The following is a 230,686-nucleotide window of genomic DNA, read 5'->3' on the forward strand; positions in this document are numbered from 1 at the left end:
CACTTTCAAGTAGAACATGACTTTTTTGTTCCGGAATTACTTTCACTTTATTTTCCTCCCTGTTACTACATATCCCATTTAAGTAATCTTCTCTCCAAATATCTGGCAATAATATCAGATAACTTTCCAAACAAAGCATAAAGAACAATACTAAGCACAATCACATCCATTTGCATAAACTCGCGGGCATTCATCGCCATAAAACCGATTCCTGAATGTGCAGAAATTGTTTCAGCGACGATCAGGGTTAGCCACATGACCCCTAACGAAAAGCGTATACCGACTAATATGGAAGACATTGCCCCCGGTAAAATGACGTGGAAAAATAATCCGACCCCCTTTAGTCCGTAAGCTTTACCCATTTCAATTAATTTTTTGTCAACGGATTTGATCCCATGATACGTATTAATATAGACCGGAAACAGCACTCCCAGGGCAACCAAAAATATTTTCGAGGTTTCATCAATGCCAAACCATAAAATAACAAGTGGAATCAAGGCCAAATGCGGGATATTTCTGAGCATTTGTATCGACGTATCAAAGAATAGATCAGCTATTTTAAACACACCATTAAATAATCCAAATAAAAAGCCAATAACCCCGCCAATCAGAAAACCGATTAAAGCCCTGCTTAAACTGATTCCTACATGATTAACCAATTCACCCGTTGAAAAAAGTTCAACACCAGCTGCAAATACCTGGGTTGGTGCAGGTAAAATCCTTTCCGGAATAGCTCCTACCCATGATAAAAACTGCCATCCAAATAATAATAGCAGCGGGATTAGCCAAGGAGTGATTTTTGCAGCTGATCGATTTATTTTACGTCCCACAAGTCATCCCCCTTTCCTGTAATTATTTCTTCATGATATCTGCTACATTTATCTTCTTCGGTATGATATTCAATCGATAAAATGTATCGGCAATTTCCTGTTGTTCTTTGATAATCTGCTCATTAATCGGATCTACCCCATAAGTCCGACGCTCTACCGACTTTTTCATTGCTTCTTCCTCAATATTTAAGATCGGTGTAAGCATGCTGACCAGTTCATCGTGGTTGTTATTTGCCCACTCGGATGATTTTTTTACCTCTTCCATTACGACATCAACCAAGTCTTGATGTTCCTTGGCAAACTCGTTTGTTGTGATAAAGAAATCGCGATCGGTAGTAAATCCTTCTCCGTTAACAAGTAAGGTCGCGTCAGAAAAAAGCTCTGTTGACGCGGTAAATGGGTCCCAAACTACCATGGCATCCACATCTCCTTGTTCAAAAGCAATTCGTGCATCTCCTGGAGACAGAAAAGCCGGTGTAATATCTGAATACTTCAAACCGGATTTTTCCAATGCTTTTGCCAATAAATAATGTGAACTGGACCCTTTGGCAAAACTCACCGTTTTATTCTTTAAATTAGCAATGGATTTGATATCAGAATCCTTTGGCACTAGGATACCACTTCCCTGAAATTTGGATTTTCCAGCCGCAACAATTTGGAAGTCGGTATTTGCAGCCTGAGCAAAAATGACTGGGGAATTTCCGGTTCTTCCAAAATCAATACTGCCAGCGTTTAATGCTTCGACTAAAGCGGGCCCTTCCTGGAATAACTTCCATTCCACTGTGTATCCAAGTGAATTCAGTTGCTCCTCCAATGTACCAAGTGACTTTAAAATAACGAGGGGGCCATTCTTCTGATAACCAATCCGAATCACATGATCTTGTTCGACATCAGAAGGGGCACTTTCTCCCTTTGAACAACCGGAAAAAACAGCAATAACAAATAACATGCTAAGCAACAATAGAAATCTTTTTCCCATATCCCAAACCTCATCTCTTTGTTAGTCTTAATCTGTTTTTAGCCTATGTATAAATAAAGCATAGGTTCCTGTCCTGAATAAAATCGTTCAAGAGGAAACATGTAAGCACATGCCTTATTTCTGAATCGTTCGTAATACAACATAATTTTTGTTTTTTTAGGGAGACTAAATGAAACGGTGCCTGCTTGCATTCGCAAGGTGCCTCGGCTAGAAATATTTCAGGAGGGTAAATCGCATGGGTATGTTAACCAACAAACCTCAGGAAGAACCACTTCATTCCGGTGAGGTTTTTCATTTATGGTCATATTTACATCATACAAAAACGGTTTTAGTAACAATGCAAGTTCTGATTAACCATACAGGTGACAACGATTTGAAAGTATTGCTCGAGGATTTGCAAGAGAATATCTTTACCCAGGAAGAGCAACAGGTTGAGGAAATTTTAAAGCAAACCGGAATTCGCTTACCACCAGCTCCACCGGATCGTCCTAATGTAGAAGTGCAAGATATTCCGGCTGGTGCCCGGTTTAATGATTCGGAGATTGCTGCACTTGCGCAGAAGGAATTAATGACCGGAAAAATATCGTGCAGCTACATTATGGGCATTGCTATTCGGGAAGATATTCGAACGATGTATGGTGAATTCCATTCCCAAAAAGAGGAATATGAAGTAAAACTATTACAACTTTCCAAAGAAAAAGGGTGGCTTGTTTCCCCACCAATTAATTTGAAATAACAATGCAGAAACTGGAAAAATAAATTCGGAGGAGTTGGAAACAAAGTGGCATCCACATCAAAAAATAAGGGAATGACCATCGTCGCCATTGGATCGATTCCGCTGATCATGACATTAGGAAATTCGATGTTAATCCCGATGCTGCCGGAGATGAAATCCACCTTAAAACTTTCACAAATGCAGGTGAGCCTGACAATTACCGTCTTTTCGATCGCGGCAGCCATTTTAATCCCTGTCGTCGGTTATCTTTCTGACCGGTTTTCGCGAAAAATTGTTATTGTCCCCTCACTTGTTTTATTTGGATTGGGCGGACTGCTTGCGGGAGTTGGTGCGGCTTTTTTTTCACATGCGTATATGTGGATTCTGATTGGCCGAATCATTCAAGGGATTGGTGCAGCCGGGACAGCACCCATCGCAATGGCCTTGACCGGTGATTTATTCAAGGGCGGAGAACAGAGTCGTGTTCTAGGGATTTTTGAGGCATCCAACGGGTTGGGGAAAGTGTTATCCCCAGTTCTAGGGTCGTTATTTGCGTTAATTACCTGGTTTTCCGTGTTTTTTGTATTCCCGGTTATCAGTCTGATTTCTGCTTTACTTTCGTTAATTTTTATTAAAGAAAAGAGCAACCGGCAAACACCACCGCCATTCGCCAAATACATGCATGGGCTGTTGAGTGTATTTAAACATGAAGGAAGATGGATTATTACAACATATCTCGCAGGTGGCACCTGTTTATTTACCTTATTTGGTATCCTTTTCTTTTTATCTGACGTATTGGAAAAGACATATAAAATTGACGGTATTATAAAGGGGCTCATACTCGCAATCCCGTTACTTGTTATGGTTACGACGTCCTATATCACGGGAACCCAGATCGGAAAGAATTTGGAAAGAATGAAAAAATTATCAGTGCTTGGACTTATATTGATGACAATTTCCTATGGTTCACTCGTATTCCTGGAAAAATTAATCCCATTTCTAGCTGTTCTGGCCATCAGCAGTGTTGGAGCCGGACTCGTTCTGCCGTGCGTAAATAGTATTATTACTGGTGCTGTTGGTAAAGAACGCAGAGGTTTTGTTACCTCACTGTATGGCTCTGTCCGTTTTCTTGGTGTTGCCTTGGGGCCGCCGATATTTTCCCGGCTGATGGATTGGTCGCGAACTGGCATGTTTGTTTCCATCGCCGTCCTGACACTCATCGTTGCCCTGCTTATGCTAACATTAATTCATGTCAAAGGAAAAGACGGAAAGGAAAATAAAAATACAACTTTTCGTTATAACTATATGTAGGGCTATTTTTTCCGCCAGCCAAGGGTATATGCCTGATGGAATGTTAAATTACAGACATAATCCACAACCTTGGTTGAAATCCATTGGCTGGAAAATGCGAACAAAATAATTTTCCAGTCAATCATCATGGCGGTTAAAATAAAAATGAAACAATTAATATATAACAATGGCTTTCCCGGCAGAATTTCCCGTCCGGAAGCAATGATCATGGCAACGACACCGACACCACCATTGGAAACATCTTGACGCATTAGCATACCAATCCCTGTGCCAAGAAAAACGGAGCCAAGGACAAGGTCAAATATGATATTTCTTTGCGGGACTTGTATATATTGTTCAAAAAACTGGATGGAAACAGATGTCATCGTCATCCCGACAATCGTCCATAACACAAACGCTTTTCCAAAATATTTAATACCCAGCAACAGCATGGAAAAATTGACAATCCAAAGTGCCAGGCCATTACTAATACCGAACCAATAGTTTAATAATATCGCAATCCCGCCGGCACCACCGGAAGGAATAGAATTAGGAAACAAAAACAGACCCATCCCCATCCCCTGAATGGCTCCTCCAGCTAAAACTAGTCCATTTTTTAACATGAATAATTTCATGAATGCTCCTCCCTCAGATAATGTGAATGTAAATTGGACAACACCTCCCTCTTATCTTATTCTTTTTATAGAGCAAAAATGATCACCGTCCATGCGATTTAGGTTTTCAAACAACCAATGTGGTGGATCGAGCATAAACTGAAATGAAGAAGATTTTCTTGGAAGTAGAGAGGGTTAATAGACATATAAAGGAGATGGAGAACATGCCAAGAAAAAGAAACAGAGGATACCATCACGAGCGTTGTCTATTTCCAGGTTATCGCTGGTGCGGACCAGGTTGTAGCGGCCCTGGTGCACCGATAAATGCAGTGGATGCTGCTTGTAAAGCACACGACCTATGTTACCAAATCCATGGGCATCGATGCAGATGTGATCAAGAATTTATGCGCCGCCTTCGTCCACTGATTAATCCACATACACCGGAGGGACGACATGCTCGTACAATGTATCGTTATATGCGAATAAAATCATTGTTTACATGCTAGTTCTTTTAAAGCATCTGAACATCACATAAATATGACAGGAATCGAGGATATCTATGGGAATAACGAATTATGCCAAATTTGCTTCATTTAAAGATGCTATCTTTTCTTTATCTGGCCAAGTGAAACAAGGGGAGATCGTCAATCATCGTTTTCTTTTAGAGCAATCAGCCGATCAAAAATTATCGATATATTACGCACCAGTCGAATATATACATGAAAAGGCATGCGTCTTAATTGTTGGGATTACCCCGGGTTTCCGGCAAATGCAACAAGCATATAGCAAAGTCGTTGGGCTGAAGGGAACACTAATGAGTGATGAACAAATTCTCCATGAGGCCAAACTTGCTTCGAGCTATCAGGGGCCAATGCGAAAAAACCTGATTCATAAAATACCCGTTGTACTTAGACTAGTTCCATTTCTGTATAATGTTATAAAGAGAGGAGCTTGTTGATGAAATATCTTGACTGGAATGCGGTTTTCTTCGTTGGTGTAACGCTGATTCATGAATATTGGCTCTACTGGGGGTTACCCCAAATTGAATATTGGGAAACAAAACGCATGTACAACAGTATGAATAACGACAAAGATGACAGCAACAAAGCAGCATAAGGTAAAAGGAGTCTGTTCGATGATGATGAACAGACCCCTTTCTAAATTGGGCGGTTTTTGACGCATTGACAGCTTGATTGGATTGTTGCATAGTCTATTTCAGGTTACGCATGAGTATTTTTCCTTTTTCATAAAACTGTTCCATTTCTTTTTTGGGCACAAGTGAACCACCTGTTGCCCATACGATATGTGTTGCTTGGTCCATATTTAAGTGATGATCGCTCGCATAGCTGGTTTGGGCAACTTTACCAGGCCCAGATAACCCCGCTGCAGCTGATGGTTCAACAAATATCCCTTCACTATCAGCAAGCATATATAATTGTTTGAACAAGTCATCGTCGGCCAGCGTATAGATGCCGCTAATATATTGATTGCTAATGGCCGTAGCAAAATGCGAAGGACGTCCAACAGCCAGGCCGTCTGCTTCTGTTCGATTATCAAGGCCAAAGTCCTGGACAGATAATCTATCCTGCTCACCGGTCAAAAGACCAATTAGTACGGCGGGGGAATGGATCGGCTCAACAAAAAAACAATGGACATAGTCACCGAATATTTGTTTCAACCCGAATGTAATACCACCTGGCGAACCACCAACACCACAAGGAAGATACACAAAAAGCGGGTGATTTTGATCAACCAGAATTTGCTGTTGTTCCAGTTGTTCTTTTAGTCTTAAGGCTGCTACACTATATCCCAAAAATAAATGTCTGGAATCCTCATCATCAACAAAATAACCCTGTGGATCCGCCTCTGTCCTTTTTCGCCCCTCCCGAATTGCTTCACTAAAGTCACCGGTGAATTCTTTTACGGTAGCCCCTTTGTCTCGTAATAAATCCTTTTTCCATTGTTTCGCATCACTAGACATATAAACCGTGACATCAAATCCCAATTTGGCACTAATAATACCAATACTTAATCCCAAATTCCCGGTAGAACCGACACCGATCGAATATTGCTTAAAAAATGCTTGAAATGCTTCACTTGCAAATTTTTCATAGTTGGCACCTTTGGTGATCAGCCCCTCATCTAATGCCAGTTTTTCCGCATAATGTAAAATTTCATAAATCCCGCCCCGGGCCTTAATCGAGCCGGCAATCGGCAGTTCATTATCACATTTCAGGTACAGATCACCAGCAAACGGCAGCCTATAATGGCTGATAAGCTGCTCCTTTACGGATGGTATGGGGCGTAATGGAGATTCAACAATACCATGCGTTTCCGGAAATGCCTTAGCTAAAAACGGTGCAAAACGTTTCCATAATAGCGCTGCCTCGACCATATCCGTTTCATCTATAGGTAAAGTAGCATGAGATTCTTTTCTTGAAGGATGAAGCCATACAACCGGTTGTAAATTAAGAATGTCTTGCAGCAAAGGATATTCTTTCGTCCAGTTTTGTAATTGCTGTTCGGTAAATGCCATAATCATCAGCCTTCCTCTGTATCTTTGTTCTTATAATCATCGTATCAAAGACAAATCATTCTCGGAAGAAATTGACATCCATTTACCAAAAAGGAACAGATTATTTCATTTTAAAGGGGTTAAAATATGTGTGTGAGCGTAAACGGTTCACAGATCATACTTTCGGGAGGATCTCCAATGAGCAAACATGATAACAACAAAAGAAACCGCGATAACATTGACAATTTTGATCATGAAATAGATAACGTTGAATTTGCCAGCGAAAATGAATTCCTCGATAATCACGATTTTGATGACCATAACAAACAGCGTAATAACAACCGTCGGAACAATCGTAAATAAAGTGGTTTATTAACTCATAAACCTGTATAACGATTTGCTCGTTGTACAGGTTTTCTATATAGAAACGGAAATTTTCTTTTATCCTAAATGGTTTCGTTAGTTCCTTACTATTTTCACTTTCTTTATCTGATAGCCGTCAATCTCATCAACAACAAATTGAAATCCTTCGTGTTCAACAGTTGTTCCTTTTCGGGCATCTAGATTATTGGCAATAATCCAACCACCGATCGTATCCACTTCTTCTTCCGCCAGGTTTGTTCCTATTTGCTCATTAATATCATCCAGTAGTACCTTTCCATCAACAATTGTTGTTGTATTTGTTACTTTTTCAATCCTTGGTTTTTCATCAACATCAAATTCATCACGAATATCCCCGACGATTTCTTCCAATATATCTTCAACCGTTAGCAAACCTGCTGTTCCACCATATTCATCAATAACGATTGCCATATGAATACGTTCCTTCTGCATTTTGATTAATACTTCTTTAATCGGAGTTACCTCTGAAACATGAATAATCGGCCTAATGTAACGTTCAATTGATTTCTGTTCGTTTTCAATATGCCCTGTAAAAATTTCCTTAAGATTCACTAACCCAACAATATGGTCTTTATCATCATCCGCAACAGGGTATCTCGTATACTGCCCTTCACGGATAACATCTAAATTATCCTTGAAGCTATCCTCTTTGAAGAAACATACCATTTCCATTCGAGGTGTCATAATTTCTTTTGCCAGACGATCGTCAAATTCGAAAATATTGTTAACATACATCATTTCGGATTGATTTATTTCTCCACTTTTATAGCTTTCCGAAAGAATTAAGCGTAATTCTTCCTCTGAGTGGGCTATCTCATGTTCTTGCATCGGTTTAAAGCCGAACAGTCTTATTATTAATCTCGCGGATCCATTTAAAACCCAAATAAACGGGTACATGATTTTATAAAACCAAATAAGTGGTCTGCCTAACCAAAGTGTAATAAATTCAGCCTTTTGAATAGCAATAGTTTTAGGTGCTAATTCACCAACAACCACATGCAGAAAAGTGATGATCAAAAAGGCGATTACAATCGATATGATATGGGAAACCGATGAATTTATTTCCAAATTATGAAAAAACGGTTGCAGAAGACTTGCAATTGCTGGTTCACCCAGCCATCCTATACCCAATGCTGTAACCGTAATACCTAATTGGCAAGCAGATAAATAAGCATCCAAATTATCGATTAGTTTCTTCGCATATACAGCGTTCTTATTTCCTTCCCCGATTAAATGATCAATACGAGTTGTTCGAACTTTTACAATCGCAAATTCGGTTGCCACAAAGAATCCTGTTAACAAGACCAATATGACAACCATAAGTAAGTTAACTATTTCCAATTAATTTTACCCTTGCATCACGTGGACACAAGGAATCCACCTCCGGTTATCCAAAATAGAGTTTTATTTACTGTTGGCTAACACTTAAATATTCTCTTTGGATAAATACACGCTCCATGTGTAAATGATTCAAAAAGAAAGTGTTTATGAAAATTTTTATGGTCTTCCCATCTGAATCACCTACTTTCCTAAGAAAATTATATAATATCAAAAAACATAAATCTAGTAGCAGTGATGAAATTTTAAGAAAGGAGAATGATAAACCTATTTGGAAGATTTTTGGAGACCATAAATGTAATTATAATCAAGGAACTGGATCCGACCCAGCGGTGACTATCCAATTAATTTCACCATATGGGTAAAATCCAGCTCCATAAATTTATCATTGATTTTGTTTTTATCATATTGCCATACCGCTGTCTCCAGCGAACAGTTAATCGGAACATCGCATTTAATTTCAGCTAATTCCCTTGATAGCTGCAACATGTCCATATTGGTTTCAATTTTATTTCGGACACCCTTTGGCAACTGCTCCATATTTTGGAGTAAATTATCAATCGAATCATATTCTTTAATTAGTTTTAACGCTGTCTTCTTGCCAATTCCCTTTACACCCGGGTAATTATCGGACGTATCACCCATTAACCCTTTTAAATCAATGATTTGTTTCGGTGATATCCCTCGTTTTTCATGAAAATTATCGTTCGTAAAAACATCATAATTACCTTGTCCCTTTTTCATGATCGCGACTTCAATTCCATCGTCAACCAGTTGCAGAATATCCTGATCGCCAGTTAAAATCAGGACGTCATTTTCTATTTTATAAAGCTGAGCCAACGTACCAATGCAATCATCTGCTTCAAAATTTTCAACACCAACATTTGGCATATCAAATGCTGCAACAACCTCTTTGACTAAATCAAATTGCGGGATCAGTTCTTCTGGGGGCTCCCCGCGATTGGCTTTATATCCGGCGAATAAATCTGTCCGAAACGTTTTGCTTCCCATGTCCCAGCAACAGACTACATGGGTGGGGGCAAATTTTTCGACAGCATCAAGGAAATACCGTAAAAACTGATAAATCCCGTTGGTCGGTACCCCTTGTTTCGTCTTCATAAAATTTCCTCGGAAGGCTGTTGCATAAAAGCCTCGAAATAACAGGGCCATTCCATCAACCAGCAATATCTTGTTTCGCACGCTCATATAGATTTTCCTTTCCAATAGCGATTCCGGGCTTTGCAATCAGCGCATACCCAGTATCTATTTTACTCGATGATCTGCTTAAGTTCTTGCTGTTTTATTTTCAAATCATCGATATCAACCGTTTCAGTAAGTACGGATAAAGCATCATTAATCGATTGGTTGATCGTGTTCATTGTCTTCTGTTGCATGTATTTCATCATCTCCCGCCATTGTTCTTGATAGGATGCCATCATTTTTGCCTGATTTTCATCAACATATCGCTGTGCAATCGGCGCCAATGTCTGATAGATGTCATCCTTCATATGTTCTTTTTCATTTTTGGCAAAAAATGCTTTTGTTCCTTTAAAAAGCGCCAATGACTTATCAAATATAGCACGGTCTAATTCACGGAAAGCCGGTTCATACTCGGGTGTATTAAAATGACAGGCTGCCAAGTCAGGTAATAAAAGTTTGGGATCGATTTGTGCTGTATCTTCTTTTAAGCCGGTGTAAGCATCGTCAGCAAGTGACTGCATATATGCTTCAACCCGAAGTGAAACCGCACGTAATTCTTGAACGAGTTCATATCCAGCATAATCCAGTAAATCATTTAGGTTCCGGTTCAATTGGCTGGTTGCCTGTTTTCCCGATTCCGTAATGGTTGCCGGGTTAAAGAATTCCTTAAATATATCGTGAAATCGAATGCCTAACCGCTCCATGACATAAAACAACTGTTTCTCCAGTTTTTGTGCAATCTGTTTCTCATATAGATCGGCATCCATGGCATCCACTATCTGTTGCAATGAATCACGTTCGTTTTCAAGCTGAGTACGATATTGCTCCTTTTCCGCCTCGTTAAGATTTGCCGAGGCAATGTAATTAGTTATTGCCTGGTAGGCTCTTTGCATGTCAAGTAAAGCAGCCTGAATCGATAGGCTTGCTAGGTCATTTTGAATAAAGGAGTAAAAATCTTGTTCAAACTGTTGCATGTCACGGCCAACAGGTTCTTCTAGCAGTTTAGCATGTAGCGCCTGTTTGCTCGAAACCGGATATAACTTGGGAAACCGGATTCCAAATTGCAGCAGCTGTTCTTCAATATAACTGGTCACCAAGTGAAGTTCTGTGTCGTCTTTGGCCAGGTCTGCTGCGTTGACAATAAAAAACATTTTATCCAGCTGGAATGAATCCTTCACCCGGCCAAGTTGAATCAAAAAGTCCTGATCCGCGCGGGACAATGCATGATTATAATAGGTGACAAAGCACATCGCATCTGCATATTTGATATAATCAAAGGCTACGTTTGTATGCCGAGAGTTGACAGAATCTGCTCCAGGTGTATCCACCAGCGTAATACCCTGTCTGGTAAGTTCCGACTCATAATAAACATCGATCGATTCTACAAAACATGCTTTGGTTTCATCACTAACATATGCCGCAAAATCATCCAAACCGGTCGAAATAGAATCACCTAACAAATCCTGATGTTCGGCAAAACCGTTGATCATGGCCTGCAAATATGATTGATGCAGTTGTTTTAATTCACTATTTTGCTGGATGTCGTTATCTTTTACCCATTGCAGTAAGTCGGCTAAGCTGGTTGCTGATGGGTTAAATGGTTTGGTGATCGTTACCAGGTCATCGAACAATGCCTTCTTCTCTTTCATATGAACGATTACCGTACCATGACTGTGCGACGTTGTAACCGGGCAAATCCGGTTGATTGCTGCCGTTGTTGGATTAGGAGAAACCGGCAGTACCTGTTCACCCAGCAAGGCATTAGCAAACGATGATTTTCCGGCACTAAATGCCCCAAACAAGGCGATCGTGTAGGTCCTGTTAGTTAATCGATCACGTTTTTCGATCAAATCGTCGACAATCGTCTGGAACCCTGGTAATCCCTCCACTTTTTCGATTGTTTTATCAATGTTTGTACATACCTGTTTACTGGATGGAGAATCTTGATCTGTTGTTGTTGAAATTGTTTCCGGTTCAGATACAGATTCTTTTATCTTCGTCGTGGCAGTCTGTTCCATAGTGAGTGGTTGCTCAAAGTTTTGCTGTCGTTCTGCCAGGATTTGATCCAGCGACATATCCCCGGTATTTGTAGGATGCGCGAATTGTTCTTCCAATTGATTTAATTGATCCTGATAGGTTTGCGCTAATTTACTTTTTTCCTCTTCCATGTTTAGACTTCGATTGATCTGGTCCAATTCCGCTTCAAAGGTGGAACGTTTCTTTTTATCCTTCTGTGCCAGCTGTTTATCAATTATTTCCCAAAGTCCAAGTGCTTTTTGTTTATACTTTTGTTTAATATCCTGACTGACCTCATTGGTATAATGCAAAACCGATTGACCATTCACTTTTGCACCGGGGTTCACCAAGGCAATCAGATCATCTGTCGTATAATCAATCGCAATTTGCTGTATTGCTGCTATGAGTTTTTGGTCCGTAATTCCCGATTGTTTTAGCAGGCTGGTTAATTTATCACGTAATTTCCATTGGATAGTTGACTCCATAGTTTCCTGCAAAGCTAATAAAAAAGTTTCTTGCCTGAGTTCTCTTTCTGCTGCTGTTTTTTTCTTGGCGCCAAAAAAACCAACCTTAAAATCTTGCTGCTGTGCCTCCAAAAAGGCAGCTGCTTTTTCACGCAAGCCATGCGGCATCAGATAGGCATTTTTCAATGTTGCTTCTAATTCTTGTCGAAATCCTTGTTCCAATGTTTGGTGATCATGCTCCATCTCGCTGATCCGCTGTTCAATAGACTGCTTTTGTTCGTAAATGTCTGCGATGTCCATTGCTGTTTCAGGGTAGGCAGCAATTTTTTCTGTAAACACATTCGTTAATTCCTGGCGATGTTCATCCATTACCTGACGAACGGATTGGGTAATGGAATCGATGAAATTACGTTTTTCCTTCAACCGTGCAAACACATCTGACTTTAATTGTTGAAATTGATTATATTTCGTATGCTGATCCATTAATGAAGAATAATAGATTGCTTCTGGAACGATATTCCAATTGGCAAATGTTTGATCTACTCTGTCTGCAAATGTCGCAAACGAAAGCTCTTTGTCGTCATGTTTATCAATTTGATTAATTACTACAAAAAAAGGAATCTGCTTCTCATTTAACGTTCGTAAAAATTGCAGATTAACCTCGGATTGGACATGGTTATAGTCCATCACATATACAAGCAAATCAACCAGGTGCATGGATGCCTCTGTAATCAGCCGGTCTGCATCATCTGCTGCATCAATGCCCGGAGTATCAAAAAGTGCTGTGTTCGTTGGAATGATTGGTGAAGACGTACTTATTTCTATCTTTTTGATATTCTCTTTGTCCTTACAGTAATTTTTGATTGTTTCCATATCATAAGGTTCCTGATATTCTACTGGCGCCTGATCATGAAAGAATACCCTGACAGAGCCTCGGCCGGAAGTGATTTTAACGACATTGGCACTCGTTGGGATCGGGCTCTCTGGCAGAATGGCTGTCCCCAATAGTGTATTAATCATTGTAGACTTTCCCGCTGAAAAATGACCGGCAAAACTAATGACATATTCTTGACTTTTAAATTTTTCATAGATACCAAGTATTTTATCCGCACTTGTTTTATCGAAAGCATCAAGCATGGTCTCGTATAGTGCGGTTAATTGGTTGATCCCCACTTGTTGGGATGGCAAGGTTGCTGATTCCAACATACACAATTCCTTTCTTCATCGGCGAATGTTCTAAAGGTCTGTTGCATACGCGCATTTTTTGCTTTCTTTTGTAAACACACATCTAAACGTCATATACATCATTATTATACGGTTTTTCACAAATAAATGCTACCACTTGAAGTTGATTTGTCAATCATCCGTAAGAGTGCGTGTTCAAAAAGGAGGATAAAAAGGACCGAGAAGTTCTAGGCGGCGTAGCTTTGAGCACCGGAGTGTACATAAAAAGTACATGAGGAGCGGAAAAGCAAGCTAACGACGAAATTCGAAGGTCATTTTTACCGGACTTTTTGAACATCCTCTAAAATTAAAACTCCTGTGAGCAGATATACACAGGAGTATCATCATAGCAATTTGGTTGTAATATAGCGGATAATGTCCCCGCGGCTTATGACTCCAACTACTTTATGGTCGCTATCAATAACCGGTATTTTTTTGAAGTGATGCTTGGACAAAATCGAAATAGCACTATCCAAATCATCATCAGGGTGTACATAATAGGTATCTTTTTTTCGTCTCATGTCACCGACAGCCTGACCAATGGCATAGTCCAGTTTATGTTGTAATTCTTCCTTTTCCGTTACAAACACGAGCGAAAACATGTCATAAACGGTTCTGCCTCTTGGATTTAGATAACGAACCACATCCCCGTCTGTAATCATTCCTTGTAATGTATTTGTTTCATCTACTACTGGAACACCGCCAATTTTATGTTTGACCAGTAATTCCAGTAATTCCTTAATGGACTGATCCTTGGTTACAGAAATAACATCTGTAATCATAAATTCGCTTACTTTCATTCCCTCACCTCATTTTGGTTTGTCTGTTACGTTACTACCATTTTAACTATTTTGAGGGATCATTAAACATGTCAATTCCCTCAGCGGCATCCATTATCCGTATCGTATGAAAGTCAGTAAAACATTCTCCACTTTTTCATGCATTTAGCGAATTGTATACCCCCACCTCTAATCACGAGGAAGTCTGAGAACTTTCGTTTTGTCATCTCTTTACGTTTAGAATATCATTAACTCAACTTTCGCAGCACAAATTAGGCAGGTACACCTTGATATAGTTAGGCAGACCTGCAGCCCAATGCTGTAGTTGACTTTTGATTAGTTTTTTAAATTTACTATTTGTCTTTTTTAGGGCATCTTCAAGAAGCTCGATTAATTGCTGTAGTGCCACAGCCCAATCAAGTTCCTTTACCTCATCACAGAGTTCATAAAACATACCGCCGAGTGTACGGTCGTCTGTACTGCATCGATTTTGCCAGGACAATAGGATATACCTTGTGAATACAATCGTTGTATGGGCGATAAGAGAGTCATATGATCTACCTTGAAACTCTTTTTGAAGTTTCAAAAGGGACTTCGTTGCCTTAAAGAAAACTTCAATATCCCACCGCATGCCATAAATGCGGATAATTTCTTGTTCGGTTAATGTACAATCTGTGCTCAAGATTGCCAGCCATTCGCTCTTCTTATTTCGATTGCGAATAAATACAATTTTCACATCCACCCCATTCTTCATTGTGGTATGAATGGAACGCAAAATGTTTTTATGATGTGCTGTAGGTTTAGCTAACCGATACAACTGTTTCAAACCAACCCAGTTGTCATTAACCAGGTATCTTTGGTTGGTATCTTTAACCATGCCAATAACGTCAACACCTTGTTCTACAATGGATCCTATAAGTGGCTGCTGTGTGAACCATGAATCCATTAAAACGTAGGATGCGTCAATACCTTTGGAGAATGCACGTTTGATCATTCCCGGTAATTGTTCTGGAGCTTTTTGTAAAGCTTCTTGTCGTCTTTTATAACCAGACGTACGCTTATCGATGCTTTCATTTATGCCGTTGATTACAGCCTTTTGAGAGCTCAACAACGAGAAATCAATTGGCATAAAAGTGGCGCCATCAGACCAACCAAGCGTGAGCATACGAAACCCTTTATAATAACGCATTTTTTGGGAAGCGTGATCAAAACAGCGGGCAAGTAACTCTACTTTTTTACTACGGTTCCGTTCATAAGATGAATCATCAACAATTAGTACTCTCGGACGGTCATTTTTAGTTAATGTGCTAACTTTACTAATAGTGGCTGCACTTAATGAAAGCAAAAAGCGTCGCCAATTGTATCTTGGGTTGTTTAGGAAACGGTATATCGCATTCTTTTCAGGTAGACTATCCGATTTCTTGCTTTGCAAAAGTCTGAACCAGTTTTTACCTTCGAAGATCAGACAGAAAATGAGTTTGAAAATATAAGCACAAGTGAAACCAAGGTTTTTATTGATCCCTGCGTCCCTTAGGTGTTTTAGAATATTTAATTCGTCAAATGCAGATTTTAATTCTTTTGGCAGTTGATTTTCTTTGTCATTATTCGCTATCATAGTAGTAGGCACCTCGCTCATGGTAGTTTTTTCTAGTCAATTAAACTATACCAAAAGTGGAGGTGTTTTTCTTTTATAACGATTGAATGTCAAGAACTATATTTGATTTATCACACGCTACGTCGCGGCTTAGTTAAATTAACTTTTTACTCCGCGAAAGTTGAGTCATTAAAAGGGGAAAAATGGAATAATTTTGTTTGAGTATACATAATAATATTATGGTAAATTATATGATTAATATTTTTAAAGAAAAAATCACCATATCGTTTCCGATGAACGATATGATGATTTTGTGGTGATAATCAGACCGGATATACGCCGTGTTTTCTTTCTGTAAAAGTTACCTGTTTCGTTTCATACATGGCAAAGCGAGTAACGAGCTCAGATCTCAGATTTTCCGGATCAATGATCGCATCAACGACCAGTTCAGAAGCCAAACGATAGATATCAATATCGTCTTTATATTCTTCTTGCTTTTCTTTAATAAACGCTGGCCGTTCTGCTTCTGGGAGGGCAGAAATTTTGTTGGCATAGACAGCATTAACTGCCGCCTCCGGACCCATGACAGCTATTTGTGCAGATGGTAACGCCAGACAGCAATCCGGTTCAAAAGCCGGCCCAGCCATCGCGTATAATCCTGCTCCGTATGCCTTTCGAACAACTACTGAGATTTTTGGCACGGTTGTTTCACTCATGGCTGCCAGCATTTTGGCACCGTGACGGATAATTCCTGCCTGCTCTACTTTTGTGCCAATCATAAAACCGGGTATATCCATTAAGAACAGTAATGGAATATGAAAGGCATCACATAGTTGAATAAATTTGGCTGCTTTATCAGCCGAATCCGGAAACAGCACACCACCTTTTGCACGCGGTTGGTTGGCGATGATACCGACCGATTTTCCATCCATTCGGGCAAGACCGGTAATCAGTTCCTTGGCAAATTTCTTCTTAATTTCGCAAAAACTGTCTTCATCAATCATTTGTTCGATAAGATCATACATATTAAATGGCGCATTTTGGTTGTCCGGGATCAAATCGGCGATCGTCTTTTCTCCCGTTTTCGGCGCTTTTGCCTTAACAGATTGTGGTTTCTCTTTAAAATTGGCGGGAAAATAACTTAAATAATTTCTTGCATAAGCAATGGCTTCCTGTTCGGTCTTAACAAGGACATCACCACACCCGGACACAGAACAGTGCATTTTTGCCCCGCCCATTTCCTCAAGAGAGACTTTTTCACCAATTACCTTTTCGGCCATCCTTGGTGAACCCAGGTACATAGAAGCATTGCCATCGACCATAATCACGATATCGCAAAAAGCCGGTATGTATGCACCACCTGCAGCCGATGGGCCGAACAACAAACAAACTTGCGGTACTTTGCCGGATAATTTAATTTGATTGTGAAAGATCCTTCCTGCCCCACGCCGTCCAGGAAACATTTCCACTTGATCGGTTATCCGCGCCCCTGCAGAATCAACCAGATATAGCATCGGTAGTGCCAGTTTATCCGCCGTCTCCTGAATCCGGATGATCTTCTCAACCGTTCGTTTCCCCCATGATCCAGCCTTTACCGTTGAATCATTGGCCATGACACAGACGTTTTGCCCATTGATACGGCCAATACCGGTGACAACACCATCAGACGGCAAGTCACCATCCATACAGTTGGCAAAAAAAGCATCCTCTACATCAATATCATGATCAAAAAGCATTGCTAATCGTTCACGAACAAACAGTTTTCCTTTTTCGGCATTCTTTTGATGATATTTTTCTTTTCCACCTGTTTTTATCTTTTCTATACGTTGTTGCAGGTCATCTACGTAAGCCATGCTGAACCTCCTACTACATCATACATCATCATTCACCTGTATAAACCGGTTTTCTTTTTTCTTCAAATGCTTGTAAACCTTCATTACGGTCGTTGGTTGAAATGGTTTCTTTATAACATAAATGTTCAATCGCAAGTCCAGTAGTAATGTCTGTCTGATAACCCTGGTTAATGGCTGTTTTAGCCTGTCGTAATGCGATTGGACCATTTTTGGCAATCGCTTTTGCCAAATCCAGTACATCATCCAAAAGTGTCTCTTTGGCGCTTATTTGTTCCACCAAACCAAGTTCAAGTGCTTTAGCGGCGGTAATACGTTCGGCTGTAAAAATCATCTTTTTGGCTTGACCCAATCCGATTAGCCGGCTTAAACGCTGGGTTCCACCTGCACCGGGAATAATCGCTAATGAAGTCTCGGTTAATCCCATTTTTGCCTTTTCTGATGCGACACGGATATCACAAGCCAAAGCTAATTCCAGCCCCCCTCCGAAAGCGGCGCCATTAATGGCAGCGATAACGGGAACATTAATTTGTTCAACATTTGTTACCGTTTCCCCAATCTTTCGGACAGCAGCAATTGTTTGTGCATTGCCCATACCTTTTCGTTCTTTTAGATCGGCACCTGCGCAAAATGCTTTTTCTCCTTGTGCAGTGATGATCACACAACGAATGGTTTTATCCTGATTAATGTTGTCAATGCAAGCGTTCAGCTCACTTAACAGTTTTCGAGACATGGCATTCGCGGCATCAGGCCGATTCAAGGTCACCACGGCAACATGGTCGGCTAGTGTTTCATATTGAACTACTGAAGTCATGACAATCTCCTTCCATTTGGTTCAATGATATCATTCGATAATTGCAATAACATCGCCCTCGTTGACAAAATCACCTTCTGCCACTTTGATCTCTTTCACTGTCCCTTCGTCTTCTGCGCCAATGGGAATTTCCATTTTCATCGATTCTAAAATAACAATATCCTGATCTTCTTGTACTTGCTCACCTTCTTTTACGGTAACTTTCCATACACTTCCTGCCATTGATGCTTTTACTTCCATGATAAATCCTCCCTTAATTTGTTTTAATCATTGGTAAATAATATTCTTGCACAAAAGCGGTTGTCGTGTTCCCAGCTTTAAACTGGTCATGGTCAATAACAGCTTTTAACATTGGAATGTTTGTTTTAATACCATCAATATGATAACTTTCCAGTGCTGTTTTCAACCCTGAGATAGCTTCTTGCCGTGTTTCACCGGTGACAATTAACTTGCCGATCATTGGATCATAAAATGGTGTCACATCATAATCGCTGGTCACTGCAAGTTCATTACGGATATGATCACCGGTTGGCGCCTGCATTGTTGTAATGTGACCCGGTGATGGGTAAAATGTGACTGGATCTTCAGCATAAATCCGCACTTCAATCGCATGTCCCTTGATTGTTAAAGTATCCTGATCAATAGTTAATGCCTTCCCATTTGCGATATTCAATTGTTCCTCAACAATATCAAGTCCGGTAATTTCCTCGGTAATCGCATGCTCAACCTGGATTCTTGTATTCATTTCAAGAAAATAGAAGTTCTCGTTTTCATCGACAAGGAATTCAATCGTGCCGGCATTTGTATAACCGATTGCTTTAGCGGCTTTGACTGCGGTTTCACCCATTTTTTTTCGGGTTTTTTCAGAGATGAATGGAGATGGCGCTTCTTCGACAACCTTTTGATTTCGGCGCTGGATCGAACATTCCCGTTCAAATAAATGGACAGCGTTTCCATCATTGTCCGCCAGAATCTGGATCTCGACATGACGGGCATGCTCCAATTTTTTCTCCATAAACATCGCACCATCACCGAAAAAATTTTCAGCCCGCTTGGAATTACTGGCAAACGCTTTTGCTAGTTCAGCATCTGACTGAACGACTTGCATGCCAATACCCCCGCCGCCTGCCGAAGCCTTTAACATAATGGGATAACCGATGCCCTTGGCAATTTGCAAAGCTTCTTCCACGGATGCGACTCCACCTTCAGTACCGGGAACAACTGGTACACCCGCCTGTTGCATCGTTTTTCTTGCTGCAATTTTACTGCCCATTTTTTGCATAATCTCGCCAGCTGGGCCAATGAAAATGAGTCCTTCATCTTGACACTTTTGGGCAAATACGGCATTTTCGCTTAAAAAACCATAGCCTGGATGGATTGCGTCGACATCGGCTCTTTTGGCGATTTGCAGGATCTTATCTGTGTTCAAATAACTTTCGTTTACCCGTGGTGGTCCGAGTAAATAGCTTTCGTCTGCAAGTGCAACGAATGGTGCTTTTTGATCAGCTTCCGAATATACAGCAACCGTTTGGATACCCATCTTTTTACACGTACGGATAACTCTTGCGGCTATTTCCCCACGATTAGCGATCAGTACTTTGTTAATCATATGCCCACTCCCTCCTATTCTATGTTTCTAAACTACGCGCCCGTTAAAATATGTCTAGCAGCCTAGTTGTCTGGCAATAACAAGACGTTGAATCTCTGACGTGCCTTCCCCAATTTCTAATAGTTTGGCATCACGAAGATAGCGTTCTACTTCATATTCACGCATGTAACCATAACCGCCGAGGATTTGAATAGCCTGGTTAGCTGAGCGAACTGCAGTTTCTGTTGCATACAGTTTGGCAAAGGCGGCTTCCTTTGTAAACGGTTTCCCTTGATCTTTTAACCAGGCAGCCTTGTGTACGATATTCCGTGCCAATTCTACTTCCATCGCCATATCAGCAAGCTTGAACTGGATGGCCTGAAAGTTGGAAATCGGTTGGCCAAATTGCTTGCGTTCTTTTGCATATAGTAATGCTTTTTCGAGTGACGCCTGGGCTATTCCCAGACCAAGTGCTCCAATCGAAATACGACCACCATCAAGTGTATGAAGAAACTGCTTGAATCCTTTTTCCGGGTCACCTAATAGATTTTTTCGAGGTACGCGAACATGATCCAAAACAATCTCACCTGTATCTGAACCGCGAACACCCATTTTATCATAATTGTTTTTCGTTGTAACACCCTCAGCATCCGCGGGTACAATAATGGCACTGATAATATTTTTGCCGCGCTCATCCTTACCGGTAACCGCAGTCACAATAATTGTCTTGGCATAATTACAGTTAGTGATAAAGCATTTTTCTCCATTAATGACATAATCATCACCATCAATCGTTGCGGTTGTCTTAGTACCGCCAGCATCTGAGCCGGCATTTGGTTCAGTTAAGCCAAATGAGCCTAACGCTTCCCCTTCAGCAAGCGGTTTCAAAAATGTTTGCTTTTGCTCTTCGGTACCAAAATAATAAAGTGGACTTGCACCAAGTGAAACCGCAGCAGCATAACTTAATCCTGTACTGCCACAAACCCGGGCAACTTCTTCGACTGCAAGCGCATAAGAAATTGTATCACCGCCTGAACCACCATATTCTTCTGGAAATGGAATCCCTAATAAACCAAGTTCACCCATTTGCTTAAAAATATCTGATGGAAATACCGCTTCCTTATCAATCTCAATGGCCCGGGGCCTAATAACAGCTTCCGCAAAGTCACGCACCATTTTCTTAATCATCTGTTGTTCTTTCGTTAGTTCAAAATTCATACTAAACCTCCTGTAGTTACAACCGCAAGACCGACTGGTTGGTCTGCATGGCTGTTAAAAAATGAAAGCCACTACTTCCACTTATTTATCAGATTTCAAAATCAATATCCGGCGGTTGTTCCTCTAATCGTATCGCATGTAGGATCAAGTCAACAAATATGTCACCAATTTCATCAATGGTTTTCGCCCCTGATCGCTGATACCACATATACGTCCAGTTTACCATGCCTAAAATAGCCATTCCAGTGATTTCAACGGAGAGATCTGAACGAAATTCCTCACATGTCTTGCCTTCTTGAATGGTTTTGAAAATGATTTGTTTGAATTGATCCCGTTTTTTCTTAACAAGAATTTCATAATCTGGTTTCAAATAAATGGTTTCCCGATAAAAAACAGTAATGTGTGCCTGATATAGATCAAATGCTTTCACAAAATCCTTGATAATGACCCTTAATTTGGCGGTTGGCGATTGATGCGCTTCATTTGCCATCTTTGCCTTATCTAAAACGTATGTAATAAACGTGTCGTGAATAACAAATAATAATTCGTCCTTTGATGTAAAATGATGATAAAAACCACCCTTGGAAGTGCCAGCTTCTTCAACAATCTGGTTAACAGTCGCCCCATGAAATCCTTCTTGTTCAAAGAGTTGCAATGATGCCTGGATGATCCTGTTTCGTAAATCTGCCATAGAACCTCCTTCTTTATATCGCTTACATTTACTTTATCATAATCTTGTTCGTGCATAAAGCATTTTGAGAAAATTATTTCAAGGGGGGGTAGTTCAAAAACTCCGGTGACACCTCGAAGGAAGATCTTTCGCTCAAGTTACCCATGTTCTGTGGAAGCTGGCCGAAGTATAATACTCCGGCCATTTCACCTGGTAATTATTCGGTTTGATCAGCAAATGGTTGTTGATAGGTCGCCTTCTTCCAGACATCGACAACCTCTCCCTCAGTATCTGTATCTATTACAAACGATCCATTACTGTAGCGATCACTTGCTGATAGTTCCAATGGGTATAGACTGTGTACTTTTTCATTATTTGTTTTAAAACAAATTTCATCTTTCTCATAGATAGCAAAAGCCCCACGTACACGATGTGCTTTTGATTTTAATTCCCGCAGCATAACCAGTCCGCGCTTTGCTCTGGTGGCTTTTTCAAATTCTTTTAGTTTCATTCGTTTGCATGCACCACGCTGGGTCACTAACACGAGGGAAGGATCTGCTAAATCATCGAACACTTGCCCACTTACAACGAATTCGTCTTGTTTCAACTGGATTGCTTTGACACCTGCAGCCCGCTGACCGACGGGTGTTACCTCTGACTCATGATACCATAGTCCATATCCTTTATTGGATGTAACAAAAATATCGGAATGCCCTTTTGTCTGGTATACATTAATCAATTCATCATCATTTTTTAAGTTGATTGCAATCAATGCTTTTGAATTGCGTTGCGCCTTATACAGTTTTAATTCACTGCGTTTTACCATGCCATTTTTTGTAAAGAAAACAAGAAAGCTATCGTCGGGAAATTCACGAACTGGAATAGTTTGAATAATTCGTTCATCTTTATCAATGGTAACCATATTGGAGATGTGCTGCCCTATGTCCTTCCAGCGAATATCCGGCAACTCATGAACGGGGAAATAAATATACTTACCTTTATTGGTAAACAATAGTAATTTATCGGTTGTGTTTAGCTCTAATAACCCGACTAGATGATCCTCTTCCTTGATGGCAAAATCCTCACCGTTTGATGCTCCGTACGATCTTAGGCTTGTCCGTTTGATATAGCCATCTCTCGTTATTGATACAAGTACATCCTCACTCGCGACCATTACCTCGATATTAATCTTTAATTCTTCAATTTTGTTCTCTATTTTAGTGCGACGCTGATCTGCATATGTTTTCTTTAATTTCCGCAAATCTGCTTTAATCGTTTGCAGTAATTTCTTTTCATTCGCCAAAACAGCTTCTAACTCAGTAATTTTTTTGCGTAATTCGTCAGCTTCTTTTTCCAGCTGGGTAATATCAGTATTGGTTAGCCGATATAATTGCAGCATGACGATTGCCTCTGCTTGTGCCTCGGAAAAACCATATGCTGCCATAATTCGTTTTTTGGCATCTCCTTTATCTTTTGATGCCCGGATTGTAGCAATTAGTTCATCCAAAATCGAAATGGCTTTTATTAATCCTTCAACAATGTGAGCCCGTTCATTTGCCTTTTTCAACTCATATTTGGTCTGTCTGGTTACTACATCTTTTTGATGATCAACATAGGCATCAAGCATCTGTGGCAGTGATAATAGTTTTGGTGTTTTATCTTGAATGGCAACCATATTGAAATGATACGTCACTTGTAAATCCGTATTTTTATACAGATAATGCAAGACGCCATCACTATCCACATCTTTTTTGAGTTCAATAACAATCCTTAATCCGGTTCGATCAGTCTCATCCCGAACTTCGGCGATCCCTTCCACCTTTCGATCAATCCGCAGTTCATCCATTTTTTTTACCATGTTCGCTTTGTTTACCTCGTATGGGATCTCATCGATGACAATTTGCTCACGGTTGCCCCGAATCGTCTCGACTTGTGCCCTTCCCCGAACAATAACTTTTCCTTTACCAGTTTCATATGCCCTTTTAATCCCGTCAATTCCTTGAATAATTCCGCCGGTAGGGAAATCCGGGCCTTTGATGACGTCCATTAATTCGTCCACGGTAACAGATGGCTTGTCAATTTTTTTGATAACCGCATCGATTACTTCAGCTAAGTTATGCGGTGGGATGTCTGTAGCATACCCGGATGAAATCCCGGTTGAACCATTAACCAGCAAATTCGGAAATTTGGCTGGTAAGACAACAGGTTCCTGAATGGTGTCATCAAAGTTCGGAATAAAATCGACCGTCGCTTTGTCAATATCACGAAGCAATTCAGAAGCGATGCTTGACAGTCTTGCTTCCGTATAACGCATAGCAGCAGGCGGATCTCCATCAATACTACCGTTATTCCCATGCATTTCGACTAATACATTACGCACTTTCCATTCCTGACTTAAGCGGACCATCGCCTCGTAAACCGATGAGTCCCCGTGTGGATGATAATTTCCGATTACTGTTCCAACGGTTTTGGCAGACTTTCGGAAATTTTTATCGTGTGTATTTTTTTCCTCGTTCATGGCATATAAAATTCGGCGCTGCACCGGTTTCAAACCGTCTCTGGCATCGGGTAATGCGCGATCTTGAATAATATATTTACTGTATCTTCCAAATCGGTCCCCAATCACTTCTTCAAGTGGCAGGTCCAAATATTTTTCTGGTTGTACCAAACCAACCCCCCCTTAAACATTTATCGAAATATAAATTCCTTTGTTTGCTGCTTTGTACCAGTTAACCGAGTGTATATTATGTGTGGATTTTATCATTTTCCAAAATATTGTTGTCTTCGTTCATGCTGAATTCGACGTGGCTTTCGATCCATTTTCTTCTTGGCTCGACTTTATCTCCCATTAGCGTGGTAACCCGTCGTTCCGCTCTGGCCAAATCCTCAATGGTAACCCGGATGAGAGTGCGCGTTTCCGGGTTCATTGTCGTTTCCCACAATTGGTCGGCATTCATTTCACCAAGACCTTTATAGCGCTGAATCGTATAGCCATTTTTCAATTGCTTTAATTCTTTCTGTAATTCATCGTCATCCCAGGCATACTTGATTTGTTCTTTTTTTCCTTTTCCCTTGGAGATTTTGTATAAAGGTGGCAATGCAATATAAACACGGCCAGCTTCGACTAGTGGGCGCATATAACGATAGAAAAAAGTTAGCAGTAATACCTGAATATGGGCGCCATCGGTATCGGCATCCGTCATAATAATAATCTTATCGTATTGGACATCGTCTAAATCAAAATCGCCGCCAACACCAGCACCAATCGTATGAATAATGGTGGAGATTTCCTCATTTTTAAATACATCCTGCAGGTTCGCCTTTTCCGTGTTAATAACCTTTCCTCTAAGTGGAAGAACCGCCTGGAATTTACGGTCTCGTCCCTGTTTTGCTGACCCTCCGGCCGAGTCACCCTCAACTAAATATAGTTCGTTTTTCCTTGGATTTTTGGACTGTGCGGGAGTTAATTTACCGCTTAATATGGCATCTTTACGCTTTTTTTTCTTACCGGATCTTGCATCTTCACGGGCCTTTCTGGCAGCAACCCGGGCTTCCTTGGCTTTGATGGCTTTTTTTATCAGCAAACCAGCGACATCCGGGTTCTCTTCCAGAAAGTATGATAGTTTCTCGGAGACAACAGCATCAACAGCGGATCTTGCTTCCGATGTTCCCAATTTACCTTTTGTTTGTCCTTCGAATTGCAGTTTTTCCTCAGGGATTCGCGTCGATATAATGGCCGTTAAGCCTTCACGGATATCGGTCCCCTCCAAGTTTTTATCCTTTTCCTTTAATAACTGTGTTTTTCTGGCATAATCATTAAACACCCGGGTCATAGCACTTCTTGCCCCGGATTCATGAGTCCCGCCGTCTTTGGTCCTGACATGGTTAACAAAGGATAACATACTTTCCGCATAGCCATCGTTGAACTGAAATGCAAAATCAACTTCGATACCTTGTTGTTCTCCTTCAAAGGAAACAACTTGATGTAATGTATCCTTTTCTTCATTCAAATAAGCAACAAATGATTCCAAACCATCGGGATACTGAAAAGTTTCCTGTTGCCTTTCCCGTTCGTCCACCAGCTCCATTTTTAGCCCTTTTAGTAGAAATGCTGCCTCCCGTAACCTTTCCGAAAGCGTTTCAAAGTTAAATACAGTCGTGGAGAAAATAGTCACATCCGGTTTGAAATGAACAATGGAACCCTGCTTCCTTGTAGTACCCCGCTGCTCTAGTTTACCAACCGTTTTTCCACCGTTCTCAAAGCGGAGAGAATAGATGTGTCCATCACGAAAACTTGTTACTTCCAACCACTCTGACAGGGCGTTGACTACTGATGCTCCAACACCATGCAGTCCGCCGCTTGTTTTATATCCGCCCTGTCCGAACTTACCGCCGGCATGGAGAATAGTAAATATAACCTCAATCGTGGACCTGCCGCTGTTGTGCGTCCCGGCTGGTATTCCTCGCCCGCTATCCTCGACAGAAATGCTATTGTCTTTATGTATGGTCACTTTAATTTGGTTTCCGTACCCTGCCAGAGCTTCGTCAACCGCATTATCCACAATTTCAAACACCAAATGATGGAGCCCTCGGGCATCGGTACTCCCAATATACATTCCGGGCCGTTTCCTTACTGCTTCCAGCCCCTCTAAAATTTGAATTGAATCATCCGAATATTGTAATGGTTGTTTAACCAAACCACACCCTGCTCCTTCCTCACAATACATAATTGGAACAAATGTTTGTTTTATAAACATACACTATATCACCTATAGCGTCAACAATCAAAAAAGCCTATTGTCTGTAGGCTTTCAACTTAGACTTTATATAGTATACTACAATCAAAATCAGAATGTATAGCTATTCCTAGTTAGCAGAGGTAAAAGCACAAGCAAGGATGGCTTTATGCAGCCATCCTTGCTACTATTTATTTCCTACCAAGACAGCGTGTGCTACCTTGATACAAAGATCCATCATGACAGTAAAACCTCGTTCATGCAAATAATCATACGCTTCTTGATTGGCTATCCCCTGCTGTGCCCAAAATACTTTTGCATCAGTTTGGGCCGCTTCCCTGGCAATTGCAGGAAGATACTCTGGCCTGCGAAAAACATTAATAATATCAATTTTTTCCGGAACATCTGTCAAAGCGGGGTAAGCCTTTTCGCCCAAAACCTTCTCCACCGTTGGATTAACCGGAATAATTCGGTACCCCTGCTCCTGCATGATTTTAGAAATTTGATAAGAGGTGCGTTCTGGATTATCAGAAAGCCCGACAACGGCAATCGTTTTTGCTTCCTCAAGCACCTGTTTTATCGTTTCATTTGCTGGGTTTTCCATTATATACACTCCTTATTTCTTTAATAATCCATGCTTAACCAGGAAGTCTTCAGCTACTTTTTTCGGTGAAGTATCTTCATAATCCACTTGATAATTCATTTCCCGCATTTGTTCATCCGTAATTTTCCCACCAAGCTGATTTAAAATATCTTCCAGTTCCGGATATTTGTTCAATGTTTCCTGACGCATTAACGGTGCACCCTGATATGGCGGAAATAAATGTTTTGGATCATCCAGGGACACTAATCCCAATTCTACCATATAACTATCGGTTGCATAAGCATCAATGACGTCAACTTCGCCTTTTTCCAGGGCACGCTGACGAATCCCCGGTTCCATTGTTTGGACATTTCCAATCGACAAGTCGTAAACATCCTGCATCCCGACATACCCATCATAACGATCTTTGAATTCAAGGGTAAATCCTGCAGTAAGTGTATCTTCTACACCTTGCAAATCGTCAATCGACTGTAAGTTATGTTGCTTAGCGAAGTCTTTTGTTACCGCAACTGTATACGTGTTGTTGTATTCCATCGGCTCAAGAAACGCCATGTCATATTGCTCTTGCATCCCCCGTTTTGCTTGGTCATAAACTTCCCGGGCATGATTGCTTTTTGCCTGCTGATCTAAATGGGTAACAATTGCCGTTCCAGTAAATTCCGGAAATATATCAATATCTCCTTGCTGTAGGGCACTAAATACAAAAGCTGTTTTTCCCAATCCCGGCTCCAATTTCACGTGTAAATCAGTGTTTTCTTCTATTAGTAGTTTATACATATTAATCAATATTTCTGGCTCGGCGCCCAATTTCCCACCAATGACCAGGTCGGGCTTTTTTTCGGTATGAATGATAAATGGGGAAACAACGACAAGCACCGCAATCAGCAACATGGCAATAAACGATTTGAAACCAGCTCTTTTGGAAATGCGTTCGAACCCGCGTAAGATAAAATCAAGTAAAATCGCAAGCAGTGCTGCCGGTATTGCGCCTAATAGGATGAGGTTAATATCTGCCCCACGATCAAGGCCCAATAGGATAAGTTCACCTAACCCCCCGGCACCAATCAGCGCAGCGATGGTTGTGGTGCCAACAATTAAAACCATTGATGTACGGATGCCAGCCATAATAACCGGCATCGCAATTGGTAATTCCACCTTTGTCAATCGTTTGAATGAATTCATTCCCATCCCGGTTGCTGCTTCCTTTAGCGCTGGATCAACCTCATTAATACCCGTATATGTATTCCGTAAAATTGGTAATAGACCATAGGCAATTAATGCAACAATAGCTGGAACTGTCCCGATACCCAATAATGGGATAAGAAATGCCAACACAGCCAAACTTGGGATCGTCTGCATAATGGCCGCAATCCCAATGATTGGCTCCGCGATCCGCCGGTAACGGGTTAAGATTAAACCTAATGGGCCGGCAATGACAATAGCAATAATTAAAGAAAGCAGTGAAATTTGTAAATGCTCCCAAATGCTTTCCAGTAATACATCCTGACGCTTTTCAAAAATAGCAATAAAATCTTTCACTGGTAAATCACCCCGTTTTCCATTTTTGTTTTACTTTTGAGAAAACGGACAATATCTTTGTAGGACAACACACCTACCAGCTTTTGTTCTTTAATCACTGGGAATAGAGTCTGATCACTGGACTGAATGATTTCTGTTGCTTTGTATAGAGGCAAATCATTCGCCAACGTTTGTACTTCCCAACGGATACCATTTATGACGGCACCACGGTACATATTATGTTCATCTCTGATCATATAAGTTCCCTCAGAAGGATAGGACTTCTCGGCAAACATTTTTTCTGTGATAACCCGGTCATTGGATTGGTCAGCGATGACATCAACCGCTGTTTGCCATGGTGATTTACGTTCACCAATAAAATCTTTCACAAACGTTGTTGCTGGATGTAAAATCAATTGCTGAGGTTTATCAATTTGTACAACCTGTCCATCCCGCATCAGGCATACTCTGTCACCAATTGCCATTGCCTCATCCATATCATGTGTTACAAATACAATTGTCTTTTTAATCTCTTTTTGCAAGGAGCGAATATCATGCTGTAACTGGTCGCGGCTAATCGGATCCAACGCACTGAATGGTTCATCCATTAAAATAATGTCGGGATCAGCTGCCAGTGCCCGGATAACACCAATCCGCTGCTGTTGGCCGCCTGATAATTCGCTGGGCATGCGTTTTAAATATGTATCTGGATTAAGCCCAACCATTTCCAGTAAATCCCGGCAGCGCTCGCGGATTTTTTTGCGTTTCCAATTTTTCATTTCCGGGACGACTGCAATATTTTCCTCAATAGTCAGATGCGGAAACAGTGCGATTTCCTGCAATACATAACCAATGTTCCAGCGTAATTCATGAATATTGTATTCGTTTATATGTCTGTTCTGTATATATATGGATCCTGATGTTGGCTCGATCAGCCGATTAATCATTTTCATTGTTGTCGTTTTCCCACATCCACTGGGACCGATCAATGTCATTAATTCTCCCTTGTTCACCTTCAAAGATAAATTTTTTACCGCCTCCGTTCCATCATCATACATTTTATGGATCTCTCTGAATTCAATCACAATTTCCCTCCTATCACTTCCCATTACTATTTCCGATACCCATTTTGTTGGAATTCAAACCTGTTAAGAACATTTGGGTTGTATTGGACTCTATTATTCCCATGGCGAACAAATATTGATGAAAGTTATTATTTTTTGGTTCTTTCCCTAATCAGTTCATGATAAAATAAACTATACTATATGATTATGTTTAAATATTTGTTCAACTCTTTTGAACATTATAAAGAGAGAAGGAATCATGATGGATTATGTTATATTCGGTATCATTGCATACTTGCTGGGATCTATACCATTTGGCGTGATAGTCGGAAAAGTAGGCTACGGCATAGATGTCCGCGGGCATGGCAGTGGTAACCTTGGGGCAACGAACACCTTTCGTGTTTTAGGGATAAAGGCAGGAACAATTGTTGTTGTAGCCGATATCTTAAAAGGAACACTGGCAACCTTGATTCCGTTGTTTTTTGATGCGGATGTTCACCGTCTGGCGATTGGGTTGTTTGCTGTTATCGGTCATACGTATCCCCTGTTTGCCAAATTTAAAGGGGGAAAAGCTGTGGCCACGTCCGGCGGGATTATTCTGGGTGTCAGTCCTATCATTTTTGTTATTATGGTTTTAACATTTTTGTTGACACTCTATCTTTCTAAATATGTCTCACTTTCATCCATGGTTACCGGTATTGTTGCATTCATCTTCGCAATCCTGCTTAAGGAAGATATCTTTCTGATTATTGCAGTAGCCATATTAACCATTTTCGTCTGTTATCGTCACAAAGAAAATATTAAACGGATTAAGAATAAAACCGAACCGAAAATTAAATGGATGTGATGGTAAATTTATCAGTCGCATAAATCAATCAATTGAATATTACCAAGGTGTCCCGTATACTTTAATTGTAAGTTAAGTACGGCTGGTGGCTGCAAATCTTTATAAAAATATCTTCTGTTTTAATATTTACTAACATAGTTTTTCTCTATGGTAAAGACGAAGAAGGAAATGTTATGAAATATATTCTTATCGGATTGATCAAATTTTATCGGAAAGCAATTAGCCCATTTAGACCACCATCTTGCCGGTTTTACCCAACATGTTCTGAGTATGGTCTAGAGGCAGTCAAACGTTTTGGTGCAATCAAGGGTGGCTATTTAACGATCAAGCGAATCAGTAGATGTCATCCGTTGCACCCTGGTGGTGTTGATTTGGTTCCGGAAAAGAAAGAAAACAATCAGAAGTAACTTTGGGGAGTGCATCGATTTTGAACTTATATGTAACTGAAGATGTGGCGAAATGGTATAAGCAAGAATTTGATCTTGATGAACCTGCATATTTCCGCTTTTATATTCGATACGGTTCCGGAGGACATATTCCTGGTTTCTCACTAGGAATACGAATAGATTCGCCTAAAGAAACATGTGCCAGCGCTATTGTCAATGACATAACGTTTTTTATTGAAACGGATGATGCCTGGTATTTTTCCGGCAAGGATTTGCATGTAACGTGGGATGAGCATCAACAGGAACCGAAATTTGTATATAAATAAATCACATCCATCAAAAGTGGAAGTTCCATTACCAAGCGCTTCCACTTTTATAGATTAGGTTATAAATTAAATTGTTTTAGTTGGTCCCACTGTTGTTCTTGTTGCAAGATATATTTCTGTTTTTCTCCAAACAAATCAAAATGTGGAAAATCTTCTTCCCGATCGATCCATGCTGCCTGTAAACCGTATTTCTGTCCCCAAGCAGCCAACTTTTCCCTGTTGCTGCAGCCAACTTTTGTGACGGTATAACAGCCTGGAAACCGTGGGTCCTGCCAATAATGTGTCAAAAAAGCAATCTCTCCGCGCGAAACTCTGTTTTTCCAGTCCATTAGCTCTTTTCGTTTGATACCGAAAGCCATCAGGAATCTCCATCTATTTGTTTGGAGTATGTCTCATGCCAGTCCGGAAACTTCCTGCGTAATGATAACGGGCGGAAACTGTCCTTTTTGACAATAACGTGTTCCGTTGTCCCACTTACAGCAACATTATCTTCTCCGTCCAAAATTTCATAGGCATAAACCGTTCGCAACCCATCATATTTTGCAAGCCAAGTTTCAACGTATGCATCCTCACCATATCGAATTGGCTTTTTATAGGAAATTTCTGCATTGGTTACGGGAGCTAAAATACCTTGTGCTTCCATTTCTTCGTAGTTCAACCCAATGCTTTCAACAAATTTCGTCCTGCCAATTTCAAACCAGGTTAAATAATTGGCATGATAGACAACGCCCATTTGATCTGTTTCCGCATATCTTACCTCGATTGGTGTACGTACCTTGTTCAATGCCAAAATCCTCCTTCATTACGAGCACTACATTATATTTTATCATAGGTTATCTACTAATGAATGCGAGATGCATTGTGGTCTTTTCTGTGATAGAGGTTTTACACTTGAGCGATGAACGTACACCAGCAAAAAACCTGGAATTATAAGGCATTCCAGGTTTTTTGAACATCATTATTGTTCATACTTTTCTTCATCAGCTATTTCGGCACGCATGCCTTTAACAGCTTCTTCGCGACGTTCATTTTTTGCTTTTATCTGTTGTTTTTGTTCAGCAGATGAGAATTCCATGGATTCATTTGCTTCTTCCATATTTTCCATAGTGTTATCGATCGCATCTCTTAACTTTGCTGCATTATCACTACGGTCATCTGGCTTTGGTTTGTTTGAATGATTGTCCGCCATGTTCAAATTCCTTTCCATGTGATATTTCTCCATTATCGTTTGCAGTTAATAATGGAAGTATACAAAAAGCTCTTCCTTTTGTTGAACCCAAAAGTCAAGAGCTTCTGAAATTGTTGCTTATTTTTTTACTTTCTTTAAAAACTTTTCACGCTTGGATTCCAGGTTTTGCTCAATTTTTTCCATGAGTAACTGATCCTGCATGATTTGTCTGCGATTCTCAATAACTAACTCATCGAATGAAAGTTTTTTCTTTAAAGAAATAGTAATCCACTCCTTTTTGTTAGGGACGTTCCCCTGTTTTATTAGCAGTATTACCATTTCTTTAGAAAATTATTATCATTTAAGCGATTGGAGCATGTCATTCATAAAATCATATGTCATTGGGCCGCTTTTTGCTGGCTGTTGGATTTTTCCATCTGTACCAATAAAATAGGTTGTTGGTATTCCGATGGTCGTATAAGTATTACTTGCGGACAAATCTTTATCGAGATAGATCGGAAAAGTATAATCATATTTATCAATGAATTTCGGGACATCCGATTCTTTATTTTCCGTACCGGTTAGATTAACAGCAACAATTTCCACATCATCTTTATGTTCATCATAAAACTTTTGCAAATCTGGCATTTCCTCTTTACATGGTGGACACCAGGTTGCCCAAAAATTTAAGAATACTTTTTTTCCCTTTAAATCCGATAACTTTATTGCCTGCCCCTCAAGTGTTTCCAATTCAATATCTGGAGCCATACTACCTGGTTCAAGGTTGCTTGTGCTATCCGGGGATACAATTGCAGCTCCATCTTCCGTTTCCATGTCATCATTTACAGTTACTGTCTTTTCGTTCTTATCTTCCTTGGACTGATCATTATCCCTTTGTGTAAAGTTGAAAATCAGTATCCCCGCAAGCAATGCAATCACAGCTATTCCAAGTATTTGTTTCATCAGGTTGTCTCTCCTTAATCAATCGTTAACCTCTCATTTGTAAGTATGCAGACAATCTTAACACTTGTAAAGTGAACAGACTATATTAAAAGCCCCTGCACATTCATCATCATATGCAGGGGCTTATTTTATATGAACCAAGCTTTTAATCGAGAAATTTTGCGTTAATGCATTGTATTATTTTTTGGCGAATTCCTCACTATCACTTGCCAACTTATCGCGCAGTACCATTTGTAAAATACCACCATGACGATAATAATCAATTTCAACTTCACTATCGAAACGAGCAATGGCTTGGAATTCAGTCTTCTTGCCATTTTCATCAACAGCAGTAACTGTTACAAGGTCATGTGGCTGAACCGTCTCGTCAATGTCAACAGTAAATGTTTCTTTACCAGTCAACCCTAATTTATCGGCATTTTGACCTTTTTCAAATTGTAATGGCAAGACGCCCATCATCACCAGGTTGGAGCGATGGATACGTTCAAAGCTTTCAGCAATGACGGTTTTAATTCCGAGCAGGATCGTTCCTTTGGCAGCCCAGTCACGAGAAGAGCCCATGCCATAATCTTTGCCGCCCATAACAAGCAAACCGGTACCGTCTTGCTCATACTTCATGGCAGCATCATAGATCGGCATCACTTCTTCGGTAGGCCAGTAAGTTGTATAGCCGCCTTCTGTTCCAGGTGCAAGCAGATTGCGAATCCGGATATTGGCAAATGTACCACGCATCATTACCTCATGGTTACCACGTCTTGAACCATATGAGTTAAAATTCCTTGGTGAAACCCCTTTGCTTTGCAGATATTGACCAGCAGGCATATCTTTAGCAATTGCTCCAGCAGGTGAGATGTGGTCAGTTGTTACGGAATCACCAAATTTGCCGATCGCCCGCAAATTGCTCAATGGTTGAACCGAACCTGCATCTTTTGATAAACCTTCAAAGAACGGCGGATTTTGAATATATGTTGAGTTTTCATCCCATTCAAATAATGGTTCATCCGTTGTTTCGATTTCGTTCCATTTTTCATTAGAATTGAAGACATTTTCATATTCTTTACGGAAGATTTCCGGTGTCACAACACTTTCTACTTGCTCTTTGATTTCTTCCATTGTTGGCCAGATATCTTTCATATAGACGGGTTTACCATCCTGATCTGTACCAAGTGCCTCAGTTGTCAGATCAATGTCAACTGTTCCAGCCAGTGCATAAGCAACAACTAATGGTGGTGAAGCCAAATAGTTAGCTTTTACTAATGGGTGAATCCTTCCTTCAAAGTTACGGTTACCTGATAATACGGAGGCAACAGTTAAATCGTTTTTGGAAATAGCTGCTTCAATTTCCTCACGTAATGGACCGGAGTTACCGATACACGTTGTGCAGCCGTAGCCGACCAGGTTAAACCCAATTTGATCGAGGTATTGCTGTAAACCAGAATCGTCCAGATAACGTGTTACAACTTTAGATCCTGGTGCCAGGGAAGTTTTGACATACTCTGGAACACGCAAGCCTTTTTCAACTGCCTTTTTGGCAACCAAACCGGCACCAAGCATAACATATGGGTTGGATGTATTCGTACATGATGTAATCGCTGCGATAGCAATGGCACCTGTTCTCATAACAGAAGATTTACCATTTGGATGGTCAATAGTAACTTCTTTATCGAATTCAGATTTATCCAGTCCAAGTCCCTGGTTACCTGCAGGAGCTGTAACTGCTTTGTTAAATTCCTTCTTCATGTTTGATAATGGAATCAAATCCTGTGGACGTTTAGGACCAGACAGGTTTGGTTCCAGTTCAGACAGATTAATTTCCACAAGTTCAGTATATTCCGGATCCGCCTGATCAGGAGAATACCATAAATTATTTTCTTTGCAATACTTTTCAACAAGGGCAATATGTTCTTCACTGCGTCCAGTTAACCGTAAATAGCTTAATGATTCCTCGTCTACAGGGAAGAAACCACATGTAGCACCATATTCCGGAGCCATGTTGGAAATGGTTGCCCGGTCAGCAAGTGGCATATCCTTTAGTCCCGGTCCAAAGTATTCAACAAACTTGCCGACAACATTTTTCTCACGCAATGTTTGCGTTACTTTCAATGCCAAGTCGGTTGCAGTTGTTCCTTGTGGGAAACTGCCGGTAAACTTAACCCCAATTACCTCTGGTGCAGGGAAATAAGATGGCTGGCCAAGCATACCTGCCTCTGCTTCAATACCACCTACACCCCAGCCAAGTACACCTAAACCGTTAATCATTGTAGTATGGGAATCCGTGCCTACTAATGTATCCGGGAATGCATCATATGTGCCGTCTTCATTTTCCAAACCATGTACAACGCTTGCGATATATTCCAGATTGACCTGGTGGACAATTCCGGTTGCTGGTGGAACAGCCCGGTAATTTTCAAACGCTTTTTGTGCCCAGTTTAAGAAATGATAACGTTCAGCATTACGCTCAAATTCAAGTTCCATATTCGCCTTTAATGCATTGGGTGTTCCGTATTGATCAACTTGTACCGAGTGGTCAATAACCAAATCAACCGGTACCTCCGGATTAATCTTATTCGGTTCACCACCCATATCGACCATTGCTTTACGTAATGATGCTAGATCGACAACAGCGGGAACACCAGTGAAGTCCTGTAAAATAACGCGTGAAGGTTTAAACGGTACGTCTACCCCTTCCCCATCTTTTGTTCCCCATTTTGCCAAACCTTTGACATGTTCATCTTTAATGACACGTCCATCATGCTGGCGGATAAGTGATTCCAATAACACGCGGACGGAAAACGGTAACCGTGTAACATCTCCCAATCCGGCATTTTCCAGTGCTTTTAAATGATAGTAGTTATACGTTTTTCCATTTAATTCGAATTGCTTCTTCGCATCGAATGCATTTTGTTTGGTCATGTAAGCTTAACCCCTTTCTTCTGTTCTGACCATTCCCCAAAGTAGATTAATAGTCCATACACATCTATTATATAGTAAATGATTTGTATCAAAAAAAGCAACTAATAGCGACTTTACATCATATAGTAAAAATTTATGTAAAATGATAACAAATACTTATCAAACGGACCAAAATCGGTAACCAAATGGTGTGTGTTCATCATTCTATCAGCCGGTGTAATAATAAGTGGCAGACCAAACTTATTATTCTATCCTTGGTAGAACAGCGCTGAACGTACTTCCCTTATCGGCATTTCTTACAATTTTCAAGCAAGCTTGATGTTGGTCCAAAATCTGCTTGGTGATCATTAATCCTAATCCGGTGCCATTCTGTTTGGTGGTGAAAAAAGGTTCGCCCAGCTTATGTATGATTTCCTCTGGTACACCTGGGCCTTGGTCAACAACATCAATCACTACGTTGGTCTCCGTTTGATATGTAAATAATTGAATCGTTCCGCCCTCATCCATTGCTTCAATAGCATTTTTAATAAGATTAATGAATACCTGTTTCATTTGCGATCGGTCACAATGAATAAAGACATCTTGCAGCGGATCCCACTCAAACGTAATCTTTTTCAATTTTGCTTGCGGTTTTAGTAATTCAATCACATCTTGTAACATCTTTGCTACGGATTCCTTTTGCTTTTTATCGGTCAATGGTTTGGAGATAAACAAAAGTTCCGAAGTAATGGTCTCCATTTTTTCAATTTCATCGACCATAATTTTATAATATTCATCTTTTCGGTTAACTCCCGCCTGCAACAACTGGATAAATCCCTTTAACGAGGTGAGCGGATTGCGAAAACCCCGGCAGCCAATTGTCCGGCAATGGACATCTGTTCCGAACGAATCATCATTTCTTCCATTTCTTTTTTGTCCGAAATATCCCTCAACGTGGATATATAATATATCTTCCCATCATCATTTTTCACCCTGCCCACCTTGCATTCGGTCCAGATATATTTCCCATCCTTAGCTTTGACATGAATATTAAACGGTTTTTCATTCCCGGACAAATCGCTGAAATGGTTTTTGATATATTCGGAATCCTTTGGTGAAATTTGCTCATACCAAAAAGTTCCTTGAAATTCTGCTGTCTTATACCCCAGTAATTGTTCAACAGACTTCGATACAAAACATACTTTTCCACTGTTATCCCAAACGGTGATCAAATCGCTTTGATGACAGTCAATCCAATCAACCATCGATTTAGGCAGACTGGCTATATCCGGAAACACGAGATCATTATGGTTGTTTTCTGTACATCCCGTTGTTTCCATACTTGCTTCACTATTTTTTGTTTCTTGTTTCATAACTTTACCCCCTTTTGCAAATTCCAACATATCTCCCCTTTATCATTACTCATATGTTTTGTCTCTAGCAATTATGACACTTGTTTGTCATGAAAACTGCTATTATAATAATAGTAGCTGTAATGCACCAAACAACAAAAATTAAAAATGAAAGCACCAAGTATTTGTATCTTACTATAAAAATCAAAAAAAATAAATCATTGCAATTGTTTACATAATAGTACAGACATTAAATGAAGGTGATAATATGTCAATATTTATGGATTATTTTATTATTTTATGGGGAATATTGCTGATTACTTTAATGGCAATTGGCGGATTTTTTATGTTCCGGAAATTTTTAAAACGGCTGCCAAAAGAGGATGGAAATTCGATACTTGATTGGGAAGAATATTATATGGAATTAACCCGGCATATGTGGGGAGCTGATGAGAAAAAATTACTGGAAGAATTGGTTTCACCTGTACCGGAATTGTTCCGTGATGTGGCAAGGCAGAAGATTGCCAGTAAAATTGGTGAGGTTGCATTGGAAAAACAGCAAAGCAAAATAACCCGCGATGTACTGATAGAGGGCTATATCATTGCTACACCAAAACGAGATCATAAGTTTTTGCGAAAAACATTGCGCAAAAAAAATATTGATGTGACACCATACGAGCCCTTGTTTGAACTGTCCCCCAAAGAATATCGGGATGGGGTTCGTGATCGTTATGCCAAAAAGAAATCATAGTTAAGATAGCGGTATACCGAACCAGGTTAATATGGCTGCAATTTTATATTCATATTTTTTTGACAAAATAAAAACACGACCGTAAATGTGCGGGCGTGTTTTTATACTTCTTGATATTTCAGGTGTTGTTCCAATTTTTTATATTTATAAAGCATGGCCAGCCGCCAGGAAACAATCATACCGAACGCAAGCAAAAAGAACATTCCGCTCGTTTCTCCCAACGAAATCGTACTGCCGATAATCAATTTAATCACCATACGTACCGCTAGCAGACCAAATAAAATAAAAACGAATGATCTGGACGGGATCAGGTAAATGTCATCCTCTTTAATTTCAAATTTCGATGTTTTAATTAGAAATATCGAAAATATCATCCCAACTATTAATGCTTCCAACACTTGTACCCATGGAACCCGAAATTCCGGAATAAAAAACATACAGGCACCCGTGCTCATAAAAATCGGTGGTAAAATAATTTTTTTCACTGACGCCGGCTTTTTTGAAGCCTTCAAGCGAACAAATATCATGGTAATAGCCATAAAACAGGCAACAAGCGTACTTGCTATAACCCAAAACATGTAAATCAACTCTTTCTTAGGTTACGAATTTATCCAATATGAACAGCAATTATAACCTTTTCCGTCTGCAGTTTGAACCTTGTGCAGATCTAAGTTTACATATGAATAGATATAGTTATATAATAATACAGTTTAATGGAAAAATCCATTTTAAAAACCAGTAAAACCGAACCAGCCGGCTAAGAATGACGTTAATTTAGTCATTAGGTCAAAAAACAAAGCTATTCCCATAAAAATCATAATATACCCACCAATTTTTACCAGAATGGGACTATTACGTTTGATCCAGTTCAATTTACCAATAAAGAAAGATAAAATCAGAAATGGAAGTGAAAAACCTAAGATATAACCGATCATCATTATCATACCAATATCCGGGTTCTGGGCTGCCAAAGTAATGACAATTCCTAAAATCGGACCCATGCATGGTTGCCATCCCAATGAAAAAGCAAGTCCTATCAGAAAAGAACCAATATAACCAGCTGGGCGATTTTTAAACGTAATCCTCCTGTCCTTCATCAAGAAATCAAATCGGAGTATACCAACAATCACCAGGCCGAAAAAGACAATCAGAATCGCACCAATTTGACGAATGACATCTTTATAAGTGATTAGGAATTCGGATATGGCGGAAGTTGCAAACCCTAACGTAATAAAGACACAGGAAAAACCCAGCAAGAAGAAAATGGTATGTAAAACACTTTTCGTATTAAATTTTTTACTATCATCCTTTAAATCCGATACACTCATACCTGTTATATAGGATAAAAAGGCTGGATAAAGTGGAAGTACACAGGGTGAAATAAAGGATAAAAATCCGGCACCGAATGCAATAAAAATGTTTATATCAGACATAATAATCCTCCCAGCAACCTTTTACTTCTTCATTTTACCAGATTCTGACCTGTGGCAAAGCATTTGAATTTGACAATTAACCAAAACTTTTCGGGCTCATGTTTTGAAGTAGGTTATTTTATTATATGATCATCATTTTATCTGCAATGATTTTTTGTTATTTGGATTCGTTTTTAATTCAAGAATAACATTTTCCGGATCAATTATTCTCCAACTGATATCAAAAGCCACTTCCTTCTGTCTTTCACCGAACAGAAAAAGTGGCTTCCAAGAATAACCATATATTTGTATAATGGCTAAGAAAAAATCAAATATGAATTCCGGCAATAAATGCAATTACAAAACGTTTTATCTTTTTAAGGAAACGTTATTTTTTCTCCTGCTGATTATTCATTGCACGCATCATTTGATTGATTTTCTTCTGTGATGGTTTCTGACCCATTTGCATCATTAGTGTTCGAAGCATTTGCTCATTAATTGGCGGGTTCTTCTTCAAATAATTCATCAAATATTTTCTGGCGATAAAAAATCCAAGAGCGACACCAGCAATTAGAGCAACAATAGCAATTAACACGACCCAAATTGTGCTCATGCAAGCTTTCCTCCTTCAAGTTGTCTCCCATACAGTATAGTAAATCAAGAGGAAGAATACAATACTTGTCCATGCAAATGCGCGCTTTCTGTAGGAACAGGGTCTACCCATCCATAATTACCCCAGTCGTTGCGAATGGTAAACAAGAACGGATAAAATGTTCGAAGCGCCGGGAACAATAAATCTTCCGCATCGTGTAAAGTGTCACACCGAAAGTTTATCTGTTTTTCGTACATATGTAAAACAATATGTGACGATTCACCGCTTATTTCCACATACGTACCATGGTCGATAAGTGTTTGCTGTGGTTGCAAGTTACGTTTTAAGTGGGTTACCAATGAGGCGGTGGAAAAAGCATTGGTTATAAAATGGTATTGTTTGTGAAGATCCGCATCTTCTGCATGATTCTTATACTCCTTAAAAAAACGATATAATATGCCACTGTTATGGAAATATCGATAGGCAAATTCTTTCTTGATCCAATAGATCGAATAATGTCCCAATGAAATCCCTCCTCTTTTATTCTATTATACGCACGCTCTATGAAAATAATGTCAATCCGTGAAGCAAAATAATACTAGTTTTGTCGAGCGGCATAAAAGTAGAGGAAAGATTAAAAAAACAGGTACCCCGGCACAAAAGCAGGTTACCTGTTTTTACTTTCGCTATTTATTTTACTAGTTTTTCGACTTCCTCAACAACACGGTTAACTGTAAACCCATATTCTTCAATGACTGTTTCCCCTTTTGCGGAGGCACCAAAACGGTCAATGCCAAGTACTGTTCCATGATCACCGACATAACGATCCCAGCCAAATGCGGAGGCCATTTCGATGCCAATACGAGCTTTTACATCTTTTGGAATGACTTCGTTCTTATATGCATCATCTTGTTGTTCGAAACGATCCCATGAAGGCATGCTGACAACACTTACGTCAATGCCTTTTGCTTGTAACGTCTCCTTTGCTTCGACAGCCAATTGCACTTCTGAACCGGTTGCAAGCAGTAGCGCATCTGGTGTATCCTTGGTTGCTTTACTGATCACATATGCACCTTTCTTAACACCTTCATACGCACGTTCTTTTGTACCTTCCAGGGTTGGCAATCCCTGTCTTGTCAGCACAAGAGCCGTTGGCTGATCATGTGATTCGAGTGCCAGACGCCATGCAGCTTGTGTTTCATTACCATCTGCCGGCCGGATTAAAGAAAGTCCTGGCATAGCTCGCATCGCAGCCAATTGTTCGATCGGTTCATGCGTCGGACCATCTTCCCCAACTGCAATCGAATCATGAGTGAATACATATGTTACCGGCATATGCATAATCGATGCCAGACGAACAGCTGGACGTAAATAGTCACTAAACACAAAGAATGTGCCGGCAAATACTTTCAATCCGCCATGTAATGCCATTCCGTTCAAAGCTGCTGCCATTGCGTGTTCCCGAACACCAAACCAAATATTGCGTCCCGCATAATCATTACGCGAAAAATCCGCTTCTTCTTTTATCGTTGTCTTATTGGAACCGGCTAAATCAGCACTTCCGCCAAAGAAATATGGTACGGATTTGGCAATCGCGTTTAACACCTCTCCAGAAGAAGCCCTTGTAGCCAATTTATCTTTTCCCGGTTCATATACTGGAAGATCTTTATCCCAATTTGCAGGCAACTCACCTTTCATCGCTTTCTCAAGTTGATCAGCCAATTCAGGATATACTTCTTTATATTTAGCAAATAGGTCATTCCAAGCTTGTTCTGTTTTTTCACCTTTTTTAACGATTTTTTCATTAAAGTCGGCGTACACTTCTTCTGGAACGTGGAATGCGTCATGCTCCCACTGATAAAATTCTTTCGTTAATTTTGCTTCATCGGAACCGAGTGGAGCGCCGTGAGAAGCTGCGGAATTTGATTTATTCGGTGCTCCATACCCGATAACAGTTTTAACCTCAATTAACGTTGGCTGATCGGTAATTTCCTTCGCCTCGGTAATTGCCTGCCGCAACGCATTCACATCATTACCATCCTCTACCGTCATCACATGCCAGCCATACGCTTTAAAACGCTCTTGGGTATTATCGGAAAAGGAGCGGTTTAGTTCACCGTCCAGGGAAATATCATTCGAATCATATAGAGCAATTAATTTACCTAAACGAAGATGTCCGGCTAAAGATGCTGCTTCATGTGAAATGCCTTCCATCAGATCGCCATCACTGACTAATGCGTAAGTATAATGATCGATTATATCAAAATCATCTTTATTATAAGTGGCTGCCAGATGTGCTTCAGCCATTGCCATACCAACCGACATGGCAATTCCTTGTCCTAATGGGCCTGTTGTTGCTTCTACACCGTCTGTATGATGGACTTCCGGATGTCCCGGTGTTTTGGAGCCCCACTGACGAAAACCTTTTAAATCATCGATGGATACATCATAGCCGGATAAATGTAATAAACCATATAACAGCATTGAACCATGTCCTGCTGAAAGAACAAAACGATCGCGGTTAAACCATTTTGAATGTTTCGGGTTATGATTCATAAAATCAGTCCATAATGTATATGCCATCGGTGCTGCACCCATTGGCAAACCAGGATGGCCGGAATTAGCATTCTCAATGGCATCAATTGCTAATGTACGTATTGTATTAATGGATAATTGTTCTACATTTTTTGACATGCGTGCTCTCCTTCCGTTTCTACAAATAATTGTATCTCTTCCTATTCTATAATGAAGTTCATATTCTCACAAGTATAAGGGGATGTTCAAAAAGTCCAAGTGACCTTTGCATTAAAGGACCCAGACTAAGTGCCCGATCCTCTTTGTCCTTTTTTGAACACGTTTTATCATGTTAATTAGTGCTTCTTTTCTCGCTCTTGCATATCACGTAATTTTTGCGGAGTCACGTCATTACCTGCAGGATCCACAACTGTCATTGATTTTAACTGGTTTTTAAACGATTTACGGACGTTTTGCAAATATTCCTGTCTTAGCGCTTGACGTTCTTTTTGCTCTTTATCAGTTAATCCTGCTGTTTTCGCTTTATGAGCCAATTCATTAATTCGATTCAGCTTTTCTTTTGATATCATAAAAGAGATCCTCCTCCAAAGCATGTAAGAACCAAGGACAAACCTACATGTCCTTGGTTTCCCATCATACCCTTCCTGGCAAGTACTTTCAAGTGTTGAGATGCTCCTTATACCTTCTATGTACCGTTGCTTTGGAGACGGAATATCCCATCCCGTTTAATGTATGAGCGATTTCTTCAAAAGTTAGCTTCTTTTGCCGTAACCGTATTACTTCTTCAATTGGAAAAGTTTTTCGTTCCCGTCCTGGTGCCTGATTTCGATTGGTCAGATTTTTACTCGGATCATACCCTTCACTGATTGCCTTTCTCATGCCACGTTTAATTTTGCTATTGTGGATCTGGCGCTGGTATTCCTCGACAATACCAACAATCTTTAGAACCATGGAATCTGATTCCGACAGTTCCAGCTGTCCCCCATGAATCGCCGTATAAATAGAAATGTTGAGTTTGCTTAACTGGTGAAATAAAGCGATTTTCGTATTGCCTCTCCCCAACCTCGTTTCATCTTGAATGAGTAAACAATCTGCCTTGTCGGCTGAAAAGAGGTCAAGCAATTGAAATATACCGTCCCGATCAATTGCATATCCACTTGCCTGTTCTGCAATGACTTGAACAACCGAAAAATCATAAGCTTTTGCAAGTTGTAAAAGCTCTTGTTTTTGCCTGTTTAATGATGTTTCCTGTGTCTCCTTATTCGTACTAATCCGGCAGTATAGAATCGCCCTCACTTAAAAACACCTTCATCCTTTATTATAACCTATGCACTCATAATTAGGGAAAAATATAAAAACCCTAATGTGAAAGCAAAAGTCACTAAATAGAATACATCGGTCTTGGTAAGTTTTTCAAACATATCAATCCGCTCCTTCTCAACAAATAAGAACTATTGTTCGCTGTAGTTAATAATTAGTTTATATCAGAACATACGATCTTGTCAACATTTTTTCGAACGAATGTTTGATAAATTTATACTACAATGATAAACTAGTATTAATAAATCCTATGCGAGAGGAGTTAGTTCCATGACCAAGCTGTCCAAAAGACAACAGATGATCCTGGATTTCATTAAAGATGAGGTTAACAAGAAAGGGTATCCGCCATCTGTCCGCGAAATAGCAGGTGCTGTTGGGCTTGCATCGAGTTCAACAGTTCACGGCCATTTGGCAAGAATTGAAAGTAAAGGTTATATTCGACGTGACCCTACCAAACCAAGGGCCATTGAAATTTTAGATCCATTTGAAGAAAACAATATTCCAAAAGATGAAGCGCGATATGCTCCGGTTATTGGTAAAGTTACAGCTGGTATCCCGATTACTGCAGTCGAAAATATTGAAGAGTTCATTCCACTGCCAAGTTCAAGCGCAGGACCGGATGAGAGTTTATATGTGCTGGTCATCGAAGGGGAAAGTATGATTGAAGCCGGTATATTGGATGGGGATAAAGTCATCGTCAAACAACAAAACACTGCCCAAAACGGTGACATTGTGGTAGCCATGACTGATGAGGATGAAGCAACAGTTAAACGATTTTTCAAGGAAAAAGACCATATCCGCCTGCAACCGGAAAATGCAACAATGGAACCGTTAATCTATCAAAATGTAACGCTTTTGGGTAAAGTAATTGGATTGTATCGGAACATTCATTAAAAAGACCCCTTGATACGTTATCAATGTATCAAGGGGTCTTACTACAATACTATTTTAACAAACCAATCCAATCCGTTCCTGTTAATTGACCACTTACAACAATACCTGCAACAAACAGGATCATGGTTATTGTAACAAACAAATAACATTCGAGCGATTCTTTCCAATATGGTTTGTTCTTTTTCATAATTATTACCCTCCATACTTGATACATATCATGAATAAACAATAAAAACTTAATCCTGGCAGAAAGCTAAAAGCACCAAGTTAAGATTTGATTTCGTATCAGGAGAGGTAATTTGATTGATACTTCTTTACGTCCAAAAACCCATACGATTCCATATCATGGGGGAGAAAATGGAATGAACGGATGATAGGTGCAGGATAATATACAATCGTTTTGTAAGGATGAGAAATTAAATCCGTTTTATATTCGTGCACAACCGGGAGTGTAGGAGTTTCCGTTATATGAGCGGCGTTGATATCTGATACGGTAGTTGCTGCACCAATTGCCGGCTCATCAATTGAGCTTACATCTATTTGTGATGTCATGTACATCGATTGACCTATTGCAAAAAACATCAACAACATGAATGCTATTGTAGCTATTTTTTGCCTCACCTTGCATCCCCCATTCCAGCAACCGGTTTTAAAAAACGGATATGTTTATTCTACCATGTAATTCATCGTTTTGGAACGTTTGCAGAATCCCCTGCTTGTAATGAATGGATGTATGATATATGAGACAATCTATTTTTTGACGTTCTTTATTTCCACTAATCATTATTTTAGTGCATGTTCAAAAAGGAGGATAAAAATGACCGAGAAGTTCTAGGCGGCGTAGCTTCGAGCACCGGAGTGTACATAAAAGGTACATGAGGAGCGGAAAAGCAAGCCAACGAGCTTCTTCAAAGGAAGGCCGACTAAAAACGGGCTTGCGCTCAGGCGTCGGCATACCCTTTTTGCAGGGGCATGTCATTTTTACCGGACTTTTTGAACATCCTCTTTTAATTACATATTTTCTTCAAATAAACAAAAACTTAACTCAAACTGCAAAAGATCATATCATTCATGTTAGGAGACAACAATATGGGATTTCCGGTGATACATACAAATTTTTGGGATGGCGTTATTGCTGTGCCACTGATCGTTATTATCACACAGCTATTTAAAATATTTCCGATACCTCGGCAGTATTTCCCGACGATTGCATCGATCCTCGGGTTTTCCATTTCTATTTTTTATAGTCACAGACATGACTTATGGGCCGGCTTTTTTATGGGTGGCTTTTATAGCGCGGCAGCCGTGGGCACCTATGCTTCATTAAAAACTTCATGGGTGACATTTAAAAATAGAAAAAAATCTGTTAGTAAGATTGACTCTCGTATAACCGAATAATTTTTCAGGATACACGAAAATGACCGTTAAATATAACGGTCATTTTCGCATTTCATTAATAGTCGGACAAATACTGTTTCCGCTCCCATGGATGAACAATCGTGCAGAATCTACAGTATTAGACTTTTTTAACCCTGTATTTAAGGGGGGGCGGTTCATCTATCTTATCAAAGTAGAACATTTGATTCCGAAAACTTCGAGGCATGAATGAGGCATGTTTTGGGGCACAATAACAAACAATGCATCGTAGCAATAATTTCGAATTAAACATACTCGCTGATACATATACTGCAATTGGAACCCCTAGATGGGATGGCTGATTCGGGGCAAGATCAGTCGTCCCTTTTTGTAGCTTATAATATTTAATTTTCCTTTAACCTATTGTCGTTGGTGCATAAATGTCGATGTGAGGGAGAAAATACGTTTAAAATACGTATTTTGGAGGTTTATATATTGACTAATCAACCCAAAATGAGTTCCGCTGAACTGGGTTCACTATGGTTGACATACCAAAAAAAGACACTGATTTTGCGAATGTTGGAGTATTTCATTGAGAAAGCCGATGATGAAGAAGCCAAAAACCTAATGTCAGGATTGTGGGAACAACTTCATCCAAAGGTTGCCGAAATGAAAGCCATGTTTGAAAATGAAGGGGCAGCATGTCCGGAAGGCTTCACCAAAGAGGATGTCAATCTAGAAGCACCAAAGTTATGGGAAAATGGCTTTGATATTATGTTCAGCCGGGTTCTAAAGGAAATTAGTACGGGGTTGTATGCACTTCATTTAACAATATCGTATAGGGAAGACATTATTAATTTTTATAATCAAGTTACCGTAATAACAGAGACATATTATAATTTGTTTACACAATATCTTCTTAAAAAGTCGATACTGCCGCGTCCGAATTATGTCGCCATGCCAAAGTCAGTTGATTTCATAACTGATAAACAATACATGAAGGGCACCAACATTTTGGGTTATAAGCGACCATTAAATACTGTTGAATTCGGCGTATTGTATCGATCAATTGAATCCAATATTACAGGAATGCAATTATTGCAAGGTTTTGCTCAATGTGCCAATGATAAGGAAGTGCAAAAGTATTTTACAAAAGGCATGGAACTTTCAAAAGAAATTTTAAAAGAAAATGGAGATATCTTTCTACAAAATAATATTCAACCCCCTGCTACACCCGGAGGAACAGTTACCAATTCAACCATAGCTCCATTTTCAGAAAGACTCATGATGTTTTGCAATTATCTTTTGGCTGGTATAGGTCTGGGAGGTCTGGGTTTTAGTAGTGCTTTGTTATGGCGTAATGACTTGATACCAAAAACAGGGGTACAAGCAAAAGATGTATTTGAATACACACGAGAAGGTGTTGGTTTCATGATGTCTAAGGGATGGCTTGAGGAACCACCAAAAATGGATCTTTGATGCTCTTTTTGCCCTATGGAAAAGTTGTTTGGAGCATAGCCCTTCCTGGATTTGGTCAACTGCTTAACGGTAAATTATATAAAGGGTTGCCGCTTATTTTTTTTAGAATTTTTAATCAGTATTCAATCAAATTTTAATAAGATCATCTTACTTAGTTTTCATGGACAGGTTGAAGAAGCCATTCAACAAGCCGATTACCAATGGCTCATGTTTTAACCCTTGTTTATACTTTTTTTACAATGGGGGACGCCTATAAAGACGCAGGGGATGGGCAACAGCCGTATTTTTTCTTCCCTTCGCTATTGCAACTTACTTTGTTACTGTAGGGAACAGGACCTCTCTTTGTCTCGGCATGCCCCTCTTTCTTTTTGCGTCCTCTGCCGTCTGTCGGAACGATTTTTCCGGTTTTACTGTCCACCCGTCCGATCAAGGTTCTCTTGGATCGGGATTGTTGCTTATTTTTGTCCCAGTAGGAAATGGATTCATACGCATACGTGATCCCAGATCGTTTATCTGTTTGAAAGACTATGGTAGCCATTTTTAATCGCCTCCCCGTTATGTGCATCGTAACACATAACGAGTATGAAACAAAGCCCGACATTTTTGCGTTTTTGCCCGATTCATCGTTATGTGATAACGGGAATCCAGGTAATAAGGGATGGACATTTCCCTCTTCTTTATGGCCCTTCGCTGTGAAGGGCATTTTTATTTTGAAATAAAACAAACGATCGCCTTAAGCCACTCGCCAACTCATTAAAGCTAATACTGAATACATTAAATTAGACCTGTAATGAAAGGAGGGAAAAATCGAATGTGGAAGCTCAAGAAAAAATTCGATGAAAATGGAAACCAAGAATTTAGTTTCACTGAGGCTAAAGCTAAAGCTGATGCTGATGCAAGAGCTGATGTCGATTTCGACAGTGACATCCATGTAGATAACGACAATGATAATGATAATGATAATGAATTAAAAAACAAAAACCGTAATTTTAATATTGCAAAGGTCACTAGAAGTGGCAATTCTTATGTTGATGTCAATGTCGATGAAGATGACGACAAGAAACGTAAAAAAGACTATTAGTTAATTTGGGTGGGATAATTTTTTATCCCACTATTTTTCCTTGAAGGGAGAGATAAATTTGGAGAATGCAAAAAACAATGTTCGATCCATAGACTTCAAAAATGACACGTTATCCACAATTGGATATAGTGGTAATTCAGATGTAGATGTAGAGGTTACGGTTGATACTACCCCTATTGCATACGCAATGTTATGTACACTTTTAGCATCAAAACAAATCTCTAATAGTGAATTTAAAGCTGCTGTAAAAAAATTAGAAAGTTTTTCTCGTAGTGGCAAGAGACCCTCTATAAGGGAATTAAATGATTTATCACAAGTAAAATTATTTAAAAAAGGTTAAGAAGGTAAATAATACCTTCTTAATTTTGTATATGTATTTTTGAATAAAAATACATAATCCAACATACTATAAAGTACTATGTCGAAAAGATGGGAATTTCATGCCTAAGTCCAGCTTGTTTAATGCTTTCAGCCGGATATTGAAACGGGCCGAACTTCCTCCATTGCCTATACATTCGTTACGCCACACTCATGCCGTATTACAGTTTGAGGCAGGTGCTGACATGAAGTATTTGCAGGAAAGACTTGGACACGGCAGCTATGAGATCACTGTCGATGTTTACTCACACGTCTCAAAGAAAATGGAAGAAAAAATACTGCCCAATTTGAGAGTTACATGGACAGTATTTTAAAATAATGTTTTTTGTGGGTGTTTCGTGGGCGCGAACATTTTAAACTGAATTTAGTCAGACCACTCACGACCATAAACCCAGTCATATCAATACTAGTAGGCTGACAGGTATTGTTCTCTCTCCCAAGGGTGTACAGTCGTTCTAAACATATCCCATTCGATTTCCTTTGCTTCGACAAGGTGTTCATAAAGATGTTCACCAAGTGCTTCGATGACCACCTCGTCTTTTTGTAATTCTACCAGGGCGTCCGCTAAAGTTGCTGGTAAATCTTTAATCCCGTTTTTCTCACGTTCTGCTTTGTCCATCACATAAATGTTGCGATCAATTGGTGTTGGCGGAGTTAGTTTATGTTTGATCCCATCCAGGCCCGCTGCAAGCAATACCGCCATGGCCATGTACGGATTTGCAGCTGGATCAACGCTTCTTGCTTCAATCCTGGTACTTAGACCCCGCGAATATGGGATCCGGACTAGCGGACTTCTATTTGTCCCAGACCAAGCTACATAACATGGTGCTTCATACCCTGGAACAAGTCGTTTGTAGGAGTTCACCGTTGGATTGGTCACTGCTGTAAAATTAGTTGCATGCTTAATAATACCGGCAGTAAATTGATACGCTACATCACTTAATTGCATATCACCTTCAGGGTCAAAAAATTTATTTTCCCCGTTTTGGAACAATGACATGTTGACATGCATGCCGGATCCATTGACGCCAAATAGTGGTTTTGGCATAAAGGTAGCATGCAAATTGTGTTTTCGGGCAAGGGTTTTTACCACAAGTTTAAATGTTTGGATGTCATCCGCATGTTTTACAGCATCCGAGTATTTAAAATCAATTTCATGTTGACCTGGCGCGCTCTCATGATGAGAAGCTTCAATTTCAAATCCCATTTCTTCCAGTTCCAACACAATATCCCGACGGCAATTCTCACCCAGGTCAGTTGGTGCCAGATCGAAATACCCGCCTTTATCATTAAGCTCTAAGGAAGGATCTCCGTATTCGTCCAATTTGAACAGAAAAAACTCTGGTTCTGTTCCAATATTGAATGCTGTGAATCCCAGTTCCTCCATCTTTTTTAAATTACGTTTTAAATTATAACGTGGGCACCCTTCAAAAGGCGTTCCATCCGGACTATAAATATCACAGATGAATCGGGCGACTTTCCCTTTTTCAGATGTCCAAGGGAATACAACGAACGTATCCAAATCCGGATATAGATACATATCTGATTCTTCAATCCGGACGAATCCTTCAATTGAGGAGCCATCAAACATCATTTTATTATCCAACGCTTTTTCCAGCTGACTTAATGGAATCTCCACATTTTTAATGGTTCCAAGCATGTCAGTAAACTGCAAGCGGATGAATTGAACATTTTCCTCCTCTATTCGTTGATAAATTTGTTCCCTTGTTAACTTTGATCCCATGAATGTTCCTCCTAATTGATTGTATTAAATAGGTTGAACCCCAACTTCCAGGATGCACCTAATATATAATAATTTAAATAGTCATGGTTGAAAATTTAAATTCGTGTGCCTTGGTAAAAGTTATTGTAAAATCTTGCAAGCTCTCCTTGCCTTAAGCTTGTTTTTCCCATTCTGCCCGCCTCATGAAGTTCATTTTTTAACATTTTTCGTAACTCTTTATCTGATAATATTGCATCTTGTTCTGCTTGTTTCTGTTGTTCTTGTAATAATTGCTGTTCTTTCAATAAATGTTTGATACCAGCAAGGTTGATGCCTTTATCAAGCAGATCCTTTATTTCAAGCAAATGGTCTACATCGTTAAAGGAAAACAACCGCTGATTCCCGTTCGTCCTTTCCGGTTCAATTAAACCATGTTCTTCATAATAACGTATTTGTCTTGCAGTTAGTTCAGTTAATTTCTTCACCATACCTATGGAGAATAAGGGCATTAAACGACGATCCTGATCGTTCATGTTAAAAACCCCCTTTAGCTATGAATAGTAGTAGTTTATCTCATGTCAGTGTTTCTGTCAATCCTATGTAAGGTTTCCTGACATATATGACAAAAGAAAAAAGAGGCTGGGACAAAACTCCAGTAAATAAAAATTAAGGCGTAGGAGCTTACACTAAAAAAGTGTAGGCCCCACGCCTTTTTTGACATTATTTTAGTAAACAAAAAGGACACCTTTTGATAAAATTAAAGTGACCAAACAATAATTTTGGAGGTGTCCTTATGTTTAAACATTATACCATGAATCAGGTAGTTTTGCCGCTAGATTTAGAAATTAAATTGAAAGAGAATGATATTGCTTTTGCGATCAATGATCTTGTCGAGAGTATTCCCGAAGAGGTTTTCGATGACTTTATACGACAAACCGGCCGTCCTGCATACCATCCTCGCATGATGTTGAAAGTCATTTTGTGTGGGTATACGCAATCCGTGTTTTCTGGTCGTAAAATAGAAGCTTTATTACAGGATAGTATCCGCATGATGTGGTTGGCTCAAGGACATGAACCCAGCTATCGCACGATCAATCGATTCCGTTCTAATCCACACAGCGAAAAGTTATTGCGTGAATGCTTTGTCCAGTTCCGAAATCAGCTCGTGGAAAAGGAATTGATTGAAGAGGAAGCCATTTTTATTGATGGTACAAAAATTGAAGCGAACGCCAATAAGTTCACCTTTGTGTGGCGGAAATCCGTTGAAAGATATAGTGATAAGCTAATCGAAAAGTCCAATCAACTGTATGATGAGCTGTTGGAGAAGGAGATCATCCCGGCAATAGAGCGAGAAACAGAAGAGGAACTTTCCGTTAAAGAAATGGAAGAAGTAGTCGAAAAGTTAGATGAAAAGGTTGAGGAATACGATAAAAAAATCGAAGCTTGTGAAGTTGGTAGCGAACGAAAGAAAATCCGTTCCGAACGTAAATTTCCAAAACAAGCTCGCAAGCAGTTTAACGATTTCATCACTCGTAAGCAAAAGTATCAAAACGATATGGAGATTTTTGGTGATCGCAATAGTTACTCAAAAACGGATCCAGATGCGACGTTTATGCGCATGAAGGATGACTACATGAAGAACGGTCAATTGAAAGCTGGTTACAATGTCCAGATTGCAACGGAAGGTCAATACGCGCTCGCTTACGATGTTTTCCCAAACCCGACGGATACACGCACTTTAATTCCTTTTCTCGACTCGATTGAAGAAAACTTTTTCGAACTGCCGGAACACATTGTCGCGGATGCCGGATATGGCAGTGAACAGAATTATGAAGATATCATCGAGAATCGAAATCGAACGCCACTTATTACATACAATCAATATCGAAAGGAGAAGAAAAAGAAGCATAAGAACAACGCTTTTCATGTAGATAATTGGGAGTATAATGAGGACGAAGATACTTTTCTGTGCCCAAATGGACGGAAAATACGGTTTAGTCATCATTCCAAACGAACAGACAGGTACGGATTCACCCGTGAATTTAAAGTGTACGAATGTGAGGACTGTTTGGGCTGTCCACTCCGCGATTTATGTACGAAAGCAAAAGAAGGAAACAACCGAAAAGTCTACATGAATGAAAAGTGGGAGTCCCAAAAAGAATATGTACGTACGAAGCTTTCAGACGAGAAAACTGGTGAAATTTACGGAAAACGTAAAATTGATGTAGAACCAGCGTTCGGTTTCTTGAAGGCTAATTTGGGTTTTACTCGTTTTTCTGTCAGAGGAAAACAGAAGGTGAAAAATGAATTAGCCTTCGCATTGATGGCGGTGAATTTGAGAAAAAAAGCCGCCATTAACGGTAAAATAGTACCGGGAGATGGAGAAATTCCTCAAAAAAGGTTCCAAGCAAATTTTTTATTGCTTGGAACCTTTTTATTTACTATTTTTGGCTAGTTATGTCCCAGCCTCTTTTTTCTCCCCTATTTTAGGCTTAATAAACCTTTATCGACCAGTTGACAAGCAGCTTCCTTTAGAGCAATTTTCACATGTTCATACGTTAAGCCACCTTGGACAAAAGCCGTATACGGTGCGCGTAACGGACCGTCTGCTGTTAGTTCCAGACTCGCACCCTGGATAAATGTACCGGCTGCCATAATTACATCGTCGTCATATCCGGGCATTGGACTTGGCACGGGGGAAACAAATGCATTAATCGGCGAATTCGCTTGAACTGTCTGGCAAAAGGCAATCATTTGTTCAGCATCCGGAAATGTCACCGATTGAATTAAATCTGTACGGTCAGCTTGATAATGTGGTGATGTAGTATAGCCGATTAATTCCAAAAATCGTGATGTCAACACCGCGCCTTTCAATGCTTCACCAACGACATGCGGAGCAAGGAAGAAACCCTGATACATTTCTTGTAGCATATTCAGGGTGGCTCCTGTTTCCTTGCCCAGACCAGGTGCCGTTAAGCGATGCCCGCATTGGAGTACCAGGTCTTTCCTTCCAATGATGTATCCCCCGGCTCGGACAATTCCGCCTCCCGGGTTTTTAATCAACGAACCAGCGATTAAATCTGCGCCGACATGCAGTGGCTCCTTATCCTCGACAAACTCCCCATAACAATTATCCACAAATACTAAAATTTTGGGATTGATTTCTTTCACAAATTGTACCATTTCCTGAATTTGGGTGATTGTAAATGAAGGGCGATCATCGTATCCCTTTGAACGCTGAATAGCAATCACCTTTGTTTTTGCTGTAATTGTCCGACTAACCTGTTGATAATCAATCAAACCATCATCAAGCAGTGACACTTCCTGATAATTAATTCCAAAGTCCTGTAATGACCCTGAATCCAGATCATGTTTGCCTATAACTGTTTCAAGGGTATCATACGGCTTTCCAGTTATGTAAACAAGTTCATCACCTGGCCGCAGCAAGCCGAACAATGCGGTGGATATCGCATGAGTACCCGAAACTATTTGCGGTCGTACCAATGCATCTTCCCCGCCAAACACCTCGGCATATACCGTTTCCAATGTTTCCCGACCCATATCATCATACCCATAACCGGTTGTGGAATGAAAATGGCTGTCACTTACCCGATTATGTTTAAACGCATCAAGCACCCGTTTTTGGTTGATTTCTACAATGCTTGCAATTTCATTATATTTGCTTTGACAATCCTGCTCTGCTTGCTTCATATATACTTCTATCATTCGTATGTTATTGCTCCTTTATATAACTTGTTAATGGATGATCTTCCCGGATGTAACCTTTCACTCGATATTTCATCAGTTTCGGATCAAAATGGCGCTCATCCATGATTGTTTCTTGTTCAAATTGGCTCATGATCTTACCTTCATCCGGGTCAAGCCAAACATTATACCATTGCCACTCATCTCTTAATATTTCTTCCACCTTAGCCAGAATTCTTTGGATCTCGCTGGCTTCTGTTGCGCTCACCAGAATAGATGGATAGTTTGACGGAATAAAATCAGCTGTTAAACGATCCTTTTTATTATATACCGTTAACATCGGGATGGTATGAGCACCCAAATCCTTTAATAAAGCCATTACTGTATCCTGCTGCTGCTCCATATCCGGGTTTGCAGCATCAACAACATGCAAAATGAAATCGGCTTCGGTTACTTCTTCCAATGTGGAACGAAACGAAGCGATCAATGCGGTTGGTAAATCTTGCAAAAACCCGACTGTATCCGTAATCAATGATCTGAAGCCAGATGGAAGCTGAATTTGCCGTGTTAATGGATCAAGCGTGGCAAATAATTGGTTTTCCTCCAAAGTTTGACTGTTGGTGATGCGATTAAATAACGTTGATTTTCCAGCATTTGTATAGCCAACAATAGCAATTTGGAATACATGATTGGCTTTTCGTCGTTTCCGGTATTGTTCTCGCTGGCCGACCACCATTTTCAAGCGCCTTTTGATGTCAAAAATCCGCTGTTGGATATGACGTCGATCGGTTTCCAATTTTGTCTCTCCTGGACCACGTGTTCCAATCCCTGCACCCAATCGGGACATGGCTACTCCTTGTCCGCGAAGCCGCGGCAGCAAATATTCCAATTGGGCCAGTTCTACCTGCAGCTTTCCTTCTTTTGTATGTGCACGCTGCGCAAAGATATCCAGGATCAACTGGCTGCGATCAATAACGCGTACGCCGAAGTGTTCACTCAAATTGCGAATTTGTCCAGCTGACAGTTCATCATTGGCAATCACCAAATCAATCGCAAATGCTTCAAGTTGGTCAGTGATTTCCTCAATTTTACCTTCACCAATATAATGAGCGGGATGGATATGGTGGCGATTTTGCGTAAATATCTGGCACACCGTACCTCCCGCCGTTTGACTCAAGGAAACTAATTCATCCAGTGAGGTGCTAAAATGTTCGTTTGTCTGTTGCGGCTTTTTCACCGCGATAATAAAAATTTGTTCCGCCATGTCAACCCTCTTTTTCTGTTTACATATGCCTATATCATAGCAAAGAAATAAAGATGAAACAATTGTATCGAAATCCAAAAGCGCTCTGGGGTGCTGGTGTAAGACATGGCAAAAAATCGTCAATGATACGTTTAATCCTCACCGTATAGCTGTAAGTCACTACCGGTCAGACGGATTAAATCATCTGCGGTATAGTGCTTTTCGCAGAGTACTCTTACCGCATGCCGTCGTATTGCCTGTTCAATCATATTACGGACATATCGTGCGTTCGCAAAATTCCGTTCTCCTTCCCGGGTTTTTCGATAAAGATGGTCTTGTAATTTCCGTTGTGCATCCTGTGATAAGCGATATTCCCGAAGCGATACCATTTGCTTGGCGATGTCCATCAGTTGGTCAACATCATAATCCTGGAAATCCAAAATGAATGGGAATCGCGATTTTAGCCCCGGATTAAGTAGTAAAAAACGTTCCATTTCATAGGGATATCCTGCCAAAATCAGTACAAAATCATTTTGGTTATCCTCCATATGTTTAACAAGTGTATCAATTGCTTCTTTGCCAAAATCTTTTTCTCCACCCCGGGCTAATGAATATGCTTCATCAATAAACAGCATGCCACCCATGGCCTTCTGAATAATCGATCTTGTTTTTTGTGCGGTTTGCCCAATATATTCACCAACTAAATCTGCCCGTTCCGCTTCAATAAATTGTCCTTTCGATAACAATCCCATCTCCAGATACATTTTAGCAAGCTTTCTGGCCACCGTTGTTTTCCCTGTTCCCGGATTCCCTTTAAAAAGCATGTGAAGTACTTGTTTGCTGGCGGAAAGGCCAATTTCTTTTCGTTTCTCACTGATCACGATGGTGGCATATATTTCTTTAATCGTTTTTTTTAGACGTTCCATTCCAATGAAGGATGAGAATTCCTGATCAATATGCGCGAATGGGCCATTATTCAGTTGGTCTTTATTCTGCCGCTCTGCTTTCTTATCATGAAAAACAATATTGATTTGCCCATTTTTATTGCGTACCATTTGCGTTTCCACTTCATCACCCCTTCGTCACGATAGTATACGTACGATAAGATGGAGGTGTGACAAACGCCTATGTAGAGGATGGAATTTGAAGGTAATGGATAAAGTGAAACTTCATTTAGTGGGGTGCTCTTCCCCCATTAATTAAGGAATTTATGGGCTGTTAATGCATGATAAAAATAAGCGGATACCAGTAACAAGTATCCGCTTATTTCGCTTATTCTTTTTCGAGATTTACATTTTTAACTGGGGCAAATGTGGAAATCGCATGTTTGAAAATCAGCTGTTGTTTACCATCTGTTTCAAATAAAACGGTAAAGTTGTCAAAAGCCTTTACGACTCCCCTGAGTTGAAATCCGTTGGTTAAAAATATCGTAACCGAAATGTGTTCCTTTCTAAGCTGGTTCAAGTAATTATCTTGAATGTTTACGGATTGTGCCATCCCATTTTCCTCCTCTTTATCTGTATATATTCTTATTCTATATTTCTTCCAAAAATCCTGCTAAATCAGCTAAAATAGTGTGAAATTTTTGATCAATCGTGTCGGGTTGAACGGTATACCAGTGTACATCAACCTTATTTTTAAACCATGTAAATTGCCGTTTCGCAAATCGCCGGGAATTACGCTTGACATGCGAAATCGCATCTTCAAGTGATTGTTCCCCTTTTAGATAGGGAATAAACTCTTTGTAGCCGATCCCCCTCATCGATTGTTCATTTTCCAGTCCTTGTTGGTACAAGTTCGCCACCTCATCCAACAATCCCTGCGCCATCATCTGATCCACCCGCTGATTAATTCGTTCGTATAATTGTTTTCGATCCATCTCCAATCCAATAAAAAGTGGATTGTACGGCGATTCACCCTGCCCCTGTTTATTTCCTGACATGGTTTTGCCAGTTGTTTCATAGATTTCAATCGCTCGAATCAATCGGCGATGGTTATTAGGATGGATCTTTGCTGCCTGATTCGGGTCAATCTTTTGTAAATACATATATAACTGATCCGGTCCATCACGTTGGATCATTTCTTCCAGTTGCTTTGTACGGGCGGGATCACGCCGCTGCTCGGAGAATTGATAATTAAACAAGGCCGCCTGGATATACAGTCCACTGCCACCCGCTAAAATTGGCAGGTGACCATGTGCCGCAATTTGTTGGATGTAATGCTGGACGTGATCCCGGTAGTCTGCTACTGAAAAAGGTTCGTCGGGTTTTTTAATGTCAAGCATATAATGCGGGATTCCCTGCATTTCTTCCTTGGTTATTTTGGCAGTACCAATGTCCAATCCCTGATAAACCTGCATGGAATCACCGCTGATTACTTCACCATGAAAAGCTTTGGCAATTTCAATGCTAAGCCTGGTTTTTCCAACCGCTGTCGGCCCAACCACTGCAATAATGTTTTGTTTCATTCCTACTCCCCTGTTATTCATTCGTATGCTTCATAAGCTCTGAGCATCCATACATATTTCTCTAATGTTTTTTGCAATCCAATAAGCAAATCACTTGTTGGTTCGTCTTTGAGTTCCTTAGCAAGTGATAAGCCGGTTTCTTTTATTTCATGAATCATTTGTTCATAATCCTGACGTAACTGCACCATGATCTCATTTTCCTTATCGTCAGCAGTAGCCTCTGCTAAAGTTGTTTCCTTTAGATATTTACTCATCGTTGCCAGTGGTTTACCTTCAATCATTAAAATACGCTCGGCAATTTCATCAAGATCATCGGCCACGGTCTGATACATTTCTTCAAATTGCCGATGTAATTCAAAAAAGTGTCTGCCTTGTACAAACCAGTGGTACCGATGCAATTTCACATACATCAAGAAATAATTGGACAACAACTGATTCAAAAAATTAACCAAACGTTGATTTTCCATATATACACCCCATGTTGTTACGACCATAACGCAATAACTCAGTCTTTTTTCCTAGCCTTGACGGATGCATCCATATTTATACTACCCTACATCACTCTCTTAAACATTTTTTCCAATTCATACGTGGAAAAATGAATAATAATAGGCCGGCCATGTGGACATGTAAATGGATCAGTTGTTGAGCGTAAATCTTCCAATAACCGAAACATATCGTCATGATTAAGGTGATGATTTGCTTTAATCGATCGTTTACAGGACATGAGAGTAGCAGCATCTTCTCTAATCGCCTCAATGTTGATTTTCTCTTCTTCCATGATCTGGTCAATCATTTCTCTGATGACTTCCTCTTCAAACCCTTTTGGGAACCATGTGGGATGAGAGCGGATGATATACGACTGCCCGCCAAATGGTTCGAGAAACAAACCAACTCGTTCCAATTCATCCCGATAGTTCTCAATAAAAATGGCTTCCTGTTTGGAAAAATCAAAGGTCAACGGGATTAATAATTCCTGTAACTCGTTTGTTGTTTTTCCCAGCTTTTGTTTGAAGAATTCATATTTGATCCGTTCCTGGGCGGCATGCTGATCAATCATATAGAAACCTTTTTCGTTTTGTGCCAAAATATATGTTCCTTGTAATTGACCGATTGGGTACATGGTTGGTACACGGTCTCTACCGGTCTTAAGTGGCTCCTGATATACTTCCTCTATATAATCATCTGGAATTTCTTCGCTAATAGAAGGCGTATCTCCAGGTATCGTTGTTTCTATAGGTGGTTCAGTATTATCATTCAAATCAATGGGTCCCGTATCATTGGTAAACCATACTTTTTTTTCGTTTACTTGTTGTTCTGTCCGCCCATCCGATATGTACATTTGATCGGCTTGCTGTTCTGTCTGTTCAGGCGAGACAGTATTCGGCTGGGTAACATGATCAAATTGTAGTGTATGCTGCACAGATTCTGGCTGTCTTTTTTCTTTATATTCCATTTCCGGGATTAATGTTGTTTGCCGAAATTTGGAACGGATAGTTTCTTCAATCGCTTGAAACAATTCTTTATCTTTGCTGAAACGAACTTCCAATTTTGTCGGATGGACATTGACATCGACCAAAATCGGATCCATGTCGATATTTATTATAGCAATCGGCTGCCGGCCAATTGGCAGTAACGTATGATAGCCATTAACGATTGCCTTGGCTAATGGAATACTTTTAATATACCGTCCGTTGATGATCGTAGAAATATAGTTTCTTGATGCCCGGGTGATTTCCGGTTTGGCAATAAAACCTTCAATCTGGAAATCAAGGGTTTTATGCTTAATTGGCAGCATTTTCTTTGCTACACTCATACCGTATACTTGGGCAATAACTTGCAGCATGTCCCCATTCCCGGTCGTTTTAAACAGTTGTTTGCCATTATGGGTCGCTTCAAAACGTATGGATGGATGGGATAATGCCAACCGGTTTAATAAATCGGTAATATGGCCAAGCTCCGTGTGAATCGTCTTCATATATTTTAACCGGGCTGGTGTATTAAAGAATAAATCTTCCACGGTAATTTCCGAACCTTTGCGGGCATCGCTTTTTTCTTTGTGTGTTTCTTTACCACCTTCCAGTTTCAGTAAAGTACCAGCATGGTCTCCTTGGGAGGTTTTCACCGTTAAACGACTGACCGCTGCAATACTCGCCAATGCCTCGCCTCTAAAACCAAGTGTCTTTACATGAAATAAATCTGTTTCATTCTTTATTTTACTAGTCGCATGTCGTAAAAATGCCCGTTCACAATCTTCCTCCTGCATTCCGTCTCCATTGTCCGTAATCTTAATTTGTTGTAATCCTGCGTCAAGAATATCGATTTTAATCCAGTTGCTATTGGCATCGATGCTGTTTTCCACCAATTCCTTGACAACTGAAGCCGGACGTTCCACTACTTCACCAGCCGCGATCTTATTGGCAAGTGTATCAGGCATTTGTACGATACTCATAAACTACCATCCTTTCCACTGCTAACCATTCTTCCGTGATTTTGCAAGTTTTTGCAATCGGTATAAAGCATTCATAGCATCCATTGGTGTCATATCAAATATATCAAGTGCAATCAGTTCTTGTACAACTTTTGACTCGGATTTTGTCTGTCTATGATTATCAGTGTTTTTAGCCGCTTCCTCGGGAAAAAACGATAATTGCTGTGGATCATTTCGTGTCTGCTTTTGCTCAGTTGGTTGATTATTTTCCAAATCATGCAATATTGCACTGGCACGGGTAATTAAATCATCTGGCAACGCGGCCAATTTGGCAACTTGGATCCCGTAGCTTTTGTCAGCGGCACCTTCCTGGATCTGGTGCAGAAATACGACATTCCCCTCATCTTCTTCCGCCCGCACATGAATATTTTTTAATTTATCCAATGACTCAGCCAATGTCGTTAGTTCATGGTAATGGGTAGAAAACAGTGTTTTGGCATGGATGTGATCATGAATATATTCAACAATCGCCTGGGCCAGTGCCATACCATCATATGTGCTTGTCCCTCGCCCAATTTCGTCAAACAGGATTAAACTGGAGTTCGTTGCATTCGCTATCGCATGATTCGCCTCAAGCATTTCCACCATAAAGGTACTCTGACCAGAAACTAAATCATCTGCAGCCCCAATCCTGGTAAAAATTTGATCAAAGATGATTAAATCCGCTTCCTCACAAGGAACAAAGCAACCAATCTGTCCCATAATAACAGTTAAGGCCAATTGTCGCATATACGTGCTTTTACCAGACATGTTTGGCCCGGTAATTAAGAGTACCTCCGTTTGTGGATCAAGTGTAATGTCATTAGGAACAAAAGAGCCATCGTTCATCACCTGCTCGATAACGGGATGACGCCCGTTTTTAACGGACAGCGTATCCTTGACAAAATTTGGCCGTTTATAATTATTTGCTTCACTAACAGTGGCAAAACCTTGCAGGACATCAATCTGGCTGATCACTTCCGCAATGTTTTGCAAGAGTGGAATTTGTTCTTTTAGTTGATCGCGAATTTCAATGAATAACTGATATTCCAGTTCCACACTTTTTTCTTCTGCTTCCATAATCAGTTGTTCTTTTTCCTTTAATTCAGGTGTAACATAACGTTCAGCATTGGTTAACGTTTGTTTGCGCTCATATCGACCTTCTGGCAGCAAATGCAAATTGGCCTTGGTTACCTCAATATAATACCCGAATACCCGGTTATAGCCGATTTTTAACGACTTGATGTTGGTTTCTTGCTTCTCTTTTTGTTCCAATGCGGCAATCCATTGTTTCCCGTTTTGTGATGCATCCCGATAATTATCCAATGTCTCATGATAGCCATCTTTGATAATCGAACCTTCCTTAATAGAAACCGGCGGCTCATCTACCAAACTCTTCTCTAAAAGATTAACAATTTCTTCCGGCCAGGCGATCATCTCACTTAGCTGCTGAATGCGTTCCTCGGAAAATTGCTGTAACGTTGCTTTTAGTTCTGGTATTTTGGCAAGGGATTGTTTCAATTGAACAAGATCCCGGGCATTGACATTACCAAATGCAATTCGGCCGGCCAGCCGTTCCAAATCATACACAGATTTCAGGGTTTCCCTTAATGTATCACGTTCCATGAACCCTTGATAAAAACCGTCGACGATCGCTAATCGTTCTTCAATGAGCTTACGATTCATTAGCGGACGTTCTAGCCATTTTTTTAAAAGCCGGGCACCCATCGCCGTTACTGTCTTATCAAGTACCCATAGCAAACTTCCATGCTTTTTCTTCTTCAACATAGTCTCCGTTAGTTCCAGATTGCGTTTCGAATACATATCCAGTGTTAGATAATCTTGTAATTCAATCCGTTTTGCCGGTTGCAGGTGATCCAGCGAGCGTTTTTGCGTATCCTGAATATAGTTTAATAGCCTGCTAAATGCCGCAATGAAGCGCTCATCATCCAGCTCCTCACATAAATCACGAAATTCGCCATTAAATGTTGTTTCATCTTGATAGGACAGGGTTACATTCAATTTTATCCGTAATGCTTCCTGCCAGTTTTCCGGTAATTTGGAGGAAATGACTATTTCGCTGATTGGCTGGTTATACAATTCATGGATAACCGCATCCCAACCATCGGTGATCATTATAATCCGATTTTCGCCGGTAGATAGATCATTATAAGCAATGACAAAGCTGCCATCGGAAAAATGGGAAAGACTAGCAATATAATTATTCTCTCCCTCGTTTAACATATTGGTTTCCATTACTGTCCCAGGGGTAATCAACTGAACAACTTCCCGCTTCACAACCCCTTTTGCTGTCTTCGGATCCTCGACCTGTTCGCATATCGCAACCTTATAGCCTTTATCGATTAAATTCTTAATATAACTATCCGATGAATGATACGGAACACCACACATTGGAATCGGTTCTTTTTGGCCGGCATCCCGCTTCGTCAAGGTGATTTCCAGTTCACGTGCAGCTTTAATCGCATCATCAAAAAACATTTCGTAAAAATCGCCTAGACGAAAAAATAAAAAAGCATCCTTATGTGCTTGCTTAATTTGTAAATATTGTTCCATCATTGGTGTATATTTTGCCATGATAATCCTCCAAAAACGATATATCTTGTTATATTATAGCATATTTAAAAAGAATCCAGCGACACATACTCAGGAAATTAAATGCTGGGTATGACCCACGCTCATAGGTGGAGGCATTACCCGTTATTAAATGGTAAAAAAATTTACGAGAGAATTACTCCCTCGTAAATTCGTTAATCTTTTGAACTGTTGCCACTTTCGTTTAAAAACTCTGGATTTACGTCACTTAATTCTTCATCAGTGATTTCATAGTCATCCCAATCCTCATCATCATCGTCATTGTCACAGCCTTTTGGATCTACACGAACACATATCTTCGTGTCGCCAATGACCTGCACAACAAATTCCCGCTCAATTTCAACCACAATTTTGTGACCTTGATTAGCAATCTTGCATTCCAGGCAATTTGGCTGTTGGATTACTTTACAAATTACATCGTATTCATCACTCAGGCAATTATCATCTTTGATTGACAATGGAATGTAATCGCAATAGGTTACCCGTTCCGTAACGACTTCTGTTTTCGTATTGTCGTTGTACGAATACCAAATATTAATATCGTAGCTGCCATTTACCTCTACCATATCTTCTGATTTTTTCTTGGCATTATATAAATGGTTGATAACCCAGCAACCCAGAATACTTGACGGTCTATGTGACGGGGTGACGGAATGTGTTGCCTGGGTGAATTTGCGTCCCTTTCCACAAACGGCTCTGGTAATGATTTCCCTGTAATCTTGTTCAAGAAAACTCATGATTACGTTTACCTCCTCTTTTTTCATAGTCATTTTATGCAAGACAAATACCTAAAGTGCATAGCTTCATGCAGCCCAGGAAAAGTACCTTGCAATAGCCTACGAAAAATAAAGGAAAGTGTTACGAAAATATAAAGTGAAACTTCATTTAGTGGGGGTTTCCTTTCCTCCCCCACTAATGTTAGTTGAACAGAATCAGGAATTTACGGGCTGTTTATCCCCCACCTTCTGAGTTTTAAGTTACTCTCACTTATGGAGGTTGGGGTATTACAGCCCGTTAATGCGTGATAAAAGACAGACCTATATGCGGTCTGTCTTTTGTGTTCCGGCACACGCTGGTGTGCATCCTTTTTTAATGATTGCAAGCCGGACTGTTTCTGACTTTTGAACCCGTTTCTCCTGACAATAGGTCCCCTCCAGTCGACTCAATAACTTCATTGGTTACTTCACGGGCAATTGTGCCGGTTACGAGTTGTAGTACATCATTTACAACAATTTGCGTTTCTTTGAATTCCTGAACAACTGGAATAGCATCAATTTCCTGCTGCAATCGGTCAATTTCGGCTTCAACCTTTTTCAACGCCTCTTTCTTTTCGTAGGCTTGAAAATTAACCGCTTGTTTTTGCAATGCTTTAATTCGTGTAATTAACTGCTGTACTTTTTGATTCTCGTTTATCTTCGCCTCAACTTGTTTAAAACGATCAATTTCTTCTGTACTGGCCAGCATGTTTGCCAGTTTTTTTGCCTGATCCAATACTTGTGAACGTGTATATTCCGCCATTTATTTCACCTCGACCGTATTTTCTGCCATCACGCCATCCAATGACCATGTCTTTGCTTCGGTTATTTTCACATCAACAATACTGCCAATTGCCGACTTTGGTCCTTTAAAATTAACCAGTTTATTTTTTTCTGTATATCCGGCAAGTACATCAGGGTCTTTCTTACTTTCCCCTTCCACCAGCACTTTCACTGTTTTTCCGGCATACTTTTTCATTGCTTCCGCCGACTGTTTGTTTACCAGTTCATTCAAACGATACAGGCGTTGTTTTTTGACTTCTTCCGTTACATCGTCTTTTTTTCGTGCTGCCGGTGTACCTTCCCGCGGTGAATAAATAAATGTATAGGCGGACTCAAACCCGACTTCTTCTACAAGTGACATCGTTTCTTCAAATTGTTCATCTGTTTCATTCGGAAATCCAACAATAATATCCGTTGTCAGCGTAGCATTTGGCATTGCCTGGCGAATTTTGCGCACCAGTTCCAAATATTCTTCCCGGGTATACTTACGATTCATTTTTTTCAATATCTGACTGCTTCCAGATTGGACTGGCAAATGAATATGATCAAGCAAATTACCTCCCTTTGCCAGTACCTCAATCAGCCGGTCATCGAAATCACGCGGATGGGAAGTGGTGAATCGAACCCTCGGAATATCAATCTTATGAATGTCATCCATCAGATCACCAAGGCCATAAGTAATATCGGTGAAATCTTTTCCATAAGCATTCACATTTTGTCCAAGCAGTGTTACTTCCTGATAGCCTTGTGCTGCAAGATGCCGGATCTCCTGAATAATATCTTCCGGTCGGCGACTTCGTTCTTTCCCGCGCGTCATCGGTACAATACAATACGTACAAAACTTATCACAGCCATACATTATGTTTACCCATGCTTTTATTTTACCTTTTCGTGCTTTTGGCAGATTTTCAATAATGTCGCCTTCCTTGGACCACACTTCAACAACCTTTTCCTTACCAAACATGGCTTCTTTCAATAACTGTGGTAATCGGTGGATATTATGAGTACCAAAAATAAGATCCACTTGCGGATGTTTCTTCATGATCCGGTTGACAACTGATTCTTCCTGGGACATACAACCACAAACACCCAGAATTAAATCGGGTTTCTCCAGTTTCAATGGTTTCAGATGACCAATTTCGCCAAACACTTTATTTTCGGCGTTTTCACGAATCGCACATGTATTCAATAAAATGATGTCGGCTTCATTGGTGTCTGATGTGGATTCATACCCCATATCCGTTAAAATACCTGCTATCACTTCTGTATCGTGCTCATTCATTTGACAGCCATATGTACGAATAAGAAACTTTTTGCCCTCTCCAATATTTTCCATATCCTCAGGAATCGAAAAATCGTAATGTACGGTTACTTCATCACGTCCGCGTTTTCTGGCTTTATTCAAATTTGGTGGTTCATAGGTTGTTTCAAAGTATTTTGCGAAATCGGCGCTCGTTTTTTCACTAAGCGGTTTATCCTGTCCGGATTTTCTGTCCGCAGTATTCACCTGCTTGATTTGCGATTGTTCTTTTCGCTGTTGTTCGTTCATAACGATGCTCCTTTTAAACTAAAAGTTGATTCTAAACTTGTGCATTCATTATTACAGTATAATACCTATATCCACATTAAACAACATAAGCAGATAAACCGCAAATGAAAACTTTCCATTCGTTTTGGTGTCTTTGTATTTCTCCATAAAAATAGTGTTACGCAGTTTGTTACGTAACACTTATCGTCATCCATAAATTACAAAAATAAAACCGTATTATTATCTGGGCTCAACAATTAACTTGATCGCTGTACGTTCCTCGTTATCAATCATAATATCGGTAAAGGCTGGAATGCAAATCAGATCAACTCCACTGGGTGCTACAAACCCTCTGGCTATTGCTACCGCTTTCACAGCTTGATTTAATGCTCCCGCCCCGATTGCCTGAATCTCTGCTGAACCACGTTCTCGTAAAACATTCGCGAGTGCACCTGCTACTGAATTTGGACTTGATTTGGCTGACACTTTTAATATTTCCATTACTAGTACCTCCTTCATTTACTAATGTCGTCCTATTGTAACTATATTCCCGGAGTTGATAGCTTATTACCTTTATTATGCAGGAATGATTCAAATAATTCAAATATTAACCGAAGAACGGATGATCATCATTAATCAAAATTCGCTCTACACGGGATGCTTGGCCTGTTTTCTCGTCAATGGTCGTAATGACACCATTTAACTGTGTTCTTCCCTTTTTATCCACTTCGAAACGTATTGGCAAGCTGGTTAAAAATTTCTTCAACACTGCCTCTTTATCCGTGCCCAGTATCGCATCATAAGGTCCTGTCATACCTGCATCTGTAATGTATGCGGTTCCCTGCGGCAGAATACGCTCATCTGCTGTTTGCGTATGTGTATGGGTACCAACAATCGCACTAACCCGCCCATCCACATACCAGCCCATTGCTTGTTTTTCACTGGTAGCTTCAGCATGGAAGTCCAGAAAAATGAGATTTGTCTGTTGTTTAGCTTCAGCAATTAATTGATCCACTTTTCGAAACGGATCATCCAAAGCTGGTAGAAAGGTTCGCCCTTGCAGATTAAGCACTGCAACCTTAATCCCGTTTAAATGATAATACACGATCCCTTTTCCAGGTGTTCCCTCAGGAAAGTTGGCTGGGCGGATCATATATCTGGCATCATCGATAAATGCAAAAATATCTTTTTTATCCCATGTATGATTGCCCATCGTAATTACCTGGGCACCCCATTCCAAAAATTGCTTATAAATTTTTTCAGTAATTCCTTTTCCGGATGCAGCATTCTCACCATTGACAATAATCATGTGGGGACGGTACTTTTCTTTCAACTTGGGTAAATATTCCTGTACCATATCACGTCCTGGTGATCCAACAACATCACCAATAAACAAAATTTTCATTCTTCCTACTCATCCTATCCAATATTATATTATAAGTGTTTCATAATAAAAATGTACTTGTCAAAATTTAGACCCTGAAAATACAATAAAAGCGGTCAGATCGACCGCTTTTATATAAAATCCTATTTTGCATATTCCACTGCCCTTGTTTCCCGTATCACGGTCACTTTAATGTGTCCCGGATAGTCAAGTTCACCCTCAATTTGTTTCCGGATCTCCCGGGCAATCCGTACCGACTCAATATCGTCAACTTCATCCGGTTTTACGATAATACGAATTTCTCTTCCCGCCTGGATAGCAAATGATTTTTCTACTCCAGTGAAGGATTCAGAAATCTCTTCCAGTTTTTCCAAACGTTTAATATAATTTTCGAGTGTCTCGCTTCGGGCGCCTGGACGTGCAGCAGATAGTGCATCGGCTGCCGCCACAAGTACAGCAATGATTGATGTCGGTTCTTCATCACCGTGATGGGAAGCAATGGAATTGATCACCACGTCATGTTCTTTATACTTGATGGCCAGTTCTTTGCCAATTTCCACATGGCTGCCTTCTACTTCATGATCGATTGCTTTACCAATATCATGAAGTAATCCGGCCCGTCTTGCCAGTGTTTCATCTTCTCCTAGCTCAGCGGCTAACAGCCCAGTTAAATATGCCACTTCTGTGGAATGCTTTAACACATTTTGACCATAACTTGTACGGTATTTTAGACGACCAAGTATTTTTACCAAATCCGGATGCAGGCCATGCACCCCGACCTCAAATGTTGTTTCCTCACCAACTTCTCGTATATATTCATCAACTTCGCGTCTGGCTTTGTCCACCATTTCTTCAATTCTGGCTGGATGGATTCTGCCATCCTGTACGAGTTTCTCCAATGCCATACGAGCGGTTTCTCTCCGAATTGGATCGAACCCTGATAAAATAACTGCTTCTGGAGTATCATCGATGATTAAATCGATCCCTGTCAATGTTTCTAACGTACGTATATTTCGGCCTTCACGTCCGATGATACGGCCTTTCATTTCATCATTGGGAAGGTTTACAACAGATACAGTGGTTTCAGCAACGTGGTCTGCAGCACAACGTTGTAACGCAAGGGAAAGAATACTTTTTGCTTTTTTATCAGCTTCTTCTTTCGCACGATTTTCCGCTTCTTTTACCATTAAAGCTGTTTCGTGTGATACCTCTTGTTCAATCCGCTCTAAAATAACCTGCCTTGCCTGGTCGGTAGTGTATCCTGAAATGCGTTCAAGCTCCGTTTGCTGCTCATGAATCATAGCTTCCACTTTGCTTTCCATTTCTTCAATTTGTTGTTGTTTTTCGGTAAGCGATTGTTCCTTCTTCTCTAACAAGAGTTCTCGCTTGTCCAGTGTTTCACTCTTTCTGTCCAGATTTTCTTCTTTTTGTGTCAGACGGTTTTCCTGCTTTTGTATTTCGTTTCTTCTTTCTCTTAACTCATCCTCTGTCTGCTGACGAAGTTTATGATTTTCATCCTTCGCCTCAAGAAGTGCTTCTTTCTTGGCGGCATCCGCATTTCGGTGTGCTTCATCAACGATTTGATTAGCCAGATTTTCCGCACTGGAAATTTTGGCTTCAGCAATCGATTTACGAATCCAATAACCAACAATACCAAAGATTAGGGCAAGCAAAATGGAGATGATAATGTAAGTGATGTCCATAATTTCACCTCCCCTTGCTATAAAGTTGTACTAGAGGATGTTCAAAAATCCTGGTAAAAATAACGCTTCGAGATAGGGGAAACCTCGACTAAGTGCTGACGTCCTGTGGAAAATCGGAATTGCAACAGGGCGCCTGAGACGTTAGCCGGCCTCGACTTTTTTATCCTCTTTTTGAACACGCTCTACTATTCATTATTGTCGGCATGTACCATGTTCAATAAATAAATAACAGAAATTGTATAATATAAGATATAAAATTATACATACTAATTTTAAGCGTCATAACAGCCTATGTCAAGGAAACGTCACAATATATTTGGTATGGTAAAAATGGGGCTGCAAAAAACAAGCCCCTTGCCACTAAAATGGACAAAGGACTTATTTGATCATACCTATATTCCCTCAAGCAAACTTTAGATTGACATTAAACATCCAATGTGCCTTGCTCTTGTTCAGCATCAGCAGATTCTTCATCTATTTCGTCCAAATGATAGTGTTCCCGGATCGCATGATGAATCTCTGCAGCCATATCTTCGTTTTCGTTTAAAAATTGCTTGGCATTTTCTCGTCCCTGACCAAGACGTTCCTCATTATACGAATACCATGCACCACTCTTTTTGACGATATCCAAATCGGAACCAATATCTAGGATTTCACCTTCTTTGGAAATTCCTTCGCCATACATGATATCTACTTCCGCCTGTTTAAACGGTGGTGCCACCTTATTTTTAACTACTTTGATTCTGGCTTTATTACCTACCATATCATTACCTTGCTTCAGCGTTTCGGCACGGCGGACTTCCAATCGTACAGATGAATAAAACTTTAATGCGCGGCCACCGGGAGTTGTCTCCGGATTACCGAACATCACGCCAACTTTTTCGCGTATTTGGTTAATAAAGATTGCTGTTGATTTTGACTTATTAATTGCACCGGATAACTTTCTCAGTGCTTGTGACATAAGCCGTGCCTGCAAACCAACATGGGAATCTCCCATTTCGCCTTCGATTTCAGCTTTCGGAACTAAAGCGGCAACCGAATCTATTACAAGTATGTCTACTGCACCACTTCTTACCAGTGCTTCGGCAATCTCCAGCGCCTGTTCACCAGTGTCTGGCTGGGATAGCAGCAGCTCATCAATGTCAACGCCTAAGGCACGGGCATAGGTAGGATCGAGTGCATGTTCCGCGTCTATAAACGCTGCTTGTCCGCCTTTTTTCTGTGCCTCAGCGATTGCATGAAGTGCTACAGTTGTCTTCCCTGATGATTCCGGCCCGTAAATTTCGACTACCCGTCCACGTGGGTAACCGCCAATCCCTAATGCTACGTCCAATGCAAGTGAACCGCTTGGAATGGTTTCAATCTTTCGTATCGGTTCTTCACCCAGCTTCATAATCGAGCCTTTTCCAAATTGCTTTTCGATTTGACGTAATGCCATATCTAAAGCTTGTTTTCTATCGCTCAATGGTCGTACCTCCCCTTAAAATCAACTATATCTATCATAACTTGTTTTTCGGGTTTTGCCAACAAAAAAGTCGAATAAACGTTCTTGTGTTTTATCCGACTTTTTTGCACGAAAAACATATTTTAATGTAACAGTTGGCTTAAAAATAAGATTTTCACCCTATCTAATGCCTTCATTTTACTATTTTAGATAGTGAAAAAGAAGTTCATAGCCTTTGATAACTGATTTTTTTCTTACTGCTTGACGATTACCAGCAAAAGTGTATTTTTTTACCTGTCGATATCCATCACGGTTAATCAATGCAATATAAACGGTACCAGCCTCTTTCCCTTCAATTGTATCGGGTCCGGCAACCCCGGTGAAACTGATACCAACCGTTGCATCCAATTGATTGCTGGCATTCAAAGCCATTTCCAAGGCACATTCCTCACTGACTGTCCCTTTTTCCTGAATGGTATGATGAGAAACGTGCAATACTTTTTCTTTCACTTGCGTATCATAACAGACGATACCACCGGCAAAAGCGGCAGATGCCCCTTCTACTGCAACAAGCTGGTCAGAAAATTTGCCGCCAGTCAAGCTTTCGGCTGCTGCCAGTGTCCATCCTTTTTGCTTAAGCCGTTGAAACACATTACCTTCCAATGTGTCGTCATCCACACCATAACAATACGTACCAACTTTTTGCATGATCTGTTTTTTGGTTTCTTCGATTAAACGTGCTGCCGATTTAGTTGTGTCTGCTTTAGCTGTAATCCTTATGGAAACACCGGGGTCTTGGGCTAACGGCGCAATGGTTGGATTTGTCTGCTGTTCAATAATTGTTTTTAGCTCATGCTCCAACTGAGATTCACCAATCCCGATAAACCGCAGCATAATGGATTGAATAACCGTACGTTCTCCTGTCTGCTTTAAAATAGCCGGGAGCACATGATCCGTTATCATAGGTTTCATTTCCCTTGGGACACCTGGTGTGAATACCCACATCTTGCCTTCATGGGAAACGATCATTCCTGGTGCCATCCCGACACGATTTGGAATCACTTCCGCTCCGGCAAAAACGCGTGCCTGTTTTGTATTATTCGGTGTCATACTGCTATGTTGTTTTTGAAAAAAAGCGGTAATCTTATCCATTGATGGTTTATGTTCCACCATTTCCAAATGTGTCAGGCTTTGAAATGCTTCTCTTGTTAAATCATCATCTGTTGGCCCCAAACCGCCCGTCACAATGATGACATCCGAGCGGCTTTGTGCCTGGGCAAATTGCGCCCGTACACGGTCAAGATTATCACCAACAACCGAATGATGATAAATATCCATTCCCGCCAGTGCCAACTGCTGGGAAATCCATTGTGCATTTGTATTGGCAATCTGACCAAGTAATAATTCTGTTCCAACTGCAATAATTTCTGATTTGATCTGTTTACTCATTTCGAATCCCTCATTACATTCCAATTTTTAGCAAAATAATCATATCCTGAAAGAATCGTAAAGAATAATGCTACATATAACATCACCATATCAAATGGGAAGTTGACAAATGCAAATGGGAAATTATGCAGGAGCAATAGAATAATGGCCACAAGTTGGGTAACTGTTTTTAATTTACCAAGCTTACTTGCCGCAAGCACAATCCCTTCGCCTGCTGCCACCAGTCGTAATCCCGTTACCGCAAACTCCCTGCTGATAATAATAATGACCACCCATGCAGGGGCAAGATCCATTTCCACCAATAAAATAAGTGCTGCCGATACCAACAATTTATCCGCTAATGGATCAAGAAACTTTCCTAAATTAGTAACCAAATGATGCTTCCTTGCATAATTTCCATCAATCCAGTCAGTTGTCGATGCAACAATAAATAACAATGCCGCAACAAAATCCACAACCGGTAAAACCGTCTCACCCATTTGCCATTCACCCCAATGGAATGGGACACTAAGCAAGATGATAAAAATCGGAATCAGACAAATCCGGGAAAGGGTAATTCGATTGGGTATATTCATGATTATGTTCGCCTCCTATGTATGAATCGACCGTTGCTTGTAAAGACCCTTCCGCTTTGATTGAAGGGAAGGGTTAACAAATCACGGGATGGATGCGGTCTTTAGTTCGATACGTATCATAGACCGCATCTCCAATTATTCCGAATCCGGGTTTAAATCAATCCATATTTTTTGATGGACATATTGCTCCGGATCAACCGGATATTCCAATTCTGTGCCATTTACAGTAATTGTAAGCGCAGGCGCATTGCCAACATTCAAGTGGATCCGGCCATCATCTGAGACATCAAATTCCTGTGGTGAATTGTCCGCTGACAGTTCTTGTTCAAAATATGATTCCCCATCACTATTTTGCACACCCAAATAGGTCGCCTCATCCGCTTTCAACTGTATTTTGACTTTGTCGTCCGCGTTTTCCAGTTTCATAGTCGATTCAGGGCTTGCACCTGTCCCTTTTTCCACTACGGTCAGCTTCGGCTCATCAGTATCGCTTTTTTCCTTCTTGTCGGCATTATCTTGATCTTCATCGGAATCATCGTCCGCATCATCTGTTTCTTTGTTTCCCTCGTCATTGTCATCGGAATTGAAGGTTATTTCATTATCGTCCGGACTATCAACTGGTTCACCGCTGCCCCCTGCAGTTGCTTCTTTATAAAAATACCAGGCTGCAAACACAATACCTACGACTAATACAATAACAATAATCGTTGGTAAAAAGGATAAAAATGTTGGACTTTTTGTTGCTGCGTTTTCTCTTCTTGAACGTTGAATCCGCGTATACTGTACGTTGTCATCTTCCTCCGTTTGCGGAATCTCCTCTTGAAATTCATCTAATAGTTCATTGGGATCCAACCCCACAGCGGCAGCATATTCTTTGATAAATGCCCGTGCATAAAATTTACCTGGAAGTATATCAAATTTCCCTTCCTCAATGGCCGTTAAATACCGCTTTTGGATCTTCGTTGTTTCTTGTATACTTTCCAATGATAAATTCTTCCCGATTCTCGCCTCTCTTAATCTTTCGCCTATTTCCATACATAACACCATCCATTTTAAAAATCAAACATAGAAAAACCATTCCCCTGACCAAATTGCTTATTTTCCACCGGGTCATATGTAATTTCCTCATCATGATTGCTGCGCAGTTCAATGATGTAATCAAAATCATCAAGTTCATATTCAGTCGATTGAATAAAAATATCTGGATGTTCCACAACCTTGACAGCGGGGATCCGCATAATTTCCCGGATTAATTGCCAGTGTTTTTCATTGGCTCTTCTCGTTGAAACAATACCATCAATAATATATAAATGATCACTGCCATATTCATCTTGGATTAATTGATTCCGGATGGTTTGCTTAAGTAATGTACTTGAAACAAATAACCAGCGTTTATTCGCACAAACGCTTGCCGCAACTACTGACTCAGTCTTTCCAACACGTGGCATTCCCCGGATTCCAATTAATTTATGGCCTTCTTTTTTATATAATTCAGCCATAAAATCGACCAATAAGCCTAATTCATTTCGAACAAATCGAAATGTTTTACGGTCATCGATATCACTGTGAATATATCGGCCATGTCTTACCGCCAACTTATCACGTAACTTAGGTTTCCTCAATTTCGTTAAATTTATGGTATCCATTGTTTGTAAAATTGTTTTTAAACGGGTTATTTCTTCATCACTTTCTGATAGAAGCAGCATTCCGCGCCGGGAATTTTCCACACCATTTATCGAGACAATGTTAATCGATAGCATTCCCAATAAAGAGGAGATGTCTCCCAATAATCCAGGGCGGTTGTCTTGAATTTCATACTCAAAATACCATTCTTTTTTTTCCATAGTCTGCTCCTTTGTTACAAAACTGTAAAGCACATTCTACTCTATAATAAATGATTTTTCGCCATCTGAAAAGCAAATTATATAAGATTCATAGATAATTTAGAGGGTTGCTCTTTCCCAGTTGGCTAACGTTGACTCACCTGTATCCTGCAGACGGAAAAAAGAAGCTGAATGACTATTCCTCCAGCTTCTTTTCATGAAACATTTAATGTGAATTTCCTTGTTGTTCAACAAGCTTAACCATTGAGCTGGCAATCGCATGTTGCTCATCTTCGGAAGCGGCGTTCCATAATTCATGTAATACTGCTTCTTCATCATTTTTAGCATCTACGTGATCCGCAAGATAGTCGCCTACTTCATACGCTAAATTATCAATGGTTTCCTGACTCATGCCATTTTGTTTGGCCTGTTGCAAACGATTCGCTAAAAAGTCTTTCCAATTGTCGAAGTTGTTTAAAACGGACATTGGTCCAGCCCTCCTTTTTTTCATATTTAGTATTTAGCATCATCTTTAGTCTATACATGAAAAAAATAAAGAAATGCTGAAAAGCTTACCACCCGCCATTTACTTCGATAATTTCTCCCTGAATATAGGCTGACTTCTCATCAAGCAAAAAACGGACAACATTGGCGATCTCCTCGGGTTTACCTGCCCGGTTAATGGGGATTTGTTCCACAACAGCTTCTTTTTCTTGTTCGGTCAGGGAATTATTCATTTTGGTATCAATAAATCCCGGACTAACAGCATTGACCGAAACACCACTGATGGCAACTTCTTTGGCTAATGCTTTTACAAAACTGTTTTGGGCACCCTTAACTGATGAATACATTACCTCATTACTTGCTCCTGTGCGCCCCCAAATAGACGTAATAAAAATGATCGATCCTGCATGTCTGGCAATCATTTTTGGTAATATGGATTTCGTTATCAGCCATGGTGCCTTTACATGCAAATGCAGCATGTCATCCATCTCAGCAGAACTTGCTTGCTGGAACAATCCATAATAAGCGGTACCACTGGCAAAAATAAGTGCATCAACCGGAAACACCAAATGATCCAAAAGTGTTGTTAGTCCATCAGTGGTGGTAAGATCCGCCTGTACCTCCAGCAATATCTTTTCTGGCAAGACATGATTCCGTAAATGTTCGATTGCCTGTTTATTCTGATTGTAATGGAGCATTAGCTGGCAGCCATCGTCGGCAAGGGTTGTTGCAATCGCCCTCCCGATGGCACCACTCGCTCCGATAATGAGCACATTTTTTTCCATAATAGTTTCCTATGCTCCTGCAATGTTGCATACGGTTAACTGTTCTTGATGAATCCAATTTTGAATAAACTGGTTAACCTCATCCAATGTAAACGATTGGATCGTTGGAATGAGGTCAAATAAATCAGCTCCGACTGTATGGTAATGGATAAATTTATTGGCAACATACTCTAACGAATTCATGCCACGCAATAATTGACCAATTTTTTTCTTTTTCATTCGAGTGAATTCTTCCTCTGTTAAATTCATGTCATTGGTGCTGATTAACAGCTGTTTCACTGTTTCGGCAAATCGTTTTGGATCGTGTGTATTACTGCCAATCAAAGAATAACCAAAATTTTTCTCCAGGCTGGTTTCATAAAAGAAGCTGGAATCGATCAACTTTTCTTCATACAGCTTTTGATAAAATGGGCCGCCTGTTGAAAAGAAATGATCCAAAATCATGCCTTGCAACAGATCTTTTTTTAAAAATGCATCGCCGTTTAATTCGGTTGCGGATTCTTTTATACCAATGGTGCATTTGGGGACGGAAACTGGCATGGTTATGGTATGTTCAGCTGTTGCGACTTCCCGGGGTTCTGCTGGATAATTACGCTCGATTTCATCCATTTTTTGAAAATCCTTTTGTGCCTGATTTTGTTTAATTAATTGCATCATTTTCTCTGGATCAAAATTACCCGCGATAAACAGAGTCATATTCTCAGGATGATAAAATGTGTTATAACATGTATACAAATCATCTTTGGTAATCGCACTAATGGACTCGACTGTACCGGCAATATCGATTTTCACGGCATGTTTTTGAAACATCCCTTTTATTGCACCCATAAATGCCTGCCAATCCGGCTGATCATCATACATTTTAATTTCCTGACCAATAATCCCCTTTTCTTTCTCCACCGACTGTTCGGAAAAATAAGGATCCTGCACAAAATTAAGCAATGTCTCTACATTTGTTTCCACATTTGTAGTAGCGGTAAACAAATACGCCGTTTTCGTAAATGATGTATAGGCATTGGCTGAAGCCCCTTGTTTACCAAAATCAGCAAACACGTCACGATCTTTTTTTTCAAACATTTTATGTTCCAGAAAATGCGCAACCCCTTCTGGAACTGTGATTTCTTCATCTTGCTGAATCGGGACAAAGGTCTGATCAATTGACCCATAGTTGGTTGAAAAAATGGCATATGTTTTGGCCATCTCCGGCTTTGGTAACAAAAATACGGTTAACCCGTTATCAAGTTTTTCTGAATATAAGGTTTCCTTAATATCTTGATAGGTTTGTTTATTCATCGGACTTCCCCCCATTTGTGGTTAATAAGTAAACCGTATCCAATTCAATTTTTTGGGCAACCCGAATAATCTCATCCTTGGTAACCTGCTTAATTCCCTCAATAAGCTGATCAGGTGATAATTCACGCTTACCTGCCACTTGTTGATAGAGCAGCTCAATAATTCCTTGTTGATTATCCATTGTTTCCAGTAATTGGTTCACGATTAATCCTTTGGTTTCTTCGATTTGCTCCTCGGTAAAGTCCCCTTGTTTCATCGCCTGCATTTGCAGTTCAATGATTTCTCTTGCCTGTTCATAATCACCAGGTGCAATCCCGCTAAACACAAACAACAGACCCTTGTGACTTTCAATCCGTGATGATGCATAATAAGCTAAACTGTGTTTCTCCCGTACATTCAGAAATAACTTGGAGTTAGGAAAACCGCCAAACATTCCGTTAAATACCTGAAGTGCAAAATAATCATTGTCACGGTAGGTAATATTCGTCCGGTAACCCAAGTGTAATTTAGCTTGCTGAACATCCTGCTTTTCAACAACCGTACGTGGGTTGCCATGTTCCTTGGCGACATCTGCTGCATCAATGTCATTTCCACGCTGTGCACTCGTAGTGTTACGCTCCATGTATTGCGTCAATTTATCTTTGATAAGCTCGCTATCCACGTCACCTGATACATAAATATCCAGCTGATCATCGGTTAACATCTCCTGATAGTACTGATACAGATTATCAGGGGTGATATTATTGAGATCCTCTTCATATCCGTGTACATGCAAACGATAGATTTCATCTGCACACATTTCATCCACTAACCTCATATTGGCATAACTCATTTTGTCATCAATAAGCGCGTGGATTCTTTGCAGCAATGTTTCCTTCTCCCGGTCGACAATGGATTTATCAAACGACCCATTTGCAGTATGGGGATGAAAAATCACTTCATTTAATAAATCAAGTGCATCTTCCATAACAGCAGACTCACCAGATATAAATTTATCGTTAGCAACCTCCAGCCGGACACTGAGAATATGCTGATTTCCCTTTTTCATACTGTCAATTGATAAAACCGCTCCATATAGTTGATCCAGCTGCTCCTGCAATTTACTTCTTGTTGGATATGTTTTTGTACCTTGTTTTAGGACAAATGGCATGAGCGCACGTTTGGTAATGGTTTGTTTGTTTAAAGGAGCTTTAAATTTCGCCGCAAATGCGATTGTTTTGTATTTTTGATTGGGAATCACATGCAAATGAAATCCATTTTCCCAAAAGACTTGTTCCTTTAATTTATTCATTGATTAACCTCCCATTTATGTACTATCTTATTTATTATCTACATATAGGTTATGCTGTTCTCTTAATTATTATAGGCTATTTATGCCAAAAAACAAAAAACCAACCCATTTGAATTATAAAAAAGCAATATTACTGCAAAAAGTAATATTGCCTTTCCCAAGTTTTTATGAGGATCTTTCCTCGGCGTTTTGCGACACAAGTACCTTTCTCGGTTTGCTTCCTTCATAAGGACCAACAATCCCCCGATCTTCCATTGCATCAATGAGTCTTGCCGCCCGAGTATAACCAATCCTGAAACGCCGCTGCAACATCGATACACTGGCACTCTGCATTTCAGTAATCAGTTGGACCGCGTCATCATACAAGTCATCATCAACTTCAGAAGAAACTTCCGGGTTATCTTCCGGTATCATTTCTTCTTGGTAGGTGGCTTTTTGTTGATCGATACAATGATCCACAACGCGCTCGACTTCCTCGTCGGAAAGAAAAGCCCCCTGCACCCTGGTCGGTTTTGATGCACCGACAGGAACGTACAGCATGTCCCCCCGTCCAAGCAGTTTTTCTGCACCGCCGGTATCCAGAATGGTTCTTGAATCTGTTGCCGAGGAAACACTAAAAGCAATTCGGGATGGAATATTTGCTTTGATCACTCCGGTAATGACATCAACAGACGGCCTTTGCGTAGCGATAATCAAATGAATTCCTGCCGCTCTGGCCATCTGGGCAAGCCGTGTAATAGAATCCTCTACATCATTTGATGCAACCATCATCAGATCGGCCAATTCGTCAACTAAAACAACTATATACGGCAGACTCGGTTGTTGGTCTTCTTCGGCATTAGTTTGATTATATTTATGGATGAACTCGTTATACCCTTCAATATTTCGGGTACCTGTCTCCGAAAATAAATCATACCGCCGTTCCATTTCAGCGACTACTTTTTTCAATGCTTGTGATGCTTTTTTCGGATCGGTCACAACCGGTGCTAATAAGTGTGGTATGCCATTATAGACATTTAATTCCACCTTTTTCGGATCAATCATCATCATTTTAACCTCATGTGGTTTGGCTCGCATTAAAATGGTCGTAATGATCCCGTTCACACAGACACTTTTCCCGCTGCCTGTTGCCCCGGCAATTAACAAATGGGGCATCTTGTTTAATTCCCCAACGACCGCATCACCAGATATATCTCGTCCTAATGCAAATAACAGTTTACTTGACTGCTTCATGGTTGTATCCAAAACCTCACGTAATGACACCATGGCGACCTCCTGATTTGGCACTTCAATTCCTACAGCTGATTTTCCGGGAATTGGTGCTTCAATACGGATATCCTTTGCAGCCAAGGCAAGGGCCAAATCGTCGTGCAAACCAACTATTTTACTAACCTTAACTCCCGCTTCCGGCGATATTTCATATTTGGTTACCGCCGGGCCTACATTTACTTTCGTGATACGGGCCTTGACCCCGAAACTTTGAAAAGTACGTTCCAGTTTTCGTACAGTTGCCTGAATCTGTGATTTTTCCTGTTGCTGTGAATTGTGTGCTGGTTCGGCCAATAAGTTAGGAGATGGTAAGATATATTCATAGTTTTCCACCTCGGTCATTGGCATTGCAGAGAGATCAATATCATCAGCAGAGGATTTGCTGTCCGTTGGTGCAGGTTCGGATATTTGCTCGTGCTGTTCACTCGCTGGATTTGCCGATGGAGTTGCTTCAAATGAATATTGCACATCCGGGAAATCCTGAATAACCGGTTCCTCATTTTTTATCGTGTCTTTATCGGCATCCACTTCATCAAGAATTCGCTGTTCTTCTTTTGCAGCCTGTTTCTGTTCGCGATGATTTCCCCAGCGTTCTTTCAGTTTTTTCCAGCTTGATCCAAGCTTTTTGCTTTGCTTGGAAAAAAAATCGCCCATAGAAAACTCTGTCATAAAAATAATCCCGATCAATATGGAAAATACCGCCACAATCTTGGCTCCAACCGCAGAAAACAGGTAGTAACAAAAGGCTAATAGAATCGCACCAATCATTCCGCCACCTGTTTGTGCTGCAGTTCCCTCTCCATTTGCATAGTGAAAGAAATTGTCCCATGTTGCTTTAAGAATGGATGTGTCCCCAATCAGTAATAACATCCGTTCAAACGTTTGAATGTGGGTCAACAGCAATCCACCCGCCAGAATAATATAAAATCCGATCATTTTTTTGTGGGTGAAATCCGGATATTTTCGCTTCACTAGTAAAAATATCCCAATGATTAATAGAACAATAGAAGCAATAAAATACCAGATTCCAAAGAAAAAACGGAATATATTTTCCAGGAAACCAGGTATTGCTCCATCACTAATCGAAGCAGCACCGCTTCCAAAGATCGCAATAAAAATAAACAATAACCCGAGCAATTCAAATTTCACTTGCTTTTTCAGCTGTTTTTTTCGTTTTTTTCGTTTCTTAGCCATTCATTTTCGCCTCCATTCGCCCAATGTTTAATGGAGAAACCCCTGCCATGAAAGCGACAAGGGTTAGCTGTCATTTATCAACAATTATAGCATAAATGGATGAAAGATATTACCAGTTTAGCGTAAAATAGTGCCAGGGGTTAATGTTCCGTCCAAAAAATCCTGTGGGTCGGAGGATATCAGCTGTAATAGCTGATAAGATCCATCATCTTGTTGTTCAACATAAAGTGCCCGCCCCTTATAGGAAACACACTGACGTTTTGCGTAATGTTTCTCAGAGCTAGGGAAGATATCCAATTCTGAAAGTGGTGTATATAGCATTATTGAATCACCTGCTCATCTTCATTTTTATTCTCTTTGATTAACTCATTTAATTTTCCCATGGCTTCCTTCACACCACCAACTCCATCAATTAATCCGTATTCTACAGCGTCAGTCCCAACAACATTTGTGCCGATATCGCGTGTCAGATTTCCTTTTGCAAACATTAGCTCTTTAAACTTTTCCTCTTTAATATTGGAATGATTAACAACAAAATTGATCACACGCTCCTGCATTTTTTCCATATATTCAAACGTTTGCGGAACACCAATCACCATTCCATTTAGACGGATTGGATGGATTGTCATGGTCGCTGTTGGAACAATAAACGAATAGGTGGTGGCTACAGAAATCGGTACTCCGATCGAATGTCCTCCACCGAGCACAACAGAAATAGTCGGTTTGGAAAGCGAAGCAATCATTTCGGATAAGGCCAGTCCCGCTTCAACATCCCCGCCAACAGTGTTTAACAGGACAACTAGTCCTTCAATTTTAGGATTTTGTTCAATAGCAATCAATTGTGGCAGTAAATGCTCATATTTGGTTGTCTTATTCTGCGGCGGCAACTGAACATGCCCTTCAACTTGGCCAATAATAGACAGCACATGGATATTGGAATCCGGTGCTTGTGGCAGATTAGATTGCCCAAGATGTTGAATTTTTTCAACTAACTCCGAACTTTTATTTTGGTCTTCCTGTGGCTGTTGTTCATTATTTGAATCATTTTGGTTCATTTCCGAGCACTCCTTTCTTTACATCACACTATACATAGTATGAACAAAAGGAGGAAGAACCATGCAATAAGAAAAGGTAAACCGGATGTGACCGATTTACCTGTCAATGTATTGTTTTAATTGTTGTTGTTCTGTTTCAGAAAGCGGTACGAGTGGTAACCGTACCGATCCTGTGTCAATCCCTTTCATTTGCAAAGCTGCCTTAACGGGTGCCGGTGACGGTGCTTTAAACAGGGCATTCATAACCGGCAACATCCGACGGTGAATGGATGCTGCTTTTTTCACTTCGCCATGTTGAAATGCTTGAATCATTTCGTTTAAATCATTACCAATAATATGAGATGCCACTGATATCACACCGGTTGCACCAATAGCAAGCATTGGCAGGGTTACACCATCCTCACCGGAATAAACAGTAAAATCATCGTCTGTTTGTTCAATAATTTCCGCGATTTGATCCAAGTCACCGCTTGCCGCTTTTACAGAAACAATATTATCCAGTTTACTCAGTTTAATAATCGTTTCCGCACTAATCGTTACGACTGAACGACCTGGTATATCGTAAAGGATAATCGGTAAGGATGTAACACTCGCAACTGCTTTAAAATGTTCATACATACCAGTTTGATTCGGTTTGTTATAGTATGGAGCGACAAGCATAATCCCATCCACACCACAGTTTTCTGCTTTTTTTGTTAAAGCTATGGAGCTTTGCGTATTATTACTCCCCGTTCCCGCTATCACTGGTACACGTTTATTAACAACTTGAACAACATGGGTAAACAAATTGACTTTTTCATCCTCGGTTAATGTTGGAGACTCCCCTGTTGTGCCAGCTACGACCAAACCTTGTGTTCCATGATTCAACAAATATTCAATTAAAACTGTTGTCTGTTCATAATCAATATTTCCCTCTGCATTGAACGGTGTCACCATTGCGGTCAAAACACTGCCAAAGTTCATGATCTTACTTCCTTTCTTTCCCTGATCTGCATATCATACCGTTTCTTTTGTCCGGCTTAATTCAAATGCATCGTGTAAAGCGTTGACGGCGGTGGCTAAGTCTTTCTCATGAATAAGTACCCAGATAGTCGTATGACTGTCTGCTGATTGCAAAATTTGCACATTCCGATTGGTTAATGCCTGCACAATTTTTGATGCCACACCAGGAACGCCGGTCATTCCCGCACCAACAGCCGAAACCTTTGCACAATTCTCCGTTATTTCCGGTTGAAAACCAAGCGTCTGCAACACACGAACAGCTTTCTTCGTAAAAACCTCTGGAACAGTATACAATACACCATTTGGCGATATATTAATAAAGTCAACGGAAATACCTGATTCAGCCATCGCTTTAAAAACTTCGGAATGAAGGCGTATTGCCTCTTCTTTTGTTTGTACCCTGATCTGGGTTATTCTGTCCATATGGGCTATTCCGGTAATCAGCCGGTCAGGAATGTCACTTCCTAATTCCTGGATTCTTGATGCCGTCACCAATGTACCCTGGCCATTGGAATAGGTAGATCTGACCCGCATTGGAATTTTTGCCTGCATCGCAATTTCTACCGCACGGGGATGAACAACCTTTGCTCCCTGATAGGCTAAATTGCAAATTTCCGTATAAGTGACAACATCTAATGGACGTGCGCCCTTAACAACACGAGGATCTGCGGTCATAATACCATTAACATCGGTAAAAATTTGTATTTCATCCGCTTGGAGTGCTGCACCTAATGCCGCTGCACTGGTATCACTGCCACCTCTGCCAATTGTAGTGACTTCCCCGGTTTCCGTTTGTCCTTGAAATCCTGCGACAACCACGACATCATTCTGCTCGAACTCTTCCAGGATACGTTTGGGGTTGACTTTTTTAATCTTGGCTTGGGTAAAGTCATTGTTTGTAACAAAGCCAGCCTGTGCACCAGTCAAGGCCGTGGCAGAAATATGATGACGCTGCAACTCATTCGATAAAACCACCGACGCAATTGTTTCCCCGCATGACATTAATAAATCCAACTCCTGGGCAGAATTATGATTAGCCGGGAACCCGACAAGATCCAGGAGTGTATCTGTTGCATATGGATCCGGTTTCCTCCCTAATGCAGATACAACAACAACTAGTTTATAATCATTTATTAGTGCTTCTTTAATATGTCGGATAACATAGTTTCTATTTTCTTTTGTTTGAACAGATGTGCCGCCAAACTTTTGAACTAATATCTGCAATTATTACACCTCTTACATAAGATCAAATTGATTACTTTCCAATTAAGTTATGCTGAATCAAACATTTAGCAATTTGTACAGTATTCCATGCAGCGCCTTTTAGTAAATTGTCGGAAACAACCCATAAATGAAAGCCATTCGGTGTGTCCAAATCTTTTCTGACCCGGCCGACAAACACATCTTCTTTATCAGAAGCACTTAGCGGAGTTGGGTAAGTTTGTGTATTTGGATCGTCCTCCAGTATGACACCATCAGCTTGATCCAATGCCTTCCACAGGTCAGCCACTTCTACACCGTCCTGTTCCACTTCAACGTATACACTCTCGGCATGGGATGTAAAAAACGGGAGGCGTACACACGTTGCTGCAACAGGTAATTCAGGTGTATGCATGATTTTTTTGGTTTCGTTAATCATTTTCATTTCTTCAAATGTATAGCCATTCTCTTGGAACACATCAATTTGTGGTAAGGCATTAAAAGCAATTGGATAATGTTTTTGTTCACTTTTTACCGGCAAAATTTCCGCCGTCATTTCCTTGTTTTCGATAAATTGTTTCGTTTGCTGCTCCAATTCATCGCATGCTTTTGTACCAGACCCGGAAACTGCCTGATAGGTGGAAACAATCACCCGACGAAGACCGAATGCCTCCTGAATCGGTTTTAAGGCCGCAACCATTTGGATGGTCGAACAATTTGGGTTGGCAATGATGCCTTGATGTTGTTGCAAGTCTGCTTCATTAACTTCCGGAACAACAAGCGGAACATCTTCTGCCATGCGAAATGCACTCGTGTTATCTATCACAACTGCACCGTGCTTCACTGCCTCTGGTGCAAGTTTTTTTGAAACAGATCCACCAGCCGAAAACAAAGCAATATCAACACCAGCGAAACTATCCGGAGTTGCTTCCTCTACAGTTACTTCCTGATCATGAAATAACACTTTCTTACCAGCTGATCTTGACGATGATAATAGCTTTAATTGTTCTACCGGGAAGTTTTTATCTTCCAGCAACTTTACTATTTTTTGACCAACGGCTCCTGTTGCTCCTACCACTGCTACATTATAAACTGTTTTCTTAGCCATTTAAAGTTCTCCCTTCATTTCTTTAAAGCTAGAGGATGTTCAAAAAGTCCGGTAAAATGACCTCAGATAGGGGATCTTCTGCTAAAGTTGCCCACGTCCTGTGGGCGACTTTAGCAGAAGTCAGTACCTCCTGTATAACCTCTATTATTGTTATTTATTTTAACACACTTTAACCCTCATAAGGTATAATTACCGGTTGAATCTGCTGATAATCGAGTGCTTTTTCGATGGTAGCGGATAAATAATCCATATTTGCAACAAGAGAATTTGGTTTTTTGTAGGGGTCATCCTGGCCATATGGAATGAAATAAATAAATTTGCTTGCCATCAGCCGCATTAAATTGACGCCATTCAATCCAAGTGCATCATTTGTGGAAATACCCAATACGACCGGCGATTGGTTTCGCATCGTTGCTTTTGCGGCCATTAAAACGGGAGAATCTGTCAGTCCATTGGCGAGCTTACTTAACGAATTGCCTGTTAGCGGTGCAATCACCATACAATCCAGTGGTTCTTTTGGGCCAAGCGGCTCCGCTTCCGGCATTGTTGTAATTACTTGTTTACCGGTGATTGACTCAATCCTGTCTATATGATCAGCTGCCTTGCCGAATTTTGTGTCGGTTGTTCTTACAGTATATGTCACAATTGGAATAACGTCGGCCTTTTCTTCCATTAGTTTTTCCAATTGGGGGAATACCTTTTCATACGTACAATGTGAGGCGGTGATGCCGAATCCGATTCGCTTTCCTTCCAGTGTCATTTTATGCTTGCTCCTTTCTTTCTTGTAAAAATTGTTTAATTACATCTGCCAGAATTTTTCCCGATGTTTTCGGTGCAACAATTCCAGGCAAACTGCGAGCCAATATTGCTTTAATTCCACGTTTTTCCGCGTAATCAAAGTCGGTTCCACCGGGCTTGGAAGCCAAATCATAGATTAGCGCGTGGGACGGTAATTGTTGAATGGATTCCTTTTTAATAACAAACGCTGGAATGGTATTAATGAGTAAATCACAGTCTTCTGTATGATAGGCAAGTTCATCCAAAGGGATTGCCGTCAGCCCCATTTCGGTTATCCGGGCGAGGTCTTTAATACTGCGGGCACAAACAGAAACTTTTGCCCCCAATGCAGAAAATTTATTTGCTACAGTACTGCCGACCCGGCCAAAACCAACAACAATGACCCGCGATGAATGAATCGTATAATCAGTATGTTCAATGGCCATCATTATCGTGCCTTCTGCGGTTGGAATTGAATTATAAATAGCTACATCATCACGATCAAACAAGGCTACCAAATTCAAATTCAGTTCATTTGCCATTTTCGTCAAATAATCATTGGTGATCCCGGTGAAAACGAGCGTGTTTGGTCGTAACTGTGCAAACCAATCTCTTGATAGTGTGATTTGCTGATCGGAAAACACAGTTTCTATCTCACCTTCAGGATTAGTACCCGTAATTGGTAAAATTACCACATCCAAATTTTTTGGTTCCAATTCGTTAAAATCCACTTGCTTTAAGCCGGTGAATCCTTGTTCCAGTTTGTCAAAACCCACCAAAGAAATGGTTGTATCGGGCAATTGCTGTAATTGACGTATCAACTCCAAATACCTGCCATCTCCACCCAATACGGCTATGAATTGATCCATGTAAGTTCTACACCCCTCATCATATAAATACACGCTATTTAATACTTCCTTTTACAGCTTATGTAGGTAATGTATCTTAGTGATAAGTGTTTCGTGTAAAACACAAAAAAGCCAGCACTATTTTAATAATAATGCTGGCTTTTTATATCACTTTGATTTCCCGACGTTATTTTCAAGTAAATGGATTGACTTCTTGTTGTTGTCTTCCAAGTAAGGTGCGCTCTTTCCTGAAACTTTCACCGGCTCACTTTATTCATTCCATTCAATCATAATCATATCTTCGCCAATTTTTTTGATGGATTTCCAGTGGATTTTTGTTTCTGCTCCTTCTTTTTTTAAACCAAACCATTTATAATTCGGAATAATAAATGCTTCAATTTGACCTGTGTGTTCATTAATTTCCAAATCGGTTTGACCAAGAACACCAAGTCTTGACCCTTGGCTGATGTTAACGATCTCTTTGCTGCTTATATCCTTATAACGCATCACACCACCTCCGTATTGTCATCCTATGCCTTAGATAACCGGATATGCTAACTGATGTTCATAAACGTATAACGTAAGAAAACAATACGAAAGTGACCTACATGATCTTGGGTGCGATAAGTGCCTTGGAAGTTGATTGTTTAAAAACCCGATCAATAACGGTTTTTATGGAGTCATGATTGACAGCATCAATTTCCCGAATCATTTCATCCAGTGAACGGTGACGATGCAATAATAACTCATTTCTTCCATTACGACTCATACGGCTATTCGTACTTTCCAAACCAAGTACCAGATTACCCTTTAATTGTTCCTTGCTATTTGTTAATTCTTTATCCGTCAGCCCGCCTGTAACCAATGTATCGATTGTTTTTTGCATTGTATCCTGCAACTGTGGCAGCTGTTCCTTTCCGGTGCCAGCATAGATTGTTAATAAGCCATTATCCAGAAAAGAAGAATGGTACGAAAACACAGCATAGGCCAATCCTTGCTGTTCGCGAACATCCTGAAACAGACGTGAACTCATGCTGCCGCCAAGAACATTGTTCATAATAATTAAACTGTACATATGTTCATCATCGATCGCTAATCCATCGAAACCCAAGCATAAATGCGCTTGTTCCGTATCCTTGTTCCGTTCAATACTATCGGCAATAAAGACTGGTTTCTCTATCGTTTCCCGTTTATTTGCAGACCCGTATGTACCAAAATAATGATCCACTTTGTTGACAAAAGCTTGATCCACATTCCCGGCAACCGAGACAACAACATTATCTGGTGTATACTGTTCCTGTATATAATCCCGCAGTGTTTCCGGGGTAAATGATGCTAGATGTTCTTGCGTTCCCAGGATAGGATAACCCAATGGATGGTTTCCGTATGAAGCGCGCGCCAATAAATCATGGACAATATCATCTGGTGTATCCTCGTACATTTTTATTTCTTCCAGCACTACCTTTTTCTCACGTTCCATTTCTTCTTTATCGAAAGAAGAGTTAAAGAACATATCAGCTAAAATGTCTAGTGCCAATTCTTTATGTGTATCCAATACCTTTGCATAAAAACAGGTATACTCTTTGGACGTAAAGGCATTAACCTGTCCGCCAATTGCATCAAATGCTTCGGCAATATCTTTAGCCGAACGCTCCCTGGTACCTTTAAAAAACATATGCTCTAAAAAGTGGGAAATCCCGTTATTTTGTTCATTTTCATTGCGGGATCCGGTTAACACCCAAATCCCGATTGTTACGGAACGGACGGCGGGAACCTGTTCCATAACAACCCTTAATCCATTCTTGCATGTATGTTTATCAATCAAGTTTTAATCCTCCTATGTTCCCTGTTCAAATCCAACGTTTAGCGACTGATGCGTTTTATCGTTCCTCACTTAATAATGTATCAACAGTGCCAAGTTTATATCCCTTATCTTTGATAACAGTTATCAACGAGTCGAGTCCCTGGGCTGTCGGTGAGGTTGGATGCATGAGTACCATTGCACCAGGATGAATCTTGCTACTCACCCTATTCACCATAACAGAAACAGTCGGATTCTGCCAATCAATTGTATCCACTGTCCATAGGATTGTTTCCATGTCCATTTCATCAGCAACATCTACCACCTGATCATTAAAACTTCCGCTGGGTGGTGCAAAAAGTGTTGGCGCTTTACCTGTAATGGCTTTAATAATATCATTGGTCTTTTGAATTTGTTCTGTCATTTCTGTTTTTGAGAGATGAGCCATGTCTGGATGGTTATATGCATGATTACCAATAACATGCCCTTGTTCAGCAATCATTTTCACGAAATCACTATTTTCTTTTGCCCACTTTCCTTCAATGAAAAAGGTTGCTTTGACATTATTTTCTTTCAATACGTTTAAAATAGTGGGGATATATTCCGTTCCCCAGGAAACATTTATCATTAATGCAGTCATTTGTTTTTCCGGATGACCACGGTATATTGGAGCTGGGGGCAAATCGGCTAACGTGACCTCGGGGGCAATTTCATCATATACAAGTAATGTTTTGTCAAATGTCCCTTTTTTCTTCATTTGCTCATAGGATTTGTCCACGTTCACTTTTAATCCATTTCTTCCGGGGGTTTTCTTCCAAACTCGGTCAATCACAGCATTCTGCGGATCCTTTGCAAATTGAGCGCTTTTTGTTTGGATCTCCCTATAGAGTGCGTCTTCTTTTTTCGATACTTGCTGAACTTCATTAGAAAAAGTCGTAACATCATTCGTTTCAAATGGATTATAGCTATTTTGAAAGGAAATTGCCACGATGATGACAAATACAATGACATGGATAAGCTGCTTCCGATACATCCAAATCCCTCCTCAATCATCTATATGACCGGCAAGGACAAGGTATGCTCAGAAAAAGTTAACAGGTGATTTCTGTTTTTGAAGGATAAAAAAAGAAACTGGTTTTTCCAGCTTCTTGTGTTTTATTTGGATTTTGCTTTTTCCCGTTCTTCTTTTAACACCGCTTTTCGAGAAAGGTTAATGCGGCCATGATTATCAATTTCTTTTACCTTCACCATGATTTGATCACCGATTGATACCACATCTTCCACTTTATTGGTCCGTTCTTCCGCCAATTCGGAAATATGCACAAGCCCGTCTTTTCCTTTAAATAATTCCACAAACGCGCCAAATTTCTCAATCCGTTTTACAGTCCCCAAATAAATTTGTCCTACTTCGACTTCCCGAACAAGATCTTCTATAATTTGTTTAGCACGCTCATTCATCTTCATATCAGTCGATGAAATAAATACACTGCCATCTTGTTCGATATCGATTTTAACACCTGTTTCATCAATAATTTGATTGATTTGTTTACCACTTGGACCAATCACATCACGAATTTTATCCGGGTTAATTTTCATGGTTACAATTTTCGGTGCGTATTCGGATAGCTCCTGTTTTGGTTCTTTGATTGTCGCGAGCATGTGATCCAATATTTGCATGCGCCCTTTTTTCGCCTGTGTTAATGCTTCTGAAAGAATTTCCCGTGATAATCCATCAATTTTGATATCCATTTGCAGGGCAGTAACCCCTTGTTCTGTACCAGCAACTTTAAAGTCCATGTCGCCCAAGGCATCTTCCATTCCTTGAATATCCGTTAAGATCGTATAGTCATCACCAGATTTCACAAGTCCCATGGCAATTCCGGCAACTGGTGCTTTAATTGGTACTCCAGCATCCATCATGGCCATTGTACTTGCACAAATACTTGCCTGTGATGTTGAGCCATTTGACTCCAATACCTCGGAGACAAGGCGAATGGTGTATGGGAATACTTTTTCTGATGGAACCACTTTTTCCAATGCCCGTTCACCCAATGCTCCGTGACCAATTTCCCGGCGTCCAGGTCCACGAATCGGTCCTGTTGCACCGACACTGTATTGTGGAAAGTTGTAGTGATGCATGAATCGTTTCGACTCTTCCAAATCAAGTCCATCCAAAATTTGTACATCTCCTAATGCGCCAAGGGTACAAATGCTTAGAGCCTGTGTTTGTCCACGGGTGAACAATCCGGATCCATGTGTTCTTGGCAGTACACCAATGCGAGATGACAGTGGCCTGATTTCATCAATTTTACGACCATCCGGACGCACTTTTTCTTTAGTGATTAAACGGCGTACTTCCTCTTTAACCATTTTGTCAAGCATAGACTTCACTTGTTTTACAACTTCTTCGTCTTCTTCCTCATACAAAGCGGTAATTTCTTCTTTCACCTGATCAATGGCTTGTTCACGGGCAAGTTTTTCTTTAACCTGAATGGCGGCAATTAATTTATCTTTCGCCTGGTTAGTAACTTGTTCTGCCAGTGACTCATCAATCTGAAATAATGCAACTTCTTTCTTTTCCATGCCGGCAGCTTTTACAATTTCCTCTTGAAATTGTACCAGCCGTTTAATTTCTTCATGACCGAACATAATTGCTTCAAGCATTACTTCTTCCGGTACTTCATTGGCACCTGCCTCTACCATATTGATGGCATCCTTCGTACCCGCAACTGTCAGATCAATATCACTTTTTTCTTCCTGTTCAACAGATGGATTAATAACAAATTCACCATCGACCCGGCCAACGTGAACACCGGCTATTGGTTCTTCAAAGGGAATATCAGATACGCTCAAGGCGATGGATGAACCAATCATGGCAGCAATTTCTGTGGAACAATCCTGATCAACACTCATAACAGTGCTGATTACCTGTACTTCATTACGGAAGCCATCCGGAAACAGTGGCCGGATAGGCCGGTCAATTAACCGGGAAGCAAGGATTGCCTTTTCACTTGGCCGGCCTTCACGTTTGATAAAGCCTCCGGGAATTTTCCCGACTGCGTACAACCGTTCTTCATAATTAACAGTCAACGGAAAGAACGGTAAATCTTTTGGCTCTTGTGATGCAGTTGCTACAGACAATACCGAGGTATCCCCGTAGCGAATCATACATGCACCATTGGCCTGTTTCGCTAATTCTCCAACTTCTACGATAAATGGTTTACCGGCTATTTCCGTGGAGAAAACTTGTTTTTCTTCTGCCATTAGTACTAGTACTCCTTTCAATCACATGCTAGTGGAATAACCATATATGGGGACTTTCTTTATCATTACCCATTAACAGAACCACTTGCATATGCACAACTACCTTCATTTTATAATTTATGGTGGTAAATGTAAATTTTTGCTGCAGATAAGCAGGTACTGGGCCGGACACGAACCTTTTTATTGCAATCGAAGCAGGCCAACGTTCTCCTTTCTTAACTGCAAAAAAAGCAGGATTACTCCTGCTTTTTTCTGGCAATTATCGGCGTAAACCGAGTTTCTTAATCAAGTCACGATAGCGTGTAACATCTTTGTTACGTAAATAGTTAAGCAAATTACGGCGTTTACCAACCATTTTTAATAGACCACGACGAGAATGATGGTCTTTTTTATGAACGCGTAAATGCTCATTTAACTTCGTGATTTCCTCTGTAAGGACAGCAATTTGTACTTCCGGTGATCCGGTATCTGTATCATGAACCTTGAACTCGGAAATAATTTCATTTTTACGTTCTTTTGTGATAGCCATCCTGTTCACCTCCTATTTTATTCAAAACCCCTATCCCCTAGCAAACGTCGGAGTCTCGATTTGCCAAGCGATGGTTTTACGTTTACAAGAATACTACTTTCTGTGCTGAATTGCAAGGATTATTGATAATCATCATTCTGCTTGAATCCTATTTTGTGTTAGAGAAAAATTCGCGAATCTCACGTTCGTCATCAGCCATTTGATCAATTAGTGCCTCTACATGGTCAAATTTGATCTCTTCCCGCACATATTTCCACCATTCTACTTGTAATTGTTGACCATATAAATTATTTTTATAATCAAAAATGTTTACTTCCATCGACAAATCAGATCGATCTGCTGTAAACGTAGAATTATAGCCTAAACTTGCCATCCCTTCCAGGTATTCCTGTTTATACTTAACCTTAACCGCATAAATACCCGGTTTCGGTAATAATGCATCCGGATGGATATGTAAGTTAGCAGTCGGATAGCCAAGTTTTTTGCCACGTTTGTCTCCTTCTACTACCGTGCCGCTTACTATTAAAGGCCTTCCAAGTAGTCTTTGAACTTCTTCGACATTTCCGACTTGAAGCAATCCTCTAATTTTAGTTGAACTAACCTTTTCATTATCCATTTCTACCTTGTCAATCGTCGTAAAAGTAAATTTGTCCCTGGTATATTCGGCTATATTTTTCATGTTTCCTTTTCCTTTGAAACCAAACGAATAATCAAATCCTGCTACCAAATGCTTGATATTCAGTCCAATGATAAAATCATCGATAAACTGTTGTGGTGACAGCGATGATAACTCCTTGTTAAACGTAATAATGTATAGCCGATCAACATCAAGTTTTTCTAATATTTCCTGCTTTTCTTTTAATGGTGTGATATATTGCACATGTTGTACATCCTTTTTCAACACAACAGAAGGATGCGGATGAAACGTAATAACAGCACTTTCCATATCTCGCTTTTTCGCCTCTGATATGGCATGGTTAATCACTTTTTGATGTCCCAGATGGATACCGTCAAAAAAACCAATTGCGGCTACCGTTTCAGGAAGTTGATCCATTGTTAAAGAATGGGGGTACGTTAATTCAATTGTTCGCAACATTTTTCACCTACACTTTTTTCTGCTAATTTTACGAGAAAACACGAACTGGTTTGATTTGTTTATCATTTTCCGGATGGATTTGATAAATGGCTAAAACCTGCCCTTGGTACATCATCACAAACGGGTCTGTTTTAGGTTTGTTATCCGGTTTTGCAAGCTTTTGTCCAAACAACACGCGTTCTTTCATTTTGCCATCTACTATTATACTATCCAAATGGGTCAATCCCCTAGTAATAGGCAATAATATTTTTTCAATCTCTTTTTTTTCGGCTGCATTGGCAATGTCCTGAAATGTAACCGTGTCCTGTTTTTCAATCGAACCTGTTGCTGTTCTGGTTAAATCAGACATATGTGCCGGATAGCCCAATTGCTTTCCAATGTCAACACACAAAGTCCGGATATACGTCCCCTTGGAACAAATAACCCGAATTCGGAATGAACTCTCTCCGGTAAAACCCAAAAAGTCCAATTTGATAATCGTTATAGTTCGCTCCGGGCGTTCGACCGGTTGATTGGCCCGTGCATATTCATACAATTTCTTGCCGTTAACTTTCACAGCCGAATACATTGGCGGAATTTGCGTAATGTCACCGGTAAATGAAGACAATACAGCTTCAACTTCCTGTTGGGACGGACGGTTGTTAACTGGTCGCTGCTCCACTACATGACCTGTTGCATCCTCTGTTTCCGTTGCTGTGCCCAAAGATACTTCAGCGACATATGTTTTAGTTGTTTCTGTTAAAAATGGAACAATCTTTGTCGCTTTTCCAAGACAGATTGGCAACACCCCTTCCGCCTCCGGGTCAAGTGTGCCAGTATGACCCGCTTTTTTTGTGCGTAGCAGCTTTCTTATTTTAATGACACAATCATGTGAGGTAAACCCTTTTGGCTTCCATAATGGAATGATTCCGTCCATACCTGTTGCCTCCAACCTATAATCTTGTTATTAAAGAGGAAGTTCAAAACAATGCACCTTGACCTCGATCCTTTTTTGAACAAATTATATGTAAACATATGGTAAAAAATCCGACTCCATCATTCTTCCGGGTCAGATTTTTTACCTCTCTATTACTTGTTATTTAAGTCGCGCAAAATCGTTTCGATCCGATTACCTTTTTCTAAGGCTTTATCGAACTCAAATGCTATTTCTGGTGTTTTGCGCAGACGAATCCGGTGTCCAATTTCTGTTCGGATAAATCCTTTTGCTTTGGCAAGACCAACAAGTGTATCATGTTTTTGCTGTTCACCGCCAAGGACGGATATAAATATTTTCGCCTGTTGCAGATCCCCTGTTACCTCAACATCTGTAACTGTTACAAAACCAACGCGCGGATCCTTTATCTTGCGACTGAGAATATCGCCAAGTTCCTTCTTCATTTGTTCTGCAACACGATTTGCTCGTAAATCACTCATTCATTTTCACCTCTTTGCGAGAACAACTATCGATGGTCAACATTTGTTATGGTTCGCTCCAGTTCCGTAAATGTATCGATTACTTTTAATACGGCTTGAATGACTTGTTCCGCATATGCCGTTTCCCTGGAAATAGTCACAATTCCCAGTTTTGTCCGCTGCCACAGATCATGGTAGTCTAATTCTGTCACAGCGACATTAAAATCCTGTTGGAGCCTCTTGATCAATCGTTTTAGAACCGAACGCTTTTGTTTCAGTGAATGCCCATCATACAGCATACATTCAACTTCTGCATAGACAATCATTTGCGCTCAATTTCCTCCATAACAAACGCTTCGATTGTATCGCCTTCCTTAATATCATTGAAATTTACAATTGTTATCCCACATTCATAACCTTGGGAGACTTCCTTCACATCGTCTTTATAGCGTTTTAAGGTATCAATTTCCCCTTCAAATTGGACGATGCCTTCCCGTATTAGCCGAACACCGGCATTACGAGTGATTTTCCCGTCGGTTACATACGAACCGGCAATTGTACCAATTCGTGATACTTTGAAGGTTTCACGTACCTCGGCCTGACCAATGATTTTTTCTTCATATTCCGGGTCAAGCATACCTTTCATTGCTGCTTCAATTTCCTCAATTACCTTGTAAATCACTCGATGCAAACGAACATCCACCTTTTCCGATTCAGCCGCTTTCTTGGCATTTGCATCAGGCCGGACATTAAATCCAATGACAATCGCGTTTGAAGCGGACGCTAAAATAATATCCGATTCCGTAATAGCGCCAACACCCGTATGAATGATTTTAATTTTTACCCCTTCTACTTCTATCTTACGTAAAGAGGATGCCAATGCCTCGGCGGATCCTTGCACATCAGCCTTGATAATGATATTAATTTCTTTCATTTCCCCTTGTTTAATTTTCTCAAACAAGTCATCAAGACTTACTTTTGTTTGTTCGGATCGATTCTCCTGAATGTGTTTTTGCTGGCGTGCTTCCCCGATTTGCCGTGCTTTTTTCTCATCGGCAAATACCAAGAACTGATCGCCTGCTTGTGGTACATCGTGTAGACCGGTAATTTCCACTGGTGTAGAAGGTCCTGCTTGTTTTACACGTTTACCGATATCGTTTACCATTGCCCGAACACGCCCAAATGTATTACCTACAACAACTGAATCACTGACATGCAGTGTGCCATTTTGAACAAGTAAGGTGGCAACCGGTCCTTTTCCTTTATCAAGCTGGGCATCAATTACCGTACCAAACGCATCTGTATCTGGATTTGCTTTTAGTTCTTCTACTTCAGAAACAAGTAAAATCATTTCCAGCAGGTCATCAATACCCTCATTCTTAAAGGCAGACAGGTGCACGAAAATTGTATCGCCGCCCCAATCCTCAGGAATCAACTCATATTCGGTTAGTTCCTGCATAACCCGGTCGGGGTTGGCACCTTCTTTATCAATTTTATTGACGGCAACGATGATTGGAACTTCTGCAGCCTTCGCATGATTGATCGCCTCAACTGTTTGTGGCATAACACCATCATCAGCAGCAACAACTAAAACAGCGATATCAGTAACTTGAGCACCTCTTGAGCGCATGCTTGTAAATGCAGCATGACCAGGTGTATCAAGGAAAGTGATTTTCTTACCATTATTCTCTACTTGATAGGCACCGATATGCTGGGTAATACCACCGGCTTCTCCAGCCTGTACCTTGGTATGACGAATCGAATCAAGCAATGTTGTTTTTCCGTGATCAACATGTCCCATAATCGTTACCACAGCGGGACGTTCGATCAGATCCTTCTCACTGTCTTCTTTCCGGTATTTATCAAAATCCGTATCTTCTAAAATAACCTCTTTTTCAACTGCCACATTATATTCATCGCAAATCAATTCCACAGCCTCGTCGTCAAGATCCTGGTTTTTCGTCGCCATAACCCCGAGAAACATCAGCTTTTTAATGACTTCGGATGACTCTTTATGCAATTTTTCGGCAAGGTCACTCACCGTCAATGTTCCACTATATTTAATTTCTTTTGGCGTTTCCTTTACCGGCTGTTTTTGGGTTGGTTGCACATGCGCAGGTTTCTGATTAGGTCTTCCTTTTTTATTTTTTTGTTGTCTCATTTGCGTGTTTTTCTTATTTGGTTTTGTCTGTGAAGCATGTGATCGATTCCCATTGTTATGCCCCTGGTTTCTGTTGGGTTTCCTATTTGCATCCTTCTTATTGTTCGTAGTGCTTGTTTGTTTATTTGCAGTTTCATTTTGTTTTTGATTTTGATTTGGGTTTTGATTTGATTTTTGATTAGGTTTATTCATCTTTTTCTTACCTGTTGCCGGCTTTGCAGAAAATCGTGAATCCAGTTTGGCAATTACATCATCAGATATTGTTGACATATGATTCGAAACTTCTATATTCAGTTTTTTCAAGTGTCCGATCACATCTTTGCTAGTTGTATTATTTTTTTTGGCATATTCATATATACGCATTTTCGTCATACGTTCACCCCCGAATTTATTTACCCGAGTAACGATTCAATCTTAGCGGCAAATCCTGCATCTAAGATGGCAATTGCTACTCTTTGTGTTTTTCCAATAGCATGTGACAATGTTTGACGGTCGTCAACTATTCGAAAAGGTATATCATAGGTTTTACATTTATTCATTATTTTTTTTCTTGTTTGCGGACCCGTATCATTGGCCAAAAGAACCAGTTTCGCTCGTTTTTGCTGAATATCCTTGACAATTGTGTCTTCACCTAGAGAGCATTTTCTCGCCCGGTAAGCCAAACCGATGATATTTAAATAATTACTTTTTTTCATGTTGCTTACCATCAACGATTTGTCTTAGTTGATCATAGATTTCTGGTCCTACTTCACCATTAAATTGACGACTTAGTGCATTTGTTTTCTCCGCTTTGTCAATAACGCTTTTGTCCCTGGATAAATATGCACCACGCCCGTTTTTCTTGCCGGTTTCATCGACAAACACATCACCATCTTTGGTGCGGACAATCCGAATCAATTCTTTTTTAGGTCGCATTTCATTTGTTACAATACATTTTCGTTGCGGAATTTTCCTTTTTTGTGCCATCAGGTGTGTCCCCCTTATTCAAACAAATCATCGACATTGTCGGAATAGGTTTCAAAAGTATCATTGTCTTCATCATCATCCAGAGTGAAATTATCAGTAATCAACCCTTCATCCCTTGCTTCGGATTCACTCTTAATATCAATTTTCCAGCCGGTAAGTTTGGCAGCAAGTCTTGCATTCTGCCCGCGTTTTCCGATAGCCAGCGATAATTGATAATCCGGAACAATTACCGTTGTTGCTTTATCCTCTTCATCAACAAGCACATCAATTACTTTTGACGGACTTAATGCATTGGAGACGTAGATAACCGGATCCTCCGACCATTCAACGATATCAATTTTTTCGCCTTTTAGCTCATTGACAATCGCCTGAACCCGTTGCCCTTTTTGACCGACACAAGAGCCAACAGGGTCAATTTCCGGATCCTCTGCATGAACTGAAATTTTCGAACGGTCACCAGCTTCACGAGAAACGGATTTGATTTCTACAATGCCATCATAAATTTCTGGAACTTCCATTTCGAACAACCGTTTCAACAGGCCTGGATGGGATCGTGATACATAAACCTGTGGGCCTTTACTTGTATTTTCAACCTTTGTAACGTATACCTTCAAACGATCGTGAACATGGTAATCATCTGCAGCCATTTGTTCCTGTTCTGATAATTTTGCTTCAATCTTGCCAACATTAACATAGATGAAGCGGGAATCCATACGCTGAATAATCCCGGTCATGACATCGTCTTCCCTGTCAACATATTCGTTAAAAATAACACCGCGTTCTGCCTCACGGATTCGTTGTGTAACTACCTGTTTGGCTGCCTGTGCAGCAATCCGGCCAAAGTTTTTCGGTGTAACCTCAACCTCAATAACATCATCGACTTCATAATTCGGATCAATTTTTTTGGCTTCTTCCAACCCTATTTCCTGTTGGGAATCTTCCACATCATCAACGATCGTCTTTCTGGCAAAGACACGCATTGTACCAGCATCTTCGTCAAGATCAACCCGGACATTCGTAGCTGACTTGAAATTTTTCTTATACGCAGAAATCAGTGCTGCTTCCAAAGCCTCCAACAATATGTCCTTATCGATACCTTTTTCTTTTTCCAAATAATTTATGGCGTCAAACAACTGACTGCTCACGTCTTCTCCCCCTTTATAGTGTTACAGCGAGCCTTGCCTTCGCTATTTTTTTGTATGGAATTTCCACCTGTTTTTTTCGTGTTTTAACCTTGTACTCGATCGTTGCAGTATCGTCCTGAAATGCTGTTAAAATACCTTCGTACTCTTTTTCCCCGTCAATCGGTTCATAGAGTTTCACATAAACATTATGATTAATATGCTTCGTAAAATCTTCAATTGTTTTTAACGGACGCTCCACACCAGGCGATGATACCTCAAGAAAATAAGCCTCTTTGATCGGATCCAGTTTATCCAATTTCCCACTTAACTGTTCCGACACTTTTCCACACTCATCAATATCTACACCGCCATCCTTATCAATATACACACGCAAAAACCAGTCTTTTCCTTCTTTTACATATTCAATATCGACCAGTTCAAGATTATTTTCTTGCAAGATTGGCTGAATCAATTCTTCAGTTGTTTTTACTACCTGTGAACTCAAGCCATATCCTCCTTTATTCGATTATCCTTTTTCCTTATTATAGTCAATTATTTTCATTTCCATTAGGCATGCTGGATGCAGATCAATTCAATGTTGCCACAGGGCATTCGTAGTCGAACAATCCCCTGATCGCCTGCGCTTTTCCATCAATATAAAACCCTTGCCGGGAGTTGTGGCAAGGGAGAAGTTGGTGAAAAAGATTTTCCAGTAAGAAGAAAGAGTGGGAAGACCCACTCTTTTGACCGTTCGTATCATGACTTACCAGTAAAACTATACCATAAGAAAAATATTCTTGCAAGGATATGAATTCCATTTCAACCTATTTTCATATATAGTCCATCGTATATCACTTGAAAATGATGCGGATCGTGGGGTTCAAATCAACTAAAATTTAAAAATGAGCGATTATTATTTTTGTATTAGTATCACAATGTATGAACCTAAAAAAGCGGCTGGCAAAACAATCGTGTCAGCCGCTTCCTATTCTAGAACAAAGACAACTGATTTTCTGCTGCCATTCCTTCTAAACATCCGTGATTATCCAGATATTCCAAAACCGTTTTCGAGATCTTGCTGCGTTCGCGAAGATCTTCTTTTGAAAGAAACTCGCCTTCCTCACGTGCTTTGACAATATTTAGTGCAGCGTTTGTCCCCAAACCATCGACTGCATTAAACGGCGGAATTAATGAATCACCATTTACGATAAAATCAGTTGCACTAGATTGATAAAGATCAACCTTTTCAAACGAAAATCCACGTTCACACATTTCCAGCGAGAGTTCCAATACGGTTAATAAACTTTTTTCTTTTGGTGATGCATCGTTTCCTTTAGCCACAATGCCTTCGATCCGCTTCCTAATCGCATTTGACCCTTTAATCATCGTGTCCAGCTCAAAATCATCCGCTCGAACCGAGAAGTATGCGGCATAAAAAAGAATCGGATGATGAACTTTGAAATAAGCGATCCGGATTGCCATTAATACATAAGCCGCGGCGTGTGCTTTCGGAAACATATATTTGATCTTTTTACATGATTCAATATACCAGTCTGGCACATCATGTTTCTTCATTTCCACGATCCATTCATCCTGCAGCCCTTTGCCTTTACGGACAAACTCCATAATTTTAAATGCCAGTGATGCCTCTAAACCTTTGTGCATCAGATAGACCATAATATCGTCCCGGCAGCCAATAACATCGGGCAGTTCGCAAATACCGTCATTGATTAGTTCTTGGGCGTTACCCAGCCAGACATCGGTTCCATGGGAAAGACCGGAAATAATCACGAGCTCGGCAAACGTTGTCGGTTTCGTATCCTCCAGCATTTGGCGAACAAATTTTGTTCCAAATTCAGGTACACCCAATGTTCCGGTTTTACAATTGATTTGCTCTGCGGTAACCCCAAGTGGTTCGGGACCAGAAAAGATTTTCATCACTTCATCATCATCAGTCGGAACTGTTTTCGGATCAATCCCGCTTAAATCCTGCAACATCCGGATAACGGTTGGATCATCGTGACCAAGGATATCCAGCTTCAATAAGTTATCATGAATCGAATGGAAGTCAAAATGGGTGGTTCGCCATTCACTATTTCGATCATCCGCCGGGAATTGAATTGGTGTGAAATCATAAATTTCCTTATCATCAGGAACGACAATAATCCCACCTGGATGCTGCCCGGTCGTCCGCTTCACACCCGTACATCCTTGAACAAGCCGGTCCACCTCGGCATTTTTAAACACGAGCGACTTATCGGAAGCATACCCCTTCACATATCCATAAGCTGTTTTGTCCGCGATCGTGCCAATGGTTCCCGCACGATATACGTTATCTTCACCAAACAATACTTTCGTATAATTATGAGCCTTTGGCTGATAGTCACCAGAGAAGTTCAAATCAATGTCTGGTACCTTGTCCCCTTTAAAACCAAGGAATGTTTCAAACGGAATGTCCTGTCCATCCTTTGTTAAGGGCGTATCACAGTTTGGACATTGTTTGTCAGGTAAATCAAAGCCACTGCCGACAGAACCATCCGTTATAAATTCGTGGTAATGACAGTTCAAACAAACATAGTGCGGTGGTAATGGGTTAACCTCGGTTATATCAGACATCGTTGCAACCAGAGAAGAACCGACAGAACCCCTTGAACCAACCAAGTAACCATCATCCAGGGATTTTTTAACCAGTTTATGGGCAATTAAATAAATAACAGCAAAACCATGCCCAATAATACTGCTCAATTCCTTTTCCAACCGTTCCGTAACGATTTCCGGAATCGGATTGCCATAGATTTGCTCTGCTTTAGTGTAACAGAGACTGCGCATTTCCTCTTCAGCCCCTTCAATCGTCGGGGTGAACAATCCATCTTTTACTGGGGAAACCTCGTCTATTTCATCAGCAAGTTTTTGGGTGTTTGTGACAACGATTTCCCGGGCCGTTTCTTCACCCAAAAATTGAAAGCACGCAAGCATTTCAGTTGTTGTTCTAAATGGTGTATCCGGCAGTGTTTGCCGATTTAACGGATTACCTGCCTGTGAAGCAATCAATATTTGCCGGTACAATTTTTCATGATCTTCAATATAATGCACGTTACCAGTTGCCACCACTGGTTTTCCCATTCGTTTGCCCAAAGCTACCAATTTCGAAATAATATCTAATACTTGTGCTTCATTTTGCACAAGCTCCTTTTCAATTAAATGAACATAATTGGTTGGTGGCTGGACTTCTATATAATCATAGAATTCCGCGACTTTTTCTGCCTCTTCCTCCGACTTTTGCATCATCGTTTCGAAAACTTCCCCTTGGTCACAGGCTGTTCCTACTAAAATACCATCACGATACTTTTGCAATTTCGAGCGTGGAACACGGGGAGCCCGGTAAAAATAATCTACATGTGCCAGGGAAACAATTTTATAGATATTTTTCAACCCTTCCTGATTTTGGGCAAGTAGTGTGCAATGAAAAGGACGTGACCGCTGGTAGGCATTTCCTTCACCCATATGATTATTTAAATGGGCATGATTCGTAATATCTTGTTTTAGTAGACGCTGGACAAGTTTCCAGAGTAAATATCCTGTCGCTTCAGCATCATAGATCGCCCGGTGATGCTGGGTTAACTCAATATCCAAATGTTTACACATCGTATTTAAACGATGATTCTTCAACTGCGGAAACAAGAACCGCGCCAGTTCCAGCGTATCGATAACAGGATTGATAACCTTAGGATAATCAATCCGCTTATAACCAGCATTTAGAAACCCGATATCAAAACTTGCATTATGAGCGACGAGTATTCCATCTTCGCACCAGGTATAAAAATCTTTCAGCACATCACCAATTTCTGGCGCATTTTCTACCATTTCGTCCGTGATTCCAGTTAAATCGGTCGTTGTTTGCGATAATGGATGATGTGGATTGGCAAACGATTCAAAACGATCGACAATTTCTCCCTGGTGCACCTTAACAGCTGCCAGTTCGATAATGGTATCATACACTGCGGAGAGACCAGTTGTTTCCACATCAAACACAATATATGTCCCATCAGCCAGATCCCGATCCTGTTCATTATATGCTATCGGTACACCATCATCGACAAGATTTGCCTCTACCCCATACAATACTTTAATGCCATGCTTTTGCCCTGCCAGATGTGCTTCAGGAAAGCCCTGAACACCTGCATGATCGGTGATTGTAATGGCTTTATGCCCCCATTTCGCTGCTTGTTCCACCAAGCGGGTGGGCGATACAACCGCATCCATCTGGCTCATCGTTGTATGGGCATGCAATTCAACCCGTTTTTCATCCTCAGGTGCAGTATCTTTTCGGGTTTCTACCTGGACTTCATGCATGTCATTGGCCATCATCGCTAGTTCGTTCGTATACATGTCGGTTTGGATACTGCCTCTGGCTTTAATCCACATGCCTTGTTTTAATTGCTCAAAAATGAGTGCATCTTCGTCACCTTTGGAAAACATTTTAATCTGTAAGGAATCGGTATAATCGGTAGCTTTAGCAATTAATAGACTTCTGCCTGATCGCAGTTTACGAACCTCTACTGCAAAAACATAACCCTGGACAGTGACCCGACGTTCTTCTTCCAGGATGTCTTCCATGCTTAAAGCTTCATCCTTAATCGGATATCCGATCGCAAACGGTTGATTGGTTTCTGCTTGTCCCTTATTTTTCTCCCGTTTTTCCTTCTCCTGAACGGTTTTCATAATGATTTGCTGATCTTCCAGTGCTTTTTGTTCACGGAATTTTTGCATATCCAGTTCTTCAGTTTTTACATCGATAGCCAGTGTATAGGCGGGAGCACCGATTTTTTTGCAATAGGCCCGGAATCCTCCTTCAAGACGTCGTTTCAGTGCATTGGCCTCTGCTTCATTTCTTGCAGTTAACATAATATTATTATTGTTAACACTTGGTGTTTGTTTATGTACTAAATCCCGGTATGCTGGAGATAAGTTGGTTTGTGATTGAATAAAGTGTTTCCAGTATCCACATATTGTTTGGTCATCACATTGTTTATCAGTTGCATACAAAGTCATATCAACATTGGCAATTTGCTTAAATGCGTCCTGCAATTTGACGGTCATTAATTGATATACCTGACTGGGCAATACCTGTTTAATTTGGATGTGAAAGTGCCATGTTTGCGTTTTTTTATACACTTCAAGCCTTAGCAGTTCACTATCCTGAAAATAATCCATATATTCTGCAGGCATGTCAAGCTGGTTTAATAATACATTCATTTTTTCAGCGCTGGTAATAGCCATGACTCTCTCTCCCGTAACTAAAAATAACTTATTGTACGTAACATCTTCTTATACAATTATACTAAGAACCCTCAGACAATGCCAAGGGTTCTTAGTTATTTTACAGACTACTGATTCTTTTTATTATAAAAACAACCGCTGAATATCATTCCACGTTACAACAATCATTAATAGCATCAGTAGTGCAAAGCCAATGAAATGCACAATTCCTTCTTTTTGCGGATCAACCGGCTTGCCACGTACTGCTTCAATGCCGACAAACAGCAGTCGGCCACCATCAAGCGCGGGCAGTGGGACAAGGTTCACGATTCCCAAGTTTACACTAAGCATTGCCGTCCACATCAAAAAGGTGTTGAATCCGTTCTGAACTGCTTGATTGGTTACATCATAAATGCCAACCGGCCCAGATAACATCTCAATTGAAAGCTGACCGGTAATCAACATAAACAAGTTGGTTAAGATTGTTTGGGTAGTATGGTACGTTTCCATAAATCCATATTTAAATGTTCCAAAGAACGATTTTTCAAACAAATGGGTAACACCCAGCTGTCCGAATGTTATTCCCCGTTCTTCCTGTTTTGCCGGTGTTACTGTAATATCGTCCGTGTTCCCGTTTTCTCGTTTCACCTTCATGCTTAACTCTTCTTCCGGGTGATCCTGGATAGTTTTTGTAAAATCTTCCCATGTCGAGATGGTCTTCCCTTCGATTTGGATAATTTCATCACCATGCTGCAACCCGGCTTCTGCAGCAGGCGAATTCGGTTGTGCTTCATCAATGATTGCCTGCTCGGTTGGCACACCTTGAATCAAACCAAGAATAATGAAGATCACGATCGCCAACAAAAAATTCATCATCGGCCCAGCAAACAGTTGCATTGCCCGTTTACCAACACTCTTGGATGCAAACTGCCGATCATATGGGGCGATTTGTGTCGCTTTTTCATCAACAACCATCAACGCTTTTTCATCAACAGCAAACTGCAATTGATGATCTTCATCGTCAAGTTCGTAGCCTTTAATCACTAACTCATGATCGAGATCCGCATGTTCCACCTCAATCACGCGCGCGTTTGGATGTTTGGACTTGTTATTAACGATAATTTTGTTTACTTTACCGGCATCATTAAACTCCAGACCAATATGATGACCTGGCTTAAGTTCAACCATTTCCGGATCGTCACCGGCAACCCGGACGTATCCGCCAATAGGAAGCAGACGGATTGTATAGACTGTTTCATTCCTCGTAAAGTCAAATATCTTTGGTCCAAAACCAATGGCAAATTCCCGTGCTAACATTCCCGCACGTTTGGCAAAAATCAAATGACCAAATTCGTGAATGAATACAAGTAAGCCAAACATGATTATAAACGCAATAACTGTCGTCAAATGAGGCACCTTCCTTTATATAAGTGAAGCGTCGTTTTAGAGGATGTTCAAAAAGTCCAGTAAAAATGACGCTTCGAATTTCTTCGTTGGCTTGCTTTTCCGCTCCTCATGTACCTTTTATGTACACTCCGGAGCTCAAAGCTACGCCGCCTAGAACTTCTCGGTCCTTTTTATCCTCCTTTTGAACACGCCTTTTTAGTTATTCACTGTCATTATTCTACTCTGTTCATACCGCCAATTCAAATCATCTAATGCTTATATGAATCCGAGCAAGTACAAGATGGGCAGAACAAACAATAAACTATCCAGCCTGTCTAAAATTCCGCCATGACCCGGCAGGATATTACCCGAGTCTTTTACATCATAATGGCGTTTGTAGGCAGATTCAACCAGATCACCAATTTGTCCAAAAACAGACACGAGGATCGTAATCCCAATCATGGCGATCATCGCAAACGGGAACGGATGAGCCAGTTGAAAAATGATCCCGACAATACAGGCAAGAACAATTCCACCGACAGCCCCTTCGATCGTTTTGTTAGGACTGATTTTCGGCCACAATTTATGCTTTCCCAATGCCCGGCCAACAAAATAGGCCCCTGTATCCGTCGCCCAAATGACAAACAATACGTAAAAGATGTAATCCAGACCATTTTCTCTGGCAGCGATCAGGAAGTAAAAACCCATACCTACATAAATGGCTGTCAGTACGACAAACGCAGCATCATCAAAATTAAACTTATTCTTCACCAATACAATATATGTTAATAATAGTATAACAAAAATTATGGTCAACGCATGTTTTGTCAAGCCAATTAATCCCGTTTCTCCGATAATAAAGTCTGCCAATACTGCCCAAACATAAAGAACAGCGAGAATAGCCGGAATAAGTTTTTTCTCCATTTTTCGCATCTTAACCAGTTCTGCTATACCAATGGCAGCCAATAAATAGACCAAAAAGGTGAATGGCAGTTTACCATATAAGACAAAGGGCACAAATATAATTAATGCAACTATCGCTGTCAAAATTCGTTGTTTCATTTTCGTCTCAACACCTATATACCTCCATAGCGTCGTTTGCGCTGCTGATAGTCATGGAGAGCCTTTCGAAATATTTCCTCATTGAAGTCGGGCCAAAGCACATCTGTAAACCAGAACTCGGAATAGGCAACTTGCCAAAGCAGAAAATTACTCAGCCGTTGTTCACCACTTGTACGAATTAATAAATCAGGATCGGTTAAACCGTTTGTGTATAGATAATCGGAAAAGATCTGTTCGTCCAGGGAATCAATCGATATCTTCTTATCGTCAATATCTGTCATAATGTCCTTAATTGCCCGCATAATTTCATTTCTGCTACCATAGTTTAAAGCAAAATTTAATAATAATCCATTATTGTTACACGTTTTCTTTTTGGCATATTGAATAGCTTTTTTTGTATGATCAGGAAGTCCATCAAAATTACCAATCGTTTCAATTCTTACGTTATTTTCCATCAACTCGGGTAAATAAATATGTAAAAATTCCTTTGGCAGTTTCATTAAAAAGTCGACTTCTGATTTTGGGCGTTTCCAGTTTTCTGTTGAGAATGCATATAATGTCAAAATTTCTACCTTACATGCGCTGGCAACTTTAACGATTTCCTTTACGACATCCATCCCTTCTTTATGGCCAGCTATCCGGGGAAGCCCTCGTTTTTTTGCCCATCTTCCATTTCCGTCCATGATGATGGCAACATGTTTTGGTATATTTTCTTGTTCGGTCCTATATTGTTCATTTGCATCGTTTTGTTTACTTTTAAAAAAAGGAAGTTTCAATGACATTTTTTGTCCTCCGCGTATGTTGAATATCTTATACAATCCTTTCAAGAGGATGTTCAAAAAGTCCGGTAAAAATGAAACATCGCACAGTTGTCCCCCTTTTTGAACACGTTCTTCAACTATAATCAATAGAAGGAAAAAAGAATTATATGATTGTGCAGACGTTCAAAATGGTACTTTATGGTTGTTTATTTTATCGATGCATTCATTATATCACGAATTTGATTCGTATTGTTTAGAAACGGGGAACAGGACAGGTGAGACATTCCCTTCCAAAAAACAAAAACCCCCTTAAACAAGAGGGCAATGCTTCTTATTGGTTCAAAAAATCGATAGCCAATAATTGACTTAAACTTCCATGATCTCTTCTTCTTTCTTTTTCGCAAGCTGATCCAATTTAGCTATATGCTTGTCTGTTTCCTTTTGGACTTTATCTTGTTCTGCGCGCAGTTCATCTTCGGTTAGATCACCATTTTTTTCTGCTTTTTTTAATTGATCATTGGCATCACGACGAATGTTACGAACCTGCACACGGGCATCTTCCAAATACTTTCCAACTACTTTAACCAATTCCTTGCGTCGTTCTTCCGTAAGTGCCGGGATATTAATCCGGATAACTTGACCATCATTGGACGGAGACAGACCTAAATCAGCCTTTTGAATGGCTTTTTCCACATCGCCAACAGATGATTTATCAAATGGTGAAATCACCAGCAATCTAGCCTCTGGTGCGGAAATGGAAGCTAATTGGTTCAACGGTGTTGAAGCTCCATAATAATCGACATAAATACTATCTAACAAAGATGGATTGGCACGGCCGGCACGTACTGTAGCCAAACTTTTTGAAAAAGCCTGGACAGCCTGGACCATTTTCTCACGCATTTCCTTTAGAACATCATCTGACATCACTTATTTCCCCCTTATTGTTGTACCAATGGTTTCACCAAGAACAACCCTTTTTATGTTTCCTTCCTCAGTTATCGAGAATACAATTAATGGTATATCGTTATCCATACATAGCGAAGACGCAGTGGAATCCATTACTCCGAGTCCGGCATTTAACATTTCAAGATAGGAAAGAATTTCATATTTTTCGGCATCTTTATTTACTTTTGGGTCATCCGTATATACGCCATCGACATTATTTTTTGCCATTAAAATTACTTCTGCTTCAATCTCAGCCGCACGTAAAGCTGCTGTTGTATCCGTTGAAAAGTAAGGATTCCCGGTTCCCGCAGCAAAGATCACAACACGTTTTTTCTCCAAATGGCGAATTGCTTTACGCCGTATATAAGGCTCAGCAACCTGACGCATCTCGATCGATGTTTGCACACGAGTTGGTATGCCAATATTTTCTAAGCTGTCTTGAAGTGCAAGAGAATTCATAATCGTTGCCAGCATCCCCATATAGTCAGCAGTTGCACGATCCATGCCCATTTCACTGCCAACCTTGCCACGCCAGATGTTTCCACCGCCAACAACAACGGCGACTTCAACACCTAACTCGGCGACTTCTTTTACTTGTGATGCTATAGATTGGATTACTGCCGGTTCAATACCATAGCCTTGTTTGCCACTTAATGCTTCACCGCTTAATTTTAATACTACTCGACGGTAACGTGCTGTTGTCATAGTAACCTCCATAGAAATTAGTTTGCCGGATTTGCTTTAAAGAGGATGTTCAAAAAGTCCGGTAAAAATGACATGTCCCTGCAAAAGGGGTATGCCGACGCCTGAGCGCAAGCCCGTTTTTAGTCGGCCTTCGTTTGAAGAACTCGTTGGCTTGTTTTTCCGCTCCTCATGTACCTTTTATGTACACTCCGGTGCTCAAAGCTACGCCGCCTAGAACTTCTCGGTCCTTTTTATCCTCCTTTTTGAACACACACTTAAAGTTATGAGAAAGGGAACAACAGCTGTGTCCCCTTTTAAAACCAATTGCACTAGCCCATTGGTTATTTTTTGATTTGGCTCATAACTTCTTCAGCAAAGTTTTCTTCCCGTTTTTCCATTCCTTCGCCAACTTCATAACGAACAAAAGTTTTAACGGTTGCACCTTTATCGGCAACATATTTTCCCACTTTTTGGTCTGGATCTTTAACAAAATCTTGTTCCAGCAAGCAAATTTCCTGGAAGAACTTTCCTAAACGACCTTCTACCATTTTTTCTACAATTTTTTCTGGTTTTCCTTCGTTTAATGCTTGTGATTTCAATACTTCTCGTTCGTGATCGACATCTGCTTTTGCGACATCATCACGGGAAACATAACGAGGGCTGACAGCAGCAGCATGCATGGCAATATCTTTTGCCACTGTTTCATCGTTTGTACCTTCCAACAGGGTTAACACACCAATGCGTCCGCCCATATGAAGGTAAGCGCCAAACACATCGTTATCTGTTTTTTCCAGCAGTGTAAAACGGCGCAAAGAAATTTTTTCACCAATTTTTGCAATGGCCGAGTTAATGTAAGTTTCCACTGTGTCACCTTCGCCATGTAACTTTTGTTGTAATGCTTCCTCAACAGTTGCCGGTTTTGCTTCAACAATATGCTTTCCAAGTTCAGCTAGCAGCTGTTTAAACTGGTCGTTTTTTGTTACAAAGTCTGTTTCACAGTTCACTTCCAATAGAGCTGCTGTATTTCCATCCATTGCGATGTATGTCGAGCCTTCAACAGCAATACGGTCAGCTTTTTTGGCAGCTTTGGAAATCCCTTTTTCACGTAAATAGTCGATTGCTTTATCGATGTCACCATCAGTTTCCTGGAGTGCTTTTTTACAATCCATCATACCTGCACCCGTTTTTTCACGAAGTTCTTTAACCATTTTTGCAGAAATTGCCATGTTACATCCTCCTTATAACGTTATCTTCCTGAAATATTTCCTATTCTCTAAAAAAGGTGATAAAAGGCTTATCCTCTTATCACCTGTCCTTTTTAAAAAATTATTCCTCGATTGTGTCTGCAGTTTCTTCTACTTTTACGTTTTCTTCTGCTTCCACTTCGCCGATTTCTTCAACTTCTTCTCCTTGTTTTACTTCAAGGACAGCGTCAGCCATTTTTGACGTTAGCAGTTTAACTGCGCGGATTGCATCATCATTTGCCGGAATGACATGATCAATTTCATCCGGATCACAGTTCGTATCAACAATCCCGATGATCGGAATGTTCAATTTGTGCGCTTCAGCAATAGCAATTCGTTCTTTACGAGGGTCAATAACAAACATTGCATCTGGAAGCTTGTTCATTTCCTTAATACCGCCAAGGAATTTCACCAGACGGTCTTTTTCTTTCAACAGTCCAACTACTTCTTTTTTTGGAAGTACATCGAACGTTCCATCTTCTTCCATACGCTCAATATCTTTTAACCGGTTGATACGTTTACGGATTGTTTGGAAGTTGGTTAATGTACCACCTAACCAGCGTTGGTTAACATAGAACATGCCTGAACGTGTTGCTTCATCACGGACAGAATCCTGTGCTTGTTTTTTGGTACCGACGAACAGAATCGTTCCGCCATCTGCAACAAGATCTTTCACATATTTGTATGCTTCATCAACTTTTTTCACCGTTTTTTGTAAGTCGATGATGTAGATGCCGTTACGCTCTGTAAAGATATATTTTTTCATCTTTGGGTTCCAACGGCGAGTCTGATGGCCAAAATGCACACCAGCTTCAAGTAACTGCTTCATTGAAATTACTGACATTAAAATTACCTCCTATGGTTTTTTCCTCCGTTTGCATCCTCTTTGCACAAGGACCATCGCAAAAGTGGAAATGTTCGAACCAACCTCAGAATTCTTACATTCAACCTCTACTATGGCACCACTTTGGCAAATCAGCAAACGTGTGTGATAAAACATGATTACGTGTCGTTAACCATGACCTTACACCAAAAATAAATATATCATATGGTACCCAAGCAATCAAGCGTTAATATATGTTTTTTCATGAATTTTTATGGCAAGCTCGACCTCGGTTTTTCCACAATGAATTGTACTGGCAATATGTTCATAGGAAAATCCCTTTTTGTAAAGTTCAAGAATTCTTGCTTGCATCGATGTTTCAAAGGTATCATTGATATTTTTCAGAGCCAAATCTGGTAACAGGATATTATCCTTCTCCTGATTTGTCTTTGTTTTCTGTTTCGTTTTCTTTTCAGTGGCAGGCTCTGTTGTACCAGTATTGGCAAATCTATCCTCTAACATACGGTTTTCCTGTTTGATTTCCTGTAAATAAGTTTCCAAAAGTTCCATTACGTCCTCTGTATTGTTTTGGTGTGAGGATTTCATCTGTTTTACGAGTTGATAGATGCAATTAGGGTAACGAGATGTAATATAAAACTAATGCTTCGTATGATCTGGTTGTACTCATTAAATCAACCCTCTCTTTTATTATTGATAAGATCTGGCAACCCTTGATAATAGAGTTGATTTTTCGCAAGTTTCGTCATTTCTTTCTCCATATCAACATTGTTATGATTATGGTTATATGATGTATGATGTTTCGATCCGTTTTTGACAAAATATCCTGAAAAATATTTAAAAACTCAAGTTCCCTATCTCTTTATGCCTATTTTCATGCCGTTATTTTCATTTTAAAGTTAATTTATCGGTATGTATCCTTATTTTAAAAGGCTGAATACATATTTCGACAAAGATATGTTAAATCCACGATAAAAAGACCTAACAAATAACATGCTAGGTCTTTCGATTTAATGAACAATCTATGTTGTTCATGTTTTATTTCCTGGGCAAAAGTTCATATCTTATCTTGAACGTAACTTATCAAGTTCTACCAGGAATTTATCATTAAGGACTTTAATATATGTCCCTTTCATTCCTAATGAGCGTGATTCAATTACACCAGCACTTTCCAATTTACGTAGCGCATTAACAATAACCGATCTGGTAATTCCAACCCGGTCAGCAATCTTACTTGCTACAAGTAAACCTTCCTTGCCATTAAGTTCTTCAAAGATATGATCGATTGCTTCCAGTTCACTATAGGAAAGGGAACTGATGGCCATCTGAACAACTGCCTTACTTCTGGCCTCTGTTTCAATTTCTTCAGACTTCTCATGAAGAATTTCCATACCGACAACAGTGGCACCATATTCAGCCAGCAAAAGATCGTCATTGTTAAAACGATCACTTAATCTACTTAAAACGAGTGTTCCGAGACGATCACCACCACCAACAATCGGTACAATCGTTGTTAAGCCATTTTGGAACAAGTCCTTATTCTCAACAGGGAATGCGGAGAATTGACTGTCAATATCCAGGTTTGATGTTGTTTCAGAAATTGCAAATAGCCCTTGCGTGTACTCTTCCGGAAATTGACGTTCCTCCAACATTGATTTCATTCGGTCGTTTTCAATTTCTTGGTTGATTGCAATTCCTAATAACTTACCACGCCTGCTTACGATAAATACGTTACTGTTGATCACATCCCGTAAAGTTGCAGACATGTCGTTGAAGTTTACCGGTTTTGCTCCAGCTTTCTGTAACATTGCATTGATTTTTCTTGCTCGATCTAAAAGTTCCATGATAATCCTCCATTCAATTGTTTGTATTACAGTATAAATTGACTTAAATCTTTATCTTTTACAATCGTACTTAATTTTTTATCGACATATTCAGGGGTGATTTCGACAGTCTCCATCATCACTTCCGGCGCCTCAAATGACAGGTCTTCCAGGAGTTTTTCCAAAATTGTATGCAATCTGCGCGCTCCAATGTTATCCGTTTCCTGATTTACCTGGTAAGCAATTTCGGCAATCCTAATTACAGCATTGTCAGTAAATTCAACATTTATACCTTCTGTTTTTAATAATGCACGATATTGTTTCAAAAGTGCATTAGAAGGCTCTTGCAAAATACGCTGAAAATCCTTAACTGTTAATTTCTCCAGCTCCACCCGGATCGGGAATCTTCCTTGTAGTTCCGGAATCAGATCTGACGGTTTTGACATATGAAATGCCCCTGCAGCAATAAACAGCATATGATCGGTTTTTACGGGGCCATGTTTGGTCACAACGGTAGAACCTTCGACAATTGGCAAAATATCACGTTGTACGCCTTCTCGTGATACATTGGCGGAATTGTCCTGTTTGGCTGCTACCTTATCGATCTCATCAATAAACAGGATACCGGATTGTTCGGCACGTTCAATTGCTTCCTGTGCGGCTTCTTCCATATCTACGAGTTTCTGTGCTTCCTGCATGGTCAAAACATTTCTCGCTTCTGAAACCGGCAATTTTCGCTTCTTCTTTTTCTTTGGCATGAACTGCCCCAGCGCATCCTGCATGTTCATTCCCATTTGTTCCATTCCGGAGCCTTGCAGCATATCAAACATGGAAGGTGTTGGTTCTTCAATCTCTACTGTTACGATATGATCTTCCAACTCTCCCAAAGCGAGTTGATGCTCTATTCGTTTGCGTTTATTGTGTATTTCCTCGGTTTTATCCGTATCCTTTTCATCATCGTCATCCTCTGACCCGCCTGCAAACAGCATCTCGAACGGATTTTTCACCCCTGATTGTTTCTTGGCCTGGGGCATTAATAACTGAACAAGCTTCTTATTTGCTTCAACCTCAGCCTTGCCCTTTACCTCAGCCATTTTTTCTTCTTTTACCATCCTTACTGACATTTCTACCAAATCACGAACCATGGATTCCACATCACGGCCAACATAACCCACTTCGGTAAACTTTGTTGCTTCCACTTTGACAAACGGTGCCCCGACAAGTTTCGCCAGTCTTCTGGCAATTTCTGTTTTCCCAACCCCTGTTGGACCAATCATCAGGATATTTTTTGGTACAATTTCGTCTTTAATCGATTCATCGAGCTTCATGCGGCGATAACGATTTCGGAGTGCAACTGCAACCGACTTTTTAGCCTGACGCTGTCCGATGATATAGTTATTCAGCTGGTCAACAATTTGCTTAGGGGTTAAATCGATTCCCATAAAGCGGCCTCCTCATTAGTCAAGTACTTCCAATGTGATATGATCATTCGTATAAACGCATATTTCACCTGCAATTTCCAATGCCGACTGTGCGATTTCTTTAGCCGTCAGATTACTTGCATGTTTGCGTAATGCCCGACCGGCACTTAATGCATAATTACCGCCTGAGCCGATTGCCAGCATCCCATCGTCCGGTTCTATCACTTCTCCGGTACCTGAAAGCAAAAACATCTTCTCCTTATCCATGACAATCAGCATCGCTTCCAATTTGCGCAGTACCTTATCACTCCGCCATTCCTGAGCCAACTCCACGGCTGCACGCTGCAGATTTCCGTCAAATGTCTCCAGCTTTCCCTCGAATTTTTCATACAATGTAAACGCATCAGCGACAGATCCGGCAAATCCAGCCAATACTTGACCCTTGTATAATGTGCGAACTTTTTTGGCGTTATGTTTCATGACTACCGCATTCCCTAACGTTACTTGCCCATCACCACTCATCGCACATTGGCCATTATGGATGATAGCAAATATTGTTGTTGCATGCATCTCATGATTCACGATCATCACCTCTTGACTTTAATTTTCGTTCAGAAGCTCTAGGGTGGCTGTTCATATACACGTTACGCAACTGTTCCTTGGTAACGTGTGTATAAATCTGTGTCGTCGATAAATTTTCATGTCCTAACAGTTCCTGTACAGTACGAAGATCTGCCCCTGCGTTTAGCATATGTGTAGCAAAAGTATGCCTGAGTTTATGCGGGTGAATATTTACAGTTAACGCCGTTTTGTTCATCATTTTATCCAGAACAGTTCGGATGCCTCGCGTAGTTATCGGGGCTCCTCTAGCATTTAAAAAAATGCGATCGGTGTTTGTCTTCGCTTTGTCAAGAAGTACTATTCGCCCCTCGCTGATATACGTCTCCAACGCGATTTCGGCAAATCGCCCAAAAGGAATATAGCGTTCTTTTCGACCCTTGCCTTTGACAAATGCAGTCCCCAAAGAAAAGTCGATATCTTGTATTCGTAACTGCTGGCACTCGCTAACCCGCATTCCAGTTGCATAAAGCAACTCAAGCAGTGCCTGATTGCGTTGGCCCAATGGGTCTGTTGTATCATTGACTGCAAATAACTTTTCCAGTTCTTCTTCATACAAAAAATCCGGAATGGGTTTGGCTGCTTTTGGCAAGGAAACATGGATAAAGGGGTTATCTTCCACTTCCTCTTCACGATCCAAAAATTTATAAAACGTGCGCAAACCGGATATTATTCTGGACACAGATCGTCGGCTCAAATTGCTATCATACAGCATGGTTAGAAAAAGTCGTACAATTTGAGTATCGACGTCGCTCAGGTTATCTATTCCTTCGCGATGTAAAAATTGAAAAAACGTTTCCAGATCATTCAGATAATACTTCACAGTATATGGCGAGGCATTTTTCTCAATTTGCAAATACTCGACAAATGCCTCGCTACTTTCGGAAAACCTATTCAAAACTTCACCCTCTATCAAAAACGAAAAGCGCGAAATTGTTAGTCATACAAGCCCATGATTCCATCATTTCTGAACAGCGAATAAATCATATCATATAACATTCTGGAAAGCAATAGATTTAACAAAATAGCAGCAAGATTCTGAATTGAGCTTAGTCCTGCCTAATGAATCATAATCCTGGTTGATAGTACTGTCAAGTAATTTAGCTTACCAAGTGATAATTATAGCTGTTACGAATCGAATAGTCAACAAACAAGTATGAAAGACGCAAATTTACACTTATTTGCCACAAAATCAGCATTGAATGTAATCAGTTTGTCTTTTAAAACAGATGTAGTTTTTTTATTTTTTTCTTCGTTTCATCGGTGCCTAGTTCGTATAATTTGCGATAAATGGCAACCAGATACGCATCATAGTTATTTCGTTTCGCATCGACACCCCACTCATCAAATGGTTTCCCCAAAAATTTAACTGCATCATTTGCATTTTCACCTTTTTTTGTAAATAGAATTTCGATTTCTTCTACCTCTTCTGGTGTAGCATATATTTCATATTCAATACCGTTTTTAGGCAGCGAAACATCGCGGATTTCCCCCGTATCAACTGTTACAAAGTATGTTTTTCGTTCCATGGTTAGCCTCCCTTTATAAAAATGTTACCCTATTTCGCCGGGCTAAAACTTCTATATGGGAGTATTAAAAAAAGTTACCTAAATTGTCACATGTTTTAAACAGTAAACATGTCAGTTGCAAAAAAGTTTCCGCCATTATCTTGCCATTTTAAAAGTGCGTGTTCAAAAGGAGGATAAAAAGGACCGAGGTCGGCTAAGTTCGCAACGTCCTGTTGCAACGCCGGCACTAGCACGTCTGAGTGCGTCGAAATTCTAGGCGGTGTAGCTTTGAGCACCGGAGTGTACGTAAGAGGTACATGAGGAGCGGAAAAGCAAGCCAACGAGTTCTTCAAATGAAGGCCGACTAAAAACGGGCTTGCGCTCAGGCGCTGGAGCCGGACGGGGCTCATCCGATTACAAAGTTATTCACAGCATTTATAATTTCCTAAACAAAAATAAAGCCGCCCATTTTATCGGGCGGCTTGTTTAACCTTGCGTTTCCTCTTTATAATCGCAATTGGTACATTGAATTTGCGTTTCTTTTTTCTTTTTCTTTTCGACCAGCAGAGAGCTACATTTAGGACACGGTCGGGAAATTGGTTTATCCCAAGAAACAAAATCGCATTCCGGAAAACGGTCACAGCCGTAAAACTTTCGATTCTTTTTCGATTTTCGTTCCACCACGTCGCCCTTTTTACATTTAGGACAAGTCACACCAATTTTTTTGAGAATGGGCTTGGTGTTACGGCATTCCGGGAAGTTGGAACATGCAAGGAATTTTCCATACCGCCCCATCTTATATACCATTTCATGTCCACATTTTTCACAGGTAATCCCTGCTGGTTCATCTTTAATTTCGATTTTTTCCATTTCCTGTTCCGCGGTTTCCAATCGTTTACTAAACGGCTGGTAAAATTCGTCTAAAACGGCGATCCAATCTGCTTTCCCCTCTTCAATGGAGTCAAGGTCCTCCTCCATTTTAGCGGTGAAATCAAGATCAATAACCTGTGGGAAAAATTCTTGCAGTAGCTCAATAACTATTTGACCGAGCTCAGTTGGAATAAATCGCTTATTATCAATGGAGACATACCCCCGACGCTGAATCGTATCAAGTGTGGGGGCATAGGTAGACGGACGACCGATTCCCTGTTCTTCCATTGTCTTTACCAGTCTTGCTTCTGTATATCGTGGAGGTGGCTGGGTAAAGTGTTGATCAGGGATGATGTCGTCAGCCTTCACTTCCATTCCTTCCTGCAAGTCGGGTAAATATTTATTTTCCTGTTTGCTATTGTCATCTGTTCCTTCTATATATACACTTCTAAAACCTTTAAATTTAATCTTGGAACCGGTAGCACGAAATTCCACACCGTTGTTTATTAGTTGAACAGTCATCGTATCCATTACTGCAGGTGCCATTTGACTTGCCAGGAATCGTTCCCAGATTAATTTATACAACCGGTATTGATCACGGGATAATATCGATTTTAGTGTTTTGGGATCACGGTTTACTGACGTAGGACGGATTGCTTCATGGGCATCCTGTGATCCCTCTTTTTGTTTTACCTTTTTCTGCACCCCCAAATAATTTTTTCCGTGTTTTTCCTCAATGTATTCTTTCGCTTCAGCTTTGGCGGTATCCGAGGTACGTGTGGAATCCGTACGCATGTATGTGATTAAACCGGTAATTCCACCAGCTTTTTTTCCCAGGTCAATTCCTTCATATAGCTGCTGAGCTACCATCATGGTCTTTTTGGCACGGAAATTTAATTTTCTTGCTGCTTCCTGTTGCAAAGATGATGTTGTAAACGGCAATGCGGGATTTCGTTTCCGTTCCCGCTTTTTGACCTGGTCAACAAGAAAGGTTTTATCTTCTGTTATTTTCTTTAAAATTTCATTAACATCACTTTCCGTTTTTAGCTCCTGTTTCTCATTATCGATCCCATAAAATGAGCCTTCGAATGTTTCTCCATCCTTTAAGAAATTTGCTTCGATTGACCAATATTCTTCCGGCTTGAAGTTTTCAATCTCCTTCTCCCGGTCGATAATCATTTTAACAGCTACCGATTGCACACGTCCGGCGCTTAAACCTTTTTTTACTTTCTTCCATAATAATGGACTGATATTATAACCAACCAGCCGATCCAAAATCCGTCTTGCCTGCTGGGCATCTACCAGGTCGGTATCAATGGATCGTGGGTGCTTAAATGATTCTTTTATTGCATCCTTCGTAATTTCGTTAAAGACTACCCGGCAATCTGAGTGTTCATCAATGTTCAAACTGTGAGCCAAATGCCAGGCAATTGCTTCCCCTTCTCGATCAGGGTCGGCCGCAAGATAGACTTTTTTTGCCTTTTTAGCAGCCGATTTCAAATTTTTTAATACATCGCCTTTTCCGCGAATTGTAATATATTTTGGTTTAAAGTTGTTTTCGGTATCCACTCCCATTTGACTTTTCGGCAGGTCCCGAACATGTCCCATGGATGCCTCTACTTTATATTTTTTTCCCAAGTATCGTTCAATCGTCTTTGCCTTGGCAGGTGATTCAACGATTACTAGATAATCTGACATATCTGCTTTCTCCTCCCAAACTGAGGTAACCCAATTAAAGTATACAATCCTCTATCAATTGGAAATCTCCACTAATAGTAAATATATCCTCCACATTTGTCAAACATGATGAAATCGCCTTTTCCATTTTCATCACGGGTTACCCATATCTTTATGCTCGGTTTCCATAAAAATATGCTTCATTGATTCCCAATCTTCCATTACATCAGATGCATTGGTAACCAGTTTTGCCCCATCTTGAATCATCTGATGACAACCCGCGGTTTGTGGTAATAGCGGGGAATCCGGTACCGCATACACTTCCCTTCCCTGATCAAGCGCCTGATCAACGGTAATCAGTGTCCCACTCCGTTCACGCGCTTCAATAACTAATGTTCCATAACTCAGCCCGCTAATGATCCGATTCCTTTCCGGAAAATGATATCGTTCCGGTCGTGTATCAGGTGGGTATTCAGACAATAGCAATCCATGTTGCACCAACTTATGAAATAATGCTATGTTTTGTTTCGGATAAATGTGATGAAAACCGTTCCCCAAAACAGCAATTGTTTTTCCGGTATGTTTTAGTGCGATTTGGTGTGCATACGCATCAATTCCTTGTGCCATACCACTGACAATCAGGAAATCTCTTTCCATCAACGGTTGGAGAATAAAGGCTGTTTTTCGGTAGGCATTTGTCGATGGATTTCTTGTACCAATAACACTTAGGGAGGGTTTATGCTTTAACAGCGACAGGTCACCCAAAGCATAAAGAACCAGCGGCGGGTCTTTTATAGTTTTTAGCATATCCGGATAGGTTTCGTCAACTATTGTCAATATCGAAAACTGATTAATATCCTGTTTTAGTGATTGATGGATTTGCTGATTATGAAGGTCAAAATAAAGTAATTGGGCTTTTTTATCGGGGAGTGCGTATCGTTGACCAAGTTCTGCAGAAGAAAGTTTGTAGAGATCAGATAGGGGGCAGTCGAGCTTGAGCATACGGTTGATCGTATTCCTGGTTACTCCACGGCAGCGGTGAAGATGAATGAGTTTTTTTCGTAATATTTTCAATACATCACTTCCTTCATATCATTGGGTTTTTAAAATCTTTGATAGAACGGGTCTGACCCATTCTCTGAGACAGACCCTAATGATTAATGCGTTTTACATTTTTCGTCCAAGTTACGTTCTTTTAATGCTTCAATCATTTTTTCACCCATAACAGCTGGTGTTTCCGCAACTTTAATGCCACATTCACGCATAACACGCATTTTCTCTTCAGCAGTACCTTTACCACCGGAAATAATCGCGCCGGCGTGACCCATCCGTTTTCCTGGAGGTGCAGTTGCGCCGCCAATGAAGCCAACAACAGGTTTTTTCATATTTGCTTTTATCCATGCTGCAGCTTCTTCCTCAGCAGTACCACCGATTTCACCAATCATCACAACTGCTTCGGTATCGGGATCATCGTTAAATGCTGATAATACATCGATAAAGTTTGTGCCATTAACAGGGTCGCCGCCAATCCCTACTGCAGTAGATTGGCCATAACCTTTTTCCGATAATTGATGTACCGCTTCATAGGTCAGGGTACCAGAACGGGAAACAACCCCGATGTGACCTTTTTTATGAATGTATCCAGGCATAATGCCGATTTTACATTGTTCCGGTGTAATGACACCAGGACAGTTCGGCCCTATCAGACGTGTTTTCTTGCCTTCCATGTATCGTTTTACTTTCACCATATCTAAAACAGGAATATGTTCAGTAATACAAATAGCCAGATCTAATTCTGCGTCTACTGCCTCTATAATGGCATCAGCTGCAAATGGTGCAGGCACATAAATAACAGATGCCGTAGCCCCTGTCTGGTCAACAGCTTCTTTTACTGTGTTAAAGACAGGCACACCTTCTACCTCTGTACCACCTTTTTTCGGTGTCACACCACCGACGATTTTTGTACCATATTCAAGCATTTGTTTTGTGTGGAATTTAGCCGTACCACCGGTAATTCCCTGGACAATTACTTTTGTATCCTGATTAATGTATATACTCATTTTCGTCCGTCCTTTCCGCGTAATGATGCACTTTGAAAATAATGGTTAAAGGTCAAACAGGTTAACATAACTAAACAGTCGCCTATCTGATCTTTATTTGACCAATGAAACGATTTTTTCTGCCCCATCGGCCATGGAATCTGCAGAGGTAATGTTTAATCCTGAGTCATCCAGAATTTTCTTGCCCAAATCAACATTGGTACCTTCCAAACGTACAACCAATGGTAATTTCAGGCCAACTTGTTTGGTAGCTTCGACAACACCCTCAGCAATAACATCACATTTCATGATTCCGCCAAAAATATTGACAAAAATCCCTTTTACATGGGAATCGGACAAAATGATCTTGAATGCTTCGGTAACTTTTTCCGCAGTAGCACCGCCCCCAACATCAAGGAAGTTTGCCGGATCACCGCCATAATATTTGATAATATCCATGGTTGACATAGCAAGTCCTGCTCCATTAACCATACAGCCGATATTACCATCCAAAGCAATATAGTTTAAATCATACTTGGATGCTTCAATTTCCTTCTCGTCTTCTTCATCCAAATCCCGTAAATCTTGTATATCTTTTTGACGGAAAATGGCATTATCGTCAAAATTCAATTTGGCATCAAGGGCCATTACTTGTCCATCACCAGTTGTTACAAGTGGGTTAATCTCGGCAACAGAACAATCTTTTTCAATAAATGCTTGATAAAGTCCGGTCATGAATTTAACTGCCTTTGACAGCAGTTCATCCGGTATATTGATGTTAAACGCTAATCTGCGTGCTTGATAAGGGCTGAGTCCTACAACAGGATCAATGACCTCTTTAAATATTTTTTCCGGCGTTTCGGCAGCAACTTCTTCAATTTCCATGCCGCCCTCCTCTGATGCCATCATAACAACACGAGATGTTGCACGGTCAAGAACAACACCAACATAGTATTCTTTTTTAATATCGCATCCTTCCTCGATAAGCAAGCGTTTGACTTCCTTGCCTTCCGGACCAGTTTGATGCGTAACAAGTGTTTTTCCTAATATTTCATCAGCATATGTACGCACTTCATCCAAATTTTTGGCAACTTTAACTCCACCGGCTTTACCTCTGCCCCCGGCATGGATTTGTGCTTTGACCACAGTAACAGACGTTCCCAGTTTTTTGGCAGCTTCAACTGCTTCATCGACAGTATATGCAACATGGCCATTTGGCACGTTTACGCCAAAGTTTCGCAAAATTTCTTTGCCTTGATACTCATGAATGTTCATCCTTTATCCTCCAATCAAATTTCGCTGCAAATCTATTGTATTAAAAACCAACAAATTTCACAAGAATAAGGATCCTCATTGATATTTAGATCTGTCAAAAGTTCCGCAAGAGATGGATCTTTCTGTACCGGGAAATCATTTTCCTTTGCCTTTTTAATCATTTTTTCAGCAATAAGCCCTTTACCACTTGCTGTAATTCGGGGCATAATCAGATTTGTTGTCATAATGTAATGTCGCAGCCTTTTTCCGCTTTGTCATATTCGCAAATCCACTCCTTGTTTCATAGGCTCTACATCATCAACCGCATGAGCTGAACATTATGAAACCGGCTGACTCTTGCACTGAATCTATTTGCAATCCATTGATAAAATGTAATATTTTTTGGGCGTGTTCTCTGTTCTATATCAAAAGGAATCTTTTTGTTTAGAAGTGATCCAAGAAAAGCCTTGTTTGGTTTGATCGCCTTTAACCCGAATTGTTGCAGCAAATCGATGGTGTCGTTTTGCTCTTGACCATTAACTTTGTTTTTAAGCACTTTGAGCCGTATGAGATCATCTTTCTTTCCAATCTGAAAATAATAGGTTTTTCCGGCTGTTAACGGAGCCTCCAATTGGGCAAACATTGATTGTGATTGCAGCTGGATTTACGCCTTATTGTTCGTATATAACTGAAGAACTTTTCCTTGAATAATTTGCCCTGTTTTAATACAGAAATCGTTTCAGTTCTATGAACACTTGGTGTGCCTTGCATGTGGGAAAGGTCCATGATACCACCTCATTCCAACAAGCATCATGTAGCTATGTTTCTTACTGGAGCATACGATTTGCGATGGTACGGGGAAATTCCATGCTGTTGGAGCATCTCCATATGATGTTTCGTTCCATATCCCATATTTGACGCAAAATCATAGCAGGGAAATTCCGTATGTATCTGTTTCATTAATTGATCGCGCGTAACTTTGGCTAAAATACTGGCAGCGGCAATCGAGATACTTTTTTGGTCTCCTTTTACAATTGCTTCTGCGGAACACTTTAACCCTCCAAGCTGTACCGCATCAACCAAAACATGGTCTGGAGCAGGATTCAATTGATCAATAGCTTCATACATCGCCTGTTTGGTTGCCTGGAAAATATTAATCTCATCAATGATTTGATTGTTGATCATCGCAATACCATAACTGACTGCCTGCTCCTTGATTTGTGCAAAAAAACGTTCTCGTGTTGCCTCATTCAGTTGCTTGGAATCGTTTAATCCCAGTAAGGAAAAGTCATGGGGCAGGATAACTGCAGCCGCTACGACCGGACCCGCCAATGGACCTCTGCCCGCTTCATCAATTCCAGCAATATATTGACAGCCGTTTTGATAATTGAATTGCTCATAACGGCACATATCCACGAATCTTTTTTTCAGTTCCTGCTTTTTTTGTTTATTACGGTCATGGCGTGCAATTAATTGTTGTACCCCTTTACGCGTATCCAACCGTAGTTCCGCAAGTAATGTTTCCGTTACTGCATTTCTAGCAAATAACTGCTTTAATTCATCAATAGATTGCTTACTCATCTTTACACCTCTACTTTATTTATCGGCAAATTCCTAAATTTATTAAGTTAAATTAAGTTACCGGCATAAGAAAAACTGGCATGCATCCGAAAATGTATGCCAGTTACGCTTCAATGGATTCTAAGGTTATCCTGCCTAACCTGCCAGTTCTGAGATCACGGAGAACAATGTCGGCAACTTTATCGAAATTAACCTTGCCGCCACTTTCCAGGCAACCACGTTGTTTGCCAATCACTTCAAATATCTCCCACATATCCTCCATATCATGGTCAATCGCAAATCGATCCTTCAGCATTTCCGGGTAATATTTTTGCATATAAGAAATCACGAATGCGGCAATATCCTGTAATGACAACAGTTGATCCTTAATGGTCCCCAACGCTGCCAATCGGTATCCAATCTGCTCATCCTCAAATTTGGGCCACAAAATCCCTGGGGTATCGAGCAATTCAAAATCCTTACCTACCTTGATCCATAATTGCTGTTTTGTAACACCAGGTCGATCTCCTGTCTTGGCAATTTTTTTATTAGCGAGTCGATTGATCAATGTCGATTTACCTACATTTGGAACTCCCACAATTATCGCCCTTGCTGCTCTGGGTTGAACACCTTTTCGCTTTAATTTTTCCATATTTTCTTCGCCCAGGTTTTTCGCCTGTTGAATAACCTGTTTGATATCAGCTTTATCATCGATATGAACAGCCAGTGTTTTCGTCCCGTTTGCTTGAAAATAATGAAGCCATTTCGCCGTTTCACGTTGATCGGCCAAATCTTTTTTCATAAAGACTATCATCTTTGGTTTATTCTGTAAGACTTGCTTCAGCATTGGGTTTTGCGATGAAAACGGGGCACGCGCATCCACCAGTTCAATGACAAAATCAACCAGTTTTAATTTTTCTTCTACTTCACGCCGGGCCTTTGCCATATGACCCGGAAACCATTGAATTGGCATTTGGTTCACCCTATTCTTTTGCAATCTGGATACGGCTGATTGGCCAATATATCAGACTGGTTGTTCCGACGATCCGATCTTCGGGAATCAATCCCAGGATCCGACTGTCAGTGGAGTTATTACGGTTATCACCCAATACCAACAAGTAGCCCTTAGGGATTGTATGGTAAGACCCCGGTAAATCTTCCAATTGAAAATCTCCTGTCAGCACTTCTCCCGGCTGCAGGTTTTCTTTTTGTTCCTTCAAAAAAGGTTCATCAATCTGCTTTCCATTAATGTATAATACTTCATCCTTTACTGCAACATGCTCCCCTGGCAGGCCAATCACACGCTTGATAAAATCTTTGCCTTCCGTTGCATGAAAAACAACAATATCAAAGCGTTCCGGTTCGTGTAGACGATAGACAAATTTATTTACAATCATTTGATCCCGATTATGCAAAGTTGGTTGCATCGATGGACCATCTACAATAATGGGAGCAAAAAAATATGTTCGTACAACTAGTGCGAGTCCAACCGCAAACAATAACGCCAAAATCCAGTCTAACCACTCGTTTTTCTTCCGTTTGGCCATGATTCCACTTCCCAATTGTCATGAGGAATTTTTGTATTTCCCACCTATTATGTAGCATTTTGACTATAATACTTTTGATATTAAAGTGAAAAAGAGCTTGCAATAGTACCAAGCTCTCTCCCATACAAGTTCCCATATTATTAACGACGCTCTTTGATTCGTGCCGCTTTACCACGCAGATTACGAAGATAGTATAGTTTGGCGCGACGTACAATACCACGACGGGAAACTTCAATTTTCGCAATTCGAGGTGAATGTAATGGGAATGTACGCTCAACACCCACACCGTAAGAAATCTTTCTTACTGTAAATGTTTCACTAATTCCACCGTTTTGACGTTTAATCACGACACCTTCAAACACCTGGATACGTTCACGATTTCCTTCCACAACCTTAACGTGAACCTTTACAGTGTCACCCGCGCGGAAATCAGGATGATCTGTGCGAAGTTGATCTTTTGTGATGTCTTCAATAATTTGTTGCATCCTACTTCACTCCTTCCAAACCAATGCTCATGTCTCACTATGTGGCAGCGGAACATCGTTTATCCAGCTTAAGTATGTAACTTAAGCACAACAATTAATATACCATAATGGCCATAAGAGTTCAACTGCTTTCATCATATTTGTTCCAGAGATGGCATCTATTCATGATTGGAACGTTTTATCTCTTCCAAAATTTCCCGATCATTTTGTGACAACTCCTGCTGGTCAATCAATTCTTTCCTCCGCTCATACGTACGTTTTAAAGATTCTTTTTTGCGCCATCGCTCAACCTTCGCATGATTGCCCGATAAAAGCACATCCGGAACCTTCATGCCGCGAAAATCAGCTGGACGGGTATAATGCGGATGTTCCAGCAAACCAGTAGAAAAAGAATCGGCTGGGGCTGAATCTTTATTGCCCAGTACATCTGGCAACAGGCGGACAACACTATCAATGACAACCATCGCACCTAGCTCTCCCCCGGTTAATACATAGTCGCCAATGGAAATCTCATCAGTTACAAGATATTCTCTAATCCGCTCATCGTAGCCTTCATAATGACCGCAAATAAATACCAGATGATCCTCTGTTGCCAACTCCTCCGCCTTTTCCTGATGATATGGTTCTCCCTGTGGACACGTCAAAATAACCCGGGGATTTGTGGTTACATTCTCTGTGACAGAAGCAACCGCATCAAACACTGGCTGTGGAGTAAGTACCATACCTGCGCCACCACCATATGGATAATCATCCACCTTGCCATGTTTATTTTCGGTAAAATCACGAAAATTGATTAGATTATAACTGAATTTCCCCTTCTCCTGGGCTTTTTTTAAAATAGAGGAATTAAAAATGTTTGCAATCATTTCTGGAAATAGTGTTAAGACATCAATATGCATCAGTCAAGCAATCCTTCCATTGGTTCGATTACCACTTTTTTCTCATCTGTATCCACCGCTTTTACCACATCTTCAATATACGGAATTAATACTTCTTTTTCATTAGCCTTTTGTACAACCCAGACATCATTAGCGCCGGGGGCTAGAATTTCTTTGATAGTACCTACCTTTTCCCCGCTGTTTGTATAGACATCACAGCCAATAATTTCATGATAGTAGTACGCATCTTCTTCCAACTCGGTTAGCTGTTCCTCCGATATTGTCAAATATGCTCCTTTAAAATGTTCGACATCATTTATGTTGTCATATCGTTCAAAGTGAATAAGATCAAACCCTTTATGCACCCGATGACCATCGATAACCAGTGGCAGGAAATCCCCATTTTCCATGACATAAAGCGTTTCACCAATCGCAAAGCGTTCCGCAAAATCAGTAATTCGTTTTACTTTTACTTCACCACGAACTCCATGCGTATTGACGATTTTTCCGACATTATACATTTGTTCCATTATTTCACCACCTGCTATTCGTCAATTCGAACGACAACACCATCTTTTATGATAATTGCCCGCTCATCCATGATCTCATTCCAATGCGTTCCAACATCTACCTCAACAAGAGCTTCAACTTCCTTTTCGACAATTTCACTGCCAATTTCCAGCATGTCCAACTGCTCTATTTTAAACTCCAACAACTTCATTTTTTCTTTCCGATTTTTAATTTCCTGCTGAAAACGAGCAGCAACCTCTTGTTTGGAAACACCTGATTTATTTTGTAACTTTCGTTGTTCAAACAATAGCTGTTGACACTCTTGTTCAAGCCGCATTTTATGATGATTAAAATTCATTTGTAGCTTGGCCTTGCTTTTCTCTGTAACAATTTGTTTAATTAAAACCTTTTTGATGATTTTCATATCTGTTCCTCGCTCTCTGAAACGATCTGAAAACAAACAATGTTATAGTGAAAAAGGGAAAGGGTATCCGTCTCCCTCTCCCTTTACATAATATCCAAATAAATTCGTTTGTTCGTGTCTGTCCGTGCCGCATAAACAAGCGTACGGATCGCTTTGGCAATACGACCGTTCTTGCCGATCACCTTGCCGACATCTTCCTGATTGACGGTCAAATGGTAAACAATCTTGGCTTCCTCTTTTGTTTCCGTCACGCTGATATCATCCGGATGATCGACAAGTGGTGTCACAATGGATTCAATTAAGGCTTTCATGGTATCACACTACCTTATTATTGATTTTTTTGGTCGTGAAATTTCTTCATGATGCCTTCTTTTGAGAACAGGTTACGCACTGTATCACTTGGTTGCGCACCATTTGTCATCCAGCTAAGCGCTTTTTCTTCGTCAATCTTAACTTCAACCGGTTTGGCTACCGGATTATACGTGCCAATTTGTTCAATTTGCCGACCGTTACGAGGAGAACGAGAATCGGCTACAACAATACGATAGAAAGGATTTCGTTTTGAACCCATACGTTTTAAACGAATCTTAACAGCCATGTTTTTTTACACCTCCAATAAAATGTTCATCACAAGTTTAGATTCTAACAGAAAGTTTTTAGTCTGTAAAGGGTTTTTCCATTACATGTTGAATCCGTTTAGGTAATCCGGGCGCCTCCGCTTTTGAGCTTACATAAACGGAAACTTCATACCTTTGCCTTTTTTTCCTTTTTGCGCATTGGTCATTTGCTTCATCATTTTCTTCATTTCACTGAATTGTTTGAGCAGGCGGTTAACTTGGGAAACGGATGTGCCGGAGCCTTTGGCAATTCGCTTCTTGCGGCTTGCATTCATAATGGCAGGTTCTTGCCGTTCTTTTTTGGTCATTGATTGAATGATCGCTTCCACCTGAGTAAGCTGACTCTCATCGATTTGGGCATTTTTCAAACCTTTCATTTTCCCTGCTCCAGGAAGCATCGAAAGCAAGTCTTCCAGTGGTCCCATTTTTTTTACTTCGCCCATTTGTTCGAGGAAGTCATCAAAAGTAAAGGACATGGAACGCATCTTTTCTTCCAATTCCTTTGCCTGTTTCTCATCAACATTTGTTTGCGCTTTTTCGATTAAGGTGAGCACATCACCCATACCAAGAATTCTTGATGCCATACGTTCCGGATGAAATGCCTCTAATTGATCCAGCTTTTCGCCCATCCCGGCAAATTTAATCGGTTTATCGGTTACCGCCTTAATCGATAAAGCAGCACCACCTCGAGTATCTCCATCAAGCTTGGTTAACACAACACCGGAAATATCCAATTGTTCATTAAAACTTTCAGCTACATTTACGGCATCTTGTCCGGTCATTGCATCCACTACAAGAAAAATCTCATCCGGTTTGACCGACTGTTTGATTTGCTGCAATTCATCCATTAGCTCGTTATCCACATGCAACCGTCCGGCGGTATCAATAATCACATAATCCTGGTGATCTTGCTTTGCCTGATCAATCGCTTTTGTAACAATATCAACCGGATTTGCCTCGGTTCCCATGGAAAATACCGGCATATTTAATTGCGTACCCAACGTTTCCAGCTGCTTGATCGCCGCCGGGCGGTACACATCACAAGCAACCAATAATGGATTACGATTGTGTTTTTTTCGTAATAGATTGGCAAGCTTGCCGGTCGTTGTCGTTTTACCGGCACCTTGCAAACCAACCATCATAATAACTGTAGGTGATTTCTCAGCCACAGCAATCTTGCTTTGCTCTCCACCCATCAGTTCAGTCAATTCTTCCTTTACGACCTTAATAACCTGCTGACCGGGTGTCAGGCTATCCATTACTTCCTGCCCGATTGCACGTTCCTTGATCCGTTTAATTAAATCTTTAACCACTTTGAAATTGACATCAGCTTCCAGTAAAGCAAGACGAACTTCGCGTGTCATTTCTTTAACATCTTGCTCACTTACTTTACCTTTACCTGTTATTTTCTTTATTGTCTTTTGCAGGCGGTCGGAAAGTCCTTCAAATGCCATAGAAGGTGTCCCCCTAATCTAATTCTTTTAATTGTTTAACAATGTCCAAAACAGACTTTTCTTTTGTTGTATGTTCCAATTTATCCAGCAGTTTTGCGCGCTGCTCGAATTTTTCATATAAATGTAATTTCTTTTCATAGGTTTCAAGCATCGTCTCAGTCCGTTTAATATTATCATATACAGCTTGTCGAGACACTTGGGACAGTTCGGAGATTTCACCTAATGAATAGTCTTCCAAATAATACATATCCATATAACTTTGTTGTTTAGGGGTTAATAATGCCTGATAAAAATCAAATAAATAATTGATGCGTGTCGTCTTTTCCAACAATCTGGATCTCACCCCTTGTTAAGTGCTTTCACTTTACAATCTATACTACCATTACTCGCTCTCTTCTTCAAGCAAATCCGCAAACAAACCATAAACAAAAGCGTTGGCATCGAATGCTTGTAAATCATCTACCTGCTCACCCAACCCCACATATTTCACCGGGATATGCAATTCATGCCGAATGGCCAGAACAATCCCGCCTTTGGCTGTACCATCAAGCTTCGTCAGCACAATGCCGGATACATCTGTGCTTTGAGAAAATGTTTTAGCCTGACTCATGGCATTTTGTCCGGTTGTTGCATCCAATACCAGCAATACTTCATGCGGCGCACCGGGCACTTCTTTTTCAATGACTCTTTTTACTTTGGCAAGTTCATTCATTAAGTTGACTTTGTTTTGCAACCGTCCCGCCGTATCACAAATAAGAACATCCGCTTTTCGTGATTTGGCTGCTTTAATACCATCGAAAATGACTGCCGCCGGATCGCTGCCGGCATTTTGCTTAATGACATCGACGTCGGCTCGCTTGCCCCATTCCTCCAACTGTTCAATTGCCCCGGCTCGGAAAGTATCCCCGGCTGCCAGGATTACCTTTTTTCCATCCTGTTTTAATTGATAGGCAAGCTTGCCAATTGACGTCGTTTTACCAACCCCATTGACACCTACGACCAGAATAACCGTTAATTCCCCTTCTTGCAGGTTAAGTCCCTCGATTTCGTCATCTTCCTCACCATAATAGATATCGACAAGCTTCTCGGAAATGACTTCTTTTACTTCTTTGGTATCTTTGATGTTTTGCCGCTTTACTTCCATTTTCAATTCATCAATCAAATCCAGCACGGTCGTCACACCAACATCGGCAGCTATCAACACTTCCTCCAGCTCTTCAAAAAAATCTTCATCCACTTTCCGATAACGGGCAATTAAATCGTTTATTTTTCCGGAAAATGAACCGCGCGTCTTTTTCATTCCTTCTTTATACTTCGTTGACACTTCTTCTGTATCACTTTGTTTGAATTTCTTTTTCAATGAATCCATGAAACCCATCGTTCACACATCCCTTTATGTCGTAATTAATTCCTCGGTATCTTCCATTCGAACCGATACCAATCGGGAAACACCTGATTCCTGCATCGTCACCCCATACAAGACGTCCGCTTCCTCCATCGTACCTTTTCGGTGGGTAATTACAATGAATTGTGTTTGTTTACTATACATTTTTACATATTTGGCAAACCGGACGACATTCGCTTCGTCGAGAGCGGCTTCTACTTCATCAAGCACACAAAATGGTACCGGCCGCACACGTAAAATCGCAAACAATAAAGCAATTGCGGTCAAGGCGCGTTCACCACCGGATAACAAGCCAAGATGCTGTAACTTTTTACCTGGAGGCTCGGCGATGATATCAACCCCCGTATCAAGCAAATTTTTCGGATCGGTTAATTTTAAAGCAGCTCGTCCGCCACCGAATAATTCTTTGAATACGGTCGTAAATTCCACTTGAATTTGTGAAAAAGTAGTTGAAAAACGATTTTCCATTTCTGCATCCATTTCAGCGATCACTTGGTACAGAGTTTGTTTTGCTTCAACCAAATCATTTTTCTGTTCCGATAAGAAATCGTACCGTTCTGAAATACGCTCATATTCTTCAATCGCTCCCAGGTTTACATTACCCAAGCGATCAATCGATTGTTTTAACTGTTCCACACGCTCGTTGGCCTTTGTTGTATCCGCAGCCTTCTTATATGTTTGTTTGGCGCGTTCAAATGTAAGTGTATATTCTGTCTGCAAACGGGACAGCCGATTTTCCAGTTCCACATCCAACCGGTTTGCTTTAACCTCTTTTTCCTGGATTGTAGTTACAAACGCTTGTTGGTGTTTATTTGCTTCTTTTATTTCCCGTTCCTGATCCTGAATCCATTGGGTACGTCCGGTGCGATCCGTTCGCATTTCCTGGATCTTTTCCGTGATTTGTCCTTTTTCATCCTGTTTTTCCTGAATATGCTGATCTATTTCTTCTTCAGTCATATCACTTTCATTTAAATCTGTTAACTCGGCCAGTTTGGTTGTATACAGGTCGTTTTGTTCGGTTAGTTCCTGTAATTGTTTATTACATGAGGTGGTTTTTTCACGTTGGCTTTTCAGACGTTCCTCCTGCTCGGCAAGGCTTACTTGATAGGCATGATAACGTGTAAGCATTTGTTCCTGGTTTTCCCGAAAAGCTGCGTCCTGTTCGGTTAGTTCATCAATTTGCTGCTGGGTAGTGGTTAATTGGTGCTCGATTTTTGTTAGTTCATCGGATAAGACTGTTTCCCGTTGCTTGAGCTGATCAACGTCTTGGTCAAATTGGCGTTTATCCTGATCATACATCGTCAAATTCTCATTTAATGACGCTTGTTTTAGCTCTATTTCTCTTGATTCTGCCTGGATATCCTGTAACGCTTTTCGCCCGCTTTCCAGTTGTTTTCTCCCTGTCTCCAGTTCTGTTTCCAATTGTTCAACCGTCTGTTTTTCTTTTTTTACACCGGATGCAAACGCCGTTGTCCGCTGTTGAAACTCCTCAAGCTTTTGCGTTAATTCCTGTAAATCTTTCTCCCTTGTAAACAAGGATTGATTCGTTTTCTTTTGCGCCCCGCCAGACATTGAACCACCTGGGTTAACCACGTCTCCTTCCAGGGTAACCACTCTGAATTTTCTCATGGCAACTTTGGCAATTTCATTTGCGTCTTTTAATGTTTTAGCTATTAATACATGCCCCATTAAATGTCGAACCGCTTTTTGATAAGCCTGATTACAAGAAACCAGATCAGCTGCAACGCCCACATATCCCTGATGTTGTTTTACCTTTGCCAATAAATCTGAAGCGATGTATCTCGGCTGAATGGAAGCTAGCGGCAAAAAGGTGGCACGTCCCTTGTTGGTCTGTTTCAACCAGGCAATGGCTTTTCTTGCAGCAACATCATCTGCAACCACAATATGCTGCGCCTGTCCACCAAGCACCGTTTCGATTGCCGTTAGATAATTTTTGGGCACATCAACCAATTCAATGACGGCACCATAGATCATATCAAGCTTTTGTTCTTCCCGTGCCTTTAAAACCGCCTTTACACCATTAAAAAATCCTTGAAAATCCTCTTTCATTTCTTCAAGCATTTCTTTTTTGGACTTTAATTTTTCAATGTACTGATAGCCTTGGTAAAGTTTTGTCTGTGACTCTTGGAAATGGCTTCGTGCTCGTTCCAAATTATTTTTTATTGTTTGAATGGACGCTTCTTTATTCTGAACGTCCTGTTGTTTTTGTTGAAGGATATGGTTGATCTCCTGCTGCTTGTTAGCTAAATTTTCTCTGGCTGCTAAAAGATCAGCAAATTTTTCCGCCTGTTTTTCTTTTTTTACATTAATTTGCTGCAGTTGTTGCTGTATGGAATGTTTTTCATTCCGTTTTGCTGCCTGATCATTAAGACACTCAATATAATCGGCTTTTAATCCTTCAATTTTTTCGGCAATATTTTCTTCTTCCATGTTTAATTGTTTTTCAAGTTGTTCAGCTTTTTGCTTTGTTTCCGCATGTTGGTTTGTCAGCTCTTTTAGTTTCTGCTTTTCCGCTGTCAATTGTTCTGCTATTTTTTTTATACGTTCGACTGTTTCCTGCTGCTGTGTTTCCAATTCTGCCTTGTTTTCCGTGAAATGCTTGGTTCGTTCATTGAGGAGCTGTTTTTTTCCCTCAAATTGTTCCAGCTCTTGGGTGATAGATAACAGTGATGATTGGAATACCTCAATCCGTTCATCCAAATCTGCAATGTAATTCCTTTCATCTTCCACTTTTGCTTCTTTTTGCTGAATCTCTGTTGTTAAAGCTACTTCCTTTCGTTTTTCATTTTCAATTTCAGCAAGTAGCGCTTTCCATTCTCCATGTAATTGCTCAATTTCCGCAATGAGCAGGGAAATTTCCTGTTCTTTTAATTGCTCTTTTTGTTCCAGATATGTCTGTGCCGTGCTTGCTTGCTCCTGTAACGGTTCCATTTGTTGTTGTATTTCATGAATAATATCTTCTACGCGATTTAAGTTTTCCTGCGTTTCAGCTAATTTATATTCGGCTTTCTTTTTTCGCTGTTTATATTTTAATACTCCTGCCGCTTCTTCAAAAATAGTCCGGCGTTCCTCAGCTTTGGAGCTTAAGATTTCCTCCACCTTGCCTTGGCTAATAATCGAAAAAGCCTCCCTGCCAAGCCCGGAGTCCATAAATAAATCAACAATATCCTTTAAGCGACAGGCTTGCTTATTGATATAAAATTCGCTGTCCCCTGACCGATAAACACGGCGCATCACACTAACCTCATCATAATCAAGTGGTAACGTTTGATCAGCGTTATCCAGCACCAGGGTGACTTCAGCAACATTCAACGGTTTTCTTGTGTCACTGCCTTGAAAGATAATATCTTCCATCTTCGAGCCACGCAAAGATTTGGCGGATTGTTCCCCAAGCACCCAGCGAAGGGCATCGGTGATATTGCTTTTGCCGCTTCCATTCGGTCCAACCACCGCTGTTACGCCCGGGACAAAATCAACATTGATCCGTTCCGCAAAAGATTTAAAACCAACACTTTCCAACCGTTTTAAATACATAGTCATTCTCCTTAACTAAGTCAGGTATAAGAGATCAGATAAAAAGCCGGCAATATAGCCTTTTCTTTATCCAACAATGCTGAACCCCGACTACTTTCCAGATGCCAAACAAAAAATAGTATTTGGCATTTTACCGCATTTATTTTATCATAAAGGAAGAGACAAAAGAAGCGCAAGACCGCCATCATACATATTTATCGTTACTATATCAAATGAAACTTTAAAACAGGAGTGATTATTTATGGGGTTAGAAAATCCTTCCACAGAAAACTTAAAAATAATTTTGGATGATTTAGCAGAAACACTTGGGGTCGTTAATCGATCGATCATGGATCCTGAAGACTATGACTTGGACAAATACGAGGATTTAAAATTCATGTATGATATGGTCAAACAAAAAGGCCAATTAAGCCCATCCGAAACCCATGCATTTATCGATGAATTAAAATCGGTGAGAAAAGGTCAAGGACAGTAGGTTTTATACCCTTGGACAAGACCACAGCCGTCGCGCCTCATTTATAAAGCCGTTTTACAGACTATAGAATAACTATATGGGCAAAAGGCTGTCATTTACATTGTAAAAAACAGCCTTTTAACTTATTGATTAAACGCATCCAACGCATGTTTGGCCGCGCGTTGTTCTGCTTCTTTTTTGGTCCGGCCAATTCCACGACCGGAAACTTTTCCCCGGAACGTGACTTCAGAAACAAACTCTCTATCATGTGACGGTCCTTTTTCTTCAACTATGTGGTATTCAACTGTAGCATTTGGGTATTGTTGTACAAGCTCCTGTAATTGGCTTTTATAATCCATCGCATGCGAAAAGGCACCAGTGGTTAACTTCGGAAAAATAAATTTGTTCATAAATTGTAATACTGTATCAAACCCTTGATCCAGATACAATGCACCCAGGAACGCTTCAAATGCATCAGCAAGGATGGCTGGTCGCTCGCGTCCGCCTGTTTGTTCTTCTCCCTTGCCAAGTGATAGCTGATCACCAAATTCCAAATCACGGGCAAAATGGTGAAGGGAAGGCTCGCATACAATTGCCGCGCGTAATTTGGTCATCTCCCCTTCAGGCATTTTAGGGTTTTTGCGATACAAGTATTGGGAAACTGCCAATTCCAGGACCGCATCACCCAAAAATTCCAGCCGTTCATTATCCGAAAATACTTCCCCTCGATGCTCATTCACATAGGATGAATGTGTAAAAGCCAATTTGATTAAACTATGATCATGAAATGTAATACCCAATGTTTTCTCCAATTTTGCAACATCCATTATGTCACCTGCTTCAATATCGTTTAGGTATCAAGTATGCTTAAAAGCCTCGCATTACGCGAGACTTTTCTTGTAAAATTCACATCACAAATTATTAAGATTGGGTACTGTTTATGTAGTCAACAGCATCACCTACTGTATTAATTTTCTCTGCTTCTTCATCCGCAATTTCCATATCAAATTCATCTTCCAATTCCATGACAAGTTCAACTACGTCCAATGAATCTGCATCAAGATCATCTTTGAAAGAAGCTTCTAATGTTACCTTTGATTCTTCCACATCAAGTTTGTCGACAATGATATCTTTTACACGATCAAATACGTCTGCCACACCGTTCACCCCCTTTCAAAGGTAATCTTATTAAGACCTTTCTTAGCTTAGCATAGCTTATACATCTTGAAAAGCATTAAAACTCTTTTAAGGCCCTTTATTTCTGCTATCCCATCACCATTCCGCCATCTACATGAATGGTTTGTCCAGTGATATAATTGGCATCGTCTGAGGCAAGGAAACGGACAACTTTGGCCACATCTTCCGGCTCTCCCAATTTACCCAGTGGAATCAGATCATGCATGCCTTTACGTTGTTCATCTGTCAATGCATCGGTCATATCGGTTGAAATAAAGCCTGGTGCAACCGCATTGACAAAAATATTCCGTGATGCCAATTCTTTCGCAGCAGTTTTGGTTAAACCAATCACACCAGCTTTAGCAGCGACATAGTTGGCCTGTCCAGGATTCCCGCTGACACCGACGACAGAGGCAACATTTACGATCTTTCCATTACGCTGCTTCATCATTTGTCTGGTAACGGCTTTGGTGCAAATGAAGACGCCTTTTAAATTGGTGTTAATAACTTGATCAAATTCTTCCTCTTTCATACGCATTAATAGATTGTCACGAGTTATTCCAGCATTGTTAATCAGTATATCCAGACTGCCGAATTCACTAATAATTTGTTTCACCATATCTTTAACATCTGCTTCATTGGTCACATCAGCTTTCACTTTAAAAGCTTTGGCGCCCAACTTTTGAATTTCTTCAACTACCATTTGTGCCTTTGCTTCATTTCCAGCGTAATTCACAGTAACATTGGCACCTTGTCTGGCCAATTCCAATGCAATGGCACGACCGATACCACGTGATGCACCGGTTACCAGCGCAGTTTTCCCTTCCAACAACATCAGGATTCCTCCTTATACCAGGAAATAAACGCATCCAATGACTCCTGGTCCTGAACGGCAAACGTTTTTGTTCTCCGGCTAATTTTTCTAACCAGCCCGCTTAATACTTTCCCATTCCCCACTTCTACAAATGCATCGATGCCTTCATTTAGCATATGCCGGATGGATTCCTCAAAACGGACAGGTGAATAAAGCTGTTTCAGTAAAAGTTCTTTAATCTCATCGTTATCTGTCACGGGTGCAGCTGTTACATTAGCATAAACAGGAACGCTTGCTTCCGTGATCTTGACCTCGTCCAACTTCCTGGCAAATTGTTCATTGGCGGATTTCATCAGCCGGGAATGAAATGGTCCACTCACATTTAGTGGCAGGACACGTTTTGCGCCACTCTCTTTTAATTTCGCCGCCGCCTCGTCAATTCCTGCTTTTGTACCGGAAATTACAATTTGTCCCGGACAATTCAAATTGGCGATATCAACTATTTCGTCATCGGATAATTCTTGTAAAACCGTCTCAATATCTTCTTGCTTCATTCCCAATACGGCAGCCATCGCACCTTTTCCGGCCGGATATGCTTCTTCCATTAATCGACCGCGAGTATTCACTAATGGCAGTGCATCTTCCAGTGATAAAGCACCGGCTGCAACCAGCGCACTGTATTCACCAAGGCTATGCCCCACCGTCATTACTGGTTGAATTTCTTCTTTGATTAGCAACGTATGGATTGCAATACTTGATAGTAACAGTGCTGGTTGCGCATTTTCGGTCAAGGTCAGGGTTTCTTCTGGTCCATTAAACATAAGATCTGACAATGAGAAACCCAATGCCTTATCCGCATCTTCATATAATGCTTGTATTTCCGGATACTGATCGTAAAACACTTTGCCCATTCCGACAGTTTGTGAACCTTGACCTGGAAACATAAATGCTACACGTTTCATTTAATTTCCTCCTTCTTCGTTGGCAGAAACGATTGTTTGCTTAATTGTATCTGTTACATGGTTATCAATCATATGGCTCGCTTGTTTAATTGCATTAAATATAGCCCTGCGATTTGAGGAGCCATGTGCTTTAATCACCGGGGCGGCCAAGCCAAACAAACCAGCACCGCCATATTCCGAATAATCGAGTTTCGTTTTAAGTCCTTTCAAATCCTGTTTGACCATTGCTGCCGCAAGTTTTGTTTTAAATGAGGACATAAATGTTTGTTTAATCATCGAAAACATGGAAAGTGCGGTACCTTCCACTGTTTTTAATGCAATATTCCCACTGAAGCCATCGGTTACGACTACATCGGCAACACCGTTTAAAATATCCCTGGCTTCCACATTGCCGATAAAATTAACCGGAGCCTCTTTTAACTGAATAAATGCTTTTTTTGTAAGATCGTTTCCTTTACCATCTTCCGTTCCAACATTCAAAAGTCCAACTGTTGGATGATTAATCGAACGGACTTTTTCAGTATAAATCGATCCCATAATGGCATATTGTACTAAATGGTGTGCTTTTGCATCAACATTTGCGCCTACATCCAATAGTAAAAATCCTTTTCCGTCAATGGTTGGCAGTGTCGGACTTAATGCCGGGCGGTCAATGCCGGGAATACGGCCAACAACAAACAAGCCGGCACTCATTAATGCCCCGGTATTCCCCGCTGAAATACAGGCATCCGCACGTTGTTCCTTCACCTCTTTGGCCATCAATACGAGCGAGGAATTCTTTTTCCGGCGAACGGCCCGGACTGGCTCATCTTCACCTGTAATAACCTCGGTAGTATGAATCACGTTAATGCGGTCATTAGTTAATATGGGATTGATTTTTTCCTGATCCCCAATTAATGTAATCTCTAAGTTGTCGATTTCCTTGATGGCATCCATTGCACCAAGTACAATTTCTTTTGGTGCATGGTCACCTCCCATCGCGTCAATTGCTATTTTCATCTGACCTGCTCCCTTTTTGTTTCCTGTTTAACATACTATGAATGTTTGTATACCCTGTTATCCATTTGATCGGTACATATGAAATGATCCGGTAAACACGATTTCCTGGTCAACAAAACTATTAACAAGTACTGTCGTTTGACCATTATCCTTTACCTCTTCAACAAATGCTTTGGCAACAACACGTTCCCCTTCCGTTACCTGTCGAGTAAATTTCAATTCAGACTTGGCGGTTAATGCCAGGTCATCATTGATAACTGCTACTGCAAGTGAATTGGCCTGGGCAAACAAATGATGTCCACGAGCAATTTTATTTCGGGAAAAAACATGTTCGCGTTTAATTTTTAAAATCGAAATGGCGCGCTTATCCAATTCTAAATCAATAATTTCTCCGATTACTTCATCCAGCGGCAGTGCCTTCACCGTTTCATTCCACTGATTAGCCGCAACCGAGCGGATTCGTTTGCGCACCTCCGGAATAGCAAGTTCCATGCGATCCAGACGAATGGTTTGAATGCTGACGGAAAATATTTGCGATAATTCCTCGTCAGTGATAAACGGTGTATGTTCAATTGTTTCTTTCAATAAACGTTGTCGTTCTGTTTTCGTACGTTTCATTTCGGACACCATCCACTACTATTAGTCCTATTCACCCATACCGATTTAGAATTAGGACTTGGTACTAATAGTAATATATAATACCACTTTTTATTTTGCAAGAATTTGTTAATCAAGCTTTTTTGAGAAAACATCATCTTGCATAAGCATTGCTTTCAAACGAGAAAAGGTATCGCGTTCCAACAAATTGGCTTCAATAATCTCCTGGGCATCATTTCTGGCTGTTTCCAATGCACGGTAATCATGGATCATATCAGCAACCTTAAATTCGGGAACGCCGCTTTGTTTTTTGCCAAAGAAATCACCTGGACCACGAAGCTTTAAATCTTGTTCCGACAGTTCAAAGCCATTATTGGTCTCAGTCATAATCCGCATTCGTTCCTTGCCAATTTCTCCTTTAGGCTCGGCAATCAAAATACAATAGCTTTGCTTATCCCCCCGGCCAACCCGCCCCCGTAATTGATGTAGTTGGGACAAGCCAAATCGTTCCGCATCATAAATAACCATGATGGTGGCATTGGGAACATTGACGCCAACTTCCACTACAGTTGTCGATACCAATACTTGAATCACGTTTTCGGCGAACTGCTTCATTACCGCCTCTTTCTCATCCGGATGAAGCCGGCCATGCATCAAACCGACCTTGATAGACGGTGGATAAAATGCGCGTAGTTGTTCATATAAATCGACAGCATCCTGAATATCCAATTTATCCGATTCCTCAATCAATGGACAAATCACATAGGCCTGTTCCCCATAAGAAATCCGATGTTGAATAAATTGCAGGATTCGCTCCAAGGTATTTTCCTTTGCCCAGTAGGTTGCAATTTCTTTTCTCCCTGAAGGCATTTCGTCAATCACCGAGACATCCATATCACCAAACGAGGTAATAGCAAGTGTTCGCGGTATCGGTGTCGCCGTCATGAATAACACATCGGGATGAAGACCTTTGTCCCGTAATGTCCGCCGTTGTTCCACACCAAACCGATGCTGCTCATCAACGATAGCTAGTCCCAAATCGGCAAAGAACACATCATCCTGGATTAGGGCATGGGTTCCAACAATAATATCAATATCAGCTGCTTCAATTGCCGCAAGAATCTCGTTGCGTTTTTTTCCTTTTACGGAACCGGTTAATAGTGCAATATTTGCTTTTTCCCCGAACAATTCACACAGGGATGCATAATGCTGTTCCGCCAAAATTTCGGTCGGCACCATTAATGCCCCTTGTTTGCCAGCAGTTATTGATCCATACAGACAAATGGCGGCAACAGCTGTTTTTCCGGAACCAACGTCACCTTGCAGTAACCGGTTCATACGGTATGGTGATTTCATATCCGTCAAAATCTGGTTAAGTGATCGTTGTTGTGCCTTGGTAAGGGAAAACGGGAATTGATGAATGAATGCTGCCAATTCTTTCGTATCATAATTTTGGGCATTTCCCTGAGTTGCCTCCCGCTTCATTTTCCGTAATAACTGCATTTTTAATTGAAACAACAGAAATTCTTCATATGTAAAACGGCGACGTGCATGTTTAAGTTTGACACGATTTTCCGGATAATGCATGGTGCGTAATGCACTTGCACGATCCGGCAGTTTATAAGCATCCAAATAGCTCGTTGGTAAAATTTCCTCCACATGGTCACCATAATCATCAAGCGCCTGTTTAATTACCTTTTTTAACCGTATATTTGTTATGTCGCCTTTTAATGAATAAAATGGCTGGATGGTGGCTTGCTGGTCTACATGGCCTTTCTTATATTGACTGACAGTAATTTGCAAGCGATGCGCATCCCATTTTCCAGTAAGCGTCATGATATCATTTGGTTGAATTTGTTTTTTGGCAAAAGCCCGATTAAACATGACCGCCTTGACCGCCACCCCTTCCACTTCCAAGGTAAAAGCAAGCCGGGATTTCCGTTTTCCATAAAAAGTGAGGGAAGGTGGATGAATCACCTTCCCCTCAATGGTTACCTTATCATCATGGATTAATTCCTGAAGTGGTTTGATTTCAAACACATCGTATCGATAGGGAAAATAAAACAATAAATCTTCTACCGTCTTAATGTTTAGTACGGCCAAATCTTCGGCAAGTTTTTCGCCCACACCTTTAATTGTATCTATGGTTTGTTTTAACAATGGATATCACTCTTTCGCTGTAAGAAGAAAGTATAATTCATTACGTTCTATTCCGCTTACGCCTTTGTATCAGCCATACCAAAAATTTTTTCTTTCATCGCTTGACCTGTTGGGGTCGCAGCCAGGCCGCCTTCTCCTGTTTCACGTAAAGCGGTTGGCATCGTTTTACCAATCCGGTACATGGCACCGATTACTTCATCACATGGGATCCTGCTGGTTACTCCGGCAAGCGCCATGTCGGCGGACACAATAGCAAGTGAGGATCCCGCGGCATTCCGTTTGACACATGGAACCTCAACCAATCCGGCAACAGGGTCACAGACAAGGCCGAGCATGTTTTTCAGGGTCATTGCAAATGCATCAGCCGATTGTTGTGGCGTTCCACCAGCCATTTCCACAATCGCCGCAGAGGCCATTGCACCTGCTGAACCCACCTCCGCCTGACAGCCGCCTGCAGCCCCGGAAATAAAGGCGTTATTGGCCACAACAAAGCCAAATGCTCCAGCCGTAAATAAATAGCGGATCATTTGTTCACGGGTTGGATTTAGTTGATTTTTTACTGCAAATAGTGTACCCGGCACACAGCCCGCACTTCCAGCGGTTGGTGTTGCACAAATCGTGCCCATCGCTGCATTCACTTCATTCGTCCCCATTGCCTTACTGACAGCATCAAGCAATAAATTTCCGGAAAGCGGTGTCTTTTCCCGCATATAGTTTTGAATTAATACTGCATCCCCACCCGTTAACCCGGTTACCGACTCCACACCTTCCAATGCCTGATCAATGGCATTTTCCATCACTTGAAGATTGTTTTCCATATTTCGAAAAATCTCGTCTCGGGAAACATTCTTCACATCCATTTCCTGACGAATCATTACTTCGGAAATTAATATATTATCTTGCTCAGCTTGTTCTACTAATTCAGCAACTGTACGAAACATGAAACCCACTCCTTTCCCTATTTAAGAATCAATTTTTGCGATTTGCAAGATGTGATCGGCATTCTCCAGTTCTTGCAATATCCAATCCTCCATATTCTGATCTACCTCAATAACCATTAAAGCTTCTTTGCCGACATCTTTCCGATTCACTTCCATATGCCCAATATTGATTTCATGTTTTGCCAGGATTCTGGTTACCGAAGCAATCGCCCCGAATCGATCATTGTGCATAATTAGAATTGCCGGGTGATTGCCGGACAGTCGCAATTCAAATCCATTTAATTCGGTTATTTCTACTTTTCCACCGCCAATTGAAATACCGACCAGTTCCAGTTTGTCTGCATCATTTCCAATTATTAATCTAGCTGTATTGGGATGGTGCGCCTTTGCATCATCTTCTATAAATTCTATCTTGATATTTTTCTCGTGGGCAATATCAAGTGCTTTACTCATCCGGGGATCGTCTGTATCAAATCCAAGTAGTCCACCGGCCAAAGCAAAATCGGTCCCGTGCCCCTTATATGTCTTGGCAAAAGATTCGTATAAATGGATTTTCGCCCATGTTGGTTCTGCACCAAACAAATTACGGGCTGCTTTGCCGATCCGGGCAGCACCTGCTGTATGTGAGCTGGATGGTCCAATCATTACCGGACCAATGATATCAAACACTGAGTTATATTTCATTGATCAACACCACCTAATTTTTTGCGTCTATGTTTCTATTGTATATTATAACAAAAAATACTATGATAATCATTGTTTAGATTATGCATAGTATCCATAGTTATCGCATCGTCTGATCTTTCCAACTATTTATTGATCATGTAAATGTATTTTAATGCTAAACAAGCTTTAATTAACCAAACTTTTTCCAGCTTTTTTTGCTCCAGTAGATTTTGTCAGGCCTGGTCGATTTAACCGAAAGATAGAAATGTCATGGTCGGTTTTCCCCGAGACAGCCAATTGTGATAAAATCTCTCCTACTACACTTGCAAATTTAAATCCATGTCCAGAGAATCCGGCCGCAATGGAAATATGAGAATGCTCCGGATGCTTATCAATGATAAAGTGACCATCCGGGGTTCTTGTATACATACAGATGACACCTTTTTTCAAAGCTCCTGATGCTTTGGGCATGAATTTATCCAAGAATTCGCGTATATGACCTTCATCTGTTTCTTTAAACCCGAATTCACGATTCATTGTGTCTGGATCAACCGCATCAACATACTCATGTCTTCCTACCTTGACACCGCATCCGCCAAACGTTGGAAAACCATAATATATCGCTCTGTTATTACCGTTTGGTACTTCAACCATAAATGTAGGGAATTCGTTCGCATGGAATAATGTTTCATTAGGCTCAAACCACGCAACAGGCTGACGAGTTGGAACAAGTGGTAAATCGAGTCCTACTTTGGAAGCCAATTTTCCACTCCAGGAGCCAGCACTGATAATTAACCTATCTGCAGTAAATGTTCCCTTCCCGGTAATTACTTTTACGGAATCATCATACACCTTAATGTCTTTTACGGGATCATTTACAGAAAACTCAGCTCCATGAAATTTCCCCAGTTCCCGGTATGCCTGGATACAGTTTTCACTAAACAAAAATCCTGAATTTGGCTCATAGAAAGCCGCGTAATCATCTGGTACATACAAGCCCGGAAAACGTTCATTTAGCTCCGCTCCAGTGAAATGCTCGACATCCAAATTATATTCTTTCCCACTGGCAATCGCCTCATCAATAAATGGGGCATTTCCTTTTACCCCAAAACCCATGGCGCCGGACTGCAGAAAAATTTTATGGTGTGTCTTTTTTTCCAATTCATCCCATAACACTTGTGATCGAAGTGCCAGGGGAACATACTCTCTCCCTTCTCCGTATGCGTGACGAATAATTCGGGTATCGCCGGCATGACTGCCCTGATCATGCGGCGGATCAAAGGAGTCGATAAGTAAAACCTTTACTCCTTGCCTGGCTAAATAATATCCTGCAGCCATTCCCATGGAACCAGCACCAACTACAATAACATCATAATGTTTCGTCATCGTTTCCACCTCGTATTTAATTTTGGACTTTAGTAAACGCTTGCATAATAACCACTGTTTCGTGTTTCACCAACATATTCTGGTTACTGTTATTTCCCAGCTAGAAAATAGTATCATAATTAAATGGTCAATATTTATTATATGGATGATCTGCCGTCTAGTATAATGATGGAAATAGATGTCTCCCATCAGCCTTACTGATTCACGAACGAAATAATCCATATGATTACTATGATAATTTGCACATTTGAGTTTAGAGAGGTATCTCTCACCTTATGTTACTTTTCGTTTCAAGCGACCTTCCATTTTTAATTTTTTTATCCTCGATAACATTATTTATGCTTTTTATAATCATTAAAGCTAATAAGAGTATCCCCACGTATCCGTTAATTACATAAACAATATTTACAAGCCTGTCAAACGAGACATATAATCCAACAAAAGTTCCTATTACTGCTAGTATTAGCGTAACATATTTAAACTTACTACTCTTTTCATTTGCAATTTTGGATGAAACTGTCCAAAGCAGCGGCACAGCTGTTGAGTAAATTGCTGCTAAAACTATCAATGAAAATATTATTGCTATACTGGGATGGATGTTTTCTGCTAAAATTAATGAGGGCACTAAAGATCCTTCGACTTGCTGAATATTTGCCATAAGTCCCAAGGATACCACTATGATAGCTGCTGAAAAACCAAGTGCTCCAAAAATTGCACCAAGAGATGCTGTTTTCTTGTTTACTGCTGTTGCTCCCATTGTAGACAAAAATGCAGCCAGCCACAGCATACAAAATCCTACATATGAACCTGCTGCGAACAGCCAATTACTTGATGCCTGCAATAAATCTAAATGAGGTATGATCTGATTTGCCAGACTTAAACCAGAAGGATTCATGATAATAGCTGATATTCCCAATAATATAGCTAAAACACATATTGTTGGCCCAATCTTACCGATTACATCAACTATTCTGTTAAGTCCAAATACCACTGTAACCCCGGCAAGTAAGGCCAATCCTATACCACCTATTGAAACCGGAAGTTCAAATTGCTGTCTTACGGTGGCTCCGGCTCCTCCAATCATTACAATAAAAGATAGATAAATAAACAATACTGAAAAGTAATCAAAAAATTTACCTATTGTCTTTCCGCAGTAATATTTGTAAATGTCATTAGGTTTCGGAAATCTGTACTTATACCCCGTTACTATAAAACTGGTTCCAACATACATGAAAAGGAGGAAAACTGCTATTGCTCCAGTAATACCCATATATCCATATGCAACAAAATACTGCATGATTTCCTGCCCTGTTGCGAAGCCCGAGCCTATCAAAATGCTATAAAAGCTCCACTAAAAGCAATAACTTGTTTAACGTTCACATTATTACTGTTCATATACGTCCATCCCACTTTCTTTTTAAGTATAATATCAGACCCTAAAAAACCCCTCTCATTTCAGCATTCATATTGGAATAAGTATGGAATGCTCCTTTTAATCATAAATAAATTGTAGTGTTCGGAAACTACCTATTGTAGCTTGTTTAATATTCAAAATTATTATAAAATGAATTTGACCGCTTGTATAATGATTAGATAAGATGTCTTGTATCACTGAAACAGAATGGGTGTAATTGGAATAATTAGGAGGGTTGTAAATGGAAATTAAAGACTTGCTTATTTTTCAAAGTGTTGCTCGTAATGGCAGTATTAGCAAAGCCGCGGAAGAGCTAAGCTACGTTCAATCACATGTAACAGCCAGAATTAAGTCATTAGAATCTCATTTGCAGGCACAATTGTTTCAGCGACATAGTCGGGGAACTACGTTGACTTCTGACGGAAAAAAACTTTTAGCATACACAGAAAAAATATTGTTCATGCTGGACAAAATGGAAGAAGCATTTCAGGAATTGGATAATCCGAAAGGTACCCTCGAAATTGGGACAGTAGAGACCGTAGTGAAACTTCCGATGATTTTATCCGCCTTTCACAAAAATTATTCCAATATTGATTTATCACTTAAAACCGGCGTCACAGAAGACCTTATTGATCAGGTTTTACGTTATAAACTTGATGGAGCTTTTGTTACTGGATTTGATATACATCCCGAGATTAAGCAAGTTGAAGTTTTCCAGGAAAAACTGGTTTTAATTTCTGTTAATGAAGAGGTCACTTTTAATGATCTAAAAAACAAACCACTTTTGGTTTTTAAATCAGGATGTAGTTACCGCAACCGATTGGAAAGTTTCCTGCGCAATGAGGGCGTAATAAACGCCAAAGCAAAGGAATTTGGAACTATGGAAACGATTTTGGGCAGTGTGATTGCTGGTCTTGGCATTAGTCTGGTTCCCCATTCGTCCGTTAGCCATTTGGAATTGATAGGCGCCATCCAATGCCATGAAATTCCAAGCAAGTATAGTCAAATTACCACCACGTTTATACACCGAGCTGATACCTATCTAACCAATGCGATGGAAAAATTCATCGAGACCATTCATGAATTTACAAATCATGTCCAACATCCAATGATTAAACCGGTTTTTAACGATCTCAATTTTGAACAACTTTTTGATCAAGGATCCCAGAAAGTTAGATAATCTACTTCAAATTATCACTTATCACAGAAACTGAATGGGGATTCTGTATAAATACAGGGTATCAATTCAGGTGATAACAATTATCAATTTTAGCTATTTTACCAAAACAGCGTTCTCACCTATGATATAAGTAGTAGCATGCTTCTTTGAAAACGAAAGCATATTTTGTAAAGGGGGACGTTATAAATATTTTTAAAACATAACCATCGAATCCAAATACAAACTATGAAGGAGGAATGTAAATGGTAACGGCCAACAGAGGTGTAGTTTATAAACAACCAGGGGTAGTTGAGGTCGAGTCAATCGATTTTCCTGAGCTCATGTTAAAGGACGGACCCGGGGTTAACCCACTTAACGTTGGAAGAAAGTGTGAGCATGGTGTCATTTTAAAGGTCATCACAACTAATATTTGCGGAAGTGACCAACATATGGTACGTGGTCGAACAACTGCCCCGTCCGGACTTATACTCGGTCATGAAATCACAGGTGAAGTCGTGGAAACAGGGCGCGATGTCGAGTTTATTAAAAAAGGCGATTTAGTTTCAGTTCCATTTAATATTGCTTGTGGACGCTGCCCGAGTTGCCGGAGACAAGATACCCATATTTGTGAAAATGTGAATCCGGATCGTCCCGGTTCCGCGTATGGATATGTTGACATGGGTGGCTGGGTAGGTGGCCAGTCTGAGTATGTCATGGTTCCATATGCCGATTTTCAACTATTAAAATTCCCTGACAAAGATCAAGCAATGGAAAAAATTCTTGATTTGACGATGCTTTCGGATATTTTTCCAACCGGTTACCATGGAGCTGTAAGTGCCGGAGTAAAACCCGGATCATCCGTATACGTTGCTGGTGCTGGTCCGGTTGGATTAGCTGCTGCACATTCTGCTCAATTATTGGGTGCTGCTGCCGTTATTGTCGGTGATATGAACGAGGAGAGACTAAAGCAAGCGGAAAGCTTTGGATGCGAAACCATCAATTTACGGGTACATGATGATATTGGAGAACAAATTGACCAAATTCTTGGTGTTCCGGAAGTAGATTGTGCCATTGATGCGGTTGGTTTTGAGGCAAGTGGGCATGGAGAAAACGCTGGCGAAGCTCCAGCAGCAGTACTAAATTCAGTAATGCAAATTACTCGTGCGGGCGGCGGACTGGGAATCCCGGGGCTTTATGTAACCGGTGACCCTGGTGCAGAAGATGCTGATGCTAAAGAAGGAACACTCAAAATCAGATTCGGATTAGGCTGGGCAAAAGCACATACTTTTGTCACCGGTCAAACGCCAGTAATGAAATATCATCGTGATTTAATGAAGTTGATCTTAAGTGATCGTGCACAAATTGCCAAGGCTGTTAACGCCACAGTCATTTCCTTGGATGAAGCTCCAGAAGGCTATAAGAAATTTGACGGAGGCATTGCAAGAAAATTCGTCATTGACCCGCATGGATCATTAAAGTAATTTTTTCGCAACATGACTAATTATTTAAAGTTGGAGGAAGATAATGATGGGTATGGTAAATTTGGATTTAGCAAAACAGCTAATTGACGGTGCTGAAAAAGAAGCACAAAAGATTGGCGTAAATATGGTTATTACTATTTTGGATGAAGGCGGAAACCTAATTGCCGTCCATCGTATGGATGATGCCTGGCTCGCAAGTATCGACATTTCCCAAAACAAAGCATGGACTTCTGTTGCTCTAAAAATGCCAACTTCAAATTTAGCAGAAGCTACCGTACCAAACGCCGAGCTATATGGAATTAATACAACTAATAACGGTAGAATTGTTGTATTTGGTGGCGGCTATCCACTTGTCCAAGATGGAAAAGTTGTTGGGGCTGTTGGTGTTAGTGGAAGTTCTGTAGAGCACGATTGTCAAGTAGCACAAGCAGCTGTCAATGTTTTTGATAGCTTAAATGTTGGTGCCGGACGATAATTAATCGAAGCTTACAAAAAGATATACAGGAAACCTATAAACAAAAATGATACCTTATTCGTTTCTCGCAAGAATTTAAAAAATTCGCCTTTCTTAAAAGGCGAATTTTTAGTTTACCGGAAACACAGTATTTATTCCACGGACAAAATATACGAATAAATCGGTTGTTTTCCATTATGCACTTCGATTTCGATGTCTTCATAAGCAGCTTCCAGATCGTTTACCAATGACGTTACCTCTTCATCGCTAACGTCTTCCCCCTGCAAAATGGTGAGAATCTCATCATCATCGGTAATCATTTCTTTTAACAAGGCTTTGACCGTCTTTGATTTGTCCTTATCGGTTGCCTTAATTTCTCCATCGGCAATTCCCATAAAGCTGCCATTCTCAATCGTTATCCCGTCAATTTTTGTATCTCGAACAGCATATGTAACCTGTCCCGATTTTACTTGTTGGCCTGCCTGTTCCATGAATTCTTTATTTGCCAATATGTCTTCACCTGGATGGAATGCTAACATAGCACCAATCCCTTGAGGAATTGTTTTTGTTGGAACCACCGCAACGTTATCTTCTGCAAGTTCAGCTGCTTGCTCTGCTGTCATCACTATGTTTTTGTTATTCGGTAAGACCAATACGTTTTTGGCATTGGCCTTCGCAATCGCATCGGTAATATCCTGAGTACTTGGGTTCATCGTTTGTCCACCTTCAATGACAACTGTCGCCCCGAGACTGGTGAATAATTCCTCAATCCCACTTCCCATTGCTACCGTTACAATTGCAAACTCCGCTTTTTTAGTTGAAGCCGGTTTCTCTTGCTTTTCCCCAACAATTGCCGTATGCTGCTCCCGCATGTTCTCAATCTTCATGTTAATCAGGCTGCCATATTTCTGACCAATCGTCAGTACATAGCCTGGATATTCGACATGCACATGGACTTTTGCGATTTCATCATCCGCGACAACAAGCAGAGAGTCCCCGTGTTCACTCAATTCATTACGGAATGTCTCCTCATTAAATGGATGTTTGTTTGTTTTTTTCTTATCAAATTTAACCATGAACTCGGTACAATATCCGTATTTAATATCCGATGTATCCATAAAATCCTGGGCCAACTTATGGTGCTGTGCATTCACCATTTCGTCCATTTCGGATTCACTCACTTCTTCTTCAGGGAGCTCTTCTCCTTTTAACGCAGCAAGAAAACCTTCATAAATAGTAACCAATCCCTGTCCGCCCGAATCGACCACTCCGACTTCCTTTAATACTGGTAAAAGCTCGGGTGTTCGTATTAATGATGCCTTAGCCTCCTTAAGAACATGTTCCATTAAAACCACAATATCTGTTGTCCGCTCAGATTCAGTCAAGGCCACTTCTGCAGCATCCTTGGCGACCGTCAAGATGGTTCCTTCTACAGGCTTCATCACGGCTTTATATGCGGTCCGGACGCCCTGTTCGAACGCATCAGCCAAATCTTCGGATGACAATGTTTGTTTTTTCTCCATACTTTTCGCAAAGCCGCGGAACAATTGTGACAGAATAACCCCTGAATTACCTCTTGCTCCCATCAGCAAACCTTTAGCGAAAGCATTAGCCACTTCCGAAATTGCCTCCGCCTCAACCTTTTTTACTTCATCCGCACCCGAGGTCATGGATAAATTCATATTTGTTCCAGTATCACCGTCCGGGACCGGAAATACATTTAATGCATCAATTTTTTTGGCGTTATTCGTTAAATGGTGTGCTCCAGAGAGTACCATTCGTGCAAATGTCTTGCCATCTAACGCTCGTACCATACCTGTTCCTCCTTCATTACCAAAAACCAACCTTTATGAACCTATTGCAAGAGGAAAAAGGTTAATCCCTGGCGACACGAACTCCTTGGATATAAATGTTAACGGAATCAATTGATAATCCTAATGATTGGTTTAATGTATATTTTACTTGTGATTGAACATTATGAGCAACAACTGATATTTTCGTGCCATAACTTACAATAATATACATATCAATATGAAGCCGATCTTCTTCCTGCCTGACAACGATCCCTTTGGAAAAGTTCTCTTTCCGAAGCATTTCAGCCAAGCCATCCTTAATCTGACTTTTGGATGCCATTCCCACTATACCGTAACACTCGACAGCTGCACCACCGGCAATTGTTGCTATTACCTCGTTCGTGATGGTAACATGGCCATCGTTCGTATTAAGTTCTATGGACATGATAATCCTCCTTTAATACCCGTATCATATCGATAGTTTACTACAATCGATTCATTTTTGAAAGCGTACCCTTGTCCAAATGACGCATTTAACAATGAATGAATTTTTTCTAATTGTCAAGCTTTCTTTCGGCACAAATTTAAGTTTGTATTGCAATGAAAGAGTACTTGTGATAAATTGAATAAGTATGAAAAGAAATGACACATGTAAACAGTAAGGAGGGATTTACATGTCTAGAAAATGTGTTGTAACTGGACGTCAAACTCGTAGTGGAAACAATCGTTCACACGCAATGAATGCCAATAAACGAAATTGGAAAGCTAATGTACAAAAAGTTCGTGTTATGGTAGACGGAAAACCTAAACGTGTTTATGTTTCTGCACGTGCCCTTAAATCAGGTAAAGTAGAACGCGCATAACATAAAGCTTAGCATCAGTTTGACTAGCAAAAAGGCACTCGTCATGCATAGAGTGTCTTTTTCTGCGTTTAGGAAATTATCTAAAAACGCCAGTGGATTACTTTGCTATTTGAATGAGCCCCATCCAGCTCAGCGGCGTATGCACTTTTCCTCTATATAAAATTTCCGGACAAAAAACTAGCTTCTGCCAACAAGATTGACAAAAGCTAATCTCACTCTCATTTATCTCTCTTAAAAACACCAATACAAGCTCGAACTATTCCGCCAATAAACTTTGGGAGTTTAATCGTATAAAATTTCAATGAGTCCCCTCCTCTGATAACAAACGCAGCTAACTTTTTTAATGCACATCATTAATGGCGTCATGACTCTTTATTACTAATAGTATGCCTGCCCTAAACGAAAAAGTACCATTTTTTAAAAGAAGCTTGTTTGATATGCAGCGTGTAGATCCCCATGAAATAGTCTCATTGGTAAGCGGATAATAAAAACCCTCTAATGATAAATCTTGAACCTCTTTGGTGAATGGGACAAATGAGACATAAGGATAGGTATCATCATTGGTAATGGTGTGACTGCCGGGTTTTTCCATATGAAGTTGATTGCTGGCATCAACAATGAAGGCAAGAATCTCTTTTTCCATGATTGTATATAATGTTTGGATATTAATCAGGAAATGATCAAGTCTGCCACCAGTTACGCCAAATAAATAAATAGTTTCCGGGTTTAGTGTATATGCCTTTTCGAGTGCCAGTTCCAGATCTGTCAAATCTTTTTCACTCGGATATTGCTCAAATACCCGTACCTGCCGTTTGACCAGTTGCCGTTCCACCTTTGTTAGTGAATCGAAATCCCCCACGGCAATGTCAGGTGTAATCCCATTAAGGAGTAAATGGTGTGCACCACGATCGGCCCCAATCCATTTATCTATTTTTCCGGTAAACAACGACAAATCCGGCAGCAGTTCCCAAGGGCCATTAGCAACAATTGCAACAGTCGTCATAGCTTACACCTGTTCCATGGTCGCATTCCGAATTGCTTCCATAGCCTGTCTGCGATCATTCTTGTTGAAAACAGCGCTACCTGCAACCAATACATTTGTACCCGCATCTGTACAACGCTTGGCAGTTTGTGAATTCACTCCTCCATCCACTTCAATTTCAAATGTTAAACCCAGCTCTTTTTTCCATAACGCAACTTGTTTTATTTTCTCAACCACACTGTCAATAAATGTTTGTCCACCAAAGCCAGGATTGACTGTCATCAATAATACCAAATCAATGTCTGTTAAAATACTCTTAATCATCTCTGCCGGTGTTGCCGGATTCAGTACGACACCTGCCTTTACCCCCTGATCCTTAATTAATTGAATCGTCCGGTGCAGATGCGTACATGCCTCCTGATGGACAGAAATGATCGATGCCCCTGCCTTGGCAAATTGTGGAATATACGTATCCGGATTTTCAATCATCAAATGAACATCCAATGGCAGGGATGTGACTGGCTTTATTGCCTCAACAATTAATGGCCCAATGGTTATATTCGGTACAAAATGGCCATCCATCACATCAACATGAAGATAATCTGCTCCTGCCTTTTCTACGTCCTGAATTTCCTCTCCAAGCTTTGCAAAATCAGCGGAAAGAATAGAAGGTGCCAGTTTCATCATCGTTTTAATACCTCGGCTTTCTTGAATTTATTTCTTCATAAAACTGTATATAGTGTTCATAACGGAATTTGGTTATGTCTCCATCGGCAACCGCCTGTTTGATGGCGCATTTTGGTTCTTTGTAATGCATACACCCCCGAAATTTGCAGTTCTCTTTCCGGCTGCGAAATTCCGGGAAACAGTCTGCCAGCTCATCAAGATCGATATCCTGAAAATCTAGTGAGCTAAACCCTGGTGTGTCGGCAACCAGCCCATCATAAACATCTAAAAGTTCCACATGCCTTGTCGTATGCTTTCCTCTCCCAAGACTTTTTGAAATATCTGCAGTCTTCAAAAGCAAGGAAGGGTTCAGGACATTGAGCAATGATGACTTGCCGACCCCCGATTGCCCGGCAAAAACAGTCACCCGTCCGGAAAAATACGTTTTTAATCGTTTTAATTCGGCTGGATCATTGATTGACAATAATTCAACCGGATAACCGATCTGCTTGTAGGCCATTTGATATTGCTCAATGTCCCGCCTTTGTTGATCACTGACTGCATCCATTTTCGTGATAAATAATACCGGCTGGATGCCTTTTGCCTCGATCAGCACAAGAAAACGGTCAAGTAGTAATGGGTTAAAATCTGGCATAATGGCGGAACTGACAATGATGGCTTGGTCAATATTTGCGATTGGCGGTCGGACAAGCTCATTTTCTCTTGGCTTGATGTCCTGAATGTAGCCCTCATCAGGATTATCTGCGGAAAATGAGACAAAGTCACCAACTAGTGGACTGATTTTTTTGTTGCGAAAAACCCCACGGCCTTTGCATTGGTAAATGCCATCTGATGTTTGCACATAATAAAATCCACTTAGTGCTTTAATAATTCGACCATTTGCCATTTATTCACCCTCTTCATAGGTAACAGTTTTATTAATCACGACTTCTTCATCTCTGACCACTTTATATTCAGCTTTATCATCAGGTGCGATCGTTAATGTAATCGTAAACTCTGTATCCTTTGAAATTGTTTCTTGTTCCGCGACTTCGGACATGGAATGATTCATATCATCTATATATATTTTTACCGTTTGCTCTTTTTTCTTATCCTGATCAACTTTTTGATCTTCATCATGTACCACATCCTGATCATCCCCGTCATCCTCATCTTCCTGATTATCCTGGTCGGCCTGATTTGCCTCGTCATCCTGATCGTCTTCACCATCTGATTCATCAGGGTTATAAGCAACGGTAAATGTTACTTTTTTGGAAACGGGCGGTTTTTCTTTTGGTCCGGTTGAAACATAAACATCAACCGTTGCCCCCTCTGCCAACTGTGTACCCGGTTCGGGATCCTGTTTGATGATCTCTCCTTCAGGCACGGAATCAGAATGTTCTTCTTTGACGTTCATCTTAAAATTCTGTTCATCTAAATAGGATTCGGCCTCTTGTTTGGTCATCCCCTTTAAATTGTTTAACGAGGTTAATTCGGGTCCATTACTATATTCGAATATAACTCTTGTTTCACTGGGAACAACTTTATCATTTTCATTCGGCTGTATTTGTGTAATAATTTGTCCTTCTGGTTTGTCAGAAAACTCTCCATAACCAATAACCTGAAATCCATCTTCTTCCAGTAAATCTTTGATTTGGTTATAATCTTCGCCAACATAATCGGCAAATGCTGTTTTTTCCTTGCCCTGACTGACAAACACGGTGACAGTGGAACCTTCTTTTATCGTTTTACCTGCCTTGGGACTGGTTTTGACGACGGCTCCTTCCTCGATATCGTCATCATAGACCAGCTCTTTTTTGTGTTCCAGCTTCAATTTATCAAGTTCGGTGATGGCATCTTCATATTCCATATTGGCAACCTTTGGTACATTAACATCCTTAGGCTGCAAAAATTTTGCGATCGCTAGTGTAGTCGTACCGAGAACAAGCAGAACCAATAGGATAATCAGAAGAATCGGCCATTTTCGTCGCTTTTTCTTGTTTTTACCGTTTTTCTTGGCTTTTTTAGACTTCTTGTCCATGGCTGGTTTATCTGGCTCATCATCGGCATAAGGTTTTGTGTTTCCATCTGTTTGATGAACAATGGTATCCTGATTTGTGGAAGGTCCCATTTGGTCGTCTGTAATGATCGGAATCGCTTTTGTTTCTTCACCAGCTTCCTCTGGCGGCACATATTTGTCTTCGTTTAATTTTTCGGGATCCAATGCTGTCTCCAGTGCATTCTCCATCTCATAAACCGTTGCATAGCGATGAAATGGATCTTTGGCGGTTGCTTTCAGAACAATATTTTCCACACTTTGCGGGATATCCTGGTTAAAGCGCCTGACAGATGGTGTATCATTTTGTAAATGTTTCAAGGCAACTGCAACAGCCGATTGACCGGAAAATGGCAAGCGTCCTGTTAACAGTTCGTACAAGACAATCCCAAGCGAATAAATGTCCGATTTCTTAGTAGCCATCCCGCCGCGCGCTTGCTCTGGTGATAAATAATGCACCGAACCGAGGATCGAATTAGTATGCGTTAATGTTGTTGCACTTAATGCAACCGCGATGCCAAAGTCGGTTACCTTTACCTGGCCATATGTATCGATCAAGATATTCTGCGGTTTGATATCCCGGTGAACGATATCATTTTCATGGGCATGGGTAATCGCTGAACTGATTTGTTTCATAATATCCAAGGATTCCTTGACGGAAATGGGGCCGTTTTTCTGTATGTATTCCTTCAATGTCATCCCATCCACATATTCCATCGCCATATATAACATGTGATCTTCTTCACCGACATCATAAATGTTAACAATATTTGGATGAGAGAGGCTTGTTGCTGACTGTGCTTCACGATGGAATCGGGCAATAAATTCTTCTTCGTTTGCATATTCCATCCGCAGTGCTTTAATGGCAACATCGCGATCCAGGATGATATCTCTGGCCAAATAAACATTGGCCATTCCGCCACCGCCAATTGTCGTCTTAATTTTGTACCGTTCATTTAAAACATGTCCATCTAACATGTTGTTTCACCATCCTCAGTGGAGACATCATGTTGGATGAGAATAAGCGAAATATTATCTTCGCCCCCTAAATTATTGGCCGTATCAATCATTTGCTGACCTGTGTCAACCATACTTTCGCCTTTTCCCATTATTGCAGCCAGTTGTTCGTCGGTTAGCTTGTCTGTCAAACCATCTGAACACAATAATAACAGGTCCCCCTGCTCCCACCCCAGGCTTTGAACATCCGGTTCCACTTGCGCCTCAGTACCAACGGCTTTAAGAACTACATTTTTCTGCGGATGATATCTAGCGTCCGCTTTGGAAACCTGACCGGATTTAACAAGCGCATTAACAAGTGAGTGATCTTCCGTAACCTGGCTGAGCCCATTATCGTTAAGCAGATAGCATCGACTGTCTCCAACATGGGCCACTGTAAAAAATTTCGATGTACAAACGGTTATCACGATGGTTGTTCCCATTCCCTGACAGGTATCATGTGCTTGTGCATGGTCAAATATAGCTTGATTCATCTCCTCAATGGTTTCAGCTAACCAGCTTTCTACACGGCTTGGTGTGGAGAGCTGGTCACATGTTTCCCATTTCTGCTGGATGTGATTGATCGCCATTTGACTAGCCACATCACCAGCCTTATGACCGCCCATTCCATCGGCAATAATCGCCAGAAATTGGCCATCCGCATTAAAGTAAATACCACCAGAATCTTCATTATGGTTCCTGACTTTTCCCCGATCCGTCAAAAAACGTCCTTCCACATCGCTCACCCCTTTTCAAACCAGATGCTACTACTCAACATTATGCCATGAAATAGCCGATAATAGAATCATTTTTGTCATCTTTTTTGCATGTTCAGCACATATGCCACTAACCGGACACTTCCGCTTTTCTAAGCCTTGTCAGAAAAAATCCGTCTGTTTGGAATGATTGCGGAAAAATCTGCAGTCCATAACGGGTAATCCCTGGCGATTGTTTCAGAGGCTCTGGTAATTCAGCAAAAAAGCTGTCATCAATGGCAAAATTGGGGTTCTGGTGTAAAAATGCCTGGACTACACCTTCATTTTCCGTTTGATCCACTGTGCATGTGCTATATATTAATTTTCCATCCTTTTTCAGTAATGGTGCGACCGACTCCAAGATTTCCAGTTGAATGGTGGCAAGCCGCTCAATATCTGCCAGGGTTTTATTATACTTTATTTCCGGTTTTCCGCGAATAACACCTAATCCGGAACACGGCGCATCAACCAGAATCCGGTCAAAACTTTCAGCTGCATGCTGTGTCCCCAATTGTCTGGCATCCGCCTGATTAGCACGGATAATGGATAAGCCAAGCTCAAGTGCCTTTTGGTTCACCAGGTTTGCTTTTTTCTTATGGAGATCGTAAGCATACAACTTCCCTTGATTTTGCATTTTTTCTGCCATATGAGTTGCCTTACCGCCTGGAGCACTGCAAGCCTCAAGAACATCCATACCAGGCTTGGCATCGATCATTTCCCCGACTAACATCGAGCTTTGATCCTGGACAGTAACCAGTCCACTGGAGAATAATTCGGTTTTTAAAATATTCCCCTTATCTACAATGATTCCTTGTTCCGAAAAAACGGACGGACGGACCTCCAGACACTGCTCTGTCAGCCTCCGGATTGCTTCCTGTCTGGATAACTTAAGTGGCTGAATTCGAATAGCGCTTGGTTTATGGGAAACATTCGCCTCACACATCTGCTGCGTTAATGCTTGACCATACATAGAGATCCAGCGCTTGACGAGCCATACCGGATGACTTGTTTCCACTGCAATTCGATCTACAGTATCAGTAAGCGTTGCCGTATCCGGTACTCCTTGCCGCTGAATACTGCGAAGTACACCATTTACGAGTGAGGCAACACCCTTATGCCCCCGTTTTTTTGCAATCTCAACCGCTTCGTTAATAATCGCATGATCAGGAACCTTGGATAAATAAACGATTTGATAAACCGACATCCGTAATAACATCCAAGCCCAGGGTGCAATTTTTTTCTTGGAATGTACAAACGTATCCAGGTAAAAATCCAGGGTCATTTTTCGTTGGATAGTCCCGTAAACAATTTCTGTCAGCAGCCCTTCATCTTTCGGGTCAACTTTTCCACTCTTTAGCTTGTTGTCAATTACCAGATGACTATATGCCCCGTCTTTATCCATCCTAAGCAATATATCCAGGATAACTTCCCTTACATTATTCATCTGATGTGTCTCCCATTTTGGTTCCCGTTTTGATACGATCTGCTGAACCTCTTAGGTATTGGGCAACAGTCATCCGTTTTTTTCCCGCCGGTTGGATTTCCTTTACATAAATAGCCTGTTGATTTCCGCAAACGACGGTAAACCCATCCTGATCTACTCGGACAATTTCACCGGGTTGCCCTTGGTACTCCTGATGATCCGGCTCTCCCCACCATATTTTCATCGGTTTATTGTTATAAGTGGTAAAGGCAACCGGCCAAGGATTTAACCCCCTGATTTGGTTATAGACAACATCATTACTGTTTGACCAATCGATTTTTTCTTGCTCCCGTTTAATATTTGCTGCAAATGTTGCCAGTTCCTCATTTTGTGGTTGCGGTATGATTGTATGGTCAGCGAGTTTTGGCAATGTTTCCAGCAACAAATCCGCGCCGGCTAGTGATAATTTATCATGTAACTTGCCAACAGTATCATTATCGGCAATGGCAACTTTTTTTTGCGTCAAAATATCACCGGCATCTAATTTTTCCACCATATACATGATGGTAACGCCGGTTTCTTGTTTTCCTTGTAAAATCGCATAATGGATTGGAGCACCACCGCGCAATTCCGGTAACAGAGAGGCATGGACATTAATGCAGCCAAACGCTGGTACCTGCAATAGTTCAGCGGGCAGGATTTGTCCATAAGCAGCTGTGACAATTAAGTCTGGCTGGCAGTCGATAATCGGCTGGAAATCATGTTTTAATTTCTCCGGTTGAAAAACAGGAATTCCCAATTTTTCAGCAGCGTCTTTTACGGGTGAGGCGGTAAGCGTTTTTTTTCTCCCCTTGGGCCGATCAGGTTGGGTGACAACTAAAGGAATATCATAATCCGCTTTTACCAGTGCTTCAAGAATCGGCACCGAAAAGTCCGGTGTTCCCATAAATACAATACGTTTCACTAAGCATCCCTACTTCCTACATCAGTTGATACGGCTGCATGTCCACCGTTATCTTCAGATCATCTTTTCTAATATCCTCATCAAATTGCTGGATAATTTTCCGGATGAGGTTCCGTAATTGTGGTTCATGCTTGTATTTTATCATGCATTGATAACGATATCTATCTTTCATCCTGGCAATTGGTGATGGTGTCGGACCAAGAATGACCGTTTTTTCATTTACATGTTTGCTTAATAATTGCACCATTTTTTGCGTTGTTTGTACTACTTTTACACGATTTTCATGGGACACAGTTAATAACGCCAAAAAAACATATGGCGGATATTGGAATGTTCTGCGTGTGTTCATTTCCGTTCGATAAAATTGCAGATACTCGTATGTGCTTGCAAGTGTAATACTATAATGTTCCGGTGTGTAGGTTTGCACAATGACCTCACCGGGCAGTTCATGGCGCCCGGCCCTGCCACTTACTTGCGTTAATAGCTGGAACGTTTTTTCTGATGACCGAAAATCTGGCAAGTGCAACATCGAATCCGCCGTCAAAACACCAACAAGGGTGACATTTTCAAAATCCAGCCCCTTGGCAATCATTTGCGTTCCCAATAAAATATCGGCCTGTCCATTGGCAAATTTCGTTAATAGTTTTTCATGTGCCCCTTTTCTTCTGGTTGTGTCGACATCCATGCGTATGACCTTTGCATCAGGAATCAACTGTGTCAACGCTTCTTCTACCCGTTGCGTTCCCGTTCCAAAATAACGGATTAAATCACTTTGACATTCTGGACAGAACATAGGCATAGGTTCTTCATAGGAGCAATAATGACATTTTAATTGATTGCTATTTTTATGATAAGTTAACGCAATATCGCAATGGGGACACTCTTTCACATGCCCGCATTCCCGACACATGACAAAAGTGGAATACCCCCGGCGATTTAACAGCAGGACAACTTGTTCTCCTTTTTCGATACGCTGTTCAATTTTTGCTTTTAAATCATGGGAAAACATAGTACGGTTACCAGCGTGCAGTTCCTTACGCATATCAACAATTTGTACATCCGGCATCCCTTGATCATTTGTACGCTTCGTTAATGTAGCAAGTTGATATACCCCTTTTTCGGCTCTGGCATAGGATTCAAGCGTTGGTGTTGCACTTCCCAGGATGACCGGGCAGTGGTGGTTTTTGCCACGGTAAATTGCAACATCCCTGGCATGATAACGCGGCTGATCCTCCTGCTTGTAGCTTGTCTCATGTTCTTCATCGATAATCACTACGCCAATATTCTCAAAAGGCGCAAAGATGGCAGACCTGGCTCCAACGACAACCTGAACTTCTTTACGTTGAATCTTCCGCCATTCATCATACTTCTCCCCAGCTGACAATCCACTATGCATGACCGCGACATTGGCGCCAAACCGTCCTTTAAACCGATGGACCATTTGTGGTGTCAGGGAAATTTCCGGAACGAGTACGATTGCTTCTTTTCCCTTTTCAATGACGTCCTGGATCGTTTGTAAATAAATTTCCGTCTTTCCACTACCGGTTACACCATGTAGCAAAAATACATCATGTTCGTTTTCGGCAATTTTATGTTTGATTGGCCGAATCGCCCGTTCTTGTTGATCGGTTAAGGTTAAGGGGCTGGTTTGGACAATTTGCGTATCATCATATGGATTGCGAAACACTTCCACCTTTTTGGCAGATAGCAGCTGTTTTTCAATCAATTTGTTCACGGTTTGTGTGGTAGTTTTAAATTGCTTTAATAGTTTTGTTTGTTCGACTGGTTCCGGGTGTTCACTAAAAAATAACAGCAAATCCCGTTGCTTTGCCGCATTTTTAGCTAAATCATGAATCGCTTCCTCAAGCAAATAGGAATCCTTATTCGCCTCAATCATGGTGACATATTTCTTGGTAATCCTGGATTTGACCAGGTAATTAATCATGATATCACCAGCTGAGATGGCATCACGCACATGGGCATAAGAAACCGGACCATTGGTGATTTCGTCATATGCTATTGTATCCCGTCCAGCAAATACAGTCTCCAAATCCGGCGCTAATTCGCCTTGTGTTAAGCGAACAAGTTCTTTTTTATATTGTGACTTCAAAACTTGCGGGAGCATTGCCTGATAAATAGTAATATAAAGACTCAATGTTTCTTCAGCCAGCCATTTGCCAAGATCAAGCAGTTCATCGGTTAGTACAGGCATTAAATCAAGTACATCAATCAATTCTTTTAGCTTTTTAAACGATGACTCTTGTGCAAATCCGACGACATATCCCATGACTCTTCTTGGACCAAAGGGAGCAATTACGCGCATACCGGTTTGCAGTATGTCCATAAACCGCTCCGGAATCAAATAATCAAAAGTTTGGTTGATGGATCCTGCCGGGACGTCGACTATTACTTTGGCTATCTTCACTTGGAACCATCCTTCATATCCCGGCTGATGAAGGAAATAATCTTATCCGCAATATCCCGTTTGGATGATAAGGCTATTTCTTCTGTTTGCATTTGTTTATTGATGTAAGTGACAACGTTTGTATCACCTTCAAAACCGGCGCCGGCAGCTGATACATCATTAATGACAATCGCATCCAATCGTTTCTTGTGCAATTTATGCATACCATAATCAAATGCATCAGTTGTTTCCGCAGCAAATCCAACTAAAAATTGATGGGTTTTTTCTTCACCTAGTGATTGTAAAATATCCTTCGTTCTTTCCATTTTAACCGTCCATTCCCCATCCTGTTTTTTCATTTTTTGATCATACACCTGTTTGGGGCGGTAATCAGCAACAGCTGCAGCCTTGATTACAATATCGCTCTCTGCAAAATATCGATGCATTGCTTGAAACATCTCTTCTGCGGTTGTAATATCAATGCGATGAATATTTGAGTGGTTTGTCCTTTCCTGTGTTGGACCAGTAACAAGCGTAACCGTTGCACCTTGATAAGCGGCAGCCTCGGCCAGGGCAAACCCCATTTTACCCGAAGAACGGTTGGTAAAATAACGTACCGGATCAATTTGTTCCCTTGTCGGACCTGCAGAGACCAATACGTTTTTACCCGTCAATATACCAGATTCTGTTTGGTGCCGGTCCACTGTTTCGATAATCATTTCTGGTTCCTCGAGCCGCCCTTTACCAACATAGCCACATGCTAAATAACCTGCACCTGGTTCAATAAAGTGGTAACCCCAGTCAGCAAGTTTTTGCATATTTTCGATCACTGCGGGGTGTTCATACATGTGAACATTCATCGCCGGGGCAATGTATACCGTTGCTTTTGTTGCTAACAGGGTAGTTGACAACATATCATCGGCGATCCCATGGGCTAATTTGGCAATGATGTTTGCGGTTGCAGGGGCAATGATTACAATATCCGCCCAATCGGCAACATCGATATGGGCAATTTTTTTCACATCTTTTTCGTCAAACGTGTCGGTATATACCGGGTTTCTGGATAATGCCTGAAATGTTAACGGGGATACAAACTTTTGGGCATGATCAGTCATCATCACTTTTACATTGGCACCTGCCTGGGTTAATTTACTTGTTAATGCACACGCCTTATACGCGGCAATTCCCCCAGTAACCCCCAACACAATATTCTTATCCTGTAGCATCACGAAATCCCCTTTTCAAGTTCAATAAAAAATGACCTATATGTGCGTGTTCAAAAAGGAGGATAAAAAGGACCGAGAAGTTCTAGGCGGCGTAGCTTTGAGCACCGGAGTGTACATAAAAGGTACATGAGGAGCGGAAAAGCAAGCCAACAACGAAATTCGACGTGTCATTTTTACCGGACTTTTTGAACATCCTCTATATACATCATACAAAATTATTTGTTCATAAAACAAATAATACCCCCGCGCAGCTCACTGGCGAGAGTATCAAAATCGTGTATAGAGTAAAGCCTAGGAGCGGAACTGTTCGGTTTCGGTAATTTCGCCATCAGGATTTTTTTCTTTGACGAATAGTTTTCCCGCCTGAACTTCCTCCAACGCCTTGCCAACATTCTTATCTGATTTCGGGTTTGCGATTTGGCATGGTTTGTCATGTTGCATTTCGCGTGCCCGTCGTGCAGATAAAACCACAAGCGTATATTTAGATTTAATTTGTTCCTGCAATGCATCAATTGATGGATCTAACATCATAGTTATTCCTCCTCCAATAATTGCTTATATTGTTTCGCGATTCGTTCCCGTTTCAAATGTTCGCTTTGGATAATCGCCTTTATTTTTTTTACTGCATGATCTACCTGGTCATTGACGACAACATAATCATAGGCATCCATCATTTCAATTTCATCACGTGCCGCTTTTAACCGGTTTAGCACAAGGTCTTCCGTTTCCGTTCCCCGGCTGACAATTCGATTCTTCAATTCTTCCAAACTTGGTGGAAATAGAAAAATAAATACACCCTCCGGAAAATTTTTCTTCACTTGTAATGCACCCTGAACTTCAATTTCCAGAAAAACGTCATGCCCAGCTGCCAATGTCTCTTCCACATATTTTCTTGGTGTTCCATAGTAGTTGTTCACATATTGGGCGTATTCCAATAACTGGTTTTGACGAATCAAATTCTCAAATTCTGCTTTTGTTTTAAAAAAATAATCGACTCCATCTGTTTCGCCGGGTCGTTTTTCTCTGGTTGTCATTGAAATGGAGTATCTTAACTGGGTATCATGATTAAACAATTCCTTTCTCACTGTACCCTTTCCGACACCAGACGGTCCAGAGAGAACAAATAAAATCCCTTTCTCTTCTATCAAAACGAGTTAACCTCCCATTTATTCATCTGAATCTTCTTCATGGCTCAGCACCCGCTGACCTACTGTTTCCGGCTGAACGGCAGATAATACAACATGGTCACTATCCGTAATAATAACAGCTCTTGTTCTGCGTCCATATGTGGCATCCACCAATTTATTATTGTCACGTGCTACTGTAATAATCCGTTTGATTGGTGCTGACTCCGGCGATACAATCGAGATGATCCGATTTGCGGAAACTACATTACCGAAGCCAATATTAATTAAACGTAAATTCAAACTGTTTCCCCCTTAAAACGAAAAGTGTAAGCGCCCGTTTAGCAGCGTATGAACCGGACTGAACTTAGCCGCCGTAAAGTGATTATCCCAGTCCATCACCACTTGAAACAATTCCATAATATATCTATTATATGAAAAAATAACAGCAAAACACAAGCTATTACTCAATATTTTGGATTTGTTCTTTCATTTTCTCCACTTCACTCTTGATTGATACCACCCATTCACTGATTTTCGGATCTGTTGACTTGGAACCGATCGTGTTTATTTCCCGGTGCATCTCTTGCAGGATAAAATCAAGCTGCCTTCCTATTTGCGTGTCTTGTTGGATGGTAGAGAAAAAATGATCGATATGACTAAACAACCGGGTGATTTCTTCGGTAATATCCCCTTTTTCCGCTAACAGGGCGATTTCCTGGTACATTCGTTGGTTATCCGTATCAAGCTTGTCGCCGATATATGTTTCAATCCGCTGATAGATCCGCTGACGATATTCCTCAATCACCTGGTCTCTTCGCGTTTGTAATCGCCCGACTAATTCTTTTACAGTATGTATTCGTCCGTTTATATCGGCAAGCAGTTTTTCGCCCTCATCTTCTCTGATCGTCAGCAATTTGGAACAGGCATCCACCACACATGTTAAAATATTTTCTGATAAACCATTCGCATCGTTGGTTTCCCGAACCGTGAATAATTCCGGAATGGACAGTATTATATCCATAGGAATGTCACCGGTTAGCTGATAGCGCGCTTTTATCTGTTTCAATTGTTCCATATATTGATCTAATAACATCCAATCGGTTTCCAATGTTTTTGTAACAGCACCAGTACCATCGATGTTCAGGGTGACTTCAACCCGGCCACGTCCAAAAAAAGCTCGAATCCGTTCTTTAAGTTTTTCTTCCAGATACATAAAGGATGAAGGAATATTTAGTTGTACATCAAGAAAGCGGTGATTGACACTCTTCACCTCCACTGTGATCACTGCATTGTCCAATGATACAATACTGCTTCCATATCCAGTCATGCTTCTTACCATACAATCACATCCATCTGTCTGATTTTACATTGTTTTATTATACCAGTTAACTGGTATAATAAAAACTTCCATCTGTAAGTTAAAGATGGAAGTTTCATATCATTTCATTATTTTTTGGTAAATCCAAACAGCACAGTTGGCAATGCACTAAGGAAAATAATTAGTAGCCAATCATGCAGACCCAGGAACGTTGTATGGAAAATTGGTTGCAATGGTTCCAGATAAATCACGATAAGTAACAGCAGGATGGAAGACAAAACCGCCCAAATTAAATATATATTTTCAAACGGATTCCGGGAAAATACCGAATCTTCACTACGACAATCGAATACATGAATCAGCTGGGCCATGACCAAGGTTGTAAAGGCAACCGTTTGCCCATGAACAAGGTGATCCGGATTATTATGATAAGTGACCATAAACGCGGCCAATGTAACCATTCCTATTAAAATACCTCTTGTGATGATTTTAAAACCAAGCCCTCTGGCAAAAACGCCTTCCCTTGGATTCCGAGGCGCGCGCTGCATTACGTTACCCTCTGGTTTGTCTAAGCCAAGCGCCATCGCCGGAAGTCCATCGGTTACCAGATTCACCCACAAGATTTGCACAGGTACGAGGGGAAGCGGTAAAGCTAAGAGCATCGCAAAGAACATCACCAGAATTTCGCCAACATTGGAGGCCAGTAAATAACGAATGAATTTGCGAATGTTTTCGTAAATGTTCCGTCCTTCCTGGATCGCCGCTTTAATGGTTGCGAAATTATCATCCATCAAAACCAGTGATGATGCTTCTTTGGTTACATCGGTACCTGTTTGCCCCATGCCAATACCGATGTTACTGGCTTTAATTGCGGGTGCATCGTTCACCCCATCGCCCGTCATGGCAACGATATGCCCTTTGTCCTGAAAGGCATTGACAATTTTCAGTTTATGCTCAGGTGTTACCCTGGCAAAAACATAGACCAGGTCAATACAGTCACGTAATTCTTCTGCCGACATTTGATTTAACTGACTGCCCTCAAGCACAAGACCATTTTCGGGAAGCAGCTCCAGATTTTTGGCGATCGCTCTTGCTGTGTTAACATGATCGCCGGTAATCATCACTGTCTTAATCCCTGCATTTCGACATTCAGCGATTGCCTGCTTGACCTCTTTACGTGGCGGGTCAATGATGCCATACAATCCGACTAATGTTAATTCGGTTTCAACAAACGCCGTATCCATTGTATCACCGTTGGTTAACGGCTTGACGGCAATCGCAATCGTACGAAGTGCTTGCTCGGCCATATCATCGATCGCTGTTTCAAATTGTTGCTTGTCTTTTTGTTTCAATAATCTTCTGCCGTTTTCACCCTGTACAAAGGATGACCTGGGAAGCAGTACATCCGGTGCCCCTTTTGTAATCACAAATCGCTGTCTGTTCTTATCTTCCACAATAACACTCATCCGTTTACGATCGGAATCAAACGGTATTTCCTTAATGATTTTGTAATCATCCTGACCTGGTTTACGTCCAATTTTACGGGCAGCCACCAGTAACGCACCATCTGTCGGATCACCGTCAACAACATATTTTCCCTTTTTCACCCGTAATGTGGCATGGTTGCATAATTCTCCATAGGTGAGCATCGATAATAAGTTTGGAAACGTATCATCGACCCTTGTGTTATCCAGAAAATAACCACCTTGAATATCATAGCCGTCCCCGGTTACATAGAGATGCTTGTTATTTAAGAAAATGTTTTTAACAGTCATTTGGTTTTCCGTCATCGTACCGGTCTTATCTGAACAAATGACCGATGCACAACCTAATGTTTCTACTGCTGACAGTTTGCGAACAATTGCTTTTTTCCGGATCATCCGCTGCACTCCCAGAGAAAGCGCAACTGTCACAATGGCAGGCAAACCCTCGGGAATCGCCGCAACCGCCAATGACACACCGGCTAAAAACATGTTATAGACAGGATGCCCGTGGTATACACCGATAATAACAACCAAAGCTGTTAAAGCGAGGGCAACAAATATTAGGATCCGCCCCAACTCCGCCAGTTTGTTTTCCAGTGGAGTGGCTATTTTCTTCGTCTTGCCCATTAGTGAAGCAATCTGACCCATCACCGTATTCATGCCTGTCCCGACAACAATCCCAATCCCATTACCTCTTGTTACCAAAGTGCCCATAAATGCCATATTACGTTGGTCTTGCGGGTCCAAGTGATCTTGATTGATGGTTGCGGCATGCTTCATAACGGGCAGGGATTCCCCTGTTAACGCAGATTCCTCAGTTTCCAGGCTTGCAGACTTTGTGATCCGTATATCAGCTGGTATTCGATCCCCGCTTGACAGCCTGATGACGTCACCTGCAACAATTTCCTGAGAAAAGATACGCACCCATTCCCCGTCTCGTAAAACTGTTGCTACTGGTGCCGAGAGCTCTTTTAATTTTGCCAATGATTTTTCCGCCTTCTGTTCCTGGAAAAACCCGAAAAAGGCATTGGCGATCACAATAACCATAATTGCAATCGCATCAACGTATTCCCCCAACAATCCGGCAATTAGCGTTGCTGCAAGTAAGACAATCACCATGAAATCCTGAAACTGTTTCAAAAATATTAACCATATTGATGTGCTTTTTTCCTCTTTCAGTACGTTGGGACCGAATTTTTCCCGGCGTTTTGTAACTTGTTTCACAGGTAATCCTTTATCCATTTCCACATGTAAGTGCTTTGCAACTTCATCTACATCTGACTGATACCATTTCATACTAAATACCTCCACATGCACCTGCACACTTTTATCCCTTGGTAAATACTTTTTAGGGATTGTCCAATCTGTTTATTCATTTCTATGCAGACAAGCACTTAAAAATGCTATAATTACTTATGAGGTGATCGCATGCCATTTGACGGAATTGTTACCCGAGCCGTAACAGAAGAATTAAAAATGAACATCATTCCAGGCAGAATTGCAAAAATCTATCAACCAACTGAAACAGAACTCATTTTAACGATCCGCAGTCAAGGTAAAAATCACGCTTTATTACTCTCGATTCACCCGACCTATGCCAGGTTACATGTAACAGCTGACGAATATACAAACCCGCAAGAGCCTCCGATGTTTTGCATGCTGCTCCGGAAACACTTGACAGGAGCAACACTCGAATCCATTGAACAATACGGGATGGAGCGGATTGTCACTTTTACTTTTAAAACACGTAATGAAATTGGTGACATCGCCTACAAAACCCTGATCATGGAGTTAATGGGTAAGCATAGCAATGTCATGCTTGTTGACCAGGAGAAAGGACATATTATTGATAGTCTAAAACATGTCCCTGCTTTTCAAAATAGTTACCGGACGATCCTGCCAGGACAGGCATATAAACTACCGCCGGCCCAGCACAAGGTGAATCCATTGGAAATAAGCGGTGAGGATTTTATTAAAAAACTGGATTTTAACGCTGGCAGAATGGATAAGCAAGTTGTTCAGATGCTTGTTGGCTTTTCACCAATGATTGCCAATGAAATTGTCCATCGAGCAAAACTGGGTTCGCAAAAAAAGTATATGGAAACATTTTTGACGGTACAGGATTCCATCAAGCACAATCGTTATACACCGGCTATCTATCATGGAAAAAAGGAAGACTTTCATGTATTGCCCATTACGCTTTATGCAGAAGAGAAGGAAGCATTTGCAACAACGAATCAGATGCTTGATACGTTTTATTCCGGGAAAGCAGAACGCGACCGCGTCAAACAACAGGCAAAAGATTTGTACCGGATAATCAAAAATGAAAAGGACAAAAATGAACGGAAATTAAAAAAGCATGACCAAACATTAAAAAAAGCTGCAGGTGCCAACAAGTATCAACGGCTTGGTGAACTGTTAACAGCAAATATGCACATGGTAAAACCCGGCGATTCTACCGTCACGGTCATTGACTATTACGATCCCGAGCAAAAAGAAATCACCATCGACCTCAACCCAAATAAGACGCCAAGCGAAAACGCGCAAAGCTTTTTTAAAACATACCAAAAGCTAAAAACATCAAAACAAATGGTGGAGAAAGAAATAACCAAAACGAATGAAGAAATTGCCTATTTGGATGGTCTGCTTCAACAAATGGATACTGCACGGGAAGCGGATATTGAAGAAATTCGTGAAGAGCTTCGTGATGAAGGTTATTTAAAAAAACAGCGGCAGCATAAAAAAAAGAAAAAACAGAACAAGCCACAACCGGAAGCATATCAATCCTCAGATGGTACACCAATCCTTGTCGGCAAAAATAATAAACAAAATGAGTATCTGACAACAAGGGTTGCCCACCGTGATGACATTTGGCTGCATACAAAGGATATTCCTGGTTCCCATGTGATTATTCGCGATCGGGAGCCTAGTGACGATACGCTAATGGAAGCGGCACAAATCGCTGCTTATTTCAGTAAGTCCAAAGACTCCTCATCCGTACCGGTCGACTATACGACTATCCGTCATGTCAAAAAACCAAACGGAGCCAAACCAGGCTATGTCACATACGATAATCAGAAGACACTGTTTGTAACACCGAATAAAACAGTGGTTGATCGATTAAGAGTAAAGAAAAACGGATGATTAGTAGGATCATCCGTTTTTCCAATTATGTCTGATGTAAGTTGTGTTCCTTGGCTCTAAGAAAACAAGAGCATTTTGAAGATATTTTAATTATATAGAGGGAGGTTTAAGCTATCATGAATCCTTGATTTAAGAATGAATTCTGGACCGAATCCCTTTCCACAAGATTTTGCACCAGTAACACTGCTCTTAAGATCGATCAATTACAGAATTAGCACTTAAGCACCGGGCTTATGCCTTGTTTATTTATTTTCCCCTCCGTTGCCCAGCTTTTATGTTTAATTTGCCTCATGGAGTTCATAATATAAAAAAGAATTACAGAGAGGATGAATTTAGTGATATTTATTTACAACGATTACGGAGGAACACATACAACTTCGTTAGTGGCCGCTTATCATCTTAAAAAACTCCCAACTGATAGAACACTTACGAAAGAAGAAATTATTAATGTAGATTATTTCAACAAATTAACAAAGCATGATTTCGGAAAGCTTATATTTCATGGATTGGATGAAGATGGAAATGCTGTCTATACCATAGGTAGAAAAAATGATAAATATGTCGTACCGGCACTACAAAACTTCAGTACATTGTTACAGAAAAATTATAATCTTGATGAAAAGATAATACTTTCGAATACTTCACCAACGGTACCAATTGCTATGACAATTGGAGGGTTATTCTCCAGAGGCCTGCACATTGACTTTATCGGCGTCCCTTTACTCATTACTGGCGCTAAGCAATGTTGCGGCCGTATAAAGCGATTGGTTGAACATACAAAAAAGGTAAGCTGTTCCAGGGATAGTAAAATTATTGTTTTAGAAAATAAATCATATAAATAGTCATTTCGGGTTCCTGCTTTTGCTAACCGGTTCAAATCAATTCTGTTTGTAAAACACACGATGCATTTTACACTACATATAATGTTTAGGGGTTAAATGCATTGGAGGTAAAAAGATTGATTTATGATGAGTGGAAAGATTATCTAAATGCGGCAAATCATTGGTTGAATCAATTGGAAGAAATGATCAATGAGCTTAATCGTAATGAGCGGATGAGTATTCTTTGTAGTAATATCGTACAATTACGTGAAGAGATGCAGAAAAAGGATAAACAAGACAAAGCATTCATTATCAAATTGATGGATGAGGTAAAACGCGATTATGATATCCTTAACCAAAGAATATCACCAAGGAAAACAGGAACAAGCATGGGTGAATCCATTTGCAACCAATTCGCTGATGCGCTTCACGGGCCGGGAAAATTCAGTGACAATGTGTGCTCTGTAGAACTTACAAGGGATTTTAATGTAACTATTATGGGAAAAGATGCTTCCTCCGCCCTGGAAGCAAATGTATCTTTCGAGTCCTTAGATCAGGAAGGAAATGCCTTAAACATGTCGGAAATAACAATTCTGGAAGATGAGGTTGCACCATTTACACGCGCGCTTACTCAACAGGGGTTAACGGTTACTGCTCTCCATAACCATTGGATATACTCAGACCCGGTTATTCTTTATATACACATCCTATCTGTTGAGCCCCCTATTAAGTTTGCAAAAAAAATGGCAAAGGCTTTTACCGCTTTACAAAGTTATCCTGTTACCAGCGGATGAGTGTATCAATCAATCTATCATTATGTTGAATTTTCTTTTAATACTGAATTTAGAGACAGCATATCACACAATAAAAGCGAGCCAAGGGATCTAGGTTATTAACGAAATGGCTACTCTAAGGGAATCTTAGGATGGAGAATATGGTACAGTCAATGAATTGCGTATTGAGCTTCTTATAGCAGTAATAAGGGGCAGGTACTTCTTCATGTCCCTACCTTATTTTTTTATGCCTCTGTTGATTTTAACTTTTTTTACCTCAATTAATGCCTTACATATTCTATGGCAGGCCTTCTTGCTGGATAACCTCCGAAAAAGCATTCTTAAAAAGACTGACCAATCCCCTTACAACCAATTAATGCAACTATTTTAAAAGTCACTAATGATTTTGTCCGTTCCATTTTTTATTAATTAATCATCTAATAAATAAAGGAGTTGAAAACAAATATGTTTCACAAAAGACCGATCTTTTGTCCACCAAAATATCATGTTAGAAATAAATATGTTAGACGAGTCCATCCAATCATTCATCCAGTTGTCCATGTTAATCGTATTAATGTAGTAGATGTACCAAAGCATATTGTTAAACCAATAAGAAGAACTGAAGTGGTGCAGCATAGGCGAAAGTTTCATTGCTGATAAATTCCACACTTGTCCATTACAAAGCATATTATTAATTCATAGACTATGGTATCGATTAAAAAGGGGGTGTAGCCATGAGCTACGATGGCGGACACGGTATGGGTGCAGGATTTGCATTAATTGTTGTACTCTTCATCCTCCTAATCATTGTTGGCACTGCGTATGTAGGTGGTGGATACTAGTCGGCTCTTAGTCTATACCATTAGAAATCAAACCACCATGGAAGAGGAGCATGATGTTGATTGCTTCTCTTCCTGTCTTTGTGCCATTTGTGGTATATCCTTATAATACTTTTAACATAAGGTTCCTCTTAGACAAATACATTCAAAAGGGTAAATTGGTGCAATTTGTTCAATTTCACAGTAGGATCATCCATTTTTCTTTTTATTCCACTGCTTCCGGATTCAGTTCTACTTCTATATTACCTCTTGTTGCTTTTGAATATGGGCATGCTTGATGGGCATCTTCGGTAAGCTGTTGCGCGTCTTCCGGATTGACGCCTTTGATTTTTACATTTAATTTAACCGCGATTTTAAACCCGTTATCTTCCGGATCCTTACAAAAGCTGACATCAGCGGTTGTTTCTGAATCAATTTTCTTATCCTGTTGTGAGGCAACCAGGTTTAGTGCTCCGTCGAAACACGCCGAATATGCAGCCGCGAAAAGTTGTTCCGGATTGGATCCTTTCGCTTCTTTATTTGTTGCCGGATTAACAAGATTCAAATCGATTAAACCATCACTTGATTTCACATGTCCATCACGACCATTCTTTGCTGTAGCACTTGACGTAAATATAACATTACTCATGATCGAAACACTCCTTTTGAACAAGTATTTATAGTTATTTGTTCCTCATTGTCCAGGCTATTAAACATAATCGAGAAAAGTCAGATTTTCACTACAGGAATGTTTTCTCATTGATTAGGGAAATAAACCGATCCACCTGTGGTAATTTCCGGGAGTCTTCCTGGTAGCAAATCCACGTATCTCTGGTTACACTTTCCCCGTTCATTTTTAATGGGATGTGCGGATATTCATCCATCAATCGGTCGGCAACACTCTTTGGCAAAACCGCCATTCCCAATCCTTCTTTCATAAATTGCTTACATGTCTCAATTTGATCCACCGTAATCATCTTGACAGGCTTGATCTGATCCTGATGATAATAAAGCCAATTATCAACGGCTTCGTGCATACTATCGTCACTCTTGAAGGAAATCAGCGGCCGCTCCTTTAGACCCGCTTTTGGGAATGTTACGGTATCGAAAAGGAATAACGGATCATCAAACAAGCGCTCGCAGGTTGAGTCTTTCAATGTTTCGCCACGAATGATGCAGACATGGTAATTTTTATGATCACGCTTGATCGCTTCACTTAATCCAGTTACAAGATCAATCGCAACTTTTGGATAAGAACGCGTATATTCCGCTAAAATTCCCGGCAAGAACCGTTGACTAACCAGCGTAGAACAGGCAATGGATAAGGTTCCCCGGATGTCATCACCAGACTCAGCCAATTGATTTTTAAACGCCTTTTCCTTGTTCACTACATCATTTGCATGATCCAAAATCATCTCTCCGGCCGGTGTTAATACAAGGCTTTTGGATGTACGAATAAAGATAGTCGTACCAAAATATTCTTCAATATATTTAAGACGCTGGGTAACTGCCGGCTGTGATATCAGTATCGCCTTGGCAGTCCCGCGAATCGTACCAATTTCCTGTAATTTTAATAATAGCTCGTAATCCTCGATTTTCATCGTATTTAGGCTCCCCTAAGTATAATTATCTGTTATTACATTCGATTATAAATTAATATTTTACTTATTGCATGCAAAAGCATATGATATTAGTAAAAACACTGGAGGCGAGTGTATGAATGAAAAAGATAGGGTGCGGCAAGTATTCTCCAAAAATAAAGATTCATATATCACAAGTTCGACCCATTCCAACATAAACGATTTAGTAAAGATGAGGGAATGGCTAAACCCGAAACAAAATACTAAAGCGCTGGATATTGCAACGGGCGGCGGGCATGTTGCCAAATATTTATCACCTTATGTTAGTGAAATTGTTGCCACAGACTTGACTGAAGAAATGCTTAAAAATACGGCAAACCATTTAAAAGACTACCAAAATATTCGCTTTACAGCTGCTGATGCCGAGAATTTACCTTTTTCGGATCATACATTTGAAATTGTCACATGCCGAATAGCAGCCCACCATTTTCCCAATCCGGATTTATTTCTTGCCGAGGTGAGACGCGTATTAAAAACGGATGGGCAATTCCTATTGATCGACAACGTTGCCCCGAAAGACAATGGACTTGATCATTTCTACAATACATTGGAAAAAATGCGTGATCCAAGTCATGTTCGAGCGCGGTCGATCTCACAATGGAAGTCCATGTTAGACAAGGAACATTTACAGATAGTAAAAGAAACAACCCGCAAAAAGACCCTGCCATTTCGCGAATGGGCACAACGAACACTGCAAACGGAGGAAGAAATAAATAACGTGGAAGACTATTTATTGAATACGAAGCAGGATATTCAAAATTATTTTCAGATCAAAGTGAAAAATCAACATGTGGAAAGGTTTGCTGTTGATGAGTGGATGGTTCTTGTTAAACATAGGTGCGAACAGTAAGCGTTAACTGTTCGACTTGAATGGAACAGTCTTTATATGGCCCCCCACTTCACATTTATCGGCGATTTCAACATGTTTTACGGCGATTTTCATATTCCAGGAAGTTTCTACGTTGAGACGGCTTTACCTAACACAGTTTAAAACAAAAAAGCGATGACAGGCGCCCGCCCGCTTTGACCAGGAGAAAACTGTTTTTTATTTAAGAAATGTTCCTTTTAACACATACGTAGACACAATTTAATTAGCGATAGAGGACGGAATATATTATAAATCCTAATATGATTACAAGCAGAAGTATTCCAGTACCCTTCCATCCCAAACTACCTATCAAATCAACAAGACTGCCATTGTTTGATCTGTTAAAAGCTTCGTTAACATTGCCTGTTGGGTTTCTCTGTGATTCCTCTTGCTTTAACCTTTCCCTTTTTTGTTCTGGAGTTTCTTTGTCACTCATCAAATCCCCCCCATTAAAACGTTGGTACTCTACACCCTTACAATACGACCCTTATATTCGGAAATTCTCATTCCGGATGCTTAGCATACCAAAACTGCGGATGCCTATACAGAATTAACCACCTTCATAAGAAAACCAGAATCGGAGGTAACAACAATAATAATATTGAAATAAATACAAGCGATTTTGATACCCATTTAGAGAGTTTTTTTCTTCCCTTGCCCGTGTACCAACCGCTAAATTGCAATTTATTCCTATACAGAAGAAAAAATAAAACAAGAATTGCTATATAACCTATCCAGCCATATTTATCGGCATCAATTCCAGAATACAAATTATATAAAAGAGAACCCAAAATTCCATAGAAAAATACAAAAATCACAGTAATCCTCATTAATTCTAATAGCGTCTTCATCTACAACACTCTCCAACGTTAACCTTAACAGATCTTATTTCATTTAGGGACTGATTCTGAATAAGACGATTATTCTTTCTCGATAGATCTTATTATAAGTCTTTCTCCGTGATCAGTCCGGTTCAGAAAAACGCACTCTTAATTCGATTAATGCACTCATTTATCGAATGACCTTCAAACCATTTTGTACATTAGAATATCATCTATGTATGTATTTTCATCTAGTTTAATTTCATTAACTTTACGCCCTTCTACTGCAAAACCCATTCTCTTATATAACTCTATTGCTCTATCATTAGTTGAAAAGACGCCCAAACTCACTTTTTCAATGTAATGATTTTGTTCAGCCCAATTTAACATTGTACTGACAAGCTGCTTACCTAGACCCACATTCCTATAATCTTTTAATAACATCATGCCGAATGTGCCAACATGAGATAATCTTTTTAAGGGTGAAGAATGAAATTTTAGCCATCCAACAACTTCATTATTCACTTCAGCGACAAGCAATGTTTCTCTTTTATTTTCCATAATTTCTTGTATTTCATCCTCTTGCTCTTGCAAAGTACTTTTAAATTCATCTGAAGTTGTTATGAAATAGTTTTTTTCGGAAATAACATCTCGTTGAATATTTAAGATTGTTTGTGCGTCATTTTTGCGAACGAACCGTATAACAGGATGTGTTTCATCTTTTTCCATAGGTTTTCTCCTTCCTCATACTAAAATAAATATAGTTGATAAACAAAGGAAATATCCGTCATTCCCATTCTTGGTTGTAAAGCTAGAGTTAATTCTCAAAAATTCGCCACGTTTAACACGTCAAGGCACTTATAGCGGAACTTGTCGTGCGCCTGTTCGCAGAAAAATATTCATATTAAACTAAGCATCATTAGTGTAATAACCCTTGCACCTTTTCTTCCATATAGTCCCTTAGCAATTTAAGTCCATCCTTATCAAAGGAAAGTGTCTTTCTTATCCGTGTAAATATCAACTACTTTTCTCACTATAATTCTTAAATCTTGTGGTAATGTTTTTAGTCCCCAGTTACCAGCTTCTAGCTTTGATGAAATAACCCCTTCTTTTAGATACCAATACACTCTTATCATATTTAACGAACAATAAACCGGTTCGTCTTCAATACTCTGCAAACAATCCTGAAAATCGCCTACTATTGACGATATATAATTTGATCGTGGAACTAAAGGGAAAACCTTACCAATGGGGTCGCCAACTACACATATACCTCTATGGTTAGTTATTGTTACGTGAGCTGCCAAATCTGTATCGGTGTTAATATCTTCATTTAAAAATTTGAATGTACCGCACTCCTTTGTTTATTTAAACCTAACCGAAATTAAGCCTAAAATTAATCAAAGACCTCTTCTCTATTACCAAGAAGAATGTTTGTTTCACCCCCCGGATTTACTTCCCGAGGCCAGCAGATGGGGTCAAACCACAAGCAATCTTTGCCTGTTTAAAATCCCACCACACTGTATACATAGGGGATTCCACACCTATGTAGCCTGCGCGAGGCAATCGCTTTTTGGCTTTCTTTCCGATATTAACTGTACTGTTGATATCTCTCGAAAGCGTTGTACCACAGTTTACACATGTAAAGCTGCGAATGGATGGATCCTTTTTCTCCTGATGATCGCAAACACAACAGGTTTTGGTTGTATCCCGTTCATCAATCTTTTGATAATGCTTGCCACTTTTCGCTTGCACCCAGTTTAATATACGGCGAAACTGTCCAACTGGTGTTTGATTTAACATGGCCCTTCTCATCGTCCCGTACTTTGCCACATCGGGAGTTGGTGTATAGTCACCAATGTAAATGGCATCGTAACGCTTGGAAAAATAATGTGCATAGCTAAATAACAGCGTCTTCATTTGTTCTCGACGTTTTAATTGCGCCTTTTCCAAAGCACTATTGAGTCTCTTCCAACGTTTGCTTGGCTCAAAATAGGTGACGTTTGGGGTGCATACCAGCTTATTAAATTTTTCACATTTGTCCCGTTTTGGTTTGATTTCATCGATTCGTTTATCCCAATACTTTAACAGTGCATTCATGGATTTCAATTCATATGATTTTCCATCACTACCTAATCCTACTGCTAAATTCTTATGGTTAGGATCAAATACAATAAACGATTGTTCCTCCACCTTGGTGATTTCCTTGGCATCTTCTATTGTAAAAATGGCATAATACGAATCCAGATCCTTTGTAATGCGAAGGGTTTTGATTCTCTCCGTTTTGCTTAGTTCTACCGCTTCCACGAGTCCAACTTTGATTTTGATGGTCTTCTTAGCCTGTTCATCTGTTTTCCTTAATTCCTTGTATTCTTCATCTGTTAATTTGCCAAAACTTAAGGAAAGCAGATTGGTATCCAATAATTTAAAACCTTTTTTTGGTTCATCATAATATAGCGAAAACCACTTCTTTTTCCATGAACGATATTTTGGTTTCTCATTCATTAATTTTGGATCAAAAAATCGTTCATAGGCATCTTTTAACCGTAATGCCGTATTTTTCAATGGGGAGGAATGGACTTTAAACAAAAATGGGTTTTCCCCTTTTATTTTCGGTACTTCATTCCTCAGGTTTCTGCCGGAAAGCAGTTTTTTCTTTTTTCCATTGCGATAATCTTCCTCCACCGCATCAAGCAATTGATTGTACAGCCAGTTGCACATTCTGGATTGAGAATCGAGTAACTGCTTGTTTTCTTTTGTAACCACCAATCGTACCTTTTTATTATACGTAAGCATGGCCGTTGTCCTCAATGACTTGTTTCACCGCTTGTTGCAGTTTCTTTCGCTTGTGACTTCTGCTTCCATACAAGCGGCTGCTGAAGACAGTAATAATGGAAAGCATATCCTCGACTAACTCCTGCTCATATGTTTTATCCTCTGTATGGTTGACGATTTCAATTTTCACATGATGGAAGGCACATATTTGTTCCAACAATTCATACCCAAAACGTAATAACCTATCCTTGTAGTTGACGACAACTTTCTCCACCTGATTGCTTTGCACCAGCCGGATTAATTCTTTTACCCCTTCTTATCGTAATTCAAACTACTTCCCAGATCTTTTATAATACGAAACTGATATCCATTTGCAGAACAATACTGCGAAACGGTATGGACCTGCCTTTTTAACTCTTCCTTTTGGTCCGATGATGAGACACGGCAATACCCAATAACAATTTTGTCTTGAAGTGGTTTCAAATCACGCTTGATAGCACTGAGGTCTTCTACAGCATATCTTCTATGGCCACCGGTGGTTCGAGAGGATGTTATCTCCCACCTTCTTAATGTAGTGGGATGAACACCAAGTATGCTGGATGCTTCATCGATGGTATACATTTTTGCGATCCTCCTCATTTTATTTCTACTTACAAGGTTCGACATAAAATGCAAGAATCCTGCTAAAAGATAATTAATTTTAAATAATTTAGATTAAACTGTTTTGGAGCCCTTAACAAATCGTACTGATACCGTTCTCTCCAGAATTCACTATAATGAAAATCAAATGGACAGGGATGTTGCCAATCTTTTAATTGTTTCTTACTTAAGAAACTTATTTCAACCGGAAACGGTGATTTAGAATGTTTTAAAATGAACTGCGCTAAAATCCTTTTAATCTCAACTTCCATTGTTTTATTTGTAACAACCAAAACATCAATATCGCTACTGTTCGGATTAAAACCTCCCATTGCTAAGGAACCATGTATATAAAAACCCACGAAACCTTCTTTTATAATTTCCTTAATCCCTCTTTTAAGATTATAAACAAAATTTTTCATGTGAGAGGGGCACGTTTTCCAATCATAGCCCATTTTTGAAACTCCCTTATTCTTCTATTACCCTATTGTTATCCGATACAATAATGTTTATAGGACGTACCGATCCTTAGTCCATGCTTCAAGATGGTTTAATCCTTTGTCTATTGATAATTTTTCAGCTTTCTTTAACAGTTGTTTCCTAATGGAGCCAATTAAAATGATATTCAATTAAAGCTCCTGTTAATGAAACCTTATTTTTGTAAAGCTATTTGCCAAATACAATTGATTTCATCTTCTATGACTGCCAAAATTCATTTTGTTTAATAACACAATACCGATTAAGGCTATAATAGAAGCTATAAATAGTGAAACACTAATCGCTCCCACTCCCATTCCTTCCCATCCGCCAATAATAAAACTGATAAAAAATAAGACAATGCCAATAAAACCGAATGCTATTGGGAAAAGAATCTTTTTCTCAAGTCTTTTCGAAAATAGCGAAAGGAGAGTAATTGCTATAATAAAAATTATAGTCGAGATAAATAGGCTATGCATATATCCCTTCCTCTTTTTTGTTGATTAATGTTCTCAAGAAATTTATCTATAAAAAAGCAATTATGCAAATTAATAATGATGTATCATTGGTTTGTTTTAACCACTTGGCAATAATGAAAATCAATAAAATTATTATAAAACCTAAGCCGATTGGTATAAATATATCCATCCACTATCCACCTACCTTATTTTCGGTAATGCCTTCTAAGGTTATGCCAAAAAACGCATAAATACTTAATAGATAGTAACTAAATTCTGGCAATGTGGACGTTTGTGAGACACTCACAGTTCAAGCATTACTATCTGCTCGCAAATCCGATTTACAATCTCTGATACCGGTTCTGATCCATCAACAATGATATCAGAGTTCGGCTTAATCGTATTTAACATCTCAATATAACCTTTTCTACCTCGGGAGATGTAATTTTCCATATCGGACGTATGTGTCAAGTTTTTCTCGATGTTGCTTTCATACCAATATTTCAGGCACCATCATTTTGTACACTTTATTCGGGCTACCGCGCTGTCGCTTGCTGGCCCCGATTTTGAGGTAACGTTCTAAAGCCCAAGAACGTAACCCCTAAATCAGGGTATCATTTATTTAAAGCTCTTAACTAAATTACCCATGGCTGTTGAATGAGCCGTATATAAGCCTATAGCGCCTTGTCTGGCTCCCACTGATGGACGAGTTGGGTTACGTAGGATCTGCGACATTCTAACTGCTTTTTTAATTTCTCGTTGCTTTCTAGCGCTTCTGTGTTGATGTTTTAGGTACACATCTCTAAGTGTTTGATTTAAAATCCCTTGTTTCACTTTAACCATGGCTTCTCCGCCCTCTGAACTCCAATGCATCCCTCTTTTTTTCATACGAAAAGAAATGTGTCTTTGATTTGATTCCATCGCTCCCAAACTTCTTGCGTCTTTTGGTGGGTTTTCAACGACTTCTCGCCAGTCAAAAATCCGTTCCCAATTATTCATAACATACGTACGAAATGCTTTTACCTTTTCTATTTTTTTTGTATCGTCTAGGGTACTCTCATACGTATCTAGCCATAATATAAAAGCATCCCGGTCATGTTCTTTTAGTGCCTTTTTAACGCCATCCTTATACTTACTCCGTTCGCCACCTAAAGCACGATTTACAGCCTGTGAAACATGATAATGATCCAACTGATTCAAGACAGAGAAATGAGATTGTGAAAAGGCCTCTTGGAACTTCTCGGCCGTATATCCTAATCCTCCATCACTGTTTGTGACCACCCGCGTAGCCTCCAGTGAATAACGATGGGCTGTAAGGGATTGTACTTCATTCCAAAAGTCTGGGGTTGATTGTGTCGTCATGATGACTTTGGGTTCTCGTAAAGCGACTCGTTTTCCATTTTTCTCCCAACCTTCATGAACAATGGCATGGTGCACTTCCAGGCTTTTTTCTTCACTGTACTACGCACAAAAACACCGTCTGCCTCCGCATATAGATACTCCACCTTTTTCCCCTCCGGCAGGAAAGCAGCCTCATCCAACTCAATTACCATTTCTTCATCCGCCTGTGCCTGCGCTTTCCCAACACGTCTTACAATGCTTCCAACCGTTGTGTGACTGAGGTTAACTGCAGTCCATTCTTTTAAAACACGTGCTGTTTCCCGGTATGTACTTTGACTAGCAAGTTCTGCCACTTTTACTTCCACTAATGGACTATGTCGTTGGCTCTTTCGTATTCCCAACCATTCATCAAAGGGATAATGAGAATCTCCCTTCTCATCACCCATAAGCGTGTGACAAAAACACACTGACCCAAAGGTGAATTGAATTGTTTTCCAATCATCTCGCTTCACTGTCCAACCCATCGCTTGCTTCTCTTTCTTAATGACTTGATTCAATCCAGTAAATACTTCTCCCAATTTAGAAGCAAATACCTCATACATAAACAATCGGATACTTTCCTCTAATTCAATCAAATTACAGGTATCCTTTATTAACTCATTAATATTTGATATAATATTCCCCATGAAAAGGCCTCTCTCTAAAATGTATTTGCCCAGTCAAAGCATACATTTTATGATAGAGTGCCTTTTCTTTTTTGGCTAGAATATCGCTCAAATAACCTCGAGAAATATTTTACACTTACATATCGGACAGGACATTTTCAACTGATCCCGTTCTAAAATCTCTGGTAACACGGCGTGCTAGTGCAATATCTAATGGGGTGTCAATAAATACAGCAAGGTCAATGAATTCACTTGTTTTAATATGCTTATAGGCAAATGGAAAATCCAAGACAATGTAATTAAGCCGTTGGTTACGTAGTACCTCCAAATCCTTTATAAGGGGTTCCAAATCCCATAAGTTATAATTGGATCCATTCTCTACCCAATTTACAATGTTCTCGGGCCCAGCAAAATCATAGTCATCAAAATAAAGCGCCTTTGAATTATGCAATTTCTGACTTAAGTGTGTTGTGATCGTTGTTTTTCCTCCGCCAGAAACCCCAGCAACAGCAATAATATAAGGGGAATCTTTTTCTCTCATAAAATCCATCCTTCACAATTCTCTTGTACTTCAACATAATGGCTCATTGAGGAAAAAGAAAACGGTTATCCACCCTGATTGGAAAAACCATTGCCATAACATCCTTTTTCCTTCTCATTCTTTTTCCAACATACATGACTTTTCAATTTTTCTCACCTTGACTGATTTGATTTCAGATATTCAGCAACCTCTTTTGGTACTTTGAAATTAAATGAATAACTTTTTAAACTAAATTCAATATGTGGGACATCTTTGTATGTTGTCATAGCAGCAACTTCATTTAAATTATCATTTTGATTTTCTGACTCCCCAGGTTTAACAGTATCTTTTTGATACATTTTAAATGTTTTTCCCTTAGTAGCACCTAAAAGGGGATCTGTTGAATCCCACTCATCAATTTGTAACATCTTAACAAAGTTATCAATATCATTGTCGTCTGAAATTGTTGTAATGACACCGGAACCATCTGATAAGATTACTTCAACTTTTTACGTTTTTTCAAAAACTATCTGTAAGATCACTATCATCATTTTTCTTTCCTGTACCACACCCCATCAGTAAAATTGATACGCTTACCACAAACAAAAACATCACAGACCTTTTTTCATAATAAATGCACCCCTTTCTGCACTTACGGTGAATTTTAAAGAAGGTTTCATCTGGTCCACAATCTGGCCTGATAATTGAATATGCTATTCAGCTAAAGCACTCCTTAGTCAAGGATATTTCTACAACGTTGTGTGATATAGCAATATTGCGGAAACATAACCAAAACTCCACAAGCAATCTACTAACACATTAACTAGATGATGTTGGATAACCGAACGAACCATTCTTTAAGCGTACCTTTGTATAGATACAATCATCCCTAAGATCACCCAACAGATCGATGAAATTATTTTTTAATATTGCTTCCAAGTGATAACCACAACGCTCAGCAACCCTGCAACTGGCAACATTCCTAGTGTCACAACGTATTTCGATACGATTGGCTTGAATATTCCTAAAAGCAAATTGTGTCAAACCGTCCACTGCTTCGCTCATATATCCTTGTCCAGAAGCAGACTCCCTTATCCAGTAACCAATTTCAAAAAGGCGCACTTGCCAATCTACCTTTACCAGGCTACAGGTACCAATGAACTCTCCAGAAGACTTATCCAGCATATAAAAAGCAAATGAATCACGCAATAAAAAATTTGCTCGATGTTTACGAGCATTTGCTTCAGTCTCTTCAATTTCTGGAATATGATCAGCCCATTTCATCCACTTATGTAAAGATTCATATGACTCTCTTATTGCCTCATTAACTACAGCTCCATCGCCAATCCGAGGCGCCCGCAATAATAGTCGTTCGGTTTCAAATTGTTCCGGTATATCAAAAAGAATTGGATTCATTATCTCACCTCAACGTATACAAATTTTTGATTCTAACATCAATCATAAAGGTCATAAGGTTTTTGGTCTTCCTCCCATACAACAACCTTTCCAGTTCTTGGACTCTTGATAAGCTCTCTGACTTTGTTTGCAATATCGTCTGAACTTAAAATATTCTCTGGAATGTCGGCAGGATCCATATTTTCTCTTGTTTTTTGAGAGGTTGGAGTATCAACCCAGCCCAGGCAGAATGTGTTTATTTTTACATTTTGCTGAATAAGCTGATCAGATATTGCAGTGGTTAGCCTTATGACAGCTGCTTTGCTTACAGCATATTCTGGAGAATCATGCGGTTCATTTCCTACGCCTGCCATCGATGAAATATTGATAATATCGCCACCGCTATCCATGGTTTTTATTGCGCTTTGAACGCCTTGCATGACACCTTTTAGGTTGAGGTCAATTACTTCGCTCCACTGTTTTATTTCAACATCCGGAAAACAAACATCACCGACACCCCCGGCATTATTTACAAATACCGAAATCGAACCAGTCTCTCTATAAAATATGATAAATTAGTCCTGAAAACCCCTTCAAATTAGTGATATCCATCTTAAAGAAGAAAGCTTCCCCGTATTTCTCATTGATTTCTTTTACAGTCTGCTGACCAGTGTCTTGCTGTTTATCAATAATGAATACTCTGTACCCGTCTTCAGCTAATTTAATTGCAATGCTCCTTCCAATGCCTTGTGCGCCACCTGTTACAACTGCATTAAGCAATATATCCTCTCCTTAAAAGTCATCTTAATACTATAAATTTTAACATGTACTGTTTAACATTTTGTCCTTTCATGTAAAACAAAAAGTAGTCCTAATCCAGATTTAGCACCCGCAAAAAAAGGAATATCCCCGTCTATTTTGAGGATGAGCTAAGATTACCTTTTACAAAATTCCAGCTGGAGTATTCTCTATTTAAAAAATCAACCTTTGTATTCCAATCTTTCATTTTTAGTTGCTTAATTGGTTTAATTTGAGGAACATCATCAATAACTTCATACCCCCATTCAAAACCAATCACATAATAAACATTCGTTGTCCTAATTATGTTTCCCACAGCTACCAAAAAAGACTGTGCCGTCCAGTTCACATTACTTACATTTATCATACACGGGGCATCAAATAATGTTGGATTGTTTCCGAAGCTAAAAAAGGGCATATCTATCCCTTTAAAAAGAGCACCAACATCGACAAATGAACTTTGATAGTTATCATCTTTAATATCCATATCAACAGTCTGAATCCATCCAAAAACTGAATTATATCCTTTACCATTGTAAGAGACACTCGCTTCACACACCGGAAAATTCTTAGCTATTTCGATATCAAAAGGCAAATCTAAACTTAAAAATCCCCAAAACTTTGGATCTTTATTGATACCATACTTAATATTCACCTTTCCCGAATAATTTCTTGTGAAGAATGCTAATTCATGACTCACGCATAGATTTTTAATTATTTATTCCCCCTCAAAATTTCTCGAGTTCCTTATTCAACAAAATAGTCCAATAGCAAGGGTAAAGGAACTTACTTCGAATGTTGTATCTGAGTCAGCCGAGGTCGTTTCGCTTCAAAGACTGTTACACCAGTTACACCTGCTGTAGTCAATAAAGCAAGTTTTCCATGTTCGGACATAAATTTCAGACCACTTCTAAATCAGGGAGCTGTACGTCATCCATACTGCTCTGATATCGATGTTAAAACTGGCTTTGATACTGTTTACAGCTACGCCTAAGGCATTTGCAAGTTCATTTAAATTCGCATGATCGATTTCACCTTCGATTCGGGTAACATAAAAAACAATTTATCTCCATCCAAAATAATATTGACTAATCCGATTCCACTTTCTTGTACCAAACGTCCCGATGCCTTTTACAAAAGCCGATCCCAAAGTAGGTGAGCGACAAAAGGTAGCTCATTATAGGCTAATTTCAGAGTAATCCAAAATATATTGATGAAAGCGCCCGATAAAAGAAGATCATATCATGGCGCAACAAGCTCTACCTTTATTCTATCGGGGTCTTCAAAATAAAGGGCGTAATGGTCTTCACCCCCAGCAAATGGGTGCTTATCTTTATAAAGGATATTGATTCCTTTATTATTTATCTTTTCAGTCATTTCATCGACATGTTCTCGTGAATATGCGTAAAATGCTAAATGATTAAGTCCGACCCGGCACCTATGATATGGAACACCCAAAAACCTTTCTTCCGTTTGTACAAAGACGATATAGATATCTCCTAATTTCCAACTTTGTCCGCCATTCCATTCTTGAAATGTGCTATACCCAAGTTCTTCGAGAAACCATCCCCAAAATTCAACCGATCTCCTTAAATCTGAAACGTATATCTCAATATGGTGAAGTAATCCCTTGCTCAAAAAGCACCCCCCTTTTGTGTGTATTAAAGTAATTGTTTAAAAGAAGCGCATTCTTATTCGAATATGTGCCTCTTTGGAGCAGAATCTATTTTTTTGTGGATGGTAACCCCCCTTGAAATCACACCGTAGAACTTGTCGGGACTGATTCCCTGTTCAATATAGCTTCAGAGGTCTTATGCAGTTTTCGCGCCTCGTTCGCTCAATACCAACTTACCAATACTTTAAAAATAAAAGCGGGGATTATTGGAAAATCCTAAATTAGGACAATCTCCAAGAAAACCACCTTCCGTGACCATCGGTTTCCCCTACAGTACTGTTGTATTCGTTGCCATCTATATAGTAATCCAGATGAAAATTTCGATCTTGTACATTGTTATATAAATGGAAAATGTCTCTTTGCTTACCTATCAATTTTACGTCTTCTAAAAGTTTAAATTTAACTTCCTGTGGTAATTGATTTGCTACATGTGTATGAAAAACACATATTACTGCATCTTGAGGGATTTCCATTACAATATCAGATAATAATGCCACTCCATCCCCTTCAACCATATCCAGAAGGTTTCTTTTTACATAATTTGATGCGCCTTCAAACAACTCTCGTCTTTCACTGTGATTCGGCCAAATAAGCGATTTTAACCATAAATAATCTTCAGGGTCGTTTAAATCATTAATATGCAAATCAAGCCCTATCCTAGATACTACCGGTGGGCTATTAGGCAGTAAAAATGGAGAACTTTCACCCTTTACATTAGCCTTTATATGCACGTCAGAGTTATGATCTCCGTAAATCTTGTCAGTTTCATAGGAGTAACAATACCTATCCCAGAGAAGTTGCAAACCAGCGCTTGTCCCTATTTCAATTAATGCTAAAGGCTTTTTTACTTTCTCATAAATAAAACAAAAACTTGGGTAAAGGTAACTACAGCGCCTTACCTCATTTGTCTGTACTAATTTACTTTTCAAAATGGAAATAATTTCACCTTTGTTTTTCTGGCAAAAGTCTTTAAAATAAGGAAAACAATCCTTTGCGTCTTTTGTGGATTCAACAATACTTCCGTAAAACTGTTTTAATTCATGGTCTGTTCCTTTAAGCAAAAGGTAGTGAACTGCACCAAGGAATAAATTCGGAACAGGCTGCCCCCTTTTGGCGTTGGAGCATACCTCTAACATCTCATCATCTTCGGATATCTTTAGGGACAAGTGCTCGTATAACTCACTTGAGTCTTGGCATTCCTTAACAGCGAAATTTTTAAAGCGATTCGAAATCATTGTTTTATCCAATCTGTAATCCCCCAGTTATCATGAACATGCACACAAATAGTAACCTTGGTACGGCGCAAGTGAAACTAAACATTCATTTAAAGTGTAATTACTGGTGACCTTTGCAATCTCATATCCATTATAAAACCTTGAATCAAATCCAGCATCATCAATGATATCTCCAATTACTGGTCGAAAGTTAGATTCAAACGATTTCATTAAGGTATCTGCGTTTTTTTCGTTGGCTTATCATGGATTGGGACAACAATGGGTGTATCTTCAAGTCTACATTCCCTCCCGATGAATACTTTTTGATATTCTAAGTACTTTTAACAAGAAGTATCACCATCAGCCCTCCAAGTATTAATAGCCTTTTTCACAAAATCTTCAATTCCGCAATCATGCAAATCCACTGACTTTTTAATGCGTACACACCCTTTTCCATAATCCAATCCGGTCAGAAACTCCTTGGCATTTTCTATTTTCTCAATCGCACCTACATATAGACTCACATAAGACTTTTGAGCATTCAAATGAAACAATTTGAAAGACTCATTTCCATAACAAAGCATTTTGTATTGGATACTCTCCTCGAGTTCAGGCGCATTTTCTAAAATTAATTGTCTTACAATTAGTAGTTTCTCTTTTCTCCAGTCATCGTCTAGTAATTCAATATATTCGATTGTGGTTTTAGCTTCGTATTGCATTTTAAGCCTCTATGAATTATCTTTATTTAATCTTATCATTCTTTTACCGCAATTGCTTATTCCAGAAAATAGATGATTATTGCATCTTATTCATAAAAAATTTTTCTCCTGGCCTAGCAACTGTCAACTCATAAGGCTGTACTTCAGACAAGATTTAAAACACTATATTTTTTCCAGTATACTAACTAACCACATTCGATCCAAATAAAAAATTAGCGAGCCCAATTCTGGGATAGTCTTTTTTGATATTAGCTGGTATTATTTATGAATAGTGTAGGTAACTTATTGTTTTAAAATCTTCAATACTTTATAACCATCTGAAGAATTACCGCCATAAGGTCCCCACCATTTTGGATAAACTATTGGAATGATCGTCACAATAAATTGAATAAGGTTCATCCAAAACATGCCCGTTATAAAATAAAATTTATTAATGGGTTGATAAAGAAAGAAAAAAAGAAAAAAAGAATAAAGGTAAACAGTGCAGATATTAGTGGTCCGCCTATTGTGGTTAAAACGGCTTGAAATTTTGTCATTTTATCTTTTTCATATTTACAGATTCCGCCTACTCCCCAAACAATATGAAAATGTATTCTCCCGATTTTAAAATTCTCTTTATTTGAATCACTAAAATCTCCAATATAGATCCTTGCCTTACCATTCTTTGTTGAACAAACCAGCCCAAAGGCGTGACCTATTTCATGAATAAGCGTTGTCAAAGGGAGACCAATAATATACAACATCCCAAAAACTAATATATAAATGACATAACCCTCCCCCGTCCTAAAAGATCAAAATTCTGTAATTACTCTTGAAGTTGATTTAAAATCAGTTTCAATACATCATTTTGCGACATACCATTAGTCAATATCGTTTCGCCTTCCATGCCAAGATAATCATTTGGATTCCACCAGGCACGTAAAGCATCCTCGCCGAATTCCATCTTTTTCGCACTAGAATTATGTCGCCTAACTGTTTCCGCAAAAGATAAATCAAAATAATAGGTATATGACTTTTGATTATAGAATTGGATTAAGTTATTCAACATTTCACCATATCGATTCTTATTCAAGATTCCCTCTACAATTACAAAATCACATTTATCCGTACCGTATTCCGCAATTTGGCGAATCAAATCAATTGAAAGATTACCTTTTCTATCGTGAACCTTCAACATTTCCCGGCGAACGACATCTTGAGAAACCAAGAGCGTTCCATGTCCTAAATGATTTTGAAGATTTTTCGCAGTCGTTGTTTTTCCGCTCCCAGAGTTTCCTCGTATGATGATTAGCTTAGTTTCCATACTTTGCACTTTGCTCATCAATCCTTCTATTCTTATAAACTACCTGTCATAAGTAAATTAAAATCAAAATTTAACCTCTTTATTCGACTCAGTTCTTAAAGTTATAACAACACTTGCTATACTGACCAAAGTTCCTAAAACCGCAATAACGCTTACCCCAATGCTATTCGGAAAAAGAAACCCAATTGGTATAATTCCTGAAAATGAAATCACAACAAACGCTTGATACACTACAGATATAATTCTTACAACACGATTGCTAAATAACGATAAAATCAAAGGCGGTAAAAAGAGCATTATTATCATTCCAATAGATATCCATAAACCAGCTGGCTCATCGTATGAAACAGTATTAGGACCTGTTGGATGTTTAACAGCCAGTAAAACCGCTATAACAGCTACTATTAAAGATAAAAAAAAACATAAAGAATCTTTTAAACATAATAAAGAACTCCTATGGTGTTTTTATACCGTCTGCAATATGGTGTAAATGAACATGTTATCCGGTTAAAGCACCCTTGTATTGAAGTCTTCATATATATAGTTTGGTTTCATTCAAAAGTACAAAGCGTTAAGATTCATCTTCAATTTTATTCAAAATAACATTAACAGCCTTTACTGGGCCACCGGCTTTTCTAAAGGTTTCTGACAGTTTCTCCGCACCTTCCTGGTATGCCCGATTCGTAAATATTTCAGCTACCGTTGTTTCTAAATATTTTGGCTTTTTGCCTTTAAGCACTAATCCTGCACCCAATTCAGCAACCCGATCAGCGACCATTCTTTGCTCGCCATGTTGCGGGAATAAAACCATTGGAACTCCAAAATACAGGCTTTCATTCACACTATTCATTCCACTATGAGTAATAAATACATCTGCTGTCTGTAATATCGATATCTGATCCACGGAGTTTTTTACTGTGAAGTTTCCTGGTATGTTGCCAAAAGCAGAAATATTAGTATCTTCACCAACTGACATCACAACGTCATAGTCTGTCTTTGCAAATGCTTTTATACAGTTTTGGTAAAAATCCCGATTTTGATTAAGAACCGTGCCAAGGGAAATATAGACAACTTTTCTATTCTGATTTTCATTCTGTACTGGTGGAGACTGCTTGATGGATGGTCCAACAAAGGCATATCGATCGGAAAATGTATCCGCCATTGGCTGGAATTCTTTCGATGTGTAAACAATGGTGTCCGTTTCATTATCATTTTGAACAATAGATATAAAATTCTTTAATTCATAACCATGATCCTTTAGCAATTTCATTTTTTTGTTGATTCGAGGCATGCCTATGATCATTCTCAATAGTTCCATTAAACTTCGCTTCATCAATTTTGCTGTATATCGGTTAAAAGCAAAGGATGTGGTCGAACAAATATATGGTATTCCTAGTTTTTTGGCGAATAATTTCCCCCAAAAGCATAAAGAGTCAGATACAATGCAATCCGGCTGAATTTCCCTTAATTCCTTACATACCTTCTCGTCCAAACTGATGGTCGTATCAGCAACCATTTCAATCAATGCCGCAAAATCTTTGCCGGCCTTACGATCCAATTCTTTTTGTGATAGATGAGGCAAGAATTCATCACAAGCAATAAATGTAGCACCGGCGTCTTCTATTTTTTCCTGAAACTCCAAAAAGGAATAATACCAAACTTGATGTCCTCTATTTACTAATTCGGTTACCACAGGAATGGTTGGATTAGTATGTCCATGTGCAGGTATCGAAAAAAATGTAATTTTACTCATTCTGACTCATATCCCGTTGGTTCAGCTTTTCGGATCAACTCTGCAACCTCGAGGAAACCCTCACTTTTTAAAACAGCAATCCCTTTTGTTGCATCTTCTCCTAGAACAACCAGCTTATCACCGGCATGAATCTGATATATTTCCCGTGCCTGTTTGGGAATCACAATCTGCCCCCGTTCTCCTACCTTCACAACACCAAAAAATTGCTTTCCCTTGGGTGCAAGGTGGCTCGCCTCTTTTTCACTCATATTGCTGGATAATTGATCCAATGTTACTTGAAAAATATTACTGATTATCTTGCATTTATAAATATCTGGTAAGGCTTCATCGTTTTCCCACTTTGCTACGGTCTGTCGTGATACGTCTACCTTCTCAGCTAATTGTTCCTGACTCAAATTATGTTTTTTACGCAAAACGCGTATATTCATACCGATCATGTTTTTCATCTCCTTATATATTTAAATATACAGGAGACTGAAGGTAATATCTATCAACAATTGGTAACATTTTCTGTTAAAGATGGTTGTCGATTAAGTATGGTTATTTCCTTTCAATACAAAGTGTACCCTTTATTCATCTAGGCTTTTCCAATAAGAGTGAAAATGCTGCCCAATTGCCAAAGAAATCTTTTTCGCGAAACCCGGCTTGATTGGCGAGCTTCAAAATGGTTTCCCGTCTTTGGAAATGTGGGTCGAATATTACCTCGGTTACTGTCAAGATGCCACCTGGCTTCAGGGCATCAAAAATTTCTTTGAAGGCTGCGTACCGATCTGGAATTTCACCTAAGACATTGACAAGCACAGCACGGTCGCATGGAGTAGATTGGAGTTTACCCGCGCCGATTTTCCCCTGTACAAATTCAATATTATTTAGATTCCTTTCCATTGCCTTTCTTTCTGCCCGTTGTAGCATTTCTGATTGGATATCAATTGCGGTTACTTTTCCATAGGGACCAACACTCTCTGCTAATGGAATAGTAAGTCTTCCTGGTCCACACCCAAAATCAATCACATGCATTCCTGGGTGAATGTTAGATTGTTGAATGATTTCTTTCGCCCGATTGCTCTTTATAAATGGATTATCAAGCTCTACAAACCATCGTAACCAGAAAGGGCAAGGTCTTCGTGAAGCATACCGCCATATAAAAAATGCGATAAAGCTTACAGGGATCATCGTAAAAATGACAAATTTGATCTTCTTCACTTAAAGTCTCCTCTCATTTTATTATCAAAGGAATGCGGACTCCTTTGCTGCCAGGTTTAATCATATTCTCTATAAACCAAGAAAGGACGCAATTATTATTCCAGTTTTACAACCGTTAATTTCTGCTGATGAATATAATTAGATGAATCCACATGTTTGTGTCATTACTTGCCTCTTTTCCTATAAAGTATATCTCCACTATAGTATATTGAAAGCTTTAAAGTGGCTTATTACGTTAATAGGCCCGGATTCCTATAAAATATTAAGGTAAGCAAAATTGAGCAATCTATTACTTGCAAATCGCACTCTTTTGTTGAGGTAGCTAATACAAATTAATCTGGTTAACGTTTCAAACCTTTAGTGTATTTCAATTGTTTTGAAATATTGATCTTTATAATATTTAATACATGAAAATTCCTTGGACAATCCGGCCTGTTTGCTGAATTGTATCGTGTCTCATAATGGTTTTTCCATTTTTATATTTGTTTCTATGTATCCTAATTTTTCATATAATTTTTTTGCTATTTTGTTGTGACCAAAGACGTGAAGCCCTATACTTTTCAATCCTAACTTTTTAGCTACGGTTTCAACTTCTTTCATTGCTTCCATACCATAACCCTTACCTTGGTTGCCTTCCCAAATGTTAATGTCATAAATAAACCCTTTTTCATTTGTTCTTTGTGCTAACCAAATCATACCAACCTCTTGGTACCCATCATGAATTGTAAATAAATGGTTGTTTTCAGTTTCCTCCCCTTCAGGTAATAATTTTTCATGTTCCTGTATTGCCTTACTGATTGCCTCTTGTTGTTTCCAACTACCAGACTTAACTTGTTCGTTTGCATAGTTTTTAATTGCATAACTTAAGTAGTGTTGGTATTCAATTGAATTCATTTTTTCTAATCTGACCGTCATCTGGTTTCCCCCCCTGAAATTTATGACACGTGTATTTTTCCGTAGTTGCTCTCTTTAATGGAAGCCCTAACCTATGGAACGTGTCGAACTTTTTTAACAATCACAGATCATCACTACGTTACCATCCGGATCCATTATATTAAACCAAGCTGTCTCACCAACCCTCTCTATTTCTCGTACAATTTGAATACCTTTGTCATTAATATACCGATAGGCTTCGTCAATATCCGGAGCATAAAGGTTAAAAATTGGACTAGGGCTTGTATTATGTTTGAATCCAGGGTCAAGGGTGTGGTCATCTAAAGTGAGAGAAGTTGTTCCTACTAGGGGTATGTTATAGACAGGTGACTTTACCTTACCTAAATCAATACCTAAACCTAACAAATTAGAATACCATTTTACTGAGTCCTTCAAATTAGATACATGAACAAAAACACCGTTCATTTGGTTCTTTATCGGTATTGTTTTATCCATTTTACCCCCCTAATTATATGTTTCAATAGCTTTAAAAAATCCTCTTTCCATGAATGATTTTTTATCCGTTCATCTCAGTTTAATCCTGTTGATCACGTACAGCCTCATCTTCTTTTACATCATTTTCTTGAACAGAATCAGAATCTGCCTCACCCAAATCCACTTCATTACTACTATCAACATTTTCCTCGTAATCCAACTTGTTATTTTTCTTATCGACTTTATTATTGGATTTCTCGCTTCTGCATCCGTTGATTGTGAATCATTCAACTATTTGGTATCTGATTTCTCTTCCTTCCTATCCTGCTTTTGATCCTCTCTCCCCTCATTAAACTAAAGATCCCAAGCGGTTTGTTTGTCTCTTTATTTAAAAGGTACATGAGGGGCGGAAAAGCAAGCCAACGACGAAATTCGAAGCGTCATTTTTACCGGACTTTTTGAACATCCTCTATAAATATTTTATTTATTTCCCACTTCATCCTTATTCTGATCCGGTTCTATTTCTTTTGTGTCAGTTTCATTCTTTTGTTCAATCATTGTCGCCCGTTCCTGTTCATCTTCCTTTGCATCACTTTCTTGATTAGAATCTGCCTCACCTAAATCCTTTTCAACACTTTTATCAGCTTCTTCAGGGCTGTTTGGCTTATTATCAGCCTTCGTTCCTTTATCCACCTCGTCCTCGGACTTCTTTATTTCTGTTTCCATTGATTCTGATTCATCTGACTGTTTGGTCTCCGATTTCTCTTCCTTCTGATCCTGGTTTTGTTTCTCGATACATTCCACCGTCACTTTTTCACTCCAGATGGCATGTTTTGTATCGTCATCTCCATCATATCCCGGACGTTGTATTGCTTTAAACATATAAGTGCCTGTTTTTTCTGCATGGAATGATAGTTTGCTAGTTTTACCGGTCGCAATTGGATCAATTGTACCATCTGCAATTTTTTCGCCATTATTTTTCGGATTACCATTTTCGCTATAGTAGACTTCATATGTTGTTGTCCCCGCCATCGTAACGCCATTATTTCGCACTTGCACAGCAATATCAGTTGGCGGACAGGCTTTGACATTTTGTGTTGGTTCACCAGTAAATTCAAGCTCGCTTTGATCCCACCATTCTCCGGCCTGGATGACCTGTTTATCGGTAACTTGATCACTAAAATATGCCTTCGTGTCCGAGGTTAAATAGCTACCGGTTAATATCAATAGATAGAGGATTGCAACTGTTTTTATCAATAGCATTAATGTATTATATCCTTTTGGTCGTTGGAACTGGTCTTTGCGCAAAGGAAATTCCTCCTGATTATTTAAGTGTTATCCTAATTTTATATATAAATAGAAATAAAATCAATATACAGATTTATAATGCAGGAAAAGATGAATGACGATGAAGTGATTCGAATACACAAAGACGTAAACTCCAGACTAAAAAAGAGTACCGACATTGGCCAACCTAATCTCCTTTATATTCCAGCTCCTTTAACTTGAATTAGTATTAAATGTAATTGTATAATGGTAAACAATAACATAGATAAAATGTTTTCTAGGGTTCCGCAACTATAATGTTGGTCAGGTCCGAGAGAAAACTCACAACTCGATTGTGCCACGGAGGGATAAAAGCCCGGGAGAAAACTGTTTAACAGTTTCTCCCGGGCTTTTTATTTTTTGGCAAATAATAAAATTGGAGGAGTCATTTAGATGAATAAGAACTGGATCAAAGTATTTATTGCAGCCTTTTTAGAGGTGTTTTGGGTAATTGGGTTGACTCACGCCTATGATTTTTGGACATGGACCGGGACAGTTATCTTCATTATAGCCAGTAATTATTTAATGATAACAGCTGCACAAGTACTACCTGCGGGAACGGTCTATGCCATTTTTGTGGGATTAGGGACAGCAGGTACTGTCATTGCAGACATTCTTTTCTTTGGAGAACCATTCAAATGGGGAAAAATTCTTTTAATAATGATACTATTAGCTGGCGTCATTGGTTTGAAATTAGTCACAAGTGAAAAGGTTGAGAAAGGGGCTGAATCTTGATGCCTTGGTTTACTTTAATTTTAGCAGGCTTATTGGAGACATTTGGTGTTGCTATGATCAATCGATTATCTGTGAAAAGAAATTGGCAAACAGCCATTTTATTGATTTTGGGGTTTGGCTTAAGTCTTGCATTACTCAGCTATTCATTACGATTTATTCCTATGGGAACAGGTTATGCAATTTGGACAGGAATTGGTGTTGTTGGAGGCGCCTTGGTTGGAATGCTATTTTTTGGGGAGTCAAAGGATTGGAAAAGAATAGTCTTTATAGCTATGGTACTATGTTCAGCAATCGGATTGAAACTTATTTCATAACGTGAAACTTCAATCAATGGGGGTTTTCTTTATCCCCCATTGATTGTTAGTCCCGTTCTACCGTGCTAATCTTGAGCCTTCGCGTAGATAAAGCGACACTACGAACCCGATTGGATCCTGCGAACAGCCTTTATTTACAACGTATGCCGCCATGCTTTGAGCGCCTGGTATTGGTCGTTGTCGATTGTTTGGTTATCCATAAGTAATTGCAACAACTCATCGTAGTTTGTAAGGGTCTCATAAGGCAAATCCGCTTCTTTAAATTGCGTGACCAACTTCTCCAGCCCGTAAGAAAAAATAGCCAGGACTCCTAATACAATTGCCCCGTTGTTTTCGAGTGCCTTTGCTGCTTGTAATGATGAGCCCCCGGTAGATAATAAATCTTCTATGACAATTACTCTTGCCCCTTTTTCAAATGTCCCTTCTATTTGATTTCCCTTGCCATGTGCTTTTGGCTTGGATCGAACATAAACCATCGGCAAATCAAGCTTTTCGGCAACCCAGGCAGCATGTGGAATCCCTGCAGTTGCACAGCCGGCAATCACATCCGGTTTCTCGGGCATTTGTTCGATCAATTGTACAAAGCCCTTAGCAATTCTATTTCTGACTGCCGGGTGGGACATGGTCAGACGATTATCACAATAGATCGGTGCCTTGATGCCTGAAGTCCAGGTGAAATAATGTTCTGGACGAATTTGTACTGCTTTTATTGCCAATAAATCCTGGGCTATTTCATGACTTAACTTCATTGTTCCACTCCTTTAATACGTTGATATAAGCTTGTTTTGGTTGCTGGGCATTGGTTATTGCCCGGCCAACTACAAGTATATCTGCACCATGTTCACGGGCAAATGAAGGTGTGGCGACCCGCTTCTGGTCGTTCGTGTTTGATTCTTGCAAACGGATACCAGGGGTTACGGTAAGAAAATCCAATCCACACACTGTTTTCAGCTGGCTTGCCTCATGAACCGAACAAACCACACCATCCGCTCCATTTTGTTTAGCGATAGCAGCCAAATGTACGACGTTGTCTTGCATGCTTCCGGAAATCCTTAATTCTTCATTCATCACTGTTTCTTCCATGGAAGTCAACATCGTCACCGCTAGCAATTTGGTATGATTATTGGAACTTGCCAACAGCCCTTCTTTTGCGGCTTGAATCATCGCCCCGCCACCAAGGGCATGAACGTTTACCAAATCCACATCCAACTTCGTCAAATTTTGCATCGCTTTTTTCACTGTTGTCGGAATATCATGCAACTTTAAATCAAGAAAGATGGCATGATTGTCCTTTTTCAGTTGTTCAATAATATAGGGTCCTTCCCGATAAAATAACTCCATGCCAACTTTCACCGGTACCCCATTAAGATTATGTCGATCGATGAAAGCTTTTGCCTCCATCCATGTGGGAAAATCCAGTGCCAGATAAATATTATTATTCACGCGCCATGCCCCTTTCCGATCGCATCCGTTACCTTTGTAAATCCATATGTTGTTAATATATCTGGCAGCGCATCAATGATTTCCGCACAAATATATGGATTTTGAAAATTAGCTGTACCAATCGCCACTGCACTGGCACCAGCCAATAAAAATTCCAATACATCCTTAGCATTGCCAATCCCACCCATACCAATAATCGGAATGGAGACATGTTGTTTCACTTCATAAATCATTCGAATCGCAATTGGTTTGATAGCCGGACCAGAAAGCCCGCCTGTTTGGTTGGCTAGTAGTGGTTGCTTGTTTCCCAAATCGATGGTCATCCCTGTTAGTGTATTGATCATGGACAAACCGTCTGCCCCTGCTTGTTCTACCGCTTTAGCCATGGCAACAATATCTGAAACATTAGGGGAAAGCTTTACATATACAGGATGATTGCTAACCTTTTTCACCGCTTTTGTAACCATTGCCGCCAGTTCCGGATCAGTACCAAATTGGATCCCTCCAGCTTTGACATTGGGACAGGAAATATTTAATTCCAGCGCCTGTATCGCAGTTGTTTTGTTAAAGGCTTTGGCGACAGTTACATACTCTTCCAATGAGCTGCCGGCTATATTCGCGATAACAGGAATGTCATAAGAAGCCAGGTTTGGAACCTCGGAGGCAATAATTTGTTCCACACCCGGATTTTGCAGACCAATGGCATTGAGCATACCAGCAGTTGTTTCGGCTACACGTGGTGTTGGATTGCCAAAACGAGCCTCCTGCGTTGCTGCCTTCATGATCACCGCTCCGAGTTGACTTAAATCATAAAATGCACCGTATTCCCGGCCAAAACCAAAACAGCCTGAAGCTGGCATAATCGGGTTTTTCAATGTCAACCCTGGCAAATGAACCGTTAAATTTGTCATAAGATCACCTCACTTGCTGCAAATACGGGACCATCCTGACAAATTTTCTTGTAACCAGATTCCGTTTTTGCTGGAATCACACAGGCGAAGCAGGCACCGACACCACAACCCATTCGTTCTTCCAGCGAAATATATCCGCGCTTTTCACTTAATTCCACTGTTACGGCTTGCAGCATGGGCAATGGTCCACAAGAAAAATAATCGTCAAACGATCCGATCTGATCCAACACATCAGTTACCATTCCCTTATAACCATAGCTGCCATCATTTGTCACAATCCATGCTTCACCAATTTCCCGAAACTTGTCTTCATAAAACACTTGGTCATGTGATTGGAAACCGAGGACCGCTTTGACATCAATACCTTGCTTATTTAGTTCTTTCCCGAGATTGTATAGTGGAGGGATACCTATTCCTCCACCCACCAGTAATGCGGTTCCCATATCCGAATCATAGCTAAATCCGTTACCATTAGGGCCTAATGCATCGATGATTGTCTCTGGTTTGCAGGTAGCCAGTTGCTGTGTACCTGCACCAAGTTTTTTGAATAAAATGGTGACGGTTCCTTGATTAGGATCTGTCGCGGCGATCGAGATTGGCCGACGTAATGTATGTCCGTCAACCAGGATGTGTAAAAACTGTCCCGGTTTCGCTGTTGACGCCGCTAATTGATGTTTTAATACCATTTCAACTATATCCAAGGCAATTTCCTTTACAGATACTACCATCATTTGTAGCCGTTTCATCCCGACACCACCTGTTTTTCCACCAATGGCTGCGCTGAAAATGTGGTTGCATCAATCACATTTACTATGGCGGTTGCTGTATCCAGGCTTGTTAAGCAGGCAATGCCGTGTTCTACCGCTTTCCGGCGAATCCAAAAACCATCTGAACGTGGTTTTGTTCCGGATGTTAACGTATTGACAACCAATTGCACCGTACCTTGTTCGATTATCGATAGAACGTTTGGTTCATCGGTAGCAACTTTTCCTACCTCAACTACTGGAATGTTTCGTTGTCTGATGAAATTAGCGGTTCCGGTTGTTGCATATAGTTGAAAGCCCAACTGATGGAAACGGGTGGCAATCTCAAGTGCCTCTTGTTTATCCTTATCGGCAACAGTTAACAATACAGCACCTTCTTGTGGAACCGTTAAACCGGAAGCGACAAGTCCTTTGTATAAAGCCTTTTCCAATGTTTGATCATGACCAATGGCTTCCCCGGTAGATTTCATCTCAGGTCCAAGCGTCGTATCAACACTACGCAATTTTGCAAAAGAGAAAACCGGTACTTTCACGGATGCCATATCAGATTCCGGTAACAATCCTGTATGGTAACCCATGCCTGCAAGTGTTTCTCCCAATATACATCTGGTTGCCAGATTTGCCATGGTAACGCCGGTGATTTTGTTCAGGAAAGGAATCGTTCTGCTTGCCCTTGGGTTAACCTCAAGGACGTACACATCTTCATTTTGAATAATGAATTGGATATTGATCAGTCCTTTTACCTTTAAAGCACGAGCAATTTTTATCGTCTGTTCCATACATTTCTTTTTCACCACTTGACTTAGTCGTTGTGGCGGATATACGGCGATAGAGTCTCCGGAGTGGACACCGGCGCGTTCGATATGTTCCATCATCCCCGGAACAATAACAGTTTCGCCGTCACATATTGCATCGACTTCCACTTCGATACCCGTAATATATTGATCAATTAAAATTGGGTGCTCATTTGACTTATTCGCTACTTTACCCAGATACGCTCGCAATTCTTCTTCATTATGGACGATTTCCATCCGGCTGCCACCAATCACATAGGACGGTCGTACCAGGACAGGATAGCCAATGGTTTGGGCAGCGATCAATGCTTGTTCTGGTTTTAGTACCGATTTTCCATTCGGCCTTTGGATATGCAGTTCCTCTAGTAATTGTTCAAATTTATCCCGATCTTCCGCCTGGTCAATGGCGTGCCTGCTTGTTCCCAGAATGGTTACCCCTCGCCGTTGTAATCCCGCTGTCAGATTAATTGCTGTCTGGCCACCGAATTGAACGATAACCCCTTCAGGCTGTTCCAATTCGATGACATGCATAACGTCTTCCAATGTCAGTGGTTCGAAATATAGCTTATCAGAAATACTGAAATCGGTTGATACCGTTTCAGGATTATTGTTCATAATAATTGCTTCATAGCCCATTTCCTTGATCGCCAGCACGGAATGAACAGTCGCATAATCAAACTCAATTCCTTGCCCAATGCGAATGGGACCTGATCCAAGGACGAGTATTTTTTTCCGTCCAGATGCTACCGATTCATTCTCGTCATCATAGGTGCTGTAAAAGTATGGTGTTGCAGATGCGAATTCGGCTGCACACGTATCAACCATTTTGTAGGCGGGACGAATTGTGTGCTGCATGCGAAATTGATACACCTCGTCAACCGATGTACCCCATAATCTGGCAATATGCATATCAGAAAATCCTGCCTGCTTTGCTTTCGTTAAGATCATTTGCGAAAACGGCTGTTGTTTTAAATCATCTTCCATATGAATCAAGTTCTTCAGTTTCATTAGGAAATACTTATCAATAGTTGTTAAGCTGAAAATCTCGTCAACCGTCATACCCCGGCGAAATGCTTCGGCAATAACGAACAAGCGCTCATCGTCTGGCTTGGCAAGTTTTTGTTGAAGCTCTTGTGTTGATAAATCTGCCAGGCTCCCCAGCCAAAATTCTTCCGTTCCGATATCCAGTGAGCGGATCCCTTTTAACAAAGATTCGGTAAAACTTCGCCCAATCGACATCACCTCACCTGTTGCCTTCATTTGCGTCCCAAGGAGTCTGTCACCATCGACAAATTTATCAAATGGTAACCTTGGTATCTTGGTAACAACATAATCAAGTGCAGGTTCAAAACAAGCATAGGTGTTACCCGTGATTGGGTTGATGATTTCATCCAATGTTAATCCGACAGCAATTTTTGCAGCTATTTTGGCAATTGGATAACCGGTTGCCTTTGATGCCAAAGCTGACGAACGACTGACACGCGGATTCACTTCAATGATGTAATATTGAAAGCTATCTGGATCAAGGGCAAGCTGGACATTACATCCGCCTTCGATACCGAGTGCGCGGATAATTTTTAACGATGCATTCCGCATGAGCTGACAATCCCGATCACTTAATGTTTGTGACGGAGCAACAACGATTGAGTCTCCCGTATGAATACCAACTGGATCAACGTTTTCCATGTTGCATACCACAATCGCCTGATCTTGTTTGTCCCGCACGACTTCATATTCTATCTCTTTAAACCCGGCGATATTTTTTTCAATCAAACATTGATTAACCGGAGAAAGTGCCAGACCATTTTGGGTAATCTCTTTCAATTCGTCCAAGGTTTTGCATATGCCCCCGCCAGTGCCCCCTAATGTATAGGCTGGGCGTACAATAACCGGAAAGCCAATTTCTTCGCTAAAGCTGCAAGCCTGTTCCACCGTATGCACAATTTGGCTATCTGGAACCGGTTCATTCAGCTCTTGCATCAACGTCCGGAATTTTTCCCGATCCTCAGCCTGTTGAATAGCCTCCAATGACGTACCAAGCAATTGCACATGAAATTCGTCCAGAATCCCGGTCGCCTCCAGCCCAACAGCCAAATTCAAACCAGTTTGCCCGCCCAACGTTGGCAATATTGCATCAGGTCGTTCTTTCCGGATAATTTTACTCAAAAATTCGATGGTTAATGGTTCCATGTACACTTTATCCGCTACGGTGTGATCCGTCATAATGGTTGCTGGATTCGAGTTGGCTAAAATGACTGTGTAGCCTTCCTCTTTTAATGCCTGGCAGCCTTGCGTTCCGGAATAATCAAATTCAGCGGCCTGTCCAATCACAATGGGGCCAGACCCAATGACGAGTATTTTTTCGATTGCTGTATTTTTAGGCATATGTTTGTTCCCCTTTCCCGGCTTCCTTCGTATCGTCGATCATTTGCAAAAATGCATCAAACAACGGATTGGCATCATTCGGACCTGGAGCACCTTCAGGATAATATTGAACAGAAAATGCTGGATACACTGTATGTTTGATTCCTTCCACACTATGATCATTTAGGGCTATTTGCGTTAAAGCAAGATTGGTCCTGCCCAATGACTCATGGGTAACATCATAGCTATGGTGCTGACCGGTCATATACGTCCTCCCTGTTTCCAGATCTTTTACCGGGTGATTGGTGCCATGATGACCAAATTTCATTTTTTCTGTATTGGCGCCACATGCCAGGGCAAATAGTTGATGGCCCAGGCCAATACCAAATAAAGGCAGCTGACCCAACACATCTTGCACCATTTCCATGACTTCCGGAATAGCCTTTGGATCTCCAGGACCGTTTGACAACAGAATGCCATCCGGTTTTAGTTGTAAAATATCCTTTGCCCGATAGTTATACGGCACCACGGTTACATGATTATCCCGCTTGGTAAGTTCCCGTAAAACACCATGTTTCATACCAAAATCTACTAACACAATGCGCCTTCCCCTGCCAGGGACAACATATGGTTTTACTATAGATATTTGACTAACCAGATTTGTTGGCATGGGCGTTTGCCTTAATTGGCTTACCAGTGTTTCAACAGGCTCAGAAACAGGGGCAATGCAACCTTTCACTGTACCATGCTGGCGAATCGTTTTGGTTAACTTTCTTGTATCAATCCCCGCGATTCCCGGAATATTGTATCGTTTTAAAAAATCATTTAAGGTTTCTTCACTGCGAAAATTGGACGGATATTCCTCATATGCTTTTGTGATAACCCCGTGAACACTTGGGGCAGTTGACTCCATATCGTCCCGATTCATACCGTAATTTCCAATGGATGGGTTCGTCATGACAACGATCTGACCAGAAGCAGAAGGATCAGAAATAACTTCCTGATATCCAGTCATTCCGGTATGAAAAACAATCTCACCCATTGTCATCGTTTCACTGCCAAATCCTTCACCGATAAATACCGAACTATCTTCCAGTACCAGTTGACGTTTCAACATGATCATCCTCCTTGTAAGCAATCTTTCCTGCTGCTATCGTCATTACTGGCAGACCTGTAACATGCCAACCATGAAACGGCGTATTTTTTCCTTGTGAATAAAAGTGATTCCTATTAATCTGTCGTTCTGCATCCAAATCTACTAATGTCAGGTCAGCAATTCTGCCTGCTTCCAGTCGTCCATAAGGCAGTCCAAATGTTTGGGCAGGTTTGAAAGTTAGCCAGTCGACTAATTGAGATAAGGTGCATTTTTGCGTCTTCACAAGTTTGGAATATAACAATGAAAAAGCTGTTTCCAGACCAACAATTCCAAACGGTGCTTGCAAAAATCCGTTAGCCTTCTCATCGGCAGCATGCGGCGCGTGGTCTGTGGCGATTAAATCAATTGTGCCATCCAGTAAACCATCGATTAATGCCTGCTGATCCTCCTTTGACCTTAATGGTGGATTCATTTTAAAATTAGCATCATTTGCTGGTATATCTGTTTCATTTAAAAGCAAGTGATGTGGTGTTACTTCCGCTGTAACAGGAATGCTTGCCTTTTTTGCATCCCGGATCACACGCACTGATTCTTTCGTACTGACGTGACAAACATGATAATGACAACCAGTAGTCTCTGCCAATAATACATCGCGGGCAATTTGTACGGACTCACTTAATGATGGGATGCCAGGTAACTGCAGGCGTTCACTGACCTCACCATCGTGAACAACGCCCTGATAGACGAGTGAGTTATCTTCACAATGAGCTACAATCGGCTTTCCACAGGCAGCAGCTTCCCGCATGGCCCGAAGCATTTGATCAGCCGTTTGAATACCAACCCCATCGTCGGTGAAAGCAAAAGTACCCAGTTCGGCTAACTCATTGATCGGTGTTAATATGTCACCCTTTAACCCCTTCGTAATCGCGGCATATGGCAATACGCGGATGACGGCATCTTGTTCGATTTTTTCCTGAAGCTGGTTGAATGTTTCCAGATTATCAGGTACTGGTTTCGTATTCGGCATGGCACAGACCGTTGTAAAACCACCCCTGGCAGCTGCCATTGTTCCGGTTTCGATCGTTTCTTTATGCTCCCCGCCTGGTTCGCGCAAATGGACGTGGACATCGATAAATCCCGGAAGAAGCAAACGCCCCTTACAATCGATGATTTGCTCCGGTTCACTGGTGATTTCCTGTTTAATTTCGGCGATTTTTCCATAATCAATCAGCACTTCGCAATCAACCAATTCATTAGTAGGCAGCAGCCTTTTTGCATGTTTTAGTAAAATCATGAATAAGCCCCCGTTCTGCTGAAATATTTTTAATTATTGCCATGCGGACATACATGCCATTTTCCATTTGTTGAAAGATGCGAGATCGCTGACACTCTACTAAACTTGTATCAATCTCCACCCCTCGATTAACCGGAGCTGGATGCATCACAATGGCATGCTTTTTCATTTGCTGTTCCCGTTCAACTGTCAAGCCATACTTGTCAAGATATATATCTTTATCTTCTGTATACACCGACTGATGTCGTTCATGTTGAATGCGCAGTAGCATCATGACATCACATATATCTACTGCTTCATCCATCGGGATATATGGAATGTCACGTATTATATCCACAAACTCCGGTGCACCGGAAAAATAGACGTTGGCGCCTAAACGTTTCAGTGCCCGAGCATTGGAGTGGGCAACTCGGCTATGTTTAATATCACCGGCAATCACGACATCCAGACCGGTAAACGTGCCATATTCCTGATAGATTGTCATTAGGTCCAGCATACATTGGGTTGGATGTTCGCCTTGTCCTGCCCCGGCATTTACAATGGGAATCTTGATATTTTGCAGGAGGTCATCATACCATGTGTCATCCTGATGTCGAATAAACAGCATATCTGCCCCGATTGCCTCGTAAGTTTTTGCTGTATCATACAATGTTTCCCCTTTACGAACGCTTGCCATATCACTGTGAAAATCCAACACATCCATTCCCAATTTTTTCTGGGCAATGATAAAGCTCATTTTTGTTCTCGTACTTGGTTCAAAAAATAAATTTGCCGCAAACAGTTGGCGATGCAAATGTTGGGATGCTCCCTGCCGTAAATCTTCAGCCATTTCAATAATGGAAAATATCTCCTCCGTCGATAATTGGTTTACCGAAATAAAATGTTGCAATTTGGATCTCCTCCTTTGTTTTGATCATCATTTGAATTGATCGCGCGCCTGGCAACAATTCCCCGCTTTTTGAATATAAAAAAACACCTCTTTGCGTAAGATCGCAAAGAGGTGCGGTAGTAGTGGGCAAGTGGTCAGGAGTTAGAGGTTGGATCTGTCATTTGAAGGACACTCCTTTCTCTAATACCCCTGTAACCTGTCACATACACGTTTCTTTTCGACCTTACAAATCTCTCTGGATTCACTTAAAGGTCCTGCTATTTATTTTTCAAAAATCGATACTTGTTCGATATCATCAGTTTCGCCGAGTTCGACAACAATGATTTCCTTGTCTGATGTTGGGATGTTTTTACCGACGTAATCAGCACGGATTGGCAGTTCTCTGTGACCGCGGTCAACGAGGACAGCCAATTGAATATTGGATGGTCTACCCAAGTCCATCACTGCATCCATTGCAGCTCTTACTGTTCGACCGGTAAACAACACGTCATCAATCAAGATCACATGTTTGCCGGTCAGATCAACTTCAATATTCGTGTTTTTTAGTTCTGGTTCATCATTTTTCACTGCTTTCTCCAAATCATCCCGGTAAAGCGTGATATCCAATTCACCGATTGGAACGGTAATCGATTCGATTTGTTTAATCTTTTCCTGCAACCGGTTGGCCAGAGGGGCTCCTCTCGTTTTAATACCAACCAGTACCAGATTTTCCCCACCTTTATTTTTCTCAAGGATTTCATGGGCTATCCGGGTTAATGCCCGATTGATTGCTGGCTGATCAAGCACCTCGGTTTTTTTCTTCATAACGACTCTCCTAATAAACATATCTGGCTCAAGCGTTACGTAAACTTTCGCCTTTGCTTTTCTTCAAAATTAAATCCCTATTCTCCAAGAGGAAAAAAGGGATTCGTGATGAATGGTTACATCATGACCGCTTCCTTTTTAGCCTCACAGGACTACTTTTTAAAGGTCATATTCAACTATATTTATTATTCCAAACCTGAGCATTTATGTCAACACATTTTTTCAATTTGCTTTAACAGATTTTGAAATACAGCCGGTGCTTCCACCTCAAACCGCAGCCATTCTTTTGTCTTTGGGTGGGTAAAACCCAACACGCGGGCATGAAGAGCCTGACCACCGATATCCAGTGTCTTGCGCGGACCATATTTGGGATCCCCAACAAGCGGGAAACCAATATAACGCATATGTACACGAATTTGATGGGTTCTCCCTGTTTCGAGCTGACATTCCACATGGGTAAAACGGTCGTACCTTCTTAATACCTTAAAATGGGTGACAGCAGGTTTGCCTTGTTCGACAATCCCCATTTTTTGCCGGTCTTTTGGATCACGAGCAATCGGTGCATCAATGACACCATGTTCATGGGCAATTACCCCATGTACGACTGCTTCATATTTTCGTTCCACATCTTTTGCCTGCAACTGCTCAACCAAGGAAGCGTGCGCCTGATCATTTTTGGCCACCACCAATAAACCACTGGTATCTTTATCAATCCGATGGACAATTCCTGGTCGCTCAACTCCATTAATACCGGATAAATCCTGACAATGATACAACAACGCATTAACCAATGTGCCAGTTGTATGTCCTGCCGCCGGGTGAACTACTATTCCTTTTGGCTTATTGACAACCACCACATCACGATCTTCATAGACAATGTCCAATGGTATATCTTCTGGCGTAACTGCTAATGGTTTTGTCTCCGGGATTGACCACATAACAAGATCACCAGTTTGGCATTTATAATTGGCCTTGACAATACGGTCGTTAACGGTAACCAAACCCTGATTAATCCAGGTTTGTACCTGCGACCGAGATTGTTCCGGATTTAATTCCGCTAACAACTTATCAATCCGTGTTTTATTTTGTTCGATCTGTACTTCATACTGTTGTGCGGTCATTTGGCTGTTGTCCCCTTCTTTTTCTCATCTATAAATGTAGCAATCAAAACAAGGATGACTCCAATACAAAGACAGGAGTCGGCTACATTAAAGATCGGAAAGTCATAACGAAAAATGGTAAAATCAAGAAAATCAACCACCTCTTGACGGAAAATCCGGTCAATGAAGTTACCGATTGCCCCGCCAAGAATCAGACTCAGCGACACCGCCAACAGCGGGCTATCTTTGCCAAACTTATGCAGATAGAAAATTACTCCAACAACTACTACCACAGTAATAATATAAAAGAAAATCATTTGGTCTTGTAGAATACCCCAGGCTGCACCTCTATTACGATGCGAGGTTATGTAGAAAAAATCGTTAATAATTGGAATCTGCTCGTACAATTCCATGTTTTTTACAATCAACCACTTTGTCAGCTGATCAACACCAATGACAACCAGTGCAATAAGATAATACCAATACATATCTGTTATCCTCCGCTTCGATTGTTACAAACACTTCTCCTGCATTTTACCATAAAAGATTACGCTTTGCCTGTTGGGGCTTGATTTTTTACAGGGGTTGGACTGTATTTTTCGTGATTCGGACTGTATTTCCGACTCCCGACAGTATCTCTGATTCGTACAGCATTTCCGTTGGCTTTTCGAAAACATCCGCTTAAAATGTGAAAGGCTGTCACAAAACGATAGCTTTTGTGACAGCCTCATCCAAAGCAAATTAGTTTATCTCTGCATAATGTGTCTTCACAACGTCTGCACAACGGGAACATAAATCAGGATGATCGTGGTCTTCACCAACTGTTTCCGATGCAACCCAGCAACGAGCACATTTTTCGCCAGGATGTTTTTCCACTTTTACATCCACATAACGATAATCCTTGCCACCATCCATACTTTCGGCCACATCCGCTTCAGAGACGATTAGTAGCTGATGAAGATATGGAATGTGCTCCAAGACATCTTTTGTTTTCTCGTCCTTGGCCACAATCGTTATTTTTGCTTCCAGCGATTTACCGATAACTTTTTCATTACGTGCCTCTTCCAGTGCCTTTAATACATCATCGCGCACTTTCATGAAATGATCCCATTTTTCCAAATCGGTTTCATTGGCAAATACCGTTTTTGCCTCTGGGATGTCGGTCAATTGGACATAGTCTGCCTCAGTTCCATGGATATACTCCCACACTTCCTCTGTTGTATGCGGGATTAACGGTGTCAACATTTTAACCAGGCTGGTCAAGATGTCGTAATACACCGTTTGGATGCTCCGGCGGCGAGGATGATCCGCTGCTTCGATATATAAAATATCTTTGGCAAAATCAAGATAGAATGAACTTAAGTCGACTGCACAGAAGTTATGAATGTCATGATAAATTGGCGAAAATTCAAATTTATCATAGCTTCTCCGAACACGCTTAATCAAATTCTGCAGGCGGTGCAGCATATAGCGATCGACTTCTTCCAGATCATTCTCCGCTACCCGGTCTTTAGCCGGATCAAAGTCAGCGATATTGGCCAGCATGAAACGGAATGTATTACGGATTTTTCGGTATGTTTCCGATACCTGCTTCAAGATATCATCAGAAATCCGGAAATCTGCCTGGTAGTCAACCGAGGCAACCCATAACCGCAAAATGTCGGCACCAAGCTGTTTTAATACTTTGGATGGAGCAATAGTGTTGCCAAGGGACTTACTCATCTTTCGGCCTTGCCCATCAAGGGTAAATCCATGACTGATAATATTTTCGTACGGTGCCTTGCCTGTTACTGCAACAGCTGTTGACAGTGATGAGTTGAACCAGCCGCGATACTGGTCACTGCCTTCCAAGTAGACATCTGCTGGACGACGGTGATCTTCCCGACCAAGCAAGACCGCCTCATGCGAGGAACCGGAGTCAAACCAAACGTCCATAATGTCCATCTCTTTGGTGAACGTACCATTTGGGCTATGTTCCGAAGTAAATCCTTCGGGTAATAATTCTTTGGCATCCCACTCAAACCAGATATTTGATCCATGTTCAGCAAATAGTTTCGATACATGTTCGATCGTTTCATCAGTAATAATTGGTTCCTTATCTTCACCATAAAATACCGGGATTGGCACACCCCATGTCCGTTGCCGGGAAATACACCAGTCTTCCCGATCCCGAACCATATTGTAAAGACGCGTTTCACCCCATTGCGGATACCAATTAATCCGCTTGATTTCGTCCAAAATATCCTGGCGAAAATCTTTAATCGATGCAAACCACTGTGACGTAGCCCGAAAAATGGTTGGCTTTTTCGTCCGCCAGTCATGTGGATAGGAGTGGGTAATGAAGTTTAACTTCAGTAGTGCACCAACCTCATCCAATTTCTCTGTGATTGGTTTATTGGCGGTATCATAGAACATCCCTTCGTAACCGGGGGCTTCATCTGTAAAGACACCCTTTTCATCGACTGGACATAATGCATCAATGCCATATCGTTTGGATACGTAGAAGTCGTCTTCCCCATGTCCCGGGGCGGTGTGGACGCAACCAGTACCGGCATCAACAGTCACATGATCGCCAAGCATAACGAGCGAGTCGCGATCATAAAATGGATGTTTCGTCACTATTTTATCTGCTTCTTTACCACGGAATGTTTTAACAACTTCCGGATTTCCCCAACCCAGTTCTTCTGCAACAGTAGGTAACAACTCCTCGGCAACGATAAATTTATCATCATCAACTTGTGCCACCACATAGGTGAGGTCCGGATGCAAGCTGATTCCCAGGTTGGCCGGGATGGTCCATGGCGTTGTTGTCCAGATAACGAATTTCTCGCCACCTTCCAGAAGATCCTTTCCATCCGTTACCTCAAATGCAACATAAATGGATGGGGAACGTTTATCATGATATTCGATTTCAGCTTCCGCAAGTGCTGATTCTGATGACGGAGACCAGTAAACAGGCTTCATTCCTTTATAGATATAGCCTTTTTTTGCCATTTCCCCGAACACCCGGATTTGGGCTGCTTCATAGTCCTTTGTTAATGTGATATATGGATGCTCCCAATCGCCACGAACACCTAGTTCTTTAAACTGGGAACGTTGATTATCAATTTGTTTCATCGCGTATTCGGCACATTTTTGACGAAACTCAGCGACGCTCATCTTTTTACGATTGACTTTTTTCTTTTTCGCCAGTGCTGTTTCGATTGGCAGGCCGTGTGTGTCCCATCCCGGAACATATGGGGCTTGGAACCCGGCCATTGATTTGTAGCGCGTAATAAAGTCTTTTAAAATTTTGTTCAAGGCATGACCAATGTGTAAATCACCATTGGCATATGGCGGGCCATCATGCAGTACAAATAATGGTCTTCCTTCTGTACGCTCCAAACTCTTTTCATATAGGTTGTTTTCATCCCATTCTTTCCGACGCAGCGGCTCTTTATTCGGCAAGTTCCCCCGCATCGGGAATTTGGTTTTCGGCATTAATAATGTTTCTTTGTAATCCATATCCTTTCCTCCTACAAATTAATTATATGGCTCCACATTAGGCGGTTTTTTCAAATCCAAATAAAAAAGCCTTCACATCCCAAAAAAGGGACGAGAAGACTCGCGGTACCACCCTTATAAATTTAATTCATTACAATTAAATTCACTCAGAGATTCGTAACGTGAATGAACCGTCCATATCTACTAGGCAACCGTTCGTATGGATACTCCAGAGTGATGTTCTAAAAGGATACTGTATCAGGCTTCCACCATACCCTGACTCGCTTTAACAGCTGACGATCTTTTATACTGTCTCTGTCATCGTATTAGATATATTATATGTGTACAAATTATATGCATAAATTCCTGAAACGTCAAGGATTATGAATTATTTTCTGCTAATTCGGGTTCTTCATCCATTTCCGTATCAAGCAGCCTATCCCAATCATTGGTATCAATCATGTCCAATTGCGCTTCTACCAACATTCTAAATCGTGTCCGGAAAACTTTCGCCTGTTTTTTTAATTGTTCCACATCCGCTGAAATCCGTCGTGACTTTTCCAGCGCTTCATTAATAATTCGATCGGCATTTTTTTCCGCTTCTTTAATAATCAATTTTGCTTCTTTGGATGCACTGCCTTTCACTTCTTCGGCTGTCTCCTGGGCAACGAGGATCGACTTATTCAATGTTGTTTCAATATCTGTGAAATGTCCAAGCTTTCCCTCTAGTTGTTCCACTTTTTCTTGCAAATTCTTCTTTTCCCGGATGGTCATTTCATAGTCTTTAATGACCTGATCGAGAAATTCATTGACTTCATCCTCATTATAGCCTTTCCAGCTTCTGGAGAATTCTTTATTGTGAATATCTAGTGGTGATAATGGCACAAGGCCACCTCCTAACAAAAAATATCGAACACTCATACTGCTATATTTCTACATAAATAGCGTTTTTCCTGCATGTACAGGAAATTATTTTAAAATGGCCGTTGTAATCCGCCGTTTTTCCTTTTTGGTCTGACCGTTAATAGTGACCAGTTTACTTCTTCCTTTTCCCCGCAATGATAACAGGTCCCCTTCCTGTAAAAGCAGGGCTGGATTTTCCACTGTTTTATGATTTACCTTTACCAAGCCTTTTTCAACGTAATTTGCGGCATCTTTGCGGGAAAGCTTGTATATTTCTTTTACAACCGTATCCAGTCGCAATGAAGAAACTGTACATTCTGTTTCCTTCCAATGTTTTTCTTCTCCTAAAAAAGCAGATAACGGCTGTGTTTCGAATTTCAATTTTGCTTGTCTGATACTCGTTAAATTGATTTGAACATATGATGCGATTTCCTTGGCTATCAGGATTTGTACAACGCCGTCTTTTGCATGGATATCACCCAGCTTTTTTCGTTTAACACCCAAGGATAGGAATGCCCCCATAACATCGCGATGTGTTAAAGTAATAAACTTTTTCGAGTAGGTTGTCTGCAGTAATACCAACTCAAAATCAGCCTCATCAATTGGCTCGTACATCGGAGCAATGATCATTCGTTTACGTTCGGTATATGGACCACCGCCATGTTTATGTAATCTAAGTATCTCATGCTTACCGATGAGCGTCTCCATAATATGTTGTTGCCTGGGATCCAGAAAATCAGTTAATTTTGGAATGTAGGAGTTTTCAACCTGTTCCTTCCATGCCAATACCTGGTCAATAAATTCTTGTTTATCTCTGCGAAAGTGCTGAGATATGTCCATTGTCGTTTCACCTTAAAGCAGAAGCATTCTGAACAGCTCAAATAAGCCGCTTCTTGCTAAATATAGTACAAAAATAGCAACGATTGGTGAGAAATCAATCATTCCCAGTGGCGGTATAATTTTACGGAATATTTCCAGATATGGTTCACAAATCTTGGCCATCAACACCCCAAACGATGATTCGCGTGCACCTGGAAACCAGGACATAAAAATATAAATAATTAATGCATAAGAATATATCTCAACGGCTAAATTAATAATATTTAATAATTGATACATGCTTTGCTACCATCCCTTTTCATCAACTTCATTCATAAATGCTTCGGAAATTTTTCCGGAAACATCTACATTATCTGGTGTGCAAAGAAATGTCTCTGCACCGAGCTTTTGCATGTCGCCATTGACAGCGTAAACTGTTCCGCTGAGAAAGTCAACAATGCGTTTGGCCTGATGATGATCAATCCGTTGTAAATTTATCACAACAGCCCGGCGATTGATAAGGTTATCAGCAATTTCCTGTGCCTCATTATAGGATCCGGGCTCGCATAGAACAACCTTGGAAGAAGGCTGCTGCAAGCTTTTTAGATTGACAACATTTCGTCCTTGCTCTTTTGACATACTTTCAGGCACTTCCGGTTCCTCCTGTTCCTCAACGTATTCGTATTCATCATCCATCGTGAAAAATGTTTTTATTTTATTTTTTATGCTCATATTTTCACCTCATTTATGTTATGAACCGACCAATTTGGAACCAATCCGGATATGTGTAGCTCCCTCTTCAATCGCAATTTGATAATCATTGCTCATTCCCATTGACAAGTAATGACATGGAGCATGGGGAAATTTTTGTTGTTCAATGATATCCCGTAATGCTGCCAACTGTCGGAATGTTTCTCTTAATAAATGCTCGTCATCAGTATGCGGCGCCATGGTCATCAAACCGACAATACGTATCTGATCAAAATCTTGCAGTGATCGAATAAATGACTCCACCCGATCTTTGGTTAGTCCATGTTTTGATTCTTCCTCACTGACATTCACCTGTACAAAACAATCAACCGTTTGTTTGGCGCGTTTATGAATTTCCTTTGCCAAAGAGAGCCTGTCAAGTGAATGAATGGCATCCACTTTATCAATAACGTCTTTCACTTTTCTTGATTGTAATGTACCGATAAAGTGCCAGGTTGCCTGATCTTTAAAATAATTATATTTTTCCAAAAAGCCTTCTGAACGATTTTCACCAAGATGCTTAATTCCAGCTTCAATTGTTTCCTTTGTTCGTTCTATTGTAACATATTTCGTTACGCCGATGATGTTTATGTCATCCGGATTGCGATTACTTTTCGCACAAGCTTGTCTGATATTTGCTTGAATCACTCGTAAATTTTCTGCTACGTCCATGATTGTTCTCTCCTCTCTTTGCACACCGGTTAAGGAATATAGCCAATAAACCCTAACATTCTGCCTGTCTTACCATGATCTCGCCGGTGTGAAAAAAATAATGACTCATCACGAAAAGTGCAATAATTTGTTATACCTATATTATGACGGAAAACCCCACATTGTAAAAGGATTTCTTTGTTTAATTGTTTTAGATCCAGCAAATAGCGATGATTAGCAAGTTTTTTAACCGTATGCTTCTGCAATTGTGTTGGTATCGACTGAATCACACGTTGATCGACCTCATAATTTGCTTGTGATATACAAGGTCCAATGATGACATTTAGATGACGTACATCGCTGCCAGTATGTTGCAGTTGTTTAACCATTTTTTCCGCCATTCGATTAACGGTGCCCTTCCAACCAGCATGAGCAATCCCAATGTAACCTGTTGTTTGATCAAAGAAAAATAATGGCACACAATCAGCGAAGAAGGCGGTACACAATATACCAGGTTTATTTGTAATTATACCATCAACCCCAGCCAAAGAATCCTCAAGGGAAACGGAACCTTTTCCTTTGTCATCGTCTGTGACAGTAATGATTTCGGTTGCGTGAACCTGCTCTGCTCCTACCCAATCCTGAAGCGGAAAACCAAGCATTTGTGCCAGTCGTTTTCGATTGTTTAGCACATCCTGTTTATCGTCTTGCACATGTAATCCATGATTAAATGACGAAAAAGGCTGCTTGCTGACACCACCGTTTCTTGTGGTGAATCCAGCGCACAGCTTCGGATTGATTTGTTTCCATGTATCGATAAGTAGAATAGAATCTGTATGCTGATTAAACGGTTCTGCCATAAAAATCCCCTCCAGTTTATACCTATTCTATTCTACCATAGTTTTAGCGCTTTTCCATGTCATCCCGATCCGGATATAAGGATGGTGACTCTACATTCTTCACCAGAATTACATCCGCTCCGATTGTTGCTATTTGGCTCCAATAAATAATCAACTCATCTGCTTTTCCAAAAAATCCACTCTGCTTTTCTTTTATAGGCACAATTAATGCGGTAATTTTACCAGTCGCGCCATCGATCTCCAAATCCGTGAAATGACCCAACTTCGCCCCGTCACTAATACTAATAATTTCCTTTAACTGTAACTGCGATAATGTTACCATATTCCTCACCCACCTTACTACATCTATATGCAGGGATATGTAACTTTCATGTACAAAAATAAGCCGTATCACATTTGTGATACGGCTTATTTACGGGTAACTTTTACCACTACTATTCAAACATCTCTTTATTCATTTGATCAATTGCGGCTTTTTCCAGGCGCGAGACTTGTGCCTGGGAAATCCCAATTTCATCTGCAACTTCCATTTGTGTCTTCCCTTGAAAAAATCGTTTGTTCAAAATCATTTTCTCTCGTGCATTTAATTGAACCATACCCTCTTTCAAGCTTAATTTGTCCACCCATGTATCATCTTTATCCTTGTCATCACTAATCTGATCCATGACAAAAATCGGATCGCCGCCATCATTGTAAATCGGCTCAAATAATGATACTGGATCCTGAATCGCATCCATGGCAAAAACGATATCGGAATGGGGAACTCCCATTTCCTCGGCAATTTCCATTGGTGTTGGTTCTTTAGAGGTCTTATTTATTAGTTTTTCTCTTACTTGCAAGGCTTTATATGCGATATCACGCAATGATCTTGATACGCGAATGGGATTATTGTCCCTTAAATATCGTCTGATTTCACCGATAATCATTGGTACTGCATACGTAGAAAACTTAACATTATGTCCTAAATCAAAATTATCAATTGATTTCATGAGTCCAATACAGCCCACTTGAAATAAGTCATCCACGTACTCACCACGATTATTAAATCGCTGAATCACACTTAAGACCAACCGTAAATTTCCATTGACCAATTCTTCTCTGGCAGAAATGTCTCCTTCTTGCATTTTGATGAATAATTTCTTCATTTCCTCGTTCTTTAATACAGGTAATTTTGATGTATCAACACCACATATCTCTACTTTATGTCTGGCCATGATGGTCCTACCCTCCCGTTGGAGATGCTGTTCATGGACAGTATCTCCGCGGGGAAAGTTTTTTATGCAGTCTGATTCGGGTTACAATCGGATGAAAATCGGTGCTTCCCTACTAAAAATAAGGGCTAAACCATTTTATTAAATTCTTTTTTTAGGCGTCTGATTATTTTCTTCTCCAACCTGGAAATATATGATTGAGATATACCGAGCATATCTGCAACATCTTTTTGCGTTTTTTCTTCTTCGCCAACAAGCCCAAAACGAAGCTCCATAATCTGTTTTTCCCGATCATTTAATTGGGAAAGGGCATTTTTTAATAAATGTTTATCTACATTAGATTCCAGGTTTCTGGTAATAATATCATCATCCGTTCCCAATACATCGGATAACAATAATTCATTTCCATCCCAATCAATGTTTAACGGCTCATCAAATGAAATTTCTGATTTCAATTTATTATTTCTGCGTAAATACATCAAAATTTCGTTTTCAATACAACGCGAGGCATAGGTTGCCAGCTTTATTTTCTTTTCCGGATTAAATGTATTGACTGCTTTAATCAGTCCAATGGTGCCAATACTAATCAAATCCTCAATATTAATACCTGTATTTTCAAATTTACGGGCTATGTACACAACCAGCCGCAAATTTCGCTCAATTAACATGGCACGGGCTGCTTTATCTCCTTTTGGCAAGCGCTGGAGTAATTCCTGTTCTTCCGTTTTGGATAATGGCGGCGGTAAAGCTTCACTCCCCCCAATATAATAAATTTCGTCTGATTTTATTCCCAATTTCATGAGCGTATTGTACCACCACAAACGCATCCTCAATTTCCATTTACGCAAAACAATCTCCCCTTTTTGATGTCTTTATGAAATTTATGGCTATAGAAATCCTCTAACTGGAATGGCCATGTCCGGCTCCAGGTCAAAGTGCCAGTCAACCACCATCACCTCCAAATACTACTGACCAGGTGCTTTACGCCTTTGTTTTTAAGCCGGATGTACTGCAGCCAATTTGATGATTTGTGGATGGAGTAAACAATGATAACTGTCATCATCCGTTAACGAGGCAAATTGAATGCCTATTAATGCTTTGCTTGTGATAATTTTCCCTTTATCATAATAAACTGTAATATTATCAGGCTTAATGGTTAACATGAATAGCCTTTTTCCGTCGACACCCTGGAATGGGACCAATTGAATTCGGTTCTGCCATTGATCCGGTATACAATCAAAATCCAGCTCTTCTTGGGCACTTTTTAGCAGTTCCCATTCATCTTCGGAAAACCAGTTCATTAAAAATTGCTTATCACAGATAATTACCGGTTTTTTTGTCAGTGGATCAACCAATTGGTTCCCGCTGTCAATATACCCCGTTGTCGAATGACTCACTTGATTAAGCTCGATAGTAACAGAATATAGCTGGTCGTAGCGGATTTTTTCGGTAGCGTGCTTGTCCATACGGTTTTTCGTAAACCACCAAATAATCGGAAATCCAATAACTATAAAAATCCAGCTAGTGGGATCACCATAGCCTTTATTGAAAGTAAGCACCCCATTGGCCGAGAACCCAATTGGATTTTGCAGCAAAAAATGTACAGCTATCAGACCACCTCCAATTGAAAATGTAGTAAAGTAGAATAATAGCAGCATTTTTAAAAAGCGACGAATCGAATAAAAACGGAAAGAGCATAAAATAATCACCAAAGAATAACAGATTTTCCCTAAAACGGTAGTAAAAAAAGAGTCCGGGTAATACAATGAGATAGGCACAATGATTGATGCCACAAATGCACCAAACATGATTCTGATTTTTCCCGAGCTATCTTTGGCTAAAATCTGTGTGAGCATTAGCAGCATCATGTCTAATAGAAAGTTCAATAACCAGACAGCATCAAGATAAACAGTCACACCGCTCTTCCTTTCTGCGCATGAGAACGATCTTCCAGCCTCCATCAAAGTCTGAAACAAATGCGTTAAAGGTAGTATAGCGGATGTGTAAGGCAAAGTCTGTCACTTCTTGTCCGCAAAGTTGCGCTAATTTCAACGAGTTATCAGGGAGTTTGTCGGCTAAATATGGATAGGAATGTAATGGGGATGTCAGAAACACAATTATCGGTTCTTGAACAAAAAAACTAAAATAAAAAGCAAGCGGAATGATTTTTAATCCGCTTGCTTTTACTATTATCGTCTTCTATTCCGGTTCCGTAAGAAGGCTGGAATATCCAGTGTATCCTCTTCTGGTTGTTGTTGCTTGGGCGGCTGTTGATTTTCTGTGTAATTTCGGGTGTTTCTTGTTTCCCGATACGGTATATCGTCATTGAATGTTGTAGCCGCATGTTGTTTATTGCTCGGCATTGACCGGCTTTTCGGCTTATGATCAGCATTTTGGTTCTCATCAAATCCAGTAGCAATAACCGTGACAATGATTTCGTCTTTCAGGCTTTCATTAATCACCGAGCCAAAGATCACATTTACTTCCTTATCTGCTGCCGATGTGACAAGGTCAGCCGATTCCTGTACTTCATAAAGGCTGAGATTTGCTCCACCCGTGATATTCATTAAAATGCCATGCGCCCCATCGATTGATGTTTCCAATAAAGGTGAGGAAATGGCTTTTTTGGCTGCTTCTGTTGCCCGATTTTCACCGGTTGCAATACCAATTCCCATTAGTGCAGAACCTTTGTCAAACATAATGGTTTTGACATCGGCAAAGTCGACATTAATAAGTCCAGGCTTGGCAATCAAATCGGATATGCCTTGTACCCCTTGACGCAATACGTTATCTGCTTCACGGAATGCTTCCAACATCGGGGTGTTTTTATCAACAATCTCCAGCAAGCGATCATTTGGAATAACAATTAGTGTATCGACACAGCTTTTTAATGTGTCAATTCCGGAGATAGCCTGGGTCGCCCTTCTTCTGCCTTCAAATGTAAATGGCCGTGTTACAACGCCAACGGTGAGCGCACCCAGATCTTTGGCAATTTGTGCGATGGTAGGTGCAGCACCAGTACCGGTTCCTCCACCCATTCCAGCTGTGACAAAGATCATATCGGCACCTTGTAGTACCTCTTCTATTTGCTCTTTACTTTCTTCCGCAGCTTTTTTACCGACTTCGGGATTGGCACCTGCTCCCAAACCACGGGTCAGCTTTTCGCCAATTTGCAGTTTCACTTCTGCTTTCGATAGATCCAGTGCTTGGGAATCCGTGTTGACAGCAATAAATTCAACACCTTCTACACCATGCTCAATCATGCGGTTAACGGCATTATTTCCGCCACCGCCAACACCGATTACTTTTATGGTTGCCAATTTATCCATATTTGTGTCAAACTCCAACATATACGTTCCTCCTAAAATAAGCAAAATTACTAGAGTACAAGAATTTAATCAAAAAAGTACTTAAACAAATTCGAAATTCCGGATTCTTTCTTCTTTTTCTTTTCTGTTTTTTCTGCTGGTTTTGCTGTTTTCTTGGGTCGCGGTTTTTCCTCATACGAATTGACAACAGAAGGAAAAAGATCTTTTCCTTGTATTTTCGCATTACGATAAGCAAATTGCAAGATTCCTACCCCAGCAGTAAACTGTGGTTCCCTGACGCCAATGTAATCCGGCAGGGACATCCTGACATTTGCCCGAAATAAATCCTGGGCAAGCTCAAGTACCCCAGGCATTTTCATGGTACCACCTGTCAGAACATATCCTCCTGGTAAATCATGACATCCCATCCGTCTGATTTCCCGTTCGACATACGCATAAATTTCTTCGAGTCTAGCTTCAATCATATCAGCAATCTGCAATTGATTGAAGGTTTGCGACTGGTTACTGCCAATGGTGGATACACTGAATGTTTCATCCTCATGTGCATCGTCGAAAAAAGCATGTCCATAATTCAGCTTGACATCCTCCGCTTCTTCGGTTGATGTTCTAAGACCCATGGACAAATCCTTTGTGATATTATCACCACCAAGTGGAATAACGCTTGTTGACACCAAATGATCATGCTGAAAAACCGATACGGTTGTACATCCCCCTCCAACATCAATTAGTGCAACACCGAGGTTCTTCTCATCCCTGGATAATGCAATCGACCCCGCAGCCAATGGTTGCAGGCAAATATCGGATACCTGTAATCCCGACCGTTCCACACACTTTAAAATATTATGTAAAACTGTTTTGGAACAGGTAATAATTGTTCCTTCCATTTCCAGACGAACACCAATCATCCCGCGCGGATCAGTTATTTCATCCAAACCATCAACAATAAACTGCTTCGGAATAACATCGATAATTTCACGTTCTGGAGGAATCGAGACAACCTGTGCCCCGTCAATCACCCGGGTAATATCCTCATCACCGATTTCCCTGTTTGCACTTTGAACAGCCACGACCCCATGACAGGGCTGCAATTCAACGTGGTTGCCGTTAATCCCGACTACAACACTGTCAATCTGCATGCCAACCATTCGTTCCGCCTGCTCTACTGCATTACGGATCGAATGAACGGTCTGATCAATATCGACAATGGCTCCTTTTTTCATGCCATTTGATTTCGCAGATCCTACACCAATAATATTTAATGAATCATTTAAAACTTCTCCAATTATCACCTTAATTTTTGATGTACCTACGTCCAAACTTACTAGTATTTCACTGTTGTCCAATGAAAGGCACCTCCTGATTCAGCATCTGATAAATAGACAATCAGATGTTAACACCTGTAATATGATCTATTCTATCATTATAAAGGATTATTCCTTGAGAATGTACTAAAATAACAGATATAAAAGTAATTCTACAAAAAAGCCGTATATCCCTTTTAATTTCACCTACTTTTTCAGTACAAATCTGGGAAATTAGACGGGTAATGATGTAACGGATCAAAAGCCTATATTAAATACTTCGGAAACCATACGCTGTATATGGCTTTCGAAACGGGTCTCTTGCTAAATTTATCACACCAAATACAACTTTTTAAAGGATGTTCAAAAAGTCCGGTAAAAAATGACGCTTCGAATTTCTTCGTTGGCTTGTTTCTCCGCTGCTCATGTATCTAACTGCATACATTCCGCTGCTCGAAACTGCGCCGCCTAGAACTTCTCGGTCCTTTTTATCCTCCTTTTAAACACACGCTTTTAGCATTTGGATGGATTACAATAACAATGGACTTTCAATAGTAAACATTTTCTTATTCTTCTCCTTCCATTTCATCCTGTTCATCTTGATTTTCCTTCTCTTTCTCCTTCTTATCAAAGGATTCAAAATAAGCCCCTACGCCAATATGAATAATCCCCTTGCTGTCCGGCTCAAGCTGGGAAACGATGGAAGGATAAACCTTCATCTTTTCAGCAAACTCCCGGATCGTCCCATCCACCAGATAACCATCATTCATATACAATAAAATTTTATATTTATTATCGTTTGTTGGCCGCCAGTGAATTTCCGATATCTGATTCAAAATACTTTTCGGTAGTGAATGTAACTGATCCGTCATTTTATGTAAAATAGACTCATTTGAAAAATCCATTAACAATGGGGCATCCCCGTTTATGGTTTTCTGTTTGGATGACTTTAAGACTTGTCCATTGTTCAGAATTGGATAGTAAGCGTCATCTTGTTTGACATAACCAACCCGATCATACTCTGTTACATGAATAGCGACTTTTCTTGGCAGCTGCTTTTTTAATTCGACTGATTTGACGGCTGGATTTTCTGTTAGTGCTTTTTTAACTTTACTTTCATTAATTGTCCAAATATTCGTCTTTCTGGTTATGTTGCTTTTCTTGAGAATCTGCTCATCTGATACAAAGCCGTTTCCTGTAATATCCACCGTTTTTACGCGGCTAAGCGGTGATTGTATATAGACAATCAGCAAAATGAGCAAGAAAAAAATAGAAAAATAGAATATAAATCTTCTATTCGCCTTCTTTTTTCGAGCTTGTTTCAATTTTGGGATTCTATCTTCAATCGAAACAATGTTCTTTTTACCCATTCGATTCTTCCTTTGTACAAAATTAACGGCATGCGTCTATGCCGTTTTCGATGTACAAAAATTATATCATAAATTACCGGTTAACATGTAGTGTTTCTATAATTTACAAAAAAATGCCTCCGTTTGGGAAGCATTTTTAAGAGAAAAGGTATAAAGTGAAACTTCATTTAGTGGGGTTTCCTTTCCTCCCCCACTAAATGTTAGTTGAACAGAATCAGGAATTTACGGGCTGTTTATCCCCCACCTTCTAAGTTTTTAGTTACTCTCACTTATAGAGGTGGGGGTATTACAGCCCGTTAATGCGTGATAAAAATTTGTGCCCTGCTGCTTGTTTGTGAGCTACAGCACCTTTAGACTTTTCCTAAATAGAGGAATACCTGCTTATATTTAACAAGATCCCTACCGAACAAAGGGTTAAGGTTAACGATGATCCGCCATAACTTAAAAATGGCAGTGTAATACCAGTTACAGGAATCAACCCGATAACGACACTAATGTTAATCATCACTTGGATCACTAACATGGACACGATACCCAAGGCCAAAAACCGTCCAAATGGATCAGGCGCTGCCAAAGCAACTTTAATCCCGCGCCAAAACAACAAACCAAACAAGACAATCAACAAAGCACCACCAATAAAGCCCAGCTCCTCACCCAAAATGGCGAAGATAAAGTCGGTTTGCGGTTCAGGCAAATAAAAATACTTTTGAATACTATTGCCCAGCCCCAAACCCATTAATCCCCCCGGTCCAATGGCATATAAAGACTGGATGATCTGAAACCCGTCACCAAGCGGGTCTTCCCATGGGTTTAAAAAAGCTGTAATCCGGCTGATTCGATACGGTGCCGAAATAATTAACAATACAAAGCCAACAATCCCCAAAAAACCTAACCCCACGAAATGCGAGATTTTGGCTCCGGCAGTAAAAATCAAAATCATACAAGTTAATACAAGCACGATTCCTGTGCCCAGATCGGGTTGCAGCATAATCAGGCCAAATGCAGTAAACACCAGCAATAACGATGGGAAAAAGCCTTTTTTAAATGAAGTAATATATTTTTGATTGGTTGTTAAGTAGACGGATAGAAAAATAATCAACCCTAGTTTCATAAACTCTGATGGTTGCACACTGAAGGCCCCGACACCAATCCAGCTTTGGGCACCACCGCGTACCATTCCGACACCGGGAATTAACACAAGCAAAAGTAATCCAAAACACCCGAACAATATTGGCTTTGCATACCGTTGCCACGTCCCATATGGAATGGCCATGATAAAAAACATGGCAACAACGCCAACTCCGGTAAACAATATTTGCCGCTTCAAATAAAAGAAACTGTCCCCATATTTATAATCTGCCCAAATATATGAGGAGCTGTATACCATCACAATACCGACAATTAATAATGCAAAAATTACCCCAAGCAACGTATAATCCGGTGCATTTTGCTGTTTAAATAATTTCCGTAACAAATAAAACACCCCATATCCAGTTTCCGGAATTGGGGCATTATCTCAGGTTCACATGGTATGTATGACAAGCCGGATAGCTCGTCCTTTCGTTTTCCAAGTGACAATCGTTTGAAACAAGCCCCTATACTAGTGTATGCACGGCTTGCACAAACATGTCACCCCTTTCTTCAAACGTTTGGTATTGATCCCAACTGGCACAGGCTGGCGATAGCAAAATCACATCACCTGCATCCGACTTGGCGTATGCAGTCTTTGCTGCCATTGCGACATCCTCTACAAGAACAGCATCAATTCCCGCCTGATCAGCAAGTTTTTTTAATTTTTCTTTTGTCTCACCAAACAATACCATTAATTTCACATTGGCAAGATAAGGGAGTAAATCAGCAAACCCATTACCCCGATCAAGTCCTCCCGCCAATAAGATCGTTGGCTTATCAAAGGAAGACAAAGCTTTTTGGGTTGCCAAAACATTTGTTGCCTTGGAATCATTGTAAAATATCCGGCTGTTAATCGTCTCAACATACTGCAGGCGATGTCTGACACCGGTAAAAGTCATTAAAACTTGACGAATTGCCTCATTGTTTGCTCCACTTAATTTAGCGGCTGCCACTGCTGCCAATATATTCTCCAGATTATGTTCACCAACGAGCACAATCTCCTGTTTATCAATGATCTTCTCATTTTTAAAATAAACACTTGAATCATCTGCCCAAGCACCATTTCTTAATTCCCTATTCACTGAAAATGGAATCTTGGTTGATTTTGCGCCCCCGACAGCATCCACAACCGTCTCTTGTTCCGCATTATAAATAAGATAATCGGCGGCTGTCTGGTTTTTAAAAATATTGCATTTTGCCGCTTTATAGTTCGCAAATGTCCCATGATAATCAAGGTGGGCAGCGAAAATATTTAATAGAACGGCAATCTTTGGCTTAAAATTCCTGATACCCATTAATTGAAACGATGATAATTCCAGGACCATTTTTTCCTCCGGTTTCAATGTGCTGGCAACATCGGTCGCTACTGTCCCGATATTGCCGGCGAGTTGTACCGGCTCCTTGCTTGCTTTGAGCATTTGGGCTGTAAGCATCGTTGTTGTCGTCTTCCCGTTTGAACCAGTAATCCCGATAATCGATCCTTCCACCATGTTTCCGGCAAGTTCAATCTCAGTAATAACCGGAATATGTCGCTTTTGTGCCTCCTGGACAATTGGGTTGTTATATGGAATGCCAGGATTTTTGACTACCATCTCCATCCCATCCAACACAGTCAGCGGATGTGAACCAGTAATCACTTCCGCACCGAGTTCCTGTAACATCTGTACATTTGCATCATTTGCCGGTGCTTCCTTATCGTTTACCCGTACAGAGATGTGGTTTTCCAGTAATAATTTTGCTGCTGCAGTTCCACTTTTCGCCAGTCCCAGAACAAGAACACACGAATAGGGAAAGTCTGTTAATTTATTCAAGTTAAGCCCACCTTAATATAGATGCCAAGCGCACCAAAGATAAGTCCAATTAGCCAAAAGGTTGTCACAACGCGCCATTCCGACCAGCCCAGAAGTTCGTAGTGATGGTGTAATGGACTCATTTTGAATACCCTTTTTCCTGTTGTTTTAAACGAAATCACCTGGATAATGACTGACAATGTTTCGATGACAAATACACCGCCAATGATCACTAGAATGATTTCCAGCTTTGTTAAAATGGCTATAGCAGCAATCGCTCCACCCAGCGCCAATGAGCCTGTATCACCCATAAATACTTTGGCAGGGTGGGCATTGACCAGCAGAAAACCAAGCAGTGCTCCAACTACCGCCAATGAAAAGATAATAACCTCGTGCTGGGAAAAATCATACCAGGCAATAACCCCAAATGCACCAAAGGCAATAGCTGCTGTTCCTGACAGCAGTCCGTCCAAACCATCGGTCAAGTTGACAGCATTAGACGATCCGACCAGCATAACAATAATAAGGATTGCATACCCCCATCCAAGCTCAAATTGGATGGTTGTACCTGGAATTTGAATATATGTCGGAAAATCATTTGCCTGTAAAATAAAATAAAAAACAAGTGCAATGACAATTTGACCAAGCATCTTCTGCTTTGAGGTCAATCCCAAATTACGCTTCTTGACAACTTTAATAAAATCATCCAAAAATCCTAATAAACCATATCCTAACATAACAAAGATCAACAGCCAAAGCTGATAACTGATCGGGCTATGCATCTTGCCTGCCATAATCAAGGATGTCACGATCGTACTTATAACAATCATGATTCCTCCCATGGTTGGTGTCCCCGTTTTTTTCTGGTGTGATTGTGGTCCTTCTTCACGAATACTTTGCCCAAACTTCAACCTTCTTAAAAAGGGAATGAAGATAGGAGATAAAAGGAAGGTTATTAGAAATGCTATTGCAATTGTAATAAGTAATATAAAAATATTCACTGCTTTTTCTCCTCTCGCAAAATCACCTGTGTTTATTGGTGGATTATTGCATTTACAAACGATTCAAACTGCATCCCGCGTGAGGCTTTAAACAGAATAAGCGTATCTTTTTTCAGATACGGACTAAGTACCTCCAATAATGCCCCACGTTCGGTAAAATGATGGCAGATTACTTGGTTATGTTGCTCGCTTACCTGTTTGGTAATTTCCTGTGCATGATCACCAAATGTTAAAACCGCGGTAATCGAGTCGTCGATCACATCTGCAACGGACTGATGTAATGTTTTGGCAAAACCGCCCAGTTCAAATATATCGCCAAGCACCAGTACCTTCTCCCTAAAACCGCTCATTTGCCTGACAACTTCAATTGCCGCTTTCATCGATGTTGGTGACGCGTTGTAGGCATCATTGATAACCGATACACCATTTTTCCCTGTTAACATTTCAAAACGCATAGCTGTTAATTCCAGTGTTTGCAATGCCTGTTTTATTACTGGTACTGGAATTCCGGCGTGTTTCCCCAACATGATCGCATATGTTGCATTTTTAGCATGATGTTCACCAAGCAGGGAAATGGCGTATTCATTCCCGTCAGATAAGGTGAATGTTGTTTCATCATGGGACACTGCCACATTTTTAATGATCATCATATTGTTATCCTTAAATCCACATGTGGTCACATGATCATGATGATGCTTAGATGCAAGCAATGGCTCGTCGCCATCAATAATAAGCTCACCATTTGGCTTTAATCCATGAGTAATTTCCATTTTTGCTTTGGCAATTCCTTCCCGTGACCCAAGATATTCGATATGTGATTCACCAATATTGGTAATAACCGCATAATCCGGTTTGGCCAGATTGGAAAGTTGTTCTATTTCCCCAAAATGATTCATACCCATTTCAAGTATAAGCATTTGTGTTTCAGATGGCATGGAAAGAATCGTCAATGGCACGCCAATATGGTTATTCAGGTTTCCCTTTGTGTAATGGGTGCGATAAGTAGATTTCATCACAGCTGCAACCAGATCCTTAGTAGTTGTTTTACCATTGGATCCAGTAATCGCGATAACAGTCGGATCGATTTTTTCCCGGTATGCAGCCGCCAATTGCTGTAATGCGACCAACGTATCTTCAACGAAAAAAACTGGAAAATCAGCTGGCAAAAAATCAGGCAGCGGCCGGTCCTTGCGCCAGAAAACCGCTACGGCCCCATTGTCTAATGCTTGTTTAACATAATCGTGTCCATCAAACTTGTCACCGGTCAGGGGAACAAACAAGGATTTTTTCATTTGCTGGCGACTATCTGTTGTAACATGTTCAATGGCAATTTTTTTGGTTACTTCCCCCTTAAAATCGGAAAATAATCCGCAAAGCCATTCGGTAGTAAATAACATATCTCAATTCTCCTTAGCTAAAATTGCCTGTTTTGCTACTTGGCGATCATCAAAATCATACTTCACCTGGCCGATTTGCTGATATGTTTCATGACCTTTACCGGCAATCAGTACAATATCACCATTCGTTGCCTGTTCGACAGCATATGTGATCGCCTCTTTCCGGTTCTCAATCACCTTGTATTGACCGGAGTTTAGTCCTGTAGTCATATCAGTTAATATCGCATAAGGATCTTCTGTTCTCGGGTTATCAGAAGTAAAGATGGCACAATCGGCATATTTTACGGCTATACCCGCCATTAATGGGCGTTTTTTCTTATCCCGGTCACCACCGCAGCCAACGACTACATATATTTTACCTTTCGCAAATCCTTTGATCGTCTGTAATACATTCTCCAACGAATCCGGTGTGTGGGCGTAATCAACCAGGGTTGCAAATGATTGACCGGCAATAACAGGTTCAAACCGCCCGCTGACCCCGGTAATGGCCTCAAGCGCAGATTTAATAACGGTCAATGGTACGTTTTCAACTATTGCAACCGAACTAGCCGCCAGCATATTATATATGTTAAACATACCAATCAGGTGACTCGTAATCGCAACATCACCAACCGGCGTTTTTAAAGTAAATGTTGTTTGTGTTGCGTCCAAATGAATATCCTCTGCGCGTACTTGTGCTGCATTTTTACAACCATATGTAATAATTGGTTGTGCCGTACTGCGTTTTAATACATCACTTGCTGGATCATCTACATTGATCACGGCAAACTTATTTCCTTTATTATAGCTATTTCCCAATTGGGCAAACAACAGACTTTTTGCCCGTAAATAATCTTCCATGGATTTGTGGTAGTCCAAATGGTCCTGGGATAAGTTTGTAAATATCGCTACATCAAAATCACAGCCATGCACACGTCCCTGATCCAAGGCATGGGAAGAAACCTCCATGATGGCTGTTTCCACCTGCTTCGTTGCCATTTGTCCAAACATCTTCTGTAAAAACAATGCGTCTGGCGTGGTGTTTTTCACCGGATAGACTTCTT

The 230,686-nt window shown here is 40.4% G+C and carries 233 protein-coding genes, 5 pseudogenes, 1 riboswitch and 1 other annotated feature (2 of these 240 running past the window's edge); of the genes and pseudogenes, 30 read left to right on the forward strand and 208 right to left on the reverse strand.

Translation table 11 applies throughout. From position 1 onward, the window contains the following. The 3 genes in view from O2S85_RS09650 to O2S85_RS09660 are tightly spaced (at most 22 nt apart) and all read right to left on the reverse strand, a layout consistent with a single transcriptional unit that may run on beyond the window. Positions 1-46 carry the 5' portion of an ATP-binding cassette domain-containing protein gene (locus O2S85_RS09650; protein ID WP_439649391.1) on the reverse strand. The gene continues 710 nt to the left of window position 1, outside the view, so only the first 46 of its 756 coding nucleotides appear in the window; the start codon lies at positions 44-46; its stop codon lies off the left edge, out of view. Between the two features lie 19 nt (positions 47-65). After that, a complete protein-coding gene (locus tag O2S85_RS09655) occupies positions 66-830 on the reverse strand; it encodes an ABC transporter permease subunit (RefSeq protein WP_269409140.1) in 765 nt (254 codons plus the stop codon). 22 nt (positions 831-852) lie between these two features. Beyond that, positions 853-1,809, reverse strand: coding sequence for a sulfonate ABC transporter substrate-binding protein (locus O2S85_RS09660; RefSeq protein ID WP_269409141.1), 957 nt, complete (start codon positions 1,807-1,809; stop codon positions 853-855). 235 nt (positions 1,810-2,044) lie between these two features. Between O2S85_RS09660 and O2S85_RS09665 the strand changes: the two genes are divergently transcribed. Together O2S85_RS09665 and O2S85_RS09670 are read left to right on the forward strand one after the other, a co-directional pair. Further along, the gene (locus O2S85_RS09665; RefSeq protein WP_269409142.1) at positions 2,045-2,545 is read left to right on the forward strand and encodes a DUF3231 family protein; all 501 of its coding nucleotides are present in this window, start codon (positions 2,045-2,047) and stop codon (positions 2,543-2,545) included. Between the two features lie 45 nt (positions 2,546-2,590). Next, a complete protein-coding gene (locus O2S85_RS09670) occupies positions 2,591-3,835 on the forward strand; it encodes an MFS transporter (protein WP_269409143.1) in 1,245 nt (414 codons plus the stop codon). Positions 3,836-3,837: 2 nt separating this feature from the next. Here O2S85_RS09670 and O2S85_RS09675 read toward each other — a convergent pair whose 3' ends face one another. Continuing rightward, a complete protein-coding gene (locus O2S85_RS09675; protein WP_269409144.1) occupies positions 3,838-4,449 on the reverse strand; it encodes a YitT family protein in 612 nt (203 codons plus the stop codon). A gap of 203 nt (positions 4,450-4,652) precedes the next feature. Between O2S85_RS09675 and O2S85_RS09680 the strand changes: the two genes are divergently transcribed. From O2S85_RS09680 to O2S85_RS09690, 3 genes are read left to right on the forward strand one after another with little or no spacing between them, the layout of a single operon-like run. Beyond that, a complete protein-coding gene (locus O2S85_RS09680; protein ID WP_367746797.1) occupies positions 4,653-4,934 on the forward strand; it encodes a phospholipase in 282 nt (93 codons plus the stop codon). A 53-nt stretch (positions 4,935-4,987) separates the two neighbouring features. Next, a complete protein-coding gene (locus O2S85_RS09685; RefSeq protein ID WP_269409145.1) occupies positions 4,988-5,386 on the forward strand; it encodes a hypothetical protein in 399 nt (132 codons plus the stop codon). Then, positions 5,386-5,544 carry a hypothetical protein gene (locus tag O2S85_RS09690; protein ID WP_269409146.1) on the forward strand — a complete coding sequence of 53 codons (159 nt, stop codon included), beginning with the start codon at positions 5,386-5,388 and terminating at the stop codon, positions 5,542-5,544. Before O2S85_RS09685 ends, O2S85_RS09690 begins: the two co-directional genes overlap by 1 nt. A gap of 94 nt (positions 5,545-5,638) precedes the next feature. On the opposite strand, the gene dsdA is transcribed toward O2S85_RS09690, so the two are convergent. Next, positions 5,639-6,964, reverse strand: coding sequence for a D-serine ammonia-lyase (gene dsdA, locus O2S85_RS09695; protein WP_269409147.1), 1,326 nt, complete (start codon positions 6,962-6,964; stop codon positions 5,639-5,641). A gap of 177 nt (positions 6,965-7,141) precedes the next feature. Between dsdA and O2S85_RS09700 the strand changes: the two genes are divergently transcribed. After that, on the forward strand, positions 7,142-7,306 hold the full coding sequence (locus O2S85_RS09700) for a hypothetical protein (RefSeq protein ID WP_269409148.1): 165 nt from the start codon (positions 7,142-7,144) through the stop codon (positions 7,304-7,306). Positions 7,307-7,402: 96 nt separating this feature from the next. Here the strand turns inward: O2S85_RS09700 and O2S85_RS09705 are convergent, their stop codons facing one another. From O2S85_RS09705 to O2S85_RS09780, 16 genes are all read right to left on the reverse strand, one after another. After that, positions 7,403-8,686 (reverse strand): hemolysin family protein, encoded by a 1,284-nt coding sequence (locus O2S85_RS09705; RefSeq protein WP_269409149.1) that lies wholly within the window; start codon positions 8,684-8,686, stop codon positions 7,403-7,405. Between the two features lie 333 nt (positions 8,687-9,019). Continuing rightward, positions 9,020-9,889 (reverse strand): 5'-3' exonuclease, encoded by an 870-nt coding sequence (locus O2S85_RS09710; protein WP_269409150.1) that lies wholly within the window; start codon positions 9,887-9,889, stop codon positions 9,020-9,022. A gap of 62 nt (positions 9,890-9,951) precedes the next feature. After that, positions 9,952-13,569, reverse strand: a complete 3,618-nt coding sequence (locus O2S85_RS09715) for a dynamin family protein (RefSeq protein ID WP_269409151.1) — start codon at positions 13,567-13,569, stop codon at positions 9,952-9,954. A 362-nt stretch (positions 13,570-13,931) separates the two neighbouring features. After that, on the reverse strand, positions 13,932-14,387 hold the full coding sequence (locus tag O2S85_RS09720) for a CBS domain-containing protein (RefSeq protein WP_269409152.1): 456 nt from the start codon (positions 14,385-14,387) through the stop codon (positions 13,932-13,934). 232 nt (positions 14,388-14,619) lie between these two features. After that, positions 14,620-15,981 (reverse strand): IS4 family transposase, encoded by a 1,362-nt coding sequence (locus O2S85_RS09725; RefSeq protein WP_269409153.1) that lies wholly within the window; start codon positions 15,979-15,981, stop codon positions 14,620-14,622. A gap of 302 nt (positions 15,982-16,283) precedes the next feature. Next, on the reverse strand, positions 16,284-17,813 hold the full coding sequence (locus O2S85_RS09730; RefSeq protein WP_269409154.1) for an acyl-CoA carboxylase subunit beta: 1,530 nt from the start codon (positions 17,811-17,813) through the stop codon (positions 16,284-16,286). Positions 17,814-17,841: 28 nt separating this feature from the next. Continuing rightward, entirely contained in the window at positions 17,842-18,624 is a 783-nt protein-coding gene (locus tag O2S85_RS09735) for an enoyl-CoA hydratase (RefSeq protein WP_269409155.1), read from the reverse strand. A gap of 30 nt (positions 18,625-18,654) precedes the next feature. Then, on the reverse strand, positions 18,655-18,867 hold the full coding sequence (locus tag O2S85_RS09740; RefSeq protein ID WP_269412542.1) for an acetyl-CoA carboxylase biotin carboxyl carrier protein subunit: 213 nt from the start codon (positions 18,865-18,867) through the stop codon (positions 18,655-18,657). Between the two features lie 10 nt (positions 18,868-18,877). Next, positions 18,878-20,233, reverse strand: coding sequence for an acetyl-CoA carboxylase biotin carboxylase subunit (locus O2S85_RS09745; RefSeq protein WP_269409156.1), 1,356 nt, complete (start codon positions 20,231-20,233; stop codon positions 18,878-18,880). Positions 20,234-20,287: 54 nt separating this feature from the next. Continuing rightward, entirely contained in the window at positions 20,288-21,430 is a 1,143-nt protein-coding gene (locus tag O2S85_RS09750; protein ID WP_269409157.1) for an acyl-CoA dehydrogenase family protein, read from the reverse strand. 88 nt (positions 21,431-21,518) lie between these two features. Continuing rightward, entirely contained in the window at positions 21,519-22,121 is a 603-nt protein-coding gene (locus tag O2S85_RS09755) for a TetR/AcrR family transcriptional regulator (RefSeq protein WP_269409158.1), read from the reverse strand. A 196-nt stretch (positions 22,122-22,317) separates the two neighbouring features. Further along, positions 22,318-24,768 (reverse strand): DNA topoisomerase IV subunit A, encoded by a 2,451-nt coding sequence (gene parC, locus O2S85_RS09760; protein WP_269409159.1) that lies wholly within the window; start codon positions 24,766-24,768, stop codon positions 22,318-22,320. Positions 24,769-24,844: 76 nt separating this feature from the next. Then, entirely contained in the window at positions 24,845-26,827 is a 1,983-nt protein-coding gene (parE, locus tag O2S85_RS09765) for a DNA topoisomerase IV subunit B (protein WP_269412543.1), read from the reverse strand. Positions 26,828-27,023: 196 nt separating this feature from the next. Further along, positions 27,024-27,440: a CoA-binding protein gene (locus tag O2S85_RS09770; protein WP_269409160.1), complete on the reverse strand. Its 417-nt coding sequence runs from the start codon at positions 27,438-27,440 to the stop codon at positions 27,024-27,026. 12 nt (positions 27,441-27,452) lie between these two features. Continuing rightward, positions 27,453-28,979, reverse strand: a complete 1,527-nt coding sequence (locus O2S85_RS09775) for an ABC transporter permease/substrate-binding protein (RefSeq protein WP_269409161.1) — start codon at positions 28,977-28,979, stop codon at positions 27,453-27,455. Continuing rightward, positions 28,976-30,043 (reverse strand): ABC transporter ATP-binding protein, encoded by a 1,068-nt coding sequence (locus O2S85_RS09780; protein ID WP_269409162.1) that lies wholly within the window; start codon positions 30,041-30,043, stop codon positions 28,976-28,978. Before O2S85_RS09780 ends, O2S85_RS09775 begins: the two co-directional genes overlap by 4 nt. 241 nt (positions 30,044-30,284) lie before the next feature. On the opposite strand from O2S85_RS09780, the gene plsY reads away from it, so the two are divergent. The 3 genes from plsY (at position 30,285) to O2S85_RS09795 (ending at position 31,581) form a co-directional block, all read left to right on the forward strand. Further along, positions 30,285-30,869, forward strand: coding sequence for a glycerol-3-phosphate 1-O-acyltransferase PlsY (gene plsY, locus O2S85_RS09785; protein ID WP_269412544.1), 585 nt, complete (start codon positions 30,285-30,287; stop codon positions 30,867-30,869). 173 nt (positions 30,870-31,042) lie between these two features. Continuing rightward, positions 31,043-31,276, forward strand: coding sequence for a membrane protein insertion efficiency factor YidD (yidD, locus tag O2S85_RS09790; RefSeq protein ID WP_269409163.1), 234 nt, complete (start codon positions 31,043-31,045; stop codon positions 31,274-31,276). Between the two features lie 20 nt (positions 31,277-31,296). Continuing rightward, positions 31,297-31,581: a HesB/YadR/YfhF family protein gene (locus O2S85_RS09795; protein WP_269409164.1), complete on the forward strand. Its 285-nt coding sequence runs from the start codon at positions 31,297-31,299 to the stop codon at positions 31,579-31,581. A 59-nt stretch (positions 31,582-31,640) separates the two neighbouring features. Here the strand turns inward: O2S85_RS09795 and O2S85_RS09800 are convergent, their stop codons facing one another. The 8 genes from O2S85_RS09800 to O2S85_RS09835 form a co-directional block, all read right to left on the reverse strand. After that, the gene (locus tag O2S85_RS09800) at positions 31,641-31,940 is read right to left on the reverse strand and encodes a hypothetical protein (protein ID WP_269409165.1); all 300 of its coding nucleotides are present in this window, start codon (positions 31,938-31,940) and stop codon (positions 31,641-31,643) included. Next, a complete protein-coding gene (locus O2S85_RS09805) occupies positions 31,940-32,365 on the reverse strand; it encodes an acyl-CoA thioesterase (protein ID WP_269409166.1) in 426 nt (141 codons plus the stop codon). The genes O2S85_RS09800 and O2S85_RS09805 overlap by 1 nt, the downstream gene beginning before the upstream one ends. 174 nt (positions 32,366-32,539) lie before the next feature. Further along, positions 32,540-32,788: a small acid-soluble spore protein Tlp gene (gene tlp, locus O2S85_RS09810; protein ID WP_269409167.1), complete on the reverse strand. Its 249-nt coding sequence runs from the start codon at positions 32,786-32,788 to the stop codon at positions 32,540-32,542. A gap of 99 nt (positions 32,789-32,887) precedes the next feature. After that, positions 32,888-33,088, reverse strand: coding sequence for an FbpB family small basic protein (locus O2S85_RS09815; protein ID WP_269409168.1), 201 nt, complete (start codon positions 33,086-33,088; stop codon positions 32,888-32,890). A gap of 18 nt (positions 33,089-33,106) precedes the next feature. After that, a complete protein-coding gene (locus O2S85_RS09820) occupies positions 33,107-33,712 on the reverse strand; it encodes a redoxin domain-containing protein (RefSeq protein ID WP_269409169.1) in 606 nt (201 codons plus the stop codon). Between the two features lie 177 nt (positions 33,713-33,889). Next, positions 33,890-36,625, reverse strand: a complete 2,736-nt coding sequence (gene acnA / locus O2S85_RS09825) for an aconitate hydratase AcnA (RefSeq protein WP_269409170.1) — start codon at positions 36,623-36,625, stop codon at positions 33,890-33,892. Positions 36,626-36,868: 243 nt separating this feature from the next. Then, positions 36,869-37,429 (reverse strand): ATP-binding protein, encoded by a 561-nt coding sequence (locus tag O2S85_RS09830; RefSeq protein WP_269409171.1) that lies wholly within the window; start codon positions 37,427-37,429, stop codon positions 36,869-36,871. 14 nt (positions 37,430-37,443) lie between these two features. After that, positions 37,444-37,977 (reverse strand): PAS domain S-box protein, encoded by a 534-nt coding sequence (locus tag O2S85_RS09835; protein ID WP_269409172.1) that lies wholly within the window; start codon positions 37,975-37,977, stop codon positions 37,444-37,446. Positions 37,978-38,224: 247 nt separating this feature from the next. Between O2S85_RS09835 and O2S85_RS09840 the strand changes: the two genes are divergently transcribed. Further along, positions 38,225-38,707, forward strand: coding sequence for a DUF2621 domain-containing protein (locus O2S85_RS09840; RefSeq protein WP_269409173.1), 483 nt, complete (start codon positions 38,225-38,227; stop codon positions 38,705-38,707). A gap of 101 nt (positions 38,708-38,808) precedes the next feature. Here O2S85_RS09840 and O2S85_RS09845 read toward each other — a convergent pair whose 3' ends face one another. The 7 genes from O2S85_RS09845 to O2S85_RS09875 all read right to left on the reverse strand — a co-directional run bounded on the left by O2S85_RS09845 (position 38,809) and on the right by O2S85_RS09875 (position 44,542). Beyond that, on the reverse strand, positions 38,809-39,285 hold the full coding sequence (locus O2S85_RS09845) for a CcdC family protein (RefSeq protein WP_269409174.1): 477 nt from the start codon (positions 39,283-39,285) through the stop codon (positions 38,809-38,811). Positions 39,286-39,435: 150 nt separating this feature from the next. Further along, complete coding sequence (locus O2S85_RS09850; RefSeq protein WP_269409175.1) at positions 39,436-40,140, reverse strand: cytochrome c biogenesis CcdA family protein; 705 nt, start codon at positions 40,138-40,140, stop codon at positions 39,436-39,438. Positions 40,141-40,507: 367 nt separating this feature from the next. Next, the gene (locus O2S85_RS09855) at positions 40,508-40,732 is read right to left on the reverse strand and encodes a YneF family protein (protein WP_269409176.1); all 225 of its coding nucleotides are present in this window, start codon (positions 40,730-40,732) and stop codon (positions 40,508-40,510) included. 44 nt (positions 40,733-40,776) lie between these two features. After that, a complete protein-coding gene (gene sirA, locus O2S85_RS09860) occupies positions 40,777-41,235 on the reverse strand; it encodes a sporulation inhibitor of replication protein SirA (protein WP_269409177.1) in 459 nt (152 codons plus the stop codon). Between the two features lie 166 nt (positions 41,236-41,401). Then, positions 41,402-43,405 (reverse strand): transketolase, encoded by a 2,004-nt coding sequence (tkt, locus tag O2S85_RS09865; protein WP_269409178.1) that lies wholly within the window; start codon positions 43,403-43,405, stop codon positions 41,402-41,404. A 176-nt stretch (positions 43,406-43,581) separates the two neighbouring features. Further along, positions 43,582-43,815 carry a DUF896 domain-containing protein gene (locus O2S85_RS09870; RefSeq protein WP_269409179.1) on the reverse strand — a complete coding sequence of 78 codons (234 nt, stop codon included), beginning with the start codon at positions 43,813-43,815 and terminating at the stop codon, positions 43,582-43,584. A gap of 88 nt (positions 43,816-43,903) precedes the next feature. Beyond that, the gene (locus O2S85_RS09875; protein ID WP_269409180.1) at positions 43,904-44,542 is read right to left on the reverse strand and encodes a YneB family resolvase-like protein; all 639 of its coding nucleotides are present in this window, start codon (positions 44,540-44,542) and stop codon (positions 43,904-43,906) included. Positions 44,543-44,836: 294 nt separating this feature from the next. Here O2S85_RS09875 and lexA point away from each other — a divergent pair, with 294 nt between their 5' ends. Continuing rightward, a complete protein-coding gene (gene lexA, locus O2S85_RS09880; RefSeq protein ID WP_269409181.1) occupies positions 44,837-45,460 on the forward strand; it encodes a transcriptional repressor LexA in 624 nt (207 codons plus the stop codon). A 49-nt stretch (positions 45,461-45,509) separates the two neighbouring features. On the opposite strand, the gene O2S85_RS09885 is transcribed toward lexA, so the two are convergent. Both O2S85_RS09885 and O2S85_RS09890 read right to left on the reverse strand, forming a co-directional pair. Beyond that, the gene (locus O2S85_RS09885; RefSeq protein ID WP_269409182.1) at positions 45,510-45,647 is read right to left on the reverse strand and encodes a hypothetical protein; all 138 of its coding nucleotides are present in this window, start codon (positions 45,645-45,647) and stop codon (positions 45,510-45,512) included. Positions 45,648-45,745: 98 nt separating this feature from the next. Further along, positions 45,746-46,081: a hypothetical protein gene (locus tag O2S85_RS09890; protein ID WP_269409183.1), complete on the reverse strand. Its 336-nt coding sequence runs from the start codon at positions 46,079-46,081 to the stop codon at positions 45,746-45,748. Between the two features lie 468 nt (positions 46,082-46,549). Here O2S85_RS09890 and O2S85_RS09895 point away from each other — a divergent pair, with 468 nt between their 5' ends. The 3 genes and pseudogenes from O2S85_RS09895 to O2S85_RS18910 form a co-directional block, all read left to right on the forward strand. Further along, positions 46,550-46,858 carry a hypothetical protein gene (locus tag O2S85_RS09895; protein ID WP_269409184.1) on the forward strand — a complete coding sequence of 103 codons (309 nt, stop codon included), beginning with the start codon at positions 46,550-46,552 and terminating at the stop codon, positions 46,856-46,858. Between the two features lie 453 nt (positions 46,859-47,311). Then, entirely contained in the window at positions 47,312-48,295 is a 984-nt protein-coding gene (locus O2S85_RS09900) for a DUF3231 family protein (RefSeq protein ID WP_269409185.1), read from the forward strand. Then, positions 48,295-48,623 (forward strand): annotated as a pseudogene (locus tag O2S85_RS18910) (hypothetical protein); the annotation flags it as partial. The gene O2S85_RS09900 and the pseudogene O2S85_RS18910, both read left to right, overlap by 1 nt. Here O2S85_RS18910 and O2S85_RS09905 read toward each other — a convergent pair. Then, positions 48,621-48,833, reverse strand: a pseudogene (locus tag O2S85_RS09905) (IS1634 family transposase); the annotation flags it as partial. The pseudogenes O2S85_RS18910 and O2S85_RS09905 sit on opposite strands and share 3 nt — an antisense overlap. Positions 48,834-49,106: 273 nt before the next feature. Between O2S85_RS09905 and O2S85_RS09910 the strand changes: the two are divergent. The 3 genes and pseudogenes from O2S85_RS09910 to O2S85_RS09920 form a co-directional block, all read left to right on the forward strand. Then, positions 49,107-49,376 (forward strand): hypothetical protein, encoded by a 270-nt coding sequence (locus O2S85_RS09910; RefSeq protein ID WP_269409187.1) that lies wholly within the window; start codon positions 49,107-49,109, stop codon positions 49,374-49,376. A 58-nt stretch (positions 49,377-49,434) separates the two neighbouring features. Further along, positions 49,435-49,716 (forward strand): hypothetical protein, encoded by a 282-nt coding sequence (locus O2S85_RS09915; protein WP_269409188.1) that lies wholly within the window; start codon positions 49,435-49,437, stop codon positions 49,714-49,716. A 73-nt stretch (positions 49,717-49,789) separates the two neighbouring features. Beyond that, positions 49,790-50,073: pseudogene (locus O2S85_RS09920) on the forward strand (tyrosine-type recombinase/integrase); the annotation flags it as partial. 87 nt (positions 50,074-50,160) lie between these two features. Here O2S85_RS09920 and glnA read toward each other — a convergent pair. Beyond that, positions 50,161-51,498, reverse strand: coding sequence for a type I glutamate--ammonia ligase (glnA, locus tag O2S85_RS09925; RefSeq protein WP_269409189.1), 1,338 nt, complete (start codon positions 51,496-51,498; stop codon positions 50,161-50,163). A 95-nt stretch (positions 51,499-51,593) separates the two neighbouring features. Then, the gene (locus O2S85_RS09930) at positions 51,594-52,010 is read right to left on the reverse strand and encodes a MerR family transcriptional regulator (RefSeq protein WP_269409190.1); all 417 of its coding nucleotides are present in this window, start codon (positions 52,008-52,010) and stop codon (positions 51,594-51,596) included. A gap of 260 nt (positions 52,011-52,270) precedes the next feature. On the opposite strand from O2S85_RS09930, the pseudogene O2S85_RS09935 reads away from it, so the two are divergent. After that, positions 52,271-53,831 (forward strand): annotated as a pseudogene (locus O2S85_RS09935) (IS1182 family transposase); the annotation flags it as partial. Positions 53,832-53,958: 127 nt separating this feature from the next. Here O2S85_RS09935 and O2S85_RS09940 read toward each other — a convergent pair. The 78 genes from O2S85_RS09940 to smc all read right to left on the reverse strand — a co-directional run bounded on the left by O2S85_RS09940 (position 53,959) and on the right by smc (position 135,905). Beyond that, positions 53,959-55,203 (reverse strand): methionine gamma-lyase family protein, encoded by a 1,245-nt coding sequence (locus tag O2S85_RS09940; RefSeq protein ID WP_269409192.1) that lies wholly within the window; start codon positions 55,201-55,203, stop codon positions 53,959-53,961. A gap of 7 nt (positions 55,204-55,210) precedes the next feature. Next, positions 55,211-56,446 (reverse strand): GTPase HflX, encoded by a 1,236-nt coding sequence (gene hflX, locus O2S85_RS09945; RefSeq protein ID WP_269409193.1) that lies wholly within the window; start codon positions 56,444-56,446, stop codon positions 55,211-55,213. Positions 56,447-56,577: 131 nt separating this feature from the next. Further along, positions 56,578-57,492, reverse strand: coding sequence for a stage V sporulation protein K (gene spoVK / locus O2S85_RS09950; RefSeq protein ID WP_269409194.1), 915 nt, complete (start codon positions 57,490-57,492; stop codon positions 56,578-56,580). A 205-nt stretch (positions 57,493-57,697) separates the two neighbouring features. Next, positions 57,698-57,922 carry an RNA chaperone Hfq gene (hfq, locus tag O2S85_RS09955; RefSeq protein ID WP_269409195.1) on the reverse strand — a complete coding sequence of 75 codons (225 nt, stop codon included), beginning with the start codon at positions 57,920-57,922 and terminating at the stop codon, positions 57,698-57,700. A gap of 37 nt (positions 57,923-57,959) precedes the next feature. After that, positions 57,960-58,892 (reverse strand): tRNA (adenosine(37)-N6)-dimethylallyltransferase MiaA, encoded by a 933-nt coding sequence (miaA, locus tag O2S85_RS09960; protein ID WP_269409196.1) that lies wholly within the window; start codon positions 58,890-58,892, stop codon positions 57,960-57,962. A gap of 17 nt (positions 58,893-58,909) precedes the next feature. Then, positions 58,910-59,359: a Dps family protein gene (locus O2S85_RS09965; RefSeq protein WP_269409197.1), complete on the reverse strand. Its 450-nt coding sequence runs from the start codon at positions 59,357-59,359 to the stop codon at positions 58,910-58,912. Positions 59,360-59,445: 86 nt separating this feature from the next. Next, a complete protein-coding gene (mutL, locus tag O2S85_RS09970) occupies positions 59,446-61,344 on the reverse strand; it encodes a DNA mismatch repair endonuclease MutL (protein WP_269409198.1) in 1,899 nt (632 codons plus the stop codon). 21 nt (positions 61,345-61,365) lie between these two features. Beyond that, positions 61,366-63,957, reverse strand: a complete 2,592-nt coding sequence (mutS, locus tag O2S85_RS09975) for a DNA mismatch repair protein MutS (protein ID WP_269409199.1) — start codon at positions 63,955-63,957, stop codon at positions 61,366-61,368. Between the two features lie 173 nt (positions 63,958-64,130). Beyond that, positions 64,131-64,712, reverse strand: coding sequence for an outer spore coat protein CotE (locus O2S85_RS09980; protein WP_269409200.1), 582 nt, complete (start codon positions 64,710-64,712; stop codon positions 64,131-64,133). A 352-nt stretch (positions 64,713-65,064) separates the two neighbouring features. Continuing rightward, the gene (locus O2S85_RS09985) at positions 65,065-65,493 is read right to left on the reverse strand and encodes a YlbF/YmcA family competence regulator (RefSeq protein ID WP_269409201.1); all 429 of its coding nucleotides are present in this window, start codon (positions 65,491-65,493) and stop codon (positions 65,065-65,067) included. Continuing rightward, a complete protein-coding gene (gene miaB, locus O2S85_RS09990) occupies positions 65,494-67,062 on the reverse strand; it encodes a tRNA (N6-isopentenyl adenosine(37)-C2)-methylthiotransferase MiaB (RefSeq protein WP_269409202.1) in 1,569 nt (522 codons plus the stop codon). A 219-nt stretch (positions 67,063-67,281) separates the two neighbouring features. Beyond that, complete coding sequence (spoVS, locus tag O2S85_RS09995) at positions 67,282-67,542, reverse strand: stage V sporulation protein SpoVS (protein ID WP_028782854.1); 261 nt, start codon at positions 67,540-67,542, stop codon at positions 67,282-67,284. A gap of 106 nt (positions 67,543-67,648) precedes the next feature. Continuing rightward, complete coding sequence (locus O2S85_RS10000) at positions 67,649-68,446, reverse strand: TIGR00282 family metallophosphoesterase (protein WP_269409203.1); 798 nt, start codon at positions 68,444-68,446, stop codon at positions 67,649-67,651. Between the two features lie 122 nt (positions 68,447-68,568). Then, positions 68,569-70,128 (reverse strand): ribonuclease Y, encoded by a 1,560-nt coding sequence (rny, locus tag O2S85_RS10005; protein WP_269409204.1) that lies wholly within the window; start codon positions 70,126-70,128, stop codon positions 68,569-68,571. 424 nt (positions 70,129-70,552) lie between these two features. Continuing rightward, on the reverse strand, positions 70,553-71,593 hold the full coding sequence (gene recA, locus O2S85_RS10010; RefSeq protein ID WP_269409205.1) for a recombinase RecA: 1,041 nt from the start codon (positions 71,591-71,593) through the stop codon (positions 70,553-70,555). A gap of 180 nt (positions 71,594-71,773) precedes the next feature. Beyond that, a complete protein-coding gene (locus O2S85_RS10015; protein ID WP_269409206.1) occupies positions 71,774-73,021 on the reverse strand; it encodes a competence/damage-inducible protein A in 1,248 nt (415 codons plus the stop codon). Beyond that, positions 73,018-73,596 carry a CDP-diacylglycerol--glycerol-3-phosphate 3-phosphatidyltransferase gene (gene pgsA / locus O2S85_RS10020; RefSeq protein ID WP_269409207.1) on the reverse strand — a complete coding sequence of 193 codons (579 nt, stop codon included), beginning with the start codon at positions 73,594-73,596 and terminating at the stop codon, positions 73,018-73,020. Before pgsA ends, O2S85_RS10015 begins: the two co-directional genes overlap by 4 nt. 135 nt (positions 73,597-73,731) lie before the next feature. Further along, the gene (locus O2S85_RS10025; RefSeq protein ID WP_269409208.1) at positions 73,732-74,631 is read right to left on the reverse strand and encodes a helix-turn-helix domain-containing protein; all 900 of its coding nucleotides are present in this window, start codon (positions 74,629-74,631) and stop codon (positions 73,732-73,734) included. Positions 74,632-74,648: 17 nt separating this feature from the next. Then, the gene (locus tag O2S85_RS10030) at positions 74,649-75,440 is read right to left on the reverse strand and encodes a DUF3388 domain-containing protein (RefSeq protein ID WP_269409209.1); all 792 of its coding nucleotides are present in this window, start codon (positions 75,438-75,440) and stop codon (positions 74,649-74,651) included. A gap of 205 nt (positions 75,441-75,645) precedes the next feature. Beyond that, entirely contained in the window at positions 75,646-75,906 is a 261-nt protein-coding gene (locus tag O2S85_RS10035; protein ID WP_269409210.1) for a DUF3243 domain-containing protein, read from the reverse strand. An 85-nt stretch (positions 75,907-75,991) separates the two neighbouring features. Next, complete coding sequence (gene ymfI, locus O2S85_RS10040; RefSeq protein ID WP_269409211.1) at positions 75,992-76,708, reverse strand: elongation factor P 5-aminopentanone reductase; 717 nt, start codon at positions 76,706-76,708, stop codon at positions 75,992-75,994. Between the two features lie 9 nt (positions 76,709-76,717). Beyond that, on the reverse strand, positions 76,718-78,001 hold the full coding sequence (gene yfmH / locus O2S85_RS10045; RefSeq protein ID WP_269409212.1) for an EF-P 5-aminopentanol modification-associated protein YfmH: 1,284 nt from the start codon (positions 77,999-78,001) through the stop codon (positions 76,718-76,720). Then, positions 77,994-79,292 (reverse strand): EF-P 5-aminopentanol modification-associated protein YfmF, encoded by a 1,299-nt coding sequence (gene yfmF / locus O2S85_RS10050; protein ID WP_269409213.1) that lies wholly within the window; start codon positions 79,290-79,292, stop codon positions 77,994-77,996. The genes yfmH and yfmF overlap by 8 nt, the downstream gene beginning before the upstream one ends. A gap of 165 nt (positions 79,293-79,457) precedes the next feature. Beyond that, on the reverse strand, positions 79,458-81,755 hold the full coding sequence (locus O2S85_RS10055) for an FtsK/SpoIIIE family DNA translocase (RefSeq protein ID WP_269409214.1): 2,298 nt from the start codon (positions 81,753-81,755) through the stop codon (positions 79,458-79,460). Positions 81,756-81,872: 117 nt separating this feature from the next. Beyond that, positions 81,873-82,076 carry a YlzJ-like family protein gene (locus O2S85_RS10060; RefSeq protein WP_269409215.1) on the reverse strand — a complete coding sequence of 68 codons (204 nt, stop codon included), beginning with the start codon at positions 82,074-82,076 and terminating at the stop codon, positions 81,873-81,875. Next, positions 82,076-82,810: a ClpP family protease gene (locus O2S85_RS10065; protein ID WP_269409216.1), complete on the reverse strand. Its 735-nt coding sequence runs from the start codon at positions 82,808-82,810 to the stop codon at positions 82,076-82,078. The genes O2S85_RS10060 and O2S85_RS10065 overlap by 1 nt, the downstream gene beginning before the upstream one ends. A gap of 96 nt (positions 82,811-82,906) precedes the next feature. Beyond that, positions 82,907-83,776: a 4-hydroxy-tetrahydrodipicolinate synthase gene (gene dapA / locus O2S85_RS10070; RefSeq protein WP_269412545.1), complete on the reverse strand. Its 870-nt coding sequence runs from the start codon at positions 83,774-83,776 to the stop codon at positions 82,907-82,909. A gap of 30 nt (positions 83,777-83,806) precedes the next feature. Continuing rightward, complete coding sequence (gene dapG / locus O2S85_RS10075) at positions 83,807-85,036, reverse strand: aspartate kinase (protein WP_269409217.1); 1,230 nt, start codon at positions 85,034-85,036, stop codon at positions 83,807-83,809. Positions 85,037-85,067: 31 nt separating this feature from the next. Further along, entirely contained in the window at positions 85,068-86,120 is a 1,053-nt protein-coding gene (gene asd / locus O2S85_RS10080) for an aspartate-semialdehyde dehydrogenase (RefSeq protein WP_269409218.1), read from the reverse strand. A 169-nt stretch (positions 86,121-86,289) separates the two neighbouring features. After that, positions 86,290-86,880, reverse strand: a complete 591-nt coding sequence (dpaB, locus tag O2S85_RS10085) for a dipicolinate synthase subunit B (protein WP_269409219.1) — start codon at positions 86,878-86,880, stop codon at positions 86,290-86,292. Between the two features lies 1 nt (position 86,881). Next, the gene (gene dpaA, locus O2S85_RS10090) at positions 86,882-87,766 is read right to left on the reverse strand and encodes a dipicolinic acid synthetase subunit A (protein ID WP_269409220.1); all 885 of its coding nucleotides are present in this window, start codon (positions 87,764-87,766) and stop codon (positions 86,882-86,884) included. 249 nt (positions 87,767-88,015) lie between these two features. Then, positions 88,016-88,252 carry a YlmC/YmxH family sporulation protein gene (locus tag O2S85_RS10095; RefSeq protein ID WP_269409221.1) on the reverse strand — a complete coding sequence of 79 codons (237 nt, stop codon included), beginning with the start codon at positions 88,250-88,252 and terminating at the stop codon, positions 88,016-88,018. A 97-nt stretch (positions 88,253-88,349) separates the two neighbouring features. Next, positions 88,350-89,570, reverse strand: a complete 1,221-nt coding sequence (locus tag O2S85_RS10100) for a M16 family metallopeptidase (RefSeq protein WP_269409222.1) — start codon at positions 89,568-89,570, stop codon at positions 88,350-88,352. A gap of 55 nt (positions 89,571-89,625) precedes the next feature. Then, positions 89,626-90,579 carry a polysaccharide deacetylase family protein gene (locus O2S85_RS10105; RefSeq protein ID WP_269409223.1) on the reverse strand — a complete coding sequence of 318 codons (954 nt, stop codon included), beginning with the start codon at positions 90,577-90,579 and terminating at the stop codon, positions 89,626-89,628. A gap of 122 nt (positions 90,580-90,701) precedes the next feature. Next, positions 90,702-92,810: a polyribonucleotide nucleotidyltransferase gene (gene pnp, locus O2S85_RS10110; RefSeq protein WP_269409224.1), complete on the reverse strand. Its 2,109-nt coding sequence runs from the start codon at positions 92,808-92,810 to the stop codon at positions 90,702-90,704. 259 nt (positions 92,811-93,069) lie between these two features. Then, positions 93,070-93,339 carry a 30S ribosomal protein S15 gene (gene rpsO, locus O2S85_RS10115; protein WP_269409225.1) on the reverse strand — a complete coding sequence of 90 codons (270 nt, stop codon included), beginning with the start codon at positions 93,337-93,339 and terminating at the stop codon, positions 93,070-93,072. A gap of 148 nt (positions 93,340-93,487) precedes the next feature. Beyond that, positions 93,488-94,435 (reverse strand): riboflavin biosynthesis protein RibF, encoded by a 948-nt coding sequence (gene ribF, locus O2S85_RS10120; protein WP_369419361.1) that lies wholly within the window; start codon positions 94,433-94,435, stop codon positions 93,488-93,490. A gap of 28 nt (positions 94,436-94,463) precedes the next feature. Next, entirely contained in the window at positions 94,464-95,351 is an 888-nt protein-coding gene (gene truB / locus O2S85_RS10125; protein WP_269409226.1) for a tRNA pseudouridine(55) synthase TruB, read from the reverse strand. Positions 95,352-95,503: 152 nt separating this feature from the next. Continuing rightward, on the reverse strand, positions 95,504-95,848 hold the full coding sequence (gene rbfA, locus O2S85_RS10130; protein ID WP_269409227.1) for a 30S ribosome-binding factor RbfA: 345 nt from the start codon (positions 95,846-95,848) through the stop codon (positions 95,504-95,506). Positions 95,849-95,874: 26 nt separating this feature from the next. After that, entirely contained in the window at positions 95,875-96,153 is a 279-nt protein-coding gene (locus O2S85_RS10135; protein WP_269409228.1) for a DUF503 domain-containing protein, read from the reverse strand. After that, positions 96,150-98,360, reverse strand: coding sequence for a translation initiation factor IF-2 (infB, locus tag O2S85_RS10140; protein ID WP_269409229.1), 2,211 nt, complete (start codon positions 98,358-98,360; stop codon positions 96,150-96,152). Before infB ends, O2S85_RS10135 begins: the two co-directional genes overlap by 4 nt. Positions 98,361-98,380: 20 nt before the next feature. Next, on the reverse strand, positions 98,381-98,683 hold the full coding sequence (locus tag O2S85_RS10145) for a YlxQ family RNA-binding protein (protein WP_269409230.1): 303 nt from the start codon (positions 98,681-98,683) through the stop codon (positions 98,381-98,383). Beyond that, positions 98,670-98,954, reverse strand: coding sequence for an RNase P modulator RnpM (gene rnpM / locus O2S85_RS10150; protein WP_269409231.1), 285 nt, complete (start codon positions 98,952-98,954; stop codon positions 98,670-98,672). The genes O2S85_RS10145 and rnpM overlap by 14 nt, the downstream gene beginning before the upstream one ends. 14 nt (positions 98,955-98,968) lie before the next feature. Further along, entirely contained in the window at positions 98,969-100,099 is a 1,131-nt protein-coding gene (nusA, locus tag O2S85_RS10155; RefSeq protein ID WP_269409232.1) for a transcription termination factor NusA, read from the reverse strand. A gap of 13 nt (positions 100,100-100,112) precedes the next feature. Beyond that, the gene (rimP, locus tag O2S85_RS10160; RefSeq protein WP_269409233.1) at positions 100,113-100,583 is read right to left on the reverse strand and encodes a ribosome maturation factor RimP; all 471 of its coding nucleotides are present in this window, start codon (positions 100,581-100,583) and stop codon (positions 100,113-100,115) included. Between the two features lie 485 nt (positions 100,584-101,068). Beyond that, on the reverse strand, positions 101,069-105,358 hold the full coding sequence (locus O2S85_RS10165; RefSeq protein WP_269409234.1) for a PolC-type DNA polymerase III: 4,290 nt from the start codon (positions 105,356-105,358) through the stop codon (positions 101,069-101,071). A gap of 123 nt (positions 105,359-105,481) precedes the next feature. Beyond that, a complete protein-coding gene (rseP, locus tag O2S85_RS10170) occupies positions 105,482-106,744 on the reverse strand; it encodes an RIP metalloprotease RseP (RefSeq protein WP_269409235.1) in 1,263 nt (420 codons plus the stop codon). 255 nt (positions 106,745-106,999) lie between these two features. Then, entirely contained in the window at positions 107,000-107,785 is a 786-nt protein-coding gene (locus tag O2S85_RS10175) for a phosphatidate cytidylyltransferase (RefSeq protein WP_269409236.1), read from the reverse strand. Between the two features lie 14 nt (positions 107,786-107,799). Continuing rightward, on the reverse strand, positions 107,800-108,567 hold the full coding sequence (gene uppS, locus O2S85_RS10180; RefSeq protein WP_269409237.1) for an undecaprenyl pyrophosphate synthase: 768 nt from the start codon (positions 108,565-108,567) through the stop codon (positions 107,800-107,802). 345 nt (positions 108,568-108,912) lie between these two features. Further along, positions 108,913-109,470, reverse strand: coding sequence for a ribosome recycling factor (gene frr / locus O2S85_RS10185; RefSeq protein WP_269409238.1), 558 nt, complete (start codon positions 109,468-109,470; stop codon positions 108,913-108,915). A 3-nt stretch (positions 109,471-109,473) separates the two neighbouring features. After that, positions 109,474-110,196 (reverse strand): UMP kinase, encoded by a 723-nt coding sequence (gene pyrH / locus O2S85_RS10190; RefSeq protein ID WP_269409239.1) that lies wholly within the window; start codon positions 110,194-110,196, stop codon positions 109,474-109,476. A 320-nt stretch (positions 110,197-110,516) separates the two neighbouring features. Next, complete coding sequence (tsf, locus tag O2S85_RS10195) at positions 110,517-111,401, reverse strand: translation elongation factor Ts (protein ID WP_269409240.1); 885 nt, start codon at positions 111,399-111,401, stop codon at positions 110,517-110,519. A 100-nt stretch (positions 111,402-111,501) separates the two neighbouring features. Further along, positions 111,502-112,263 (reverse strand): 30S ribosomal protein S2, encoded by a 762-nt coding sequence (gene rpsB, locus O2S85_RS10200; protein WP_269409241.1) that lies wholly within the window; start codon positions 112,261-112,263, stop codon positions 111,502-111,504. A 219-nt stretch (positions 112,264-112,482) separates the two neighbouring features. Beyond that, on the reverse strand, positions 112,483-112,812 hold the full coding sequence (locus O2S85_RS10205; protein WP_269409242.1) for a DUF6115 domain-containing protein: 330 nt from the start codon (positions 112,810-112,812) through the stop codon (positions 112,483-112,485). 512 nt (positions 112,813-113,324) lie between these two features. Next, positions 113,325-114,104 (reverse strand): GTP-sensing pleiotropic transcriptional regulator CodY, encoded by a 780-nt coding sequence (codY, locus tag O2S85_RS10215; protein WP_269409243.1) that lies wholly within the window; start codon positions 114,102-114,104, stop codon positions 113,325-113,327. A 26-nt stretch (positions 114,105-114,130) separates the two neighbouring features. Continuing rightward, entirely contained in the window at positions 114,131-115,525 is a 1,395-nt protein-coding gene (hslU, locus tag O2S85_RS10220) for an ATP-dependent protease ATPase subunit HslU (RefSeq protein WP_269409244.1), read from the reverse strand. A 15-nt stretch (positions 115,526-115,540) separates the two neighbouring features. After that, positions 115,541-116,086 carry an ATP-dependent protease subunit HslV gene (gene hslV / locus O2S85_RS10225; RefSeq protein ID WP_269409245.1) on the reverse strand — a complete coding sequence of 182 codons (546 nt, stop codon included), beginning with the start codon at positions 116,084-116,086 and terminating at the stop codon, positions 115,541-115,543. Beyond that, positions 116,076-117,020 (reverse strand): tyrosine recombinase XerC, encoded by a 945-nt coding sequence (xerC, locus tag O2S85_RS10230; RefSeq protein WP_269409246.1) that lies wholly within the window; start codon positions 117,018-117,020, stop codon positions 116,076-116,078. The genes hslV and xerC overlap by 11 nt, the downstream gene beginning before the upstream one ends. 322 nt (positions 117,021-117,342) lie before the next feature. Then, on the reverse strand, positions 117,343-117,651 hold the full coding sequence (locus tag O2S85_RS10235; protein WP_269409247.1) for a hypothetical protein: 309 nt from the start codon (positions 117,649-117,651) through the stop codon (positions 117,343-117,345). Positions 117,652-118,116: 465 nt separating this feature from the next. Continuing rightward, positions 118,117-120,198, reverse strand: coding sequence for a type I DNA topoisomerase (gene topA / locus O2S85_RS10240; protein ID WP_269409248.1), 2,082 nt, complete (start codon positions 120,196-120,198; stop codon positions 118,117-118,119). Positions 120,199-120,330: 132 nt separating this feature from the next. Further along, a complete protein-coding gene (gene dprA / locus O2S85_RS10245) occupies positions 120,331-121,251 on the reverse strand; it encodes a DNA-processing protein DprA (RefSeq protein ID WP_269409249.1) in 921 nt (306 codons plus the stop codon). An 83-nt stretch (positions 121,252-121,334) separates the two neighbouring features. Continuing rightward, entirely contained in the window at positions 121,335-122,237 is a 903-nt protein-coding gene (gene sucD / locus O2S85_RS10250) for a succinate--CoA ligase subunit alpha (RefSeq protein WP_269409250.1), read from the reverse strand. Between the two features lie 93 nt (positions 122,238-122,330). Beyond that, positions 122,331-123,491 (reverse strand): ADP-forming succinate--CoA ligase subunit beta, encoded by a 1,161-nt coding sequence (sucC, locus tag O2S85_RS10255; protein ID WP_269409251.1) that lies wholly within the window; start codon positions 123,489-123,491, stop codon positions 122,331-122,333. 32 nt (positions 123,492-123,523) lie between these two features. After that, positions 123,524-123,715, reverse strand: a complete 192-nt coding sequence (locus O2S85_RS10260) for an EscU/YscU/HrcU family type III secretion system export apparatus switch protein (RefSeq protein WP_269409252.1) — start codon at positions 123,713-123,715, stop codon at positions 123,524-123,526. A 65-nt stretch (positions 123,716-123,780) separates the two neighbouring features. After that, positions 123,781-124,101: a hypothetical protein gene (locus O2S85_RS10265; RefSeq protein WP_269409253.1), complete on the reverse strand. Its 321-nt coding sequence runs from the start codon at positions 124,099-124,101 to the stop codon at positions 123,781-123,783. A 179-nt stretch (positions 124,102-124,280) separates the two neighbouring features. After that, positions 124,281-125,051 carry a ribonuclease HII gene (gene rnhB / locus O2S85_RS10270; protein ID WP_269409254.1) on the reverse strand — a complete coding sequence of 257 codons (771 nt, stop codon included), beginning with the start codon at positions 125,049-125,051 and terminating at the stop codon, positions 124,281-124,283. A gap of 103 nt (positions 125,052-125,154) precedes the next feature. Continuing rightward, positions 125,155-126,003 (reverse strand): ribosome biogenesis GTPase YlqF, encoded by an 849-nt coding sequence (ylqF, locus tag O2S85_RS10275; RefSeq protein WP_269409255.1) that lies wholly within the window; start codon positions 126,001-126,003, stop codon positions 125,155-125,157. A gap of 10 nt (positions 126,004-126,013) precedes the next feature. Further along, on the reverse strand, positions 126,014-126,577 hold the full coding sequence (gene lepB, locus O2S85_RS10280; RefSeq protein ID WP_269409256.1) for a signal peptidase I: 564 nt from the start codon (positions 126,575-126,577) through the stop codon (positions 126,014-126,016). A 140-nt stretch (positions 126,578-126,717) separates the two neighbouring features. After that, positions 126,718-127,062, reverse strand: a complete 345-nt coding sequence (gene rplS, locus O2S85_RS10285) for a 50S ribosomal protein L19 (protein ID WP_269409257.1) — start codon at positions 127,060-127,062, stop codon at positions 126,718-126,720. A gap of 158 nt (positions 127,063-127,220) precedes the next feature. Continuing rightward, a complete protein-coding gene (gene trmD, locus O2S85_RS10290) occupies positions 127,221-127,961 on the reverse strand; it encodes a tRNA (guanosine(37)-N1)-methyltransferase TrmD (RefSeq protein ID WP_269409258.1) in 741 nt (246 codons plus the stop codon). After that, positions 127,961-128,470: a ribosome maturation factor RimM gene (gene rimM, locus O2S85_RS10295; RefSeq protein WP_269409259.1), complete on the reverse strand. Its 510-nt coding sequence runs from the start codon at positions 128,468-128,470 to the stop codon at positions 127,961-127,963. The genes trmD and rimM overlap by 1 nt, the downstream gene beginning before the upstream one ends. 14 nt (positions 128,471-128,484) lie before the next feature. Continuing rightward, positions 128,485-128,874, reverse strand: a complete 390-nt coding sequence (locus O2S85_RS10300) for a YlqD family protein (RefSeq protein WP_269409260.1) — start codon at positions 128,872-128,874, stop codon at positions 128,485-128,487. A gap of 83 nt (positions 128,875-128,957) precedes the next feature. Beyond that, on the reverse strand, positions 128,958-129,185 hold the full coding sequence (locus O2S85_RS10305; RefSeq protein ID WP_269409261.1) for a KH domain-containing protein: 228 nt from the start codon (positions 129,183-129,185) through the stop codon (positions 128,958-128,960). Between the two features lie 17 nt (positions 129,186-129,202). After that, positions 129,203-129,472 carry a 30S ribosomal protein S16 gene (gene rpsP, locus O2S85_RS10310; RefSeq protein ID WP_269409262.1) on the reverse strand — a complete coding sequence of 90 codons (270 nt, stop codon included), beginning with the start codon at positions 129,470-129,472 and terminating at the stop codon, positions 129,203-129,205. Between the two features lie 129 nt (positions 129,473-129,601). Then, the gene (gene ffh, locus O2S85_RS10315) at positions 129,602-130,945 is read right to left on the reverse strand and encodes a signal recognition particle protein (RefSeq protein WP_269409263.1); all 1,344 of its coding nucleotides are present in this window, start codon (positions 130,943-130,945) and stop codon (positions 129,602-129,604) included. A gap of 13 nt (positions 130,946-130,958) precedes the next feature. Next, positions 130,959-131,276: a putative DNA-binding protein gene (locus O2S85_RS10320; RefSeq protein WP_269409264.1), complete on the reverse strand. Its 318-nt coding sequence runs from the start codon at positions 131,274-131,276 to the stop codon at positions 130,959-130,961. A gap of 51 nt (positions 131,277-131,327) precedes the next feature. Further along, entirely contained in the window at positions 131,328-132,323 is a 996-nt protein-coding gene (gene ftsY / locus O2S85_RS10325) for a signal recognition particle-docking protein FtsY (RefSeq protein WP_269409265.1), read from the reverse strand. Between the two features lie 15 nt (positions 132,324-132,338). Continuing rightward, positions 132,339-135,905, reverse strand: a complete 3,567-nt coding sequence (gene smc, locus O2S85_RS10330; RefSeq protein WP_269409266.1) for a chromosome segregation protein SMC — start codon at positions 135,903-135,905, stop codon at positions 132,339-132,341. A gap of 241 nt (positions 135,906-136,146) precedes the next feature. Here smc and O2S85_RS10335 point away from each other — a divergent pair, with 241 nt between their 5' ends. Then, the gene (locus O2S85_RS10335) at positions 136,147-136,380 is read left to right on the forward strand and encodes a DUF1128 domain-containing protein (protein ID WP_269409267.1); all 234 of its coding nucleotides are present in this window, start codon (positions 136,147-136,149) and stop codon (positions 136,378-136,380) included. Between the two features lie 122 nt (positions 136,381-136,502). Here the strand turns inward: O2S85_RS10335 and rnc are convergent, their stop codons facing one another. The 11 genes from rnc to O2S85_RS10390 form a co-directional block, all read right to left on the reverse strand. Then, complete coding sequence (gene rnc, locus O2S85_RS10340; RefSeq protein WP_269409268.1) at positions 136,503-137,186, reverse strand: ribonuclease III; 684 nt, start codon at positions 137,184-137,186, stop codon at positions 136,503-136,505. 94 nt (positions 137,187-137,280) lie between these two features. Next, positions 137,281-137,517, reverse strand: coding sequence for an acyl carrier protein (gene acpP, locus O2S85_RS10345; protein ID WP_088050147.1), 237 nt, complete (start codon positions 137,515-137,517; stop codon positions 137,281-137,283). 106 nt (positions 137,518-137,623) lie between these two features. Next, complete coding sequence (fabG, locus tag O2S85_RS10350) at positions 137,624-138,367, reverse strand: 3-oxoacyl-[acyl-carrier-protein] reductase (protein ID WP_269412547.1); 744 nt, start codon at positions 138,365-138,367, stop codon at positions 137,624-137,626. A 2-nt stretch (positions 138,368-138,369) separates the two neighbouring features. Next, on the reverse strand, positions 138,370-139,311 hold the full coding sequence (gene fabD, locus O2S85_RS10355) for an ACP S-malonyltransferase (protein ID WP_269409269.1): 942 nt from the start codon (positions 139,309-139,311) through the stop codon (positions 138,370-138,372). Then, positions 139,312-140,310 (reverse strand): phosphate acyltransferase PlsX, encoded by a 999-nt coding sequence (gene plsX / locus O2S85_RS10360; RefSeq protein ID WP_269409270.1) that lies wholly within the window; start codon positions 140,308-140,310, stop codon positions 139,312-139,314. Between the two features lie 57 nt (positions 140,311-140,367). After that, on the reverse strand, positions 140,368-140,928 hold the full coding sequence (fapR, locus tag O2S85_RS10365; protein WP_269409271.1) for a transcription factor FapR: 561 nt from the start codon (positions 140,926-140,928) through the stop codon (positions 140,368-140,370). 108 nt (positions 140,929-141,036) lie between these two features. After that, positions 141,037-143,067: an ATP-dependent DNA helicase RecG gene (gene recG, locus O2S85_RS10370; RefSeq protein WP_269409272.1), complete on the reverse strand. Its 2,031-nt coding sequence runs from the start codon at positions 143,065-143,067 to the stop codon at positions 141,037-141,039. A gap of 56 nt (positions 143,068-143,123) precedes the next feature. Further along, complete coding sequence (sdaAA, locus tag O2S85_RS10375; protein WP_269409273.1) at positions 143,124-144,008, reverse strand: L-serine ammonia-lyase, iron-sulfur-dependent, subunit alpha; 885 nt, start codon at positions 144,006-144,008, stop codon at positions 143,124-143,126. Between the two features lie 21 nt (positions 144,009-144,029). Continuing rightward, positions 144,030-144,692 (reverse strand): L-serine ammonia-lyase, iron-sulfur-dependent subunit beta, encoded by a 663-nt coding sequence (gene sdaAB, locus O2S85_RS10380; protein WP_269409274.1) that lies wholly within the window; start codon positions 144,690-144,692, stop codon positions 144,030-144,032. Between the two features lie 168 nt (positions 144,693-144,860). Beyond that, positions 144,861-146,060 carry an N-methyl-L-tryptophan oxidase gene (solA, locus tag O2S85_RS10385; RefSeq protein WP_269409275.1) on the reverse strand — a complete coding sequence of 400 codons (1,200 nt, stop codon included), beginning with the start codon at positions 146,058-146,060 and terminating at the stop codon, positions 144,861-144,863. A 268-nt stretch (positions 146,061-146,328) separates the two neighbouring features. Then, positions 146,329-147,357, reverse strand: a complete 1,029-nt coding sequence (locus O2S85_RS10390; RefSeq protein ID WP_269409276.1) for a YkvI family membrane protein — start codon at positions 147,355-147,357, stop codon at positions 146,329-146,331. 358 nt (positions 147,358-147,715) lie between these two features. Between O2S85_RS10390 and O2S85_RS10395 the strand changes: the two genes are divergently transcribed. The 3 genes from O2S85_RS10395 to O2S85_RS10405 all read left to right on the forward strand — a co-directional run bounded on the left by O2S85_RS10395 (position 147,716) and on the right by O2S85_RS10405 (position 150,589). After that, positions 147,716-148,654 (forward strand): LysR family transcriptional regulator, encoded by a 939-nt coding sequence (locus O2S85_RS10395; protein ID WP_269409277.1) that lies wholly within the window; start codon positions 147,716-147,718, stop codon positions 148,652-148,654. Positions 148,655-148,896: 242 nt separating this feature from the next. Further along, positions 148,897-150,114: a formaldehyde dehydrogenase, glutathione-independent gene (fdhA, locus tag O2S85_RS10400; protein ID WP_269409278.1), complete on the forward strand. Its 1,218-nt coding sequence runs from the start codon at positions 148,897-148,899 to the stop codon at positions 150,112-150,114. Positions 150,115-150,160: 46 nt separating this feature from the next. Then, entirely contained in the window at positions 150,161-150,589 is a 429-nt protein-coding gene (locus tag O2S85_RS10405; protein WP_269412548.1) for a GlcG/HbpS family heme-binding protein, read from the forward strand. Between the two features lie 131 nt (positions 150,590-150,720). On the opposite strand, the gene O2S85_RS10410 is transcribed toward O2S85_RS10405, so the two are convergent. Both O2S85_RS10410 and O2S85_RS10415 read right to left on the reverse strand, forming a co-directional pair. Beyond that, positions 150,721-152,382 carry a DAK2 domain-containing protein gene (locus O2S85_RS10410; RefSeq protein WP_269409279.1) on the reverse strand — a complete coding sequence of 554 codons (1,662 nt, stop codon included), beginning with the start codon at positions 152,380-152,382 and terminating at the stop codon, positions 150,721-150,723. 61 nt (positions 152,383-152,443) lie between these two features. Beyond that, positions 152,444-152,806 carry an Asp23/Gls24 family envelope stress response protein gene (locus tag O2S85_RS10415; protein ID WP_269409280.1) on the reverse strand — a complete coding sequence of 121 codons (363 nt, stop codon included), beginning with the start codon at positions 152,804-152,806 and terminating at the stop codon, positions 152,444-152,446. 229 nt (positions 152,807-153,035) lie between these two features. Between O2S85_RS10415 and rpmB the strand changes: the two genes are divergently transcribed. After that, positions 153,036-153,224 carry a 50S ribosomal protein L28 gene (gene rpmB / locus O2S85_RS10420; protein WP_269409281.1) on the forward strand — a complete coding sequence of 63 codons (189 nt, stop codon included), beginning with the start codon at positions 153,036-153,038 and terminating at the stop codon, positions 153,222-153,224. Between the two features lie 218 nt (positions 153,225-153,442). Here rpmB and spoVM read toward each other — a convergent pair whose 3' ends face one another. From spoVM to O2S85_RS10490, 15 genes are all read right to left on the reverse strand, one after another. Further along, positions 153,443-153,526 (reverse strand): stage V sporulation protein SpoVM, encoded by an 84-nt coding sequence (gene spoVM, locus O2S85_RS18795; RefSeq protein WP_367746943.1) that lies wholly within the window; start codon positions 153,524-153,526, stop codon positions 153,443-153,445. Between the two features lie 38 nt (positions 153,527-153,564). Further along, positions 153,565-154,227 carry a thiamine diphosphokinase gene (locus O2S85_RS10425; RefSeq protein ID WP_269409282.1) on the reverse strand — a complete coding sequence of 221 codons (663 nt, stop codon included), beginning with the start codon at positions 154,225-154,227 and terminating at the stop codon, positions 153,565-153,567. A gap of 3 nt (positions 154,228-154,230) precedes the next feature. Further along, the gene (gene rpe, locus O2S85_RS10430; protein ID WP_269409283.1) at positions 154,231-154,893 is read right to left on the reverse strand and encodes a ribulose-phosphate 3-epimerase; all 663 of its coding nucleotides are present in this window, start codon (positions 154,891-154,893) and stop codon (positions 154,231-154,233) included. 4 nt (positions 154,894-154,897) lie between these two features. Beyond that, a complete protein-coding gene (gene rsgA / locus O2S85_RS10435; RefSeq protein WP_269409284.1) occupies positions 154,898-155,779 on the reverse strand; it encodes a ribosome small subunit-dependent GTPase A in 882 nt (293 codons plus the stop codon). Continuing rightward, positions 155,780-157,906: a Stk1 family PASTA domain-containing Ser/Thr kinase gene (gene pknB, locus O2S85_RS10440; protein WP_269409285.1), complete on the reverse strand. Its 2,127-nt coding sequence runs from the start codon at positions 157,904-157,906 to the stop codon at positions 155,780-155,782. After that, positions 157,900-158,661 (reverse strand): Stp1/IreP family PP2C-type Ser/Thr phosphatase, encoded by a 762-nt coding sequence (locus O2S85_RS10445; protein WP_269409286.1) that lies wholly within the window; start codon positions 158,659-158,661, stop codon positions 157,900-157,902. Before O2S85_RS10445 ends, pknB begins: the two co-directional genes overlap by 7 nt. Before the next feature lie 109 nt (positions 158,662-158,770). Beyond that, on the reverse strand, positions 158,771-160,123 hold the full coding sequence (gene rsmB, locus O2S85_RS10450) for a 16S rRNA (cytosine(967)-C(5))-methyltransferase RsmB (RefSeq protein WP_269409287.1): 1,353 nt from the start codon (positions 160,121-160,123) through the stop codon (positions 158,771-158,773). After that, positions 160,116-161,066, reverse strand: a complete 951-nt coding sequence (gene fmt, locus O2S85_RS10455; protein ID WP_269409288.1) for a methionyl-tRNA formyltransferase — start codon at positions 161,064-161,066, stop codon at positions 160,116-160,118. Before fmt ends, rsmB begins: the two co-directional genes overlap by 8 nt. 16 nt (positions 161,067-161,082) lie before the next feature. Continuing rightward, positions 161,083-163,491 (reverse strand): primosomal protein N', encoded by a 2,409-nt coding sequence (priA, locus tag O2S85_RS10460; RefSeq protein WP_269409289.1) that lies wholly within the window; start codon positions 163,489-163,491, stop codon positions 161,083-161,085. After that, positions 163,488-164,696, reverse strand: a complete 1,209-nt coding sequence (gene coaBC / locus O2S85_RS10465) for a bifunctional phosphopantothenoylcysteine decarboxylase/phosphopantothenate--cysteine ligase CoaBC (RefSeq protein ID WP_269409290.1) — start codon at positions 164,694-164,696, stop codon at positions 163,488-163,490. Before coaBC ends, priA begins: the two co-directional genes overlap by 4 nt. 291 nt (positions 164,697-164,987) lie before the next feature. Next, on the reverse strand, positions 164,988-165,227 hold the full coding sequence (rpoZ, locus tag O2S85_RS10470) for a DNA-directed RNA polymerase subunit omega (protein ID WP_269409291.1): 240 nt from the start codon (positions 165,225-165,227) through the stop codon (positions 164,988-164,990). Between the two features lie 2 nt (positions 165,228-165,229). Further along, positions 165,230-165,844, reverse strand: coding sequence for a guanylate kinase (gmk, locus tag O2S85_RS10475; RefSeq protein WP_269409292.1), 615 nt, complete (start codon positions 165,842-165,844; stop codon positions 165,230-165,232). Positions 165,845-165,862: 18 nt separating this feature from the next. Continuing rightward, positions 165,863-166,123 carry an extracellular matrix/biofilm regulator RemA gene (remA, locus tag O2S85_RS10480; RefSeq protein WP_269409293.1) on the reverse strand — a complete coding sequence of 87 codons (261 nt, stop codon included), beginning with the start codon at positions 166,121-166,123 and terminating at the stop codon, positions 165,863-165,865. Between the two features lie 160 nt (positions 166,124-166,283). Further along, positions 166,284-167,162 carry a YicC/YloC family endoribonuclease gene (locus O2S85_RS10485; protein WP_269409294.1) on the reverse strand — a complete coding sequence of 293 codons (879 nt, stop codon included), beginning with the start codon at positions 167,160-167,162 and terminating at the stop codon, positions 166,284-166,286. Positions 167,163-167,269: 107 nt separating this feature from the next. Beyond that, positions 167,270-169,921 carry a calcium-translocating P-type ATPase, SERCA-type gene (locus O2S85_RS10490; protein WP_269409295.1) on the reverse strand — a complete coding sequence of 884 codons (2,652 nt, stop codon included), beginning with the start codon at positions 169,919-169,921 and terminating at the stop codon, positions 167,270-167,272. A gap of 132 nt (positions 169,922-170,053) precedes the next feature. On the opposite strand from O2S85_RS10490, the gene O2S85_RS10495 reads away from it, so the two are divergent. The 4 genes from O2S85_RS10495 (at position 170,054) to O2S85_RS10510 (ending at position 174,205) form a co-directional block, all read left to right on the forward strand. Further along, positions 170,054-171,769, forward strand: coding sequence for an Rqc2 family fibronectin-binding protein (locus O2S85_RS10495; protein WP_269409296.1), 1,716 nt, complete (start codon positions 170,054-170,056; stop codon positions 171,767-171,769). A 335-nt stretch (positions 171,770-172,104) separates the two neighbouring features. Further along, positions 172,105-172,611 (forward strand): DUF3189 family protein, encoded by a 507-nt coding sequence (locus tag O2S85_RS10500; protein WP_269412549.1) that lies wholly within the window; start codon positions 172,105-172,107, stop codon positions 172,609-172,611. A 368-nt stretch (positions 172,612-172,979) separates the two neighbouring features. Continuing rightward, entirely contained in the window at positions 172,980-173,384 is a 405-nt protein-coding gene (locus O2S85_RS18915) for a DUF1259 domain-containing protein (protein WP_439649457.1), read from the forward strand. A gap of 737 nt (positions 173,385-174,121) precedes the next feature. After that, positions 174,122-174,205, forward strand: a complete 84-nt coding sequence (locus O2S85_RS10510; protein ID WP_269412550.1) for a YjcZ family sporulation protein — start codon at positions 174,122-174,124, stop codon at positions 174,203-174,205. Positions 174,206-174,407: 202 nt separating this feature from the next. Here the strand turns inward: O2S85_RS10510 and O2S85_RS10515 are convergent, their stop codons facing one another. Together O2S85_RS10515 and O2S85_RS10520 are read right to left on the reverse strand one after the other, a co-directional pair. After that, positions 174,408-174,830, reverse strand: a complete 423-nt coding sequence (locus O2S85_RS10515; protein ID WP_269409298.1) for an organic hydroperoxide resistance protein — start codon at positions 174,828-174,830, stop codon at positions 174,408-174,410. A gap of 91 nt (positions 174,831-174,921) precedes the next feature. Then, entirely contained in the window at positions 174,922-175,782 is an 861-nt protein-coding gene (locus O2S85_RS10520) for a LysR family transcriptional regulator (RefSeq protein ID WP_269409299.1), read from the reverse strand. A 115-nt stretch (positions 175,783-175,897) separates the two neighbouring features. On the opposite strand from O2S85_RS10520, the gene O2S85_RS10525 reads away from it, so the two are divergent. Beyond that, positions 175,898-176,671, forward strand: a complete 774-nt coding sequence (locus tag O2S85_RS10525; protein ID WP_269409300.1) for a class I SAM-dependent methyltransferase — start codon at positions 175,898-175,900, stop codon at positions 176,669-176,671. 241 nt (positions 176,672-176,912) lie between these two features. Here O2S85_RS10525 and O2S85_RS10530 read toward each other — a convergent pair whose 3' ends face one another. The 29 genes and pseudogenes from O2S85_RS10530 to tapA form a co-directional block, all read right to left on the reverse strand. Further along, entirely contained in the window at positions 176,913-177,125 is a 213-nt protein-coding gene (locus O2S85_RS10530; RefSeq protein ID WP_269409301.1) for a DUF6366 family protein, read from the reverse strand. Between the two features lie 124 nt (positions 177,126-177,249). Then, positions 177,250-177,540 (reverse strand): hypothetical protein, encoded by a 291-nt coding sequence (locus tag O2S85_RS10535; protein WP_269409302.1) that lies wholly within the window; start codon positions 177,538-177,540, stop codon positions 177,250-177,252. Between the two features lie 174 nt (positions 177,541-177,714). Next, complete coding sequence (locus O2S85_RS10540; protein WP_269409303.1) at positions 177,715-178,239, reverse strand: GNAT family N-acetyltransferase; 525 nt, start codon at positions 178,237-178,239, stop codon at positions 177,715-177,717. A gap of 254 nt (positions 178,240-178,493) precedes the next feature. Then, the gene (locus O2S85_RS10545) at positions 178,494-178,817 is read right to left on the reverse strand and encodes an aminoglycoside adenylyltransferase domain-containing protein (protein WP_269409304.1); all 324 of its coding nucleotides are present in this window, start codon (positions 178,815-178,817) and stop codon (positions 178,494-178,496) included. A 145-nt stretch (positions 178,818-178,962) separates the two neighbouring features. Further along, entirely contained in the window at positions 178,963-180,306 is a 1,344-nt protein-coding gene (locus tag O2S85_RS10550; protein WP_269409305.1) for an RNA-guided endonuclease InsQ/TnpB family protein, read from the reverse strand. After that, entirely contained in the window at positions 180,293-180,574 is a 282-nt protein-coding gene (locus O2S85_RS10555) for a recombinase family protein (RefSeq protein ID WP_269409306.1), read from the reverse strand. Before O2S85_RS10555 ends, O2S85_RS10550 begins: the two co-directional genes overlap by 14 nt. A 17-nt stretch (positions 180,575-180,591) precedes the next feature. Beyond that, positions 180,592-180,906 (reverse strand): recombinase family protein, encoded by a 315-nt coding sequence (locus O2S85_RS10560; RefSeq protein WP_269409307.1) that lies wholly within the window; start codon positions 180,904-180,906, stop codon positions 180,592-180,594. A 62-nt stretch (positions 180,907-180,968) separates the two neighbouring features. After that, on the reverse strand, positions 180,969-181,379 hold the full coding sequence (locus tag O2S85_RS10565; RefSeq protein ID WP_269409308.1) for a nucleotidyltransferase domain-containing protein: 411 nt from the start codon (positions 181,377-181,379) through the stop codon (positions 180,969-180,971). A 234-nt stretch (positions 181,380-181,613) separates the two neighbouring features. Next, on the reverse strand, positions 181,614-181,880 hold the full coding sequence (locus O2S85_RS10570) for a YesK family protein (protein ID WP_269409309.1): 267 nt from the start codon (positions 181,878-181,880) through the stop codon (positions 181,614-181,616). A gap of 282 nt (positions 181,881-182,162) precedes the next feature. Further along, entirely contained in the window at positions 182,163-182,330 is a 168-nt protein-coding gene (locus O2S85_RS10575; protein WP_269409310.1) for a nucleoside/nucleotide kinase family protein, read from the reverse strand. A 147-nt stretch (positions 182,331-182,477) separates the two neighbouring features. Further along, positions 182,478-183,886, reverse strand: a pseudogene (locus tag O2S85_RS10580) (ISLre2 family transposase). 115 nt (positions 183,887-184,001) lie between these two features. Beyond that, positions 184,002-184,406: a nucleoside/nucleotide kinase family protein gene (locus tag O2S85_RS10585; protein WP_269409311.1), complete on the reverse strand. Its 405-nt coding sequence runs from the start codon at positions 184,404-184,406 to the stop codon at positions 184,002-184,004. A gap of 152 nt (positions 184,407-184,558) precedes the next feature. Then, complete coding sequence (locus O2S85_RS10590) at positions 184,559-184,813, reverse strand: hypothetical protein (RefSeq protein WP_269409312.1); 255 nt, start codon at positions 184,811-184,813, stop codon at positions 184,559-184,561. 391 nt (positions 184,814-185,204) lie between these two features. Then, positions 185,205-185,801, reverse strand: coding sequence for a GNAT family N-acetyltransferase (locus O2S85_RS10595; RefSeq protein ID WP_269409313.1), 597 nt, complete (start codon positions 185,799-185,801; stop codon positions 185,205-185,207). A 38-nt stretch (positions 185,802-185,839) separates the two neighbouring features. Further along, positions 185,840-186,352 carry an SDR family oxidoreductase gene (locus O2S85_RS10600; protein WP_369420090.1) on the reverse strand — a complete coding sequence of 171 codons (513 nt, stop codon included), beginning with the start codon at positions 186,350-186,352 and terminating at the stop codon, positions 185,840-185,842. Beyond that, complete coding sequence (locus tag O2S85_RS10605; RefSeq protein ID WP_269409314.1) at positions 186,339-186,560, reverse strand: SDR family NAD(P)-dependent oxidoreductase; 222 nt, start codon at positions 186,558-186,560, stop codon at positions 186,339-186,341. Before O2S85_RS10605 ends, O2S85_RS10600 begins: the two co-directional genes overlap by 14 nt. Before the next feature lie 133 nt (positions 186,561-186,693). Further along, positions 186,694-187,278, reverse strand: a complete 585-nt coding sequence (locus O2S85_RS10610; RefSeq protein WP_269409315.1) for a hypothetical protein — start codon at positions 187,276-187,278, stop codon at positions 186,694-186,696. Positions 187,279-187,820: 542 nt separating this feature from the next. Then, positions 187,821-188,216, reverse strand: a complete 396-nt coding sequence (locus tag O2S85_RS10615) for a VOC family protein (protein WP_269409316.1) — start codon at positions 188,214-188,216, stop codon at positions 187,821-187,823. 258 nt (positions 188,217-188,474) lie between these two features. Continuing rightward, a complete protein-coding gene (locus O2S85_RS10620; RefSeq protein WP_269412552.1) occupies positions 188,475-189,488 on the reverse strand; it encodes a DUF2332 domain-containing protein in 1,014 nt (337 codons plus the stop codon). Positions 189,489-189,808: 320 nt separating this feature from the next. After that, on the reverse strand, positions 189,809-190,186 hold the full coding sequence (locus O2S85_RS10625; RefSeq protein ID WP_269409317.1) for an iron chaperone: 378 nt from the start codon (positions 190,184-190,186) through the stop codon (positions 189,809-189,811). 413 nt (positions 190,187-190,599) lie between these two features. Further along, positions 190,600-190,929 carry a hypothetical protein gene (locus O2S85_RS10630; RefSeq protein WP_269409318.1) on the reverse strand — a complete coding sequence of 110 codons (330 nt, stop codon included), beginning with the start codon at positions 190,927-190,929 and terminating at the stop codon, positions 190,600-190,602. Between the two features lie 62 nt (positions 190,930-190,991). Then, entirely contained in the window at positions 190,992-191,489 is a 498-nt protein-coding gene (locus O2S85_RS10635) for a kinase (RefSeq protein WP_269412553.1), read from the reverse strand. A gap of 63 nt (positions 191,490-191,552) precedes the next feature. Beyond that, entirely contained in the window at positions 191,553-191,894 is a 342-nt protein-coding gene (locus tag O2S85_RS18970; protein WP_269412554.1) for a YdeH family membrane protein, read from the reverse strand. Positions 191,895-192,060: 166 nt separating this feature from the next. Beyond that, positions 192,061-193,242 (reverse strand): macrolide family glycosyltransferase, encoded by a 1,182-nt coding sequence (locus tag O2S85_RS10645; protein WP_269409319.1) that lies wholly within the window; start codon positions 193,240-193,242, stop codon positions 192,061-192,063. Beyond that, positions 193,239-193,679 (reverse strand): helix-turn-helix transcriptional regulator, encoded by a 441-nt coding sequence (locus tag O2S85_RS10650; RefSeq protein WP_269409320.1) that lies wholly within the window; start codon positions 193,677-193,679, stop codon positions 193,239-193,241. Before O2S85_RS10650 ends, O2S85_RS10645 begins: the two co-directional genes overlap by 4 nt. Before the next feature lie 136 nt (positions 193,680-193,815). After that, entirely contained in the window at positions 193,816-194,445 is a 630-nt protein-coding gene (locus O2S85_RS10655; RefSeq protein ID WP_269409321.1) for a class I SAM-dependent methyltransferase, read from the reverse strand. 456 nt (positions 194,446-194,901) lie between these two features. After that, positions 194,902-195,360, reverse strand: a complete 459-nt coding sequence (locus tag O2S85_RS10660) for a GNAT family N-acetyltransferase (protein ID WP_269409322.1) — start codon at positions 195,358-195,360, stop codon at positions 194,902-194,904. A 93-nt stretch (positions 195,361-195,453) separates the two neighbouring features. Next, complete coding sequence (locus O2S85_RS10665; RefSeq protein WP_269409323.1) at positions 195,454-195,834, reverse strand: VOC family protein; 381 nt, start codon at positions 195,832-195,834, stop codon at positions 195,454-195,456. Between the two features lie 459 nt (positions 195,835-196,293). Further along, positions 196,294-197,121, reverse strand: a complete 828-nt coding sequence (gene tapA, locus O2S85_RS10670; protein WP_269409324.1) for an amyloid fiber anchoring/assembly protein TapA — start codon at positions 197,119-197,121, stop codon at positions 196,294-196,296. A gap of 245 nt (positions 197,122-197,366) precedes the next feature. Beyond that, positions 197,367-197,464: riboswitch (guanidine-I (ykkC/yxkD leader) on the forward strand. A gap of 68 nt (positions 197,465-197,532) precedes the next feature. On the opposite strand from tapA, the gene O2S85_RS10675 reads away from it, so the two are divergent. Further along, the gene (locus tag O2S85_RS10675; RefSeq protein ID WP_269409325.1) at positions 197,533-197,874 is read left to right on the forward strand and encodes a DMT family transporter; all 342 of its coding nucleotides are present in this window, start codon (positions 197,533-197,535) and stop codon (positions 197,872-197,874) included. Continuing rightward, a complete protein-coding gene (locus tag O2S85_RS10680) occupies positions 197,874-198,188 on the forward strand; it encodes a DMT family transporter (protein ID WP_269409326.1) in 315 nt (104 codons plus the stop codon). Before O2S85_RS10675 ends, O2S85_RS10680 begins: the two co-directional genes overlap by 1 nt. A 134-nt stretch (positions 198,189-198,322) precedes the next feature. Here the strand turns inward: O2S85_RS10680 and pyrE are convergent, their stop codons facing one another. From pyrE to O2S85_RS10830, 30 genes are all read right to left on the reverse strand, one after another. After that, positions 198,323-198,937: an orotate phosphoribosyltransferase gene (pyrE, locus tag O2S85_RS10685; RefSeq protein ID WP_269409327.1), complete on the reverse strand. Its 615-nt coding sequence runs from the start codon at positions 198,935-198,937 to the stop codon at positions 198,323-198,325. Then, positions 198,921-199,631, reverse strand: a complete 711-nt coding sequence (gene pyrF, locus O2S85_RS10690) for an orotidine-5'-phosphate decarboxylase (protein WP_269409328.1) — start codon at positions 199,629-199,631, stop codon at positions 198,921-198,923. The genes pyrE and pyrF overlap by 17 nt, the downstream gene beginning before the upstream one ends. Continuing rightward, positions 199,628-200,542, reverse strand: coding sequence for a dihydroorotate dehydrogenase (locus O2S85_RS10695; RefSeq protein WP_269409329.1), 915 nt, complete (start codon positions 200,540-200,542; stop codon positions 199,628-199,630). The genes pyrF and O2S85_RS10695 overlap by 4 nt, the downstream gene beginning before the upstream one ends. After that, on the reverse strand, positions 200,539-201,288 hold the full coding sequence (locus tag O2S85_RS10700) for a dihydroorotate dehydrogenase electron transfer subunit (protein ID WP_269409330.1): 750 nt from the start codon (positions 201,286-201,288) through the stop codon (positions 200,539-200,541). The genes O2S85_RS10695 and O2S85_RS10700 overlap by 4 nt, the downstream gene beginning before the upstream one ends. Beyond that, a complete protein-coding gene (carB, locus tag O2S85_RS10705; protein WP_269409331.1) occupies positions 201,285-204,485 on the reverse strand; it encodes a carbamoyl-phosphate synthase large subunit in 3,201 nt (1,066 codons plus the stop codon). The genes O2S85_RS10700 and carB overlap by 4 nt, the downstream gene beginning before the upstream one ends. Continuing rightward, a complete protein-coding gene (locus O2S85_RS10710; protein ID WP_269409332.1) occupies positions 204,478-205,581 on the reverse strand; it encodes a carbamoyl phosphate synthase small subunit in 1,104 nt (367 codons plus the stop codon). The genes carB and O2S85_RS10710 overlap by 8 nt, the downstream gene beginning before the upstream one ends. Then, on the reverse strand, positions 205,550-206,854 hold the full coding sequence (pyrC, locus tag O2S85_RS10715; RefSeq protein ID WP_269409333.1) for a dihydroorotase: 1,305 nt from the start codon (positions 206,852-206,854) through the stop codon (positions 205,550-205,552). The genes O2S85_RS10710 and pyrC overlap by 32 nt, the downstream gene beginning before the upstream one ends. Next, a complete protein-coding gene (locus O2S85_RS10720; protein WP_269409334.1) occupies positions 206,814-207,743 on the reverse strand; it encodes an aspartate carbamoyltransferase catalytic subunit in 930 nt (309 codons plus the stop codon). Before O2S85_RS10720 ends, pyrC begins: the two co-directional genes overlap by 41 nt. Positions 207,744-208,004: 261 nt before the next feature. Then, positions 208,005-208,547 carry a bifunctional pyr operon transcriptional regulator/uracil phosphoribosyltransferase PyrR gene (pyrR, locus tag O2S85_RS10725; protein ID WP_269409335.1) on the reverse strand — a complete coding sequence of 181 codons (543 nt, stop codon included), beginning with the start codon at positions 208,545-208,547 and terminating at the stop codon, positions 208,005-208,007. A 209-nt stretch (positions 208,548-208,756) separates the two neighbouring features. Continuing rightward, the gene (locus tag O2S85_RS10730) at positions 208,757-209,668 is read right to left on the reverse strand and encodes an RluA family pseudouridine synthase (protein ID WP_269409336.1); all 912 of its coding nucleotides are present in this window, start codon (positions 209,666-209,668) and stop codon (positions 208,757-208,759) included. Continuing rightward, positions 209,665-210,135, reverse strand: coding sequence for a signal peptidase II (gene lspA / locus O2S85_RS10735; protein ID WP_269409337.1), 471 nt, complete (start codon positions 210,133-210,135; stop codon positions 209,665-209,667). Before lspA ends, O2S85_RS10730 begins: the two co-directional genes overlap by 4 nt. A 253-nt stretch (positions 210,136-210,388) precedes the next feature. After that, positions 210,389-213,151 (reverse strand): isoleucine--tRNA ligase, encoded by a 2,763-nt coding sequence (ileS, locus tag O2S85_RS10740; protein WP_269409338.1) that lies wholly within the window; start codon positions 213,149-213,151, stop codon positions 210,389-210,391. A gap of 83 nt (positions 213,152-213,234) precedes the next feature. Further along, positions 213,235-213,461, reverse strand: a binding site (T-box leader). A 50-nt stretch (positions 213,462-213,511) separates the two neighbouring features. Continuing rightward, on the reverse strand, positions 213,512-214,015 hold the full coding sequence (locus tag O2S85_RS10745) for a DivIVA domain-containing protein (RefSeq protein ID WP_269409339.1): 504 nt from the start codon (positions 214,013-214,015) through the stop codon (positions 213,512-213,514). An 84-nt stretch (positions 214,016-214,099) separates the two neighbouring features. Continuing rightward, entirely contained in the window at positions 214,100-214,873 is a 774-nt protein-coding gene (locus O2S85_RS10750; protein ID WP_269409340.1) for a YlmH family RNA-binding protein, read from the reverse strand. Between the two features lie 12 nt (positions 214,874-214,885). After that, a complete protein-coding gene (locus tag O2S85_RS10755) occupies positions 214,886-215,152 on the reverse strand; it encodes a YggT family protein (RefSeq protein ID WP_269409341.1) in 267 nt (88 codons plus the stop codon). A 6-nt stretch (positions 215,153-215,158) separates the two neighbouring features. Then, complete coding sequence (locus O2S85_RS10760; protein ID WP_269409342.1) at positions 215,159-215,584, reverse strand: cell division protein SepF; 426 nt, start codon at positions 215,582-215,584, stop codon at positions 215,159-215,161. 18 nt (positions 215,585-215,602) lie between these two features. Beyond that, entirely contained in the window at positions 215,603-216,274 is a 672-nt protein-coding gene (locus O2S85_RS10765; protein ID WP_269409343.1) for a YggS family pyridoxal phosphate-dependent enzyme, read from the reverse strand. 29 nt (positions 216,275-216,303) lie between these two features. Beyond that, a complete protein-coding gene (pgeF, locus tag O2S85_RS10770; RefSeq protein ID WP_269409344.1) occupies positions 216,304-217,113 on the reverse strand; it encodes a peptidoglycan editing factor PgeF in 810 nt (269 codons plus the stop codon). A 43-nt stretch (positions 217,114-217,156) separates the two neighbouring features. After that, positions 217,157-217,435, reverse strand: coding sequence for a YlmC/YmxH family sporulation protein (locus tag O2S85_RS10775; protein ID WP_269409345.1), 279 nt, complete (start codon positions 217,433-217,435; stop codon positions 217,157-217,159). Positions 217,436-217,547: 112 nt separating this feature from the next. Further along, positions 217,548-218,327: an RNA polymerase sporulation sigma factor SigG gene (sigG, locus tag O2S85_RS10780; protein WP_269409346.1), complete on the reverse strand. Its 780-nt coding sequence runs from the start codon at positions 218,325-218,327 to the stop codon at positions 217,548-217,550. A 125-nt stretch (positions 218,328-218,452) separates the two neighbouring features. Further along, positions 218,453-219,172, reverse strand: coding sequence for an RNA polymerase sporulation sigma factor SigE (gene sigE, locus O2S85_RS10785; protein ID WP_269409347.1), 720 nt, complete (start codon positions 219,170-219,172; stop codon positions 218,453-218,455). Positions 219,173-219,319: 147 nt separating this feature from the next. Further along, positions 219,320-220,240, reverse strand: a complete 921-nt coding sequence (gene spoIIGA, locus O2S85_RS10790) for a sigma-E processing peptidase SpoIIGA (RefSeq protein WP_269409348.1) — start codon at positions 220,238-220,240, stop codon at positions 219,320-219,322. A gap of 273 nt (positions 220,241-220,513) precedes the next feature. Beyond that, on the reverse strand, positions 220,514-221,674 hold the full coding sequence (gene ftsZ, locus O2S85_RS10795) for a cell division protein FtsZ (protein ID WP_269409349.1): 1,161 nt from the start codon (positions 221,672-221,674) through the stop codon (positions 220,514-220,516). 44 nt (positions 221,675-221,718) lie between these two features. Further along, positions 221,719-222,996 carry a cell division protein FtsA gene (gene ftsA / locus O2S85_RS10800; protein WP_269409350.1) on the reverse strand — a complete coding sequence of 426 codons (1,278 nt, stop codon included), beginning with the start codon at positions 222,994-222,996 and terminating at the stop codon, positions 221,719-221,721. Positions 222,997-223,520: 524 nt separating this feature from the next. Continuing rightward, positions 223,521-224,324: a cell division protein FtsQ/DivIB gene (locus tag O2S85_RS10805; RefSeq protein WP_269409351.1), complete on the reverse strand. Its 804-nt coding sequence runs from the start codon at positions 224,322-224,324 to the stop codon at positions 223,521-223,523. 361 nt (positions 224,325-224,685) lie between these two features. Next, the gene (gene spoVE / locus O2S85_RS10810) at positions 224,686-225,798 is read right to left on the reverse strand and encodes a stage V sporulation protein E (RefSeq protein WP_269409352.1); all 1,113 of its coding nucleotides are present in this window, start codon (positions 225,796-225,798) and stop codon (positions 224,686-224,688) included. A 121-nt stretch (positions 225,799-225,919) separates the two neighbouring features. Then, positions 225,920-227,266, reverse strand: a complete 1,347-nt coding sequence (gene murD / locus O2S85_RS10815) for a UDP-N-acetylmuramoyl-L-alanine--D-glutamate ligase (protein WP_269409353.1) — start codon at positions 227,264-227,266, stop codon at positions 225,920-225,922. Next, positions 227,263-228,246, reverse strand: a complete 984-nt coding sequence (mraY, locus tag O2S85_RS10820) for a phospho-N-acetylmuramoyl-pentapeptide-transferase (protein WP_269409354.1) — start codon at positions 228,244-228,246, stop codon at positions 227,263-227,265. Before mraY ends, murD begins: the two co-directional genes overlap by 4 nt. Positions 228,247-228,278: 32 nt before the next feature. Next, positions 228,279-229,643, reverse strand: a complete 1,365-nt coding sequence (locus O2S85_RS10825; RefSeq protein ID WP_269409355.1) for a UDP-N-acetylmuramoyl-tripeptide--D-alanyl-D-alanine ligase — start codon at positions 229,641-229,643, stop codon at positions 228,279-228,281. Positions 229,644-229,646: 3 nt separating this feature from the next. Continuing rightward, a protein-coding gene (locus O2S85_RS10830) for a UDP-N-acetylmuramoyl-L-alanyl-D-glutamate--2,6-diaminopimelate ligase (RefSeq protein ID WP_269409356.1) crosses the window boundary here: on the reverse strand, positions 229,647-230,686 show its 3' portion. Its footprint extends 427 nt past the window's final position; only the last 1,040 of its 1,467 coding nucleotides appear in the window; its start codon lies beyond the right edge, outside the window — the gene reads right to left on this strand; its stop codon occupies positions 229,647-229,649.

The sequence above is a fragment of the Lentibacillus daqui genome (assembly GCF_027186265.1).
Lineage (GTDB): Bacteria > Bacillota > Bacilli > Bacillales > Amphibacillaceae > Lentibacillus_C > Lentibacillus_C daqui.

What these genes read in the sequence shown, in the direction of transcription:
- O2S85_RS09885 (WP_269409182.1), bottom strand. Translation starts at nt 45,647, where the DNA reads ATGAAAAAGAACAAACCATATTGGAAAGAATCGCTCGAATGTTATTTG.
- pgsA (WP_269409207.1), bottom strand. Translation starts at nt 73,596, where the DNA reads ATGAATATACCCAATCGAATTACCCTTTCCCGGATTTGTCTGATTCCG.
- O2S85_RS10675 (WP_269409325.1), top strand. Translation starts at nt 197,533, where the DNA reads ATGAATAAGAACTGGATCAAAGTATTTATTGCAGCCTTTTTAGAGGTG.
- O2S85_RS09685 (WP_269409145.1), top strand. Translation starts at nt 4,988, where the DNA reads ATGGGAATAACGAATTATGCCAAATTTGCTTCATTTAAAGATGCTATC.
- O2S85_RS09735 (WP_269409155.1), bottom strand. Translation starts at nt 18,624, where the DNA reads ATGACTTCAGTAGTTCAATATGAAACACTAGCCGACCATGTTGCCGTG.
- O2S85_RS18915 (WP_439649457.1), top strand. Translation starts at nt 172,980, where the DNA reads ATGGGTGAATCCATTTGCAACCAATTCGCTGATGCGCTTCACGGGCCG.
- lepB (WP_269409256.1), bottom strand. Translation starts at nt 126,577, where the DNA reads ATGGCCAAACGGAAGAAAAACGAGTGGTTAGACTGGATTTTGGCGTTA.
- O2S85_RS09700 (WP_269409148.1), top strand. Translation starts at nt 7,142, where the DNA reads ATGAGCAAACATGATAACAACAAAAGAAACCGCGATAACATTGACAAT.
- dpaB (WP_269409219.1), bottom strand. Translation starts at nt 86,880, where the DNA reads ATGACACTGGAAGGAAAGCGAATCGGATTCGGCATCACCGCCTCACAT.
- carB (WP_269409331.1), bottom strand. Translation starts at nt 204,485, where the DNA reads ATGCCTAAAAATACAGCAATCGAAAAAATACTCGTCATTGGGTCTGGC.
- O2S85_RS10680 (WP_269409326.1), top strand. Translation starts at nt 197,874, where the DNA reads ATGCCTTGGTTTACTTTAATTTTAGCAGGCTTATTGGAGACATTTGGT.
- O2S85_RS09895 (WP_269409184.1), top strand. Translation starts at nt 46,550, where the DNA reads ATGGGATTTCCGGTGATACATACAAATTTTTGGGATGGCGTTATTGCT.
- O2S85_RS10205 (WP_269409242.1), bottom strand. Translation starts at nt 112,812, where the DNA reads ATGGAACTTTTGGAAACTTATTTACAGGAAATCAAACAGGAAAACCGT.
- pyrH (WP_269409239.1), bottom strand. Translation starts at nt 110,196, where the DNA reads ATGACAACAGCACGTTACCGTCGAGTAGTATTAAAATTAAGCGGTGAA.
- O2S85_RS10825 (WP_269409355.1), bottom strand. Translation starts at nt 229,643, where the DNA reads ATGTTATTTACTACCGAATGGCTTTGCGGATTATTTTCCGATTTTAAG.
- O2S85_RS09665 (WP_269409142.1), top strand. Translation starts at nt 2,045, where the DNA reads ATGGGTATGTTAACCAACAAACCTCAGGAAGAACCACTTCATTCCGGT.
- parE (WP_269412543.1), bottom strand. Translation starts at nt 26,827, where the DNA reads ATGTATTGTGAGGAAGGAGCAGGGTGTGGTTTGGTTAAACAACCATTA.
- smc (WP_269409266.1), bottom strand. Translation starts at nt 135,905, where the DNA reads ATGTATTTAAAACGGTTGGAAAGTGTTGGTTTTAAATCTTTTGCGGAA.
- O2S85_RS10620 (WP_269412552.1), bottom strand. Translation starts at nt 189,488, where the DNA reads ATGATTTCGAATCGCTTTAAAAATTTCGCTGTTAAGGAATGCCAAGAC.
- O2S85_RS10520 (WP_269409299.1), bottom strand. Translation starts at nt 175,782, where the DNA reads ATGAAAATCGAGGATTACGAGCTATTATTAAAATTACAGGAAATTGGT.
- O2S85_RS10590 (WP_269409312.1), bottom strand. Translation starts at nt 184,813, where the DNA reads ATGTTACAAATTGATGAGTGGGATTCAACAGATCCCCTTTTAGGTGCT.
- pyrC (WP_269409333.1), bottom strand. Translation starts at nt 206,854, where the DNA reads ATGATTTTACTAAAACATGCAAAAAGGCTGCTGCCTACTAATGAATTG.
- plsX (WP_269409270.1), bottom strand. Translation starts at nt 140,310, where the DNA reads ATGAAAATAGCAATTGACGCGATGGGAGGTGACCATGCACCAAAAGAA.
- O2S85_RS09980 (WP_269409200.1), bottom strand. Translation starts at nt 64,712, where the DNA reads ATGAGTTTTCTTGAACAAGATTACAGGGAAATCATTACCAGAGCCGTT.
- O2S85_RS09750 (WP_269409157.1), bottom strand. Translation starts at nt 21,430, where the DNA reads ATGAATTTTGAACTAACGAAAGAACAACAGATGATTAAGAAAATGGTG.
- O2S85_RS09855 (WP_269409176.1), bottom strand. Translation starts at nt 40,732, where the DNA reads ATGAGCACAATTTGGGTCGTGTTAATTGCTATTGTTGCTCTAATTGCT.
- yfmH (WP_269409212.1), bottom strand. Translation starts at nt 78,001, where the DNA reads ATGAATAAACAAACCTATCAAGATATTAAGGAAACCTTATATTCAGAA.
- ribF (WP_369419361.1), bottom strand. Translation starts at nt 94,435, where the DNA reads ATGTTGCGAACAATTGAATTAACGTACCCCCATTCTTTAACAATGGAT.
- O2S85_RS10660 (WP_269409322.1), bottom strand. Translation starts at nt 195,360, where the DNA reads ATGACGGTCAGATTAGAAAAAATGAATTCAATTGAATACCAACACTAC.
- O2S85_RS10730 (WP_269409336.1), bottom strand. Translation starts at nt 209,668, where the DNA reads ATGACCGCACAACAGTATGAAGTACAGATCGAACAAAATAAAACACGG.
- dsdA (WP_269409147.1), bottom strand. Translation starts at nt 6,964, where the DNA reads ATGGCATTTACCGAACAGCAATTACAAAACTGGACGAAAGAATATCCT.
- O2S85_RS10490 (WP_269409295.1), bottom strand. Translation starts at nt 169,921, where the DNA reads ATGAAATGGTATCAGTCAGATGTAGATGAAGTTGCAAAGCACTTACAT.
- O2S85_RS10510 (WP_269412550.1), top strand. Translation starts at nt 174,122, where the DNA reads ATGGGTGCAGGATTTGCATTAATTGTTGTACTCTTCATCCTCCTAATC.
- pknB (WP_269409285.1), bottom strand. Translation starts at nt 157,906, where the DNA reads ATGTTAGATGGACATGTTTTAAATGAACGGTACAAAATTAAGACGACA.
- O2S85_RS10025 (WP_269409208.1), bottom strand. Translation starts at nt 74,631, where the DNA reads ATGGAAATAGGCGAAAGATTAAGAGAGGCGAGAATCGGGAAGAATTTA.
- O2S85_RS10410 (WP_269409279.1), bottom strand. Translation starts at nt 152,382, where the DNA reads ATGGTACGAGCGTTAGATGGCAAGACATTTGCACGAATGGTACTCTCT.
- O2S85_RS09710 (WP_269409150.1), bottom strand. Translation starts at nt 9,889, where the DNA reads ATGAGCGTGCGAAACAAGATATTGCTGGTTGATGGAATGGCCCTGTTA.
- O2S85_RS10065 (WP_269409216.1), bottom strand. Translation starts at nt 82,810, where the DNA reads ATGAACCAAAATGATTCAAATAATGAACAACAGCCACAGGAAGACCAA.
- plsY (WP_269412544.1), top strand. Translation starts at nt 30,285, where the DNA reads ATGGATTATGTTATATTCGGTATCATTGCATACTTGCTGGGATCTATA.
- rpsO (WP_269409225.1), bottom strand. Translation starts at nt 93,339, where the DNA reads ATGGCTATCACAAAAGAACGTAAAAATGAAATTATTTCCGAGTTCAAG.
- O2S85_RS09965 (WP_269409197.1), bottom strand. Translation starts at nt 59,359, where the DNA reads ATGGAAAATCAACGTTTGGTTAATTTTTTGAATCAGTTGTTGTCCAAT.
- uppS (WP_269409237.1), bottom strand. Translation starts at nt 108,567, where the DNA reads ATGTCATTGAAACTTCCTTTTTTTAAAAGTAAACAAAACGATGCAAAT.
- O2S85_RS10235 (WP_269409247.1), bottom strand. Translation starts at nt 117,651, where the DNA reads ATGGAACGAAAAACATACTTTGTAACAGTTGATACGGGGGAAATCCGC.
- O2S85_RS10145 (WP_269409230.1), bottom strand. Translation starts at nt 98,683, where the DNA reads ATGAAAAAAAGTAATTATTTAAATATCATCGGTTTGGCTTACCGGGCG.
- O2S85_RS10485 (WP_269409294.1), bottom strand. Translation starts at nt 167,162, where the DNA reads ATGGTAAGAAGCATGACTGGATATGGAAGCAGTATTGTATCATTGGAC.
- coaBC (WP_269409290.1), bottom strand. Translation starts at nt 164,696, where the DNA reads ATGCTACAGGATAAGAATATTGTGTTGGGGGTTACTGGGGGAATTGCC.
- spoVS (WP_028782854.1), bottom strand. Translation starts at nt 67,542, where the DNA reads ATGGAAATATTAAAAGTGTCAGCCAAATCAAGTCCAAATTCAGTAGCA.
- O2S85_RS10495 (WP_269409296.1), top strand. Translation starts at nt 170,054, where the DNA reads ATGCCATTTGACGGAATTGTTACCCGAGCCGTAACAGAAGAATTAAAA.
- rny (WP_269409204.1), bottom strand. Translation starts at nt 70,128, where the DNA reads ATGGACATCACTTACATTATCATCTCCATTTTGCTTGCCCTAATCTTT.
- O2S85_RS09770 (WP_269409160.1), bottom strand. Translation starts at nt 27,440, where the DNA reads ATGGAAAACCCAGCAAATGAAACGATAAAACAGGTGCTTGAGGAAGCA.
- ftsZ (WP_269409349.1), bottom strand. Translation starts at nt 221,674, where the DNA reads ATGTTGGAGTTTGACACAAATATGGATAAATTGGCAACCATAAAAGTA.
- sucC (WP_269409251.1), bottom strand. Translation starts at nt 123,491, where the DNA reads ATGAACATTCATGAGTATCAAGGCAAAGAAATTTTGCGAAACTTTGGC.
- acnA (WP_269409170.1), bottom strand. Translation starts at nt 36,625, where the DNA reads ATGACCAAACAAAATGCATTCGATGCGAAGAAGCAATTCGAATTAAAT.
- O2S85_RS10015 (WP_269409206.1), bottom strand. Translation starts at nt 73,021, where the DNA reads ATGAGTAAACAGATCAAATCAGAAATTATTGCAGTTGGAACAGAATTA.
- O2S85_RS09940 (WP_269409192.1), bottom strand. Translation starts at nt 55,203, where the DNA reads ATGATAGAAGTATATATGAAGCAAGCAGAGCAGGATTGTCAAAGCAAA.
- rpsB (WP_269409241.1), bottom strand. Translation starts at nt 112,263, where the DNA reads ATGTCAGTAATTTCAATGAAGCAGTTACTTGAAGCTGGTGTGCATTTT.
- asd (WP_269409218.1), bottom strand. Translation starts at nt 86,120, where the DNA reads ATGGCTAAGAAAACAGTTTATAATGTAGCAGTGGTAGGAGCAACAGGA.
- rnhB (WP_269409254.1), bottom strand. Translation starts at nt 125,051, where the DNA reads ATGAGTAAGCAATCTATTGATGAATTAAAGCAGTTATTTGCTAGAAAT.
- solA (WP_269409275.1), bottom strand. Translation starts at nt 146,060, where the DNA reads ATGACGAAACATTATGATGTTATTGTAGTTGGTGCTGGTTCCATGGGA.
- O2S85_RS10335 (WP_269409267.1), top strand. Translation starts at nt 136,147, where the DNA reads ATGGGGTTAGAAAATCCTTCCACAGAAAACTTAAAAATAATTTTGGAT.
- rbfA (WP_269409227.1), bottom strand. Translation starts at nt 95,848, where the DNA reads ATGAGTGATTTACGAGCAAATCGTGTTGCAGAACAAATGAAGAAGGAA.
- sucD (WP_269409250.1), bottom strand. Translation starts at nt 122,237, where the DNA reads ATGAGTATATACATTAATCAGGATACAAAAGTAATTGTCCAGGGAATT.
- O2S85_RS10095 (WP_269409221.1), bottom strand. Translation starts at nt 88,252, where the DNA reads ATGCGTTATAAGGATATAAGCAGCAAAGAGATCGTTAACATCAGCCAA.
- O2S85_RS09745 (WP_269409156.1), bottom strand. Translation starts at nt 20,233, where the DNA reads ATGATTAACAAAGTACTGATCGCTAATCGTGGGGAAATAGCCGCAAGA.
- tlp (WP_269409167.1), bottom strand. Translation starts at nt 32,788, where the DNA reads ATGGAAAGGAATTTGAACATGGCGGACAATCATTCAAACAAACCAAAG.
- O2S85_RS10395 (WP_269409277.1), top strand. Translation starts at nt 147,716, where the DNA reads ATGGAAATTAAAGACTTGCTTATTTTTCAAAGTGTTGCTCGTAATGGC.
- O2S85_RS10035 (WP_269409210.1), bottom strand. Translation starts at nt 75,906, where the DNA reads ATGTCCGTTTTAAACAACTTCGACAATTGGAAAGACTTTTTAGCGAAT.
- O2S85_RS10565 (WP_269409308.1), bottom strand. Translation starts at nt 181,379, where the DNA reads ATGGGCTATGATTGGAAAACGTGCCCCTCTCACATGAAAAATTTTGTT.
- O2S85_RS10760 (WP_269409342.1), bottom strand. Translation starts at nt 215,584, where the DNA reads ATGAGCATAAAAAATAAAATAAAAACATTTTTCACGATGGATGATGAA.
- O2S85_RS10625 (WP_269409317.1), bottom strand. Translation starts at nt 190,186, where the DNA reads ATGCAATACGAAGCTAAAACCACAATCGAATATATTGAATTACTAGAC.
- dpaA (WP_269409220.1), bottom strand. Translation starts at nt 87,766, where the DNA reads ATGGATCAATTCATAGCCGTATTGGGTGGAGATGGCAGGTATTTGGAG.
- O2S85_RS10535 (WP_269409302.1), bottom strand. Translation starts at nt 177,540, where the DNA reads ATGAAGACGCTATTAGAATTAATGAGGATTACTGTGATTTTTGTATTT.
- O2S85_RS10630 (WP_269409318.1), bottom strand. Translation starts at nt 190,929, where the DNA reads ATGTTGTATATTATTGGTCTCCCTTTGACAACGCTTATTCATGAAATA.
- O2S85_RS10550 (WP_269409305.1), bottom strand. Translation starts at nt 180,306, where the DNA reads ATGCTTACGTATAATAAAAAGGTACGATTGGTGGTTACAAAAGAAAAC.
- O2S85_RS09715 (WP_269409151.1), bottom strand. Translation starts at nt 13,569, where the DNA reads ATGTTGGAATCAGCAACCTTGCCATCCCAACAAGTGGGGATCAACCAA.
- O2S85_RS10055 (WP_269409214.1), bottom strand. Translation starts at nt 81,755, where the DNA reads ATGGCTAAGAAACGAAAAAAACGAAAAAAACAGCTGAAAAAGCAAGTG.
- O2S85_RS10525 (WP_269409300.1), top strand. Translation starts at nt 175,898, where the DNA reads ATGAATGAAAAAGATAGGGTGCGGCAAGTATTCTCCAAAAATAAAGAT.
- O2S85_RS10595 (WP_269409313.1), bottom strand. Translation starts at nt 185,801, where the DNA reads ATGAATCCAATTCTTTTTGATATACCGGAACAATTTGAAACCGAACGA.
- fapR (WP_269409271.1), bottom strand. Translation starts at nt 140,928, where the DNA reads ATGAAACGTACGAAAACAGAACGACAACGTTTATTGAAAGAAACAATT.
- O2S85_RS10135 (WP_269409228.1), bottom strand. Translation starts at nt 96,153, where the DNA reads ATGATTGTCTATGCAGAAGTTGAATGTATGCTGTATGATGGGCATTCA.
- O2S85_RS10650 (WP_269409320.1), bottom strand. Translation starts at nt 193,679, where the DNA reads ATGATCGGTATGAATATACGCGTTTTGCGTAAAAAACATAATTTGAGT.
- O2S85_RS09720 (WP_269409152.1), bottom strand. Translation starts at nt 14,387, where the DNA reads ATGAAAGTAAGCGAATTTATGATTACAGATGTTATTTCTGTAACCAAG.
- O2S85_RS09690 (WP_269409146.1), top strand. Translation starts at nt 5,386, where the DNA reads ATGAAATATCTTGACTGGAATGCGGTTTTCTTCGTTGGTGTAACGCTG.
- topA (WP_269409248.1), bottom strand. Translation starts at nt 120,198, where the DNA reads ATGTCAGATTATCTAGTAATCGTTGAATCACCTGCCAAGGCAAAGACG.
- miaB (WP_269409202.1), bottom strand. Translation starts at nt 67,062, where the DNA reads ATGAACGAACAACAGCGAAAAGAACAATCGCAAATCAAGCAGGTGAAT.
- O2S85_RS10030 (WP_269409209.1), bottom strand. Translation starts at nt 75,440, where the DNA reads ATGGAAAAAAAAGAATGGTATTTTGAGTATGAAATTCAAGACAACCGC.
- ymfI (WP_269409211.1), bottom strand. Translation starts at nt 76,708, where the DNA reads ATGGAAAAAAATGTGCTCATTATCGGAGCGAGTGGTGCCATCGGGAGG.
- O2S85_RS09680 (WP_367746797.1), top strand. Translation starts at nt 4,653, where the DNA reads ATGCCAAGAAAAAGAAACAGAGGATACCATCACGAGCGTTGTCTATTT.
- O2S85_RS10390 (WP_269409276.1), bottom strand. Translation starts at nt 147,357, where the DNA reads ATGCAGTATTTTGTTGCATATGGATATATGGGTATTACTGGAGCAATA.
- pgeF (WP_269409344.1), bottom strand. Translation starts at nt 217,113, where the DNA reads ATGGCAGAACCGTTTAATCAGCATACAGATTCTATTCTACTTATCGAT.
- hslU (WP_269409244.1), bottom strand. Translation starts at nt 115,525, where the DNA reads ATGGGAATCGATTTAACCCCTAAGCAAATTGTTGACCAGCTGAATAAC.
- tsf (WP_269409240.1), bottom strand. Translation starts at nt 111,401, where the DNA reads ATGGCAATTTCTGCAAAAATGGTTAAAGAACTTCGTGAAAAAACGGGT.
- yfmF (WP_269409213.1), bottom strand. Translation starts at nt 79,292, where the DNA reads ATGAATAAATTAAAGGAACAAGTCTTTTGGGAAAATGGATTTCATTTG.
- rnpM (WP_269409231.1), bottom strand. Translation starts at nt 98,954, where the DNA reads ATGGCACAAAAAAGGAAAATTCCGCAACGAAAATGTATTGTAACAAAT.
- O2S85_RS10635 (WP_269412553.1), bottom strand. Translation starts at nt 191,489, where the DNA reads ATGGAAACTAAGCTAATCATCATACGAGGAAACTCTGGGAGCGGAAAA.
- sdaAB (WP_269409274.1), bottom strand. Translation starts at nt 144,692, where the DNA reads ATGAAATATAACTCAGTGTTTGATATCATTGGTCCGGTAATGATTGGA.
- O2S85_RS10765 (WP_269409343.1), bottom strand. Translation starts at nt 216,274, where the DNA reads ATGGACGTAGCAGAAAATTTACGAGTGATTCAAGCAAATATCAGACAA.
- sdaAA (WP_269409273.1), bottom strand. Translation starts at nt 144,008, where the DNA reads ATGTTTCGTACAGTTGCTGAATTAGTAGAACAAGCTGAGCAAGATAAT.
- O2S85_RS10260 (WP_269409252.1), bottom strand. Translation starts at nt 123,715, where the DNA reads ATGACAACAAATCTGATTATGCCCCGAATTACAGCAAGTGGTAAAGGG.
- O2S85_RS10515 (WP_269409298.1), bottom strand. Translation starts at nt 174,830, where the DNA reads ATGAGTAATGTTATATTTACGTCAAGTGCTACAGCAAAGAATGGTCGT.
- miaA (WP_269409196.1), bottom strand. Translation starts at nt 58,892, where the DNA reads ATGAAACAAAACATTATTGCAGTGGTTGGGCCGACAGCGGTTGGAAAA.
- mutL (WP_269409198.1), bottom strand. Translation starts at nt 61,344, where the DNA reads ATGAGTATCGTACAAATGCCTGATACACTTGCCAATAAGATCGCGGCT.
- ffh (WP_269409263.1), bottom strand. Translation starts at nt 130,945, where the DNA reads ATGGCATTTGAAGGACTTTCCGACCGCCTGCAAAAGACAATAAAGAAA.
- sigG (WP_269409346.1), bottom strand. Translation starts at nt 218,327, where the DNA reads ATGGCCAGACATAAAGTAGAGATATGTGGTGTTGATACATCAAAATTA.
- ylqF (WP_269409255.1), bottom strand. Translation starts at nt 126,003, where the DNA reads ATGCCAATTCAATGGTTTCCGGGTCATATGGCAAAGGCCCGGCGTGAA.
- O2S85_RS09820 (WP_269409169.1), bottom strand. Translation starts at nt 33,712, where the DNA reads ATGAAACAAATACTTGGAATAGCTGTGATTGCATTGCTTGCGGGGATA.
- rsgA (WP_269409284.1), bottom strand. Translation starts at nt 155,779, where the DNA reads ATGGCAAATGGTCGAATTATTAAAGCACTAAGTGGATTTTATTATGTG.
- O2S85_RS10755 (WP_269409341.1), bottom strand. Translation starts at nt 215,152, where the DNA reads ATGTATCAATTATTAAATATTATTAATTTAGCCGTTGAGATATATTCT.
- O2S85_RS09930 (WP_269409190.1), bottom strand. Translation starts at nt 52,010, where the DNA reads ATGAACGATCAGGATCGTCGTTTAATGCCCTTATTCTCCATAGGTATG.
- rpe (WP_269409283.1), bottom strand. Translation starts at nt 154,893, where the DNA reads ATGATGAAACTGGCACCTTCTATTCTTTCCGCTGATTTTGCAAAGCTT.
- O2S85_RS09755 (WP_269409158.1), bottom strand. Translation starts at nt 22,121, where the DNA reads ATGGCAGATTTACGAAACAGGATCATCCAGGCATCATTGCAACTCTTT.
- rnc (WP_269409268.1), bottom strand. Translation starts at nt 137,186, where the DNA reads ATGGATGTTGCAAAATTGGAGAAAACATTGGGTATTACATTTCATGAT.
- O2S85_RS09835 (WP_269409172.1), bottom strand. Translation starts at nt 37,977, where the DNA reads ATGAAACAAGAAACAAAAAATAGTGAAGCAAGTATGGAAACAACGGGA.
- O2S85_RS10585 (WP_269409311.1), bottom strand. Translation starts at nt 184,406, where the DNA reads ATGAGAGAAAAAGATTCCCCTTATATTATTGCTGTTGCTGGGGTTTCT.
- O2S85_RS10560 (WP_269409307.1), bottom strand. Translation starts at nt 180,906, where the DNA reads ATGTATACCATCGATGAAGCATCCAGCATACTTGGTGTTCATCCCACT.
- hflX (WP_269409193.1), bottom strand. Translation starts at nt 56,446, where the DNA reads ATGGCGGAACAAATTTTTATTATCGCGGTGAAAAAGCCGCAACAGACA.
- O2S85_RS10175 (WP_269409236.1), bottom strand. Translation starts at nt 107,785, where the DNA reads ATGAAACAACGAATTTTGACAGCGATAGTTGCATTAATTATATTTGTG.
- O2S85_RS10060 (WP_269409215.1), bottom strand. Translation starts at nt 82,076, where the DNA reads ATGCTATATACACCACTTTCAGAATTGGATATCTTCCCTAGCTCTGAG.
- O2S85_RS09730 (WP_269409154.1), bottom strand. Translation starts at nt 17,813, where the DNA reads ATGGCTTACGTAGATGACCTGCAACAACGTATAGAAAAGATAAAAACA.
- O2S85_RS09850 (WP_269409175.1), bottom strand. Translation starts at nt 40,140, where the DNA reads ATGTCTGATATAAACATTTTTATTGCATTCGGTGCCGGATTTTTATCC.
- O2S85_RS10305 (WP_269409261.1), bottom strand. Translation starts at nt 129,185, where the DNA reads ATGAAAGCCTTAATTGAATCCATTGTGACACCACTTGTCGATCATCCG.
- O2S85_RS10570 (WP_269409309.1), bottom strand. Translation starts at nt 181,880, where the DNA reads ATGCATAGCCTATTTATCTCGACTATAATTTTTATTATAGCAATTACT.
- pnp (WP_269409224.1), bottom strand. Translation starts at nt 92,810, where the DNA reads ATGGCAGAAGAAAAACAAGTTTTCTCCACGGAAATAGCCGGTAAACCA.
- O2S85_RS09870 (WP_269409179.1), bottom strand. Translation starts at nt 43,815, where the DNA reads ATGATATCAAAAGAAAAGCTGAATCGAATTAATGAATTGGCTCATAAA.
- frr (WP_269409238.1), bottom strand. Translation starts at nt 109,470, where the DNA reads ATGTCAGATGATGTTCTAAAGGAAATGCGTGAGAAAATGGTCCAGGCT.
- tkt (WP_269409178.1), bottom strand. Translation starts at nt 43,405, where the DNA reads ATGTCAAAAAATGTAGAACAATTATCCATTAATACAATACGTACATTA.
- O2S85_RS09845 (WP_269409174.1), bottom strand. Translation starts at nt 39,285, where the DNA reads ATGTTTTGGGTTATAGCAAGTACGCTTGTTGCCTGTTTTATGGCTATT.
- pyrE (WP_269409327.1), bottom strand. Translation starts at nt 198,937, where the DNA reads ATGAAGTTAAGTCATGAAATAGCCCAGGATTTATTGGCAATAAAAGCA.
- rpmB (WP_269409281.1), top strand. Translation starts at nt 153,036, where the DNA reads ATGTCTAGAAAATGTGTTGTAACTGGACGTCAAACTCGTAGTGGAAAC.
- O2S85_RS09725 (WP_269409153.1), bottom strand. Translation starts at nt 15,981, where the DNA reads ATGATAGCGAATAATGACAAAGAAAATCAACTGCCAAAAGAATTAAAA.
- O2S85_RS10710 (WP_269409332.1), bottom strand. Translation starts at nt 205,581, where the DNA reads ATGTTGAAACGTCAACTGGTACTGGAAGATAGTTCGGTATTTATCGGT.
- O2S85_RS10540 (WP_269409303.1), bottom strand. Translation starts at nt 178,239, where the DNA reads ATGGAAAAAGATGAAACACATCCTGTTATACGGTTCGTTCGCAAAAAT.
- O2S85_RS09815 (WP_269409168.1), bottom strand. Translation starts at nt 33,088, where the DNA reads ATGGTAATACTGCTAATAAAACAGGGGAACGTCCCTAACAAAAAGGAG.
- infB (WP_269409229.1), bottom strand. Translation starts at nt 98,360, where the DNA reads ATGACGAAAATGCGTATATATGAATATGCCAAAAAAAATAATACAACT.
- O2S85_RS10750 (WP_269409340.1), bottom strand. Translation starts at nt 214,873, where the DNA reads ATGGACATATCTCAGCACTTTCGCAGAGATAAACAAGAATTTATTGAC.
- O2S85_RS10700 (WP_269409330.1), bottom strand. Translation starts at nt 201,288, where the DNA reads ATGAAACGGCTACAAATGATGGTAGTATCTGTAAAGGAAATTGCCTTG.
- trmD (WP_269409258.1), bottom strand. Translation starts at nt 127,961, where the DNA reads ATGCATATTGATGTCTTAACACTATTTCCAGAAATGATTGCAAACATT.
- glnA (WP_269409189.1), bottom strand. Translation starts at nt 51,498, where the DNA reads ATGGGATCAAAGTTAACAAGGGAACAAATTTATCAACGAATAGAGGAG.
- O2S85_RS10775 (WP_269409345.1), bottom strand. Translation starts at nt 217,435, where the DNA reads ATGGTAACATTATCGCAGTTACAGTTAAAGGAAATTATTAGTATTAGT.
- fdhA (WP_269409278.1), top strand. Translation starts at nt 148,897, where the DNA reads ATGGTAACGGCCAACAGAGGTGTAGTTTATAAACAACCAGGGGTAGTT.
- rimM (WP_269409259.1), bottom strand. Translation starts at nt 128,470, where the DNA reads ATGGAACAAATGTATAATGTCGGAAAAATCGTCAATACGCATGGAGTT.
- O2S85_RS10530 (WP_269409301.1), bottom strand. Translation starts at nt 177,125, where the DNA reads ATGAGTGACAAAGAAACTCCAGAACAAAAAAGGGAAAGGTTAAAGCAA.
- lspA (WP_269409337.1), bottom strand. Translation starts at nt 210,135, where the DNA reads ATGTATTGGTATTATCTTATTGCACTGGTTGTCATTGGTGTTGATCAG.
- O2S85_RS10665 (WP_269409323.1), bottom strand. Translation starts at nt 195,834, where the DNA reads ATGGATAAAACAATACCGATAAAGAACCAAATGAACGGTGTTTTTGTT.
- truB (WP_269409226.1), bottom strand. Translation starts at nt 95,351, where the DNA reads ATGGACGGAATCATTCCATTATGGAAGCCAAAAGGGTTTACCTCACAT.
- O2S85_RS09800 (WP_269409165.1), bottom strand. Translation starts at nt 31,940, where the DNA reads ATGGCTTTCGGTATCAAACGAAAAGAGCTAATGGACTGGAAAAACAGA.
- mutS (WP_269409199.1), bottom strand. Translation starts at nt 63,957, where the DNA reads ATGGCAAAATATACACCAATGATGGAACAATATTTACAAATTAAGCAA.
- O2S85_RS10000 (WP_269409203.1), bottom strand. Translation starts at nt 68,446, where the DNA reads ATGAAAATTTTGTTTATTGGTGATGTTGTTGGATCACCAGGACGTGAT.
- rpsP (WP_269409262.1), bottom strand. Translation starts at nt 129,472, where the DNA reads ATGGCTGTTAAGATTCGTTTAAAACGTATGGGTTCAAAACGAAATCCT.
- ileS (WP_269409338.1), bottom strand. Translation starts at nt 213,151, where the DNA reads ATGGATTACAAAGAAACATTATTAATGCCGAAAACCAAATTCCCGATG.
- O2S85_RS10415 (WP_269409280.1), bottom strand. Translation starts at nt 152,806, where the DNA reads ATGTCCATAGAACTTAATACGAACGATGGCCATGTTACCATCACGAAC.
- O2S85_RS10405 (WP_269412548.1), top strand. Translation starts at nt 150,161, where the DNA reads ATGGGTATGGTAAATTTGGATTTAGCAAAACAGCTAATTGACGGTGCT.
- hfq (WP_269409195.1), bottom strand. Translation starts at nt 57,922, where the DNA reads ATGGCACAATCCGTAAACATTCAAGATAATTACTTGAACCAGCTTAGA.
- fabD (WP_269409269.1), bottom strand. Translation starts at nt 139,311, where the DNA reads ATGAAACGTGTAGCATTTATGTTTCCAGGTCAAGGTTCACAAACTGTC.
- O2S85_RS10805 (WP_269409351.1), bottom strand. Translation starts at nt 224,324, where the DNA reads ATGGGTAAAAAGAACATTGTTTCGATTGAAGATAGAATCCCAAAATTG.
- O2S85_RS09910 (WP_269409187.1), top strand. Translation starts at nt 49,107, where the DNA reads ATGTGGAAGCTCAAGAAAAAATTCGATGAAAATGGAAACCAAGAATTT.
- O2S85_RS10695 (WP_269409329.1), bottom strand. Translation starts at nt 200,542, where the DNA reads ATGACAAATTTAACGGTTCATTTGCCAGGGTTGACATTGAAAAACCCG.
- O2S85_RS10105 (WP_269409223.1), bottom strand. Translation starts at nt 90,579, where the DNA reads ATGTATCGGAAGCAGCTTATCCATGTCATTGTATTTGTCATCATCGTG.
- O2S85_RS10645 (WP_269409319.1), bottom strand. Translation starts at nt 193,242, where the DNA reads ATGAGTAAAATTACATTTTTTTCGATACCTGCACATGGACATACTAAT.
- O2S85_RS09985 (WP_269409201.1), bottom strand. Translation starts at nt 65,493, where the DNA reads ATGGCGGAATATACACGTTCACAAGTATTGGATCAGGCAAAAAAACTG.
- O2S85_RS10425 (WP_269409282.1), bottom strand. Translation starts at nt 154,227, where the DNA reads ATGACGACTGTTGCAATTGTTGCTAATGGCCCTTGGGAACTGCTGCCG.
- O2S85_RS10165 (WP_269409234.1), bottom strand. Translation starts at nt 105,358, where the DNA reads ATGGCTATTACCAGCGCTGAAAAAATGAATGTATTATTAAACCAGCTT.
- O2S85_RS10300 (WP_269409260.1), bottom strand. Translation starts at nt 128,874, where the DNA reads ATGAAAATCATCAAAAAGGTTTTAATTAAACAAATTGTTACAGAGAAA.
- rsmB (WP_269409287.1), bottom strand. Translation starts at nt 160,123, where the DNA reads ATGAATAATGTAAGGGAAGTTATCCTGGATATATTGCTTAGGATGGAT.
- rplS (WP_269409257.1), bottom strand. Translation starts at nt 127,062, where the DNA reads ATGCAACAAATTATTGAAGACATCACAAAAGATCAACTTCGCACAGAT.
- yidD (WP_269409163.1), top strand. Translation starts at nt 31,043, where the DNA reads ATGAAATATATTCTTATCGGATTGATCAAATTTTATCGGAAAGCAATT.
- ftsY (WP_269409265.1), bottom strand. Translation starts at nt 132,323, where the DNA reads ATGGGTTTCATGGATTCATTGAAAAAGAAATTCAAACAAAGTGATACA.
- O2S85_RS09840 (WP_269409173.1), top strand. Translation starts at nt 38,225, where the DNA reads ATGTCAATATTTATGGATTATTTTATTATTTTATGGGGAATATTGCTG.
- O2S85_RS09660 (WP_269409141.1), bottom strand. Translation starts at nt 1,809, where the DNA reads ATGGGAAAAAGATTTCTATTGTTGCTTAGCATGTTATTTGTTATTGCT.
- O2S85_RS09675 (WP_269409144.1), bottom strand. Translation starts at nt 4,449, where the DNA reads ATGAAATTATTCATGTTAAAAAATGGACTAGTTTTAGCTGGAGGAGCC.
- rpoZ (WP_269409291.1), bottom strand. Translation starts at nt 165,227, where the DNA reads ATGATGTTAGATCCATCAATTGATGCATTGCAGGAACAAATTAAATCT.
- pyrR (WP_269409335.1), bottom strand. Translation starts at nt 208,547, where the DNA reads ATGAAGAAAAAAACCGAGGTGCTTGATCAGCCAGCAATCAATCGGGCA.
- codY (WP_269409243.1), bottom strand. Translation starts at nt 114,104, where the DNA reads ATGGAACTTTTAGATCGAGCAAGAAAAATCAATGCAATGTTACAGAAA.
- lexA (WP_269409181.1), top strand. Translation starts at nt 44,837, where the DNA reads ATGACCAAGCTGTCCAAAAGACAACAGATGATCCTGGATTTCATTAAA.